The 230,686-nt window shown below is 54.2% G+C and carries 197 protein-coding genes, 1 tRNA gene, 1 other RNA gene and 1 other annotated feature (1 of these 200 cut by a window edge); of the genes, 166 read left to right on the forward strand and 33 right to left on the reverse strand.

Annotated elements, in window-relative coordinates:
• The first annotated feature begins 985 nt into the window (after positions 1-985).
• The 14 genes from LBW89_RS07535 (at position 986) to LBW89_RS07600 (ending at position 20,012) form a co-directional block, all read left to right on the forward strand.
• Entirely contained in the window at positions 986-2,005 is a 1,020-nt protein-coding gene (locus LBW89_RS07535) for a glycosidase (protein WP_148451433.1), read from the forward strand.
• A 269-nt stretch (positions 2,006-2,274) separates the two neighbouring features.
• Positions 2,275-3,600, forward strand: coding sequence for an extracellular solute-binding protein (locus tag LBW89_RS07540; RefSeq protein WP_148451434.1), 1,326 nt, complete (start codon positions 2,275-2,277; stop codon positions 3,598-3,600).
• Between the two features lie 113 nt (positions 3,601-3,713).
• Positions 3,714-4,589, forward strand: coding sequence for a carbohydrate ABC transporter permease (locus tag LBW89_RS07545; RefSeq protein WP_148451435.1), 876 nt, complete (start codon positions 3,714-3,716; stop codon positions 4,587-4,589).
• A gap of 17 nt (positions 4,590-4,606) precedes the next feature.
• The gene (locus tag LBW89_RS07550; RefSeq protein WP_148451436.1) at positions 4,607-5,437 is read left to right on the forward strand and encodes a carbohydrate ABC transporter permease; all 831 of its coding nucleotides are present in this window, start codon (positions 4,607-4,609) and stop codon (positions 5,435-5,437) included.
• A gap of 33 nt (positions 5,438-5,470) precedes the next feature.
• Positions 5,471-7,249 (forward strand): sensor histidine kinase, encoded by a 1,779-nt coding sequence (locus tag LBW89_RS07555; protein ID WP_148451437.1) that lies wholly within the window; start codon positions 5,471-5,473, stop codon positions 7,247-7,249.
• Entirely contained in the window at positions 7,239-8,834 is a 1,596-nt protein-coding gene (locus LBW89_RS07560) for a response regulator (RefSeq protein WP_148451438.1), read from the forward strand. Before LBW89_RS07555 ends, LBW89_RS07560 begins: the two co-directional genes overlap by 11 nt.
• A gap of 38 nt (positions 8,835-8,872) precedes the next feature.
• Positions 8,873-11,197 carry a glycoside hydrolase family 3 N-terminal domain-containing protein gene (locus LBW89_RS07565; RefSeq protein WP_148451439.1) on the forward strand — a complete coding sequence of 775 codons (2,325 nt, stop codon included), beginning with the start codon at positions 8,873-8,875 and terminating at the stop codon, positions 11,195-11,197.
• Positions 11,198-12,010: 813 nt separating this feature from the next.
• Entirely contained in the window at positions 12,011-12,472 is a 462-nt protein-coding gene (locus tag LBW89_RS07570) for a MarR family winged helix-turn-helix transcriptional regulator (RefSeq protein ID WP_148451440.1), read from the forward strand.
• Between the two features lie 35 nt (positions 12,473-12,507).
• Positions 12,508-13,344 (forward strand): DUF6544 family protein, encoded by an 837-nt coding sequence (locus LBW89_RS07575; RefSeq protein ID WP_148451441.1) that lies wholly within the window; start codon positions 12,508-12,510, stop codon positions 13,342-13,344.
• A 215-nt stretch (positions 13,345-13,559) separates the two neighbouring features.
• Complete coding sequence (araA, locus tag LBW89_RS07580) at positions 13,560-15,047, forward strand: L-arabinose isomerase (RefSeq protein WP_148451442.1); 1,488 nt, start codon at positions 13,560-13,562, stop codon at positions 15,045-15,047.
• Between the two features lie 119 nt (positions 15,048-15,166).
• Positions 15,167-16,258: a GntR family transcriptional regulator gene (locus LBW89_RS07585; protein WP_148451443.1), complete on the forward strand. Its 1,092-nt coding sequence runs from the start codon at positions 15,167-15,169 to the stop codon at positions 16,256-16,258.
• Positions 16,259-16,397: 139 nt separating this feature from the next.
• Positions 16,398-17,087 carry an L-ribulose-5-phosphate 4-epimerase gene (gene araD, locus LBW89_RS07590; protein ID WP_148451444.1) on the forward strand — a complete coding sequence of 230 codons (690 nt, stop codon included), beginning with the start codon at positions 16,398-16,400 and terminating at the stop codon, positions 17,085-17,087.
• 52 nt (positions 17,088-17,139) lie between these two features.
• Positions 17,140-18,810 (forward strand): ribulokinase, encoded by a 1,671-nt coding sequence (locus LBW89_RS07595; protein ID WP_148451445.1) that lies wholly within the window; start codon positions 17,140-17,142, stop codon positions 18,808-18,810.
• A gap of 65 nt (positions 18,811-18,875) precedes the next feature.
• Positions 18,876-20,012: a sn-glycerol-1-phosphate dehydrogenase gene (locus tag LBW89_RS07600; protein ID WP_225038887.1), complete on the forward strand. Its 1,137-nt coding sequence runs from the start codon at positions 18,876-18,878 to the stop codon at positions 20,010-20,012.
• A gap of 628 nt (positions 20,013-20,640) precedes the next feature.
• Here LBW89_RS07600 and LBW89_RS07605 read toward each other — a convergent pair.
• On the reverse strand, positions 20,641-21,612 hold the full coding sequence (locus LBW89_RS07605; protein ID WP_225038888.1) for a LysR substrate-binding domain-containing protein: 972 nt from the start codon (positions 21,610-21,612) through the stop codon (positions 20,641-20,643).
• 149 nt (positions 21,613-21,761) lie between these two features.
• Here LBW89_RS07605 and LBW89_RS07610 point away from each other — a divergent pair, with 149 nt between their 5' ends.
• Complete coding sequence (locus tag LBW89_RS07610) at positions 21,762-22,679, forward strand: DMT family transporter (RefSeq protein WP_225038889.1); 918 nt, start codon at positions 21,762-21,764, stop codon at positions 22,677-22,679.
• Complete coding sequence (locus LBW89_RS07615; RefSeq protein WP_225038890.1) at positions 22,663-23,403, forward strand: SDR family NAD(P)-dependent oxidoreductase; 741 nt, start codon at positions 22,663-22,665, stop codon at positions 23,401-23,403. Before LBW89_RS07610 ends, LBW89_RS07615 begins: the two co-directional genes overlap by 17 nt.
• 661 nt (positions 23,404-24,064) lie before the next feature.
• On the opposite strand, the gene LBW89_RS07620 is transcribed toward LBW89_RS07615, so the two are convergent.
• The gene (locus LBW89_RS07620; RefSeq protein WP_148451449.1) at positions 24,065-24,982 is read right to left on the reverse strand and encodes an ArsR/SmtB family transcription factor; all 918 of its coding nucleotides are present in this window, start codon (positions 24,980-24,982) and stop codon (positions 24,065-24,067) included.
• 370 nt (positions 24,983-25,352) lie between these two features.
• On the opposite strand from LBW89_RS07620, the gene LBW89_RS07625 reads away from it, so the two are divergent.
• The 6 genes from LBW89_RS07625 (at position 25,353) to LBW89_RS07650 (ending at position 32,884) form a co-directional block, all read left to right on the forward strand.
• Complete coding sequence (locus LBW89_RS07625) at positions 25,353-26,864, forward strand: alpha-N-arabinofuranosidase (protein WP_225038891.1); 1,512 nt, start codon at positions 25,353-25,355, stop codon at positions 26,862-26,864.
• 28 nt (positions 26,865-26,892) lie between these two features.
• Positions 26,893-28,233 carry an ABC transporter substrate-binding protein gene (locus tag LBW89_RS07630; protein WP_148451451.1) on the forward strand — a complete coding sequence of 447 codons (1,341 nt, stop codon included), beginning with the start codon at positions 26,893-26,895 and terminating at the stop codon, positions 28,231-28,233.
• 70 nt (positions 28,234-28,303) lie between these two features.
• Positions 28,304-29,197 carry a carbohydrate ABC transporter permease gene (locus tag LBW89_RS07635; protein ID WP_148451452.1) on the forward strand — a complete coding sequence of 298 codons (894 nt, stop codon included), beginning with the start codon at positions 28,304-28,306 and terminating at the stop codon, positions 29,195-29,197.
• 4 nt (positions 29,198-29,201) lie between these two features.
• Positions 29,202-30,035 (forward strand): carbohydrate ABC transporter permease, encoded by an 834-nt coding sequence (locus LBW89_RS07640; protein WP_148451453.1) that lies wholly within the window; start codon positions 29,202-29,204, stop codon positions 30,033-30,035.
• 54 nt (positions 30,036-30,089) lie between these two features.
• The gene (locus LBW89_RS07645; protein ID WP_148451454.1) at positions 30,090-31,058 is read left to right on the forward strand and encodes a family 43 glycosylhydrolase; all 969 of its coding nucleotides are present in this window, start codon (positions 30,090-30,092) and stop codon (positions 31,056-31,058) included.
• A gap of 275 nt (positions 31,059-31,333) precedes the next feature.
• Positions 31,334-32,884, forward strand: a complete 1,551-nt coding sequence (locus LBW89_RS07650; protein WP_225038892.1) for a response regulator transcription factor — start codon at positions 31,334-31,336, stop codon at positions 32,882-32,884.
• Positions 32,885-32,949: 65 nt separating this feature from the next.
• Here LBW89_RS07650 and LBW89_RS07655 read toward each other — a convergent pair whose 3' ends face one another.
• A complete protein-coding gene (locus tag LBW89_RS07655) occupies positions 32,950-33,852 on the reverse strand; it encodes an AraC family transcriptional regulator (RefSeq protein WP_148451456.1) in 903 nt (300 codons plus the stop codon).
• A 139-nt stretch (positions 33,853-33,991) separates the two neighbouring features.
• Between LBW89_RS07655 and yicI the strand changes: the two genes are divergently transcribed.
• From yicI to LBW89_RS07685, 6 genes are all read left to right on the forward strand, one after another.
• Positions 33,992-36,310 (forward strand): alpha-xylosidase, encoded by a 2,319-nt coding sequence (gene yicI / locus LBW89_RS07660; RefSeq protein WP_148451457.1) that lies wholly within the window; start codon positions 33,992-33,994, stop codon positions 36,308-36,310.
• A gap of 162 nt (positions 36,311-36,472) precedes the next feature.
• On the forward strand, positions 36,473-38,251 hold the full coding sequence (locus tag LBW89_RS07665; protein ID WP_225038893.1) for a sensor histidine kinase: 1,779 nt from the start codon (positions 36,473-36,475) through the stop codon (positions 38,249-38,251).
• Positions 38,252-38,344: 93 nt separating this feature from the next.
• Entirely contained in the window at positions 38,345-39,325 is a 981-nt protein-coding gene (locus LBW89_RS07670; RefSeq protein ID WP_148451459.1) for an ABC transporter permease, read from the forward strand.
• A gap of 15 nt (positions 39,326-39,340) precedes the next feature.
• Positions 39,341-40,243, forward strand: a complete 903-nt coding sequence (locus LBW89_RS07675) for a carbohydrate ABC transporter permease (RefSeq protein WP_148451460.1) — start codon at positions 39,341-39,343, stop codon at positions 40,241-40,243.
• Positions 40,244-40,499: 256 nt separating this feature from the next.
• A complete protein-coding gene (locus tag LBW89_RS07680) occupies positions 40,500-42,227 on the forward strand; it encodes an ABC transporter substrate-binding protein (RefSeq protein ID WP_225038894.1) in 1,728 nt (575 codons plus the stop codon).
• A 103-nt stretch (positions 42,228-42,330) separates the two neighbouring features.
• Complete coding sequence (locus tag LBW89_RS07685; protein WP_225038895.1) at positions 42,331-44,703, forward strand: glycosyl hydrolase family 95 catalytic domain-containing protein; 2,373 nt, start codon at positions 42,331-42,333, stop codon at positions 44,701-44,703.
• 40 nt (positions 44,704-44,743) lie between these two features.
• Here LBW89_RS07685 and LBW89_RS07690 read toward each other — a convergent pair whose 3' ends face one another.
• A complete protein-coding gene (locus LBW89_RS07690; RefSeq protein WP_148451463.1) occupies positions 44,744-45,577 on the reverse strand; it encodes an AraC family transcriptional regulator in 834 nt (277 codons plus the stop codon).
• Positions 45,578-45,697: 120 nt separating this feature from the next.
• Between LBW89_RS07690 and LBW89_RS07695 the strand changes: the two genes are divergently transcribed.
• Positions 45,698-47,734: a beta-galactosidase gene (locus LBW89_RS07695; protein ID WP_225038896.1), complete on the forward strand. Its 2,037-nt coding sequence runs from the start codon at positions 45,698-45,700 to the stop codon at positions 47,732-47,734.
• A 116-nt stretch (positions 47,735-47,850) separates the two neighbouring features.
• Complete coding sequence (locus tag LBW89_RS07700; RefSeq protein WP_225038897.1) at positions 47,851-48,807, forward strand: phosphotransferase family protein; 957 nt, start codon at positions 47,851-47,853, stop codon at positions 48,805-48,807.
• Between the two features lie 677 nt (positions 48,808-49,484).
• On the opposite strand, the gene LBW89_RS07705 is transcribed toward LBW89_RS07700, so the two are convergent.
• Positions 49,485-50,558, reverse strand: coding sequence for a M42 family metallopeptidase (locus LBW89_RS07705; protein WP_148451466.1), 1,074 nt, complete (start codon positions 50,556-50,558; stop codon positions 49,485-49,487).
• A gap of 859 nt (positions 50,559-51,417) precedes the next feature.
• On the opposite strand from LBW89_RS07705, the gene spoVAC reads away from it, so the two are divergent.
• The 17 genes from spoVAC (at position 51,418) to LBW89_RS07790 (ending at position 67,141) form a co-directional block, all read left to right on the forward strand.
• Positions 51,418-51,924, forward strand: coding sequence for a stage V sporulation protein AC (spoVAC, locus tag LBW89_RS07710; RefSeq protein ID WP_148451467.1), 507 nt, complete (start codon positions 51,418-51,420; stop codon positions 51,922-51,924).
• Positions 51,924-52,949, forward strand: coding sequence for a stage V sporulation protein AD (gene spoVAD, locus LBW89_RS07715; RefSeq protein WP_213506275.1), 1,026 nt, complete (start codon positions 51,924-51,926; stop codon positions 52,947-52,949). The genes spoVAC and spoVAD overlap by 1 nt, the downstream gene beginning before the upstream one ends.
• Positions 52,946-53,296: a stage V sporulation protein AE gene (gene spoVAE / locus LBW89_RS07720; protein WP_148451469.1), complete on the forward strand. Its 351-nt coding sequence runs from the start codon at positions 52,946-52,948 to the stop codon at positions 53,294-53,296. The genes spoVAD and spoVAE overlap by 4 nt, the downstream gene beginning before the upstream one ends.
• Positions 53,297-53,477: 181 nt before the next feature.
• Positions 53,478-54,452: an AAA family ATPase gene (locus LBW89_RS07725; protein ID WP_263639076.1), complete on the forward strand. Its 975-nt coding sequence runs from the start codon at positions 53,478-53,480 to the stop codon at positions 54,450-54,452.
• Positions 54,453-54,455: 3 nt separating this feature from the next.
• Entirely contained in the window at positions 54,456-55,706 is a 1,251-nt protein-coding gene (locus LBW89_RS07730; protein ID WP_213506274.1) for a DUF58 domain-containing protein, read from the forward strand.
• Positions 55,703-57,970 (forward strand): DUF4129 domain-containing transglutaminase family protein, encoded by a 2,268-nt coding sequence (locus LBW89_RS07735; protein ID WP_225038899.1) that lies wholly within the window; start codon positions 55,703-55,705, stop codon positions 57,968-57,970. The genes LBW89_RS07730 and LBW89_RS07735 overlap by 4 nt, the downstream gene beginning before the upstream one ends.
• 133 nt (positions 57,971-58,103) lie before the next feature.
• Positions 58,104-58,631: a YqeG family HAD IIIA-type phosphatase gene (locus LBW89_RS07740; protein WP_148451473.1), complete on the forward strand. Its 528-nt coding sequence runs from the start codon at positions 58,104-58,106 to the stop codon at positions 58,629-58,631.
• Positions 58,628-59,755, forward strand: a complete 1,128-nt coding sequence (gene yqeH / locus LBW89_RS07745; RefSeq protein WP_225038900.1) for a ribosome biogenesis GTPase YqeH — start codon at positions 58,628-58,630, stop codon at positions 59,753-59,755. The genes LBW89_RS07740 and yqeH overlap by 4 nt, the downstream gene beginning before the upstream one ends.
• Before the next feature lie 40 nt (positions 59,756-59,795).
• Positions 59,796-60,659, forward strand: a complete 864-nt coding sequence (locus LBW89_RS07750; protein ID WP_213506269.1) for a shikimate dehydrogenase — start codon at positions 59,796-59,798, stop codon at positions 60,657-60,659.
• Positions 60,660-60,727: 68 nt separating this feature from the next.
• Positions 60,728-61,018, forward strand: a complete 291-nt coding sequence (gene yhbY, locus LBW89_RS07755) for a ribosome assembly RNA-binding protein YhbY (protein WP_148451476.1) — start codon at positions 60,728-60,730, stop codon at positions 61,016-61,018.
• Between the two features lie 21 nt (positions 61,019-61,039).
• Positions 61,040-61,633 carry a nicotinate-nucleotide adenylyltransferase gene (locus LBW89_RS07760; RefSeq protein WP_148451477.1) on the forward strand — a complete coding sequence of 198 codons (594 nt, stop codon included), beginning with the start codon at positions 61,040-61,042 and terminating at the stop codon, positions 61,631-61,633.
• Positions 61,617-62,204 carry a bis(5'-nucleosyl)-tetraphosphatase (symmetrical) YqeK gene (yqeK, locus tag LBW89_RS07765; protein ID WP_148451478.1) on the forward strand — a complete coding sequence of 196 codons (588 nt, stop codon included), beginning with the start codon at positions 61,617-61,619 and terminating at the stop codon, positions 62,202-62,204. The genes LBW89_RS07760 and yqeK overlap by 17 nt, the downstream gene beginning before the upstream one ends.
• A 52-nt stretch (positions 62,205-62,256) precedes the next feature.
• Complete coding sequence (gene rsfS, locus LBW89_RS07770; protein ID WP_148451479.1) at positions 62,257-62,604, forward strand: ribosome silencing factor; 348 nt, start codon at positions 62,257-62,259, stop codon at positions 62,602-62,604.
• Positions 62,601-63,506, forward strand: a complete 906-nt coding sequence (locus tag LBW89_RS07775) for a S1 RNA-binding domain-containing protein (RefSeq protein ID WP_148451480.1) — start codon at positions 62,601-62,603, stop codon at positions 63,504-63,506. Before rsfS ends, LBW89_RS07775 begins: the two co-directional genes overlap by 4 nt.
• Positions 63,507-63,566: 60 nt before the next feature.
• Entirely contained in the window at positions 63,567-64,340 is a 774-nt protein-coding gene (locus LBW89_RS07780; protein WP_225038901.1) for a class I SAM-dependent DNA methyltransferase, read from the forward strand.
• Positions 64,341-64,463: 123 nt separating this feature from the next.
• Positions 64,464-65,135, forward strand: coding sequence for an SGNH/GDSL hydrolase family protein (locus LBW89_RS07785; protein WP_225038902.1), 672 nt, complete (start codon positions 64,464-64,466; stop codon positions 65,133-65,135).
• A 245-nt stretch (positions 65,136-65,380) separates the two neighbouring features.
• The gene (locus tag LBW89_RS07790) at positions 65,381-67,141 is read left to right on the forward strand and encodes a ribonuclease J (RefSeq protein ID WP_225038903.1); all 1,761 of its coding nucleotides are present in this window, start codon (positions 65,381-65,383) and stop codon (positions 67,139-67,141) included.
• A gap of 536 nt (positions 67,142-67,677) precedes the next feature.
• On the opposite strand, the gene LBW89_RS07795 is transcribed toward LBW89_RS07790, so the two are convergent.
• The 3 genes from LBW89_RS07795 to LBW89_RS07805 all read right to left on the reverse strand — a co-directional run bounded on the left by LBW89_RS07795 (position 67,678) and on the right by LBW89_RS07805 (position 70,323).
• Complete coding sequence (locus LBW89_RS07795) at positions 67,678-68,628, reverse strand: DUF4179 domain-containing protein (RefSeq protein ID WP_225038904.1); 951 nt, start codon at positions 68,626-68,628, stop codon at positions 67,678-67,680.
• Between the two features lie 20 nt (positions 68,629-68,648).
• Positions 68,649-69,635 (reverse strand): DUF4179 domain-containing protein, encoded by a 987-nt coding sequence (locus LBW89_RS07800; RefSeq protein WP_225038905.1) that lies wholly within the window; start codon positions 69,633-69,635, stop codon positions 68,649-68,651.
• Positions 69,636-69,771: 136 nt separating this feature from the next.
• Positions 69,772-70,323 (reverse strand): sigma-70 family RNA polymerase sigma factor, encoded by a 552-nt coding sequence (locus LBW89_RS07805; RefSeq protein ID WP_225038906.1) that lies wholly within the window; start codon positions 70,321-70,323, stop codon positions 69,772-69,774.
• Positions 70,324-70,669: 346 nt separating this feature from the next.
• On the opposite strand from LBW89_RS07805, the gene LBW89_RS07810 reads away from it, so the two are divergent.
• Entirely contained in the window at positions 70,670-71,644 is a 975-nt protein-coding gene (locus tag LBW89_RS07810; protein ID WP_225038907.1) for a sugar kinase, read from the forward strand.
• A gap of 96 nt (positions 71,645-71,740) precedes the next feature.
• Here the strand turns inward: LBW89_RS07810 and kduD are convergent, their stop codons facing one another.
• The 3 genes from kduD to kduI all read right to left on the reverse strand — a co-directional run bounded on the left by kduD (position 71,741) and on the right by kduI (position 74,183).
• The gene (gene kduD, locus LBW89_RS07815) at positions 71,741-72,496 is read right to left on the reverse strand and encodes a 2-dehydro-3-deoxy-D-gluconate 5-dehydrogenase KduD (protein ID WP_225038908.1); all 756 of its coding nucleotides are present in this window, start codon (positions 72,494-72,496) and stop codon (positions 71,741-71,743) included.
• Positions 72,497-72,535: 39 nt separating this feature from the next.
• On the reverse strand, positions 72,536-73,285 hold the full coding sequence (locus tag LBW89_RS07820; protein ID WP_148451487.1) for a DeoR/GlpR family DNA-binding transcription regulator: 750 nt from the start codon (positions 73,283-73,285) through the stop codon (positions 72,536-72,538).
• Between the two features lie 64 nt (positions 73,286-73,349).
• Complete coding sequence (gene kduI / locus LBW89_RS07825; RefSeq protein ID WP_225038909.1) at positions 73,350-74,183, reverse strand: 5-dehydro-4-deoxy-D-glucuronate isomerase; 834 nt, start codon at positions 74,181-74,183, stop codon at positions 73,350-73,352.
• A 299-nt stretch (positions 74,184-74,482) separates the two neighbouring features.
• Here kduI and LBW89_RS07830 point away from each other — a divergent pair, with 299 nt between their 5' ends.
• Positions 74,483-75,148 carry a bifunctional 2-keto-4-hydroxyglutarate aldolase/2-keto-3-deoxy-6-phosphogluconate aldolase gene (locus tag LBW89_RS07830; protein ID WP_225038910.1) on the forward strand — a complete coding sequence of 222 codons (666 nt, stop codon included), beginning with the start codon at positions 74,483-74,485 and terminating at the stop codon, positions 75,146-75,148.
• A gap of 508 nt (positions 75,149-75,656) precedes the next feature.
• Here the strand turns inward: LBW89_RS07830 and LBW89_RS07835 are convergent.
• The 4 genes from LBW89_RS07835 to LBW89_RS07850 form a co-directional block, all read right to left on the reverse strand.
• Entirely contained in the window at positions 75,657-76,784 is a 1,128-nt protein-coding gene (locus LBW89_RS07835; protein ID WP_225038967.1) for a Gfo/Idh/MocA family protein, read from the reverse strand.
• A gap of 18 nt (positions 76,785-76,802) precedes the next feature.
• Positions 76,803-77,537: a ThuA domain-containing protein gene (locus LBW89_RS07840; RefSeq protein ID WP_213506249.1), complete on the reverse strand. Its 735-nt coding sequence runs from the start codon at positions 77,535-77,537 to the stop codon at positions 76,803-76,805.
• A gap of 51 nt (positions 77,538-77,588) precedes the next feature.
• Positions 77,589-78,755: a Gfo/Idh/MocA family protein gene (locus LBW89_RS07845; protein WP_225038911.1), complete on the reverse strand. Its 1,167-nt coding sequence runs from the start codon at positions 78,753-78,755 to the stop codon at positions 77,589-77,591.
• A 131-nt stretch (positions 78,756-78,886) separates the two neighbouring features.
• Positions 78,887-79,714, reverse strand: a complete 828-nt coding sequence (locus LBW89_RS07850; RefSeq protein ID WP_225038912.1) for an AraC family transcriptional regulator — start codon at positions 79,712-79,714, stop codon at positions 78,887-78,889.
• A gap of 192 nt (positions 79,715-79,906) precedes the next feature.
• On the opposite strand from LBW89_RS07850, the gene LBW89_RS07855 reads away from it, so the two are divergent.
• Genes LBW89_RS07855 through LBW89_RS07865 form a run of 3 tightly spaced genes read left to right on the forward strand, consistent with a single transcriptional unit; the run spans position 79,907 to position 82,562 of the window.
• On the forward strand, positions 79,907-80,953 hold the full coding sequence (locus LBW89_RS07855) for an ATP-binding cassette domain-containing protein (RefSeq protein WP_213506246.1): 1,047 nt from the start codon (positions 79,907-79,909) through the stop codon (positions 80,951-80,953).
• Positions 80,954-80,959: 6 nt separating this feature from the next.
• Positions 80,960-81,751: an ABC transporter permease gene (locus tag LBW89_RS07860; protein WP_225038913.1), complete on the forward strand. Its 792-nt coding sequence runs from the start codon at positions 80,960-80,962 to the stop codon at positions 81,749-81,751.
• Position 81,752: 1 nt separating this feature from the next.
• Complete coding sequence (locus tag LBW89_RS07865; RefSeq protein ID WP_225038914.1) at positions 81,753-82,562, forward strand: ABC transporter permease; 810 nt, start codon at positions 81,753-81,755, stop codon at positions 82,560-82,562.
• Positions 82,563-82,788: 226 nt separating this feature from the next.
• Here the strand turns inward: LBW89_RS07865 and LBW89_RS07870 are convergent, their stop codons facing one another.
• Positions 82,789-84,075: a Gfo/Idh/MocA family oxidoreductase gene (locus LBW89_RS07870; protein WP_225038915.1), complete on the reverse strand. Its 1,287-nt coding sequence runs from the start codon at positions 84,073-84,075 to the stop codon at positions 82,789-82,791.
• Positions 84,076-84,206: 131 nt separating this feature from the next.
• Here LBW89_RS07870 and LBW89_RS07875 point away from each other — a divergent pair, with 131 nt between their 5' ends.
• On the forward strand, positions 84,207-85,046 hold the full coding sequence (locus LBW89_RS07875; protein ID WP_225038916.1) for a helix-turn-helix transcriptional regulator: 840 nt from the start codon (positions 84,207-84,209) through the stop codon (positions 85,044-85,046).
• A 121-nt stretch (positions 85,047-85,167) separates the two neighbouring features.
• Positions 85,168-85,836 (forward strand): uracil-DNA glycosylase, encoded by a 669-nt coding sequence (ung, locus tag LBW89_RS07880; protein WP_225038917.1) that lies wholly within the window; start codon positions 85,168-85,170, stop codon positions 85,834-85,836.
• A gap of 1,043 nt (positions 85,837-86,879) precedes the next feature.
• Here ung and LBW89_RS07885 read toward each other — a convergent pair.
• The gene (locus LBW89_RS07885; RefSeq protein ID WP_225038918.1) at positions 86,880-87,248 is read right to left on the reverse strand and encodes a DUF423 domain-containing protein; all 369 of its coding nucleotides are present in this window, start codon (positions 87,246-87,248) and stop codon (positions 86,880-86,882) included.
• Between the two features lie 202 nt (positions 87,249-87,450).
• Here LBW89_RS07885 and LBW89_RS07890 point away from each other — a divergent pair, with 202 nt between their 5' ends.
• Positions 87,451-88,137 carry a hypothetical protein gene (locus tag LBW89_RS07890; RefSeq protein WP_318249346.1) on the forward strand — a complete coding sequence of 229 codons (687 nt, stop codon included), beginning with the start codon at positions 87,451-87,453 and terminating at the stop codon, positions 88,135-88,137.
• Between the two features lie 203 nt (positions 88,138-88,340).
• Entirely contained in the window at positions 88,341-88,574 is a 234-nt protein-coding gene (locus LBW89_RS07895; RefSeq protein ID WP_225038919.1) for a DUF1266 domain-containing protein, read from the forward strand.
• Between the two features lie 214 nt (positions 88,575-88,788).
• Here LBW89_RS07895 and LBW89_RS07900 read toward each other — a convergent pair.
• Positions 88,789-88,862: transfer RNA gene (locus tag LBW89_RS07900), tRNA-Pro, on the reverse strand.
• Between the two features lie 161 nt (positions 88,863-89,023).
• Positions 89,024-89,240: a binding site (T-box leader), on the forward strand.
• 84 nt (positions 89,241-89,324) lie between these two features.
• Here LBW89_RS07900 and leuS point away from each other — a divergent pair.
• Positions 89,325-91,766 carry a leucine--tRNA ligase gene (leuS, locus tag LBW89_RS07905; protein ID WP_225038920.1) on the forward strand — a complete coding sequence of 814 codons (2,442 nt, stop codon included), beginning with the start codon at positions 89,325-89,327 and terminating at the stop codon, positions 91,764-91,766.
• On the opposite strand, the gene comER is transcribed toward leuS, so the two are convergent.
• Positions 91,763-92,614 (reverse strand): late competence protein ComER, encoded by an 852-nt coding sequence (gene comER, locus LBW89_RS07910; RefSeq protein ID WP_225038921.1) that lies wholly within the window; start codon positions 92,612-92,614, stop codon positions 91,763-91,765. The genes leuS and comER overlap by 4 nt on opposite strands.
• Before the next feature lie 151 nt (positions 92,615-92,765).
• Here comER and LBW89_RS07915 point away from each other — a divergent pair, with 151 nt between their 5' ends.
• From LBW89_RS07915 to holA, 6 genes are all read left to right on the forward strand, one after another.
• On the forward strand, positions 92,766-93,371 hold the full coding sequence (locus tag LBW89_RS07915) for a ComEA family DNA-binding protein (RefSeq protein WP_225038922.1): 606 nt from the start codon (positions 92,766-92,768) through the stop codon (positions 93,369-93,371).
• A 20-nt stretch (positions 93,372-93,391) separates the two neighbouring features.
• Positions 93,392-93,910 (forward strand): deoxycytidylate deaminase, encoded by a 519-nt coding sequence (locus LBW89_RS07920; RefSeq protein ID WP_225038923.1) that lies wholly within the window; start codon positions 93,392-93,394, stop codon positions 93,908-93,910.
• 91 nt (positions 93,911-94,001) lie between these two features.
• Positions 94,002-96,686, forward strand: a complete 2,685-nt coding sequence (locus LBW89_RS07925) for a ComEC/Rec2 family competence protein (RefSeq protein ID WP_225038924.1) — start codon at positions 94,002-94,004, stop codon at positions 96,684-96,686.
• 169 nt (positions 96,687-96,855) lie between these two features.
• Positions 96,856-97,404, forward strand: coding sequence for an RNA polymerase sigma factor (locus LBW89_RS07930; protein WP_148451504.1), 549 nt, complete (start codon positions 96,856-96,858; stop codon positions 97,402-97,404).
• Positions 97,401-98,621 (forward strand): zf-HC2 domain-containing protein, encoded by a 1,221-nt coding sequence (locus tag LBW89_RS07935; RefSeq protein ID WP_225038925.1) that lies wholly within the window; start codon positions 97,401-97,403, stop codon positions 98,619-98,621. Before LBW89_RS07930 ends, LBW89_RS07935 begins: the two co-directional genes overlap by 4 nt.
• Positions 98,622-98,953: 332 nt before the next feature.
• Entirely contained in the window at positions 98,954-99,979 is a 1,026-nt protein-coding gene (gene holA / locus LBW89_RS07940) for a DNA polymerase III subunit delta (protein WP_225038926.1), read from the forward strand.
• A gap of 125 nt (positions 99,980-100,104) precedes the next feature.
• On the opposite strand, the gene LBW89_RS07945 is transcribed toward holA, so the two are convergent.
• Together LBW89_RS07945 and rpsT are read right to left on the reverse strand one after the other, a co-directional pair.
• Positions 100,105-101,898, reverse strand: a complete 1,794-nt coding sequence (locus LBW89_RS07945; RefSeq protein WP_225038927.1) for a DUF5050 domain-containing protein — start codon at positions 101,896-101,898, stop codon at positions 100,105-100,107.
• 153 nt (positions 101,899-102,051) lie between these two features.
• Complete coding sequence (gene rpsT, locus LBW89_RS07950) at positions 102,052-102,324, reverse strand: 30S ribosomal protein S20 (RefSeq protein ID WP_148451508.1); 273 nt, start codon at positions 102,322-102,324, stop codon at positions 102,052-102,054.
• Positions 102,325-102,497: 173 nt separating this feature from the next.
• On the opposite strand from rpsT, the gene gpr reads away from it, so the two are divergent.
• The 4 genes from gpr to LBW89_RS07970 all read left to right on the forward strand — a co-directional run bounded on the left by gpr (position 102,498) and on the right by LBW89_RS07970 (position 106,713).
• Positions 102,498-103,520 (forward strand): GPR endopeptidase, encoded by a 1,023-nt coding sequence (gpr, locus tag LBW89_RS07955; RefSeq protein WP_213506221.1) that lies wholly within the window; start codon positions 102,498-102,500, stop codon positions 103,518-103,520.
• 143 nt (positions 103,521-103,663) lie between these two features.
• Entirely contained in the window at positions 103,664-104,992 is a 1,329-nt protein-coding gene (locus LBW89_RS07960) for a stage II sporulation protein P (protein ID WP_225038928.1), read from the forward strand.
• A gap of 20 nt (positions 104,993-105,012) precedes the next feature.
• Entirely contained in the window at positions 105,013-105,546 is a 534-nt protein-coding gene (locus LBW89_RS07965; RefSeq protein WP_225038929.1) for a hypothetical protein, read from the forward strand.
• Between the two features lie 105 nt (positions 105,547-105,651).
• The gene (locus tag LBW89_RS07970; protein WP_225038930.1) at positions 105,652-106,713 is read left to right on the forward strand and encodes a LacI family DNA-binding transcriptional regulator; all 1,062 of its coding nucleotides are present in this window, start codon (positions 105,652-105,654) and stop codon (positions 106,711-106,713) included.
• A gap of 584 nt (positions 106,714-107,297) precedes the next feature.
• Here LBW89_RS07970 and LBW89_RS07975 read toward each other — a convergent pair.
• The 4 genes from LBW89_RS07975 to LBW89_RS07990 form a co-directional block, all read right to left on the reverse strand.
• Entirely contained in the window at positions 107,298-108,470 is a 1,173-nt protein-coding gene (locus LBW89_RS07975; protein ID WP_148451512.1) for a glycosidase, read from the reverse strand.
• 43 nt (positions 108,471-108,513) lie between these two features.
• Positions 108,514-109,701, reverse strand: a complete 1,188-nt coding sequence (locus tag LBW89_RS07980) for an AGE family epimerase/isomerase (protein ID WP_225038931.1) — start codon at positions 109,699-109,701, stop codon at positions 108,514-108,516.
• A 14-nt stretch (positions 109,702-109,715) separates the two neighbouring features.
• Positions 109,716-110,645 (reverse strand): glycoside hydrolase family 113, encoded by a 930-nt coding sequence (locus LBW89_RS07985; protein ID WP_148452628.1) that lies wholly within the window; start codon positions 110,643-110,645, stop codon positions 109,716-109,718.
• 227 nt (positions 110,646-110,872) lie between these two features.
• Entirely contained in the window at positions 110,873-111,886 is a 1,014-nt protein-coding gene (locus LBW89_RS07990; RefSeq protein WP_225038932.1) for a LacI family DNA-binding transcriptional regulator, read from the reverse strand.
• Between the two features lie 240 nt (positions 111,887-112,126).
• Here LBW89_RS07990 and LBW89_RS07995 point away from each other — a divergent pair, with 240 nt between their 5' ends.
• The 12 genes from LBW89_RS07995 (at position 112,127) to dnaJ (ending at position 126,748) form a co-directional block, all read left to right on the forward strand.
• Positions 112,127-113,437, forward strand: a complete 1,311-nt coding sequence (locus LBW89_RS07995) for an ABC transporter substrate-binding protein (protein ID WP_148451515.1) — start codon at positions 112,127-112,129, stop codon at positions 113,435-113,437.
• Between the two features lie 123 nt (positions 113,438-113,560).
• Positions 113,561-114,436 (forward strand): carbohydrate ABC transporter permease, encoded by an 876-nt coding sequence (locus tag LBW89_RS08000; protein ID WP_148451516.1) that lies wholly within the window; start codon positions 113,561-113,563, stop codon positions 114,434-114,436.
• A 2-nt stretch (positions 114,437-114,438) separates the two neighbouring features.
• Positions 114,439-115,272 carry a carbohydrate ABC transporter permease gene (locus tag LBW89_RS08005; RefSeq protein WP_148451517.1) on the forward strand — a complete coding sequence of 278 codons (834 nt, stop codon included), beginning with the start codon at positions 114,439-114,441 and terminating at the stop codon, positions 115,270-115,272.
• A 46-nt stretch (positions 115,273-115,318) separates the two neighbouring features.
• Positions 115,319-116,341 carry a glycoside hydrolase family 130 protein gene (locus LBW89_RS08010; protein ID WP_148451518.1) on the forward strand — a complete coding sequence of 341 codons (1,023 nt, stop codon included), beginning with the start codon at positions 115,319-115,321 and terminating at the stop codon, positions 116,339-116,341.
• 82 nt (positions 116,342-116,423) lie between these two features.
• Complete coding sequence (locus LBW89_RS08015) at positions 116,424-117,380, forward strand: acetylxylan esterase (RefSeq protein WP_225038933.1); 957 nt, start codon at positions 116,424-116,426, stop codon at positions 117,378-117,380.
• A 95-nt stretch (positions 117,381-117,475) separates the two neighbouring features.
• Entirely contained in the window at positions 117,476-119,293 is a 1,818-nt protein-coding gene (gene lepA, locus LBW89_RS08020; protein ID WP_148451520.1) for a translation elongation factor 4, read from the forward strand.
• Positions 119,294-119,990: 697 nt separating this feature from the next.
• On the forward strand, positions 119,991-121,196 hold the full coding sequence (gene hemW, locus LBW89_RS08025) for a radical SAM family heme chaperone HemW (protein WP_225038969.1): 1,206 nt from the start codon (positions 119,991-119,993) through the stop codon (positions 121,194-121,196).
• Positions 121,197-121,333: 137 nt separating this feature from the next.
• On the forward strand, positions 121,334-121,801 hold the full coding sequence (locus tag LBW89_RS08030) for an N-acetyltransferase (protein WP_225038934.1): 468 nt from the start codon (positions 121,334-121,336) through the stop codon (positions 121,799-121,801).
• Positions 121,802-121,905: 104 nt separating this feature from the next.
• Entirely contained in the window at positions 121,906-122,937 is a 1,032-nt protein-coding gene (hrcA, locus tag LBW89_RS08035; RefSeq protein WP_148451522.1) for a heat-inducible transcriptional repressor HrcA, read from the forward strand.
• A gap of 66 nt (positions 122,938-123,003) precedes the next feature.
• Positions 123,004-123,600, forward strand: coding sequence for a nucleotide exchange factor GrpE (gene grpE / locus LBW89_RS08040; RefSeq protein ID WP_412066993.1), 597 nt, complete (start codon positions 123,004-123,006; stop codon positions 123,598-123,600).
• 39 nt (positions 123,601-123,639) lie between these two features.
• Positions 123,640-125,481, forward strand: coding sequence for a molecular chaperone DnaK (gene dnaK, locus LBW89_RS08045; RefSeq protein ID WP_148451524.1), 1,842 nt, complete (start codon positions 123,640-123,642; stop codon positions 125,479-125,481).
• Positions 125,482-125,626: 145 nt separating this feature from the next.
• On the forward strand, positions 125,627-126,748 hold the full coding sequence (gene dnaJ, locus LBW89_RS08050) for a molecular chaperone DnaJ (protein WP_225038935.1): 1,122 nt from the start codon (positions 125,627-125,629) through the stop codon (positions 126,746-126,748).
• 533 nt (positions 126,749-127,281) lie between these two features.
• Here dnaJ and LBW89_RS08055 read toward each other — a convergent pair.
• On the reverse strand, positions 127,282-127,560 hold the full coding sequence (locus LBW89_RS08055; protein ID WP_148451526.1) for a YxcD family protein: 279 nt from the start codon (positions 127,558-127,560) through the stop codon (positions 127,282-127,284).
• A 3-nt stretch (positions 127,561-127,563) separates the two neighbouring features.
• Complete coding sequence (locus tag LBW89_RS08060; RefSeq protein WP_148451527.1) at positions 127,564-128,007, reverse strand: hypothetical protein; 444 nt, start codon at positions 128,005-128,007, stop codon at positions 127,564-127,566.
• Positions 128,008-128,212: 205 nt separating this feature from the next.
• On the opposite strand from LBW89_RS08060, the gene LBW89_RS08065 reads away from it, so the two are divergent.
• The 8 genes from LBW89_RS08065 to LBW89_RS08100 all read left to right on the forward strand — a co-directional run bounded on the left by LBW89_RS08065 (position 128,213) and on the right by LBW89_RS08100 (position 134,590).
• Positions 128,213-128,581, forward strand: a complete 369-nt coding sequence (locus LBW89_RS08065) for a hypothetical protein (RefSeq protein ID WP_148451528.1) — start codon at positions 128,213-128,215, stop codon at positions 128,579-128,581.
• 32 nt (positions 128,582-128,613) lie between these two features.
• Positions 128,614-128,796 (forward strand): YfhD family protein, encoded by a 183-nt coding sequence (locus LBW89_RS08070; protein WP_148451529.1) that lies wholly within the window; start codon positions 128,614-128,616, stop codon positions 128,794-128,796.
• 151 nt (positions 128,797-128,947) lie between these two features.
• Positions 128,948-130,075, forward strand: coding sequence for a Gfo/Idh/MocA family protein (locus LBW89_RS08075; RefSeq protein ID WP_148451530.1), 1,128 nt, complete (start codon positions 128,948-128,950; stop codon positions 130,073-130,075).
• 98 nt (positions 130,076-130,173) lie between these two features.
• Positions 130,174-131,142, forward strand: coding sequence for a 50S ribosomal protein L11 methyltransferase (gene prmA / locus LBW89_RS08080; RefSeq protein ID WP_148451531.1), 969 nt, complete (start codon positions 130,174-130,176; stop codon positions 131,140-131,142).
• 3 nt (positions 131,143-131,145) lie between these two features.
• Positions 131,146-131,832 carry a site-2 protease family protein gene (locus LBW89_RS08085; protein ID WP_148451532.1) on the forward strand — a complete coding sequence of 229 codons (687 nt, stop codon included), beginning with the start codon at positions 131,146-131,148 and terminating at the stop codon, positions 131,830-131,832.
• Between the two features lie 93 nt (positions 131,833-131,925).
• On the forward strand, positions 131,926-132,690 hold the full coding sequence (locus LBW89_RS08090) for a 16S rRNA (uracil(1498)-N(3))-methyltransferase (protein ID WP_148452632.1): 765 nt from the start codon (positions 131,926-131,928) through the stop codon (positions 132,688-132,690).
• 1 nt (position 132,691) lies between these two features.
• Positions 132,692-134,038 (forward strand): tRNA (N(6)-L-threonylcarbamoyladenosine(37)-C(2))-methylthiotransferase MtaB, encoded by a 1,347-nt coding sequence (gene mtaB, locus LBW89_RS08095; protein ID WP_148451533.1) that lies wholly within the window; start codon positions 132,692-132,694, stop codon positions 134,036-134,038.
• Positions 134,039-134,158: 120 nt separating this feature from the next.
• Positions 134,159-134,590 carry an NUDIX hydrolase gene (locus tag LBW89_RS08100; RefSeq protein WP_148451534.1) on the forward strand — a complete coding sequence of 144 codons (432 nt, stop codon included), beginning with the start codon at positions 134,159-134,161 and terminating at the stop codon, positions 134,588-134,590.
• Positions 134,591-134,614: 24 nt separating this feature from the next.
• On the opposite strand, the gene LBW89_RS08105 is transcribed toward LBW89_RS08100, so the two are convergent.
• Positions 134,615-135,595, reverse strand: coding sequence for a Na/Pi cotransporter family protein (locus LBW89_RS08105; RefSeq protein WP_148451535.1), 981 nt, complete (start codon positions 135,593-135,595; stop codon positions 134,615-134,617).
• A 153-nt stretch (positions 135,596-135,748) separates the two neighbouring features.
• Between LBW89_RS08105 and LBW89_RS08110 the strand changes: the two genes are divergently transcribed.
• From LBW89_RS08110 to rnpB, 33 genes are all read left to right on the forward strand, one after another.
• Positions 135,749-137,122, forward strand: coding sequence for a class I SAM-dependent rRNA methyltransferase (locus LBW89_RS08110; protein WP_148451536.1), 1,374 nt, complete (start codon positions 135,749-135,751; stop codon positions 137,120-137,122).
• A 1,058-nt stretch (positions 137,123-138,180) separates the two neighbouring features.
• Positions 138,181-139,314 (forward strand): ROK family transcriptional regulator, encoded by a 1,134-nt coding sequence (locus LBW89_RS08115; protein WP_148451537.1) that lies wholly within the window; start codon positions 138,181-138,183, stop codon positions 139,312-139,314.
• Between the two features lie 111 nt (positions 139,315-139,425).
• Positions 139,426-140,709: an extracellular solute-binding protein gene (locus LBW89_RS08120; protein WP_148451538.1), complete on the forward strand. Its 1,284-nt coding sequence runs from the start codon at positions 139,426-139,428 to the stop codon at positions 140,707-140,709.
• A gap of 66 nt (positions 140,710-140,775) precedes the next feature.
• The gene (locus tag LBW89_RS08125; RefSeq protein WP_148451539.1) at positions 140,776-141,660 is read left to right on the forward strand and encodes a carbohydrate ABC transporter permease; all 885 of its coding nucleotides are present in this window, start codon (positions 140,776-140,778) and stop codon (positions 141,658-141,660) included.
• Positions 141,661-141,663: 3 nt separating this feature from the next.
• Positions 141,664-142,515 carry a carbohydrate ABC transporter permease gene (locus tag LBW89_RS08130; RefSeq protein ID WP_148451540.1) on the forward strand — a complete coding sequence of 284 codons (852 nt, stop codon included), beginning with the start codon at positions 141,664-141,666 and terminating at the stop codon, positions 142,513-142,515.
• Between the two features lie 5 nt (positions 142,516-142,520).
• Positions 142,521-143,513: an SIS domain-containing protein gene (locus tag LBW89_RS08135; RefSeq protein WP_170287070.1), complete on the forward strand. Its 993-nt coding sequence runs from the start codon at positions 142,521-142,523 to the stop codon at positions 143,511-143,513.
• Between the two features lie 5 nt (positions 143,514-143,518).
• Positions 143,519-144,457 carry a carbohydrate kinase family protein gene (locus LBW89_RS08140; RefSeq protein WP_148451542.1) on the forward strand — a complete coding sequence of 313 codons (939 nt, stop codon included), beginning with the start codon at positions 143,519-143,521 and terminating at the stop codon, positions 144,455-144,457.
• A gap of 189 nt (positions 144,458-144,646) precedes the next feature.
• Entirely contained in the window at positions 144,647-148,171 is a 3,525-nt protein-coding gene (gene addB, locus LBW89_RS08145) for a helicase-exonuclease AddAB subunit AddB (protein WP_148451543.1), read from the forward strand.
• Positions 148,168-152,142 (forward strand): helicase-exonuclease AddAB subunit AddA, encoded by a 3,975-nt coding sequence (addA, locus tag LBW89_RS08150; protein WP_225038936.1) that lies wholly within the window; start codon positions 148,168-148,170, stop codon positions 152,140-152,142. The genes addB and addA overlap by 4 nt, the downstream gene beginning before the upstream one ends.
• A 93-nt stretch (positions 152,143-152,235) precedes the next feature.
• Positions 152,236-153,417: an exonuclease SbcCD subunit D gene (locus tag LBW89_RS08155; RefSeq protein WP_148451544.1), complete on the forward strand. Its 1,182-nt coding sequence runs from the start codon at positions 152,236-152,238 to the stop codon at positions 153,415-153,417.
• Positions 153,414-156,854 (forward strand): AAA family ATPase, encoded by a 3,441-nt coding sequence (locus LBW89_RS08160; protein WP_225038937.1) that lies wholly within the window; start codon positions 153,414-153,416, stop codon positions 156,852-156,854. The genes LBW89_RS08155 and LBW89_RS08160 overlap by 4 nt, the downstream gene beginning before the upstream one ends.
• Positions 156,855-157,118: 264 nt before the next feature.
• Entirely contained in the window at positions 157,119-157,481 is a 363-nt protein-coding gene (locus LBW89_RS08165; protein ID WP_225038938.1) for a histidine triad nucleotide-binding protein, read from the forward strand.
• Positions 157,482-157,613: 132 nt separating this feature from the next.
• Entirely contained in the window at positions 157,614-157,787 is a 174-nt protein-coding gene (rpsU, locus tag LBW89_RS08170) for a 30S ribosomal protein S21 (RefSeq protein ID WP_005547957.1), read from the forward strand.
• Positions 157,788-157,802: 15 nt separating this feature from the next.
• Positions 157,803-158,246, forward strand: a complete 444-nt coding sequence (locus LBW89_RS08175) for a GatB/YqeY domain-containing protein (RefSeq protein WP_148451547.1) — start codon at positions 157,803-157,805, stop codon at positions 158,244-158,246.
• Positions 158,247-158,356: 110 nt separating this feature from the next.
• A complete protein-coding gene (gene yqfC, locus LBW89_RS08180; RefSeq protein WP_148451548.1) occupies positions 158,357-158,647 on the forward strand; it encodes a sporulation protein YqfC in 291 nt (96 codons plus the stop codon).
• Positions 158,647-159,828 carry a sporulation protein YqfD gene (gene yqfD / locus LBW89_RS08185; RefSeq protein WP_225038939.1) on the forward strand — a complete coding sequence of 394 codons (1,182 nt, stop codon included), beginning with the start codon at positions 158,647-158,649 and terminating at the stop codon, positions 159,826-159,828. The genes yqfC and yqfD overlap by 1 nt, the downstream gene beginning before the upstream one ends.
• A gap of 6 nt (positions 159,829-159,834) precedes the next feature.
• On the forward strand, positions 159,835-160,806 hold the full coding sequence (locus tag LBW89_RS08190) for a PhoH family protein (RefSeq protein WP_148451550.1): 972 nt from the start codon (positions 159,835-159,837) through the stop codon (positions 160,804-160,806).
• Between the two features lie 124 nt (positions 160,807-160,930).
• The gene (locus LBW89_RS08195) at positions 160,931-163,222 is read left to right on the forward strand and encodes an HD family phosphohydrolase (protein WP_148451551.1); all 2,292 of its coding nucleotides are present in this window, start codon (positions 160,931-160,933) and stop codon (positions 163,220-163,222) included.
• Positions 163,194-163,691: an rRNA maturation RNase YbeY gene (gene ybeY, locus LBW89_RS08200; protein WP_148451552.1), complete on the forward strand. Its 498-nt coding sequence runs from the start codon at positions 163,194-163,196 to the stop codon at positions 163,689-163,691. The genes LBW89_RS08195 and ybeY overlap by 29 nt, the downstream gene beginning before the upstream one ends.
• On the forward strand, positions 163,691-164,068 hold the full coding sequence (locus LBW89_RS08205) for a diacylglycerol kinase (protein WP_225038940.1): 378 nt from the start codon (positions 163,691-163,693) through the stop codon (positions 164,066-164,068). The genes ybeY and LBW89_RS08205 overlap by 1 nt, the downstream gene beginning before the upstream one ends.
• A gap of 51 nt (positions 164,069-164,119) precedes the next feature.
• Positions 164,120-164,527, forward strand: coding sequence for a cytidine deaminase (locus tag LBW89_RS08210; RefSeq protein WP_263639080.1), 408 nt, complete (start codon positions 164,120-164,122; stop codon positions 164,525-164,527).
• 31 nt (positions 164,528-164,558) lie between these two features.
• On the forward strand, positions 164,559-165,461 hold the full coding sequence (era, locus tag LBW89_RS08215) for a GTPase Era (RefSeq protein WP_148451555.1): 903 nt from the start codon (positions 164,559-164,561) through the stop codon (positions 165,459-165,461).
• A gap of 115 nt (positions 165,462-165,576) precedes the next feature.
• The gene (locus LBW89_RS08220; protein WP_148451556.1) at positions 165,577-165,723 is read left to right on the forward strand and encodes a YqzL family protein; all 147 of its coding nucleotides are present in this window, start codon (positions 165,577-165,579) and stop codon (positions 165,721-165,723) included.
• Between the two features lie 70 nt (positions 165,724-165,793).
• Positions 165,794-166,543, forward strand: coding sequence for a DNA repair protein RecO (gene recO, locus LBW89_RS08225; RefSeq protein ID WP_148451557.1), 750 nt, complete (start codon positions 165,794-165,796; stop codon positions 166,541-166,543).
• A gap of 96 nt (positions 166,544-166,639) precedes the next feature.
• Positions 166,640-166,900, forward strand: coding sequence for a hypothetical protein (locus LBW89_RS08230; RefSeq protein WP_148451558.1), 261 nt, complete (start codon positions 166,640-166,642; stop codon positions 166,898-166,900).
• A gap of 14 nt (positions 166,901-166,914) precedes the next feature.
• Complete coding sequence (glyQ, locus tag LBW89_RS08235; protein ID WP_148451559.1) at positions 166,915-167,802, forward strand: glycine--tRNA ligase subunit alpha; 888 nt, start codon at positions 166,915-166,917, stop codon at positions 167,800-167,802.
• The gene (gene glyS / locus LBW89_RS08240; RefSeq protein WP_225038942.1) at positions 167,795-169,873 is read left to right on the forward strand and encodes a glycine--tRNA ligase subunit beta; all 2,079 of its coding nucleotides are present in this window, start codon (positions 167,795-167,797) and stop codon (positions 169,871-169,873) included. Before glyQ ends, glyS begins: the two co-directional genes overlap by 8 nt.
• A 27-nt stretch (positions 169,874-169,900) precedes the next feature.
• A complete protein-coding gene (locus LBW89_RS08245) occupies positions 169,901-170,356 on the forward strand; it encodes a YaiI/YqxD family protein (protein WP_148451561.1) in 456 nt (151 codons plus the stop codon).
• 48 nt (positions 170,357-170,404) lie between these two features.
• Entirely contained in the window at positions 170,405-172,228 is a 1,824-nt protein-coding gene (dnaG, locus tag LBW89_RS08250) for a DNA primase (protein ID WP_148451562.1), read from the forward strand.
• Positions 172,229-172,270: 42 nt separating this feature from the next.
• Positions 172,271-173,404, forward strand: coding sequence for an RNA polymerase sigma factor RpoD (gene rpoD, locus LBW89_RS08255; protein WP_148451563.1), 1,134 nt, complete (start codon positions 172,271-172,273; stop codon positions 173,402-173,404).
• A gap of 201 nt (positions 173,405-173,605) precedes the next feature.
• Positions 173,606-174,367 carry a tRNA (adenine(22)-N(1))-methyltransferase gene (locus LBW89_RS08260; protein WP_148451564.1) on the forward strand — a complete coding sequence of 254 codons (762 nt, stop codon included), beginning with the start codon at positions 173,606-173,608 and terminating at the stop codon, positions 174,365-174,367.
• Positions 174,343-175,458, forward strand: a complete 1,116-nt coding sequence (locus LBW89_RS08265; RefSeq protein WP_148451565.1) for a Nif3-like dinuclear metal center hexameric protein — start codon at positions 174,343-174,345, stop codon at positions 175,456-175,458. The genes LBW89_RS08260 and LBW89_RS08265 overlap by 25 nt, the downstream gene beginning before the upstream one ends.
• Before the next feature lie 63 nt (positions 175,459-175,521).
• Positions 175,522-175,926: RNase P RNA component class A (rnpB, locus tag LBW89_RS08270), an RNA gene on the forward strand.
• A 79-nt stretch (positions 175,927-176,005) separates the two neighbouring features.
• Here the strand turns inward: rnpB and LBW89_RS08275 are convergent.
• Entirely contained in the window at positions 176,006-177,886 is a 1,881-nt protein-coding gene (locus LBW89_RS08275; protein ID WP_148451566.1) for a S8 family peptidase, read from the reverse strand.
• Positions 177,887-178,070: 184 nt separating this feature from the next.
• On the opposite strand from LBW89_RS08275, the gene LBW89_RS08280 reads away from it, so the two are divergent.
• The 6 genes from LBW89_RS08280 to thiI all read left to right on the forward strand — a co-directional run bounded on the left by LBW89_RS08280 (position 178,071) and on the right by thiI (position 183,025).
• A complete protein-coding gene (locus LBW89_RS08280; RefSeq protein WP_148451567.1) occupies positions 178,071-178,565 on the forward strand; it encodes a YpuI family protein in 495 nt (164 codons plus the stop codon).
• A 127-nt stretch (positions 178,566-178,692) separates the two neighbouring features.
• Positions 178,693-178,920 (forward strand): DUF1540 domain-containing protein, encoded by a 228-nt coding sequence (locus LBW89_RS08285; protein WP_148451568.1) that lies wholly within the window; start codon positions 178,693-178,695, stop codon positions 178,918-178,920.
• A 265-nt stretch (positions 178,921-179,185) separates the two neighbouring features.
• On the forward strand, positions 179,186-179,608 hold the full coding sequence (locus LBW89_RS27885) for a hypothetical protein (protein WP_373317700.1): 423 nt from the start codon (positions 179,186-179,188) through the stop codon (positions 179,606-179,608).
• A gap of 155 nt (positions 179,609-179,763) precedes the next feature.
• Entirely contained in the window at positions 179,764-180,510 is a 747-nt protein-coding gene (locus tag LBW89_RS08295; RefSeq protein WP_148451569.1) for a lytic transglycosylase domain-containing protein, read from the forward strand.
• Between the two features lie 122 nt (positions 180,511-180,632).
• A complete protein-coding gene (locus tag LBW89_RS08300; RefSeq protein WP_148451570.1) occupies positions 180,633-181,787 on the forward strand; it encodes a cysteine desulfurase family protein in 1,155 nt (384 codons plus the stop codon).
• On the forward strand, positions 181,787-183,025 hold the full coding sequence (thiI, locus tag LBW89_RS08305; RefSeq protein ID WP_148452638.1) for a tRNA uracil 4-sulfurtransferase ThiI: 1,239 nt from the start codon (positions 181,787-181,789) through the stop codon (positions 183,023-183,025). The genes LBW89_RS08300 and thiI overlap by 1 nt, the downstream gene beginning before the upstream one ends.
• A gap of 97 nt (positions 183,026-183,122) precedes the next feature.
• Here the strand turns inward: thiI and LBW89_RS08310 are convergent, their stop codons facing one another.
• Complete coding sequence (locus LBW89_RS08310) at positions 183,123-183,827, reverse strand: TerC family protein (RefSeq protein ID WP_148451571.1); 705 nt, start codon at positions 183,825-183,827, stop codon at positions 183,123-183,125.
• A gap of 138 nt (positions 183,828-183,965) precedes the next feature.
• Between LBW89_RS08310 and LBW89_RS08315 the strand changes: the two genes are divergently transcribed.
• The 6 genes from LBW89_RS08315 (at position 183,966) to LBW89_RS08340 (ending at position 189,356) form a co-directional block, all read left to right on the forward strand.
• A complete protein-coding gene (locus LBW89_RS08315) occupies positions 183,966-184,625 on the forward strand; it encodes a TerC family protein (protein WP_148451572.1) in 660 nt (219 codons plus the stop codon).
• Positions 184,609-185,280, forward strand: coding sequence for a hypothetical protein (locus tag LBW89_RS08320; protein ID WP_225038943.1), 672 nt, complete (start codon positions 184,609-184,611; stop codon positions 185,278-185,280). Before LBW89_RS08315 ends, LBW89_RS08320 begins: the two co-directional genes overlap by 17 nt.
• 164 nt (positions 185,281-185,444) lie before the next feature.
• Entirely contained in the window at positions 185,445-187,286 is a 1,842-nt protein-coding gene (gene typA / locus LBW89_RS08325) for a translational GTPase TypA (RefSeq protein ID WP_148451573.1), read from the forward strand.
• A 50-nt stretch (positions 187,287-187,336) separates the two neighbouring features.
• The gene (locus tag LBW89_RS08330) at positions 187,337-187,660 is read left to right on the forward strand and encodes a YlaH-like family protein (protein ID WP_148451574.1); all 324 of its coding nucleotides are present in this window, start codon (positions 187,337-187,339) and stop codon (positions 187,658-187,660) included.
• Positions 187,661-187,742: 82 nt separating this feature from the next.
• A complete protein-coding gene (locus tag LBW89_RS08335; protein ID WP_148451575.1) occupies positions 187,743-188,828 on the forward strand; it encodes an LCP family protein in 1,086 nt (361 codons plus the stop codon).
• Between the two features lie 75 nt (positions 188,829-188,903).
• Positions 188,904-189,356: a pyridoxamine 5'-phosphate oxidase family protein gene (locus LBW89_RS08340; protein WP_148452642.1), complete on the forward strand. Its 453-nt coding sequence runs from the start codon at positions 188,904-188,906 to the stop codon at positions 189,354-189,356.
• A 43-nt stretch (positions 189,357-189,399) separates the two neighbouring features.
• On the opposite strand, the gene LBW89_RS08345 is transcribed toward LBW89_RS08340, so the two are convergent.
• A complete protein-coding gene (locus LBW89_RS08345) occupies positions 189,400-190,050 on the reverse strand; it encodes a YhcN/YlaJ family sporulation lipoprotein (protein WP_148451576.1) in 651 nt (216 codons plus the stop codon).
• 119 nt (positions 190,051-190,169) lie between these two features.
• Here LBW89_RS08345 and LBW89_RS08350 point away from each other — a divergent pair, with 119 nt between their 5' ends.
• Together LBW89_RS08350 and LBW89_RS08355 are read left to right on the forward strand one after the other, a co-directional pair.
• The gene (locus LBW89_RS08350) at positions 190,170-191,501 is read left to right on the forward strand and encodes a PhoH family protein (protein ID WP_148451577.1); all 1,332 of its coding nucleotides are present in this window, start codon (positions 190,170-190,172) and stop codon (positions 191,499-191,501) included.
• A gap of 164 nt (positions 191,502-191,665) precedes the next feature.
• Positions 191,666-192,925, forward strand: coding sequence for an extracellular solute-binding protein (locus LBW89_RS08355; RefSeq protein ID WP_225038944.1), 1,260 nt, complete (start codon positions 191,666-191,668; stop codon positions 192,923-192,925).
• Here LBW89_RS08355 and LBW89_RS08360 read toward each other — a convergent pair.
• Positions 192,920-193,996 (reverse strand): coiled-coil domain-containing protein, encoded by a 1,077-nt coding sequence (locus LBW89_RS08360; protein ID WP_213506137.1) that lies wholly within the window; start codon positions 193,994-193,996, stop codon positions 192,920-192,922. The two genes, LBW89_RS08355 and LBW89_RS08360, sit on opposite strands and share 6 nt — an antisense overlap.
• Positions 193,997-194,141: 145 nt before the next feature.
• Positions 194,142-194,378, reverse strand: coding sequence for a DUF2626 family protein (locus LBW89_RS08365; RefSeq protein WP_148451580.1), 237 nt, complete (start codon positions 194,376-194,378; stop codon positions 194,142-194,144).
• A gap of 338 nt (positions 194,379-194,716) precedes the next feature.
• Here LBW89_RS08365 and LBW89_RS08370 point away from each other — a divergent pair, with 338 nt between their 5' ends.
• The 32 genes from LBW89_RS08370 to LBW89_RS08525 all read left to right on the forward strand — a co-directional run.
• Entirely contained in the window at positions 194,717-195,370 is a 654-nt protein-coding gene (locus tag LBW89_RS08370) for an RsfA family transcriptional regulator (RefSeq protein WP_148451581.1), read from the forward strand.
• Between the two features lie 118 nt (positions 195,371-195,488).
• Positions 195,489-196,484, forward strand: coding sequence for a ketopantoate reductase family protein (locus LBW89_RS08375; RefSeq protein ID WP_225038945.1), 996 nt, complete (start codon positions 195,489-195,491; stop codon positions 196,482-196,484).
• 73 nt (positions 196,485-196,557) lie between these two features.
• On the forward strand, positions 196,558-196,941 hold the full coding sequence (locus tag LBW89_RS08380; protein ID WP_148451583.1) for a DUF3397 domain-containing protein: 384 nt from the start codon (positions 196,558-196,560) through the stop codon (positions 196,939-196,941).
• Between the two features lie 221 nt (positions 196,942-197,162).
• On the forward strand, positions 197,163-198,869 hold the full coding sequence (locus LBW89_RS08385) for a peptide ABC transporter substrate-binding protein (protein WP_213506134.1): 1,707 nt from the start codon (positions 197,163-197,165) through the stop codon (positions 198,867-198,869).
• A 204-nt stretch (positions 198,870-199,073) separates the two neighbouring features.
• Positions 199,074-200,006 (forward strand): ABC transporter permease, encoded by a 933-nt coding sequence (locus LBW89_RS08390; protein WP_148451585.1) that lies wholly within the window; start codon positions 199,074-199,076, stop codon positions 200,004-200,006.
• Between the two features lie 2 nt (positions 200,007-200,008).
• On the forward strand, positions 200,009-200,971 hold the full coding sequence (locus tag LBW89_RS08395; RefSeq protein ID WP_148451586.1) for an ABC transporter permease: 963 nt from the start codon (positions 200,009-200,011) through the stop codon (positions 200,969-200,971).
• 11 nt (positions 200,972-200,982) lie between these two features.
• Entirely contained in the window at positions 200,983-201,978 is a 996-nt protein-coding gene (locus LBW89_RS08400; protein WP_148451587.1) for an ABC transporter ATP-binding protein, read from the forward strand.
• The gene (locus LBW89_RS08405; protein WP_148451588.1) at positions 201,975-202,916 is read left to right on the forward strand and encodes an ABC transporter ATP-binding protein; all 942 of its coding nucleotides are present in this window, start codon (positions 201,975-201,977) and stop codon (positions 202,914-202,916) included. Before LBW89_RS08400 ends, LBW89_RS08405 begins: the two co-directional genes overlap by 4 nt.
• 144 nt (positions 202,917-203,060) lie before the next feature.
• Positions 203,061-204,698, forward strand: coding sequence for a bacillithiol biosynthesis cysteine-adding enzyme BshC (bshC, locus tag LBW89_RS08410; protein WP_225038946.1), 1,638 nt, complete (start codon positions 203,061-203,063; stop codon positions 204,696-204,698).
• Positions 204,699-204,710: 12 nt separating this feature from the next.
• Complete coding sequence (locus LBW89_RS08415; RefSeq protein ID WP_225038947.1) at positions 204,711-205,976, forward strand: adenosylhomocysteinase; 1,266 nt, start codon at positions 204,711-204,713, stop codon at positions 205,974-205,976.
• A 247-nt stretch (positions 205,977-206,223) separates the two neighbouring features.
• The gene (gene mraZ, locus LBW89_RS08420) at positions 206,224-206,655 is read left to right on the forward strand and encodes a division/cell wall cluster transcriptional repressor MraZ (RefSeq protein WP_213506341.1); all 432 of its coding nucleotides are present in this window, start codon (positions 206,224-206,226) and stop codon (positions 206,653-206,655) included.
• A gap of 53 nt (positions 206,656-206,708) precedes the next feature.
• Positions 206,709-207,683, forward strand: coding sequence for a 16S rRNA (cytosine(1402)-N(4))-methyltransferase RsmH (rsmH, locus tag LBW89_RS08425; RefSeq protein WP_225038948.1), 975 nt, complete (start codon positions 206,709-206,711; stop codon positions 207,681-207,683).
• The gene (locus tag LBW89_RS08430) at positions 207,684-208,085 is read left to right on the forward strand and encodes a hypothetical protein (protein WP_148451592.1); all 402 of its coding nucleotides are present in this window, start codon (positions 207,684-207,686) and stop codon (positions 208,083-208,085) included.
• Positions 208,086-208,125: 40 nt separating this feature from the next.
• Positions 208,126-210,414, forward strand: a complete 2,289-nt coding sequence (locus LBW89_RS08435; protein WP_225038949.1) for a penicillin-binding transpeptidase domain-containing protein — start codon at positions 208,126-208,128, stop codon at positions 210,412-210,414.
• 81 nt (positions 210,415-210,495) lie between these two features.
• Positions 210,496-212,463, forward strand: coding sequence for a stage V sporulation protein D (locus tag LBW89_RS08440; RefSeq protein WP_225038950.1), 1,968 nt, complete (start codon positions 210,496-210,498; stop codon positions 212,461-212,463).
• 65 nt (positions 212,464-212,528) lie between these two features.
• Positions 212,529-214,019 (forward strand): UDP-N-acetylmuramoyl-L-alanyl-D-glutamate--2,6-diaminopimelate ligase, encoded by a 1,491-nt coding sequence (locus LBW89_RS08445; RefSeq protein ID WP_213506126.1) that lies wholly within the window; start codon positions 212,529-212,531, stop codon positions 214,017-214,019.
• Positions 214,019-215,416 (forward strand): UDP-N-acetylmuramoyl-tripeptide--D-alanyl-D-alanine ligase, encoded by a 1,398-nt coding sequence (locus tag LBW89_RS08450; protein WP_225038971.1) that lies wholly within the window; start codon positions 214,019-214,021, stop codon positions 215,414-215,416. Before LBW89_RS08445 ends, LBW89_RS08450 begins: the two co-directional genes overlap by 1 nt.
• A 25-nt stretch (positions 215,417-215,441) precedes the next feature.
• On the forward strand, positions 215,442-216,407 hold the full coding sequence (mraY, locus tag LBW89_RS08455) for a phospho-N-acetylmuramoyl-pentapeptide-transferase (protein WP_148451596.1): 966 nt from the start codon (positions 215,442-215,444) through the stop codon (positions 216,405-216,407).
• A 2-nt stretch (positions 216,408-216,409) separates the two neighbouring features.
• A complete protein-coding gene (gene murD, locus LBW89_RS08460) occupies positions 216,410-217,834 on the forward strand; it encodes a UDP-N-acetylmuramoyl-L-alanine--D-glutamate ligase (protein WP_225038951.1) in 1,425 nt (474 codons plus the stop codon).
• 49 nt (positions 217,835-217,883) lie between these two features.
• The gene (spoVE, locus tag LBW89_RS08465) at positions 217,884-218,981 is read left to right on the forward strand and encodes a stage V sporulation protein E (RefSeq protein WP_148451598.1); all 1,098 of its coding nucleotides are present in this window, start codon (positions 217,884-217,886) and stop codon (positions 218,979-218,981) included.
• 4 nt (positions 218,982-218,985) lie between these two features.
• Positions 218,986-220,101, forward strand: a complete 1,116-nt coding sequence (murG, locus tag LBW89_RS08470) for an undecaprenyldiphospho-muramoylpentapeptide beta-N-acetylglucosaminyltransferase (RefSeq protein ID WP_225038952.1) — start codon at positions 218,986-218,988, stop codon at positions 220,099-220,101.
• Between the two features lie 231 nt (positions 220,102-220,332).
• Positions 220,333-221,238 carry a UDP-N-acetylmuramate dehydrogenase gene (gene murB, locus LBW89_RS08475; protein WP_225038953.1) on the forward strand — a complete coding sequence of 302 codons (906 nt, stop codon included), beginning with the start codon at positions 220,333-220,335 and terminating at the stop codon, positions 221,236-221,238.
• 16 nt (positions 221,239-221,254) lie between these two features.
• Positions 221,255-222,535, forward strand: coding sequence for a UDP-N-acetylglucosamine 1-carboxyvinyltransferase (gene murA / locus LBW89_RS08480; RefSeq protein ID WP_148451601.1), 1,281 nt, complete (start codon positions 221,255-221,257; stop codon positions 222,533-222,535).
• 70 nt (positions 222,536-222,605) lie between these two features.
• A complete protein-coding gene (locus LBW89_RS08485; protein ID WP_148451602.1) occupies positions 222,606-223,373 on the forward strand; it encodes a cell division protein FtsQ/DivIB in 768 nt (255 codons plus the stop codon).
• A 224-nt stretch (positions 223,374-223,597) separates the two neighbouring features.
• Positions 223,598-224,851, forward strand: coding sequence for a cell division protein FtsA (gene ftsA, locus LBW89_RS08490; protein ID WP_148451603.1), 1,254 nt, complete (start codon positions 223,598-223,600; stop codon positions 224,849-224,851).
• 57 nt (positions 224,852-224,908) lie between these two features.
• Positions 224,909-226,024: a cell division protein FtsZ gene (ftsZ, locus tag LBW89_RS08495; RefSeq protein WP_148451604.1), complete on the forward strand. Its 1,116-nt coding sequence runs from the start codon at positions 224,909-224,911 to the stop codon at positions 226,022-226,024.
• Between the two features lie 328 nt (positions 226,025-226,352).
• On the forward strand, positions 226,353-227,363 hold the full coding sequence (spoIIGA, locus tag LBW89_RS08500) for a sigma-E processing peptidase SpoIIGA (protein WP_148451605.1): 1,011 nt from the start codon (positions 226,353-226,355) through the stop codon (positions 227,361-227,363).
• Between the two features lie 57 nt (positions 227,364-227,420).
• The gene (gene sigE, locus LBW89_RS08505) at positions 227,421-228,143 is read left to right on the forward strand and encodes an RNA polymerase sporulation sigma factor SigE (protein ID WP_148451606.1); all 723 of its coding nucleotides are present in this window, start codon (positions 227,421-227,423) and stop codon (positions 228,141-228,143) included.
• A gap of 94 nt (positions 228,144-228,237) precedes the next feature.
• Entirely contained in the window at positions 228,238-229,020 is a 783-nt protein-coding gene (gene sigG / locus LBW89_RS08510; RefSeq protein ID WP_148451607.1) for an RNA polymerase sporulation sigma factor SigG, read from the forward strand.
• 148 nt (positions 229,021-229,168) lie between these two features.
• Positions 229,169-229,504 (forward strand): YlmC/YmxH family sporulation protein, encoded by a 336-nt coding sequence (locus LBW89_RS08515; RefSeq protein ID WP_225038954.1) that lies wholly within the window; start codon positions 229,169-229,171, stop codon positions 229,502-229,504.
• Positions 229,505-229,607: 103 nt separating this feature from the next.
• Positions 229,608-230,459, forward strand: coding sequence for a peptidoglycan editing factor PgeF (pgeF, locus tag LBW89_RS08520; protein WP_225038972.1), 852 nt, complete (start codon positions 229,608-229,610; stop codon positions 230,457-230,459).
• A gap of 6 nt (positions 230,460-230,465) precedes the next feature.
• Positions 230,466-230,686, forward strand: the beginning of a protein-coding gene (locus LBW89_RS08525; RefSeq protein WP_225038955.1) for a YggS family pyridoxal phosphate-dependent enzyme. The gene runs 472 nt beyond the window's last position; only the first 221 of its 693 coding nucleotides appear in the window; it begins with the start codon at positions 230,466-230,468; the stop codon falls past the right edge of the window.

Consider the following 230,686-nt stretch of genomic DNA (forward strand, 5'->3'; position numbering starts at 1 on the left):
TTTAATTCATCAAGAAATCCGGGAGCAACAGCGATCGGAAGAACATTTCACCCGGCTGCCTCTATCCCTCCATCATTAGTTCAACTCATTACGACTAACTGATGTTAAGGTTTTTGCAAGTTTAATGCTCGCACCAGAGAAATAAGGCCCTTTTTAGCCGCTATTCTTCCCGAAAAAGCAAATCTGGCCGAAATAGCAGCCCAAAACGCCGCTATTATAACGGACGGCCAGAAAAAGTTGCTGACCGGCAGCACTAAGTCAGGTTTAATGCAACGTCAGTGGGCTTAATGGCTAATCGAAGTGATATGTCACATCCAAAGAGGCGCCTAGGTGTTTCTTCCAAATCTCCAACTCCAAAAAGATGCAAATCTGCAGGTATTTAAGCCGATTCCCGAGGGGATGCGAAAAAAGATGCAAATCTGCAGGCATTTCCAGCGATTTTAGAGAAATGAGCCGGTTTCGTCGAAAATTCCTGCAGATTTGCAGGTATTTAGAAATTTTGAGTCCAAACAGGAAAAAAGCATGCAGATATGCAGGAATTCTATGTATCAAGGTAGTCTGACGGGGCACTATCTATATAAGTTGAACTAAAGAATTAGCAATAGGCAAGAGTGTGAAATGATTCTGGAGAAGCTACAAGCTTTCTGAAAGAAAGCTGGCATCGGAAGCATAAGCTAAAGCTCGCCTTTGCGATCGGAAGAACATTCCATACGGCTGCCCCACATGCAAATCAATAGTTCAATATAGTAATAATCGCACCCCTTCAGGGATAGGCAAACATAGTAGCTTGAAAGCAAGCGCCTTTAGACGCGAGCCGGTAATAAAGACTTATAGCCTTAGAGCAAACCACCCGTTCACACGGGTGGTTTTGATTTCCCCAAAAAACACCCCTATTATTCGGACGTTTTCTAAAGTCCACAGGATATTTTGCGTTTTGAATGCGTTTTATAATAGCCCTATAAGAGGATTTAGAGGAGGCATGCAGATGAAGATCGAGAGACATCCGGAAAATCCGATCGTGGTACCCGGGGGATACGAATGGCGAATGGTAACCGTTTTCAATCCTGCGGTCATTATCGACAACGATAAGTTCTATATGATCGAAAGGACGGCCGGATCGCTGACACCGTGCAAAAATTTCCTGGGCCTGCTGGAAAGCGAGGACGGCGTTCACTTTACGCACGTCAAGGACGAGCCTGTCGTGACGCCGGATATGCTGGGATTTCCGTACGGGAGCGTACAGGATCCGCGCATTGTCAAAATAGAGGACACCTTTTATTTGAACTATGCGCTGCGTCCTTGCGCGATGAGCTATTACCCGACGGGCCGGGGGGTCCCCGAGCGCTCCATCCCGGAATACCCGGACGGGTGGGGCGAGCAGGAAGGGCATTGGCTGACGCGCTCGTCGATTCTGACCTCCAAAAATCTCGTGGATTGGGAGTTTTTAGCCGACACGACGCCGCTGGATATCAATGATCGGGACAATATTTTATTCCCGGAAAAAATCAACGGCCGCTACGTGCTGCTGCGCCGCCCCGAGGAATATGTCGGCGACAAATACGGCACGGAAAAAGCCGGGATGTGGATCACCTATTCCGACGACTTGATTCATTGGGATGAGCCGAAGCTGTTGGCCAAAGGGGAGAATCCCGCCTGGGAGTCGCGGAAAATCGGCGGATCGACGCCGCCGGTAAAAACGGACCGCGGCTGGCTGGTCCTTTATCACGGGGTGGATGACGATGTCGTGTACCGGGTCGGAGCCATGCTGCTGGACTTGGAGAACCCGGAAAAAATCATCGCCCGGACCCGGAATTTTATCATGGAGCCGGAAACGTATTACGAGAAGTTCGGATATCAGATTCCTAACGTCATCTTCCCGACGGGCAACGTGGTGAAGGACGGATTGCTGTACGTTTACTACGGAGTTACCGACACGGCGATCGCATTGGCCACGGTCCCGTTGGACGAGCTGGTCGATTATATTTTGAACGAGCCGGAAAATTAAATCACCGTACATGTGAAACTGACCGCCGCAGCGCGGTTATTTTCCAAAATGATTTGTAACCGCTTACCTTTGTCTATACTATATTATGTTACATTTCATGACGTGAAATTTAAACTTATCTTGATTCTTTTGGATATTATCGTAAATTTATGGGATATAGACAAAGCGTGAACCGATTTATAATTGCTTATATAACGAATCAGGATAAGAAACGCATCATGGTTTGTTAGATATTCACCGATTTCATTATCACGAAAAGAGGGTTGGTTATGAACAAAACAAACAAAAGCAAGAAAGTACTGCTGCTCGGTCTGATCGCTTTGCTCACGCTTTTTACCGCGGCATGCGGCAAGAACGATGCGGAGGGCAGTGGGGGGAGCGGTGGAAACGGCGCCGGAACGGAGTCCGAGAAGATTACGCTGAACATGATGCATCCCTGGACTTCGCCAAACGTGGACAACGAAGTGTACAAAGCCCGAATCGCGGAATTCGAAAAGCAGCATCCCAATATCGTGATCAAGCAGGACGGCGTCCCCGCCGCCCAGTACAAAACAAAGCTTCGCACCCTGGCCGCCGGAAACAACCTGTCCGACATCAACGTCGTATGGCCGGGCGCCGACCTGGATCCGCTGGTGGCCGGGAATTTGCTGCAGCCGATCAACGACCTGATGGATCACTGGACGTCGATTCTTCCGGAGAGCGCGCTAACCGGTTTCAATGTGGACGGCCAACAATATGCGGTTCCGACCAAACAGACCTTTGTCGATATCGTCTACTACAACAAAGAAATGTTCGCCCAAGTGGGCTATGAGCAGTTTCCGGCCACCTACGATCAATTTATCGATGCGGTCAAAAAGCTGAAAGCGGCGGGCATAACGCCGATTTCCCTCGGCAACAAGGAACAGTGGCCGCTGCAGTCGTCCTATATTTCGATTATCGGGGACCGCTTTACGGGCAGCGATTTCCTGCCGGCCGTCCTGGCGGGCAAAGCGAAATTCACCGATCCGGAATTCGTTAAGGCCCTGGCCGTTGTGGATGAACTGAGCAAACTGGGCGCTTTCAACACCGACGCGAACAATATGGATTCGGTTCAGGCTCAAGACTATTTTATTCAAGGGAAAGCGGCCATGCATATCTCCTCGTCGACCGTGGACGGCAGAGTGCGGATTACGAACAGCGAGGGAGACAAGTTCGGGATCGCTCTGTTCCCGAGCGTAGAGGGGGGAAAAGGCGACGCGGCCAAGAGCGCTGGCGTGGTGCAATACGGCATTTCGATCAAGAGCGGACTGGATGACAAGAAGCGCGAGGCGGCCGAGGAGTTTTTGAAGTTCTTCGTCAACGAAGATCTGTACAAAGAATTGATCCGCAACGGCATCGTGGTGCCCGCGAAGGTGGAAGTTCCCGAGGATGCCAGCAAATATTTGAAGGAGATGCTGGAATTGACGGGCAACGGCACGGCTCCGGTGTTTGACAGCGTCGTTCCGACCCAGGTGGTGGACGTGCTTCAAAACGGACTGCAAGCGCTAACGGTAGGCCGGGGAACGCCGGAAGAGTTGGCGAAGGAAGTCCAGGAAGCGATGGACAATCTGAACTAAAGTGAAGTTGGAGCAAACAGACTCCGAAGTTGAATCCGAAGCCGAAGAAAACCCGATAAACCGGGTTTTCTTCATTCATCGGGTTTGAAAACGGGCAAAAAGGAGGAAACCGGATGCAAACCTTAAGAGGGACCAAATTTGCGATTTTTCTCGGCTTGTTCCCGGCGCTGGTCATTTATCTGGGGATTGCCATCGTTCCGATCGGGTTGTCGCTGTACTACTCGCTGATGAACTGGAACGGGATCGGATCGATGACCTTTGCGGGTTTCGATAATTACATGAAAATTCTGACCGACGACACCTTCTGGCTGTCGGTGAAGAACAACGTCATCATCATGGTGACCGGACTGATCGGCCAACTCCCGCTGGGCCTGCTGCTGGCGCTGCTGCTTAACCGCGGGCTGAAGGGCTCGGGGATATTCCGGACGATCGGGTTTATGCCGGTCGTCATTTCCTCGGTCATGGTTTCCCTCATCTGGGGCATGGTGTACAACACGGAATACGGCATGTTGAACAATTTGCTGAGCATGATCGGACTGGACGGATGGAGACGGAATTGGCTGGGCGATTCGACATGGTCGATGCTGTCGATCAGCATCGCGTACATTTGGCAGAATTGCGGTTTATACATGGTTATTTTCCTGGCCGCGCTGCAAAATATCCCCGACGAAGTAAACGAGGCGGCCGAACTCGACGGGGCTACCGGATGGAGACGGACGCTCCGCATCACGATTCCGATGATCCGGGGAACGATTATGGTGGGCGTCGTGTACAGCATCAGCAACTCCTTCCGGGTGTTCGACCTGATTCAGATTTTGACGGGCGGAGGCCCGGCGCATCAGACGGAAGTCATGACGATTTACATGTACAACAGCGCTTTTATCAATATGCGTTACGGCTACGGGAGCGCGGTATCCATCCTGGTTCTGCTCTTCAGTTTGATCGTCATTTCCGTCATCAATCGGTTCGGCCGGGAGAAAGAGGTTTAGGGAAGGAGGGAAGCGGGATGAAAAGAAAGTCGGGCTTGTACCGGTTATTCGCATACACTTTTTTGTGCCTGTTCGCTATTATTAATGTAATTCCTCTCTTCTGGATGGTGGTCAACTCCTTCAAAACGGAGCAGGAATACGCCGCGGGTCCGTTTTCGTTTCCGAAAACGCTGCAGTTCGCCAACTACGCAAGGGCTTGGGAAGTGGCGAATATGAACGTATATTTTTTAAACAGCATCATTATTACTTTCGCCTCCCTGATCATAACCGTGCTTCTCGGAGCGCTGGCCGCTTATTTTTTGTCCCGGTTTAAGTTTAAGCTGCGCGGGGTGACTTACGGCGCGTTTTTGCTGGGGATGCTGGTTCCGATTCATGCGACTCTGATTCCGATCTTCCTGATCATGCAGAAGCTTCGCCTGCTCGATACCTACTGGTCGCTGATCTTGCCTTATACGGCGTTTCACTTGTCGTTGACGGTGTTTATCCTGGAAGGATTCATGCGGAGCTTTCCCAAGGATCTGGAAGAATCGGGAGTTATGGACGGGGCGGGCGTGTACCGCATTTTTTGGTCGATTATATTGCCGATCACAAGACCGGCGCTGGCTACGGTTATTATTTTGAACTTTATATATAATTGGAACGAGTATTTGTTCGCGCTCGTTTTGATCACTTCAACGGAGCTTAAGACGCTGCCGCTTGGGCTGGCCAACTTCGTCGGCATAGAAACCGCCAGCCTGACCCTGCAGATGGCGGCGCTCACGATCGCGTTGATTCCGATCCTGATTTTTTATCTGCTGCTGCAGAAACAACTCGTCAACGGGATGACGGCGGGGGCGGTCAAGGGCTGACCCGGGGAGAGCACACGGAAGGGAAGAGACACCATGAGGAGACATTACCGAAAATATTTGGGAAACTTCGGTCTCAAGCGTAAAGCGCTGGTGATCTTCCTGCTGTTTGTGATCCTGCCGACATTTGGAGTCGGCGTTGTGGTCCAGTATAAGTTTAACCAAATCTTAAGGGATCAGTTTGTGAACTCCACGAAGCGAAATTTGGACAATGTGACCAATCAGCTTGAAGAGCAAACGAGAAGAGTGGAGGATATCGCCAACTATCTGATTCTGAGTCCGGACATGCGGTCGTTCCTGAGGTCTTCTCCGCCGCTCGGCAGCGAGCAGCGCGAGAAGCTCAAGCGGAATATCGAAGAATTTCTCACCTTCCAGCTCATGTCGCGCAGTTATATCCGTTCGATCGAAATCGCTGGATATAATGGAAGCTTGATCCAGATGGGCGAGCCGTTCCGCGGCGACGAATCCCGGTGGGAACTTCAGGCCGAAGCCCGCAAAGGCGGGATGGTCTGGACGGAAGGATACAGCCTGAACAGCGATTGGAACGGAGATGTCCGAATTCTCTCCATGTTCCGGATTTTGAATTCCTACAGTGAAATTACGAAGCCGACGGGCCGCTTAACGATCCGGATGGATGAGGCGAGCATCGTGGACTTGCTGGAAAAAGGAATTTTCGAGGACGGGGCGGGAACGGTCTTTATCATCGGGCCCGAAGGGCAGGTGATCTTGAGATCGAAGGATGACCTGGGCGATCGTTTTGTTCCCGATGAAGCGATGCTGGGCAAGCTTGACTTGGGGCAGGAGGGTTTTTTCTCCTATCCGATAGACGGAAAAGCCTATATGACCTTGTTCTCCTCCATGGATAACACCGGCTGGAATGTCGTGGCCATGATCCCCGAGACGACGGTGTCGGAAGGGTTTCGCGGCGTCAAACTGCTGATGCTGTTTATACTGGCGGCCATCCTGCTGCTCGGCCTTACCGCGCTGATCGGGTTCCATTATACGATTATCATGCCGATTCTGCGGCTAAAGAAAGAAACGTACCGGGTGATGCACGGCGATTTCACCGCACGCGTCCCGATCGAATCCAGGGACGAAATCGCGGAGCTGAATCATAAATTCAACGAGATGGTCGCCACCATTCAGCAGTTGATCGACCATAAGTACAAGCTGGAGCTGCGGGAGCGGGAATCCGAACTCAAGCTGCTGCAAAATCAGATGGATCCCCATTTTCTGTACAACACGCTGGATATGATAAGGTGGACGGCCAGGCTGGAAAAGGCGGAGAAGTCCAGTCAGCTGATCGAAATGCTGTCCAAATTTTTCCGTTCCAGCGTCAATAACGGCAGTTATAAGACTACCTTGCGCCGGGAGATGGAGTTCGTGCAGTCCTATCTGTATCTCCAGCAGCGGCGTTTGGGGGAGAAGCTGAAATATACGCTCCATACCGAAGCGGGTCTGGAGGACACCTTGATGCTGAAGGCGACCGTTCAACCGCTGGTGGAGAATTTCTTGAAGCATGGATTTGACCGCACCAAGGCCGTCAATGAAATCAGCGTAAATTGTTATGCGGCCCATGGCGAGATTTGGATCGACGTCATCGATAACGGAAAAGGCATGAATCGGGGAACCTGGGTGAAGGGAGACGGCAAGCCTGGAGCGATGTCCAACATTCATGAGAGGTTGTCGATTTTTTTCGGACCGGAATACGGCTTGAAGGTCATCGGCACTTCCGCGCAGGGGACTTGGGTTCGCTTGCGGGTTCCCAAGGGGGAAAGTCAAGAAGATCACGGTGGTGAGCGTCATGAACAATAAACTTGGGAATAAGAACGGCGAGGTAAACATGCTGATCGTGGACGACGAGCCCGTCATTTGCGAAGGCTTGCGCTGTACGATCGACTGGGAGAAGCTGGGCGTCCGGGTCGTCGGCGAAGCTTATGACGGAATGGAAGCGCTGAGGCTCGTTCAGGAACATGGGGTGGATCTCGTGCTGTCCGATATTCGCATGGAGGGCATGGACGGGCTGCAATTGGCGAAATGCCTGAAAGAACGGTTTCCGGAAGTGCGCGTCATTATGATCAGCGGGTATGAGGATTTTGATTACGCCCGGCAGGCGATTCGGCTGGGAGTCAGCGATTACCTGCTCAAGCCGGTGGAGATCGACGAATTGACCGAGGTGGTAAAAAAGGTCGTCCTGTCGCTCGGGTCCGAAGCGAAGGCCGGGGGGATGCAGGAGGTCGAACTGTGGCTGTCCCATATGGCCCGCCATGGCATCGCTTACGGAAAGCAAGCTCCCTCTTCTTTGCGCGGGGCGCAATTCCGGGTCTTGGCGACGCAGCTGGACTGCTTCTACGAGCAGTTTGGCGAGCAGCCGCCGGAAGGGTACGAAGAGATCCAGGATGACTGGATCGATCGGCTGCATACCGCGGTTGCGCGTCCGTTCCTTCGCGCGGTATCCGTATTTGACCATGAGAACCTGCTCATTACACTGGTCGTATCCGATGTGAACATGGATCGGGCCGCGTGGGACCAATGGCTTGGCGCCTTGCGTTCTAAACTCAAGGAAGCCCGGCTGTACTGCGGCGTGTCGGAGCCGTATGACGACCTGGAGGAAACGGCCAACCGCTGCGCCGAAGCCAGCGGGTTGCTGCCTTATCACTTGCTGGACGACAAAGCCGTTCTGCTGCCGGAAGATCGGGAAGCGGCGGCGCGGGAGCGGACGATTTCCGCCTTCGACGCGACCGATGCCGCGCAGCGCCTGATGGCCGCGATGCTGAAACAGGATGCGGCGGAAGTCCGGGCCCGGGTTGCCGGGATCTTTACTTTTTTCCGTGAGGAAGGCTATTTGCCCGAAGAAATTTTGCGCTCGTACGAAGAAATGTCGGCCTTGCTCCGGCAGCGGCTGCGCAAAAGCGGAATGACCGGACTGGAATACGGTCCCCGCGGGGCGTGGGATTTGAACATTTTTAACACGTACGGTTCCCTGGAAACCGCCGTCCTGGAAGAAATGAGCCAGCTGATGCAGCGAATCGAACGCCATGGCATCGATAAGTCCTATTGGATCATCGAGAAGGCGAAGAAATTTATGAACGAGCATAACGGTACGGATTTGAAGGCTTCCGAAGTGGCGGCTTGGCTGAAAATTACGCCGAGCTATTTCAGTTACATTTTCAAACAGGGGACCGGAAAGAGTTTTACGGAATACATGAACGAAATGCGGATGGAACAGGCCAAGACGTTGCTGGCCACCACGCACGACAAGGTTTTTGAAATCGCGGACAAGGTAGGTTACAAGGAATACAAATATTTCGTCTCCGTGTTCAAATCGTATACGGGGATGACGCCGAAGGAATATCGCGGGCTCAGCGCGTCCAAAGATGCGGCAGCCGAGATCGACTGAGGACCCGCCTACTTGTGGGGAAGCGAGGGAGACGTGGAATGGAAAAATACAAATCGCCCCGCGTGGCGCTTGAGGAACGCGTCGAGGATCTGCTCGGCAGAATGACGCTGGCCGAAAAAGTGGGGCAATTAAACCAGCGGATGTACGGTTGGAACGCCTACCGCAAGGTGGGAGACGGATACGAACTTACGGACGAGTTCAAAAAGGAAGTGGCCTGGGGCGGGGGAATGGGAGCCCTATACGGTTTGTTCCGCAGCGACCCCTGGTCCGGCGTGGACTACCGCACCGGCATTCCGGCCGCGGACAGCGCCAAGGCGGCCAACATGGTGCAGCGTTATGTCATTGAGCACACCCGGCTGGGCATTCCCGTTCTGTTAACCGAGGAATGCCCCCATGGGCATCAGGCCTTGGACGGAACGATGCTGCCGGTCAATTTGGGCGTCGGCTCGACTTGGAACCCGGTGTTGATGAAGCGGGCCTACGGGATGGTCGCTTCCGAAATCCGGAGCCGAGGCGCGCATGTCGGCCTGGTCTCGGCGCTGGATATTCTCCACGATCCGCGCTGGGGGCGTTCCGAAGAATGCTTCGGCGAGGATCCGTATTTGGCCGCCAGGTTTACCGAAGCGGCCGTCCGGGGCATGCAGGGCGAAAGCCCGGACGATCTGGCGGGGACCGATAAAGTGGCGGTGGTCCTCAAACATTTATGCGCACAAGGCACCGGCCTCGGAGGCCGCAACGCCGGCCCGGCTCCGATCGGCGAGCGCGAGCTGCGCGAAATCCATCTTCCCGGCGCCAAAGAGGGGAAGGATGTGGGCGCGGCCGGCTTTATGGCCGCGTATAACGAGATCGACGGCATTCCCTGCCATGCGAACGAGCGCCTTTTGACCGGGATATTGCGGGAGGAATGGGGGTTTGACGGCATCGTTATGGCGGACGGGGGCGCGATCGACCGGCTGATTGCGCTTACGGGAAGCCATGAGTCCGCCGCCGCGCTCGCCCTGGCGTCGGGAGTGGACCTGAGCTTGTGGGATACGGCGTTTTCGACGCTGGAAGAGGCGGTGAAGCAGGGGCTTGTTTCGGAGGCGCTGATCGACCGGGCGGTGCGGCGGGTGCTGCGGCTGAAATTCAGATTGGGCTTGTTTGATCGGCCCTATGTCAACGAATTGCGGGCAATCTCGGTCGTCGGCAAACCGGAGTTCTGCGAAGTGAATTTGCAAATCGCCCGCGAATCGGCCGTGCTGCTCAAAAACGAGGGAGGACTGCTGCCTTTGGGGCCGAAGCCCGGAAGAATCGCGGTCATCGGCCCGAATGCCGACCGCTTGTACAACCAGTTGGGCGACTATACGAGCGTTCAACGGAAGGGAGTCGGCACGACGATTCTCGAGGGGATCCGGATGATGGCGCCGGAAGACACGGAGATCGTTTACGCCCGAGGCTGCGGCATTCGCGACGAGGACGAAAACGGCTTGGCGGAAGCCGTGGAGGCCGCGAAAGGCGCGGATGTTTGCGTCTTGGTGTTGGGCGGCAGCAGCGCCCGCAGGTTTGACGGCGTTTTCGACAGCAACGGAGAAGCCGTGATCGGGGAAGGAGGCCTTCCCGCGGAGATGGATTGCGGGGAAGGCGTCGATCTGGCGGATCTTGCGCTCGGCGGAGTTCAAGTCCGACTGGCCAAGGAGGTGGCGGCTACGGGAACTCCGGTGGTTGCCGTACTGATCCAAGGCCGGCCGCATGCGATCGGGGACTGGGCGGACGGCTGCGGGGCGATCCTGTGCGGCTGGTATCCCGGAACGGAGGGCGGCCGGGCGGTGGGAGAGCTGCTGTTCGGCAGGGTGAACCCCAGCGGCAAGCTGCCGGTCTCCCTTCCCCGCTCTTCCGGACAGCTCCCGGTCTACTATAACCAGAAGGATCCCGGCCGGCCAAGGGTCTATGTGGACATGACCTCGGCGGCGCTGTATCCGTTCGGTTACGGATTGAGCTACACGGAATTCGAGTATGGAGAGCCGCGTCTGTCGCAATCCGACATCTCCGCCGCGGAACTTGCGGAAGGCGGCAGAGTCACCGTAACGGTAAGGCTGAAAAACACGGGAAGCCGGGTCGGGTCCGAAACCGTCCAGTTGTATATCCGGGCCCGCGAATCGGGCATTACCCGCCGCATCGCCGAGCTTAAGGCGTTCCGGAAGCTGGAGCTGGCGCCCGGCGAGCAGCGCGACATCACGTTCAGTTTGGGCGAGGAGGCGTTCGCCGTCTGGAAGCCGGACATGACGTTCGGCCTGGTCCCTTGCCGGGTCACCATTATGGTGGGCGGGAACTCCAGGGACACGGTGGGCGCGGAATTGAAAATTACGGGTGGCCGCCTGGGGTAATGAATTTTAGCGGATAAAAAGAATGGCGGCAACCGTTTCGCCGCGATTTTGTCGAATTCGACTGGGGGACTAATAGCCGTAACCGCCTCCCTTTGAAGCCGGACGGGTAAATAAGGGCCATTTGCGGCGCTATTTTGTCGAATTTGGCTCTTCGGTGTGAAATAGCGGTCATTTGGGACCTTATTTTAGAGAAAGTCGGGCAAAAACCGGATTTTTGGGTTCGCACCAGTGATATAAGGCCTTTTTTGACCGCTATTTTTCCCGAAAAAGCGAATCGGGCCGAAATAGCAGCCCCAAACGCCGCTATTATAACGGACGGCCAGTAAAAGTTGCGGATCGGCAGCACATGTTTGGGTTTAATGTAACGTCAGTGCCTGAAATGGTGTATATCGGCAATAGGGCCGCGAAATAGATGGAGCTTTTCCAGCTAAATCCGATCCAAGAGCCAAAGAGCGGTACATTTTAACAGGAAATTTCCCCGTTACAATTGTGGATGTTGACAACGTATATCCGAAACTACCCTATCCCTATCACATCCTTTCCAACGCTAATTCTTTAGTTCAACCTATATAGAAACTTCCGTAATAAACATACTCCATACGGTTCTTAGTTCCCACAACTTATTTGCCTGAGAAAAAATCAACCAACATGAGGATTTGCATGGCCCTGACTTCGTTGAAGTAGGGGCCTGCTTTTTTGCTTTTAACATGCCGCTACGATGGGGGGTACAACATATATCACTGAAAACAGGTAATTGATTATGTAAAATAAAAAAACGTAACTAGTTACCTATTTGCAAGGAGGTTTAGCGCGATGAATCAAGAGGAGAAGCAAGCATTCATTTTTGCTACTATACTGACACTGGCGAATCGGCTGCAAATCGTAGGGGATAAATTAGATAAGAATATCACCTTGAAGCAATGGCTCCTGATCGCCATTATTTTAAAGAATGGAAGCCCGGCTCCCACACTAGGTGAAGTTGCGGGCATCTTCGGTTGTTCCAGACAAAACATAAAGAAACTGGCCATGATTCTTGAGAAGCAGGGGTTTGTTGCCCTCAAGAGAGATGAACAGGATGCGAGAGTGGTCCGGGTTCAGTTGACATCCAAGTGCCACGCTTATTTTAAGGGACGAGAAGATCTTGAAAATGAGCTTATGCAAGATTTATTTCATCATTTTGATGAGAAGTTAACGGACGGTTTATTTTACGGTATTCAACAGTTGGCAGACAATCTGGGCCGGATCGAAGAGAATTACCGCGCAAGGGAGAGTTAAAGGATTTGAGGATAAGGAAAGGAGTACGAAAACCTATGTTGATCGGATTGTCCTTACTGGTTTTAACCGTTGTTGCCGTCGTCGTTTTTTTTGTTATTCCGTATTCGCCCCTGAAGGCGGAGTTTAATCGGGATGTCAAGGAGCGTATAGATCGTTCAAGCCAAGTGACAGGGGTGCTTACCTATGAAGAAGTCGAACATTTACCCCTTCCTGTAAAGAGATATTTGAAGACCTGTGGTTATATGGGCAAACCGAAGAGTTCACACATGAAAATCAATTTTAAGGATGTGGATTTTAAGCTATCGCGGGAAAAGCCCATGATCAAAATAGATTACTCGCAGGTTAATTTTGTGCAGAAAGCAGATCGGGTTGCATTCATCGATACACGGATGTACGGCATTCCATTTCAAGGATATGACTCTCTTCTGGACGGTGAAGGAGGCATGAAAGGCGTTTTGGCCAAAGGGATTACCTTGTTCAACGAAACGGGAGGGGATATGGATCAGGCGTGCTTGGCGACCTTTTTATCCGAGTCGTTATTGATTCCCGATGCTGCTCTGCAAAGCTACATTTCCTGGAAAGAGGTGGACAATACGCACGCAAAAGCAATCATTACCTATGGTGGCATCGAAGCTAGCGGTATATTTACTTTCGGCGAAACCGGGGAATTGCTCTCGTTTTCAACGGAGGATCGGATCTATACTTCGATGAATGGCGATCGACAGCAAGTGAAGTGGACGGCATTGTTTAGCGACTACCAAACTAAGGATGGCCGTAAGCAGCCCTCTCGTTTACAGGCGATATGGCATCTTCCGGAAGGCGACATGATTTACTTTGATGGTCGAGATTTTCGAATCGATAGATTTATGTGATAAATATATCGGGGGTTACGCTGCCTACCTGGAATTCGTACTGACGTTGCTTACAAAACATCACATAGATTTTTAGCTCTTGCTATTTGGCGGAAGTCGGAATAAAATATAATCATTATAAGTTGTACGTACAAGGTTGGATTAAACTACATTATTTAAATATTGTATGTACAAGAGGTAAGACAACATAATCGTATAGTAGGAGGCGTATACACATGAATTTGAAACCGTATTCATTTTGGTTCGTGACCGGAAGTCAGCACTTGTACGGTCCGGAGACGCTCGAGCAGGTCGCCGAGCACTCCCGCATTATCGCCGAGCAATTCGATCAAGACCCCGCTTTCGCGTATCCGGTCGTCTTCAAGCCGATCGTCAAAACGCCGGATGAAATTTACAACCTCTTGCAGCAGGCCAACAGCGACCCTTCCTGCGCCGGCGTGATCACTTGGATGCATACCTTCTCCCCGGCCAAAATGTGGATCGCCGGTCTGGCGCAGTTGCAAAAGCCATTGCTTCATCTGCACACCCAATTTAACCGCGATATCCCATGGGAATCGATCGATATGGACTTCATGAACCTGAACCAGTCCGCCCACGGCGACCGGGAATACGGCCATATCGGCGCCCGCCTCGGCATCGCGCGCAAAATCGTCGTCGGGCATTGGGAGGACGGCGAGGTTCGCGGCGATATCGCGGCCTGGATGCGGACGGCGGTGTCCCATGCAGAAAGCCGCAGCCTGAAAGTGGCGCGGTTCGGCGACAACATGCGCGAAGTGGCCGTAACGGACGGCGACAAAGTCTCCGCGCAAATCCAGTTCGGCTGGTCCGTGAACGGCTACGGAATCGGCGATCTGGTCCAGGTGATGAACGAGGTCAGCGACGCCGAAGTCAAGGCGCTGCTGGAGGAATACGCGGACAGATACACGATTACCAAAGAAGGCTTGAGCGACGGACCGGTTCGCGATTCCATCGCTTACCAGGCGCGGACGGAAATCGCCTTGAAACGGTTTCTTGAAGAAGGCGGGTTCGGCGCGTTCACGACGACCTTCGAAGACCTGCACGGCATGAAGCAGCTTCCGGGGTTGGCGGTACAGCGCCTGATGGAAGCGGGCTACGGCTTCGGCGGAGAAGGCGACTGGAAGACGGCCGCCCTCACCCGTGTGCTCAAGGTGCTCGCGGATAACAAGAGCACTTCGTTCATGGAGGACTATACCTACCATTTCGAGCCGGGCAATCATATGATTCTCGGTGCGCACATGCTGGAGGTATGTCCGACGATCGCGGCGACGAAGCCGACGATCGAGGTGCATCCGCTGGGCATCGGCGGCAAGGAAGACCCGGCCCGGATCGTCTTTGACGGGCAGGATGGGCCGGCGGTTAACGCGTCGCTGGTCGACCTGGGCCATCGCTTCCGGCTCCTTGTCAACGTCGTCGACGGCGTGAAGGTCGAGAAACCGATGCCGAAGCTTCCGGTCGCCCGCGTACTGTGGAAGCCGCAGCCGTCGCTGCGGGAATCCGCCGAGGCCTGGATTTTGGCCGGCGGCGCGCATCACACGGTGCTGTCCTACGCGATGACGGCCGACCAACTGTGCGACTGGGCGGACCTGGCCGGCATCGAAGCGGTCATTATCGACAAGAACACCGATGTGCGCCGTTTCAAGAACGAGCTTCGCTGGAGCGATGCGGCTTACCGCTTGAGATAACGGCCCGGCCGCTCCCGTCCGGATTTGCCCGGCCTGTGATACAATAGCGGTTAGAGTGCAAAAAGCGCGCCGCGATTTAACCGTACGGCGGCTGGAGTAAATGAAGGATGGAGCAAAATATGGAGAATCGCAAAATTCCAAAGTACATGCAGTTGAAGCGCGAGCTGCTGACCTGGCTGCAATCGGGAAGGCTGCAGCCGGGACAGCAGTTTCCTTCCGAGAATGAAATCGCGGAGCAGTTCGGCCTCAGTCGGCAAACGGTGCGCCAGACCTTCGGCGAACTGGAGAAGGACGGATGGCTGGAGCGCATCCAGGGGAAAGGGACATTCGCCCGGAACCCGCAGCGTCGGGAAAGCGAGCAGGTCAAGACGATCGGCATCATTACGACGTATATTTCCGACTATATTTTTCCCCATATCGTGCGGGGAGCGGAGGCGGAGCTGCGCAGCAGAGGATACCGGCTTCTTCTCAGCAGCACGGACAACACCAAGGAGAAGGAAATGGAGAGCCTGCAGCTCATGACCAGCCAGCCGCTCAGCGGCCTGATCATCGAGCCGACGCGGAGCGCGGAGGGAAATCCGAACCTGCGGTTCTTTCTGGATTTGCAGGCCAAAGGCATCCCTTATCTGATGATCAACGAGAAATACCGGGAACTGGAGTGTCCCTGCCTGAAAGTCGATGACGAAAGCGGCGGCTACAAAGCGGCCTCCTATCTGCTGGAACGGGGACACGACTCTATCGCGGGGTTTTTCAAGAGGGACGACCTGCAAGGGGTCGGCCGTTTGAAAGGTTTTTTGGCGGCCCACAGGGACTATGGTGTTCCGGTGGGCTCCAGCCGGGTGATCACTTATACGACCGAGCAAAAAAACGACCTCCCCTTTCAGGAAGCCCTGAAATTGCTCGGGAGCCCGCAGGGGGAGCGGCCGACCGCATTTGTGTGCTACAACGACGAATTGGCGGTCATGCTGATGGAGGCCGCGGCCCAGTGCGGGCTCCGCGTTCCGGAAGATTTGTCGCTGATCGGTTTCGACGATTCCAGCCTGGCGGTTGCCTCGGGGACGAAGCTGACCACGCTCACCCACCCGAAGACGGAAATGGGCGAAACGGCCGCCCGGCAGCTGGTGGGGATGATCGAGGACGGGGCCGAATATGAGGACGTTCTCTATGAACCCGAGCTGATCGAGCGGGATTCGGTCATTACCAGAAAATAACGTTTAAAAGGAAGAATCGGGCGTTCCCTTCTCCTCCCTGACAAAGGAAGGGGTAGGGACGCTTGCTGGGTGACTTGTACGTACATTTTGAAATGCTGAAAAGAACATGGGATCAAAACGGGAAAGGAAGTGGCTGTTCATGCTGGAAAAGCTGAAGCGGCAGGTGTTGGAAGCCAACCTGGAGCTGCCCAAATACGGGTTGGTTACCTTTACATGGGGAAATGTCAGCGGTATTGACCGGGAGAGCGGCTTGTTCGTTATCAAGCCCAGCGGGGTTCCTTATGAGGAATTGAAAGCCGAGCATATGGTCGTTGTCGACCTGGAAGGCCGGGTCGTGGAGGGAGAGCTGCGCCCTTCGTCCGATACGCCGACGCATATGGTGCTGTACCGCTCATTCCCCGAGATCGGGGGCGTAGTTCACACCCATTCGCCGTGGGGCACGAGCTGGGCGCAGGCCGGACGTGCGCTGCCGGCTTACGGAACGACGCATGCGGATTATTTTTACGGGGAGATTCCCGTAACGCGTCCGATGACGAAGGAAGAAATCGAAGGCGCTTACGAACTGGAAACCGGCAATGTCATTGTGGAGCGGTTCAAGGACCTCGACCCAAATCAGGTGCCCGGCGTTCTGGTTCATTCGCATGCTCCGTTCGTATGGGGCAAGGATGCCCATAACGCGGTGCACAATGCCGTCGTGCTGGAAGAGGTGGCCAAAATCGCCGCCCGGATGCTGCAAATCCGGCCTGACACGCCGCCGATGGAACAGACGCTGCTGGACCGTCATTTTTTGCGCAAACATGGAGCCAACGCCTATTACGGCCAGAAATAAAGCATAGGGAAGAACTTATATATTTATATAAAACGGTTCAGGAGGGTTAGCGATGAGCAAAAAATATACGATCGGTGTCGATTACGGGACGCAGTCGGGGCGCGCCGTATTGGTGGATCTGTCCGACGGCCGCGAGGTTGCGGACCATGTCACGCCTTATCCCCACCATGTCATCGACGAGTATCTGCCGGGCTCGGGCATCAAGCTCGAACACGACTGGGCGCTGCAGCATCCCGACGATTACCTGGAGGTTCTGCGGAAATCGGTTCCCGCGGTCCTCGCCGAATCCGGCATCGATCCGGCCGACGTGATCGGCGTCGGCATCGACTTTACGGCTTGCACGATGCTGCCGATCGACGAAAAGGGCGAGCCGCTGTGCTTCGACCCGGCGTATGCCGAACGGCCGCACAGCTGGGTCAAGCTGTGGAAGCACCATGCGGCCCAGCCGGAGGCCGACAAGATCAATGAGATCGCGGCCGCCCGGGGAGAGGACTTCCTGCCGCGCTACGGCGGAAAGATTTCCTCCGAATGGATGATCGCGAAGGTGTGGCAAATCCTGGACGAGGCGCCGGACATCTACGAGCGGGCCGACATGTTCCTGGAAGCGACGGACTGGGTCATTTCGCAAATGACCGGCAAAATCGTCCGCAACAGCTGTACCGCCGGCTACAAGGCGATCTGGCATAAGCAGAAGGGGTATCCGGATAAGGCCTACTTCAAGGCGCTCGATCCGCGGCTGGAAGATTTGACGGATACGAAGCTGCGCGGCGAGGTGATCCCGCTCGGCACCAGTGCGGGCGGCCTGACGCCGGAGATGGCGGAGCTGACGGGCCTTCGTCCGGGCATCGCCGTCGCGGTGGGCAACGTGGACGCCCACGCCGCCGTCCCCGCGGTCGGCGTCGTGACGCCGGGCAAGCTGGTCATGGCGATGGGCACCTCGATCTGCCACATGCTGCTGGGCACGGAGGAGAAGCAGGTTGAAGGCATGTGCGGCGTCGTCGAAGACGGCATCATCCCGGGGCTGTACGGCTATGAGGCCGGGCAGTCGGCGGTCGGCGACATTTTTGAGTGGTACGTTGAAGAAGCGCTGCCGGCCTATGTCAAGGAAGCGGCCGCCCAAGAGGGCATCGGCGTTCATCCATGGCTGGAGCGGGAAGCGGCCAAGTACAAACCGGGGCAAACCGGGCTGCTCGCCCTCGACTGGTGGAACGGAAACCGGTCCGTGCTGGTCGATACGGATTTGACCGGCCTGATCCTCGGCATGACGCTGCTGACCAAGCCGCAGGAGATTTATCGCGCCCTGCTGGAAGCGACCGCGTTTGGCACGCGGAAGATCGTCGACGCGTTCCACTCGAACGGCGTGGCGGTCGATGCGCTGTACGCCTGCGGCGGGCTGCCGCAAAAGAACCGGCTGCTGATGCAGATTTATGCGGACGTCACGAACCGCGAAATCTTCGTCGCCGATTCCAAGCAGACGCCTGCGCTCGGCGCGGCGATGTTCGCGGCGGTGGCCGCGGGCGCGGAAGCCGGCGGCTACGATACGATCATTGACGCGGCGTCGCAAATGGCGCGGGTCAAGGAGGAAACGTTCAAGCCGATCCCGGCGAACGTGGAGGTTTATGAACGCTTGTATCAGGAATACAGCAAGCTGCACGACTATTTCGGCCGCGGGGAGAACGATGTGATGAAGCGGCTGAAGGCGATCAAGAAGTCGGCGGAATAAAACGTTATATGTAACGGGTGTTAAGCTATAGAAAAAAGCGAAATCGACAGTGGGGAGGAATCGGAATGTCCATGGTCAAGGAAGCGGCGTTTTTTGAACGAATCGTCCTCGAAACGGGAGCGTTATCGCAGGTGGCGCCGTATTTACGGGAGCGCGGCAGCCGCCGGCTCCTGCTGGCGGCGGACCGCAACACCTATGAAGCCGCGGGCCGGGATCTCGAGCGGATGCTGGCCGAGGCGGGGCTGGAACCGGCGCTTTGCCTGCTTGCGCCGAATGAAACGGGCGATGTGGTGGCCGACGAGGCCTCGCTAATCCAACTGCTGCTCGCGGTCGAGCCGGGCATGACGGAGGCGCTGGTGGCGGTCGGTTCGGGGACGATTCACGATATCGTCCGTTTCGCCGCCCATAAGAGCGGGATTCCGTTCGTTTCCGTGCCGACCGCTCCCTCGGTGGACGGCTTCACGTCGGCCGGCGCCCCGCTGATCATCCGCGGGACCAAAAAGACCGTGCCGGCCGTGCCGCCGGTCGCGATCTTCGCCGATCTGCGCATACTGATGGAGGCGCCCCAGCCGCTGGTGGCCGCCGGATTCGGCGATATGCTCGGCAAAACGACGTCCCTGTTCGACTGGAAGTTCTCCAGCCTGACGGCGGGTGAACCGTACAACGAACAGGCCGCGCTGATCACCGAGCGGGCGCTGGCCTCCTGCGTGGAGCACGCCCGCGAGATCGGCGCGCGTACGGAGCGGGGCATCACCGTGCTGATGACGGCGCTGATCGAGTCCGGCATCGCCATGCTGTTGTTCGGGCAGTCGCATCCGGCCTCCGGCGCGGAGCACCATCTCTCCCATTACTGGGAGATGGAATATTTGCGCCGGGGTCGCCGGGCGCTGCTGCACGGCGCCAAGGTCGGCGTAGCCTGCGCCGAAATTTCGCGCCTCTACCATGACGCCGCCGAGCGCGGCGTCTATCCGGGCGGCGAGCCGGAGGCGCTCCGCCAGCATGGCGGGCAGGTGCGCGAATGGCTGGCCGCCGTGCCCGGGGAGGCGGCCATACGCGAGCTGCTCCGGCTCGCGGGCGGGCCGTCCAGCCGGCAGGAGCTCGGCATTGACGACGAGCTGCTGGCGGCCAGCCTCCGCGAGGCGCACCTCATCCGCGACCGCCATACGCTGCTGCGGGCGCTGAACGAGGCGGGCGGGCGATAAAGCCCGCCCAATCAAAAACGAGCTGACGAGGGATTTCCGTCGTCAGCTCGTTTTTGGGTTAGTGGCTTTAGCCAGTTGAGCACGCGAAGCGTGCGAAACAAAAAACACCCGATGGGTTCGTTATCATAGGAGTGTTCAAGCTGCTATGTATAACGAAAGGAAAAGGTAGTTTAATGGCTAATGGCTAATCGAAGTGAGATGTCACATTATAAAGAGGCGCCTAGTGTGTTTCCAAGCTTCCAACTCTAAAAAGATGCAAATCTGCAGGTATTTAAGCCGATTCCCGGGGGAATGCGAAAAAAGATGTAAATCTGCAGGCATTTCCAGCGATTTTAGAGAAACGAGCCGGTTTCGTCAAAAATTCCTGCAGATTTGCAGGAATTTTAAAATTTTGGGCCCCGAACAAGAAAAAACATGCAGATATGCAGGAATTCTATATATCAAGGTGGTCTGAAGGGGGACTAGTAATAATCGCACCCCTTCAGGGGTAGGCAAAAACGGCAACGGCATAGTAGCTTGAACGAAGTGAAAGCTAGCGCCTTTAGACCCGAGCCGGAGCAATAAAGGCTTATAGCCTAAGAGCAAGCCACCGTTTGACGGGTGGTTATGATTCGGGGCAGGTCTGTTCCTACTTTCGCACCTGCACCTGTTCTCGCTCCTTCGACAGCCCCTGCTCCTTCTCCTTCTTTTGCTTCTTTTTCTGCTTCTGCCCCTGCCCCTGCCCCTGCCCCTGTTCATGTTCCTCCGTGCTCACCCCCAAGAGCTTAAGCAGCGCCCGCAAAGCCGGTGTCATGTAAGCGTCTTTGCGGTAGATGAGTTCGGTCTTCATACGTCTGAGGGCCTCGGGGACTTCATGGATCCGCAGCGAGCCGGCATTTCCCGGCATTTCCGCAACGACCCGGGGAACGAGGGAAATGCCGAGTCCCGAGGAGACGCCGCCCAAAATCGCCTCCAAGGTGCCGAACTCCATCGTCTTCAGTTGCCGGATCCCGCGGGAGTGCTGCCATCCCTCCAGAATTTCGCGGTATGAACAGCCTTTGCTGTATACGAGATTCGGCTTGGTCAGCGCGTCATCCAGCTCGATAATCCAAGGGGCGGAGATTACCACGACCTCTTCGTCGAACACGGAGACCGGCGTAAGCTCGGGATGCCGGCATGGCGTACTGATAAAAGCTACGTCCAGCTCATACTGGAGTACTTTTTCCATCAGGCGGTCGGATAAATCGGTGGTCAGCGTCAGCTCCACCTTGGGATGCATTTCGTAATACCGGCTCAGCAGCCTGGGCAGCCGGACGGCCGCCGTCGTTTGCGAGGCCCCGATCAGCAAAGGTCCGCCCGGTTCGCTGGACGGCGAGAGCGCAAGGGCGGCTTCATCCAGGAGCCCGATGATTTTGTCGGCATAAGCCAGCAGGGTCTGGCCGCTGGAGGAAAGGGTCATTCCCCGGTTATGCCGGTGGAACAACGCCGTCCCGATTTCGCTCTCCAACTGGCGGATCCGGGCCGTCACGTTCGACTGAACATACCCGAGCCGCAGCGCGGCTTTGGTAATCGAGCCTTCATAGGCCACCGCCTGAAATATTCGCAGGTCCGCACTTTCCACAAGCCATCCTCCGTTCGTTATCAAAGAATCAATTTATTAGGTATCGTTTTTTATGATATCGGATATCTGTAACGTTCATTATACATAAAGGCAAGGCTCCTCTACAATACAATCATGATCGACAACCAGATGGCAGGGAGGAAATAAACTTGAGTATTGGCAGGTCCCGATTCACCATTCTTGTTCTTTTGACGACCTTTCTTATGGGGGTGGCGTTTCCGGTTGGAAAAATAGGGCTTACCTACGCCTCCCCTTTTTTGCTGATGGGGCTCCGCTTCGTTCTGGCCGGAGGTTTGCTGGCTATTTTCGTGCGGAAAAGGAAGCAGCCGAGGGGCGCCAAACAATGGCTTCAAGCCGCCGTGCTGGGATTGTTTCAGTCCGCCGGCGTCATGGGGTTCGTGTTTTTCAGCATGCGCTGGATCAACTCGGGGGAATCGGCCATTATCACAAGCACCAGTCCGCTTATGGTAATCGTGCTGGGCGCCGTTCTTTACCGGAAAGTTTACCGGTGGCGCCAATGGCTGGGGGTTGCTATCGGCTTTGCCGGCGTCGTTTTAACTTTTGGTCTCCATGTGCGAATCGAACCGGGAATGCTGTTTTGCTTTGCCGGTGCCGTTTGCTTTACGGTCGCTACGCTTCTGATTAACCGGTATGGACCGGAGTTCGACATGACCGTGCTGGCGGCATATCAGATGTTGGCCGGCGGAATCGCTCTGCTTGTCCTGAGCTCGTTCGCGGAAGCGCCCCGCTTCGCTCTCAACGCAGCCTCGCTGCTCGTGCTGTTTTGGCTCGCGGTGATGTGCTCGATCGTCCAGTTCTCGCTCTGGTTTTATTTGCTTAAACACGGGGATCCGGCCCGCACCAGCGCGTTTCTGTTTCTCGTGCCGCTCTTCGCGGTCCTCTGCAGCTTCGTCCTGCTGGACGAACGGATCGCTTGGTATGTTTATGCGGGGGGAGCGCTGATCTGCGTGGGGGTATTTATGGTCAATTGGTCAGGCGGACGGAAGGACGGTCTGGTCCATAGAAACGAAGGGATGGGGGTAATTGTTAATGGAATTGAAAAATAAAGTGGTTTTGGTCACCGGTGGTGGAACCGGCATCGGGAGAGCGACCAGCCTTCTGCTCGCGAGTCGGGGAGCGATCGTTGCCGTCAATTATTCGCGGTCGGTGGCGGAAGCCGCAGAAACCGTTCGCGCTATCACGGAAGCTGGCGGAAGAGCGATGGCCTTCCAAGCGGACGTCTCGCGAAAGGGGGACGTCGATCGAATGGTTGACGAAATCGTGCGCGAATTCGGAACGGTGGATCTGTTGGTCAACAATGCGAGCATCACCCGTCATATCGCCATGGATGATCTGGAGGCCGTTACGGAGGAGGCGTGGGAAGCGCTTTTTGGCGTGAACGTTGTCGGCATGTTCCATTGTGCTCGGGCCGTGGCTTCCTACATGAGAGCCTCCGGCGGAGGGGCGATCGTCAACGTGGGCAGCGTAGCCGGGCTGACCGGCAAGGGATCTTCGCTTCCTTATGCCGTTTCTAAATCGGCCGTCCACGGTCTGACGAAGTCGTTGGCCCATGCTTTGGCTCCCACGATCCGGGTAAACTGTGTCGCCCCCGGAGCCGTCACAACCCGCTGGTGGGAAGGACAGGAAACCCGGATGCATTCGTTAATCACTCATCTGCCTCTGGAACGGATCTCTCCGCCCGAGGAGATTGCCGAGATGATCTGCGCCCTGCTGGAGCAGCCCTCGATCACCGGGCAAATCATTACGGTCGACAACGGGCAGACGCTGTAAGCGTTGAGCCGAATCGGACCGACCGTCGGGCTTCAATAAAAGCGGCCTGGGGAAGGCGCGCCCTTGCCCTGTTAGGGGTAGGGCGGGGCAGGGCTGTGGCTAGTATCGGGACCAGGTCAAGGGACGGGGCCGTGGCAAGGATCGGGGGCCGTGGTCGGGGCGGAGCCGTTGCCAGGGTTGGTCCGGGCCTGGGACCTGGTCGGAGCTGGGGTCGGCCCTGGCTCTGAGTCTGGCTCTGGCTCCGGCACTCCCGGCCCGCATCATCCCCCGGCCAACCCGAATTAACGGCCATTTGGGGCGCTATTTCGGCCAAATTCGGCTTCGGCGGGACAATAGCGGTCCAAAAAGGCCTTATTTACTGGCCAGGTACCCCGAAACCGGGGTTTTGGCCGTGTTTGCCTCAAAATAAGGCCTCAAAAGTCCGCTATTCCGTCCCGATGAGCCGAATTCGACAAAATAGCGCCTCAAAAGGCCTTTATACTCCCGGGCGGCGGGTGCCTAACCGGATTTTTGGATTAGCCCTGAACAGGTGCGCTAAGCGGCGTTTGACCTTGACCTGGCCCAGGTTTCCCAAAAAACAGGAAACCGGCATCAAAAGCCCAAACTCGTGAGTTTGGGCTTTTTTGCGGTGTGGAGTCTTTAGCGCCGCTACATGCTCAGCTCACTCCCCGTTCACATTGTACAGCACCCGCGCCAACAGGTCCTGGCTGTAGTTGCCGAAGTTTCGGCCGTAGATCGTCAGCCCGCGCTTGTTGAACGACTTCTCCGTTACGGCGATGCGGAACGTGAGCTCGCTTTTGTAATCGAGCTGAATCTGGTCCAGCGTGACATCGGAAATGCGGCAGCCGTCGATAAAGCTTCCTTCATGGTTAATGCGGATCAGCTTCAGCATGCCGTATTGGTTGAGATGCGGGGGCCACCAGTCCGGATTGAATGTGCCGCGGGCGTCGCCGAAGTCTCCCGGGCTGGTCCAATAGCCGATTTCGATGCCGTTGATATAGAAGTAAATGTCCGATGGGTAGTTGTCGCAATATCCCGGGGCCTCCGAGCCCAGCTCCATGGAAAACTGGATTTCGCGGAAGGTCTGGTTGGGCTTGAGATAGTTCGGAATCCGGTATTCCAGGTAGCCTTCGGTCAGCCAGATGATTTCCGAATCGATCCGCTGCGGGTCGGCGAAATAGCGGGGATCGTCAAAATCGCCGATAATGCTGTCCTTGGTCGCCAGTCCGCAGGTCGGCAGGGCCTGGTAATTGCTGTAGTGGCCTACCTGGATTTCCACTTCATACAGATTCTCGACTTCCTTGCTTTTAAGATCGACCATCAGCTTGTCTTTATTAAGGTAGCAAATTTTCTGGATGCCGTGTTTTCCGACCGTCGTATTGATTTCAATCAATCCGCTTTCTTCCAGCTTCTTAATATGCATCGTAATCGCCCCGTTGCTGAGATTCAGCCGCGTCGCGAGTTCATTGAGGTTCAAGGCTTGGTTTTTGGCCAGCAATTCCAGGATCTGAATCCGAATCTCCGAGCTCAACGCTTTGAAAATATCGATCCCGCTCATCAAATCCTTGATGTAAATCATAAGATAACCCTCTTCCGATTATAGTAGACACCATTTTACTTTAAATAATTATAAACTAACCCTTCCTTATAATAAAGAAATATATCCCAAAACTCTAGGGAAAGAAGAAAAAAGACAAATATTTAACAAAAAACGCGCATAACATTTAAATAAATGTGAAATGAACATGGTGAAAATACGGTTTATCGGTTTGAAACATGCTGAAATTTGGCGGATAACCATTTAATTTTATAAAAATATAAAAAGTTTTAGGTTTATATATTTACAGCCTCCTGGTTATATGTTATTTTATACCTGTAAGCGTATTCATTCAAGTTTAATCAAAAAGTTTTAAGAAGATTTAAAACGGAAGGTGATAGAGGTGTCGCCAATGTCAGCAGGATCAAAAGCTAAAATGATCGTGGACAAATCATTCCGGATTTCGGAGATCGATCCGCGGATTTACGGTTCTTTTATCGAGCATTTGGGAAGGGCCGTATACGGAGGGATTTATGAAGCTTCCCACCCGGACGCCGATCCCGCGGGTTTTCGCAATGATGTCAAACAATTGATCCGGGAACTGAAAGTGCCGATCATTCGATATCCCGGAGGGAATTTCGTATCGGGCTATAACTGGGAAGACGGGGTCGGACCGGTGGAGAACCGGCCTAAACGGCTGGAGCTCGCCTGGAGAACCGTAGAGCCGAACTATGTCGGCACCAATGAATTCGTGAAATGGGCCCAGGAAGTCGGTTCCGAAGTAATGATGGCCGTAAATTTGGGCACGCGCGGCGTGGATGCGGCAAGAAATCTCCTGGAGTACTGCAACCATCCCGGTGGAAGCTATTGGAGCGATTTGCGCCGGAGCCATGGTTATGAACAGCCGCATCGCATCAAGACCTGGTGCCTCGGCAACGAGATGGACGGACCTTGGCAAATCGGGCAGAAGACGCCGCAAGAGTACGGAAGATTGGCGTATGAAACCGCCAAGGCGATGCGTCTGATCGATCCGTCCATTGAGCTGGTTTCCTGCGGCAGCTCCAGTACGGGCATGCCGACTTTCCCGGAATGGGAAGCGGTAACGCTGGATCATACCTATGAGGTTGCCGATTACGTCTCTTTACACCAATATTACGGCAACCGGGACGGCGACTCGGCCAATTTCCTGGCCAGAACGATGGATATGGAACATTTCATCAAGACGGTGGCCGCCACCTGCGATTATGTCAAAGCGAAGAAGCGGAGCAAGAAGACGATGTATCTGAGCTTCGATGAGTGGAATGTATGGTATCACTCCAATGATGCCGACGCCAAAATCGAGCCTTGGACGGTCGGTCCGCCGCAGCTTGAGGATATTTATAACTTTGAAGACGCGCTGCTGGTCGGCAGCATGCTGATAACCATGCTCCGCCATGCCGACCGGGTGAAGATGGCCTGCCTGGCCCAACTGGTGAATGTGATCGCGCCGATCATGACGGAGAATGGAGGCCGGGCCTGGAAACAGACGATCTTCTATCCGTATATGCACGCCTCATTGTATGGCCGGGGCGTTTCTCTGCAACCGATTGTCGACTCGCCGCGTTATGACGCGCAGGATTACACCGATGTTCCTTATCTCGACACCGCCGTTGTTTATAACGAGGCGGAGGAAGAGGTTACGATATTTGCAGTCAACCGGAACCTGAACGAAGCGCTGGATTTGGAATGCGATGTCCGCAGTTTCGAGGGCTACCGGCTCGTCGAGCACATCGTGATGGAACATGAAGATTTGAAAGCGGTAAACACTGCGGCAGAGGAGAAAGTCAAACCTCATTCCGGGGGAGGCGCTTCCTTGCGCGACGGCTATCTCACCGGCAGACTTGCCAAAGCGTCCTGGAATGTCATGCGTTTGAAAAAGGCTTAGGCCAATTAAAGAAGCGGAGGGGTCAAGTATGAAGAGAAAGTGGTTTATCACACTGCTGGCGCTGATGATGACTACGGCGTTATGGGGCTGCAGCGGCAAATCGTCCTCCTCGGCCGGAGCGGGCGGGGAAACGTCCGTGCTCGAAGGCGGAGCGGGGGAAAACGCTACGGAATTATCCTATTGGACATTCGTCGAACTTCATGGCCAACACTTCGAGAAGATGCTGCAAAAATGGAATCAAGCGAATCCGGACCGGCAAATCAAGCTGAATGTTACCGTAATGCCTTATGACGATATGCACAACAAGCTTTCGATCGCCGTTCAAACCGGTGTGGGCGCTCCGGATATTTCCGATATCGAGCTCGGCAAATTCCCGGACTTTTTGAAGGATACACCGCAGTTGGTACCGCTGAACGATGTCATCGATCCTTACAGGGATACCATCGTCAAATCGAGAATCGACATTTACAGCAAGGACGGCCAAAATTACGGCATTCCCACTCACGTAGGCGCTTCGGTGGCGTTCTACAACACGGAGATTTTGGAAGAAGCGGGCGTGGACTACAAGAGTATCGTTACGTGGGAAGATTTCAAGCAGGCCGGAATCAAAGTCTATGAGAAGACCGGCAAATATATGGGCACTGCGGATACGAGCGCAACCTGGCAGTTGTCCCAGTTGTTAGCCCAACAGGGCACCGACTTTACGGACGACCAGGGCAACCCGCAGATCAATTCGGAAGCGATGGTCAAAGCCCTCACGATCCTGAAAGATCTCCAGGACAACAACGTTATCGCCACGATCGCCGGCGGCCAGCCGGATACGGAAGAAGCTTACGGCGAATTCAATGCCGGCAATTACGCAACCGCATTCATGCCTTTATGGCAGATGTCGAGATACACCAACTATATGCCTGAACTGAGCGGCAAGATCGCCCTTGCTCCGATTCCGGTCATTGAGAAGGGCATGCCTAGATCCGTCGGCGGCGGCGGTACGGGGACCGTCGTAACCAAAACGGCCAAGGACATCCAACTGGCCAAGGACTTCCTGGCTTTCGCCAAGCTGTCCGAGGATGCCAACATCGAAATCTGGAACACGCTTGGTTTCGATCCGGTCAACATGGACATTTGGAGCAAAAAGGAAGTTACGCATAACCCGGAAAATGCATTTGTGAAGTACTTCCAAAACAACCCGTTTGATGTCCTGAACGACATCAAGGATGAAATCCGGATGATCAAGTCGACCTCGGCCTCCCCGACGATCAATAACGTGCTCTGCACCGTAACGTTAAACGAGATCTTTGAGGACGGCAAGGACATTAAGCAGGCGCTGGACGATGCGCAAGCCCAAATTTTGCAGGATCTGAAATAAGCGGTACGAATCCAAGCCAGGGAGCTGCCCCGTCACGGGAACGGCTCCCTTCCCAAAGGAGTAGGAGACTATGATAAAAAGATTTCTGTATTCGCAAAAGGTCGCTCCTTACGTGTTTGTGCTGCCTTTCATCTTGGTTTTTGTGATTTTCTGGGCGTATCCGCTGGCCAGCTCCTTTTCCATGAGCTTTCAGAAGCTGACCCTCGGGCAGGAGCCGCAGTGGGTAGGGATGGATAACTATGCCAAGCTGATGGGGGACGGCATCTTCCTTAAAGCGGTGATCAACAGCGCGGTTTATATGGTGCTCACCTTGATTATTTTGATCCCATTTCCGATGCTGTTTGCCGTCTTGATCAACAGTAAATTCATGTGGGGACGGGAATTTTTCAAATCGTCCTTCTTTTTCCCGGCACTGACTTCGGTTGTCGTTGCGGGGACGATTTTTCGGCTGATGTTCGGAGAGATGGAAGGCTCGCTGATCAACAGCGTTCTGGGCTACTTCGGCATCGACCCGGTCAAGTTTTTGAAGGGCCAAGTCACAGGCTATATCGCACTCGTTGCGCTGGCGACTTGGAGATGGACGGGAGTCAATATGCTGTACTTTTTGTCGGGATTAAAAAGCATTCCCGATGAATATTACGAAGCCGCCTCCATCGACGGAGCGACCCGGTTCCAGAAATTTACGCAAATTACGATGCCGCTGCTCAAGCCGACGACGATCTATGTGCTGACCATCAGCATCTATGCCGGCCTTGCGATGTTCATCGAGAGCATGATGCTTTGGAACGGCAACAACTCGCCGAAAAATATCGGTCTCACCATCGTAGGCTATCTGTACCGTCAGGGGATCGAAAAGAACAATCTGGGCTACGCGGCGGCGGTCGGGATCGTTCTGCTGGCGATTACGATGATTATTAATCTGACGCAGTTGACATTCTCCGGAATGTTTAAGAAGGAGGACTGATCTCATGAAAAAGGATACCGCGATCAAAGTGTCCCTCTTTCTGCTTTTTTCCATTCTCTGCCTTCTGATTCTCATCCCTTTTTATGCGGTGACCATCGCTTCGTTTAAGCCGGGTGAGGATTTGGTCCGGTATGGACTGAATTTGCGTTTTGATTTGAATGTCATGAGCTTCGACAATTTCATTTACTTGTTTACGGGAGAGCACGCCTATTTCAGCTGGTTCTTTAACTCATTGTTCTTAACGGTCGTTCAGGTCGCTCTAACCTTGTTTGTGAGCGCCACCGTTGCTTATGGATTTTCGGCCTACGAATTCAAGGGAAAAAACTTCCTTTTTATATGCGTGCTTCTGATCATGATGGTTCCGTTTGAAATTTTGCTGCTTCCGCTGTACACGCTGACCTACAATATCGGGCTGATGAACAGCTATTCGGCGATTATTTTGCCGGGGATCGCGGGCGCGGCGACCATTTTCTTTTTCAGACAGTATTTGAGCGGCATTCCCAAGGAGATCATTGCGGCCGGCCGGGTGGACGGAGCCTCGGAATACGGCATCTATATGCGTTTGATTTTGCCCGTGATGAAGCCTTCATTCGCGGCTATGGCCATCCTGAACGGGATGAACAGCTGGAACAATTTTCTCTGGCCGTTTATGGTGTTGAGCGACGCCAATAAATACACGCTTCCGATCGGGCTGAAGACGCTGCTCACTCCTTACGGGAACAACTATGATCTGTTGATTGTAGGCTCTTTCTTTTCGATTCTTCCGATATTTATCCTGTTCGTGGCTTTCCAGAAATATTTCATTGATGGGATGACCGCAGGTGCCGTGAAAGGCTAAGCCTTTTGCGTTCAACCTTATAGATAGAATATAGAAAAAAGGAGAGAACAAGGGATGAACACAAAACGAGATTACGTCAATCCGGTGGTGGAACAGCGTGCGGATCCATGGGTTTACAAGCATAGCGACGGTTACTATTATTTTACCGCCTCGGTTCCCGAGTACGACCGGATCGAGATCCGGCGCTCGGCCACCATCCAAGGCTTAGGTGAGGCCAAGCCCGTAGTGGCATGGCGCAAATACGACACAGGTCCGCTCAGCGCCAACATTTGGGCCCCGGAGATCCACTATATTCAAGGGAAATGGTACATTTATTTCGCGGCGGCCCGGACGACCGAAACGCAGGACGGCCTGTTCGATCATCGCATGTACGTGCTGGAGAACGGCTCGGCGAACCCTTTGGAGGGGAAGTGGGTGGAGAAAGGACAAGTTCGAACCCGTTGGGAGAGCTTCGCGCTGGATGCCACCACCTTCGAACATCGGGGTGAACTTTACTATGTCTGGGCTCAGAAGGATCCGGAGATCGAGGGGAACTCCAACCTGTACATTTCCCGGATGGAAAATCCGTGGACGCTAAAAGGGGAGCAGGTCATGATCTCAACGCCGGAATACCCTTGGGAAATCATCGGGTTCCGGGTGAATGAAGGCGCCGCGGTACTGAAGCGGAACGGGCGGATTTTCATCGCTTATTCGGCCAGCGCGACCGACCATAATTACTGCATGGGATTGCTCTGGGCCGATGAATCGGCCGATTTGCTGGACCCTCGTTCCTGGAGCAAATCGCCGGAGCCGGTCTTCCGGACGTGCGAAGAAACGGGACAGTACGGGCCGGGGCATAACAGTTTTACCGTATCGGAGGACGGCGAGGATGTGATGATTTATCACGCCCGGAACTACAAGGAGATTACGGGAGATCCGCTTTATGATCCGAACCGGCACACCAGAGCGCAAGTGTTCGGTTGGACGGAAGACGGAATGCCCGATTTCGGAATTCCGGTGAGGGACGGGGTCCGAAACAAATAAAAATGCGGGACAACGGAGGATCGCCTGCGGCATTTGGCCGAGGCGGTCTTTTTTTGCGGGAATAGGAGAAACAACCTTACCCAAACATCAAAATTGTGCAACAAATGAACAGAATTATGTTTGAGGGATGCTGGAATAATCATTATAATTATATATGTAAACGCTTTATTCCCTTCTCTGTGGAGAAAGGTTTTTTTGCGTTCAATCAAGTGTTATATGTCGGGTAGGAACGCTGGACAGAACACACGGTAATACTTCCGACAGGGGGAACCTGCATGATTAAAGTGCTGATTGTGGACGACGAACCTAAGCTGCGCGAAGGTTTGCGGACTTTCATAGATTGGAACGAATACGGATACACGGTCGTGGATACGGCCGCCAACGGCAACGAAGCATTGGAGAAGTACCAAGCCCACTTGCCCGATCTCGTTATCGCCGATATCCGGATGCCGGGGATGGATGGTCTGCAGTTGATCCAGCGGCTGCGCCAGCTCGATCCGATGCTGCATATTTTGATTCTGAGCGGCTATGCCGACTTTGATTACGCCAAGAAGGCGATTACCCAGCGGGCGGACGGCTATTTGCTGAAGCCTGTGGACGAAGAGGAATTGATCGATTATATCGAAAAAATCAAGCTGCAGATCAAGCAGGAACGGTTAGCCGAGCAGTGGAACAGCGTAACCAGGGAATGGAGCCGGGAAGCGTTTATTCAGGTGCTTCTGGCTGGCGCCGAGAAGGATGAAACCGAACTCCAGCAGCGAGCGGATGACCTTGATCTGCGGTGGAAGTGCTACCAGGTCCTGCTGATCACCCTGCATATGGATGAGGATGCCGACGACGAAGCCTCCAGCCACATTCGGCAGAAAATGGTATCCCGATTTGAAATGACCGGCCGGGGTTGTGTATTCAGCTTCCATACGCATATCGGCATTTTGTTGAAAGCTCCGATTCTCGGGGTCGAAACGGACAGCGTTTACCAGGGAATTCGCGAAGCCGTTTCCGAGACGGGCGCGGAATTTTCGGTTGCGGTTGGACCGAAGGTCGGCGGGTTGAGCGAAGTGGCTCGTTCCTTTCATGCCGCACGGGAATTGAGCAAGCATCACTTTTTCCTCGGCAATGACCGGCTGCTGACTTGCGATATGTTGGAGCATTTTCAGAAGGAAGTCCCGTCTGTGGCGGATCACGGTTCGGCGGAGTTTTATGAGCAGCTTTATTACGCGGTTGAAGTAGGCAACCGGGAGACTGTCAAGGCGCTGATCCGCCGCAAAGGTCAGGCTCTCGTGGCCGAAGGACAGAGTGAAGGCGATATCAAGCGGAGGTTTGCGGAGCTGCTGACGGCGATTCTCGGTAAAGGGCTGAAGCAATCGCCGGAGCTGCAAAGCCGCAGCAAGGAATTTTCGGACTATCTCTCCGAAATTTACAAGGTTCGCACACTGGAAGGGCTCTATGCCGAAACGGAATTTTTCCTGGAGCAGATGATGAGTCAATTGAACGAAGGCGGAAAGCACCGGGAAGTCAAAGTTATGCTGGATTTGATTCACCGCAATTTCAGCGACAATTTAAAGCTGGAGACCCTGTCGGGCATCTTTAACTACAACAGCGCCTACCTCGGCAAACTGTTCAAGAACGAAACCGGCGAGTATTTTAACACTTATCTGGACAAAGTCCGGATCGAAAAGGCCAAATCCCTGTTGGAAGAAGGGCTGAAAGTTTACCAGGTCGCCGAGAAGGTCGGGTATACCAATGTAGACTATTTTCACAGCAAATTCCGCAAATATGTGGGGACGTCCCCGTCCGCTTACCGGAAAACGGCAAACCATGCATAAAACCCGGCTGATCAGCCGGGTTTTGTTTACGGGTAAAAAGGCAGCCCTTGGCATAAACTAATCTTTTAAACTTCGACTCCGGTACGGAGTTTCTTGCGGAATTCCGAGGGGGAGCATTTCATCGTTTTCCGGAACACCCGGATGAAGTAGCTGATATTGTCATAGCCGACCTCAAGAGCGACATCGGAAATCTTGCGTTCGGGATCCCGGAGCAGCTCGGCGGCCTGGCGAATCCGGTAAGAGTTGATATAATCCATCGGCGTTTGCCGGGTCATGGATTTAAAGAACCGACAGAACTGCCCCTCGCTCATGGGGATTAACGAGGCCAGTTCGCTCAGCCGAATCGGGTTCTCGTAATTGTGCTGGATGTAATGGATGACCGTCTTCAAGCGTTCCAGCTTGGAAGATTCGCTCCGGTTGCTTGCGGTCCGGTTGCAGGTCTTGCCCTGCCCTACCGTTTCGGCCAGCATCAGGTAGAGATGGCCCTTGACAGCCCCGGCGAATCCGGGCAATTCGTCGCTGCAGCTTTTCATGATGGAGACGATGTGGTCAAGCAGGCCGGATTCGCAAGGATCCCCCCTTTTGATATGCCTCGGGAAGGTCGCTTTTCTTTCTTGCAGGGGCAGGATCAAATTCTCCTGAACGGCGTCGTAATGGGCGCTGGCCAGCAGATTCGTATCGAACACGAGGGAAAAGAAGGCGCAGCCCGCTTCACCCAACGCATGGGCGGCATGGATGTCGCTTCCGTCCACAAAGACGGCTTCCCCGGCCCGTACCGGGAAGTAATCCGTATCGATTTGAAAGAGGGTTTCTCCCTCTACACAGTAAAAAATTTCAGCTTCCTCGTGCCAATGGCAATCGATGACATGTTCCCCGGGACCGTAGCGGAACCAATAGGTTCCGAAAGGCAGGTGCTCGTCGCCGTGGGCCCGGCTTTCCTTTAAAGAGCGCCGCAGAGCTTGATCCATGATGTTCACCTCAAAATTGTGTTATATTATCATCGAATTATGTTAGAATGATTTCTTTTTAATCAGTATAATGCAAGTGTAAGAGGATTTATAGTGGAAATAAAGACAATATTGTAAATCGAAAGGCGGTATATCTCCAATGAAATTTACCGATGGAAACTGGCTGATTCGCGAAGGATTCAAACTTTCCACCGCAGTTCAGGCCTACGATTTTATGGTTCAAGACCAAACGCTGACGGCCTCCGCGTCGACGACGCCGCTTCGCGGCCGCGGCGATATGATTAATACAACCTTGCTTACCGTGCAGTTCCACTCGCCGCTTCCCGGCGTGATCGGCGTCAAGTTGATCCATTTTGCGGGGACCGTCGATCACGGCCCGAACTTTGAACTTGCGTCCGGCGGCGATCATGCCGTAATTACGGAAACGGAAGAGTACGCCGAATTGAAGAGCGGCGATCTCAGCGTCCGTATTTCCAAAGGGGCCCAGTGGTCGGTGGATTTCTACCGCGGAACGCAGCGCCTGACCGGCAGCGCCTTCAAATCGATGGCACACGTCACCGATCCGAACGGCGAAACCTTCATGCGGGAAGAGCTGGACTTGAGCGTGGGCGAATTGGTTTACGGTTTGGGCGAGCGCTTTACGGCCTTCATCAAGAACGGGCAGATCGTGGATATCTGGAACAAGGACGGCGGCACCAGCTCCGAGCAGGCTTACAAGAACATTCCGTTCTACGTAACCAACAAAGGTTATGGCGTGTTCGTCAACGATCCGGGCGGCGTTTCGTTCGAAGTGGCCTCGGAAAAGGTCAAGAAAGTTCAATTCAGCGTTCCCGGCGAATCGATCGAGTATTTTGTCATCGACGGACCGCAGCCGAAGGATGTGCTGGACAAATATACGCAATTGACCGGTAAACCATCCCTGCCGCCGGCTTGGTCGTTCGGCCTCTGGTTGACTACGTCCTTTACGACCGATTACGACGAGGCGACCGTGAACTCGTTTGTGGACGGTATGGCGGAAAGAGATTTGCCGCTGCACGTCTTCCATTTCGACTGCTTCTGGATGCGCGAATTCCATTGGACGGACTTCAAATGGGATGAGCGGGTGTTCCCGGACCCGGCGGGCATGCTGAACCGGCTTAAAGAGAAGGGCCTCAAAATTTGCGTTTGGATTAACCCTTACATCGGCCAACGCTCCCGCTTGTTCGAGGAAGGCAAGAAAAACGGCTACCTCGTGAAAAAACCGAACGGCGACGTATGGCAATGGAACCTGTGGCAGCCGGGAATGGCTTTGGTGGACTTCACCAATCCGGAGGCTTGCGAATGGTTTGCCGGTTACCTGCGTGAACTTGTGGACATGGGCGTCGACAGCTTCAAAACCGACTTCGGCGAACGGATTCCGACCGATGTCGTGTACCATGACGGTTCCGACCCGGTTAAAATGCACAACTACTATCCGTACCTTTACAATAAAGTTGTCTTTGAAGTGCTGGAAGAGAAGCTGGGCAAGAACGAAGCCGCTCTGTTTGCCCGTTCGGCGACGGTCGGCGGACAGAAGTTCCCGGTTCACTGGGGCGGCGACTGCTACGCGGACTACGAGTCGATGGCGGAAAGTCTGCGCGGCGGTCTGTCCCTCGGCCTGGCGGGCTTCGGGTTCTGGAGCCACGATATCGGCGGATTCGAGAACACGGCGCCGGTTCATGTATTCAAACGCTGGCTCGCCTTCGGTTTGCTGTCCAGCCACAGCCGCCTGCACGGCAGCAGCTCCTATCGCGTGCCTTGGGCCTATGACGATGAGGCGGTGGATGTAACCCGCTTCTACACGAAGCTGAAATGCAGCTTGATGCCATATCTGTACGATACGGCCGTCTACGCCACGGAGAAAGGCGTGCCGAGCATGCGGGCGATGTTCCTGGAATTCCCGGACGATCCGGCCGCCGAAACGCTGGACCGCCAGTATATGCTGGGGGATTCCCTGCTGGTCGCTCCGGTGTTCAGCGAAAGCGGCGAAGTTTCGTACTTCCTGCCTGAGGGCAAGTGGACTCATCTGTTGAACGGCAAAACGGTGGAAGGCGGCAAATGGCAAAAAGAGAAGTACGACTTCTTCGGTCTTCCGCTGTATGTACGCCCGAACAGCATTCTTCCGATCGGTGCGAACGATACGCGTCCGGATTACGATTTCGCGGACGGCGTGAAGCTCGGCTTGTATCAGTTGGACGAAGGCGTCACCGTTACCCGTTCGGTTCGCAACATGAAGGGTGAAACCGAGCTGCTCGTGACCGCGGTTCGCGAAGGCGGCAAGATCAAGCTCACCGCGGAAGGCGCAGGTAAGGCCTTTAAAGCGGCGGTTTACGGCATGGGCGAGATCGCATCCGTGGAAGGCGGAACCCTGAACGGCGAAGGTGTCGTTGAAGCGGCTTCCTTCACGGGCAAAACCGAGCTGGTCATTTCCCTGAAATAATCAGATTGCTCTTTTGCCCGTACTTAAATTAATATGATCCTAGCGAGCCGGACAGCCGGCTGCGCCCGAATATCCCCGCTTTGCTCAAAGCAGGGGATTTTCGGTTTTTATCGGGCGATTTGGTTATTTCTCCATTTTGTCCGAAATGCGGGAGGCATGGCGATGTTAAAGAAAATCATCCGGTTTACAAATAATCTGAAGCTGAAGCACAAGCTGATCATCTCTTACATTCTTGTGGTGATGATTCCGGTCTTGATCGTAGGTGGGAGCCTCGTCGGCTTTTTTCGGTCGGAGGCGATGGAACGGGCCATTGACCAGGCGACGAATAACGTGGAGAAGACGAAGTCCCAACTGGGAAATATGCTTAGAGTCCCGGTGGACGTCTCCAACACGCTCTTGCTGGATAAAGATTTGGAACGCGTCGTATCGACGCGGTACGACAATGTTTTGGAATTGACGAAGGCTTACTTGAACTATTCCGGATTTCAGCAGTTTCCGAGAACCTACCGGGAAGTCGCCTCCGTTCGTTTTTATTACGATAATCCGACTTTGATTAACAATACCCAACTGATTCCGGTGACCGACAGCATCGCGAAGACGGAGTGGTACCAGGAGGCGCTGAAAACCAAAAGCATCCGTTGGGCCTACATCGCCGTTGACGACGTCCTTCCCGTCGGGAAGTTAAGTCTGATTCGCCAGCTTCCTTTTCCCGATCAGCGGACAAGCGGGGTGCTGATGGTTTCGCTCGACCAAGAGGAATTGAACCGGATCCTTCGCCAGGAGCCGTTCGAGACGTTGATTGTCGACGATCAAGGAATTATCGTCGCCGCCCAGAAGCCGGGGCTTGTCGGAAGAGTGCTCGATCAAATGGATTACGGAAGAAACCTGAGTACTAAGGGAAAAGGGACGCACCAATTGGAGATCAAAGGCGAGAAATCCTATGTCGTCGTGGACGATGTGTTCCCGGAGTCGAGCGCCAACGGTTTAAAGATCATCTCTTTTTTCAGTACGGAATCGATTGTGAAAGATGCCAACAGAGTCAGTTTGATCGGTCTGCTTATTATATTGCTCGTGCTGCTGTTCGCGTTGGCGTTTGTTTATATCGTTTCCTTCCTGACAAGCAACCGTCTATTGCGCCTCAGCCGGCACTTGAACCGATTGGCGTTGGGAGATTTAAACGTCGTTTCCCGTATTGACGGGAACGATGAAATCGGTCAGCTATACCGTCAGTTCAACTATATGGTGGAGAGCATCCGAATGCTGATGGACCAGGTCGTCGAGAAGACGGAGCAGAATACCGCGCTCGAGCTGGCACAGCGCGAAATCAAACTAAAGATGATGGCCAGCCAGATCAATCCTCACTTCTTGTTTAATGCCCTGGAGTCGATCCGCATGAACGCCCATATGAAGGGCGAAAAAGAGATCGCTAACGTCGTAAGGCTGCTGGGACGGTTGATGCGGAAAAATCTCGAGGTCGGCAGGGAGAGAACCCCGCTTAAGGAAGAAGTGGAGATGGTTCGTTCTTATTTGGAAATTCAAAAATTCCGCTATGAGTCGAGGCTGCAGTATGAACTGCACGTCGATCCCGAGGCGAATGAGATCCGTTTGCCGCCGCTCATTATCCAGCCGCTAGTCGAGAACTCCGTCGTCCACGGCGTGGAGGGCAAAGAAGACGGCGTTGAAGTGGTCATCGAGATCAGGAAGCTGGAAAACCATATCCTGGTCAAGGTGAAGGACAACGGCCTTGGCATGACCCCGGAACGGCTTGCGGAGGTGCAAGGCTCGATCTCCGGCAGCGAGGAATCGGAAGAAAAGCGGATCGGGCTTCGCAATGTCCATCAAAGGCTCGTTTTGTCATACGGGGAGCCGCATGGCTTGAAGATTTCCAGTGAATACGGCAAAGGGACGGAGATTTCGTTTACCATTCCATGTAATGTCTAATTTTTATATGGTTTTCTCTAAAATCTACCGGGTATTTCCGATTTTCCCCCTGCTTTATCATAGAGGTATAGCAGAGAAGGGGGGATTGGACACATGGAAACGCTGTCAGCAAAACCCGGGACCAGAAATGAAAGCGCCATCCCAAAGCCGCCCAAGAAGCGGAAGCAAGGGTTTTGGAAGAGTGTGGTACAGCAGAAATATCTTTACCTAATGTCCTTACCATTCGTTATTTGGTTATTCGTATTTAACTATCTGCCGATCTGGGGCTGGACGATGGCCTTTCAGAACTATAAACCGGCTAAGTCTTTTACCGATCAGAAGTGGGTGGGTTTTAAAAACTTCGTGGAATTGTTCCAGGACGAGAGATTTTATCTGGTCTTGAGAAATACGCTGGCCATGAGTCTTATGGGCCTGGTCGTAGGATTCATCGTTCCGATCGCTTTTGCCGTATTCCTGAACGAGCTTCGGGGAAAACACTTCAAGCGCACCGTACAAACGGTATCCTACTTGCCTCACTTTGTGTCTTGGGTCGTTGTAGCGGGGATCATTACGAAAATGCTCTCCAGAGACGGCGGGGTCGTGAACGATATCCTGCTGTCGCTAAACATCATTAACGAGCCGATCCAATTTATGGCCGAAGGGAAATGGTTTTGGGGAATTGTAACCGCTTCAGATATGTGGAAGGAAACCGGTTGGAACGCCATTATCTACTTGGCGGCGATTACCGGGATCGATAAAGAACTTTACGAAGCAGCCCGGGTGGATGGTGCGGGCCGGTTCAGACAAATTTGGAACATCACGCTTCCGGGGATCCGAACTACGATCTCTGTGCTTCTGATTATGTCGATCGGTCACCTGATCGGAATCGGGTTCGAGAAACAGTTCCAATTGAGCAATTCGCTTGTAACGGATTACTCCGAAGTGCTTGACTTGTATGCATTGAACTACGGCATTAATATAGGCCGCTTCTCCTACGGTACGGCGATCAGTATGTTTACTTCCGTAGTAAGTATCATTCTGTTGCTGTTGGCCAACGGCATCATGAAGAAAACAACGAAAGAAAGCATCATGTAGGAGGAGGGGACGAAAATGGCGACACAAGCATCATTTAACGCTACCAAGTCCGAACGGATCTTCGATGTCGTTAACGTGATTATTATGACGGTCATCCTCGTCATAACGTTATATCCATTCCTGAACGTGCTGGCGATATCATTGAACGATTCAACGGATACGGTCCGCGGCGGCATTCATATCTGGCCGCGTGAATTCACATTAGAAAACTATAAAACGATTTTCAGCTACAGCGGTTTGATCCAAGGGTTTAAGATCACGATTCTGCGTACAATTTCAGGAACGCTGCTGGGCTTGCTGAGCGCTTCGATGCTGGCATACACCCTAAGTCGACCGGATTTTACATCACGAAAATTCGTTTCCGTGTTCCTGGCGCTTACGATGTATTTTTCCGGCGGTCTGGTGCCGACGTATATGCTGATGAGACATTTGGATCTGATCGGCACATTCTGGATTTATATTCTTCCCGGGATTGTCAGCGCCTTTAACGTCTTCGTCATCCGCTCCTTTATCGACGGGTTGCCTTATGCGTTACAGGAATCGGCGAAACTCGACGGAGCCAATGATTTTACGATTTACTGGAGAGTGATTCTTCCGCTCTGTAAGCCGGTTTTGGCGACAATCGCGCTGTTTCTGGCGGTAGGCCAGTGGAATTCCTGGTTCGACACGTACTTGTATAACGGGAATAAGCCGCATTTGACAACGTTGCAGTTCGAATTGATGAAAATTCTCCAAAGTACAAACCAAGGCGCCAACATGGTGAACGCCAATGACATGGCCAACCAGATGGCACAGGTTTCGCCGGAGTCGATCAAGATGGCTATCACGATTGTTGTTACGCTTCCGATTTTGTTCGTCTATCCGTTCCTTCAGCGGTATTTCGTTTCGGGCATGACGCTTGGCGCGGTTAAGGCGTAATAATAGGTGCAGCAAACTGAATGTTACAGTTCCGCCGCTGTCAGGGTTTGGCGCGGCGGAACACGTTTCTTGAAGTAAAGTCAGACCCTTTTAAAAGAGCAACAATGTAAGCCCTTACTTCATTCGAATGGATGAGGGATGTTTCGAAAAAGAATTTAAACACGCTTAAATTGGTAAAAGGTTTCTTGATTGAGGTATATGCAGGAGTACCTGTTATACAATATAGCTTCTATATTTATATGAGGGGGAACTAGAAATGAAGTGGAAAACGCCTAAGACTTTTGCAGCGCTTCTATTGGCAAGCACTCTGCTTGTCGGGGGCTGCGGTAACTCCGGCAAATCCGGTAACGATAGCGCTACAGGAAACAAGGGGAATGCGGGGCAGGAGCAAAAGGCGGACGATAACAGTCCAATTACGTTTACTTTCTTCGGCGCTGACGCCAGCCCGAACTGGAACAACATGCAGGACGATGTCGGTAAAGTCATCACCGAAAAGACGGGCGTTACGATCGATGCCGAATACGACGTAGGCAGCGGCGGCGGCGAGCAGAAGATTTCGCTGATGGCGGCGAGCGGCGAAGTGCCGGATATCATTTTCGCTAAAGGCAATCTTGGAAAGCTAATTGACGCGGGTCTGCTGGTTGACCTGGCTCCGTTGATCGAGGAGCACGCTCCTAACATCAAGAAAATTTTCGAAAAAGACATGAACCGTTTGAAATACAGCAATGAAGACCAGGCTATCTATTCGATCATGACCAATGGCGGCGTGGACCAACAATCTTTCGACGCTACCGGCGGTTTCGAGATCCAGCAGCGGGTTCTGAAAGAATTGGGGTACCCGAAAGTTCGTACGGTCAAAGACTTCGAAAACGTACTGAAGCAATATGTGGAAAAGCATCCGACCACCGACGGACAACCTACGATTCCGCTTACTTTGAATGCGGACGACTGGAGAATCATGATTACGGTAACGAATCCGGCATTCCTGGCGACGGGTGCTCCGGATGACGGCGAATACTATGTAAATCCGGAAACTTATGAAGCTAAACTGCATTACAAACGTCCGGAAGAGAAAGAGTATTTCCGCTGGTTGAATCATATGTACAATGAAGGTCTGCTCGATAAAGACAGTTTCGTCCAAAAAGAAGACCAATACAAAGCCAAAATCGCCAGTGGGCGCGTTCTCGGTCTGATCGACCAAGAATGGGGTTATCAAGATGCGGAAAACGCCTTGAAAACGGCCGGTAAAGACGAATACACTTACGCTCATTTCCCTGTAACCTTGACGGAAGAATACGAAGATCATTCCTTCCAATCCGCCGGAGTCGACGGGTACGGTATCTCGATCACGACAGCTTGTAAAGATCCGGTTCGCGCCATTAAATTTCTGGACTGGATGTCCTCCGAGGAAGGCCAAATTCTCCGCAACTGGGGGATTGAAGGCAAGCATTATACGGTTGATGCAAATGGAACGCGCGTAATTCCTGCAGAGATTCAGGATCGTAAAGTCAACGACGCTACGAACTTCCAAAAAGAATCGGGTATCGGGATGTACCTGACTTTGGGCGCCCGTTACGGCGATGGCGTTAAAGATTCGACAGGCAATTATTATACAACGAACTTCCCAGAGCAAATTATTGCCGGCTATACCGAAGCGGAAAAAGAAACGTTGAAGGCTTATAACTTGACAACTTGGAAAGACCTGTTCCCGGCGGAAGACGCCTTCCCTGCGAAAGAGTGGGGCGCACTGTATAACATGCCGGTTCCGACCGATGGCGATTACCAAGTTATTTTCAAGAAGACCCAAGACATTATCCGCAAACGGATTCCGGAAGCGATCCTCGCAAAACCGGCGGATTTCGACAAAATTTATGACGCTTTCCTCGCGGAACTTGACAAAGCCGGAGCAGAGAAGATGGAAGCGGAATACACCGAACTGGTTAAAGCCAGAGTCTCGCTGTTCACAGGCAAAGAGATTCAATAAAATAAAGCGTTTGAAGCAGCCAATATTATAGTATATTTTATGGAAAAGGCCCGTCGTTACGTTCGGGCCTTTTCTACAAGTTTCAGGGAGTGGAGGCGTTAGAATGAAGGATGGGAACAAGCGAACGGACAGGCACTTGAAGCTGTGGTATAAAGAGCCCGCTTCCCGCTGGGAGGAAGCGCTGCCGATCGGAAACGGTCGGATCGGCGGGATGGTATACGGAGGCGACCACAAAGAGGTGGTCGCCTTGAATGAAGATACGTTATGGTCCGGATATCCCCGGGATACGCAAAACTACGACGCACTCCGTCATTTGGAGCGGGTAAGAGAAATGATATTTTCCGGGAAATACAAAGAGGCGGAGCAATTGATCGATGCGAAAATGCTCGCCAGAAGAACGGAGTCCTATCAACCTTTGGGTAACTTGGAGCTGGAGCATCCCGGGGATGCGCCCGCTACGGACTATTACCGGGATCTCGACTTGGAAACCGGGATTGCCGGTGTTTCCTACAACCGTGGGGACCGGAGGTATAAGCGGGAGATTTTCGTCAGCGCACCGGATCAGGTGATGGTTGTCCATTATACCGCTGCTGAAGGAGCTAGTCTGGACTTGACGGTTGCCTTAAATTCGCCGCTTCCCTATGAATGCAAGGCCATTCCTGAAGGAACGGGTTTGCAAATGAAGGGAACCGCGCCCAGCCATGTCGCCGACAATTACCGGGGAGACCATCCCCAATCGGTTCTGTTTGAAGAGGGGCGGGGGATTGCGTTCGTAACCGAGGTGCGGGTCGTTCAGAAGGGAGGAACTGCCGCTGCCGACCAAGAGGAAATTCGCATAGAAGGTGCATCCTCAATCACCATTCTGCTGGCGGCGGCGACGAATTTCCGCGGCTACCAAGTGATGCCGACGCCGGAAGGAGCCGAAGAAGCGGCCGACGCCTGCGCGGCTGTTTTGGATGCCGCCCAAAAGCTCGGGTACCCTGAGCTTCGCCGCAGGCATGTGGAGGATCATCAAGCGCTGTTTAGCCGGGTGGAGATCGAATTGGGCCGCAGCGACAGCAGCCTGCTGCCAACGGATGAACGGTTGGAACGTTACCGCGCGGGTAATGAGGATCCCGCTTTGGAGGCGCTTTATTTTCAATACGGAAGATATTTGCTGATGGCCAGTTCCCGACCGGGGACCCAGCCCGCTCATTTGCAGGGGATCTGGAATCCGAGAATTCAACCGCCGTGGAACAGCAACTATACGACCAACATTAATACCCAGATGAATTATTGGCCTGCCGAAGTCTGCAACCTGAGCGAGTGTCATGAGCCTTTGTTCGACTTGATCCGGGATTTGAGCGAAACGGGCTCAAGAACCGCCCGGATTCATTATGGAGCGAGGGGATGGGTCGCCCATCACAACGTCGATCTCTGGCGGATGTCCACCCCGAGCGACGGGGAGGCCAGCTGGGCGTTCTGGCCGATGGGCGGGGTCTGGTTATGCCAGCATCTCTGGGAGCATTTCGCTTTTACCGTAGATGAAGCCTTCCTGCGGGAAACGGCTTATCCGTTAATGAAAGGCGCCGCGGAGTTCTGCCTCGATTGGCTGGTTCCGGCCTCCGACGGGCGGCTGGTCACCGCTCCGTCCACGTCCCCGGAGAACAAGTTTTTAACCGGGGACGGGGAACCCTGCAGCGTATCCGCAGGCTCCACCATGGATATCACTTTGATTCGCGAGATCTTCGAGCACTGCATCCAAGCGGCGGGGCTGCTCGGCACGGATCATGAATGGTCCGGGCAGCTCAGCGCAACGCTGGAAAGAATGGCGAAGCCGCAAATCGGTCCGGACGGCCGCCTGATGGAGTGGAGCGAGAATTTCAAAGAGGCGGAGCCCGGACACCGACACGTCTCTCATTTGTACGGTCTATATCCGGGGAACTCCATAACTCCGAAAGAGACGCCGGAATTGGCCGAAGCCGCCCGCCTGTCGTTGGAGAACCGGATCGGCCAAGGGGGAGGCCATACGGGCTGGAGCTGTGCCTGGCTGATCAACCTATATGCCAGACTCGGAGACGGCGAATCGGCGTACCGTTTTGTGCACACGCTTTTGGCCCGGTCGACTTATCCGAATTTGTTTGACGACCATCCTCCGTTCCAGATCGACGGGAATTTCGGAGGCGCGGCGGGTATCGCCGAAATGCTGCTGCAGAGCCACCGTGGCGGAATCGACCTGCTGCCTTCGCTGCCGGAAGCCTGGTCGACAGGACGGGTCGGCGGGTTGAAAGCGAGAGGAGGGTATACCGTCGACATCGTTTGGCAAGAGGGGCGGCTTGCCGAAGCCCGTATCCAAGCCTCACGCCCAGGGTGGTGCAGAATCGTTTATTTGAACCATACGCTACGCGTATCCCTTTCGAACGGTGCGCAGGCGAAGCGCGAAGGGGACGCCTTTTGGATGGAGGTCGGGAAAACGTATACAGTGACCTTAGCCTAAAAATCGATCAGGCCGGTTTAACGCCCTTCGCTTTTCCGGCTTAGTGAAGCTTGCGGAATTGCTGCGGCGTCATGCCCGTATGTTTGCGGAACGTGGCGACGAAGTGGCTGGTGTCGCGAAAACCGGTTTCCGCCGCAATGCTGGCCACCGTATGGTCCGGAAAGCCGGCCAGCCGTTCTTTGGCTTTGTGAATCCGCTTCCGCACCAGGTAGGCGTAAGGGGACAGCTCGAAAGTCAACTGAAAGAGTTTGCTCAGATGCCGGCTCGAAATGCCGAGCACTTCGGCTAGCGTATCCAGTCCGATATCCGGGTTGCCGTAGTGCTGTTCCATCCAGGCAAGCAGGGGCTCAAGCTTTTCCATGTTGCGCGTAACCGAGATGGCGCTGGGTTGGCCATACTTGCTGAGAAGACCGAGAAATCGGTAGATCCCGGCCGAAGCTTCCAGACCGAACCGGTCGGTTCCGGCTTCAAGCATCCCCAGCATGGAGCTAAGCAGTGCCGTCAAGGGAGCATCGGATTCCCAACGAAAAAAGGCCGGCTCCCGAATCATATACGAAGACAGGATCGAGGGGGCCGCATGACCGCCAAAAGTGAGATACATCGTTCTCCATACACCGCTGCCGCTGGCCTCATACCAATGGGGAAGACCGGGGGGCAGCAGAATACCGCTATACGGCTCCAGAAGGACCGTCTCCGTTCCGTATAACAACGTCCCTTGCCCGGACTCGGTCTGAATCCAATGGTAACAGGGATAACCTTCGGGGCGGACGATGGGTTCCTGGTAAGGATTATAGCCGATGCTTTCGACCACCAGCGGAAGATGGGGGTTACCTGCTGGCGAAAAGACAAACCTGCGAACGACAGGGGGGTTCATTCGAGTCACCTCAAGTACCATATTATTATATACCGTGACAATAATATTATATGTAAAGCCATTTCAATACATTTTACAATGAGAATATAATTATATCATGAATAAAGGATGTGTTCCGCAGTGATCAATGAAAAGCTGCCGAAAATATGGTACGGCGGGGACTACAACCCTGAACAATGGGAGCCCGAGATCTGGAAAGAGGATGAACGGATGTTCAAACTCGCCGGCATCGACGTGGCTACGGTCAATGTCTTTTCCTGGGCGCTGAACCAGCCCGATGAACATACTTACGATTTCACGCAACTGGACGAAACGATGGATCGACTTTATAAGAGTGGCGTTTATGTTTGCCTCGCGACCAGCACAGGGGCTCATCCCGCTTGGATGGCCAGAAAATATCCCGATGTCCTGCGCGTGGACGTGCAGGGGAGAAAACGCAAATTCGGCGGACGCCATAATTCCTGTCCCAATTCGCCGACATACCGGAAATATTCCACGCTTATGGCCGGAAAGCTGGCGGAAAGATACAAGGACCATCCCGGCCTGCTCATCTGGCATATCTCCAACGAATACGGGGGCTACTGCTATTGCGACAATTGCGCGGCCGGCTTCCGCGAATGGCTGAAGGAGCGTTACGGCAATCTGGATGCTTTGAATAAAGCTTGGAACACCCGGTTTTGGGGACATACCTTTTATGATTGGGAAGAAATCGTCCCTCCGAGCGAGCTGAGCGAGGAATGGGGAGGAAACCGCACCAATTTCCAAGGCATTTCCCTGGATTACCGCCGCTTTATGTCTCACAGTCTGTTGGAATGCTATCGGCTGGAATACGAAGAGATTAAGAAGCACACCCCGAATATTCCGGTCACGACCAACCTGATGGGCTTTTATCCGGAGCTGGATTATTTCGAGTGGGCGAAGTACATGGATATCGTATCATGGGACAATTATCCGTCTCTGGATACGCCGGTCAGCTTCACGGCGATGACGCATGACCTGATGCGCGGCCTGAAGAGCGGAGATCCGTTCATGCTTATGGAACAGACGCCGAGCCAGCAAAACTGGCAGGCCTACAATTCCCTCAAACGCCCTGGGGTTATGCGGCTTTGGAGCTATCAGGCTGTCGCGCGCGGCGCGGACACGGTGCTGTTCTTCCAGCTCCGCCGCTCCATCGGAGCCTGCGAGAAATATCACGGCGCGGTCATCGAGCATGTGGGCCATGAGCATACCCGGGTATTCCGGGAGGTTGCCGAGCTTGGCCGCGAGCTGCAGCAACTGGGCGATACGCTGCTGGACGCCCGCACGGAAGCAAAAATCGGCATCGTCTACGATTGGGAGAATCGATGGGCAACCGAATTGTCCAGCGGTCCGACCATCGCTTTGAACTATGTTAATGAAGTCCACAAATATTATGACGCGCTCTTCCAAATGCATGTGGAAAGCGATATGGTGTCGGTCGAAGAGGACTTTGGCAAATATGAAATCGTCATCGCCCCGGTCATGTATATGGTTAAACCGGGCTTTGCCAAGAAAGTGGAGCAATTTGTGGCCGCGGGCGGAACGTTCGTAACCACTTTCTTCAGCGGCATCGTCAATGAGAACGATCTGGTGACGACCGGCGGGTATCCGGGCGAGCTTCGTTCCGTTCTGGGGATCTGGGCCGAGGAAATCGACGCGCTGTTCCCGGACCAAAAGAACCAGATCGTGATGAAGCGGTCTTGGGGGAGTTTGGAAGGGCCGTATGAATGCGGATTGCTCTGTGACCTCATCCATTCCGAAGGCGCAGAAGTGCTGGCGGAGTACGGTTCCGATTTCTATAAAGGTATGCCGGTGTTGACGGTGAATAAATTCGGAAAAGGACGCGCTTATTATGTGGCCAGCAGCCCCGAGGCCGATTTCCTGCAAGGGTTGATGAAGAACCTGTGCGAGGAGAAAGGCATTAAGCCTCTTCTCGATGCTCCGGTAGGGGTGGAAGTGGCCCGCCGGGTCAAGAACGGGCTGGAATATCTGTTCCTGCTGAATCACAACGCGGAAGCTTCCGCGGTGGAAATCGGCGCCTCCGAACGCAAAGATCTGCTTGCGAATGCCGTGGTAACGGGTTCCGTGACGGTTCCGGGCCGAGGGGTTGTCATTTTGGAAAGCAAACCACAGTCCTAATCCTATATAATAGAAGCACAACGAAGAACCGCCGACCCTCGAACAACCGGCGGTTCTTTTTGTTCATTATCCGACGATTCCGTCGGCCAATATTCAGACGATGGGAGTAAGCCGTAATGCAAAATGCGATTAAGCCCCAGCTGTCCGGCCAGGAACTCGAGACTTTGGTTCATCGGGCTTTTCAAGGACAAAGAACGCTGGCACACTATGAAGAATTAACGGACGGGTGGTTCAACTCGGCCTATGCGCTTACCTGCAATGACGGGTTGAAAGCGGTTTTAAAGGCAGCCCCCCGATCAGGGGACGGAATGATGTCTTATGAACGGGACGTGATCCAAGCGGAGGTGGAGGTGCTGCGCTTATTGCGAAACGCCGGGAGTGTTCCCGTTCCGGCCGTCTTTTACGATGAAATCGGATCCGAGGACGGGGCTTGGTTTCTGATGGAGTTTATTGAAGGCAGTCCTTACAACAAAGTGAAGGAAAGCCTACCGGGTGAGGAACGCGTCCGGATCGAGGAGGAGTTGGGCCGACTGAACCGGTGCATCAACCGTATTCAAGGTGAACGGTTCGGATATTACGCCCGGGAAGAATGGCAGGGGGAGGATTGGCCGACCGTGTTTTCGGACATGGTTGCGGGATTGTTGAAGGATGCCCTGGTAAAAAGCATAGCCCTTCCAGCGGGCGAAGACGCCATTCTGGATCTCATAAGCCGGCGTAAAGCCAGTTTGGCGGAGGTAACCGTTCCGAGCCTGGTCCATTGGGATCTATGGGACGGCAATGTGTTCGTAAAAGAAGGGCGGATTATCGCGCTGATTGACTGTGAGCGGGCGTTGTGGGGCGATCCGCTGATGGAATTTTACTTTCGCTCCGTGGCCGGAGGGAGCCAGGCCTTCTTCCGCGGTTACGGGAAGGAGTCGTTTACGTCCGCCGAGCGGGAGCGGAGGGAGCTGTACGATCTGTATCTGGCCTTAATTTTTCATATTGAGTGCTATTATCGGGGATACAGCGACGAGAATCATATCCGTTGGGCCCAGGAACATTTGGTGAACACCTGGAACACGGTTAACCGGTGATCACCTTCGGGTAAACGGCGGGATGCCGAACAACAAAAAGCGAGGGTATCAGGGGATCACTCTCCTGTACCCGCGCTTTTATTTGGGGCTTTAGCCAGTTGAGCTGGCGAAGCGTGCGAAACCAAAAACCACCTGCTATGCGGATGGTGTAGTGCTGCTTATGGCAAAAAACGACCTGATGGGTTCGTTAACATAGGAGTGTTCAAGCTGCTATGTATAACGAAAGGAAAAGTTGGCTTAATGGCTAATCGAAGTGATATGTCACATCCAAAGAGGCGCCTAGTGTGCTTCCAGGCTTCGAACTCCAGAAAGATGCAAATCTGCAGGCATTTAAGCCTGATTCCCGAGGGAATGCGAAAAAAGATGCAAATCTGCAGGCATTTCCAGCGATTTTAGAGAAACGAGCCGGTTTCGTCGAAAATTCCTGCAGATTTGCAGGTATTTAGAAATTTTGGGCTCCGAACAGGAAAAAAACATGCACATATGCAGGAATTCTATATTATCAAGGTTGCTGAAGGGGTACAAGTAATAATCGCACCCCTTCAGGGGGAGTCAAAAGCGGCAGCGGCATAGTAGCTTGAACGAGGTGAAAGCTAGCGCCTTAAGACGCGAGCCGGTAATAAAGGCTTATAGCCTTAGAGCAAACCACCCGTTCACACGGGTGGCTTTGATTACGGTTAGCTGCGCTCCAAAATCGTATTCAGCGTGGTGCGGTCCAGCCCTTTGACCAGACGGATCAGCAATTCCTTGGCCGCTGCATAGTCATCCGTGTGAATGATCGAGGACGACGTGTGGATATAGCGGGAGCAAATCCCGATCACCGTCGACGGCACGCCGATCCCGCTGAGGTGCACTTGCCCCGCATCCGTTCCTCCCGGTGAAACGAAATACTGATACTTGATTTTGTGGGTATCGGCCGTGTCCTGAATGTATTCGACCATCCCGCGATGCGTGAGCATGGTCGGATCGTAAATGCGCAGCAAGGCGCCCTGGCCGAGTTGTCCAAAGGCTTTCTTGTCCCCGGTCATATCGTTCGCCGCGCTGGCGTCGAGGCCGAAGAAAATGTCCGGCTGAATCAAGTTCGCCGACGTCCGGGCTCCGCGCAAGCCGAGCTCCTCCTGCACGGTGGCGCCGCAGTACAGCGTGTTCGGCAGCTTCTCCTGGTGCAGCGCCTCCATCAGCTCGATCGCCAGGCCGACGCCGTAGCGGTTATCCCAGGCTTTGGCCATGATTTTCTTCGGATTAACCATCGGCGTAAATTCGCAAATCGGAACGATTTGCTGCCCGGGACGGATACCGGCCGCTTCGGCTTCTTCCCGGCTGTCCGCCCCGATATCCAGATACATCGTTTTAAGGTCGACCGGCTTGCTGCGCTGGGATTCGTCCAGCAGATGTGTAGGGATCGACCCCACGACGCCGATAATGCGGCCTTTTGGCGTAATGATCTGCAGGCGCTGGGCCAGAACCGCCTGGCTCCACCAGCCCCCGAGCGGCTGGAAATGCACCATCCCGTTGTCGGTAATCCCTGTCGTTATAAAACCTACTTCATCCAGGTGCCCGGCCACCATAACCCGGGGGCCTTCGTCATCGCCGCGCAGGACGCCAAACAGACTCCCCAGCCGATCTTGTACGAATTCTTCGGTATAAGGGGACATTTGTTCCTTAAACCAGGCGCGGAGTTCCCGTTCAAAGCCGGGAGCCGCGGGAAATTCCGTAAGCTGTTTGAACAGCTCCATCGTTTTATTGTTCATCTTTTCGTACACTCCTTTCCATCAATAAATAGTATGTACCACCTTCCCCGGATTGTCCATGCTGCCGGAAGGCGGGTTTTTCGGAAGTGGAGTAAATTCCATCTTTGGAGGTAGCAACGCCCCCCGGGGGCTCATATACTACATCAAGTTCGATTAGGAAACTCGGGGGAGGCAAAGGCGGCCATGATGGAGCGCTACACCAAGGACTGGTTGTTGATCCTGCTCTTATTTATCTTGCTGGTCATCATCCTGGAATTACTATAGGGCGAAAATGTATGAAACGGCGGTTTTCCACGGGGAAACCGTTTTTTCAAGTTTGACCCACACTATAAGGGCTCCAAGAACAGAAGTACCAAATTACATGTATTTGCTTGATCGTGAATGAGCGGGTCTGAATGTGCTAGTGTTGGTGGTATTGAATTGTCAGATTAACTGGAAAAACTCCCGCTAATCAGGTGCGGGGAAGCTTGCAGCACACGATTAACGGGAATAACTCCAGTTATTTTTCGGGCGGAGGGCTGATTTATGCCGAAGGGGAAAAATTAGCTGGAGGAATTCCAGCTAATGTGGCCAACCGGGGAGAACAGCACCAAATTAGCTAGAGAAAATCCCGGTAATTTGACGGCTGAGCAGCTTCAGTTAGGACGTAATAGGCGTGGAATCCACTGAATGTATGGCCGCCGTATAAAATAATCTTCCGATCGCCGCCCCGCCCCAGATTTCTTACGGGATCTCGTCCACTTGGACAGGCCGGATTCCATGGATGATTTACCAATCATAACAAGAAGCCCGATGGCAAATACTGAGGATACAGTGCAAGCCCTGTCTTGAATAGTGATGATAAAAGGAGGAATCGCGCTTGCCAGCGAAAACGAAATCTAAGTCCGGGGCTAGGGTGGAATTGAATACGACGTCCCTGACAGAACAGGATTATCAACAAATTGCCAAGAAACATAAGCCCAAGACCAAAGTTTTCACCAACTGTCTTAAGGCTTTTCTGGTCGGGGGCTTGATCTGCCTGCTCGGCCAGTGTATACAGCAGCTGTTCATGACTTACGGCGGAATGACGTCCCGGGAAGCCAGCAGCCCGACGGTGGCGGTATTGATCATTATCTCCGTGATCCTTACGTCGCTCGGCGTATACGATAAAATCGCCCAATGGGCCGGGGCGGGATCGGCGGTTCCTGTTACCGGTTTTGCGAATTCCATGTGTTCCTCGGCGATTGAATCCAAAGCGGAAGGACTCGTACTCGGGGTCGGGGCCAACATGTTCAAACTGGCCGGATCCGTGATTGTGTTCGGCGTGGTTGCCGCATTTGTGGTCGGTGTCATTCATGTGATCTTCGGTTTGGGGGGCGTACACTGATGATATTGACCGGCGCGCAAACCTGGGAGTTCAAATCGAAGCCCGTTATTATCGGGACGGCGTCCGTCGTCGGCCCGGAGGAAGGCGAAGGCCCGCTGGGCGGGGATTTTGATTTTGTTTACGATAATCTGGAGATCGGCGAGAAGACCTGGGAGAAGGCAGAGCGCAAGCTTCTGGAGCACGCCTCTTCGCTGGCTTTGACGCATGCGGGGATCACTCGGGAAGAGCTGCAGTTTTATATCAGCGGGGACTTGATGAACCAGATCATCAGCGCCACGTTTTCCGCCCGCAAAATCGGAGCTCCTTATATCGGTGTTTTCGGAGCCTGCTCCACCTCCATGGAAAGCCTGGCCATGGCGGCGCTGATCGTCGATGCCGGCGGAGCAAAGTATACGATGGCGGCCACGGCGAGCCACAATTGTACGGTGGAGAAACAGTTCCGGTACCCCACGGAATACGGTTCGCAAAAACCGCCTACCGCCCAGTACACGATTACAGGCTCGGGAGCCGCGGTCGTCTCCTCTTCCGGTTCGGGACCCCGAATTACGCACGCCACCATCGGCCGCATTCAGGATCTCGGCGTCAAGGACCCCTTCAATATGGGGGAAGCGATGGCTCCGGCGGCGGCGGACACCCTGGTCGCCCATTTTCGCGATACCGGCAGAAAGCCGGAGGACTATGATTTGATCGTTACCGGGGATCTGGCGACGGTAGGACATGCCATTGTGAAAGACGTGCTGAAAAAGGACGGCGTCAACATGGGGGCCACGGATTTCAAGGATTGCGGCTTGATGATTTACGACCGGGAGAAACAGCCCTATGTCATGGCGGGCGGCAGCGGTTGCGGCTGTTCGGCGGTGGTGACGTACGGGCATATTTTGAAAAAAATGAAGAAGGGTGAATTGAACCGGGTGCTGATCGCCGCGACCGGTGCGCTGCTCTCCCCGCTGTCCTATCAGCAGGGTGAGACCATCCCCTGCATTGCGCACGCGGTAGCTTTGGAAAGGGAGGGATTCGAAGGATGATTTTTCTGTGGGCCTTTGTCATTGGCGGCCTGTTTTGCGTCGTAGGCCAAATTATGTTCGATGTGTTTAAAATGACCCCTGCCCATACGATGAGTACCTTGGTCGTGGCCGGGGCCGTCATGGATGCGCTGGGCTGGTACGATCCGCTCGTCAAATTCGCCGGAGCCGGGGCGTCCGTGCCGATTACGAGCTTCGGCAACTCTCTGGTTCACGGGGCTTTGACCGAGCTGCACCGCGACGGCTGGATCGGCGTGATTACGGGGATTTTCGACGTCACCAGCGCCGGGATTTCCGCAGCGATCATCTTCTCGTTCCTGGCCGCCCTCGTCGTGCGGCCGAAAGGATGAAGGAAAAAATGTACGATGAAGACCCAAAGGCTTTTAGGCCGACTGGGTCTTTTTTCTTTATGGTGTTCTTTTGTCTACCAAAAGAGTGCTTTAATAAGGTTCAGGGTTAAAGTATACTTCCATATCTAACATCATGTACAATAGAAGTAATATGAAGCCAGCTATAGCACATGTTGAAATTATGTCTGGAGGGAACAACGTGCCCGTGAAAGAGCCATCAATTTCCGTTATAGTCGCTGTTAAAGAAAACTTGGAATCCTGCATTCTTGGCAAATCCTTTGAAATCCAATTGCTGCTTACGGCCTTGCTCGCCGGCGGCCACGTGTTGATTGAAGATGTACCCGGGACCGGCAAGACGCAGCTGATCAAGGCGCTCGCCAAATCCATGGACGGGGAATACCGGCGGATTCAGTGCAATCCCGATATTCTACCGAGCGATATTACCGGTGTTTCGGTATTTCACCCTCATGAGGAACGGTTTGTGTTCCGGCCGGGTCCGGTAATGACAAACATCCTCCTGGCGGATGAAATCAACCGGGCGACGACCAAAACGCAATCCGCGCTGCTGGAGGTCATGGAGGAACGCAGCGTGACCGCCGACGGCGTCACCTATCCGCTTCCTCATCCGTTTATCCTATGCGCTACGCAAAATCCGATAGATTTTGAGGGAACATACATGCTCCCCGAGGCACAGTTAGACCGTTTTATGCTGAAAATCGCGATGGGTTATCCCGATGCGGCCACGGAAAAAAGCATGCTGCAGACCCATAGCCAGGGGCAACCTGTCGACCACTTGAAGCCCGTAACGACGATGGACCGAATTGCGGAGATCCAGCGGGAGATCCGCGAGGTGCATATCAGCGAGGCGCTGGCGGATTATCTGCTGGAGATCGTCAGACGTACCCGCGAGCATGAAGCCGTGCTTCTGGGAGCTTCGCCGCGGGCTTCGCTCGCCTTCATGACCGCAACCAAAGCGTACGCATTCTTGCAGGGACGCGGTTATGTCCTGCCCGATGACGTGAAAATACTGGCGACTTATGTGCTGGGGCACCGGATTTTGCTGCGGCCGGAATCCCGCCTGGACAGCGTGAATTCGACCCAGGTACTGCAGCAAATTTTACGGCAGGTACAGGTGCCGGTGTCCGCGGGACGGTAACCGATGCGCGCGGTTCTGGATTATTTCAAAACGGGGATGACCTCGATCAATTTTTGGAAGGTGGCGTCCCTCTGGCTGATCTGTCTGTTTTATGTTTTGTTTCAGGGCGGCAAGACATCGTTGATGCTGTTCGCTATGGTTTCGTTGCTGGTCGCTTACTGGACCCTTAGCGGGCTCGGCGGAGTCAAAAGAATCAAAGGGACGCGAACCTTATCGCTAACGGGGGACCGGACCGGGCTTCTCAAGGCGGGCGAACAGGTTCAGGTAAAACTCCATGTTCAGCCTCCGCGGTTTCTCCCGCTTCCCTATATCGTGATCCGGGAGCATCTGCGCCGGCATAACGGGGATTCCTGGATCTTCGAGGACAGCATCATTCCTCATTTTAACCAAGAGGGCTTTCTGGTTTACCAGACACCTCCTTTGGAAAGAGGCAGGTATGTTTTCGCCAGCACGGAGTGTCAATCCGAGGATATCTTCGGATTAATGAAGCATAAGGGCGAGTTCCAAACGGGCGGCGAATTCCGGGTTCTGCCGAGAACGGTGTTTGTGCCGAAGTGGCAGTTGTACAGCCGGAACTCCCGATTGGCCGGTCCCGAGACGGCGGTATCGCTGTCCCGGCGGGAGACGACGCAAATCAACGGGGTCCGGGATTATATGTACGGGGACCGGATTTCGCGGATTCATTGGAATGCCACGGCAAAAACCGGAGCCTGGAAGTCGAAGGAATTCGAGCACGAATCGCTGCCGAAGACGGTTTTGGTGCTGGACGCACATTCGTCCAGTTATTTGGACCCGGCCCAGTTTGAATTGGCGGTATCGACCACGGCTTCGCTGATCGAATATGGAATCCGGGAAAGGATCAGCATGGGAATGTGTACGCTCGGCAGACCGTTCCGCGGGTTTCCGCCCGCGGAGGGATTGCTGGAGCGTCAGCAAATGCTTCAGCATCTGGTGGATATCAACGCCGACGGCTACGGAAACCACCGGGATATTTTGGAGGCCAAACGGGACTTTTTTACGCCTGGTGCGTTCTTTATCCTGATCAGCCCGTTGGCTGATGAAAAATTGCTGAACATCATGCGATGGGCCCGTACCCGCCAAATGATCCCTTATCACATTCACACGGGAAGCTCCTTTCAGGCGGCGACCCGTGAGGGGAGCAGGAGGGTGAACCTTCACAAGCATGGGTTCAGAGGGGTTACGGTTTCGTCGCTGAGCGAGCTTCCGATCGCCTTGGGAGGTGGAAAGCCATGAAACGAGCCGTAAACCGCCAGTATTCGTGGTATCGGATTTTCGCCGTGTTGTGGCTTCTGCTCATAGGCATGCAATGGGTGGATTACACGGAGCCGCTCTGGTTTTCGGAAACTACGACGTTGGTTACGGTTACCTTGCTGACGATTGCTATCATTGAAGTATTGCCCGTCCCTTCGCCATGGAAATGGTCGATCAAGATCATCGCGGTGGTCCTGGGATGGCGAGCCGTACTGGTGGTAATGGGGGCATATGTGCCGTACGGTCCCTTTTTTCCCGATCAATTACAGGGAATGGCCCAGCAATTCGTACCCTATATTTGGTTCTCGCTGGGGGCTTGGGTTCTTTTCGAGTTGGCGCTGGAACTGTTGACCGGAAAAAGAAGCGTATTGTTGTTCATGGCCGCCAATCTGATAACCTTCACGATTCTGGATTCCTTTACTTCCTATTATCTTTGGCAAAATGTAGCATGGACCGTCTTCGCCGGTCTTGGTTGGCTGGCCAGCCTTCACTTTCGAAATTTTCAATTGAAATATCCGCTGGGCTGGAGAAGAATGCGCAGTCAGCCGCTAAAGCTCGCTTTCAACATCCTGGCTATTTTTTCTTGTATTTTGCTGGTGGGTATCAGTATGCCTACGGTGTCCCCGATTTTAACTGATCCATACACGGCCTGGAAGAACAGGGAAAGCGCCTCCGAACCGGCGGATAGCGCGGCGCTGCCCGCGGTTGCGGCCGCCAACACGCCGACGGATCAAGGCGGCGACCGGACGGAGGTTCAATCCGGCTATAGCCGGGATGACAGGGAGCTCGGCGGCGGATTCGAATTCAGCTATACTCCGGTCATGTCGGTGGAAACCCCTGTCCGGTCTTATTGGCGGGGGGAGACCCGGAGAACCTATACGGGCGAAGGATGGGCCGGTCTGGGTCAGGAAGGACGCGATTACGAGCTGTTCCATGAAAATCCGACGGGGACGCTGCCGCACAAGGAGCAGGCGCCCAAAACGGAAGTTAGGCGGGTAGAGCAGACGATCACGATGCAAAATGAAGAGGTTTATCCGGTTTTATTCGGCGGGTATGCGATGAAAAGCGTCGAAGTGTTGGATGAAGGCGTCTTCTCGTCCAACCTGGAATGGACCGAGAAGGAAGGGGAGCTGTTCTGGCTCGGGATGGGACAGGCGGTGAATCGTGGCGAGGAGTCGACCCGCCTATACCCGCGGAAATATAAAGTCGTGTCGGACATTCCGATCATCCCTCTGGAAGAGGTGCGGCGCGCGACATATGAGGAGCTATATCCGGAACGAAAGTATAGGGAATACCTGCAGATTCCCAACGGTTTTCCGGACCGGGTTCGTGAATTGGCCGAGCAAGTTACGGCCGAGGGCGCGACGCCTTACGCGAAAATGGAACTGCTTCAGGCGTATTTGCGGCAAAACTACGAGTATACGAACAAACCGGATTTATCACGCAAGAAGAGCAAGGATTTTGTCGACGGATTTTTGTTTGACGTCAAACAGGGCTATTGCGATTATTTCTCCACTTCCATGGTCATGATGGCTCGCTCTTTGGGCGTCCCGGCCAGGTGGGTCAAGGGCTATGCGCCGGGTTCCCAACCGGACCCCGAATTTTTGCAGCGTTACCCGGAGAACGGTATGGCGTACCGCGTCAACAATGCGGATGCCCATTCCTGGGCCGAGCTGTATTTCGGGGATTACGGCTGGATTCCCTTTGAAGCGACCCCGGGATTCGACGCCCCGATCTTGTACGATGAAGAAGAGGATGTTCCGGCTCTCGCCGAGACTACGCCGCAGGAAGAAATCACATCCAAAGCCAATCCCGGCTTGATGGACCAACTGAATCCGGCCACCGTCCGGACGGTATTTCTGATCGCACTGGCAATCGTTGTAACCTGGGTTGTCTACCACCTGCGGTCCGCGATTTATTACGGGTTCTTCCGGCTGCGGCTCGGCCGGCCTTTGACGTTGTCGGAGAAGGCGGTCATGGAAACGCTGCGTATCGTCGGAAAAATGAAGCGCCGAGGTTTTGCGCGCAGCGGCGACGAAACGCTTCGGGAGTCGTTCGCCCGCTGGAAAGAGCAGGAGCCGGGCATCTCGGCCGTTCTCGACGGACTGCTGCGGGAATTCGAGCAAGCCAGCTACAGTCCGCAGGCGTTTTCGGTAAGCCAGTGGAGAATCGTGCAGGAGCTGGGCCACAAATTAAACCGCATGACCCGCAAGAGGGTACGGATCCCGTTCTTAACCCGATCCTGATACTCATCTGCGTCAGAACATTTAGCTCCATCCCCGGTGCTTGCGCCGGGGACAATTTATTTTTTAAAATAAAATGATAAGATGGAGTAAGGATATGGTATAGTTTGTCGTATGAAACCGAGGTGAACGTATTTTGTTTGAGAGATTTTTGCCCAAGTTACGCGTGAACAACGTGTTTGATATCGATCTTCAGAGCCTGTATGATCAAGGCTACCGGGGAATTATTACCGATCTGGACAACACGCTGGTCGGAGCCAAGGCTCCGCTGGCCACGCCGGAACTCGTGGAATGGTTTGAAAAGGTAAAGAAAGCCGGGTTTAAACTCGTGATCGTGTCAAACAATAATTTGGACAGGGTATCGGTGTTTGCGACCCCATTAAATATTGAGTATGTATATAAGGCCAGAAAACCGGCCGGGTCCGCTTTCCGAAAAGCGATGGATATGATGGGGCTGCGCCCCGAAGAAACGATCGTGGTCGGCGACCAGTTGATGACCGACATTTTCGGCGGGAACCGGCAGGGCTTGTTTACCGTGCTGGTTCTTCCGATTTCCGTGGCGGACGAAGGGTTTGGAACCCGCATCAACCGCAGATTGGAACGAATCGTCAAGCATCGGCTCGGGAAGTCGGGATTATGGCTGGAGGAGGAAAAACAGAAATGACGGACAAGCGAAACGAAGGGCCGGAACTTCGCTGCAGCGGCTGCGGGATTCGGCTGCAAAGCGAGGAGCAGAACAAACCGGGGTTTATCCCGCAGCAAGCTTTGGACAGGGAGCCGGTGATCTGCCAACGCTGTTTTCGCATTAAAAATTACAACGAATCCTCTTCCGTTACGGTGGAGCAGGACGAGTTTTTAAGACTGCTGGGACAAATCGGCGGCCAAGAAGCGCTGGTGATCCATATCGTTGACCTCTTCGATTTTCACGGCAGCGTGATTTCGGGGCTGCAGCGTTTTATCGGGACCAATCCGGTATTGCTGGCCGTCAACAAGATTGATCTGCTGCCCAAAGTCACCAATTGGAACAAGGTTCGCAACTGGGTGCAGAAAGAAGCGAAAGATCTCGGTCTGAAAGTTGAGGATGTGGTGCTCTGCAGCGCGAAACAAAGCAGCGGCTTCGACCGTTTGCTGGATGCCCTGCAATCTTACCGGGGAGACCGTGACGTTTATGTGGTAGGGGCGACGAATGTCGGCAAATCGACGCTGATCAACCGGTTGATTCGGGACTACAGCGATCTGGAGCAGGAGCTGACCGTCTCCAGATACCCCGGTACGACGCTCGATATGGTGCATATTCCGCTTGATGACGGCAAGGCGATTATCGATACGCCGGGGATTATGTATCCGTCCCGCTATACCGAGTGGGTCAGCCCGCAGGATTTGGGCGTGCTGCTCCCGGACAAGCCGTTAAAACCGGCGGTGTACCAATTGAACGAAGGGCAAACCCTTTTCTTCGGCGGCTTCGGACGTTTCGATTTTATTCAAGGGGAACGCCAGTCGTTCACCTGCTTCGCAAGCGGCCGGGTGCCGCTGCATCGTACCAAGCTGGAACGGGCGGACGATCTGTTCAGGGATCATGCCGGTGAATTACTCTCGCCGCCAAATCGCGAAAATCTGGAGAAACTGCCCGAGTGGACCCGGCACGAATTCCGAATCCCTAAAGGAAGCCGTTCCGATCTGTTTATCTCGGGTCTCGGCTGGATGAAAGTCAATAATGATGTCGGCGCGGTTGTAGCCGTCCATGTGCCGAAAGGGATCAAAGTATTGGTCCGGCCATCTTTGATCTAAGACGGCCCGCACTTATGGAACGGACCAAAGGGGGAAAGCTATGAATGCCTTGAAACATACGATGAGTCCCGAACTTCCGCTGCTGCTCGGCGTGATGGGGGACCCCGTCATCCAATCGAAATCGCCGGTCATGCACCAGGCGGCGCTCCGCGCTTCCGGGCTGGCGGGGACGTACGTTCCGCTTCACGTGGAGGCTCGGCGCTTGGAAGAAGCAATTATGGGCGTCCGTGCGCTGGGTTTTCGGGGCGTAAACGTGACGGTCCCCCACAAAGTCGATTGTATCCCTTTCTTGGATGAAGTCGATGAAGGGGCGAGGGCGATCGGAGCGGTGAACACGATCGTCAATGACGGCGGCCGGCTGAAGGGATATAACACGGACGGCATCGGCTATATCCGCTCCTTGAAAGAGGAGGCGGTTTCGGACCTGGCCGGGAAGAACGTCCTCGTGCTCGGCTCCGGCGGCGCGGCACGCGGCATTGTGCATGCGCTGCTCGGCGAGAACCCGGGCCGGGTCACCGTAGCGAACCGAACCGCGGACAAAGCGCGCAGCCTCGCAGCGGAATGGAGCGGGCTGGGGCCGCTGGCGGGCTGCGGAATGGAAGAGATCGCGGGGATCCTTCCCGAAATCGATATTCTGATCAACACGACATCGGTCGGCATGTATCCGCATCCCGGACAAACGCCGATCGATCCGGCGCTGCTGCCTTCCGGCATCGTCGTGAGCGACCTGATCTACAATCCCTTGAAGACGGAGCTGCTGATCCGCGCGGAGCAAAAGGGCTGCCGGATTCACAACGGCCTCGGGATGTTCGTGTATCAGGGCGGTTACGCTTTTGAATACTGGACCGGCCTTACGGCACCGGTCGAAGCGATGCGCAACGCGGTTTTAGGTACACTGGGTTAACCCCTTCCTTCGCAAGAGGTCTTGGGATATGATAACCATTATTAATTTTAGAGGAGTTATGAACTTACATGCTAAGCGGAAAACAAAAACGTTATTTACGGAGCCTCGCCCATCATCTCCAGCCTATTTTTCAGGTGGGCAAAGGGGGAACGAACGATCAGATCATTCGTCATATCTCCGAGGCTTTGGAGCGTCGGGAACTGATCAAGGTTTCCATATTGAACAACAATCTGGACGATCCGAAAGAGATCGCCGAAGAACTGGCCGAAGGCGCCGGGGCTGAACTGGTGCAACTGATCGGAAGAACGATCGTTTTATACAAGGAGTCTCAAGAATATAAGCAGATCGAGCTTCCATAAACGGCTGGGGGGAGAACGGCGATGAGCAGAGTAGGCATCATGGGGGGCGCGTTCGATCCGGTCCATCTGGGCCATTTGCTGGCGGCGGAAGCCGCGCGGGAGCAGTATGGGCTGGAGGAAGTCTGGTTTATGCCTTCCCATATTCCTCCCCATAAACATCAGGCCGGTGTGAGCGGCAAACAGCGCTTGGAAATGGTGGAAGCCGCCACCCGCGCCAATCCGGCGTTTAAACCGCTCGATATCGAGCTCCGCCGCGGCGGGGTATCGTATACGGTGGATACGATCCGGGAGCTGCGGCGCGAGCATCCGGATCTGGACCTCTATTTTATCATCGGTGCGGATATGGTCAATTACCTGCCCAAATGGGAAGGGATCGAAGAACTGACCGGCATGCTCAAATTTATCGGATTGCAGCGCCCCGGGAGCTTTCTGGAGCTGGATGCGCTGCCGGACCATATTCAGCAGGCGGTGCATCTCGCCGATATGCCGCTGGTCGACATCTCGTCCAGTCTCGTGCGCAAAAGACTGGCCAGCGGAAAGTCGGTGCGTTACATGGTTCCCGACGAGGTGCATGAATATATCGTAAGGAGCGGATTGTATGGTTTACAACCGTGAACAACTGATCGGGATCGTCTCCGGTCAGATGCCCGCCAAACGGTGGAAACATGTCGAAGGCGTGATGCAGACCGCGGTAGAATTGGCTCGCCGCTACGGAGCGGATCCCGTTAAAGCGGATCTGGCGGCCCTGCTGCACGATTTGGCCAAGTTCTGGCCGGTGGAGCGGCAGGAAGCCGTTATCCGGGAGAACGGCCTGAATGCGGAGCTGCTGGACCATGACAAACAGCTGCTTCACGCCGAGGTCGCGGCTTTTATTTCACAAAGGGATTACGGCGTCGACGATCCGGAGGTACTGGATGCGATTCGCTATCATACCTCCGGCAGGGTCGGCATGACCCAAATGGATAAAATCGTCTGCTTGGCCGACTATATCGAGCCGGGGAGAGAGTTTCCGGGAGTCGAGCGGATCCGGGAACTGGCCGAAGTCAGTCTGGAGGAGGCGCTTCTCGCCGGTTTCGATTCGACGATTTCGTTTTTGCTGGAGAAGAAAAAGGCCATTTTCCCGTTGACGGTGTTGGCCAGGAACGATTTAATCGCTCAGCTCAAGAAGAGAAACCCGGAATCTTAACGATTTAACGCTAAATTTATAAAACAACCAACTATAACAGGAGGCTGAATGAATGCCGGTATCACCAAAAGAACTGCTTCAACTCGCGGTATCCGCCGCGGAAGACAAGAAAGCGATGAACCTGGTGGCTTTGGATTTGAAAGGAATTTCGCTCATCGCGGATTATTTCGTGATCTGCCACGGTAATTCGGATACCCAAGTACAGTCGATCGCCACCGAGGTGCGCAAACGGGCTCAGGAGGCCGGGGCGCAGATCCGCGGGATCGAGGGAATGAACACAGCCCGCTGGGTTTTGATGGACCTTGGCGATGTCGTCGTCCACGTGTTCCATCGGGATGAACGGGAATACTACAATATCGAGCGTTTGTGGTCGGACGCTAAAGTTGTGGAGAACGTATGAGTTTGGTAGCCGGAACGATCGTCTCCCTGCCCGTGGACCGGGAGGTTTCGCCTTACGGCTATTTCCTTACCGGGGGAACGCAGGATGTTCTGCTTCATTATTCGGAGCTGACGCGGAAGATTCAGCCGGGCGAAACCGTGGAGGTATTTCTGTTTTATGACACGGAGGACCGCTTGGCGGCCACGATGAAGAAACCTTTCCTGACCCTGGGAGAGCTGGCGCTGCTCGAAGTGGCCGATGTACACCCACGGCTGGGTTGTTTTCTGGAAATGGGCCTAGGCCGGCAGCTGCTGCTTCCGATCCGCGAGCTTCCCGAGCTCAGGGAACTCCACCCGCAGGTGGGGGATCGGGTCTATGTGATCATGGAGCATGACAAGCAGGGGCGTCTCAAGGCCAAGCTGGCCGGTGAACAGGAGCTTGCGCCGCGAACGTTTCACGCCCCGACCTCCTGGAATAATCAATGGATGGAAGCCATTGTGTACAAACCGCTGCAAATGGGGACGTTCGTCATTGTGGATGGCGGCGTACTCGGGTTCGGCGCGATCGGCATGATCCATTCCTCGGAACGCAATCGCCTGCTGCGTTTGGGCGAGCGGGTCAAAGTCCGCGTCGCGCACGTCCGCGAGGACGGACGCGTTAACTTGTCCATGGCGCCGCGCAAGGAGATCGGCCGGGACGAGGATTCGGAGCGCATCTTGGCCTACCTGGAAAGCCGGCCCGGCGGCAGTATGCCTTATTCCGACGCAACGGCGCCGGATTTGATCAAGCAGAGGTTCGGCATCAGCAAGTCGGCGTTTAAGCGGGCGCTCGGCAAGCTGATGAAAGAAGGCAAAATTACGCAAGAAGAGAACTGGACCTATCTGACCTCCGTCTTGAAGAACAAGCCGGATAACCCCGAATAAAGCGTTTGGCACCCGCCATGAATGGGTTTCGGGAACAGAAAGGGAGAGTGCAGAACATCGATGGTAGCCTACCGGAAATTTGCTTATGTTTACGATGAATTGATGGAAGACATGCCTTACCCGGATTGGATCCGGTTTGCCCGCCAGGCCTGGGAGCGGCTCGGGATGCCCAAAACGGTCGTGGATCTCGGCTGCGGAACCGGCAGCATTACGATTCCCCTGGTCAATGCGGGATTTGAAGTGACCGGCATCGATCTATCCGCCGATATGCTGTCCGTGGCCCGCCGAAAAATGGAGGGCACTTCGCAGGGCGTTCGTCTGTTTCGCGACGGCAGTATCCGCTGGGTTCAGCAGGATATGACGGAATGGGAACTCCCCGAGCCGGTCGATGCGGTCATCTCTTTTTGCGATTGCCTGAATTACCTATTGGAAGAAGAGGATGTCGTCCGTACATTCCAGAGGACCTATAAGGGGCTTAAAGAGGGCGGCACGTTTCTGTTTGACGTTCACCATCCGAACACCTTCCGTCGGTATGAGGAGGAACAGCCGTTTATCTGGGACGAAGCTTCCGTAGCCTATATCTGGACCTGTGAACGGGATGCGGCACGGGATGAAATAGAACATCATCTGACGATCTTTGCCCGAGAAGAAGAGAACGGTCCGGGCCTGTACCGGCGTTTTGAGGAGCATCATACCCAGCGGGCTTACGACCCGGCGTGGATGAAGAGCGAGCTGCTCCGCTGCGGTTTCCGCGACGTCGCCTGTTACGCCGATTTCGAGTGGGTGGAGGCTGGCGAGGATGCAACAAGATTGTTTTTCGTCGCGGTTAAATAAAGTGCAGAAGAGCAAGTGACGACTCCGCTAAGCGGGGTCTTTTTGCATCTGTGAAATTCTGTCCTTCGCGCGGGCGCCATTCCTTGCTATAATCGATAATTGGAAAATACGATGTCGTTCATCATGGGAAAAGAGGGATTCGTGTTGAAAAAGAACTGCGTTATTTTGTTTCAGGGCGATTCGATCACTGACGGAAATCGGGACCGGGGGAGCGATCCGAATCATATTTTGGGGCACAGCTACGCGTATATGATCGCCGGCGAGCTTGGGCATATCCACGCGGAGCAGCAGCCGACATTCCTGAACCGGGGAATCAGCGGCAACCGCGTATCCGATTTGTATGCGCGGTGGAATGAGGATGCGATCAGCCTGAAGCCGGATGTCATCAGCATTTTGATCGGGGTCAACGACGCCTGGAGAATCGTGTCTGAAGAACCGAGCGGGGCTACGGACCGATTTGAAAGGGCTTACCTTCACCTGCTGACCGAGACCCGCGAGGTGATGCCCGAGGTCAAGCTCGTGCTGTGCGAGCCGTTTATCCTGAAGACCGGAGCCACCGCCGCCCGCTGGGAACAGTGGACCGAGTTGATTGCCGGGTACCGGAAGACCCTGCGTGAATTGGCCGAGCGGTTCGACGCGGTTTACGTCCCGCTTCAGGACGTCTTTGATGCGGCCGAACAGCGGAGAGAGGCGGCTTACTGGCTTTGGGACGGAGTTCACCCGACGGCCGCGGGCCATCACCTCATTGCGCAGCGTTGGCTGGAGGTCGTAAACAAAAGCGGCATCCTGGACTAATCATCGCTACCCACGTTTTTATAAGTTTTAGAATTTGAAAGAAAGTTTAAAAGTTTTGCGGCGCGGGTAAATCTCCTTTATGGCTTGCAATAAGCCGGTGCTCGGCGGTGTCCGGGTTCCGGCTTGTTTCTTGTGCGCGGCCTAACGAAATATCAAATATAAAAATTAAATAGTTATTATGAGTAGTTTTCAGTATAATTGAGCATAGATTAGTCTGCATAATTCTAGAGAGGATTAACCGCATAATGAATGAAGCAAAATTGAAGGAAGCAAAAACGAAGCCAGCGAATACAGCAAATACAACGGGTGCGAACGCAGCAAACGGGAAGTCCGGCCGACGCTCCAAGTCGTCTCCGCCGCCCGTGCGGATTTTTTCGCTTGGCGGCATAGGCGAAATCGGAAAGAATATGTACGGGATCGAATACAAGAACGAGATTGTGATCGTGGACGCCGGATTGAAATTTCCGGATTCCCGTTTGTCCGGCATCGATTACATCATTCCCGATATCAGTTACCTCACGCAAAATCAGCATAAAATCAAAGGATTGTTCCTGACCCACGGCCACGAGGATCACATCGGCGCCTTGCCGTTCGTCCTTCGGCAGCTGTCGGTACCCGTTTATGGAGGAGCGCTGACGATCGGTCTGGTGCGAGCCAAGCTGGAGGAATACCGGATGCTGGGCGAGGTCAAGCTGCATGTGTTTGATGAGAACGACCGGTTCGATTATCAGCAGATGTCGGTGCATTTTTTCCGGACGACCCACAGCATACCTGATGCCTACGGCATCGTGATCGATACGCCATACGGTGCGGTGGTGCATACCGGAGACTTTAAATTCGATTTTACGCCGGAGGATAAGCCGGCGAATTTGTTCAAAATGGCCAGCGTCGGCGGGGAAGGCGTGCTTGCGCTTTTGGCGGACAGTACGAACAGTGAAAAAGAAGGCTTCACCCCCTCGGAACGGCGGGTGGGCGGCGCCATTTTGGAAGCGTTTCGGCAGTGCGACGGAAGAATTCTGTTCGCGACGTTCGCGTCGAACGTGCACCGCCTGCAGCAGGTGGTAGATGCGGCGATGCAATGCAACCGGAAGATCGTCGTGATCGGCCGCAGCATGGAGAAGGTGTTCGCGATCGGTCAGGATCTGGGCTATATCCGGGTTCCGGAGGGCATGCTGGTCGATGTGAAGCATATCGACCGGTATGAGGACCGGCAGATCCTCATCGTCTGCACGGGCAGCCAGGGCGAGCCGAACGCGGCCCTCAGCCGGATCGCTTCGGGAGCGCACCGCTCCGTGCAAATCTATCCGGGGGATACGGTCATTTTCTCTTCATCTCCGATTCCGGGAAATGGTCAAAATGTAAACCGGAGCATCGATATGCTGATGCGCGCGGGCGCCCATGTCATCTACGGCTCTATTTTCGACATCCATACGTCGGGACACGGCTGCCGCGAGGATCTTAAACTGATGCTGAGCTTTATTCGGCCGAAATTTTTTATTCCGATTCATGGGGAATACCGTATGCTGTTAAGTCACAAGAACCTGGCGCTGCAAACGGGGCTGACGGAGGACCGGGTGTTCGTCATGAATATCGGCGATACGCTGTCGGTTTACCGGAACCGCGCAAAGCGGGGCAGAACGATCCCGGCGGGCGAGGTCTTTATCAGCAACGGCGAAATGCGCCTCAATGAAGATGAGCTGGTTGAAGAACGTATGGAACTGGCCCAGGAAGGCATCGTCGTGGTCGTTATGACCGTAGACAGCCGGACGGGCAAGATTTTATCCGGTCCGGACATCGTGACCCGGGGATTCGTATACATGCAGGACGCCCGGCCGCTGCTGCGGCGTGCGGAAGCCGCTTTGCGGCGCAGCTTGAACCGTATGGGGGAGAAGGAGACGTACAGCCAAAAGCTTTGGCTGCGCACGACCCAACAGGTGATGCGGAGATATTTTCAGCGGGAAGTCGGCAGAACGCCGCATATCATGCCTTCGGTACTTGAGGTTTAGCGATAGATAAGGATTAGAGGGGGTCCCAAGAGTCATCATAGATGACTGAGGGGCACCCTCTTTTATTACGCGAAGCGTGCGAAACAACATACCACCTGCTATGCGGGGGGTGTAGTGATGCTTATATCAAAACCACCTGATGGGGTCGTTATCATAGGAGTGTTCAAGCTGCTATGTATAACGAAAGGTAAGGTGGTTTAATGACTAATCGAAGTGATTGTCACATACAAAGAGGCGCCTAGTGTGCGTGCTTCCAAACTACCAACTCCAAAAGGATGCAAAACTGCAGGTATTTAAGACGATTCCCGAGGGAATGCGAAAAAAGATGCAAATCTGCAGGAATTCCATATTATCAAGGTAGCTGAAGGGGTATTAGTAATAAACGCACCCCTTCAGGGGTAGGCAAAAGCGGCAACAGCATAGTAGCTTGAACGTAGTGAAAGCTAGCGGCTTTAGACACGAGCCGGTAATAAAGGAAAGGCTTATACCCCAAAAGCAAACCACCCGTTGGACGGGTGGTTATGACTGCCATCGGTTTATTTTTTTAAGGAAAGCGTAAGTTCCGCATCCTGCAGATAGACTTTTTTCGGAGCCCCGTTACCGTCTTTTTCCAAGCTATACGGCTTCACGACAATAGAGCTGGGAGTGGCCGCGAAGGAAGGATACGTCATATCGAAGTAGCGTTGATTTTTGACGACGCCCTCCCATGTTTGCAGCGCAGGGGTCAGGACATTTCCCTTATTGTCCGCGATATCGAATCTCAAGTCCTTTAAATCCTTAATCTGCTTATGGGAGCCTTGCGCAACCAATTCCAACCGGCTCGAATAAGGGGTTAGCTCTACGCGCTTTACGGTATAACTTAATTTCCCGGCCTTCTTCGCCACCGCCTTATTCAAAACCGTACTTTGCGCAGCTTGTTTTTTGACAGGCACTTTAAAGGTGAAAGGATCGTCCACGCCCGATACGTAAGCTTTAACCGTAAGTTCGAATTGTTTGGGGAAAAATACGGTTCGCGGACCTTTATCGGACTGGTCGTTGAAGGAGATCACCATACTGTTACCGTCATTTATGGAGGATCTTCCGTAAGATTTCAGATCCTGTTTTTTGCCGTTGATATAAATCTCGTGATATAGCAGAACCCCTTTTTTCTCGGCATTGGTCACGTCATCCAGCGTTGTTTCAAGATTGTCGCCTTCTCTTTGCAAAGCGAACGAAACTCTGGCTCCGTCATAGAGATAATCGGTCAATTTCAAGGTGACGCCATCCTTCGTCACTTTTTGATTTTGAACTTTCGTCGTACCCTGTTTGGCCGCTTTTAGGAGACCGGGGTCATTTTTTACCCCTTCAAAAAGACTTTGGGTAGAAGCGGTTTCTTGATTCGCCGCTTTCGCCGTAACCGTACCGGATAGGGCCGTTCCGCTTGCGGTTAAAACCGAAACGGCAAGCAAGGCGGCGGCGACTTTACTTTCAATTCGTTTGCTGATCATTATGTTCAACTCCTCGCAAGTTAGTTATTATTCAGCGGAATCGTCATTTCCAAATCTTCATGATAGATTTTTTCTTTTTCTCCAGCTACCGTCCAGTCCGATTTATTGACCGTATAGGTATAAGGTTTGATCGTAATGGATTTTGGTGTCGTTTTGAACGGGCTGTACAGCTCTTCGTCATGATATTGAGCTTTTGGCGCTTCTTGATAGGACGGGATCAGAATCTGCTCGATCGAGTTTCCGTTATCATCGACAATATCAAAATACATTTTGCTGGCCGCAAACTCGCCGGTTTGTTTCTCAGTCACAGGGACTGTGCCTTTGCTGTCAATCATCACTTTGGTGGAGCCTGGAGTAAGTTGAACCTGTTTAACCGTATAACTGAAATCGCCTTTGCTCATGGTTTTTTCCGGATTTACGGAAAGAGTCGGCTGAACTTTGGTGATCGGGATTTTCAGTTCGAAAGGTTCATTCACCTGGGTGACTTTGGCTACCAGCGTCAATTCAAATTGATCCGGAAGATTCGCCTCTTCCAGGCCTTTTCTTACGTTGAAAATAAAGGCGTCTTTTTGACCGGGAACTTCCCCGCTATCGATAGATAATCCTTTGACGGGTTTGCCGTCAACGATGGCTTCCATCGTGGAACGCCAGTCAATATAACCTTTTACTTTTTCGCTTTGATCGATGGTTTGCCAAGGCATCATGACATCTTTCAGATCCACTCCCTCGCGGGTGATCGATACGCTTAAACGATTTCCATCGTAAAAGGCTTCGGACACTTTCAGGGTGATGCCATCGTGCGTCACACTTGCATTCGGAGAGGACAGAAGCCCTTTTTCAGCGGCAACCCGAAGGCCGGGGTCCTCGTTTTTAAAGATACTGCCGATCACAGGCAGGTTTTCCAAAGTGGCGGCCATGGCCGGAGAAACGAAACCCGAGCCGATCACGGCTCCTCCCAGTACAAGCGTTGCTGCGGCGGTAAGCCCAAGTCTTTTTACCTTTTTCATATGAATAACAGCTCCTTTTTGCTGATTTGAGGTGCTCATCTCTTGTTCCATAATCATTTGATAGGTTTTATCCATTCTTTGACGCGTACTTTGGGGCAGTTGATTAGGCTGCTGAGAACGCAATTTTGAGATTTCTTCAGTAAGATGTTCCATAGTTTATTTTTCCCTCCTTCTGATCTTGTTGATCGCTATAAGACTGCATCAGTTTTTGCCGGGCACGAAATAGCCGTGTTTTTACGGCAGCCGGTGTCAATTGCAAAATGTTGGCTACCTGATTGATATTCATATCCTGGTAGTAATGAAGGACGATCACAATCTTCAGATTCTCTTCGAGACGATCCACCGCATCCCGTAAATCCACTGCGGAGTATTCATTGCGCTGCAAACTGCCGAATTGCGCCGTATCGCTGAAGGCTACGGTTTTTTTATTCCTTTCCAGGATTCTCAGACATTCATTGATTAAAATTCGAAAGATCCATGTCTTGAAATAAGAAGGCTCTCGTAAAGTGTGGATGGATTTAAAAGCTTTTAAGATGGCCTCCTGCATGGCATCATCACAATCTTCCGCTCTTTTGACAATGGCCCAGGCGGTTTGATAGAGCTGCAATTCCGCCTGTTTCATCAACTCAACAAACGCATTACGATCTCCGGCTATGGCTGACCGTATGTTTTCCTCACTAAATTCCACAAGGTTTCACCTCTCTTCTCTTTTAAATCGACTATTAGATCGGCCAACGGCCCGGAAGGTTACATACAAATTTTTTTTATTGTTATTCTAAATAAGTTGAACTATTGATTTGCGCATTCTTTGGTTCAACTTATATAGAAAACCTTATTTTTAGAGAAAGCGCAAGTTTTGGGAAGTCCGGTTTCTTGCTGCATGCCGGTTTCAAAGGGATTTTTTCGTTCCGGTGTTACTAAAAACATAGTCCGGAAGAGAGAATCATGAGATAATAGAAGGAGCAGCCAATGGACAGATTTGGAACATACCCGACGTGACGGCTCGATCGACTGAGAGAAGGTGAAACGAGAAAATGCATGCTTCCCATTTAACTGAACAACGATTTCCCGAGGTGGTTACTTTTGGCGAAAGTATGGCTCTGTTAATCGCCGAAGGGGGAAAAGGACTGGAGTACGCGAACACCCTGACGCCTTCGTTCGGAGGGGCGGAATCCAACGTGGCCATCGGATTGGCCCGGCTGGGACACACCTCGGGATGGTGCGGACGGCTCGGCGATGATCCGTTCGGGCACCGCGTGATCAAGGCGATCCGGGGAGAAGGGGTGGACGTCTCCCGTGCACAGCTTACCGCTGAAGCCCCCACCGGGTTGATGATCCGGGAAAATGTCGTGGGCAAAAGCTCGGTCTATTATTACCGCAAGCTGTCCGCCGCCAGCCGGATGCGGCCGGAACACCTGGACGAGGCTTATATTGCCGGCGCGAAAATCCTCCATGTCACCGGCATTACACCGGCGCTAAGCGACTCCTGCGCGGAAACGGCGGCCGCCGCCATGGATCTGGCCAAGCGCCACGGCGTGAAAGTCAGCTTCGATCCGAATTTGCGGCTGAAGCTATGGGACCTTGAAGCGGCGCGGAAGGTGCTTTTGCCGCTTGCTATGAAAGCGGATTATTTTTTGCCGGGGCTGGATGAATTGAAGCTTCTGTACGAGACCGAATCCCTGGAAGAGATCCTTTCCCGGCTGAACGAGCTTCCCGGTGTAAGCGTTATTAAGGGCGGGAAGGACGAAACCTATTTGTTCGAGCACGGCAAGTTGACTCCGGTTCCTTATTATAAAGTCGATCATGTAATCGACACGGTGGGTGCCGGGGACGGCTTCTGCGCAGGCTTTCTATCCGGCCTGCTCCGGGGATACCCCCTGGAAGAAGCGGTCCGGCTCGGGAACCTAATCGGATCCCAGGTTATCCAGGCTGTTGGCGATTGGGAAGGACTGCCGAGCGCCGCGGAAATCGACAGGTTGTTGAGCGGAGTAGGGCACGTGGAGCGGTAACCCGCTCGGGATAAGAAGATACTGCAACGAGAAGAAACCCGCCAGGAGATATGCTCCTTGGCGGGTTTCTTCGTTTGCCGGATATCGGCGGCAGGTTTATCTGGCCATCCATCCGCCGTCGACGCAGAGAATGTGCCCGTTTAAATAGTCGGATGCGGAGGAAGCGAGGAACACGGCGGGGCCCTTCAGGTCCTCCGCGGTCCCCCAGCGTCCGGCGGGAATCCGCTCCGTAATGGAGGCGGTTCGCTTCTCATCGGCCCGGATCGGCGCCGTATTGTCCGTCGACATGTAGCCTGGGGCGATGGCGTTCACCTGGAGGCCGCTTTGGGCCCATTCGTTGGCGAAGGCTTTGGTCAAACCGGCCACCCCGTGCTTGGAGGCGGTGTAGCCGGGAACATTGATGCCGCCCTGGAAGGACAACATCGAGCAGATGTTGATGATTTTGCCGCTGCCTCGTTCAAGCATCGGTCTGGCGGCAATTTGCGACAGCAGGAACACTGTGTTCAGGTTGATGTCGATTACGTCAAACCAGTCCTTCTCACTGTGATCCTTGGCCGGGGTCCGACGGATAATCCCCGCGTTGTTGACGAGGATGTCGATCTGCCCGGTCAGCTTGAGCGATTCGTCGAAGACGGACTGAAGCGCGTCATGCCGGCTGAGGTCCGCTTCGATAGCGGAGGCTTTTCGGCCCAGGGCTTCAATACGAGCCGCCGTTTCCTCACTGGAGGTATACGAGACGCAGACGACGTCGGCGCCCGCTTCCGCCAAGCCGAGCGCGATGCCTTGTCCCAGACCGCCTGAAGCCCCGGTCACTAGCGCGGTTTTTCCTGTAAGGTCAAATAAACGATGCATAGGGCGAACACTCCTTTATGAAATTGGATGATATATAAATCACTCGATAGGGATTCCCGCTTCGGCAAAAGACTTCACCATTTCCTCATCCAGGCCATGGTCCGTAATAACCCGGGTAAGCTCCTGCAGGGAGGCGAATGTCCGGAGCGCGGTCTGACCGAATTTGTGATGATTGACGACCGCGATCACCTCGTGAGCCGTTTCGATCAAAGCTCTCTTGAACTCGATGAAGTCGCCGGTATAAATCGAAAGTCCGTGTTCCGGATGAATGCCGGTCGTGGAAATGAACGCCTTGCGGATGTTCAGCTTTTTGATGTAGGCCGTTGCTTCGGGACCGGCAAGCATATTGCGGACCCGGTAACCGCCCGGTACGACGAGACGGATCTGGTCCTTTACAACCAGCTCGCTGATGATGTACACATCATTGGTAACCACGGTGAGCGGCTGGTTGTCGAGACGGCGGGCGATTTCCAGCGTCGTGCTGCCGCCGTCCAGGGCGATGATGTCGTTTGGTTGAATGTGAAGCAGGGCTTTGCGGGCGATCTCGCCTTTCTCCTCGGCATGTTTCACCACGGGCTCCTTGGCGGGGAGAATGCCGAACTGGTCTCCCTGCGCCAGGACGGCTCCGCCGTGGACACGCACGATGAGGCCTTGCTCCTCAAGACGGGTCAGATCCTCGCGGATCGTTTTGCCCGTGACTCCCAGCTTTTCGCTCAGCTCCGCCACGGTAACCTCTTTGTTCGTCAGCAGAACTTCCATAATTTTTTCGTATCGTCGTATCGAGCTCATTGAGGCGTCAACTCTTCCGTTAGAAAATGAATTCGTTACATAGTCCGTAACTGGCTTATCTCCCTTATTTTAAATCCTTCATCGGAACGGCGTCCATATCCGCGTACGCTTTGTTGTCTCCGGCCATGCCCCAGATAAACGTATAATTGCTCGTGCCCACCCCGCTGTGAATCGACCAGCTCGGGGAGATCACGGCCTGCTCGTTCCGCATCACGATATGGCGCGTTTCGTTCGGCTCGCCCATCAGATGGAACACCACCGCGTCTTCGGGCAGATCGAAATACATGTACGCTTCCATCCGGCGGGGATGAACATGCGCGGGCATTGTGTTCCACATGTTGCCGGTTTTAAGCTGGGTCATGCCCATGACCAGCTGTGAGCTTTGAATGCCGTTCTCATGGATGAAGCGGTGGATCGTACGCTCGTTGGAATTCTCAATAGAGCCCAGAGCGCCGGATTCCGCTTCGGCGAGGGTGGTTTTCGCGGTAGGGAACGACTTGTGGGCCGGCGCCGAATTCAAATAAAACTTGGCGGGATTCGCGGCGTCCTTGCTCTTGAAAATAACCTCTTTGGACCCCATGCCCACAAAGAGACAATCTTTATGTTCCAGTTCATACGCTGCGCCGTCCACGACAATCGAGCCCGGACCGCCGACATTAATGACTCCGAGTTCCCGGCGTTCCAGGAAATACGCCACCCCAAGCTCCTTGAGGTCAACTTCAAGTTTCACGTCTTCCCGTACGGGGGCCGCCCCTCCGATGATCATGCGATCCTCATGCGTCAACACCAGCTCTAGACGATCCGGCGTGAACAAGGTCGGGATATGAAACTCCTGACGTAACCGCGCTGTGTCAAACTGTTTGACTTCATTGGGATGGGAAGCGTAACGTCGTTTCATAAAAAACACTCCTCTTTTGGTTTATTTAGGTTTATAATGTTCATATAGGTTTACATTAAATCTTTTAAGTTCATTTTGCAAGCGGTTTACCGAAAAATGAAGGTGGATGGAGTGATGCGCATCGCGGAGAAGCATTTCAGGAGAAGATCTGAATCCGGATGGACAAATAATTCATGAATCTTTAAAAAACAAGCTTTAGCCGACCGGCTAACCATGATAGGATAAAGCATAGGAAAAGGCTTTCAAAACATGGGGCACGGGATAGTTATTCTAAATGTAAAGGGAAGAGGGGAACAGAAGTGAAGAAGCTGCAGCTTATCCAAAAAATCGCCGAAGAGGGCGTTGTGGCCGTTCTGCGCGGCGAGACGCCGGAGCAGGTGGTGGAGATGGCCGAACAAGCTATCGCGGGCGGGATTAAAGTAATCGAGGTGACGATGACCGTTCCGTTTGCGCTGCGGGCGATTGAAACCTTGGCCCGCAAATATGCCTGGAACGCCGCGTATCCATCGGCGTATGCGATTATCGGCGTCGGTACGGTGCTGGATCCGGAAACCGCGCGCGCCGCCATCCTGAGCGGAGCCGAGTTTGTCGTCGGGCCGAGTCTGAACCGGGAGACCGTCATGCTGTGCAACCGGTACCGGATTCCGGTGATGCCCGGGGCGATGACGATCAAGGAGATTCAGGAGGCGCTGGAACTCGGCGTGGACATCGTCAAGCTGTTCCCGGGCAACCTGTACGAGCCGTCCATGATCAAGGCCATCAAAGGTCCGCTTCCGCAGGCGAATATTATGCCGACCGGGGGCGTGTCCCTGGACAATCTGGGCCAGTGGATTCAGGCGGGGGCCGTGGCGGTCGGAATCGGCTCCGATTTGACCAACGAAGCCTTAAAGCGGCAGGACTTCTCGCTGATTGCGAGCAAAGCAGCGGCATACAAGGAAGCGTTCCTCCGGGCCAAGGCCCGGTAATGGGGGAGAGAAGGCGGGGTCCGTGGACTCCGCCTTTTTTTTGAGGATTTCCGCTTACCGAAGATAACGGAAAATGTAATTTAGGCGGCCGTATAGGTGAGCGGGGAGTCGGTGAGCCGAGTGAGTAGATGAGTTGGTGGGTCGGGAGTTGGTGAGTCGGCGAGTGAGGTGAGTCGATAAGTCGGTAAGTCCGCGAGTCGGAAGTCCGAATTAGCTGGAAAAGTACCCGTTAATCTGGTGCGGAGTGAGTGCGAGAGTTAAAATAACTGGAAAATCTCCAGTTAATTTGTGCGTAAGCGGCCGATTTGCACGGATGAGGCGGAATTAGCTGGAACAATTCCAGGTAATAGAGCGAATAGCGAGCAGAGTTTCAAAATAACGGGAGAAAATCCCGTTAGTTAAGGCATTAATCATAGAGCGGGCATACCGAACAGGGCGTCCATGCGAAAAAAAGCCGCTGAGTAATTCAGCGGCTTTGGGTTGTCGCTAGGTTCCGCGCAACTCCGCGCTAGTCCAGCGTGTACGGGGGCAGCCCGGTCGGCAGCGCCGCGGGCCGCTCGCACCGACTCTGCATCGCGTAGTAGCTGCCCGTGTCGGACGAGGCGTGGAACGCCCACATCGCCTCCAGCACATGGTAGGCCAGCTCGCCGCTGGCCCGGTGCGGCCGCCCCCGCAGGAGGGCGCTCGCCATATCGGCCGGGCCGATGCCGCGGCTGTTGGCCTCGTAGCCGGGCAGCAGCGGCTGCTCCGTCCACGTTTCCTCGCCGGTGCGCCGGTATTTTACCGGCCCGCCGAAGGTGTTCGGGTCCGGCACCAGCAAGGTGCCCTCGGTCCCGTGGATCTCGATCGGCGGAAGCGTGCTGCCGCCGAAAATATCAAAGCTCGTGATCAGGCTCGCGATCGCTCCGCCATGAAATTCCAGCGTTCCGGCCACATGCGTCGGCACCTTCACGGCGACCCGGGCCCCGCGCTTCTTCTCGCTCGTGATGGTACGCTCGGGCAGCGCTTTGCCGGTAATGCCGGCTACGCGGCGGATCGGCCCGAGCAGTTGAACGAGCGCGGTCAGGTAGTACGGTCCCATATCGAACATGGGACCGCCGCCCGGCGAATAGTAAAATTCCGGGTCGGGATGCCAGTGCTCATGTCCGCGGCTCATCATGAACGCCGTGGCCGAAACCGGGCGCCCGATCGCGCCTTCTTCGATGAGCGCCAGCGCGGTCTGAATGCCGGCACCGAAGAACGTCTCCGGCGCGCATCCGACCATCAGGCCCCGCGCCTTCGCGGCCTCAAGCACCCGCCGCCCGTCTTCCAGCGAAATGGCGAGCGGCTTCTCGACATAAACATGCTTGCCCGCTTCCAACGCCTGCAGGCTGACTTCGGCGTGCACGGCCGGGATCGTCAAGTTCAGTACAAGGCGGATTTCCGGATCGGCCAGCAGTTCCTCCGGCGTGTACACCCGAGGAATACCGTATGCGGCGGCTTGCTCCCGGGCGCGGTCCGGATTTAAGTCCGCGCACGCAACCAGATCGAGAACGCTGAATTTTTGGCAGTTTTCCATATAAATGCCGCTGATTTTACCGCAGCCGATAATTCCCACTTTAATCTTGCCCGCGTTGTCGTTCGTCTCCAGGTTCATACTCAAATGATAGCCCTCCTATGCTCGATACTGGCTGTCGCCCATCCCGGTATAGCTTGCGCCTGCCGAAGAGCCGGCGCTTGAAAGGGCCAGCTTCTTGCCTTCGGCCGCCCACAGCAGTCCACGGGTCATCAGTTCCTTCACGGGAGGCAGCGCAACGATATCCGCATGGTGGCCAAGCGAGTTGTAATAGACGCGTCCGTATCCCCACCGTTTGGTCCATACGACCGGCATGTCGACCGCTTTGTTGAAGCGATGCGGACCGTCCACTACCGGGAACCGGGTTGTGGCCAGCACTTCGACGGCGGGGTCCACGTGAAGATAGTATTGCTCCGTCCGGACGACGAAATCGTCCATGCCGTCCACCAGCGGGCTGGAGCTCTGCTTGATCTCCACTTTGTACTCCACCCCGTCGTTTCCGGGATGCGCCACCCACTGGCCGCCAGTCATAAACTGCCAGTCCACGTTGTTGCGGAAGGAATCGCACATGCCGCCATGGCAGCCGGCGAGCCCGGTCCCGGCCTGGACGGCCGCGGACACGTTGTTCACCAGCTCCTGGGCGATGTCTCCCATCGTCCATACCGGGACGATCAAGTCCAGTCCCATCAGCTTCTCGGCATCGGCATAAGCCTCCAGCGTATCCGAGACCTCCACCTCGAACCGATGCTCCCGCAGGACGTCGGCGAAAATCGCCGCCACTTGCTCCGGCTCATGGCCGTCCCAGCCGCCCCATACAATCAGCGCTTTTTTCATGTTCTCCGTCTCCTTTGAACCGAATCCGACCGGTTCTCTAATATTTATCGCCTACATTTCCGCAAGGCTGACCCAACGGCGTTCGAGAGCCGAACGCTCCACCGCTTCCAGCACGGCCTGGCACTGCACGCCGTCCCTGAAGTTCGGTACAGGTTGACGCCCCTCGGAGATGGCCTGGGTGAGCTCCAGCACTTCATGGATGAAAGTATGTTCAAAGCCGATCGTGTGGCCCGGCGGCCACCAGGCCTCGGCGTACGGATGCGCCGGATCGGTAGCCAACACGCGCCGGAAGCCCTGCACGTCCTCTTCGTCGGAGGTAAAATAGACCTCCAGCTCATTCATCCGCTCAAAGTCAAACTTCACGCTGCCCAGGCTTCCGTTAATCTCAAAAGCGTTCGTGCTGCGATGCCCGGCCGCAAACCGCGTCGACTCGAAACTGCCCAGCGCCCCGTTCTCGAAACGGGCCAGAAACAGGGTGGCATCGTCCACGGTAACCGGTCCTTTCGGCGCGTCTTTCCCCTTGGCGCCTTTGGCGCTGAGCCCAGTCATTTCTTCGGCCAGCGGACGTTCCTTGATGAAAGTTTCGCTCATCCCGATCACTTCGCGGATGCCGCCTACCAGGTAGTGGGCGAGGTCGATCAGATGCGCCCCGAGGTCTCCGTGGGAGCCGGAGCCGGCGATATCCTTTTGCAGCCGCCAAACGAGCGGGAAATCCGGATCGAGAATCCAGTCCTGAAGGAACCAGGCCCGGAAGTGATAAATTTTCCCGAGCCGCCCGCTCTCGACGAGCTTCTTGGCGAGCTTGACCGCGGGAGAGAACCGGTAGTTGAAGCCGACCATGTGGCGTACACCGGCCTGCTCCGCGGCTTCCAGCATTTCGCGGGCATCGTTTAGTGTAAGCGCTAACGGTTTTTCGCAAAAAATATGTTTCCCCGCACGGGCCGCAGCCAGCGCGATTTCTTTATGCGCGTCGCTGGGGGCGTTGATATCGATCAAATCGACATCGTCCCGGGCGACGAGCTCCTTCCAGTCGGTGACGTAAGCCTGCCAGCCCAGTTGATCGGCCGCTTCGGCCACGGCTTTGCCGTTTCTTCCGCAAAGGACGGCCATTTCGGGTTTTACCGCTTGGGGGAAGAACATCGGGAGGGAACGATAGGCATTGCTGTGGGCTTTTCCCATAAACTTGTAACCGATCATACCTACACGCAATTGATTCATAACATTCCTCCATCACGGGTGATTTGGATCCTTCATAGCATATTCGGGATACCCCTATTATAAAAACCCGGCGGACGATTCTCTCGCCACTTTATGCTCAAGCACTGGCCAAAAATTGCACTTCGTCGCGTTCATTTCATCTCCTTGCGGAATTCGGAAGGAGCATGGCCCTGGAATTGCCGGTATACCCGGTTAAAGGTGCGGATGCTGCCGAACCCGCATTCCAGCGCGATTTCTGTGATGCTGGCTCCGCTGTTTTCCAGTTTTCGTTTGGCGCTGTGCACCCGAATCGTATTGAGAAACGTTTTGAAATTCATGCCTACGTTCTTTTTAAACATGCGACAAAAATAAGAGGGTCCCATTTTAAAATGAGACGATATCGTCTCGACGGACAAATCCTCACGGTAGTGGTTCTCGATGTAGGACAGAATTTGCTGAATGCGTTCCCGCCCGGGGTCCGCCTCGTCCTGAGCCGACGGCAAGTCGGTGAATTCAAGCCGCCGCAGCAGTGTCCCGCACAGTTCGGACAAGCTCGCCTGGATGAACAGTTCGTGGCCGGGCAGGGCGTCTCTTTTTTCGCGGAATATCCTCTCCAGGAGAGGACGTATTAACGGAGCAAGGTCCTGCTGACGTCCGCAAATGAACGGGGTGTCGAAACGGACGCCTGACGGCCACCCCCCGGCTTTGCCGATCATCTCCGGATGAAAAATGACGATGAAGATCACGGAGCCAAGCCCCCGGCTGTCGTAATAGTGAATGTCGTTGCTGCCGATGACGGCCATGTCGCCTTGGCCCAGCAGCCGGCTTTCTTTATTGACTCCGACCCGGATTTTGCCCGATTTGACATACACGAACTCCACCTCGGCGTGAAAGTGGGGGTAAAAATCGAGATCCTTGGACCGGTGAATGACCATCGGCAGCCCTTGATCCAACTCCCAGTTTTGATAAAAAGAATTCATGGGTCCTCCTTTCCCGCAGCCGGGCGCGGCGGTTCTTTTGTCCACATCATATCGGGTAGCTGCGGAATTGTCTAATGCCGGCCTCAAGCTTTAAAAAGTAGGGGATAGATTTACTAATTATTAGGGTAGGAAGGCGGGCGGATTTCCTTTATATTAGTAAAGAATTGGAAACGGAAAGGAAGGGATGGCCACTTGAGTCTGATCGAAACGAAAGGCCTGCGGAAAGTGTTCCGGCAGGCGGTGAAAGAACCCGGATTGGCGGGGGCGGTCAAGCATTTGTTTACCCAGCGTTACCGGGACAAATCCGCGGTGGAAGGCATCGATCTCACGATCGAGGAGGGGGAAACCGTCGCTTATGTCGGACCGAACGGTGCGGGCAAGTCGACGACGATCAAAATGCTAAGCGGCGTGCTGGTGCCGTCCGGCGGGGAAATTCGGGTGGACGGGCTCGTCCCCCACAAGCAGCGGATGGAGAACGCCCAGCGCATCGGGGCGGTTTTCGGCCAACGCACCCAGCTATGGTGGGATATCCCGGTTCGCGAATCGCTCGGACTGCTCCGGGATATTTATCAGGTTCCGCCGGAAACGTTCAAAAGAAATATGGATGCGTTTACAGAATTGCTCGGGATGGAGGATTTTCTCCATTTATCCGCCCGCAAGCTGTCGCTCGGTCAGCGGATGAGGGCCGATTTGGCCGCAGCGCTGCTGCATGATCCCAAAATCGTTTATCTGGATGAGCCGACGATCGGTCTTGACGTGGCGGTGAAGCATCGGATTCGGGACTTTATTAAAGAAATGAACCGGAATAAAGGCACGACGATGCTTCTGACCACCCATGATCTCGGGGATATCGAAGATTTGTGCGAACGGCTCATTATTATCGACCAGGGCCGAATTATCTACGACGGCAAACTGCGGGAAGTCAAGGATGCTTTCGCAAGGGAACGAACGATACATATGCAGCTAAGCTCACCGATTCCGGAAGCGGAGAGCCTGTTCCGGGACCTCCCGGATGTCCGGGTCGTGAGGCCCGCGGAGGATCAAGGCGCCTCCTCTTTATCCGTCCGGTTCGACCGCTTCCGCTGCACGGCCAGCGATATCGTCAAGCGGCTGATGAACCGGGGGGAAGTCGTCGATTTCCGCATTGACGAGCCGAGCATCGAGGAGATCATCCGCCGCGTTTACGAAGGTCAACTGGACTCCGAGTCCTTGTCGTTGGCGGGAAGGGGGAGCGCCTGACCGGTTATGAAAAAATACGTCTCTCTGGCGCTCTGCTCCATGCAGAACACGCTCGCTTACCGGCTTTCCTTTATATTGAACTTTTTGGCTAACTTTATCGGGCTGATCGCGATGTACTGTCTTTGGCAGGCCATCTATACCGGAAGGGCGGAGCTGTCCGGCTTTACGTGGGGGCAGATGCAGTCGTATCTTCTGATTACTTTTTTCGTCAACTCCATGCTGTCCTACTATTCCGAATCGAGCATCACCAACAAAATTATCGACGGCAGCGTCATGATGGACCTGCTGCGCCCCATTCAATTTCAAAAAGCCCGGCTTGCGGAATCGCTCGGCTCCTGTGTTTTGGAAGGGCTGCTGAGCTGTCTGCTGATCGGTTTGGCCGCCGTGTTCACCTTGGGGATTCAGCTCCCGAACGACGCGGCGACGCTGCTGTTGTTCCTGTTCAGCATGGCCTCGTCGATTCTGGTCAAGTTCGGCATCGTTTATTTGTCGGCGCTGCTCTGCTTCTGGACCACCAGCGGGTTCGGCATCTATTGGGCGAGAACGTCGATCACCAATCTGTTGTCCGGGGCGCTTGTGCCGCTGGCGTTCTTTCCTTCTTGGCTGCAATCCACGGCGATGCTGCTCCCGTTTCAGGGCATCGTCAACACGCCGGTGACGATCGGCCTCGGGATGACGGAGGGCATCGAGGCGCTGCGGCTGATCGGGATCCAGTGGATCTGGATCGTTCTGCTGTGGCTGCTCGGCAAGTGGATGTGGTCCGGGGCCGTCCGGCAAATCACGATTCATGGAGGGTAAGATGACCATCAAAAATTCACCACGGCGGATCCTGTATTTATACTGGCGTCTTTACAGCCAGCAATTGAAGGCGATGATGGAGTATTCCGCTGATTTTTACATTATGATCGGGGCGGCCGCCTTGACTCAAATTACCGGTTTTCTGTTTCTGTGGGTCGTTTTTTCCCGCATCCCGGACATTCAGGGCTGGGGGCTCTGGGAAATCGCTTTTATGTACGCGGCGATTTACGTGTCGGAGGGCTTCGGCTCGCTGTTTTTTGAAGGAACCTGGCGGATGCTTCGCCTGGTTAACCTGGGTGAACTGGATCGCTACCTCGTCCGGCCGGTGCCGATCGTTCTGCAGATTTTCTGCACGGGAATCGGCATGAACGGGCTCGGAAACATCGTGATCGGCGGGGCGATCATCGCGATGTCGCTGTCCCACATCGATATCGTGTGGAACCTCCAGACCATTTTTATGGCGCTCCTGATGTTCGCATCCGCCATGACGATACGGGTCGCCATCAACCTGGCCGCGAATTGCTCGGCTTTTTGGATACGGAGCAGCGGCAACGCCTTTCCGATCATGATTCATAATCTTGGCGAATTCGCCAAGTATCCGATTACGATCTTTTCCATGGGCCTGCAACTGCTCATCTCCATTGTCGTCCCGTTTGCGTTCGTCAGCTTTTTTCCGGCGGCAGCGCTGTTCGGCAGGGAGCCCTGGAGCTGGTGGGGGTGGCTGAGTCCGCTCGTGGCCGCCTATTTCGTCGGCCTGGCTTTGCTGATCCTGCGCATCGGTCTGCGGCGTTATGAGAGTGCGGGAAACTGAGGCCGGGTTTCGGAATATAAAGATGAGGGCCGCTTTTTATTTTGATCCAATCGTGGTATAGTTTGGTTAGAAGATACGAACAATGCAAAAGGAACCGTGCGGCTAACACGGTTCCGGATGCAATAGCCGCTTTTAAGGGCGGCGGCTTTACGGCTTGACAGTCAGAAATAGACCGCAACCTTTGGATGAGGGCGGTCTATTTTTTTTTGAGGTAGATCGCTTAGTTTCAGCCTTTCCAAAGCTCGTCGATTTTGACCGGCTGCCCGTTTTGCATGGACCGGTTGGCGGCGATGCCGGTCATGATGGACAGGGCGCCGTCGATATGGGAAGCCGCCCGGTTGAACCGATCGGGCTCGGCTTTGCCGAACAGGTCCCGAAGCAGGAGGGGGTCGCCTCCGCCGTGGCCGCCCGCGCTTTGTTCAATGTTTACCCGATACGGCTCGCTGAAATGAGGATAAACGATCATTTGGATGCCCCCGAGCGCGCCCTCATTCTCCTTTTTCCCGCCGGAGTTGACATAGGATTGCTCCGTAACGCGCACCTCCAGGCGTCCGAGCGTTCCGTTAAATACAACGATAAATCCCTCCCACGGCATGTAGGCGTTGAGCGAGTAATTCATAACGGCTTTATTTTTATATTTCACCATGACGCTCATCGTATCCTCAATGCTGATATTGTCGCCGAAAACGCTCTGATCGCGCTGGTATCCGTCTTCATGCTCGGCTTCGAGGTACATTCGCTTCAAATGCTCGTTCCGGTCCAAATGCAGGGCGAAAGGATCGTTCTCGGCGGCCGGACTTCCGTAGGCACGCTGGTAGAATTGCGTGATTCCCCGTTGTTCGGCGTTTTCCTTCCCGTAAAATCTCAAGTCCCCCATCGCGAAAACCGTATCGGGCTTTGTAGCGAGCCAAAAGTTCATCAAGTCGAAATGGTGGGTCGATTTATGGACGAGCAAGCCTCCGCTGTTGCGTTTATCGCGATGCCACCTGCGAAAATAGTCGGCTCCATGCTCCGTATTCAGCAGCCACTCGAAGTTGACGGACAGCACCTCGCCAATCGCCCCGTCCATGATCAATTCCCGAATCTTCGTGTTATGCGGCGCGTACCGGTAATTGAACGTCACGCGCAATTGCCGGCCCGTTCGCTCGATTGCGTCGAATATATCCAGGCATTTTTCCGCATTGACGGTCATGGGTTTTTCCGTGATCACATCACAGCCCAGCTCCATAGCACGGATGATGTATTTATGATGGGTGCGGTCCATCGTACAAACGAGGACGACGTCCGGTTTCCGCTCCCGGATCATCAAATCGAAGTGCTCCGCCTTATAGGTTGGAACAGGGGAATAATCGTACTTGTCTCTCAACAGCTCGTTCGCATAATTCATACGCGTTTGGTTGACGTCGCAGACGGCGACCAGTTCCGTAGTTTCCTTATAAGCCGTTGCCAGCGCGCTGTAAAAGAATTCCGCTCTACCGCCTACTCCCACGATCGCGTATCTCTTTTTTCCCAAGACCATCCCTCCATTTACATAAACTTGGATCTATCATATAGTATTTAAAATGCAAATTTCTAAACATTTCCTGCTTATTCGGTCAAAAAGTATGCCTATTTTATCCTATGCGGACGCGGAGGATGACACGGATGGTACATGTGCCGATGTTAAGTGTTGAAAAAATGAAACGTACCGGTTCGTTCGATATGGACTTCAGCCATATGCACGATACTTATGAAATCTATTACTTGCTATCGGGAGAAAGGTTCTATTACATCCATGACCGGGTCTACGCCCTTCAGGCGGGAGACGTCGTGTTCATTCATAAGAATCAGCTTCATCGGACAACCAGCAAGGGCCGGAACCCGCACGAACGGATTCTGATCAACTTCGATGATGCTTCGGTTCGGCCTTTCGTCGAGATGGGACCCGGACAGCTTCCTTTGTTTGGGGGCGAAAGTTATTTGCTGCGGCCGAGTGTCCAGGAACAAGGGCGGATCGCCGATTTGCTGTTTTTGATGCTGCGGGAAGAAAAGGAAGGGCAGCTTTGGCGGATGCCGTACCTTCAAACGTTGCTGATCCAACTGCTAATCCTGCTCAGCCGGATTCGGGAGGGAAAGGCGGAGCCGGTAAAGCCGGAGTTTACGGAGCTGCAGCAGCGGGTATACCGGATCGTCGAATATTTGAACGGGCACTACGCCGGGCCGCTTAGGCTCGAGGAAATCGCGGAGCGCTTTTTTATCAGCACCACTTATTTGTGCCGGATTTTCAAGCAGACAACCGGGTTTACCGTGGTCGAATATTTAACTTACGTGCGGGTTCGCGAGGCGCAGGCCCTATTGGTCCGGACGGATTGGAAAATTACGAAAATCGCCGAGGAGGCGGGATTTGACAGTATCGCTCATTTTGGCAGGGTATTTAAAAAGATTACCGGCCGCTCTCCGCTGCAATACCGCAAGCAGAAAAAGGCTGAGCCGGCTAAGGCATAGGCTTCGACCTAAGCCTCGACCTAAGCCTCGGGAGTGGGTCCGGCCCGTTTGTGTTTGCTAGATTCAGCCGGCTTCGCTAGAATTGAATACTAGAGAGGTTCAACGGGAGGTTGGAAACGACATGTTCGGTAATGATTGGGATGAAGTTTTGCAGGAAGAAGTGCAGAAGCCATATTTTCAGGATTTAAGATACGCCTTGGCCAGGGAGTACAAGCAGCATACGGTCTATCCGCCCAAAGAGCTGCTTTTCTCGGCGCTGAAGCTGACGCCTTATGAGCGGACGAGAGTGGTAATCCTTGGCCAGGATCCTTACCATGGACCGGGGCAAGCGCACGGGCTCAGCTTTTCGGTGATGCCGGGGGTTCGCATCCCGCCTTCGCTGCAAAACATTTATAAAGAGTTGGAATCCGATCTCGGGATTTCGGCTCCGAATCACGGATATTTGCTGCATTGGGCGGAGCAGGGCGTGTTGATGCTGAACGCCGTGCTCACGGTGCGCGAGGGGCAGCCTAATTCGCACAAAGGCCTCGGCTGGGAACAGTTCACGGACGCGATCATGATGAAGCTGAATGAGCGTCTTGAACCGCTCGTGTTTATTCTCTGGGGGAGCTATGCCCAGCAGAAAGGCGCCTTTATCGACCGCCGCCGCCACAAGGTCATTCGCTCCCCGCATCCGAGTCCGCTTTCCGCGCATCGCGGTTTTTTGGGCAGCCGCCCGTTTTCGCAGACCAACGACTTTCTGCGGGAACAAGGCTTGGGGCCGATCGATTGGGCTTTACCGGATCTGTAAAATGCCGATAGCGTCGGCAGTTTAATTAGACCGCTGTCTTTATCAAGCGCGCCCCGCTTGTTAGGCATCATCCAACAGTTGGAGGCGCGGTTCAATGCAGGCGGCGGTCTATTTTGGTAAGCATCCGGGTTTGTCGGGGGATGCGGCCACAACCGGAAGCCGACACTTCGGCGCTCCTTAGGCAGCGGGGGCTAAAGGAGGCTAATGGGGGCTGACAGGGGCTAACTGAGGCTAACGGATGCTAACGGATGCTAACGGATGCTAACGGATGCTAACTGAGGCTAACGGAAATAATAGCGGCTATTTTGCGATAAATGGCGGTTTCGGAAATCTAACGGAAATAATAGCGGCTATTAGCGTCCTCCGCCCCCGAAAAGGCGGGGAATTTGCGAAATAGGTGCTACTGTGTCCGTTAGAATGGCAAACCGGACTAAAAGTGCAAAATAGGCGCTACTACGTCCGTTAGAAATCCGGCGGCGAGGAGCGGGGTCTCAAACGGATCCCGGCACTCCCGCGCTTCTTAAGCAGCGGAGGCTAACGGAAATAATAGCGGCTATTTTGCGATAAATGGCGGTTTCGGAAATCTAACGGAAATAATAGCGGCTATTAGCGTCCTCCGCCCCTAAAAGGGCGGGGGCTTTACGAAATAGCGGCTACTATGTCCGTTAGAATTGTAAATCGGCCTAAAAGTGCGAAATAGGCGCTACTGCGTCCGTTAGAAATCCGGCGGCGGGGCGCGGGGTCTCAAACGGATCCCGGCACTCCCGCGCTTCCTAAGCAGCGGAGGCTAACGGAAATAATAGCGGCTATTCTGCGATAAATGGCGGTTTCGGAAATCTAACGGAAATAATAGCGGCTATTAGCGTCCTCCGCCCCTAAAAGGGCGGGGGTTTTGCGAAATAGCGGCTACTGTGTCCGTTAGAATCGCAAACCGGCCTAAAAGTGTTAAATAGCCGCTATTGCGTCCGTTAGAAATCCGGCGGCGGGGCGCGCATTCTCAAACGGTCCCCGATCCTTTTTGACTGCTATTCTTCCCGCAGAGCCTACCCGCTTACAGCGGCGATGACTACGATCACCCAGCCTGCGAGGAAGCACAGGCCGCCCAGGGGCGTGATCGCGCCGAGTTTGCGGATGCCCGATATGCTCAAGGCGTACAGGCTGCCCGAGAATAGCACTACACCGATTAGAAGCAGCCATCCCGCCGTTATCAACCGGGAAGGATCGGCGCTTTGCCCCGCAAGGCTCCCCAGCAGCAGCAGCCCCAAACTATGGGCCAAATGATATTGGACACCGGTTTGATATGTTTTTGCCCGATCTCCCGTCAGCTTATGCTTCAATGCATGCGCGCCGAAAGCGCCAAGCGCCACGGCAAGGAACATCATGATTCCGCCGAGTGCGAGTAATGTATACATAACGTCGATCACCTCGCTACTATGTTACTCTACCGCGAGATAAAAGGGCAATCTTTCCGATATGCATAAATAAACGCTATGCCGTAAACTTTGGCACTTTGAACGAGAGGTGTTCCGGATGTCGGAATTCTGCAGTTGCTAGACGCGTCTATTTTCTATTATTGAGGAGAGAGGGGGAAGAATCCTGTAGAAGCTGAGGCATTTGATTCAGGTCTTGTCCGCCTCGACAACAGGGTTTCATAAAATGCCCATGTACAATTTCAAGGAACTTTTTGCAGCCAGAACTCATTGTATGATTTTTCAAGCTCAAGCAAGTCCGTGTACAGAAGAGAGTCATGGTTGGATTGGTGGAAAAGCACCGATGTTCTTTGACGATAAGACTGAAACGGTAAACAGGAACGGAATTAAGCATTATTTTTATTTAAGCTTGGTTCATCCTTTTCGGCCTGAACGCATGATTTCCGTTTTTATTCCAGAAGAATACGATGAGTATTTAGAGAACAATATTTATCCCAACTGTTCGATTCAAGTATTTGACCACCCCATCTCGAAAGAAAGTACGAGCGAAATCTATTCGCATCCGGGGCTTATAAAGCATTCAATTATTGGTGGAGATCTGATGGGGGATAAGGACTCCGCGGAACAATCGTTTTTAATCAAACTTGGCGGGACTCCTGGGCTCATTCAGGATGAAAACTATTATTTTACGGGGCTGGCCGAAGATGGATTTGATTTTTTATTCCAAGTGGATGAGGATGGTTATCCTGATACCTTGCTTGACGGGAAATTTAGTTATCCTTTCTCTTTTGGTGCAATGTACGTGTTTGCCCAGATAATTAGTGATCGTGAATTTAGCAGTCCGGTCGCCGGGTTCTGGCAATATTCGTAACAAGCTGCTTGCTATAAAAATCCGCTCATTCATTTCTGATTAATGGTATAGGAGGTTGATTGTTGGAAGGGCCTAGGACCTCCCTGTTAAAAAAAGGATGGGTGAAACGCAAACGTGAAAATCTCACTTATCATTCTCGGCGTGATCAGAGGTCTGTTTGTACTGGTGGTTCTCGGCTTGATCTTGCGGCCAGCAAACGGATTGTGACCAACACGCGGAAGGAGAACGCACGGCTGGAGAGCCATTACGGCCTGCCCGAGGAACAACGGCGCTTGCTTGCTTACGGGGCAGTGCTTGCCCTGTACCGCGTTGAATCTCCGCGCATCCTCCACCTCAAAGTCCCGCTGGATCAGCTTCGCGAGGGACTGGAGTCCGCTTGGGGAATCGCTGGCCGGGAAGACGCATTGAACACGCTGGAGTGGCTGCTTGAGGAATGAGTTGCCATACATTCGTAATGAAGGCAAAGCCCCAGGCTTCGCCTTTTTGCATTGAATCATTGCTCTGCATGAACCATAGATTTAGTTTGTGACAAAAAAAAGACAACTCTTACCGGGATCAAACATCCCTAAAGCAGTTGTCTTCTTCATATGCAAGGCGGCTTCGACCCAAACGCATCGTGCAGGGAGGAAGCCTTATATATAATTACAGAAATCGAGACGACAGGATTTGAACCTGCGACCTCTTGCTCCCGAAGCAAGCGCTCTACCAAGCTGAGCCACGTCTCGGCAACGAAAATGAAATGGTGGAAACATTAATAAATTATACTCTTTTCCAACAAACTGTAAAGGGGGTTTTTCATGTTTTTTACGGACCTTCGTTTCGTTGCGGCCCCATTGACGGCGGCGGTTTGGTTTTATATAATGGATGGTGATTTAACTGCAAAATGAATTAAACATTGAAGAGGAATATTAGTTTTCAATGCTGCCACCCCAGAGAGCCGGCGCTTGGTGAAAGCCGGATGGAGATTGAAGACGAACTCGCCTCGGAGTTATGATGCAAAACATCATCGTCTTACCCGCGTTAAGGGTGTAAAGGGAGCGAACGACAAAGCATGTCCGACGCTAACTAGGGTGGTACCACGGGAATTTCCTCTCGTCCCTAGCGATGATACGCTATGGATCGGGAGGTTTTTTTATATTCTGCACAGGATATATTTGACAATGAATGATTTTAGGGAGGATTACATTATGGCGGACAAAAACGTGCCACACGACGTTTACCAAGCCCAAAGCATCGAACCGAAATGGCAAGCTTACTGGGAGAACCATAAAACGTTTAAAACGAGAGAAGATGAGGGAAAACCGAAGTTTTACGCGTTGGATATGTTCCCTTACCCTTCCGGCGCGGGGCTGCATGTAGGCCATCCGGAAGGCTACACGGCTACGGATATCGTATCCCGCTTCAAGCGGATGCGCGGGTATAACGTGCTTCATCCGATGGGCTGGGATGCCTTCGGTCTGCCTGCGGAGCAGCACGCCCTGGATACCGGCGAGCACCCGCGGGATATCACGGTCAAGAATATCAACAACTTCCGGCGCCAGATCAAATCGCTCGGTTTCTCGTACGATTGGGACCGGGAGATCAGTACGACCGACCCGGAGTACTATAAATGGACGCAGTGGATTTTCATCCAGCTTTACAAGAAGGGCCTGGCTTACGTGGCCGAAGTTCCGGTGAACTGGTGCCCCGCCCTCGGAACGGTGTTGGCCAACGAGGAAGTCATCGACGGCAAGAGCGAGCGCGGCGGACATCCGGTCATCCGGAAGCCGATGCGCCAGTGGGTGTTGAAAATTACGGAGTATGCCGAGCGTTTGCTTGAGGATCTGGAAGAGCTTGATTGGTCCGAAAGCATCAAGGATATGCAGCGGAACTGGATCGGCAAATCCGAAGGTGCGGAAGTGGTATTCGCGATCGAGGGGCACGAGGACTCGCTTACCGTGTTTACGACGCGCCCGGACACCTTGTTCGGGGCCAGCTACGCGGTGCTTGCACCGGAGCATGAGCTGGTCAAAACGATTACGACGGACGCCCAGCGTGAAGCCGTGCAGGCCTATCAAGACCAAGCCGCGCGCAAGAGCGACCTGGAGCGTACCGATTTGGCGAAGGAGAAAACCGGCGTTTTCACCGGCGCTTATGCCGTAAATCCGGTAAGCGGGGCGAAGCTGCCGATCTGGATTGCGGATTACGTGCTTGCCGGTTACGGGACCGGTGCGATTATGGCCGTTCCGGGTCATGATGAACGCGACTACGAATTCGCCAAGCAGTTCGACCTGCCGATTATCGAAGTGGTGGAAGGTGGCGATTTGACCAAAGAGGCATACGCCGGGGACGGACCGCATGTGAACTCCGACTTCCTCAACGGACTTCGCAACGAAGAGGCGATCAAGAAAATGATCGCTTGGCTCGAAGAGAACGGTAAGGGAAAAGGCAAAGTAACCTACCGTTTGCGCGATTGGCTGTTCAGCCGCCAGCGGTACTGGGGCGAGCCGATTCCGATTCTTCATCTGGAAGACGGCACGATGAAGCCGGTGCCGGAAGATCAGCTTCCGCTCGTTCTGCCGGATGTGGACGCGATCAAGCCGTCCGGTACCGGAGAGTCCCCGTTGGCCAATGTGACCGAATGGGTGAACACGACCGATCCGGAAACGGGGATGCCGGCGCGCCGGGAAACCAACACGATGCCGCAATGGGCGGGAAGCTGCTGGTACTACCTGCGGTATATCGATCCGCACAACGACAAGGAGCTTTGCTCCAAAGAGAAGCAGGAGCAATGGCTGCCGGTCGATCTGTATATCGGTGGAGCCGAGCACGCGGTTCTTCACTTGCTGTATGCGCGGTTCTGGCATAAAGTCCTCTACGATCTCGGCGTCGTGTCGACGAAAGAACCGTTCCACAAGCTGGTCAACCAAGGTATGATTCTCGGCACGAACAATGAGAAGATGAGCAAATCGCGCGGCAATGTCATCAATCCGGACGAAATTGTGAACGAGTACGGGGCGGATACGCTGCGGGTTTACGAAATGTTCATGGGACCCCTGGAGGCGACCAAGCCTTGGAACGCCAACGGCGTTGAAGGGACTCACCGCTTTTTGTCCCGCGTATGGCGCTTGTTTGTGGGCGAGGACGGCGGTCTGAACGCGAAAATTGTGGACGGCGAAGGCAGCGACGAGTTCAAGCGGACCTGGCATAAGACGATCAAAAAGGTGACGGAAGATTTCGAAGCGTTGCGTTTCAACACGGCGATCAGCCAGTTGATGATTTTCGTCAATGAAGCCTATAAGACCGATATCGTTCCGAAAACGGCGGCGGAGAACTTCGTTCAGATGCTGTCCCCGCTGGCGCCACATCTGGCGGAAGAATTGTGGGAGCGTCTCGGCCACAACGAGACGGTCACCTACGAACCGTGGCCGACTTATGACGAGGCTTGGACGGTGGACGCCGAAGTGGAAATCGTCGTCCAGGTCAACGGCAAAATCGTCGACCGGACGAAGATTTCGAAGGATCTGGATCAGGCGGCCATGCAGGAGCATGCCTTTGCCCTTCCGAACGTGAAGCAGGCGGTGGAAGGCAAGACGGTCCGCAAAGTGATCGCCGTGCCCGGCAAGCTGGTGAACATCGTCGTCGGCTAAGCTTCCTTGTCGGCGCCGCTACCCGGCTTCGCGCCGAACAGAAGATCGAGCCGTCCAAGATCATCGTCGTACTTCCGGTGGGTCGCTTCGATGAGCTGTTTAAAAACACCCTGCAATCCGTTTTGCAGCACGGTGATACCCTCGGAGGTGACGCCACCCGGGACGGCGACGCGCCGCTGCAGTTCCTGCGGCGTAAAGCCGCCCTCGGTCAACAGTTTGCCTGTGCCGTGCAGCATCTCGGCACCCAGCCTGACCGCCTCGTCGAAGGTTATTCCCGTGAGCTTCGCCGCCTCTTGCGCCCATTGCTGAAGGATAAAAGCGATGAAGGCGGGACCGCAGCTGGCGATGTCCGAGGCGATTCTCGTCTCGCTTTCCCGGATGGCTGTCGGCAGGCTGATCGAGGAGATGAGCTGTTCCAGCAGCAGCCGGTCCTCGGGCAGGATGCGGCTGCCGTAAATGCAGAGCGAGGCTCCGGCCAGGGCAGAGTGCGTAATGCTGGGGATGATTTTAGCCACCTTGGAAGGGATGCGTCCTTCCAGCAGAGCAATCCCCACGGGACTTGTAATGGACACGACGATTTGCCCCTCGTTCAATACGTCCGTCAGCTCTGTGACGACGCATGGATAATCGAGCGGTTTCACGCACAAAAAGACGATATGGCTCCCGTTTGCGGCTTCCGCATTACAATGGGTAATGCGAAGTCCGGGATGCCGTTTCGCCAGCAGCTCCGCTTTCGGCTTGGAGCGGTTGCTGGCGCAAATCTGATGCGGGTGCAGCGCACCGGAACGCAGGAAAGCTTCGATCAGCAAGCTTCCCATGGATCCTGTTCCGATGAAGGCCACTTTCATCCCGGTTCCCCCTTCCGTGCGCAACCATTTTTATGCACAACCTATTTATATATATGCACCTTGATGGGATCTTCATGACCATAACCTCGGCGTGAACATGATTCATATAAGAAACGGAAAGGTGTGTTTCGGGTTGAAGAGGGGATATGCTATGACGGCGGTCATATCGGCGGTGATCGGGGCGGGACTGATGTTCCTGGCGCTCGGACCGGGCCGTCCGTCCGGGATTGAAGGCTGGACGCCGTTAAACGAAAGCGTCGAAGCGGCGATCGCGAGCAGAACGCAGCTCTCGGTGAAAGCGGAGACGAGGTCGGCGAGAACGGAAGAGAAGGCCGAGGCGGCAGCCGGCAAGGACGACAAGGAAGCTTCCGGCCGTAGAGGTACGGATCAGCCGGATGCGGCCGTGAAGCCCGGCACAACGAAGCCGCCCGGATCGACAGACGGATTGGCGGCGGGTTCCCTACCGGGAAATGGCGCCGTTTCAAATCCGGGTAATCCGGTCGCGGCCGGAGGACCGGGCGCGGGAGCCAGATCCGAAACGGAACCGGAACCGCTTGTGCAAAACGGGCTGATCAGCATCAATACCGCCGGAACCGTCGAATTGCAGGAAATTCCCGGCATCGGCGAGAAGAAGGCGAAGGCGATCGTGGACTACAGGAATGAACACGGGCCGTTTAAGTTGGTGGATGAATTGACCAACGTCAAGGGAATCGGCGAGAAAATGCTGGAAAAAATGAGGCCTCATATCGGGCTGTAAGAACAGGAGTAATGGCAGGGATGATACCGGATCATCGTAAAGATTGGGATACGTATTTTATGGATATCGCTTATATGGTGTCAACGCGTTCCCAGTGCAGCCGCCGCCATGTCGGCGCTGTGCTGGTCCAAGGTAAAAAGCTGCTGGGCACCGCTTATAACGGAGCTCCGTCGGGCGTTCCCGATTGCTCCGAGGCCGGGTGCATGATTGCCGAGGAATATGAACTTACCATGGTGGACGGCAAGGAGACCATGATCAAGAAGCAGCGCTGTGTCCGCACGATACACGCGGAACAGAATCTGCTGCTGTTTACGGACCGGATCGACCGCGAAGGCTCAAGCGTCTACGTAACGGACGAACCTTGCTGGACCTGCGCCAACATGCTGGCGAACAGCGGGATCACGGAAGTGGTGTTCCATCGTCCTTATCCGAAGGATTCGGGGAAAGTAACGGCGATGATGGGGCAGAAGGGAATCACGTTCCGGCGCCTAGAAACCTATGAGCCACCGCGCGAAACCGCGGCCCAAATTGAAAATTGACGGACTTAATGGATGTAGGAAGAACCTCGTCTGCTTGAAAGCAGAGGGGTTCTTTTTTTACGGACATATTATGAGAGAGACGGGAGCGAGGATGATGCAACGCAGACCTCTAGCGGCGTTCGCCTGCTGTTGGATTGCCGGAAACGGCCTATCCTATTGCGCCGACGGCTATATGTTTTGGCTTTTATGGAGCGGCTTGACTTTGATCGTTCCGCTTCCGGCCGCTTTGGGACGGATATCTTGGAAACGAGGGGTAATGTTGTGGGCGGCTTTTTCACTGGGGGCGGCTTATTGGGCTTACCATGATACCGGAAATGTCAGTGAGATCGGGGCAAGGTTCACGCAACACGGCGATAGTCAACTGACGGAGGAAGCGGAGGGCAGTGTGGAAGGAACCATTATATCCCCGGTCAAAGTGGATGGGGACCGCGCCGATTTCGTTCTGCGTCTTAGCAAATACGTCTGGTTGGGATCACCGGAAGGAAATTCGAATATGGATTCGCGGAACCTTTCGCAGGAATACATAAGCCGGGAAAAGGTGGCCGTTCAGGTTCGTTTGTCCTCGGTAAAGGAAGTTAAGCAGGCATCCGCTTGGAAGCGGGGGCAGAAACTCACCATGCGCGGGACTTTCGAACGGCCGGGCATCGCCCGGAATTTCGGCGGCTTTGATTACCGCAAATATTTGCGCAACCAGCGGATTCATTGGTTGTTTAAGGTGAAAGGTGCTTCGGGGATCAACCTCTTTCCCCCGGAACGTATCGGTGTTCCGGCCTGGCTGGGCAAGGTCGACGGACTACGGGAAGCGCTTGGCAAGCGGGTGGGACGATTGTTCCCGGGATGGCAGGCCGGCTATATGCAGGGGCTGATCATCGGCCTCGAGGATGAACTCGAGCCAGAGAAGTACGACCAGTTTACCAATCTGGGTCTCACCCATATTCTGGCGATTTCGGGGAGCCATGTCGCCATTAACATAGGACTTATCTTCGGGTTACTCCGCTTATGCCGCGTTAGCCGCGAAACTTCGCTGCTGGTGGTGATGGGGTTTGTTCCGGCCTATGTGCTGTTAACCGGCTTTTCCCCGTCCGTCATCCGCTCGGGAGTCATGACCCTGCTGGGCCTCTATCTGTTGAAAAAGCGTCTTGTCAAGGATGGCATAAACGTGCTGTCGGCCGCGGCGCTGCTGATGCTGATGTGGGAGCCGTATTTTTTATTGAACGTCAGCTTTCAGTTGTCCTTTGCCGTCACGGCGGGACTGATGCTGTTTGTGCCGTTGTTGACCCCTCATCTCCGTTGGCTTCCCGAGCGGATCAGGGGAGCCGTCGCCATCACCGTGGCGGCTCAGCTCGTTTCTTTTCCGCTCACCATTTATTACTTCAATCAGTTTTCTCTGCTCTCTTTGGCGGCCAATCTGCTTATCCTTCCGCTGGTCAGCCTTGTGGCTCTGCCGCTCGGCACCGTCGCCTTGCTGATCAGCGGGGTATGGCTCCGCTTGGGACAGTGGCTGGCCTATCCGGTGCGTTTCGTTAATTCATTGACGTTTGTAGCCGCGGAATGGCTGGATGGGCGAAGCGGTTTTATGACTTTCTGGAAATCGCCATCCTTGGCATGGATCGCTATTTTCTATATTGTGACTTACTGGCTTTTAAAGAGAAATGCTTCGGAAATTCGGAGGGATGGTCCGTTTGCGGCCGCCGCCGAGACATCAGATCTGCAAGATACGGCTCCGCTTCCGTTAAAAACGGGGGCAGCCCACCCGGCCGCTCCGATATTATGGAAACACTCCCGAAACCGTCATTGGATAAGAGCGGGTTTTAACGGCTGTCTTGCGCTCGGCCTTCTTGTGCTGCTTGTCTTCGGGTATCAACCGGATTATAAGCCGGGGACCGGCTATATTCAGTTTATCGATGTAGGGCAAGGGGACTGCGCTCTGATCACGACACCCGGCGGCTCACATATTCTTGTGGACGGCGGGGGCACCGTATCTTTTCGTAAACCGCAGGAGGCATGGCGAGACCGGAGGGTACCGTTTGAAGTCGGTGCCAAAACCGTGGTTCCTTTATTGAAGAAGCGAGGGGTCCACCGGCTGGACGCCATCATTTTGACGCATGGGGACCAGGATCATATCGGCGGGCTGCAAGCGATCGTTGACCAATTTCCGGTGGCGGCGCTCGTCACGAACGGTTCTCTTGCGGAATCCGCGACCATGACCAAGCTGATGAAAACGGCGCTCTCGAAAGAAATTCCGATATACGCCGCTTATAGAGGAATGAGGCTTACGCCCGACGCCCGCACGACTCTCGAATTTTTGTCGCCTCCTGCGGATTGGGATTCGCCGGAAGCGGCAGGTATCCCTTACGTAAAAAACCAGAATCGGCGATCGGTGGTGTTTCGGCTGAGGCTGGACGGCAAGTCTTTTATGTTTACCGGGGATATGGATGTGGCGGCTGAGCGGGAGCTGTTGGAGAACGAGGAACAGGTGGTCGGAGAAGATCCTGTCGATGTGTTGAAAGTGGCGCATCACGGCAGCAAAACCTCGACCTCGGCCGAATGGCTTCAGGAGGTCCGGCCCGCCGCCTCCGTCATTTCCGTCGGGGCTACCAATACCTACGGACATCCCAATGGGGACGTACTCAAGCGGCTTACGGAGGGAGGAGGATCGATTTACCGGACGGATCGGATGGGCGAGGTTCAGATGGTGATCGGCAAAGGGGAAATTTGGATAAGGACAAAGATCGGCGCCCCGGTTCTCCAGCATAAATTATTAAAGTTGAATTAAGGATGGCGCGGATGACGCGTCCCCTTTTTTTTGGTATTCTTAGGTGAGGTTAATGAAGAAACTTAGCTATCATACTTATTTCCTAAATTAAAATCAAAAAATAGTAACATAATTGCAACATCTTGAAGGGCGATCACGTCTGTAATGTTGCAAGGAAGGGGGAGCCTTAGTGGTAGAGCAGGGACTCATCAGAGCCGCTCAAACGGGCGATCGCGACGCTCTAATCACCCTATTGCGAGAAATAGAAACTCACGTTTACAGGACAGCCTATTATATTTTGAATAATGAGCAGGATGCACTGGACGCGGCCCAGGAGGCGCTGATCCGGATTTATACCAAAATCGATTCTTATGAGGAAAAAGCCCAGTTCAAAACCTGGGTGCAGCGGATTGTGACCAATATCTGCATCGATAAATTCCGCAGGAAGAAGCCAACCGTTTCCATTGAAGAACATGAACTGGTTTTCCAGGGAAAAGAAAGCGTGGAACGCGAGGTAATGAGCGGATACCTTGCGCAGGATATCCGTGAAGCGATCGACCGTTTGCCTGAACATCACCGGACGGTCGTAGTTTTGAGATACTTGCAGGATTTTTCTTATAACGAAATTGCGGATAGCCTGAATTTGCCGCTGAATACGGTGAAATCCTATTTATTCAGGGCGAGGCAGCAGCTTCAACACTTACTCCAAGATTATCAGAAAGGTGGTGTATCGGGATGAATTGCTCGGAGGCGGTGGAATGGATGCATCGTTATATTGATCATGATCTGGACGAAGAACAAAGTTCAGTTCTGTTTGAACATCTGGAGGGCTGCGCTGAATGTTCGGAGAATTTTGCGCTGCTGCGGGAGATTTCCGCTAAGCTGGAAGATCTCCCGAAAGTGACCCCTCCCTTTAGTCTGGTCGACTCGATTCTGCCTCGGTTGGATGAGATCGACCGAGCGCGCCGGGAAGGCGGCGCCGCGTTTGAGGCTCTTCCCGCTACCATGGTCTCCGGGGAAGCGGCGAGCGAGCTCAGCCGGAATGATCGTCACCGGCAGTCCGGTCCGCGGCGCGGGCGAGTCTACCGTGCGGGTGCTCTGGGCGTGGCCGCTGCCGCCATATTGGGGTTGTTCATTTACCAATATGAACCTCAGCATGTGCCGGAAGCCGAAATGGCTTCCCGAGCCGCTCAGGATCGAAGCGGGGAAGAGACCGCTTCGACCATGAATGACTCCGGAGACGCATTAAACGACGCGGGGGGGAGCGCGCCTGCGGATCAGAAGGGCGATGGGGCCGGTAATGAGCCGCAGGCAGACAGCGGCGCACCTGTGTCGGAAGCAAAACCCCCTTCTCCCGAAACTTCGGCTCCTCCTTCAAGGGAAGCGAAAGACGCCGATTCAGGGCGGAGAGGAAAGGATGCGGCTCCTTCCGAAGAGACAGGGGATGCGAAGGCGCCCAAGAAGGAAGCCCTTGCCCCTCCGGCAGGAACTAAGAGCGGGGACACATCGGGCGGAGTGAAATCCGGCCATGCCGGGAACAGCCAGCCCGCGGGCAAACGGGGAGCGGCGGACGGAGAAGGTGAAGCGGTCAATCCCGATGAGGGTACAGCCAACTCGATGATGGAGCTTCTTCCCCCGAAATCCGCGCTGGAAGATCAGGGCCAGATGTACGGGATCACAGCGGCCCCGTCGGTGTCGGAATGGACCTCTCCGGACGGGAGCTATACGGCGGAGTTTCGGGACAGCCGCTTGTATGTTTACCAGAACGCTGACGGAGAACGGAAGCTTCTCGCCGAACAGCCCGTAGACGGGAGCTTGTTGGGCGGAGAATGGTCAGCGGACGGCCAAACGTTTACCTACGAGACGGAAAAAGACGGGGCTTCGTCCTCGCATCAGATCGAGCCGTCCCCACAGGAGCCTGCAACGGACAACGGTTCGAGCGGAAACCAGCAATAGCGGCTGAATTCAAGAGAGATATAATTTTGACAAAATCCGTAATTCGCCTTTTTATCGGATAGTCACCTTTTCGGGAGATATGGAATAGGTTATATAGATAGTAGAGAGCAAGATGAAGTGCCCCTGATCGTCGTATGACCGCCGGCGGGAAAGTTTCTAGAGCTTTTCCGCCCGCGTTTATATAGATGCTCCGGGACAAAGGGACCTTTCGCCGCGTGCAGAGGTCCCTTTGTTGCCTTTTGCGGCCCGCTTGGACGAATCGGGATTTTCACAGTATCATTAGTAGAGAAGAACATGAATATGTCATGTCCGAAGTAAGGGAGTTGCACCGAATGGATATCAAAGCAGTGATTAAGCAATTAAAGCAGGGGCAGGTCTCCCCGCTATATTTATGCTACGGTACGGAGAAATACCAGATCCAAGAGTTTATCGCTCTTTTGGAAGAACAAGTGGTGGACCGCGAGCAGCGCGATTTTTCGCTCGCTGCGTTCGATCTGGCGGAAACCCCCATCGAAGCGGTGGTGGAGGAAGCGGAAACGTTGCCTTTCCTGGTGGAGCGCAAGCTGATCGTCGTCCGTGATTCCGCCCTGTTTACCGCGGCGGTCAAGGAAGGCGGGAAGGTTGAACATCGAGTCGAAGCTTTGCTGGATTACATGAATAATCCGGCCGAGCACAGTGTCATCGTCTTCGTGGTTCATCATGAGAAGCTGGATGAGCGAAAAAAAATCGTTAAAGCCATAAAAACGGAGGGGACCGTGCTTTCGTTTGCTCCGTTGGGCGGGAATGAACTGACGCAATGGGTTGTGCGCGAGGTGGAGAAGCGCGGCAGCCGCATCGGCCGGGATGCCGCCGAGGCGCTGATTGCCGCCAGCGGCGTACAGATGTCGGCGCTGTCGGTTGAGGTGGACAAGCTCTGCTTGTATGCCGGAGCGAACGGCATGATCGATACGGCCGCCGTGGACCAACTGGTGGCCCGCACCACCGAGCAGAACGTATTCGCGATGGTCGAGCATATCGCCGGCCTTAAATTGGAACGGGCGCTGGGCATTTTCTACGAACTGCTCAAGCAGCGCGAGGAACCGATCAAAATCGCCGCGCTGATCGCCAGGCAGTTCCGGATCATGCTGCAAGTGAAAGATCTGGCGCGTCAAAGCTATTCCCAGCAGCAAATCGCCTCCCAATTGGGACTGCATCCCTATGCAGTTAAAATCGCCGGGGAGCAGGCTCGAAAGTTCGAGCAGGCCCGTTTGAAGCAAATCCTTGCCGATTTGGCGCAGCTCGATTATCAGATGAAAAGCGGAGGCATCGATAAGGTGCTGGGGCTGGAGCTGTTTCTACTGAAGTTGGGCGCAGCATAGCACTAGCGTTGCATTAACCCGGGGGGCAATAGCTGTGGCAGCATAGCATCCTTAGCACCTTCAAATTGCGCAGAAAGACCGGGCGTGAAGTTACCGAAATAACTTCACGCCCGGTCTTTCGCTTCTTACTTCGCCGTATAGACCCCTTCCTTATACTCCAGGGTATATACGATTCCTTTATCGGCCCCCAGAGTCCAACTCACGTTGTCCCGAACCAGGGGGACGTTACGACCGTTTCGATCCACCTTATAAACTCCCGGTTTATAGCCCCTGGCTACATAATAGACGTCGGAGCCGCCGTCCACATGGTAGGAAGCGGTGATTTGATCGCTTAGCTTAACCTCCTTGGCGAGTTTGATATCGTATCGGTAAAGAACGCCCATTTCCGAAGGCGCACTGCCATCGTTCACCAAGTAATAAATAAATCCGTCATGGAACGATACTTGGAAGACGGCCTTTTTCGATAGGACCTCACGGTTTTCTCCGTTCAGATCGGTTTGAACCAAAAATCCGGTTTGAGCATCGATAAAGTAAATACGGTCATCCTTCACCCAAAAGTTTCTGGCGGGAGAGGTCAGCTTAACTTGAGTTTGGTCCGCCAGAGAGATTTTATAAACGGCGCTTTGGTCTTTGGCATCCTCTTCCTTGTAACCCAACACATACAGGTATCCGTCTTTAAGGTGAAGCGTCCCATCGGACGAATAACCGACGCCTCCGCCGTCGCTGATGGTTCGGTGAATCCCGTAAGTAAAACCGGGTTTGCCCGAGGGAACTTCTTGCCCTGTCGCCATATCCATTCGATAGAGGTTATTCGTTGGATCGCTCATGAACTTAAAGTCCGTGTAATAAATAGCTTTGCCGGACTTCACGAATTGAATGAGGCTCTTGGCGCCGAGGACTTCCTTTAATGAACCTTTTTCCACTCTGTATAAGGTATCGGAGCCGATCGTGTTATCCCCGGTATGCAGGTTTACGTACAGTTCGCCATCGATAAGCCGAATGTCGCTTAGCCAGCCATCCGACGGATTCCACGAGCCGAGCGAGCTGACTTTGCGAAATTGGTTTTTGATGAAGCTGTAAGCATAGAGCTCCGTGGAGTCTTTTACAACGGAAACGAAATAAAGTTCGTCTCCGAGAGTCTTCGTGAAGCTGAACGAAGGATTTCCCGGCACAGCCACTTTTTTCGCCTTCTGACCGTCCGCCTTTCTGTACAGCTCATCCGTGATTTTGTTGTTGTCGTAGCTTCTTTTGTAATAATAAATAGAGCTTCCGTTTTTCACGATCGGCGTGAGGGTTTTCTTGTAATCGACAGGCTTGCGGGAATCGGCCAGCTCCGCTTTGACCGCATCCTTGATGGACAGCGTCCGGGCATGCTTCACGTCCAGCGGGGTGTCGCCGATCAAAATCAAACCGTCCAGCCAGTTGATTTGCTTCTCGAGCGCCACGGCGGCATCGCGCAGCGGAAGGACGACCCGGCCGTTTATTTTTTGCGGCGGAACTTCCAATTCCACCGGTTTTTTGTTGACCAGCATCGTCTTGCTGTTGACTGTGAACTTGATGGATCTCCCCTTTGCGGAGTTGTTGATCAGCACGACGTCCGGCGTTTTCGGGTTCCAGACGACGTCCCACGTTCCTTCACCCGGCTTCACGGATTGACTGGCGAGATATCCCATCAGACGAATGGGAACGAGTACCCTCCCTTTTCTTTGCACCACTTCGTACTTTTCATACATCGTGGCTTTATACCCGTCAATAAACACTTTTCCTTGATAATTGAAGGGGAAGATCACGGTTTGATAAAAGATGTCTTCCAGTGGTTTGCTGCCGTTTTCGCTTTCGCCCTCGGCATAGGCCGAGAAACCTCCGGTTCCCGCAACCAGGCATATGGCCAGTAGCCATGCGACAAATTGCTTTTTCATAAATATCCCCTCTCTGCTTAAACCAAAGTTTACCTATGATCCATAGACGCTTTCAGGAAGCGGAAAGTTTCGGCGTTTGGCGGCGCATACATCAAAAAGACCTGAACGATATCGTTCAGGTCTCTTCGAGCTTAAGTTTATAAATAGCGACGCTTACGCTTGGGACGTAAGGGCGTTCAATTTTTTAGCCAAGCGGGATTTCTTACGGGCAGCTGCATTCTTGTGGATCAAACCTTTAGTCACGGCTTTGTCCAATTTTTTGGTTGCAGCGGCGAAAGCAGCTTTAGCTGTTTCCACTTCGTTGTTCGCCAGAGCGGTATCGGCTGCTTTAACAACCGTACGCAAAGCGGACTTTTGCGAAGCGTTCAGAGCGCGGCGCTTGTCGCTGGTTTTCACACGTTTGATTGCGGATTTAATGTTAGGCATTGCATTCACCTCCTGTAAAGCATATATCAACCCAGATGATTCACAACTTAAAATATTTTATCATGCGCCTCGGTAAAATGCAATCTATTCCTTAAAACAAAACCCGCTCGTGCATAATCGCTTTCTTACTCCCGCAAACTACAGGTAATCGAGGAAAAGGAGGTCTTCATTTTATGAATTTGGATTTGCGAGATTACTCCGTTCGAACCGACCTGGCCGTAGAGTCGAAGGAAATGGCGGAGACGGTATACGGCGGCCCGGTACCTGGTTTGAACGAACAGACCGAGGAGCAGGACGGCATCCGAATAACCCGTCTTGATATAACGAACGAAGCGGCGGCCCGGCGGGTCGGAAAGATGATCGGCCATTATATTACGCTGGAAGTTCCGGCCCTGCGCAGCCAGGATACCGAACTGCAGGAGCGCGTGGCCGCGGCGTTTGCTCGGGAGTTCGACCATTTTCTGTCCAAAATCCATATCGGAAACAAAGCCAAAGTGCTGATCGTCGGACTTGGCAACTGGAATGTTACGCCGGACGCGCTCGGCCCCTTGGTCGTGGAAAACGTGCTGGTGACGCGCCACTTTTTTGAACTGACGCCGGATCGGGTGGCCCCGGGATACCGGGACGTGAGCGCCGTCGCTCCCGGTGTGCTGGGGATAACCGGAATCGAGTCGAGTGAAATCGTGCAGGGGATCGTCGACCGGACCAAACCGGACTTGATCATCGCCATCGACGCCCTCGCTTCCCGGTCGCTGGAGCGGGTAAATACGACGATCCAGATCGCGGATATCGGCATTCATCCGGGATCGGGGATCGGCAACAAGCGCCGGGGAATCACCCGGGAAATCCTCGGCGTGCCGTGTATCGCGATCGGCGTACCTACGGTCTGCTACGCCTCAACGATCGTCAACAATGCGTTCGATCTCATGAAAACGCATTTTAGTCAGGAGATCGGCAGCGCAGCGGGCCAGCAGGGGCAGACGCGGCAGATCATGGGACTGCTCTCGGAATTGAGCGAGAACGAACGCCTTGGCTTGGTGAAAGAAGTGCTTGAGCCGCTCGGCCATGATCTGATCGTAACGCCGAAAGAAATCGATGAGTTCATCGAGGATATCGCCAACGTGATCGCCAGCGGGCTGAATATCGCCCTGCATGAGGCGGTGAATCCCGACAACGTCGCCGCGTACACGCATTAGCCTCTCCCCTTCTATGAAGTTCGCAATCTAGCGGACTTCTTTTTTTTGTGAGAATTCCAGGTTCTAACCCCTCCGCTAGGTTCATAGATTTGGAATATACAAGATCGAGCCAAAGGGAGACCGGCTGGAGGAGGAAAGACAAGATGAAATTCAGAGCCTGGAATATCGGGAAAATGAAGAGAAGCCTGCTGCATGTGCTGGCGATGGGCCAAACCTTTTTGCTGCTGTCGGTGCTGTCGGTCGTATTTTTTATTTTGCTTGGAACGTTGGGAATCGCGGAAAAGAACTTGAACACCTCGCCCGTTTCATCCATGAAGGGGCTGGCCGCGTCGCTCTCGAGCCGCTTCTTTATCGATATGGTCGGTATGGAACTGCCGCACTCGGCCAACAAGGATCAGCCGCCCGCCATTTCCGGGAAGGAGATGTCCCGGTTCGTGTTCCAACTGCTGACCGACGTCAACCCGGGTGATCCCAAAAGCCTGGTCGCCCGCGAGGTACCGGGGCTTGGGAAGGGCGGTCCCATCCTGCTGCGCACCGGTTCGGGCAATACGACGGTGCAGGCGCCGGAGGATTACCGGCCGGGAACAGGGGAAGCCCAGGGAAGTACGCCTGACGGCGGCGGTAAAGAAACGGTTCCGGGGAAGCAGTCGTCGGCGGAGACTCCAGGGAAGGGGACATCCGGTTCAAAGGGCACGGCATCCGGAAACGGCGGACCCGGCCAAGATGGAGGACAGCCGATCAAACCGGGTTACAAGAACATCGTGATGATCTATCATTCCCACCCGCAGGAAGCCTACAACCCCCTTCTCGGTGCAAACGGAACCAATCCGAGTTCAACGGACAAGAACAAGAACGTCGGCTTGGTCGGCACCTTTCTGGCCAAGGAGTTGGAGCGAAAAGGCCTGGCCACGCTGCACTCTTTTGAGAACTACGCCGCCACCGTCAGTAATTACAATTACAATTATTCATATAAATATTCCAGGGAGACCGTCAAAACGGCTATGGCGCAAAACGGGCAACTGCAGTATTTCATCGATATTCACCGGGATTCGCAGCGCCATGCCAAGACTACGACGACGATCGACGGCAAAAAATACGCCCAGGTCTATTTCATTATCGGACACGCCAACGCGAATTGGAGAAAGAACGAGGCTTTTGCCAGTATGATCCACGACCGGCTGGAGCAGAATTACCCCGGCATCTCCCGAGGGATCTGGGGGAAGACGAGTTCTCAAGGCAACGGTGAGTATAACCAGTCCCTATCTCCGCAGAGCATTCTGATTGAGGTGGGGGGGATCGACAACTCGGCTGAGGAGTTGGAGCGGACATCCCGAGTGCTGGCCGGCATCATTGCCGATCTTTACTGGGAAAGCCAGGAAGTCAAAAAAGCCGGCGCCGTGGCCAAAGCGGAGAATCCGAAGAATCCGGAAAAGGCGAATAACGCGGCTTCTCCGGTGAACAAGAAGTCCTGAGGGGCGGAAGGGTGAGGCTCATGGGTAAACCGTTAAAAAGAGGATTGCTGTACGGCGTTTTGCTGATCGCCGGGGTCACATTGGGCATGCAGATGGCGGAACCGGAGCCCCAGGCGAACGGATGGAGCCCGAACGGAGGAATTCCCGCCGGCAGCGGGACCCTACAGCCTGGAGCCGCAGGCGCCCAGGGGACATGGTCTCCAACCTCCGGTTATAGCGGAAATGTTCAAGCTCCGGGTTACGGCTACGGCTATCCCGGCGCCGACGGCAGCGGATATAGCGGATATAGCGGATATATCGGAACAGGGGCGGGAGCGGCGACAGGAGCGTTCCCCGGACCCGGCGGGACCGGTTCGGCCGTGCCTAGCCCCGGAGGCGCCCAGGGAGCACCGCAGGGGAACGGCGTTCTCCAGACGCCGGCCGATCTGCTGCTCCCGGCGCCTGAAGCCCCGGCGGTGGACCGCTTTGCGGATAAAGCGGCCCACCTGCTTCAGCAGGTTTCGCGCAAAAGCATTCACTGGTTTGCTTCATGGTTCGGGCCTTCCCCGGAATAAATTCGGAGAAACCTGTCGAATTCCATTTATCCCCGGCACCTCGTTTGTTATAATGTGATGAGGTATATGGTTCAAACAGATATGGTGTCCGGGGGTATTTTGAAGTTGAAAAAGATTACGATGCAGCAAATCGCCGATCATCTGGGCGTATCCAAATTTGTCGTTTCCAAAGCGCTGTCGGGAAAAGGCGGGGTGAATGAAGCTACCAAAAACCGGGTGATTCAGGCGGCGTCCCAGTTGGGCTATTTCGCGCAAAAGAACGCCTATATCAAAAATCAAACCGTCGCGCAGCTGACTGCGCCTTCACCGGGGAAGCAATCCGTCATCGTGCTGATGCCGAATATCCGGTTTCAGACCAAGGACTCGCTCTATTGGGGAAAAATCCTGGAGGGGATTTCCGCGGAGCTGGAAAGCCGGGGATTCGGCATGGTGATCGTATCGGATTCCCGGGTGGACCAGTTTATGCATGTGCTCAATCCGGGCGGTATTTTGGGGATGATCGGGGTCGGCCAGATTGACTCCGCCTTGTTGCTTGAGGTGCACCGGCTCGGCATTCCGATGGTGCTGGTCGATCATGAGGACGCGCTGATCCCGACGGATACCATTTTCGCCAATAATGGAGACAGCATGATGCGGGTATGCAATCATTTGATCGGGCTGGGGCATACCCGGCTTCATTTTATCGGCAACATCGCGTTTTCCCGCAGCTTTCGCGACAGATGGCTCGGTTTCCGCGAGGCCATGGAGGAGAACGGGCTGAAGGCGCCGGACTCGGATGATCCGATGCTGCTGCTCGCCGGCGTGGATACCGGAGAATTTACGGAAACCTTCAAGGAATGGCTGACGGCCCGGCAAAAATCCAAGCAGCTGCCGACGGCACTCGTCTGCGCCAACGATTCGATCGCGATTCGGGTAGAGCAGGTGTTGAGGGAGACGGGAATCGAGGTGCCGGGCGGCATGACGGTGACGGGCTTCGATAACATCGACGACGCCTTCCGCAGCGATCCGCCGCTGACCACGGTTCATGTGCCGAAGGAAGCGATGGGGCGCAGAGCCGTAAGAAAGCTGCTCGAACGCATCGAGCAGCCCGAGCATGCGCTGGAGAAGGTGCTGATCTCCGCGGAGCTGGTTCACCGCGATTCCACAGCCGCGCCGTCGGACGGTTGAAGGTAAGGAAGAAAGGGCTGTTCCCCGCAGTGATCTGCCGGGAACAGCCCTTTTGTTTGGGGGTTAGCCAGTTGAACTCGCGAAGCGTGCGAAACAAAAACCTGATATGCCGGTGGTATAGTGCTGCTTATAGTAACAAACCAACCCGATGGGGTCGTTATCATAGGGGTGTTCAAGAGGCGCCTAGTGTGCTTCCAAGCTTCCAACGCCAAAAAGATGCAAATCTGCAGGTATTTAAGCGGATTCCCGAGGGAATGCGAAAAAAGATGCAAATCTGCAGGCATTTCCAGCGATTTTAGAGAAACGAGCCGGTTTCGTCAAAAATTCCTGCAGATTTGCAGGAATTTTGAAATTTTGGGCCCCGAACAAGAAAAAAGCATGCAGATATGCAGGAATTTTAAGTTATCAAGGTTGTTTGAAGGGGTACTAGTAATCATCGCACCCCTTCAGGGGGAGTCAAAAGCGGAAAACGGCATAGTAGCTTGAACGTAGTGAAAGCCAGCGCCTTTAGACGCTAGCCGGTAATAAATGCTTATAGCCTTAAAGCAAACCACCCGTTCACACGGGTGGTTTGGATTCATGGATTAAACGAGGGAGAGGTTGCGGTCGATCAGCGCGATCCGCTGCTCCACGCAAGCGTAGGAGCGCATGGCGTCTTCCGGCGTGTTCATGACGTAATCCAGCAGCCGGTCCACCGTAGTTGTAGCGACATGGATGCGGGTATCGGAGGAAGCGTAGTAGATAAACACCTCGCCGCGATCCGTCGCGATGACGCCGTTGCAGAACACGACGTTGGATACGTCGCCGACCCGCTCTTCGCCTTCCGGAGCGATTAGATGCCCACCCGGGCGATGCGTGACCTCGTAAGGTTTCTCCAGGTCCGACAGGAAAGCATAAAGCACATATCTGAGCCCGGCCGCCGTATTGCGGACCCCGTGGGCGATGTGGAGCCATCCCCGGTCCGTCTTGATCGGAGCCGGTCCCTGGCCGTTTTTGACTTCCTTGATCGTATGATAATAGCGCTCATCGATAATGATTTCTTTGTCGATCACGGCGTTCTCGATCGATTCGGACAGCCCCCAGCCGATGCCGCCGCCGGAGCCGGTATCGATAAATCCGTCCTGCGGCCGCGTATAGAAGGCGTATTTGCCCTCGACAAACTCGGGGTGCAGCACGACGTTCCGCTGCTGCGGCGAGCCGGTCTTCAGATCGGCCAACCGCTCCCACGTCACGAGATCCTTGGTGCGAGCGATCCCGCACTGGGCGATGGCGCTGGACAGATCGCCGCGCGGGGCGTCGGGGTCTTTGCGTTCGGTGCAGAAGAGGCCGTAAATCCAGCCGTCTTCATGCTGGACGAGGCGCATGTCATACACGTTCGTATCCGGCTCATCCGTCTCCGGCAGCACGACAGGGCGGTCCCAGAAGCGGAACCCGTCCACGCCGTTGTCGCTCTCCGCCACGGCGAAGAAGGATTTCCGGTCGACCCCCTCGACGCGGGCGACCAGATAGAATTTGCCGTTCAGTTGAATCGCCCCGGGATTGAACACCCCGTTAACGCCGAGGCGTTCGGAGAAATAAGGGTTCGTCTCCGGGTTGAAATCGTACTTCCAGATCAGCGGCGCGTGCTCCGCCGTAAGTACCGGATACTTGTAGCGCTCGTATACTCCGTTGCCGTAGGGGATACGTTCATTTTTGCGCTGGATCAGGTTTTCGTAGCGTTCGGTCAACAGTTTCTTTCTTTCTTCGAAAATACTCATATTATTCCCTCCAATAGGATTCATAAATTGAACTGCTCGGGGTCTAGGGCAAGCGCTCCAGCATTTCCATGCAGGCGCGGCCGTTGTGGTAAGGGCATTTCCAAGGGCTGACTTTCGGTTCGTTCGGGAGCGGACGACCGTCCGGATCGACGCCCCAGTGCCATTCGCCGCCCTTGTGATCCACGATATAATTCCGGATAAACTCCCAAGACTTGTGGGCGGCCTGTTGGAATTTATCGTCCTTCGTCATTTGGTAGGCGTTGTAAAATCCGACCATCGCTTCGGCTTGCGGCCACCAATCTTTGTTCGCATCGGTCAACCCTCCGGCATCCGCCTCGTTCCAGATTCCGCCGTCCTTGTCGACGCCTTTGGCATGTACGGCTTCCGCCATGGCCGCCGCCACGTTCTTGACGCGTACCAGCACCTCCGCATCGCCCAACACTTCCGCCGCTTCGACAAGCAGCCAACTGCCCTCGATGTCGTGGCCATAGGAAATATGGTCGCTCTTGACCCGCCACGCTTCATCGAAGAACAGCCAGAAATGGGCGCCTTCGGGATTGATGATGTGATCGAGGGTCACCTCGATCAGCCCGCGCAAGCTGCTGTCGAGCTCAGGGGATTTCCAGATCCGGTACAGATTGGTGTACGCCTCCAGAACATGAAGGTGAGTATTCATGGACTTTTTCTCATTCAAGTCCTTGTCGCTAAGGCTGAGCTCCTCGGTCGGCTGCCAATCGCGGGCGAGAGCCTCGAAATAGCCTTTATACTCGTGGTCGTAGCTGTGTTTTTCGAGCAGACGGTACAGCTCGATGGCCCAATCCAGCGCTTCCTGATTGCCGTTTGCGCGATAGTATTCGGCTAATGCGTAGATGGCGAAGGCCTGGCCGTAAACCTGCTTCTTATCCTGTGACGGCCGGCCCAAGTAATCGACCATCCAATAAAGCCCGCCGTACTCCCGGTCCACAAAATGATTTCGCAAATAATCATAGGCCCGTTCGGCCATTTCAAGATAAGCGGGGTCGCGATACAGGCGGTAAGCGGAGGAATACGTCCACAAAATCCGGGCGTTGAGTACAAGTCCTTTGTCCGCTTGAGGGTTTGCCCGGAGCTGATGGTCGATCTCCCCGATAAATCCGCCGTGTACCGTGTCAACGGTGTTATTGATCCAATAGAGTAAAATGTTGTCCTGCAGTTCCAGGCGGAGCTGCTCCTTCCAATTTTGGGTATCCATAATGGACTTACCTCCTATGCTTTGGTTTCCGCGAGCTTGGCGGCATAAGCGTCTTTAATCACCTCCGCGGCCTCTTTGCCGTAGACGCTATAGCCATCATCGGCCGCGGCCGCCTCGCGAGGATATAGCTTGGCGGGCCAATCCCAGAGCATAAAGCCGCCCACCCAGTCGCGTTCCCCGCATTTTTGAAACATCGTGCGGTAATAATCCGCCTGTTCGCCATGGTGCACATCGCCCCGGAGCGTCCAATCGTTTGGAATTGCGGACGAGCCGGCGCGGCTCGGACATCCGGCTTCCATGAACAAGAAGGGCTTCCCGAACCGCTTTACAACGCTTTCAATGCGATCCAGTTGGCGATCCCAGTCATCGATCGGGTAGTATCCGCTGGAACTGATGAGATCCAGATCATCCCACCATGTCACATTGTCTTCTTGATATTTGTCGCAGTTGTAGGTAATCGGCCCGCTATAGATCTTTCTTACATCGGAAATGAGCTTCCGCCATTCGCTCTCCCGTCGGTCGGTCTGAACCATTTCACAGCCGATGCAGAACATGTCGCATCCGGTTTCCTCGGCGATTTTTGCATAGTGGAGTATAAATTTTCCGTAGGAAGCAAACCAATCCGACCATTTCGGTTCGCAGGGAACATCTTTATCGAAAAAATTGATATGCGCGCGCCACGTCCCGTCCGCACAGTTTACGATCGGTTTCAGACAAACTTGAAGGCCAAGGGACTTGGCTTTCCGGATCGCCCAGCGGACTTCCTCATCGGTCACGGTCGGCTCTTCCCAAAACGGGATTTCGGTGGAAAAAGCGGTGGCCTGAAAGGCGCAGAAGGCGATGGCCGTCCAATTGGCCCCGGTCGCTTCGACCATCGTTTCCATGGAATAACCGGCCGCCTCGTTGGCCCAGGAACCTCTTTCTCCCATAAACCCCCAGGTCATTCCGGCAGCAAACGGTTTACCTAAATTCAAATCATTCACCTCGTTGTTTGGTAAAATATAATTTTGTTATTATTTTGTTATCAAATAAAATAACAAATTTGCTACCTAGTTTTAAATATAAGTCGAAACAGAATCGCTTTCAATACTTTATTTTTGCGATTTTTTGAAGTCCTGCCGGATATAACAAAAAAACCGCCGTTAGTACCAGGCGGTTTGTTCAATAAGATTTAATTATTTTCAATCCGTTTGACGGAACCTCTGTAAATGATTTTTCCCTGAACCAACACCCTTCCGCTGCGACGGTTCGGACTTGAAATTTGCTCCATAATCGCCTTTACGGCGGTCCGGGCCATTTGGGCGATGTCCACTTCCACGGTCGTAAGCGGGGGATTGGTCAAAGTGGCGTATATATCGTTATCGAATCCAACCACAGAACAATCGTTCGGCACTTTATAACCTTGGGCGGTGAGGCGTTCGAAGAGATTATAAGCAACCTGATCGCAGTTGCAGACAAAGGCGGTAGGCATCTTGTCGGGCAGTTCGATATCCACGTATACCCCTTTTTCATCGCGATCTTTCAGGAGCAGCCGCTCCTCAAAAGTAAGGCCGTGTTCGAGGAGGGATTTGTAATAGCCAAGGAAGCGATCCTGAATACTGCTGGTCGAATAAATATTCCCGACGTAGGCGATTTCCCGGTGGCCCATTTGTATCAGATAGTTCGTGATTTCATAGGCTCCGTAAAAATTATCCGTAACGATGGAATCAATGTTCGCGTGCTCATCGTAAAAATCAAGGAACAGCTTGGGCAGGGCCATATTTTGCACGGTCTCGATATAAGGCTTGCCGATTTGCCCGAGAATAATAATACCGTCTACCTTGTTCTCGCTGTATACCCTCGGAAAGTTCAACTGCTCCTCATCTTCGCTGCTCAATATATTCAGAATGCCAAAGTACCCGTAGCGGTCCAGATGGATGGCGATTTGCTGATACACTCTCAGATAAAAAGAGTCGTTGATTCCCGTAAACCGCTGGGGGATCATGACGCCAATATTGTAGGAGTAGCCATCCTTGATCGACTTGGCGGCAGAATTAAAACGATATCCCATTTCGCTGGCGACCGTTCGGATCTTCTGCTTTAAACTCTCGCTGACGCCTTCTTTATTATTAAGCGCTTTGGATACGGTTACACTGCTGACTCCCAATTTATCAGCGATATCTTTCATGGTAATGTTGCTTCTCATTTAATTATATTCACCGTCCTATCAAACTTATCCGGAATCAGCGCCAAACACTAAAGTTAGTATACCTTTATAACTTAAAAATAAAAAGGGCGTTAATGGAATAAGGTAATTAATAAAGTCAAGGTAACTTAACAATAAAGTTAATATAAATTAATAGATTGACTAGTAAACGCTTTAAATATAGAATATGAAAATAGCTTATCGATAACTTAATTTATTAACTGAAAGGGGTATATGTTCGTGAGTAAAAACAAAGCGCTTATGGGGTTTCTGGCATTATTGCTTGTGTTAACGACACTGGCCGGCTGCTCCAAAAGCGGCAACGGCAACGAAAACGCTGATCAAGCGGGGGGCGGTTCGACCGGAGAGATTACAGTCATTACGCAAAGAACAGATATTGTGGACTCGGTATTTAAGGAATATGCCGCCGAATTCAACAAAGAGCATCCCGACATCAAAGTAAACTTCCAGGCGCTGGCCGATTATGAAGGCCAAATTACCGTACGCATGAACTCCGATGATTACGGGGATGTGCTGCTGATCCCAACCAGCATTCCGCTTGTCGATACGCCGGAGTTCTTTGAGCCCCTTGGCGATTTGGCCGAATTGAAAAAGCAATACATCGGGCTGGATGAGCGGGCAATCGACGGAAAAGCTTACGGAATACCGGTCGCTGTCAATTTTTCCGGGGTGTTGTACAACAAAAAAGTGTTTGCGGATGCCGGCGTGACGACCGCTCCGAAAACGCCGGCGGAATTTATCGCTGCTTTGAAAGCGATTAAAGCCAAGGGAGACGCCATTCCGCTTTACACCAACTACGCTGACGGATGGCCGCTGACGCAGTGGGAATCCGTGCTGACTACGGTGGCTGGCAGCGTGGATTACGTCAATGTGGATCAGCCGAACACGGACGACAATTTCGTTCCCGGCAAACCTCACTACGAGCTGTACAAAGTGCTCTACGATGCGGCAAAAGAAGGACTCATCGAACCGGATCCTACGACCACGAACTGGGAAGCCTCCAAAGCGGATTTGGCCAATGGAAAAATCGGCGCGATGGTTGTCGGCTCCTGGGCGATCGGACAAGTCCAGGCTTTGGCTCCGAATAAGGAGGACATCGCCTACATGCCGTTCCCGACCAACGCCAGCGAAGTGATCATGCCGTTGGCCGGCGACTACAACATCGGGATAAACAAGTACAGCAAAAACAAAGAAGCGGCCCGGGCATGGATCGATTGGTTCCTTAACAAATCCGATTACGCTACTGTACAGGCCGGCGGGATGAGTCCCGTGGTGGGTGCTCCGCTTCCTGAAACGTTAAAAGCATTCGAAGGAACCGCGGTTAAATTCGAAATGCAATCCCCGGCCAAAGAAGGCCAAGAGGGGCTCGTCGACAAAATCGACAAGGATGCCGAAATCGGTTTGTGGCAGCCTGAATTCAAAAAACGGATCATCGAAGCGGGCATAGGCAACCTGAAGGAGTCTTATGACGACATTATGAGAGACCTTAATGAAGCATGGGTGAAATCCCGCGCGAAATTAACGAAATAATACGCGAGAACGTTTTTTTACACCGGAAAAACCGGGGAGGCCTGCCTTCGCACGCTTCCCCGCTTAACTTTCACAGATAGATAAAAAGAGAGCGATACAGCAAGACCTTTGGAGGTGCGAGTGGTGTTTAAGAACCTAAGCTACAAAACTCAGCGAAAGATTATTATCTTCGCATTTTCGCTGATTCCGGTGGTCTTATTGTTTACGTTTGCGTATTTGCCGGTCTTCAATATGTTCAAGTACAGCTTTACCGACTGGAACGGATACAGTAAACATTATGACTTCGTCGGATTTGAAAACTACAAAACGATTTTTACGGATTCCAAATATTTCAGCGTCTTTAAAGTCAGCCTATATTACTTTGCGGCTACCTTTATCCAAATGGGGTTAGCTTTGTACTTCGCTACGATTTTGAGTTTTAATGTCCGCTTCAAAAACTTTTTTAAAGGGGTTTTGTTTTTTCCTTACCTATTAAATGGCGTCGCGATCGGCTTCATCTTCCTGTTTTTCTTCAGACCGGACGGCACGCTGGATACGATTATGCAGGCGTTGGGCCTTGGAGCTTATACGCAGGGCTGGCTCCTGAATCCGAACATCATTAACATTTCGCTTGCAGGTGCTTCGCTGTGGAGGTATATGGGGTTTAACTTCATTATTTTCCTGGGGGCGATTTCGTCCATCGGGCGCGATGTTTATGAAGCTGCGGAAATCGACGGCGCCAACCGATGGCATCAGTTTCGTCACATCATTTTGCCGAGCATCAAAAATATCGTGCAGCTTAATCTGATTCTGGCGATCAGCGGGGCGATCAGCGCGTTCGATATCCCGTACATCATGACCGGCGGCTCGAACGGAAGCAACACCTTTGTTATTCAAACCGTAACGACAGCGTTCAAGTACAACAAGCTTGGTCTGGCCTCCGCCATGGCGGTCGTTCTGCTCTTTATCGTGATCATTGTGACTTTACTGCAACGTTTGCTGATTAAGGAGGAGAAGTGATCATGTACAGAATCAAGTATGCCGCTGCGAATTTTATAAAATATGCGAGTTTGCTGCTGGGGACGTTTGCCGCCCTCGTGCCGATTATCGTCGTGTTCTTCGCTTCCTTTAAAACGAACAAGGAATACGGGACGAGCAGTCCGCTGACACCGCCGGACAACTGGTTGAATTTGGCGAATTACTCCAAGGCCTTTACCAATGGGAAAATGCTGCTCGGTTTCGGGAATACCGTCATTATTCTGGTGATTTCAATTATTGGCGCAACGTTGATCGGATCGATGATCGCCTACGTGCTGAACCGCTTTAAATTCCGCGGCAGCAAATTCCTTATGGGTGCGTTCTTGTTGGCCACATTGATTCCAAGCGTTACGACCCAGGTCGCTACGTTCCGGATCATCAACTCCTTGCATCTGGTGGATACGCGTTTTGCGCCGATCCTGTTGTACCTGGGAACGGACATCATTGCGGTATATATTTTCATGCAATTTTTGGACTCGATTTCCGAGTCGCTCGACGAGTCGGCGATGCTTGACGGGGCTTCCTATTTTACAATCTACTGGAAAATCATTCTGCCTCTTCTCGCTCCAGCCATCGTCACGGTCATTATCGTGAAGGGCGTGAATATCTATAACGATTTCTATACGCCTTTCCTGTATATGCCGAGTGAAGATTTGCAGGTGCTGTCCACGGCGCTCTTCAAGTTCAAAGGGCCTTACGGATCTCAATGGGAGGTCATTTGTGCGGGAATCATGATTACCATTGTACCGATTTTGATCGTATTTTTGGCGCTGCAAAAATATATATATAACGGTTTTGCCCAAGGTTCAGTGAAATAACAGAAATTAAAATTCATTTCGTAATCGTCGGAAAGGGGAACTTCTCATGTCCAAAGTTCAAATTATCGGAGAAAATTTGTCCAACCTGCCTTGGCAGGACAAACCGGAAGGGGCCGTCGGCCCGGTATGGAGACATGCCGAAAACCCGGTGATCGGGAGAAATCCGGCAAAGGGCATCGCCCGAATCTTCAATAGTGCCGTGGTTCCTTATGAAGGTAAGTTTGTCGGCGTATTCCGCGCGGAAACGATTAACGGCCGGCCGCATTTGCATTTGGGATATAGCGATGACGGGCTTCAATGGAAGATCGACGAGGAGCGCATTCCGTTCGTCAATGAGGCGGGACAACCGTTTCAGCCGAATTATGCCTATGATCCCCGGCTGGTGAAGGTCGAGGACACTTACTACATTATCTGGTGCACCGATTTTTACGGAGCCTCCATCGGGGTAGCGAAAACGAAGGACTTCAAGTCTTTTATTCGCTTGGAAAATCCTTTTCTTCCATTCAACCGCAACGGGGTACTGTTTCCGAGAAAAATCAACGGCAATTTCATGATGCTCTCCCGTCCCAGCGACAGCGGCCATACTCCGTTCGGAGATGTGTTCCTGAGCGAAAGTCCGGATTTCGTCTACTGGGGCAAGCACCGTCATGTGATGAGCAAAGGCGGCCAAGGCTGGTGGCAATCCGTCAAAATCGGGGGCGGACCGGCTCCGATCGAGACAAGCGAGGGCTGGCTGATGTTTTACCATGGGGTAACGGGTACCTGCAACGGATTGGTTTACAGCATGGGGGCGGTTATATTGGACCTGGACGAACCGTCCAGAGTGAAATATCGGTCCAGCACTTACGTGCTGACTCCCGAGGAATGGTATGAGGAACGCGGTTTTGTTCCGAACGTGGTGTTCCCGTGCGCTACGCTGACCGATGCAGCAACGGGGAGAATCGCGATATACTACGGTGCGGCCGATACTTATGTCGGTGTAGCCTATACGACCGTTCAGGAGATCGTGGATTACGTGAAGGCGACCCATGAAACGGTGGGCGACGACGCGGAAATCGGCGTAATGTAGGCTGTATAATGAAGACAAAAGGAAGAGAACGGATCCCATCCTTATGGATGGGATTATCCGTTTATAATGGGAGGTTTGCCGAATGGCCAATGATAAACTGGACGAGTTGTTAAAATACACGGGAATTAGTCCGAGGCCCCTGGATTTTGACGCTTATTGGGCGAGAGCGTTATCGGAATTGGACGCCCAACCGTTAAAGTTTCAACTGGTTCCGGCGGATTTTCAAACTCCGCTTGCGGAATGCTACCATTTATATTTTACCGGGGTAGGAGGAGCCAGAGTCCACGCGAAATATGTGAGACCGAGACACCGGGAGGGGAAGGGGCCGGGCTTGGCGCTGTTCCACGGCTATCACGGCGGAAGCGGGGATTGGTTCGACAAGGCGGCTTACGCCGCCCACGGCATCACCGTGATCGCGATGGACTGCCGCGGTCAAGGCGGGCTTTCCGAAGATCGGTCCGTCGTTAAAGGAACAACATTAAAAGGCCATATTATCCGGGGGATCGATGAAGAGGATCCCGATCAGTTGTATTACCGCAATTGCTTTTTGGACTTGGCGCAAACGGTCCGTATCCTTAAATCCATGGAACAGGTGGATGCGGACAAAATCGCCGTCCACGGCTGCTCCCAGGGCGGGGCGCTGACGGTGGCTTGCGCCGCCTTAGAGCCTTCGGTCAAGCTAGCGATCCCGGTCTATCCGTTTCTGTGCGATTACAAAAAAGCCTGGGAACTGGACGTGACGTCCTCGGCTTATGAGGAGATCGCTTATTACTTCCGCTTTATGGACCCGCTGCATACGCGGGAAGCCGAGGTGTTCGATAAGCTGGGATATATCGATATTCAGAATCTGGCGGACCGGATCCGGGCCCGCGTGATTTTCGTGACGGGGCTGGCCGATCCGATCTGTCCCCCGGTTACGCAATTCGCCGTATACAACAAGATCAGAGCGGAAAAAGAACTGGTGGTATACCACGAGTACGGGCACGAATATTTGCCGAATTTAAGCGACAGGGTGCTGCAAGAGGTGCTGAAACTGTAAAATCGTCGTCTTTTGCCGGCCCCCGGATTGATGCCGCCCTTTGCAACTGATATAATAAATTGATTGTACTTCAAGGATTTGTGGTGGGGGTAAGGATGACAGATATTCGGGCAAGACAGGAAAAGATACGTAATTTCAGTATTATCGCACATATAGACCATGGCAAATCGACGCTGGCCGACCGGATTCTCGAATATACCGGCGCGTTGACCTCCCGCGAGATGCAGGAGCAAGTACTGGACCAGATGGACCTGGAACGGGAGCGCGGGATCACGATTAAGCTGCAGGCGGTTCGCCTGGCCTATCGTGCGGATGACGGGGAAGAGTATTTGTTGAATTTGATCGATACGCCGGGGCACGTCGATTTTACCTATGAGGTTTCGCGCAGCCTTGCCGCGTGCGAAGGGGCTCTGCTTGTCGTGGACGCCGCGCAGGGGATCGAAGCGCAGACCCTGGCCAATGTTTATCTGGCGCTGGACAACAACCTTGAAATTTTGCCTGTAATCAACAAAATCGATCTGCCAAGCGCCGATCCCGATCGCGTGAAGCAGGAGATCGAGGATGTGATCGGCCTGGATGCCAGCGAAGCCGTGCTGGCCTCGGCCAAAGCGGGCATCGGCATCAAGGAGATTTTGGAGCAGGTCGTGCAGAAGGTGCCGGCTCCGACGGGAGATCCCGATCAGCCGCTGAAGGCGCTGATTTTCGATTCGCATTACGATCCGTATAAAGGCGTTATCGTTTATGTTCGTGTCATCGACGGTCATATCAAAGCCGGCTCCAAAATCAAGATGATGGCGACGGACAAAACGTTCGAAGTCATCGAGGTGGGCGCGTTCAAGCCGAGAATGACGATCGTGGACGAGCTGAATGTCGGCGATGTCGGCTTTATCGTGGCCGGGATCAAGAACGTCGGCGACACCCGGGTCGGGGACACGGTAACGGATGCCAAGAATCCGACTCCCGAACCGCTCCCGGGTTACCGCAAGATCAACCCGATGGTGTATTGCGGTCTGTATCCGATCGATACGTCGGATTACAACGATCTGCGCGAAGCGCTGGAGAAGCTTCAGCTCAACGACGCTTCGCTCAGCTTCGAACCGGAGACGTCGAGCGCGCTCGGCTTCGGATTCCGCTGCGGCTTCCTCGGTCTGCTGCATATGGACGTCATCCAGGAGCGGATCGAACGCGAATTCAACATTCCGCTCATTACGACGGCGCCGAGCGTTATCTACCATGTAACGCTGACCAACGGCGAAACGATCTCGATCGACAACCCTTCCAACTATCCGGAAGTCGGGAAGATCGAGTACGTGGAGGAGCCGTTCGTGAAGGCCGCGATTATCGTTCCTAACGACTATGTCGGAACCGTCATGGAGCTTTGCCAAAGCAAGCGCGGCGAATTCGTGAACATGGAGTATCTCGATACGACGCGCGTCACGATCACGTACCAGATTCCGCTGTCGGAAATCGTCTATGATTTCTTCGATCAGTTGAAATCGAGCACGAAGGGCTACGCTTCCTTCGATTACGAACTGTCCGGCTACCGGCAGTCCAATCTGGTGAAGATGGACATTCTGCTTAACGGGGAACAGGTCGACGCCCTGTCCTTTATCGTGCACCGGGAGCGGGCCTATCACCGCGGCCGGATCATTTGCGAGAAGCTGCGCGAACTGATTCCGCGCCAGATGTTCGAGGTGCCGATCCAGGCTTCCATCGGCACGAAGGTCATCGCCCGCGAAACGGTTAAGGCGATGCGCAAGAACGTGCTTGCCAAGTGCTACGGCGGCGACATTTCGCGGAAGCGGAAGCTGCTGGAGAAGCAGAAGGAAGGCAAGAAGCGGATGAAACAAGTCGGCAATGTCGAAGTTCCGCAGGAAGCGTTTATGGCGGTTCTGAAGATTGACGACAAGTAAGCCGCAAGGCCTTTTGGACAGCCTGATTGTCAAAAAATTCGAATCGGGCCGAAATAAGGTGCGTTGTCTGAAAGTGCACCAGGTCCGCCCAATATGAAGATAAGAGCCTAATTAAAGGAAAGCCCGCGGGCTTTCCTTTAATTTGCGGCTTTACCCAGTTGAGCTCGCGAAGCGTGCGAAACAAAAAAACACCTGCTATGCGGGTGGTGTAGTGATGCTTATAGCCAAAAACCATCTGATGAGGTCGTTATCATAGGAGTGTTCAAGCTACGATGTATACCGAAAGGAAAAGATGGATTAATGGCTAATGGGGCTAATGGAAGTGATATGTCACTTCCAAAGAGGCGCCTAGTGTGCTTCCAAACCTCCAACTCCAAAAAGATGTAAATCTGCAGGTATTTTAGGCCGGTCCTCGAGGGAATGCGAAAAAAGATGCAAATCTGCAGGAATTTCCAGCGATTTTAGAGAAACGAGGCGGTTTCGTCGAAAATTCCTGCAGATTTGCAGGAATTTTGAAATTTTGGGTCCCAAACAAGAAAAAAACATGCACATATGCAGGAATTGTATGTTATCAAGTTCTGACGGGGTCCGGCTGCCTTACAAATAAATCAATAGTTCAATTTATATAATTGAATATTTAATGTTTGAACCGATAGACGAACTAATTTAAGAATTGGAGGCATCGCCCATGAACGAAATGACACCCCCCCATCCTCAGGGAATGCCTGTGACAGGGAAACATCACGCCAACGCTCCGAAGGCGGTTTATATACACATCCCGTTTTGTACCAATAAGTGCTTCTACTGCGATTTTAATTCCTATGTGCTGAAGGATCAGCCGGTTATGGATTATTTGCGCGCGCTTGACCGCGAAATGGAACTGACGGTGCAGGCGACGCCGCCGGAGGAGATCAAGACGATCTTTGTCGGCGGAGGGACGCCGACGGTGCTGAATCCACAGGAAATGGAGTATTTCCTGAATTCCGTCCGCCGCCACTTTCCGAACTGGGCGGACGATATCGAATTCACAATGGAAGCGAACCCCGGGACGACGGACGCGGAGAAACTGGCCGTGATGAAGGCCGGCGGCGTCAACCGCGTGAGCTTCGGCGTGCAGGCTTTCCAGAACGAGCTGCTCTCCGGGATCGGACGGATCCACAACACGGACGATGTATACCGCAGTCTGGAAAACGCGCGGAATGCGGGGCTCCATAATTTATCGATCGACCTCATGTTCGGTTTGCCGAATCAAACGGTCGAGATGCTGGATTACAGCGTGAGCCGGGCGCTGGAGCTGGGGCTGCCGCATTATTCGATCTATAGCTTAAAGGTTGAGGAGAATACCTTGTTCCATACTCTGTATCAAAAAAATCAGCTTCCTTTGCCGGGCGAGGAGGATGAGCTGAAAATGTACCTGCTGCTGATGGATCGGATGAAGGCGGCCGGATACAAACAGTATGAAATCAGCAACTTCGCCAAACCGGGATATGAAAGCCGGCATAACATCACCTACTGGCGAAATGAAGATTATTACGGCCTCGGAGCCGGCGCACACGGCTACGTCAAGCGCCGCCGCCATATCAACATCAAGGGTGTCAATCCCTATGTCGAAGCTTGCAAGCAAGGGCTGCCGCGTTTGGAGCAGTTCGAGGTTACGAAAGAGGAGGCGATGGAGGATTTCGTCATGGTCGGACTTCGGATGCTGGATGGTATCCGGCTCTCCCATTTTGCCGAACAGTTCGGCTCTTCTTTGGAGGAAACGTTTCGCTCGCCGCTGCATAAAATGACCTCGGCAGGGTTGCTTGAAATGCATGAAGACCATGGCGGTTATCGTCTCAGTGAAAAAGGAGTGCTCTTCGGCAACGAAGTGTTCGCCGAGTTTATCGGGGCTTTGACTTCCTAAGCGGGGCGGGTTTTTGGCTCTCCAAAAATCGCTCCGAATCGCGGCTTCTTGAAAAGCTCACTTTCTCTCTTGAAGTTTTATACGCCATACTGTATATTTATTCATATTATAAGTGCACAGTTTAAGGGGGAAAGAGGATGCCGGCCGTAGCCGTTTGCAGACAAGCGAGACTTGAAGATGTTGAGCCGTTATTTACGATGATTGAAGGCTATGCCCGCCAAGGCATTATGCTGCCCCGTTCCCGAGCCGTGTTGGAGCGGCAAATTTCCGATTTTGTCGTCGCCGAAATGGATGGACGGATCGTCGGCTGCGGATCGCTGTGCAGGCTCGGAGAGGAACTGGTGGAAATCCGCTCGCTGGGCATCGCCGAAGGTTATAAGGGCCGGGGGTTAGGCTCCATGCTGGTGGAGGAGCTCGTTTTGCAGGCAAAGCGTCAGGGGATCCCTAAGATTATGGCGCTGACCTATGAGGTATCCTTCTTTTTGAAAAACGGATTTGCCGTGGTGGAGAAAGAAATTTTCCCCGAGAAAGTTTGGACCGATTGCGTGAATTGCGCCAAGCAGCATTGCTGCGACGAGATTGCCGTACTCAAGATACTGGACTGACTTGACAATCGTCGGGTCGGTTTGGTATTTTTGTAATATAGTTTAGCACTCGACGATCTAGAGTGCTAACGAGCAAGTTTAAATTGTTACCAGGAGGGATTTCCATGTTGACGGAACGCCAAAGAATGATTTTAACGGCTATTGTGGATGATTATATTCGCTCGGCGGAACCGGTGGGATCCCGAAGCATCTCCAAGCGCGGCGACGTCGGGTACAGTCCGGCGACCATTCGCAACGAGATGGCCGATCTGGAGGAACTGGGTTTTCTGGAGCAGCCCCATACATCGGCTGGCCGTATCCCTTCTCATAAAGGCTACCGGTATTATGTGGATCATCTGGCACCTTTGAATCTGATTTCGCCCGATGAATTTAAAATGATGAGAGCTTTTTTTGCGGAAAAACTGAATGCGATTGAACAGGTCATCCAGCATGCCGCGACGATCTTGTCCCATATGACGAACTACACTTCCATCCTGCTCGGGCCGGAAGTTTTTCACACGTCCTTACGGCATTTTCAACTGCTGCCGCTCAATGAGACCACGGCGGTGGCGATCATTGTGACGAGCACGGGGCAAGTCGAGAACAAAACGGTCTCGATTCCTTCCGGACTGTCCGTGTCGGAGATGGAGAAGGTCGTAAATCTGCTGAACCGCAAGTTGACGGGCGTGCCGATCTATAAATTGAAGACGGCCCTGTACAACGAAATCGGGCAGGAAATGCAGCGGCATGTGGAGCATTTCGAGGAGTTGATGAGCGTACTGGAAGAAGCGCTGGACAAGGATCAGGACGGGCAGCGTCTGTTCCTCAGCGGTACGACCAATATGCTGAATCAGCCCGAATTCCGCGATGTCGACAAAGTGAAGAGCATTCTCGACCTGTTTGAGGAGACGCCGACTTTGCTAAGGATGATGACTTCGGCTTCCGCAAGCTCCGGCATTCAAGTCCGGATCGGAACCGAGAACGATCATGAGGCCTTCGCCAATTGCAGCTTGATCACGGCGACTTACGCCATCGAAGGCGAAGCGGTCGGCACGATCGGCATTTTGGGGCCTACCCGCATGGAATACGCCCGGGTTATCGGCATTCTCGATATTTTGTCCAAGGACTTGTCCCGGTTTTTGTCCCGGATGCATTGATCCTTTAGGATGACGTATCTAAGGAAACACTAATCTGGCTTTAGTTATTGTTAAGGAGGTGACATCTTGAAGGAACAAGAACCGATTCAAGACAACATCCAGACGGGTGTGGAAGAGGAATTGAAGGTGAACGCCGAGAACGACCAGGAGCCTGTATCGGCCGAAGAGCCGGAGGTTCTCGAAGAGACGGCTGCGGAGAACTCGGAGGAAGGGCAAGCCGAACTAGAAAAGCTGCGGGCTGAAGCGGAGGAGCACAAACAGCGTCTGCTCCGTACTCAGGCTGATTTCGATAATTTCCGTCGGCGTACGCTGAAGGAAAAGGAGGAGCTGGGGAAATACGCCTCGGCCAAGCTCATTACCGAGCTGCTGCCGGTAATCGACAACTTCGAACGCGCTTTGAGCACGACGGCCGAGAATACGGACCTTTCTTCTTATGCCAAAGGGGTGGAGATGATCTTCCGCCAATTGGAAGGCATTCTGAAGACGGAAGGCCTGACGGCGATGGAACCTGTCGGCACTCCGTTCAATCCGGAATTCCACCAGGCGATCATGCAGGTGGAGAGCGATGAATATGAGGAAGGCACCGTCGTGGAAGTCGTTCAGAAGGGATATCTTCTGAAGGATAAGGTGCTTCGCCCGGCTATGGTCAAAGTAAGCGGCTAACAGATCTGTCATAGCGACTATTAAGGAGGATATTTTCCTATGAGCAAAGTTATCGGTATTGACCTTGGAACCACCAACTCATGCGTTGCGGTTATGGAAGGCGGCGAAGCCGTCGTTATTCCCAACCCGGAAGGCGCTCGTACAACCCCTTCGGTTGTAGGCTTCAAGAAGGACGGGGAGCGGATCGTCGGCGAAACGGCGAAACGTCAAGCGATTACCAATCCGGACCGCACGATTATTTCGATTAAGAGACATATGGGTACGAACCACAAGGAAACGATTGACGGCAAAGAATTCACGCCGCAAGAAATTTCCGCCATTATTCTGCAAAAATTGAAATCCGACGCCGAAGCTTACCTCGGCCAACCGGTTACGCAGGCCGTTATTACGGTACCTGCCTACTTTAACGACAGCCAGCGTCAAGCGACCAAGGACGCGGGCAAAATCGCCGGCCTCGAAGTGCTGCGAATCGTCAACGAACCTACGGCGGCCGCTTTGGCCTACGGTTTGGAGAAAGCCGAAGACCAGACGATCCTCGTATACGACCTTGGCGGCGGTACGTTCGACGTTTCGATCCTGGAGCTCGGCGACGGCTTCTTCGAAGTTAAAGCGACCAGCGGGGACAACCATCTCGGCGGCGACGACTTCGACCAAGTGATCATCGATTACCTGGTAGCCGAATTCAAGAAGGATCAAGGCATCGACTTGAGCAAGGACAAGGCGGCCGTACAGCGGCTGAAGGATGCGGCGGAGAAAGCGAAAAAGGAATTGTCCGGCGTTCTGACAACGACGATTTCCCTTCCGTTTATCACCGTTGCGGACGGCGTGCCTCAGCACTTGGAAGTTAACCTGACCCGTGCGAAGTTCGAAGAATTGTCCGCGGATCTCGTAGAACGCACCTTGGGGCCGACTCGCCGCGCGCTCAGCGATGCGGGGATGACGCCGGCCGATATCGACAAGGTCGTGCTGGTCGGCGGTTCCACCCGGATTCCGGCCGTTCAGGAAGCGATCAAGAAATTGACCGGCAAGGAGCCGCACAAAGGCGTGAACCCGGACGAAGTGGTTGCGCTCGGGGCAGCCGTTCAGGCGGGCGTTCTGACCGGCGACGTGAAAGACGTCGTTCTGCTCGACGTGACTCCGCTCTCGCTCGGTATCGAAACCGCCGGCGGCGTATTCACCAAAATGATCGAGCGGAACACGACGATTCCGACAAGCAAATCGCAGATCTTCTCGACTTACGCCGATAATCAGCCTAGCGTTGAAATCCACGTTCTGCAAGGGGAACGCGAAATGGCGGCGGGCAACAAAACCCTCGGCCGCTTCATGCTCGGCGACATTCCGCCGGCACCGCGCGGCGTGCCGCAAATCGAAGTTACGTTCGATATCGATGCGAACGGGATCGTTAACGTTTCGGCCACAGATAAAGGCACCGGCAAGAGCCAAAAAATCACGATCACTTCCTCGAGCGGTCTTAGCGATGAAGAAGTGGAGCGCATGATGAAGGACGCCGAGCTTCATGCCGAAGAAGACAAGAAGCGCAAAGAGCTGGTTGAAGCGAAGAATACCGGCGACCAACTGATTTACAGCGTTGACAAGACTTTGAAAGATCTTGGCGATAAAGTCGACGCGGCCGAAGCGGAGAAAGCGAACGCCGCCAAAGACGAGCTGAAGAAGGCGCTGGAAAGCGACAACCTGGAAACGATCAAATCGGCGACGGAAAAATTGTCCGAGATCGTACAGCAGTTGTCCGTGAAGCTGTATGAGCAAGCGGCTCAGCAGCAGCAAGCCGGCGGCGCGGAAGGCGCTTCGGCGGGCGACGGCAAGGAGAACGTCGTCGACGCCGAGTACGAAGTCGTGGACGAAGACAAGAAGCAAGGCTAACAAAATCACAGGCCGATATACCGGTGAATAGACTTAGGTGAACTGGGAAGGTCAAAGTGCGGGCTGTTTCCGTGCTTTGACTTTCCTTTTGCCGGATTGGGGAACTATGCCCGGCGCATCTATCAAGTCATAAAGGGGTGGAAGGATGGCTGAGAAACGAGATTATTACGAGGTCCTGGGCCTCAGCAAGAACGCTTCGGACGACGAGATCAAGAAAGCCTACCGCAAGCTGGCGCGTCAATATCACCCTGACGTCAACAAAGCGTCGGATGCGGAGGCCAAGTTCAAGGAAGTCAAGGAAGCTTATGATGTATTGAGCGATTCCGGCAAACGCGCCCGGTATGACCAGTACGGGCATATCGACCCGAACCAGGGGATGGGCGGCGGTTTCGGCGGCGGCGGTGATTTTGGCGGTTTCGGCGATATTTTCGACATGTTCTTCGGGGGCGGCGGGCGTCGTGATCCGAATGCCCCGCAGCGCGGAAACGACCTTCAGTACGCGATGACCATCGAATTTAAGGAAGCGGTGTTCGGTAAAGAGACGGATATCACCATTCCGCGGACGGAAAATTGCGACACCTGCTTCGGCTCGGGAGCGAAACCGGGCACGAAGCCGGAAACCTGCTCGGTCTGCCACGGATCGGGACAGCAGGAAGTCGTGCAGAACACGCCGTTCGGGCGGATGGTCAACCGCCGTTCCTGCAGCCATTGCGGCGGACGGGGGCAAATTATCCGGGAGAAATGTCCGACATGCGCCGGCAGCGGCAAGGTCAAGAAGCAGCGGAAAATTCATGTCCGCATCCCCGCGGGGGTCGACGACGGCGCCCAACTGCGGATGTCCGGAGAAGGCGAAGGCGGTCTGCGTGGAGGTCCTGCGGGCGACCTGTATATCGTGATTCGCGTCAAGCCGGATGAGTTTTTCGATCGCGAAGGCGACGACATTTACTGCGAATTTCCTTTAACATTCGCCCAAGCCGCTTTGGGAGACGAGATCGAAGTCCCTACGCTGACCGGAAAAGCTAAGGTGAAAATTCCGGCCGGCACCCAGACAGGCCGGTACTTCCGCTTGAAGGGTCAGGGAGTGCCTAGGCTGCGCGGCATCGGGAACGGCGACCAGCATATCAAAGTGGTGGTGGTTACCCCGAGCAATTTGAGCGAAGAGCAGAAGGAACTGCTGCGCCAGTTCGCCGCATTGGACGGAGAACATACGCACGAGAATGAGCAATCGTTTTTTGATCGTATGAAACGGGCATTCCGCGGAGACTAGCACGCCAACAGGTTGAAGTATAGGTTGAACTAAAGTAAATTGGCGTTGGGCAAGGATGTGTTAGGGTTTCGGAACTACGTTGCCAACTTCCGCAATTGTAGATATAGGGTTCCGCCGTGGGAGTCTGTATATTAACGGGAAAATATCCTGTTAATGTACCGCTCTTGGCCCCTCGATCGGATTTAGCTGGAAAAGCTCCATCTATTTCGCGGCCCTATAGCCGATATACACCATTTCAGTCGAATTAACGGGAGGTTTTCCAGCTAATTCGCTTCTGCAGCCGCATACGCTCCAAATTAACGGGAAGAATTCCTGTTAATTTGAATCAAACCCTTAGTTGCAGGTCAAGAGTGTAAAAAGAACCCTTTCCACCACTGTCTAATATGCAAATTAATAGTTCATCAAACAGGAGTGGCTTAAAATCATCGACCGATGGTTTTAAGGCCGCTCCTTTTTTCTGTGGCATGACCATGTCTAGCACGAAAAAACGGTACAAGGCGGTTTGCCTTGTACCGTTTTGTGTAGTCCGGATTTTATGACCGGATATGGGCGATAATCTCCTCGTCCAAATCGAGGGTAATATCTTCCCGAAACGCTCTGACGCCGTATTCTTTATATACGTACTGCATGATCGCTTCCATGATATTCGCTTCCACAATGTACCTGCTTCGGCCGTTCACCCAGACTTCCCCGGTATATCCGGTGTCCTCGTCCCAGCTCAGTTCCACCTGGACGTCCGTCGGTCTTACGCCGGTTCGGTCCGCGGTGTGAAGGCAGATCGCATTAATGATTTCGTCCATGCTCAATACCATACTTTAATATCTTCCCCCGCGGTAGTGATCGTCGCTAGGCTGCGGACGTCGCTTGAACCGGCGGTAGAGCGCAACCCCGATCGCGATAATTACGTAGATTGCCAGCAGGTTTACCGCAAGGCCGAGAAGGTTGCCCAGGAAGCCCATGCCGCCGAACAATCCGCCGAACAGCATGCCGGCGAGACCGCCGATCATCAACCCTTTCATGAAGCTGCCGCCGCTAAAAAATCCCCGGTTTGCAGTGGTGCCGGCCGTCGTACCGGATTTGTTGGTCCCGGAAGTGTCACCGGATCTTTGCACGTTGTCCGTCGACTTTTTCGGTGCCGGCGTATAGGAACGGGGGCCGGATTTGAAACCGCCGCCGCGTTTGGCATCCACGAGCCCGGGCGAGGTGACGGCGAATATCAAAGTAAACGCCATCATAATCATCAACATTTTCTTTAGCATTAAAGTAATAACCCTCCTAATGAATTTAGTATGTTCTAATGCCATACCTGTAATACGGGCGAGCCGGAAGAACGTTTCAATTTTTAATCAATATTTTTTCGGAGCAAAAATCGAATAAACCCTCTAGAAAAGCCGCATCCTAATATCCCAAGGAACGGGGTTCCTCCTGTTCCATACAGCAGCAAGAGAAAGGCAGGTTCTGCATATGGCCGAAAAGAACATTCTAGCCTATTTCAAAAGCCCCGAGGAGGCCGAAGGCGTGGCCAGAAAGCTGAACGCCCTGCGTGTGATTGACCTATCGATCAACCGGTTCAGCCGTTACCCCGGCGAAGGCTATGATCCGTTTAACCCCATCACCGGCAAGGTGAGCAGTTTATCCGCCATCACCCAGGATGCCGCGATTACCAATCAGTCGGCGGGGATTCTAAGCGCGGCGGACCCCGCGGCCAGCGGATTGAGCCATGGAGGCCAAGGGGGGCCGACCGGGCGGGATATATTGCTTACGGCGGTCGTTGATGAGTCGGTACATCATCAGGCACTCCGAATCATAGAGGAAGCGGGCGGACAGATCTAACGGAGTTTAAAGACAGGAAAGGAGGGCCGTCCATGAACAAGTCCAATCACGACCGCGTAACGCGAAAAGTACCGGCCAGCGGAAAACATTTGGAGGTCGGGTACAACCGGGATGTCGAGTTTTCCGAGGAGCTTGCGGACCAGGAAGACTGGGAGGCGATCGAGCGCAGCGAGCGGGCCGACAACCGGCAGAAAGGACAGCACGACTGGACCTAGAAAAACGGGTGGAGAAACCGCCGGAGCTGCATCCGGCGGTTTCTTTGCCGTTCTCGATTCGTTCTCGATTGACAGTGCGAAGCAAACATATTATTGTAAATGCAATTATTTCAAACTTGAAGAATCGGAAGAAAGGCGGAAGGGGACGGAAATGCAAAAAATAAAGATCGGATTGATCGGTGCGGGCCAAATCGGCAAAATGCATCTGGACCAATATCAACAAATTCCCGCGGTGGAAGTGGCGGCCGTTTGCGATGTCCACGCGGAGGAAGCGAAGCGGGTCGCGGCCGCTTACGGAATTCCCCGGGTCTATACGGATTTTCGTGAGTTGCTTCGGGAGGAGGAGCTTGCCGCGGTCGACGTATGCCTGCATAACAATTTGCACCAGCCGGTGACGTCCGCCGCCCTGGAGGCCGGAAAGCATGTCTATTGCGAAAAACCGATCGCAGGCTCTTACAAAGACGGGCTCAAAATGGTGGAGGATGCGGAGCGGTGCGGCAGAATGCTCCATATCCAGCTCGCCAAGCTTTATGACGCGGAAACTTGGGCAGCCAAACAGCTGATTGACGCGGGCAAACTGGGAAAGCTGTATCACGCCCGGTCCACGGGCTTCCGGAGACGCGGCCGCCCTTTCGTGGACGGTTACGGAACCGCCGCGTTTACGCGAAAAGAGACCGCCGGCGGCGGAGCCATTTATGACATGGGCGTCTACCACATTTCCCGCATGCTGTATCTGCTGGGCAATCCCGAGGTTCAGCGGGTTTCCGGGCAGACCTATCAGGAAATGGCCATGGACGAAGCTCGCAGAAACCTCAGCGGCTTTAATGTGGAGGAGATGGGGGCCGGGTTCGTGCGATTTGCCGGAGGGGTCACCCTCGACATCATCGAATCCTGGGCCCTGCATCTCGGGGGGCTGGAGGGCAGCGCCATCGCCGGCTCGGAGGGAGGCGTCCGCTTTTCGGGGGCGGTGTCGGAATCCGCGTCAAACGCCTTCTCTTACCATACCACGATCGCGGATCTGGATATGGACTGCAGAGTGGATTTGGAGCAGGCGCTTCTCCGGCACCGCCGGTTGAGCGAGTTTCCCGACGCGTACGCCTCCTCCCAGCACCATTGGGCCGCCGCTCTGTCCGGTCAGGTTCCGCTTTTGCCGACGGCGCAAATCGCGCTTAACACCATGCTGATCAGCGAGGGGCTTTATCTATCGCACCAACGGGGCAGAGAAGTCTCCGCGGAAGAGATTAAAGAGGCTTCGGTCTCGACGGTAATCAAGATATAGAGAACGCGTTGTCACCATTATGAACAGCGATTTTGTCACTCTTTTCAATCTATAGTACAATAGATTTCATGCACGAATTTCAAGGAGGAAATCTTACGATGATCTGGAAAGAGCTGACTATACATACAACCGAGGAAGCGGTGGAGATGATTTCCAACTTCCTGCATGAAGCGGGAGCCGGTGGCGTTACGATCGAAGAGCATGTCGACAACGACAAACCGCGCGATACGTCGCTGGGCCAATGGTTTGAAATCCCGCCGAACGATATTCCCGAGGGAGAAGCCAAAATCAGCGGCTATTTCCCCGAGAGCGTCGATATCGATGAAGTGATTCGCGAGGTAAGGGAACGGATTGAAGAGCTGCGGACGTACGACATCGACCCCGGAACGCCGGAGCTTGCGGTGCGGGAAGTCAGTGAAGACGACTGGGCCAACAACTGGAAGCAGTATTTCAAACCGCTGCGCGTGTCCGACCGGCTGACGATCAAGCCGACCTGGGAGGTGTACGAACCGGCATCCCCCGACGAACGCATCATTGAGCTTGATCCGGGGATGGCGTTCGGAACAGGGACGCATCCGACGACCTCGCTCTGTTTGCGGACGCTGGAAGGCATCATTCAGGACGGGGATGAAGTCATCGACGTCGGCACAGGCTCGGGCATTCTGGCGATCGGCGCTTGCCGTTTGGGCGCTTCCCGCGTGCTGGCGCTGGATCTGGATCCCGTAGCGGTGTCGAGCGCACTGGAGAACACCAGACTGAACCAGCTGGAGAGCCGGATTCAGGTGGTGGAGAGCGATCTGCTGTCCGTCTTGAAAAAAGGCGCCGAAGCCACGGTTAACGTAAAGCTTCCGGTCCGGGTGGTGGTCGCCAATATACTGGCCGAGATTATCCTGCTCTTTATCGAGGATGTTTATGAAGCCCTGCAACCCGGGGGATATTATATCGCTTCCGGCATCTACAAGAACAAGGAGCAGGTGGTGGAGGAGGCCTTGACGGCCGCGGGCTTTGAGATCGAACAGACGGCCCGGGAAGAAGATTGGGTCGCTTTCGTGGCGAGAAAGAGGTAGCCGATGGAGTTTTTGGATCGAATATTGCGCGTTCCCCTGGACCAGCTTCCTTTTTATTTGCTGACCCTGGTGATCGCCTTTACGTTACATGAGTTTTCCCACGCTTATTTCGCCAATAAATTCGGAGACCCGACCGCCAAGTTATTGGGCCGGGTAACATTAAATCCGGCGGTCCACTTCGACCTGCTGGGGATCATCCTGCTTTTGATCGCGGGATTCGGCTGGGCGCGGCCGGTCCCCGTCAACCGGGATAACTTCCGCAAACCTCGCGTCATGGGCGTCATCGTATCCGCCGCCGGCCCGCTGAGCAATCTGCTGCTGGCGGTCGTCGGCGCGGCGATCTACGCAGCGCTAATCCTGTACGGGGTGGTTAACCCCTTCGGCCCGCAGGACAAATTGTCGCTCGCTTTGGACACATTTTTTAATTTGTTCGTTGTGATGAACTTTTTCTTGTTCCTGTTTAACCTGATTCCACTGCCGCCGCTCGATGGATACCGGATTTTGGAGGATATCGTGCCGCGCCGGGTTTTGGGCAAGCTTCAGCAGTTCGAGCAATGGTCGCTGCTTATTTTCCTGATTATTCTTATTGTTCCCGGAATGCAGCAGTACACGATTGAACCGCTCTACAAAGCGGCCAACTTTCTTGCGAGCCACTTCCTGGTCTTCTTCCATACGATCCTCGGAGGCTAGGACATGAAATATTGCCGGGAACTAACACTGGAAAGCTGAAAACAAAAGTTGTATGATGTATTTTGGCGATTTTGAAGGCAAGGAATGATTAAGATGCAGCGGTATTTTATAGATCCCGGCCAGTTTCACGACACGTCCGTGGTCATTGCGGGCGACGACGCCCGTCATATCGGCAAAGTCATGCGATCGAAACCGGGCGACAAGCTGATTGTCAGCGACGGCGTAAACCGCGTAGCGCTGGCCGAAATCGTTACATTGGATCCGCAGGAAGTCACGGCGGAGATTATAGAGATGCTGGAACCGACCGGGGAACCGGCGGTGGAGGTTACCGTTGCGCAGAGCTTGCCGAAAGGCGACAAAATGGAGACCGTGATCCAGAAATGTACGGAGATCGGCGCTTCCGCTTTTTTGCCGTTCATTTCCGAACGGACCGTCGTGCAATACGACGGAAAAAAAGAAGAGAAGCGAACCGCACGCTGGCGCAAAATTGCGAAGGAAGCGGCCGAGCAGGCGCACCGCAGTCGAATTCCGGCGATCGAGGCGCCCGTCTCCTGGCGTGAGATGCTGTCTATGCTGGACGGCTTCGACCTCGTATGCATGTGCTATGAGAAAGAGCACGGTCAGCAGCTGCGCGATGTGCTGAAGCCTTTCTCGGCGCGGCTTGCATCCGGACGGACCTGCCGCGTGGCGGTCATCGTCGGTCCGGAAGGCGGATTCTCCGAACAGGAGGTGGCGGAGGCCGAGAAGGCCGGAGCCGTTCCGGCGGGATTGGGACGACGAATCCTGCGCACGGAGACGGCCGCGATGGCCGCCCTGACCTGCATCATGTATGAATCCGGAGAAATGGGGGGAATTTAACATGCCATCCGTTGCTTTTTATACGCTCGGCTGTAAAGTGAATTTTTACGATACCGAAGCGATTTGGCAGCTGTTTAAAAATGAAGGATACGAACAGGTGGATTTCGAGCAGACGGCCGACATTTATCTGATCAACACCTGTACCGTGACCAATACGGGGGATAAGAAGAGCCGGCAAATTATCCGCCGGGCCGTACGGCGCAACCCCGATGCGATCGTTGCCGTAACCGGCTGTTACGCGCAGACGTCGCCGGCGGAAATCCTGGATATTCCCGGCGTGGACCTCGTCATCGGGACGCAGGACCGCGACAAGATCATTCCGTACGTGAAAGAAATCCAGGCCCAGCGCAGACCGATCAACGCGGTTCGGAACATTATGAAAACGCGGGAATTCGAGGAACTCGATGTTCCCGATTTCGCGGATCATACGCGGGCCTTCCTGAAAATCCAAGAGGGATGCAACAATTTCTGCACGTTCTGCATCATTCCGTGGTCTCGCGGACTGTCCCGCAGCCGGGATCCGCAGAGCGTGGTCGCCCAGGCCCGGCAGCTCGTGGCCGCGGGATATAACGAAATCGTTTTGACGGGCATCCATACCGGGGGTTACGGGGACGATTTGGAGAACTACCGGTTGTCCGATCTGCTGTGGGATCTTGACAAGGTGGAGGGGCTGGGCCGCATTCGCATCAGTTCCATTGAAGCGAGCCAGATTGACGACCGCATGCTGGAAGTGCTGAAGGGCTCCTCCAAAATGTGCCGTCACTTCCACATCCCGCTGCAAGCCGGAAGCAATGAAGTGCTTAAGCGGATGAGACGCAAATATACGATCGAAGAATTCGAAGAAAAGATCAAGAAAATCCGCGACTTCATGCCGGATGTGGCGATTACGACCGACATCATCGTCGGCTTCCCCGGTGAAACCGAGGAGTTGTACCGCGAGGGCTATGAAGCGATCAAACGGATCGGTTTTTCGGAAATGCACGTGTTCCCTTACTCCAAACGGACAGGCACGCCTGCAGCCCGGATGGAGGATCAAGTGGACGAAGAGATCAAGCATGCCCGTGTTCAGGAACTGATCGATCTGTCCGAGCAGATGCAGCTCTCGTATGCCGAGAAGTTCGTCGGGCAAGTGCTGGACGTCATTCCCGAGCGCGACGAAAAGGGCGTGTGGGGAGAAGGTTTCGTCACCGGATTCAGCGACAACTACCTGCAAATCCGTTTTGACGGAACGCCGGATCTCGCCGGCAAGATGTGCCGGGTCAAGCTGACAAAAGCGGACGCCAATACGAGCGAAGGCCAATTGGTCCGCGTTCTGGACGGAGCGGCCAGCGCCCAAGCGTTGGCCTAGTCCGCCGGTTCGCTCGTTTGGGACCGAAATTGCATAGGATCGAGTTAACAGGGATTTCACCCGTCAGGGTTGAAGTCCTTGTTGCCGATTGGGGTAATACGGAGTAAGGAGGCGAGGAAATTGCCGGACAAGGAAATATCCGCCGGAGGCGTCGTGTACCGCAGGACCGCCGGACGGCTTCAGATTCAGCTCATCACAGACCGGTACGGCAGGTTTTCTTTTGCCAAAGGAAAAAGAGAGCCCGGGGAGACGATCGAAGAGACCGCGCTGCGGGAAATTCGGGAAGAGACCGGCTTGATCGGGCAGATTGACGGATTGATCGATATCATCGCATACACTTATCACCATCCTGTTCACGGGCCCGTGGACAAGGAGGTGCACTACTACCTCGTCGAAAGCCGGGGCGGCCAGCTCCGTCCCCAAGTGGAGGAAATCCGCGGCGTCGCCTGGTATGAACCGAAGGAAGCCTGGGAGAAGCAACTGAAATCGGGGTATGACAACAACGATTTTATTTTGGAAAAGGCTTTGAAAATGCTGAACCTGAATTTCTAACATCGGATTCTTATCATTCGTTTATCATTTCACGGCGGGTTCCATGCGGCTCCAAATCGGCAAATAGCAAAACGGCAGGGCGATCAGGGAGCAGACGACATTGAATATCGTCTGGGAATGGGCGATCTGGGCGGCCGGGTCGTCGGAGATCCAGGCGGAGGCGGTGCCCAACAGCTGGGTTAGCGGGAGGAACAGCGCCGCCCCCAGCACGTTGAGCGCTACGTGCGACCAGGCGACAAAGCTGCCGGACCGCGAGCCGCCGAGCGAGGCGATGACGGCGGTAACGCAGGTGCCAACGTTGGAGCCGATCACCATGGCGATGCCTAGCGGGAGCGGCAGCGTTCCGGCGGCGACCAGGCCCATGGTCATCGCGATGGTGGCGGCGCTGCTGTGTACGAGCGCCGTCAACGCCGCGCCGGCGGCTGCGCCCCAAAGCAGGCTGTCGCCGGCGTGATCTAGCAGCCAGCCGATGACGCCGTAAGCTTCCAGCGCGGGGCCGGCCGATTGCATCCAGCGGATGGCGATCATAATCAGGCTGAAGCCGGCGGCGGCCAGCGAAGCGAACTGGATCGGCGTCAGCAGCCGGAACCACTTAGCGTCCCGGTAGCCGGGGAGCATCTCTTGGATGGCGACGGCCGCCGCCCAAAGAAGCACGGATAGAATCAGCAGCGGGACGCCGATACTGGAAATGTTCAGGGCGATCAGCTCCGTCGTCAGGCAGGTGCCGATATTGCCGCCGAGGATAATGCCGAGCGTCCGCGCGTAGGACAGGAGCCCGGCATTGACCAGACCGATGGTCATGACCGTCACCGCCGTGCTGCTTTGGAGCGCCGCCGTCACAAAGGTGCTGGAAATCATGCCGGTCCATGGCGTCCGCGTCGTGGCTTGCAGCGCCCGGATCAATCCGGGGCCCGCCCAGGCGTGAAGCGAGGCTTCCATCAGCTTCATGCCGAACAGGAACAGGGCCAGCCCGAAGGTTACGGGGAAGATGAGCTCGTGAAACAATAGTGACGCCTCCTGTCCTACCGAAGTGTACAAGTTACATATATGCTTGGCCGCAGCGGTCCATGCTGCGTAATTTCGCATCGTTGGTTTATCGCTTCAGGGCCCGCCGGGTGCGGCCCTAAGTTCCATCACCTTTTACGGGAGTTGAATATCGTGGCATCGGTTATATTGCAGCGCAGCCGCAAAAAGCGGCTGGAACAAGGTCATCCTTGGGTTTACAAAAGCGAGATTGAGCGTGTGGAGGGGGATCCGGCTCCGGGCAGCCTCGTGGAGGTTCTCGACCACCGGGGCCGTTTTCTGGCAACGGGGTATTATAACGCCGCCTCGCAAATCACGGTCCGCGCGGTGTCTTTTACCCCGTTGGAAGCGATGGATGCCGGCTTCTTCGAGCGCCGGTTTCGGGAATGTCTCAAGCATCGCGAGCGTTTTGTCAAAGACGAGAACGCTTATCGGTTCGTATACGGGGAAGCGGATTTCCTCCCCGGTTTGATCGTGGACCGCTTCGGCGACGTCCTCGTCATCCAGCTGTTGACGCTCGGCATGGATCTATGCCGGGAAGCGATCGTCGAAGCGCTGGTCGCCGTGCTCCGTCCGGCGGGGATTTACGAGCGTAGCGATGTGCCGATCCGCGAGATGGAAGGATTGGAGCAGGTGAAAGGCCCGCTTTACGGTACGCCGCCGCGCCATGTGACCGTGACGGAGAACGGGCTGAAGATCCGCGTCGATATCGAAGAGGGGCAGAAGACCGGGTACTTCTTCGACCAGCGGGAGAACCGCGCCTCCATCCGGCCGCTGATGACCGGTTGGGGGGAGCGGAGCGGGATCGCGCTTCAGGACGTGCCGAACGAAGCCGGAGAAATCCGCCGGCTTCCCGTTAACCGGAACGGCAAGGAAGTGACCTTTCCGTATTGGGATGGCGCCACCGTACTGGAGTGCTTCTCCCATACGGGAAGCTTTACGCTTCATGCCTGTCAGTATGGCGCCAAAAAAGTCACCTGTCTCGACATTTCCGAGCATGCGATCGAAAGCGCCAAGGAGAATGTGGAGCTGAACGGCTTCGGTGAGCGCGTCGAGTTCGTCGTGGCGGACGCGTTCGATTATTTGCGCAGCCAGGTGAAGGGGCTCGCGGAACGAAGCGCCCGGGCGGCGGCCGGCGCCAAGGCCGACACCTCCGTGCCGATGACCGCTGGCGGCGGTCGGACCTGGGACGTGGTGATCCTGGATCCGCCGGCCTTCGCCAAGACGCGCAGCGCGGTAAAGGGGGCTTGCCGGGGATACAAGGACATCAATCTGCACGGGATGAAGCTTGTCAACGAGGGCGGCTATTTGGTCACCGCCAGTTGCTCTTACCATATGCGGCCGGATTTGTTCCTGGAGACGATTCGGGAAGCGGCGGCGGACGCCGGCAAGATCCTTCGTCTGGTAGAGTGGCGGGCGGCCGGAAAAGACCATCCGCAAATTTTGGGCGTGGATGAGGGACATTATTTGAAATTCGCCATTTTTGAAGTGCGCAGCAAAAACTTCTAAAGCAGGCGGAACTTATCCTGTTCAGCGATGCCCGTTTTTCCTTTGAAAGCAGGGCAGGCGGGAAAGCGGCATTTTAGGCACTAGAGGGTTGCAATAACCCGATGGGTCTAATGGTCGTAACCGCCTCCCTTTGAAGCCGAGCGGGTGGATAAGGGCCATTTGCGGCGCTATTTTGTCGAATTTGGCTCTTTGCTGTGAAATAGCGGTCCTTTGGAGCCTTATTTTAGAGAAAGTCGGGCAAAAACCGAATTTTTGAGCTCGAACCAGAGAAATAGGGCCTCTTTTGACCGCTATTCTTCCCGAAAAAGCGAATCTGGGCGAAATAGCGGCCCAAAACGCCGCTATTATAACGGACGGCCACAAAAAGTTGCGGACAGGCAGCATCATATCAGTTTTAATGCAACGTCAGTGGATTTTGGGACCCGTACCAGAGCAATAAAGCCCTTTTTGACCTTTATTATGCCTGGGGGAGCCAAGTCGGGCCGGAATAACGGGCCAAACCCGCTATTACAGCGACAGCGAGGGCCTGGGAAAATTGCGCTGGAGTGCATTTTTAATTGTTTGGCTCAAATTAAAGGGAATTCTTCCCGTTAGTTTGGAGCGTACGCAGCTGCTTGAGGTGATTTAGCTGGAAAACCTCAAGTTAATTCGCTTGAATTGGTGTATATCGGCCAATGTGCCGCGAAATAGATGGAGTTTTTCCAGCTAAATCCGATTCAGATGCTAAAGGGAGGCACATTAACGGGAGATTTTCCCGTTAGTGTGTAGCCTCCGACCCTGGCCTTTTATACAAACTCAGAGAAGACCGTTTGATTATGAAAATCGAACGGTCTTTTTTTAAAGATAACACTATAATGTTAGGTTTATGTCACATAAAACGAAGTGAATATCAAGTTTTTGATGTATTTTCACAATATTTAGAAATCCAATGTTAGTTTTTGTAACATTATTTTTAAATGACATCGCTTTCACTATTGACAGCATATTTCGACATGTTATAATTACTTTAAATTTAGTTTGTTTGTTCTCCGACGAAACTGAATGAAGGAGGGGAGAGGTTGTACAATCGAACCGGAAGTTTGGACCTTATCAAGAAGATCAACCGGAACTTGGTTCTGGACATGATCCGCAGCGAGAAAAAAATCAGCAGAGCTTTAGTAGCCAAGAAATTAGGCTTAAGCCGATCTACGGTTACCTCCATCGTCAACGAGTTGATCAAAAAGAAGTTTGTCGTGGAAACCGGATTGGGCGATTCTACCAAGGAAGGAGGCCGCAGGGGGATCGAGCTCGGCTTTAATCCGAAATCGGGGTACGGCATTGGCGTCGATATCGGGCGGACTCGAACTTTGATCGTACTGACCGACCTCGACGGTGAAATCGAGTATAAAGAAGAATGTAAAACGACGGCAACCGTGGAAGAGACACTGGAACTGATTCAAGCGTTTATTCAAAAATCCGGGATCGAAAAAGATCGTATCCTCGGGATGGGGATCGGGCTTCCGGGGATTGTGGACAGCAGGGAAGGCGTTATCCTCGACGTGCCCGCATTGAACTGGGGAAACATCAATCTGGTTGAGAAGGCGAAAAACTATTTTGCGTTCCCGATTTATGTCAACAACGATGTCAATTTTGCCGCGCTGGGTGAAAGGTGGCTGGGCAGCGAGGGAATGACGGACAATATGTTCTTCATCGCCATAGGAACCGGGGTGGGTGGCGCTATTATCGCCAACGGCGAACTAATAGAAGGCTATCGGTACTCCGCGGGAGAAATCAACCGTTTTATCGACCGGGAAGACCTGGCCCGGAACAGAAGGAACGATCCCGGAGAGACGGGAGCTTTCGAACAGCAAATCTCGGCTTTCGCTTTGGAGAGAAAAGGGATATCTCCCGAAGAGCTTTTTGCTCGCTATACACGCGAAGAGCCTGAGGCGGTTCGCATTATTGACGGATTCGTGCAATACTTGTCGATCACCATTGCGAATATCGTAAGCTTGTTGAATCCGCAGCGAGTCATTATCGGCGGGGGCGTATCCGGCTCCATGTCTACCGTCATTGAGGACATCCGCAAGCAGGTATCCGACCTAACGCCGATTCCGACGGAGATTAAGTTGGCCCGTCTGGGCAGGGATGCCGGAGGACTGGGAGCTGTCGCTTACGTGTTCCAGCAGCTGCAGGATGCGGAGGATCTATAAAAAAAGAAAAGTTCAAGTTCAGTCAACAAGAGGCTCTGAATGGAGAGCCGCACCGTATTTAATTTGTTTGTACTAAGAACAAACTAACATATATCAAATGGGGGTTATTTCATGAAAAAGTCGTTACTCGGTATCATGTCCCTTGTGCTCATTCCGTCCCTGCTTGCCGGATGTTCCGGCGGAAAATCGGCAAACCCGGCCGATGACGGCGGCGTTCAAACGATCCGCATTTTGTCGAGCGATGACTTTGCAGGCTTCCGGGAAAAAGCGGTGGAGGAGTTCAACGCGAAAAACCCGGACATTAAGGTGGTTCTGGATCATGTAGCCTACGATCAGCTGCACGATAAAGAATTGGCCTCCTTCAACGCCAGCGGTGAAGCGGCTTACGACATCGTGGACGTCGATGAAATCTGGACCTCGGAGTATGCCAATGCCGGATTCATCCTTCCGGTGACGGACCGGTACACCGATGAAATGAAGCAGGGCATTCTGCCGGCGAGCCTGCAAATCGCAAGCCTGGGCGAAGAGATCTACGGCGTACCGATGTTTAACGACGTCGTGTTCTTTTACTACAATGAGGAACTGCTGAAGAAAGCCGGTTTTGATCATCCGCCGGTGACTTGGGACGAGTTCACCTCGATGTCGCAGGCTCTTCAGGAAAAAGGAATAACCCCCGGATCGGCCAGCGCTTGGGGATGGAGCGCCAATGAAGGCCTCGTTGCTTACTTTGCCGAATTCCTCGGTTCGTTCGGAGGGAAATTCATGGATGAAACGGGCAAGCCGGTGTTCAATGACGAGAAGGGAGTTCAGGCACTCACGTTCATGGCGGATTCCATGAAGAACGGAGTGATCGACAAGGCGTCGATCAACTACAACGACCGTCAGGTGCTGGATGCATTTAAAAACGGAAAAACGGCGTTTGTTGCCGGCTGGTCCTTTTACTGGGGAGAACTGAACGGCAGCGATTCCAAGGTCAAAGGCAAGGTGAAGGTGGGGATGGTCCCTGCGGCCGAAGGAGCTCCGCATACGGCGGCTACCGGGTCCATGTACCTGGCGATCACTCCGCAATCGGAACATGAAGACGCCGCTTGGAAGTTTATCGAATATTTGGGCAGCAAGGAAGTCCAAAAGCAGCAATCGCTGGACGCCGGCTCTCTTCCGATTTGGAAGGACCTCTACAGCGACGAGGATCTGAATAAGAACTTTGCCGCTTTGAAGGATATGGAGAAACAGCTGGAACAGGTGATTTCCCGCCCTTCGTTGGATGCTTACAATGAATTTTCCAAAAACATGCAAATTGCTCTTCAGTCGGTCTTGACCGGTCAAAAGGATGCAAAGACGGCGCTGGATGAGCTGGTGGCAACGACGGAAGAACTTCAGGCGAACGGCAATTAACCGGGTCCCGCTTCGGCGGGATATCCCGCCAGGCCTGCGGAGTCACATTTGGATGTGGAGGTATGTATGATCAAAAAACTTAGACCATTCGGATATTTGCTGCCCAGTTTTCTTGTCATCCTGAGCGTCACCCTGCTTCCGCTGCTCTATGCGATCTTTATCAGCTTTATTAACTTGACCAAAAACGTGCATAAGCTGGACAACCCCAAGCTTTGGGATTACGTAGGCTTTGAGAATTTCGCCAAAGTTCTTTCGGACTCGTCCTTTTGGCAGGCCGTCGGTCGAACGATGTATTTTACGGTAACTTCGGTAGGCTTGGAATTCGCTCTCGGCATGGCCTTTGCCTTGATTCTGAATGAAAAATTCGCGGGAAGAGGCTTTGTAAGAGGATTTATGCTGATCCCGTGGGCTTTGCCGACCATAGTTAACGCGGTCTTATGGAAATGGCTATATGATCCGGACCATGGAACGATCACTGTATTGCTGGCCACCCTTGGTATCACGGACGGACATTTTAACATTCTGGGTTCCTCCTTCTCGGCGATGAACGCGATCATTATCGCCGATGTGTGGAAGAACACCGCTTTCGTCACTCTTATTTTATTGGCGGCCATGCAGTCGCTTCCCGCAGAGGCCTATGAAGCGGGCAAAATCGATGGAGCCTCGGCGTTCCGGAGATTTTTCAGCATTACGCTTCCGCTGTTAAGCCCGGCCATATTGGTTGCGCTCATCATGCGGACGATGGAAGCCTTCAAAGTATTCGACATCATCTACATCATGACCGGGGGCGGTCCGGCCGGGGGAACGCAAGTGCTGTCCTTCCTGACCTATCAAACCTCCATGATGTTCGGCAAGTTCAGTTACGGCTCGTCCTTGGCGTTTGTGATGTCGATCTTCATTCTGATTTTCGCCTTCATTTACATCAAAATTCTATACAAAAAAGCGGAGTGACCTATGGAGAGAACAAGAGCTCAGAAGTTTTGGATATATGTCGGGGTTTGTCTTGTCATGCTGTTTACGGCGCTGCCTCTGCTCCTGCTGGTGACCGCCACCTTCTCTTCCAGCGGGGATCTGAACGCGAAAACCCTTCACTTGTGGCCATCGGAGTGGACGCTTGGCAATTATTCGCGGGTGTTCTCGGGTGAAGCGAGCGACGGCAGCCTGCCCCCATTTTTAACGGCGATGAAAAATAGTGTGATCGTCGCGCTCAGCTCCACCTTGCTAACCCTGCTCATCGGGATGTTTGCGGCGTATGCCTGCGCCAGATTCCGGTTCCGCGGCAGGGACACCCTGCTCGTTTCGATTCTTGGCTTCCGCATGGTGCCGGAAGTAGTGCTGCTTATCCCTCTGTACGTGATATTCGCCCGGATGGGGATGATCAACCATAAGCCGGCGCTGATCCTGATCTACACGGCGTTTAACCTGCCGTATGTGATTTGGATGATGCAAACGTACTTCCGCTCGATTCCTAGATCGATGGAAGAATCGGCGCAAATCGACGGCGTGTCGCCGCTCGGGATATTGTTCAAGTTTTTGCTGCCGCTGTCGCTTCCGGGGTTGGTGGCAACCGGAATATTCGTCTTGCTGATCGCTTGGGATGAATTTATGTTCGCCAGCATCTTCACTTCGACTTATGACGCCAAGACCATTACGGTGGCGATCTCCGAGTTTTCAAAACGGGGTATGATCGATTTCGGCATGCAGATTACCGGCGGTTTCCTGGCATCTTTGCCGCCGATTGCCTTGGCTTTGTTCTTACAAAAATATATCATCAGCGGCCTGTCGGAAGGCTCTGAGAAGGGATGAGGATTATGAGTCAATTTTTCAACGAGGTTAAACAACAACCGGAGGCGATCCGGGAGACGATTCGCAACAACACATCGTTCAGCGCGGCGGGAAACAAGCCGCTGCTGCTGACCGGCATGGGCAGCTCTCTGGCCGCCTCCGAACTGCTTGTCTCTTATTTGAACCTGCACGGCATCCAAGCTTCGGCTATCGACAATTCCGAAATTTTACACTATTATCCCGATTCTTTCCTGGACAAGCATCAGCTGTACATCGTTTCGCAGAGCGGGGAGAGCTTTGAGGCCAAAGAATTGGCCAAACGCTACCCCTCGGCATCGGCCATCACCAACTCCCCGGACGGTTCTTTGGCCGGATTGGCCCGGGAGGTCCTCCTCACGCATGCCGGAAAAGAAAAGGCTATCGCTTCCTCGAAATCTTTTACAACCACGGCGGCTTTGATGCTGTTGATGGGATCCAAGATGGCGGGGAACGATTTGACGGATTCGCTTTATCGGGCCGCCGACGTCATCGAAGAACATTTGCAGAGAGAAGAGGAGTACCGGAAGCGGATTGTCGAGTTCATTAATCCGGAGAAGCCGCTCGTTCTTCTGGGCCGGGGGCCTTCGGTTTACACGGCGCGTCAGGGTTCATTGACGCTGAAGGAAACCTCGCGGATGTTTGCCGAGGCCGCTTCGGCTCCGCAGTTCCGGCATGGTCCGTTTGAACTGATCAAAGAGAACTTGCAGGCCATCTTCTTCAACCCTAAAGGAACAACATACGAAATTAATAAAAAGTATGTGCTGGAAATGGCCGAACTCGGCGCAAAGGTACTCTATGTCTCCGATGAAGGTCTGCGGCACGAGCGTGTCATGTCGCTCGAAATTCCGTCGGTTCACGAATACGTAAGCCCCATTCCCTACTCGCTGGTCATCCAGTTAGCCGCCATCGAACTCTCGGCGAAACGGGGCCTGGTCGCCGGGGAAGCCGAAATCATCACGAAAGTTACAGGGAAGGAATAACCCCGATGATAAATTTGGTAGGTGTGATCACCGCGGATTTGATCCTGGCGCAAGTGAAAGGACGGCCGGACTTCGGCGAAGAACATATGGTCGATACGATGATTTTGCGGCCCGGCGGCCTGGCCAACACGATTTTTCCGCTGGCCAAGCTCGGCGTCAAACAACGGGTCATCTCCCTTTTGGGCCAGGACGATTACGGAAGCAAAATTTACGATGAGATAGCTCCGTTGATCGAAAATGAGCTTGCGCGAACCGAAAAGGGAACCGTCCTGTCCGTATCGATCGTAAAAGAAGGCGGAGATCGCTACTTCGTGACCTATAAAGGAAATGCCGACGACTTAACCGCGGCTTCGGTCGAAGGGGAAAAGGATTTCGATGCGGCGCGCGCAACGCTTTTGTACGGTTATTTCCTGGCTCCGGGCTTCGGCCCGGAGGCGGCCCGTACCTGCTTGAAACGGGCTAAGGCCGCCGGTCAAATCACATTCTTCGATGCGAATTCGGCCATTGACGGCTGGAGTTTAAAGAGCAGGCAGGAAATTATCTCCTTCCTGCCCCACATCGATTATTTTATGCCGAACGACGAAGAGATTTTGCATTTGACCGGGGCGAGCGACGTGGATCAAGCCGCGGAGGAGTTAATTTCTCTAGGGGCCAACACGATTATCGTCAAGCGCGGAAGCCGGGGGGCGAGTTCTTATACCCGGTCGGGAGCCGTGCATCACGCCGGATTTCCTGTAAAGGCTTACGATACGACGGGGGCCGGAGACAGCTTCAATGCCGGGTTTATCCACAGCGTGCTGGAAGGCAAACCGATGGAGGAAGCGTTGAGGTACGGGAATATGCTCGCTAGCATCGTCGTTTCCAAGAAAGAGGACCGGTATCCCGCGCCCGCTGAAATTGAGAGGAACATCATGGAAATGCAGGCCGGCAACGGATCGAAATAGCCGAATTCCGGCAAAAGGGTTTATTCCACAGGACAAGGTCCTGAGGGAATAAACCCTTTTTTTGCTCGGGGAACGTACATTCCTATTTTTATGCAGTGTGGTATACTTGTTTGTAACTTAACACGTTGTCGCAAGATTCAGAGAATTTTAGGCGGGGGATTCAGGCCTTCGCAGGTGGGAGGCACCTTCATGTCATTACAATTCATTATCGGCCGCGCGGGAAGCGGCAAGAGCAGCCTGGTGCTGGAGCAGATGACAACCCGGCTGCGGGAGGATCCGACCGGACCGCCCATGATTCTGCTGGCGCCCGAACAGGGGACCTTCCAGATCGAGCAGGCGCTTGTCCGGGCTCCGGGGCTGCGTGGGACAGTCCGCGTCCAGGTACTGGGTTTTCGCCGCCTTGCCTTGCGCGTAATGCAGGAGTGCGGCGGTTCCGCCCTGATTCCGATCAGCGAAGAAGGCAAAAAAATGCTGCTCTACAAAATTCTGAGACGCCATAAGGACGAGTTGAAGCTCTACAGGCACGGCGGGGAACAGTTGGGACTGATCGACCGGATCAACTCGCTCTATACGGAGCTTAAGAAATACAACGCTGATTTCACACGTCTGGAAGAGTATCTGCAACTGCTGGAGTCTTCGGCGGGCCAGTCCCGGCTGCTGCGGGACAAGCTGTATGATTTGAACATCCTTTACCGGGAATTCGATGCCGAACTCTCGCGCTTATATATCGACGGGGAAGATCATGTCGTCAAGCTGGCCGAGGGGGCGAAGAATTCGGCCTACTTGCGCGGAGCCGAAATCTGGATCGACGGGTTCCATACTTTTACACCCCGGGAGTACCGGGCGATCGGAGAGCTGATGCAGGTGGCTTCTTCCGTTACGGTGGCCCTAACGTTGGACCGTCCGTATGACGACGGCTTACCGCCGCATGAGCTCAATCTTTTTCATCCGACGGCGACCACCTACCTCAAGCTGCGGTCTCTGGCGGAAACGCTCGGCATCGAGGTGAGGCCGGACGTCCGGCTGACGTCGCGTCCCTTCCCGCGTTTTCAAGGCAGCGAAACGCTGTCTTATCTGGAGTCGGCCTATGAACAGCGGACTCCCTGGAGCGGGGAGACTCCACCGGCGGATCTGGCCGGTTCGCTGTCCCTGCACGCGGCAAGCTGCCGGAGAACCGAGGTCGAAGGCGCGGCCAGGGAAATGGTCCGTTTGGCCAGGGAAGAGGGGGCGCGTTGGCGCGACATGGCGATGTTCGTCCGGAATTTGGACGATTATGAGCATATCGTGACCCCGATTTTGGAGGACTTCGGCATTCCTTTTTTCCTGGATCGGAAAAAAAGCGTCCTGCATCATCCCCTGATCGAAATGATTCGCGGTTCGCTGGACGTGTCGCTTAAGTATTGGAAGTACGAGGATGTGTTCCGCTGCGTAAAGAGCGAGTTTCTGCTTCCGCTGGACGGGAGCCTGACGCGCAACGATATGGATCTGTTGGAGAATTACGCGCTGGCGAGCGGGATCCAAGGTTACCGTTGGCACGACGGACGACCATGGAAAGGGATGCCGAGCCTTTCGCTGGAGGGCGACGAGACCGCACGCCGGGGGGCGGAGAACGAGCGGATGCAGCTGATTGAACAATGCCGCGAGGCGGTTGTGGCGCCGCTGTCCGCCTTCGAAAAGCGGCTGAAGCGGGCCAAGACCGTCAGGGACATGTGTGCGGCGGTTTACCGCCTGCTGGAAGAACTCGAAGCTCCCCGGCGATTGGACCTGCTTGCCCACCGGGCTTTGACGGAAGGTCGGCCGCAGCAGGCGATGGAACACAGGCAACTGTGGGGGGCGGTATTGGATCTGCTCGACCAAATCGTGGAGATGATGGGGGAAGAGAATCTGACCGCCGAATTGTTTGCGGGGGTGTTGGAAACCGGGCTGAAGGAGCTTAAGCTCGGTTTGGTTCCTCCCGCGATCGATCAGGTGGTCGTAGGAAGCACCGATCGGACCCGAACCCGGCATGTGCGCCATGCATTTCTGCTGGGCATCAACGAGGGGATCATGCCGGCCAATCTCCAGGAGGAAGGGGTGCTTAGCGAACAGGAGCGTTTGCTGCTCGGCGAAACGGGATTGGAGCTGGCGCCCGGCACGACGCGCCGCCTGCTGGATGAGCGGTTTTTGATTTACGGTGCCTTGTCCGCGGCAAGCCGTTCGCTCTGGCTGAGCTATCCCATGGCGGATGAGGAAGGGAAAACGCTGCTCCCTTCCGAAGTCATCCGCCATGTGAAGACGATATTTCCGGCGGGGATGCTGCGGGAGAACTTCATCGGCGAAGCTCCGTCCGCGGAGGACCCGCAGGAGCGGCAGCTGGAGTTCGTGAGCCGTCCGGCCCCGACCCTGCCGGTTCTGATCGGACAGCTGCGGGCCTGGAAGACGGGGCTGCCCCTCTCGTCCGTTTGGTGGGAAGCGCTCCGCTGGTTCAAATCGAGACCCGAATGGGAAGGGGACATTTCCCGGCTGCTCGGGTCGCTGGATTACCGCAACCGCGTCAGCGGGCTTACGCCGGCGACCAGCCGCAAGCTCTACGGGAAAAGGCTGCGCACCAGTGTTTCGCGGATGGAGAAGTTTTCGGCCTGCCCCTTCTCCCATTTCGCTTCACACGGCCTCAAGCTGAAGGAAAGACAGCTGTACAGGCTAAAGGCGCCGGATATCGGCCAACTGTTTCATGCGGCGCTTAGCCAAATGGCGATTACCTTCAGAGAGCAGAACCGAAGCTGGGGAAGCCTGACGGAGGAAGAGTGCCTGAAGGAAGCGAACGCGGCGGTCGATCGGCTGGCTCCGAAGCTGCAGGGCGAAATTTTGCTCAGCTCGAAGCGGTACGGTTATATTTCACGAAAGCTGAAAAATATCGTCGGCCGGGCATCGGTTATTTTGGGCGAGCAGTCCCGCCGGGGCAGCTTCGAGCCGATCGGCCTCGAGCTGGATTTCGGGCCCGACCGGCCGCTTCCGCCACTGACGTTCGAGCTGCCGAACGGCTGCGTGATGGAGATCGTCGGACGGATCGACCGGGTCGATGTCGCCGAAGGCGAGGATGGCTTGCTGTTGCGGGTGATCGACTACAAATCGAGCCAAACCGATCTCAAGCTGCATGAAGTGTATTACGGCTTGGCGCTGCAGATGTTGACTTATCTCGATGTGCTGCTTCAGTCGGCCGAATCGTGGCTCGGCGAGTCTGCCTTGCCGGCGGGAGCGCTCTATTTTCACGTCCATAATCCGCTGCTGCAAAGCAGCAATGGCTTGAGTGAAGAGGAGGCCTGGAGCGAGCTGTTGAAACGGTTTAAAATGAAAGGCCTGCTGCTCGCGGACCGGGACGTGATCGCCAAAATGGACGGGCTGCTGGAAAAAGGGCATTCGGAGATTTTGCCGGTGGCGGTGAAAACGGACGGCAGTTTTTACAGCAGCGCTTCCGTGGCGACCCCGGAACAATGGGAAGTGCTGCTCGGTTCGGTACGCCGGACGATCATCGATATCGGCACCCGGATCACGGACGGGGACGTGGAGATTTCCCCGTACCGTTTAGGAACGGAGAGCGCCTGCACCCATTGCGTGTACAAGCCGGTCTGCCGGTTTGAGGAGGCGGTGGAAGGCGGCGGTTATCACCTGCTGAACAAACCGGCCAAAGATCAGATATGGAGCCTGCTGGGCGCAGCGGAAGGAGCGACAGAATGAAAGAAGGAACAGCCATGATGACGATACCGAAGCCGCCAGGCGTTTTTTGGAGCGATGATCAGTGGAAGGCGATCACGTTGTCCGGTGGAGACATCCTCGTCGCCGCCGCGGCGGGTTCGGGGAAGACCGCCGTGCTGGTCGAGCGGATTATCCGCAAGCTGTCGGCGGCGGATGAACCGCTCAGCGTCGACCGTCTGCTGGTGGCGACCTTCACGAAGGCCGCCGCTGCGGAGATGAGGCAGCGGATTCGCGAAGCTTTGGAGAAAGAACTGGAGCGCAATCCCGGAAACGAGCATCTCACACGGCAGTTGGCGATGCTCGGCCGGGCCTCGATTACGACGCTCCATTCCTTTTGCATGGAGGTCATTCAGCGGTATTACACCTTGATCCCGCTCGATCCCGGGTTTCGAATCGCGTCCGAAAGCGAGACGGCCCTGCTCCGCCAGGAAGTGCTGGAGGAGCTGTTTGAGGAGAAATACGCGATGGAGCAGGAAGGCAGCCGCTTTTTGGCGCTGGTCGACTGGTTTAGCGGAGAGCGTACGGATGATGCGGTGTTTGCCCTCGTTCAGAAGCTGTACGACTTCTCCCGCAGCCATTCCTGGCCGGAGCATTGGCTGCGTCAAGCCGCGGCCGCTTTCTGCCCCGCCGATCCGTCGGCATTGGAAGGCGGCCCTTGGATCGCAAGTCTGCTTGCCGACACGGACATGGCGCTAAGCGGGGCGGCGGACCTGTTGACGCAAGCCAAGAAGCTGGCTCTTTCTCCGGGCGGACCGGCGCCGTACGCGGCGACCGTGGAGGAGGACCTGAACACCGTGCTGTCCTTGAAATCAGCCGTCGTGACGGGGACGTGGCGGGAATTGTACGATAGGTTCCAATCCGTCTCGTTCGGAAAATTAAAGCCGTGCAAGAAAGATCAAACGGACCCGGTGATCCAGGAAAGAGTCAAGGGTCTGCGCGAAGAGGCCAAGAAACGGGTCGGCGATTTGCGGAGCCAACTGTTCGGGCGCAGCGCGGAGGCGTTCTTGAACGAGCTCCATCAGGCGGCGCCGGTTATGGAGGAGCTGGCCGCTCTGATCACCGAATTCGGCGAACGGTATCGGCAGGAGAAGACGACGCGCGGCTGGCTCGATTTCTCCGACCTGGAGCATTACTGCCTGCAAATTCTTCGTCATCCGGATTCGACGCCGCTGGAGACGATCCCTTCGGACGCCGCCCGGGAGTATCAGGACCAATTCGACGAGGTCCTGCTGGACGAGTACCAGGACACCAACACGGTGCAGGAGGATATCGTCCGGCTTATCTCCCGTCCGGCGCCGGGCAACCGGTTTATGGTCGGGGACGTGAAGCAGAGCATCTATCGTTTCCGGTTGGCCGAGCCGGGCTTGTTTTTGGAGAAGTACCGGAACTATGGCGACAGCTTCGACGGAGCGGGGCTCCGGATCGATTTGGCGAAGAATTTCCGCAGCCGCAAGCAGGTCGTTAACGCGGTAAACATGCTGTTCAGACAAATCATGAACGAAGGCGTGGCGGAAATCGCCTATGACGCCCGGGCCGAGCTGGTTTACGGCGAAGGCTTTCCCGAAGTGGCGGAAGCCGGCGAAGGTACGGATTATCGGCCGGAGCTGCTGCTGATCGACCGGAACGGGGAAGCGGGCGCCGCCGACCCGGGGGAAGCCGCTTCCGAAGAGAGCAAGGAAGGAGCGGACGAAGAGACCGCCGCCGAAATCGAATCGGTGCGCCTGGAAGCGCGGGCCGTTGCGGCCCGGATCCGCGAGTTGACGGGGGACGGCGGCAAACCGCCGCTGCTCGTTTACGACAAGCAACTGAAGGGAATGCGGCCTGTCTCCTACCGGGATATGGTCATTCTGTTGCGCTCCACGCTTTCCTGGGCTCCGGTTATGATCGAAGAGCTGCGAATGGAAGGGATCCCGGCCTACGGCGAGCTTAGCCAAGGCTACTTCCAGGCCTCGGAAGTGGAGACGATGCTGTCGCTGCTGCAAGTCATCGACAACCCGCGCCAGGATATCCCCCTGGCTGCGGTCCTTCGCTCGCCGATCTATGGGCTGACGGAGGAGGAGCTGGCGGAAATCCGTCTGGCTTCGGGATCGGGCGGCTATTACGATGCGGTGCTGGAGGCGGCGGAAGGGGAAACGGATGATCAGGCCGCGCCGCTGGCCCTAAAATTGCGCGGCTTTTTAAGCCAGTTGGAACGCTGGAGAGCCGAAGCCCGGGAAGGCGAGCTGAGCCGCCTGATCTGGGGGATCTACCGGGAGACCGGGTACCTGGACTGGGTCGGAGGGCTGCCGGGTGGATCGTTGCGGCAGGGAAATTTGAGGTCGCTTTATGACCGGGCCCGCCAATTTGAAATGACGACCTCTTCCAGAGGGTTGTTCCGCTTTTTGCGCTACGTAGGACGCCTTCGGGAAAACGGCGGCGATCTGGGCGCTGCCGCATCGGCCGGTGGTCAGGAGGATGCGGTGCAAATCATGACCATCCACAAGAGTAAAGGGCTGGAGTTCCCGGTCGTGTTTGTGGCAGGGTTGTCCAAAATGTTCAACCGTCAGGATTTGAACGCCAGCTTCCTGATGCACAAAGAGATGGGTTTCGGCCCGAGATTCGTGGACCCGGCACTCCGGGTCAGTTACCCGACGCTGCCGAATCTGGCGATACGCCGTCGGGCGCAAATGGAGCTGCTTGCGGAAGAAATGCGGGTGCTTTACGTGGCTTTGACCCGGCCCAAAGATAAACTGATCCTCGTTTCATCGGTCAAGGACTTGGCGAAGTCGGCTGAAGCGTGGGGGAGCGCGCTGGAGGTCGGCGAAGAGCAACTGCCGGACTATTTGCTGGCCCGGAGCCGATCTTATCTGGATTGGATCGGCCCTTCGCTGATCAGGCATCCGGCCGCGGCGGAACTTCGCCGCTTTGCCGGCTTGCCGGAGCCCGCGGCTTCCATGCCGGACCTGACCGCCGCGGAGTGGGTAATCGGCTTCATCCCGGCAAGGGAGATGCTCCAATCGCAAGCGGAGGCGGCCGTTTCCGCGGCGGTGGACGATGCCGGAACCGGTTCGGATCAAGAGTCGGACTGGAACGCCTCTATGCTTCAGTCGCTGCTGTCGGCAGGGCCGGTACCGATGACGGGGCAGGAGGGTGAAGCCGGAATTAACGATGAGATCGACGCCCGCCTCGATTGGTCCTATCCTTTTGAAGCCGCTACGCGCATTTCGGCCAAAACCTCGGTCACCGAAATGAAAAGAATGCTGGCGGACCAGGAGGAACCGCCGAGCGATGTTTTTGCCGGGCGTGAACTGCGCAGAGAGCTGGAGAAGCCGGAGGAGGCAATCGATTTTACGCTGCATCTACATCGTCCCCGTTTTATGGAACAGGCGCGGATGACGCCGACCGAACGGGGCACCGCCTATCATACGATCATGCAGCACTTGCCTTTTGATCGGGAACCCGGGGAGAAGACGGTTCGGGAAACGCTGGCTTGGCTGGTGGAACGGCAGATCATGACAAGTGAACAGGCGGAAGCGCTGGACACCGGACGCATCGCCGATTTCCTTCGCAGCCCGCTGGGGGCGCTGCTCGCCAAAGCCGATTGGGTTCGCCGCGAGATGCCGTTCAGTTACGGCCTATCGGCCGCGCAGGCTTATCCCCGGCTGGCCCCGCTTGTTGAGGGACCGCTCGGGGACGGCGGGACCCCCGAACTGTCGATATCGGGAGGGTTAGACCAGGAGATCGTGCTGATCCAAGGGATCATCGACTGTCTCTTTTTCGCGGAAGGTCGGCAAATTTTGGTCGATTACAAAAGCGATCGGGTGCTGCCGCATCGCGGCGGCATCGGAGCGCTGACGGAGGCCTACCGTTTCCAACTGGAATTGTACGCATCCGCGGTGGAGGACATCACCGGTGTCCCCGTGGATGAGAAGTGGCTGTATTTCTTCGATACCGGAGAAGCGGTGAAGCTGTGATCGCGCCGGACCTTGACGGAGGATTTGACGATATATGCAGGAAAAGGAATAAAACAGGAGTTTTCTGTTTGTAAGTTGAGGGGGAAGGAAAACATGCGCATTTTGCATACGGGGGATTGGCATCTTGGCCGCACTTTGGAGGGGCGGAGCCGGCTGGCCGAACAGGAGCAATTCCTCGACGAGCTGGTGCTGATGGCGGACCGTCAGCAGGCGGACATCATCCTGATGGCCGGCGATGTCTATGACAGTGTGAACCCGCCCGCCGCGGCCGAGCGGTTGTTCTATGAAGCGGCGGCCCGATTGACGGAGAAGGGCCGGCAGCTTGTGGTCATTTCCGGGAACCACGACCAGCCGGAACGGGTGTCGGCCGCCGCTCCGCTCGTCGCCGGCCGGGGCATCTCGCTCATCGGCCTGCCTACGGCGGAAACGGTGCGGGTTCCGGTGCCGAGGACCAGTGAAACCGCGATGATCGCCGCGCTGCCTTATCCGTCGGAGTCCCGGCTGGCCGAGCTGCTGGCCGGCGACGGGGACGAGACCGAGCTGCGATTGGCCTACAGCGCCAAAGTCGGCAAACTGATGCGGCAGCTTGCGGGAGCTTTCCGCAAGGATACGGTCAATTTGGCGATGAGTCACATTTATGTGCTGGGCGGCGTGGAATCCGACTCCGAACGGCCGATCCAGGTCGGCGGCGCCTACACTGTCGATCCTTCCGCTCTGGATACCGGTGCGCAGTATACGGCGCTGGGCCACCTGCACCGGCCGCAAGCGGTTAAAGGAAGCGGCTTGATCCGGTACAGCGGTTCCCCGCTGTCCTACAGTTTTTCGGAAGCGGGACAAGCCAAATCGGTGATGCAGCTGGATGTGGCCCCGGGGGGGACGCCGCAACTGGAGGAGCTGTTTTTGAGCAGCGGGAAACCGCTGGTCCATTGGAGCTGTCGTGGCGGGCTGGAGGAAGCATGGCGATTCCTCGAGGAAGGACGGGACCGCCATGCGTTCATCGATCTGGAGATCCATCTGACCGAGGCGATGTCCATGGGCGAGATTCAAAAGCTGCGCAAGGCGCATGAAGGGATCGTTCATATTCGCCCGATCTATCCGGGCCGGGAATCGGAGGAGGAGACGGCTTCGCGCTCCCAAATGCCGGTTCACGAGCTGTTCCGGAAATTTTATCAGCGGCAGAGCGGCGGGGCGGAGCCGGAGGACGAGCTGGTGGAGCTGTTTATGTCCTTGATCGCCGACGACGAGGAAGCCCGCGAAGGGGAGGCGGACGAATGAAGCCGATCAGTCTGAAATTGTCGGGATTGCAAAGCTATCGGGAAATGCAGGAAATCGATTTTACCGCCCTCTGCGATACCGGGCTGTTCGGGATTTTCGGGCCTACGGGCAGCGGGAAATCCACGCTGCTGGACGCCATTACCCTGGCGATGTACGGCAAAGTGGGCCGGGCATCCGGCGGGACCCAGGGCATCATGAACCATTCCGAGGACGCTCTGTTCGTCGCCTTTACCTTTGAGCTGATGAGTGCCAAAGGGGCGGAACGGTACCGGGTGGAGCGCCGTTTTAAGCGTCAGGGCGAGCTTTCCGTGAGCAATACGATCAGCCGCTTCATCGAGATTACCCCGGAAGGGGAAAGGGTGCTGGCCGATAAGCTCGCCGAGGTCACGCGGCAGGTGGAGGAGAAAATCGGGTTGAAAATGGACGATTTCACCCGGGCGGTCGTTCTGCCGCAAGGGAAATTCGCCGAGTTTCTGTCGCTGAAAGGCGTGGACCGCAGGCAGATGCTGCAGCGGCTCTTTCACCTGGAAAAGTACGGGGACCTGCTGGCTCAAAAGCTCAGCAAGCAGGTCAAGGAGACGGAGCAGCGCTTGAAGCAGCTGGCGGCCGAGCAGCAGGGGCTGGGTGACGCCTCGGAAGAGGCGCTGCAAGGAGCCCAAGCCGCCCTTCAGTCGGCCGCCGAGCTGGCCGAGGCTCGCCGGCGGGAGCTCGGCGAAGCCCAGCATAGGGCGGCTGAGCTGGCCAAGGTGCGCGAGCTCAGCCGGGAGCGGGCCGAGCGCGCCGCTCTTTTGGCGGCGCTGCGCGAGCGGGACGCGGCGGTCCGCGAGCAGGAGACGCGCCTGGCGCGGGCACAGGCCGCGGAAACGCTCAGGCCGGTGCTCACGGCCTGGAAGGCGGCGCGGCGGCAGGCGGAGGAACGTGGGGCCGCCGCCGCCCGCGCCGCGGAGGCGGCCGCCGCTGGGCAGGCCGCCGCTGCCCGGGCCGCCGCCGAAGCGGAGGCGGCCGCGGGGGCGCTCAGCAGGGACGAGCCGGCCCTGCTGCTGCGCCTGGATCAGCTGGAGCAAGCGCGTCTGCTCCAGCGCGAGTGCGATGCGCTGGCCGCGGAGCTGCGGGAGCTTGCGGCCTCCCGCGAGCAGGGGGCGAGCCGGCGCCGGGCGGCCGCGGAGGAGCTGCACAAGGAGGAGCAGCTCCTCGCGAAAGCGAAGCAGCGCCAGCAAGAGCTGGAGGCGCAGCTTAAGGAATGCGAAGTCAAGCCGGCGGAGCGCCAGAACATCCAGTCCGCCGTTCTGCTCAAGCAGCACCTCGAGCGGTGCCTGCAGGAAGCGGAACGGGCGATGCGGGAGGAGAGCCGTCAGCGTGAAAAAGCGGAGCAGGCGGAGCAGACGCTCGCCCGGATGCTGACCCGCGAACGGGACGCGCTGGAGCTCGGGCGGAAGCTTGCCGAAACGGCGGCGGAATGCCTGGGCCGGCTGCAGACCCTGGAAGCGGAAGGCGCCGCCTTGGAAGCGCAAGCCCGGCGGATGGAGACGTCGATGCGCCTTCTGTTGAAACAGAGGGAGGAGGAGGCGTGGTCCCGCCGGTTGGCGGAGCGGCTGCGCGACGGAGAGCCTTGTCCGGTTTGCGGTTCCCTGCACCATCCGGGCGCGGTTGACGAGGCTGCATCCGGAGAGCCGAACTCCGGGGAGGAGCAACTGAACGAGCTGTCCGCCGTTTTGTCCGGCATGCGCGACTGGCGTCACGCCCTTTCCAGGGACGCGGACCAGTGCCGCACTCAGCTGGAACTGTTGGACGCTGCGGAGAGCTTAAGCCCTATGGCGGGGGCGGTACGCCGGGAGGCGGCGGCCGCGGCGGAGGCGCTGAAGGAGCCGGAGGAGCCGATATCCGTCGACGCGTCGGATGTTGCCTCTGTATTAGCACAGGTACATGAGCTCCGCCAGAGACAAGCGCAGCTGCGACCGGTGCTTGACGATCTCCAGCGTGAAGTGCGCGACGTCAAAGGGCAGCAGCGCGAAATCCAGGCCGGTTTGGCGGCCGCCAGAGCGGAGGCCGCGGCGGCCCGGGAGCTGCTGGAGCAGATGGCATTAAAAAGCGCCGGCGCTCGTGCGGAACTGGAAAGCAAGCGAAGCGACTGGGCCCGGGAGTTCGGCGGAATGACTCCGGAAGAGGCGGAGAGACTCCGCCTGGACCTGGACGAAAAGGACCGCCGGAGCGAAGACGTCAAGCAGCGGTTAGCCGTCAGCATCCCGTTTATCGAGGAAAAAACGGCCAGAATCGCCGAGCTCGGACGGGACTTGAACGAACGGGACAAACTCCTGCTTCAGTGGGAGGTTCAGGAGCAAGGCAAAGCTTCGCTGTATCAGGAGAAGCACGAGCGTCTCATTTCCTGGATCGGGGAAGCTCCGCTCGAAGCGGCCGTGGCCGAAGCCGGGCAGAAACTGGAAGGGCTGCGCACGGCAGTGGAGCGGAGCCGGAGATCGCAGGCGGAATCCGAAGCCGTGCATCGGGACACCGCGCAGGCCGACGCTTTGGCCCGTCAGGCGTTGACGGCCGCGGTGGAGCAAGAGAAGGAGTGGGAGGAACGCTGGCGCAGCGAGCTGTCCTCCTCTCCATTTCAGGCGGAGGAAGAAGTCCGCGAGGCGTTTTTGGAACCGGCGCAGACCGAAGGATTGGCCGAACGCATCCGCGTTCACCGGGAACAGGAGCGCGAGCATGAAATCGGGCTGAAAGAACTGGATGCCAAGCTCGGCGGCAGGATCGTCACCGAAGCCGAGTGGGAAGCGTGCAGTCAAGCCTTGGAGCAGTCCAGGGCGCAGGATGAGGCGGCGCTTCAGGCTAAAGCCAGAGCCGAAAGGGATTTGGAGGATCTGGAGCGCAGGCACCTTCGTTGGAAGGAACTCGAGGACAAACGGCTTCAGTTGGAGCACAGGTTCGGGCTGCTCGGCAAACTTCAGTCGTCCCTGCGCGGCAACGCCTTCGTCGAATATGTGGCGGAGGAACAGCTCATGAGCGTCAGCCGTGCGGCATCCGGGCGGCTTCGCTCCCTCACCAAGCAGCGCTATGCTTTGGAGACGGACTCCGGCGGCGGATTCGTCATCTGCGATGATGCCAACGGCGGGGTCAAGCGTCCGGTGTCCACGCTCTCGGGGGGAGAGACTTTCCTGACCTCACTGGCTTTGGCCTTGGCGTTATCGGCGCAAATTCAGCTGCGGGGCCAGTATCCGCTGCAATTTTTCTTTCTGGACGAAGGTTTCGGGACCCTTGATCCCGAGCTTTTGGATACGGTGATTACCTCGCTCGAGCATCTGCACCACGATCATCTGGCCGTGGGGATCATCACTCACGTCACCGAGCTGCGCGCCCGCCTGGCCCGCAAGCTGGTCGTTATCCCTGCGGAAAGCGGAGGGGCGGGCTCCAAAATCATGCTGGAGCAAATGTAAAAAAATAGTGGGAGGGTGATGCGAATCACAGATACAGTATCACCCTGCTGTTATACTACAGTTAGCCGACATCAATTTTGATAAGCACCCCGGCGGACGTATTGGTAACAGAGAGATGGAGACTCCTTATTTCGGTCCAATACGTCCGTGCGAAACGCGAACTCGCTGAGTGAGCAGGGTGCTTCTTTTTTTTGCCATTTTCCGGTATGATAGGTTTTGCGAGGTATATAGATAGCCCAAGTTAAAATTCAGGAGGGTTTTAAGATGGATAACTGTTTGTTTTGCAAAATTGCGGAAGGTTCCATTCCTTCGAATAAAGTGTACGAAGACGAGCGGTTCCTGGTGTTTCACGACATTCAGCCGGCCGCTCCGACGCATGTGCTGATTATTCCGAAGAAACATATCGCCACGATGAACGATGCCGAGGGAGAGGATTTTGCCCTCATCGGAGAGATGCACCGGGTGGCCCAAGAGGCGGCCAAGAAGCTGGGCGTCGCGGAGAGCGGTTACCGTTTGATCAACAATTGCGGCTCGGACAGCGGACAGGCCGTTTACCATATCCACTACCATCTGCTCGGCGGAACGCGGCTTGGGGCGCTGGTGGCGAATTCGGATTCGCACACCTGATCGGCGCGTTTTTTCTTCCATATATTAAATTTAGGGTACCCAGGTTGACACCCTATTTATTTTTCCCCTATAATGAAATTTGATGAACCGTGTTATGCTCTTGGACGGTCTGGTCGGAGGGAGGGAAAACTGGTGTCTGAAACTAAAGTTCGCAAAAACGAGACAATTGATGCTGCACTTCGTCGCTTTAAACGTTCCATCGCTAAAGATGGCGTATTGGCTGAGGTGAAGAAACGCAAGCATTATGAAAAGCCAAGCGTAAAGCGCAAGAAAAAGTCTGAGGCTGCTCGTAAAAGAAAGTTTTAGGAGGATTTGGCTACCATGAGTCTTAGCGAGCGATTGAACGAAGATATGAAGCAAGCGATGAAGAGTCAAGACAAGTTCAAACTCTCCACCATTCGAATGGTTCGTGCTACGATTAAGAATCTTGAAATAGATTTGAAAAGACCTTTGAACGATAATGAAGTGCTTGATATCCTAAGTCGTGAAATCAAACAGCGCAAAGATGCCCTCCAAGAATTTGAAAAAGCGGGTCGAGACGATCTTGCCGCAGGTGTCAGAGCGGAAGCCGAGATTATTGCCGAGTACCTTCCCGAACAGCTGAGCGAAGAAGAAATTAAAGTTATTGTACAGCAGACCATCCAGGAAACCGGTGCTACTTCGAAAGCTGAAATCGGGAAAGTGATGAGCGCGCTTATGCCCAAGGTCAAAGGCCGGGCGGATGGCAAACTCGTAAATCAGGCAGTGCAACAGCTTTTGCCATAGTTAAGCCAAAGTAAACACTCTCTACTTCTGTAGAGGGTGTTTTTTCTGTTTCTCATAAATCCGTGACCTTCCGCATAGGGTGTAGAGTAGGGGAAGGAGGATTGCCTCATATGAGCCGGTTTGTCCGCAAAATTCGCAAATGGACGGTCGATGCGCTCGACCTGCCGAGTGATCTCGTATTCGATTTGCCTAGGCTCACCTTGATCGGAGGTAAGCAATTATACATAGAAAATCACCGGGGCGTCGTGCATTTTTCCCCCGAATCCTTGCAGCTGGAGCTTAGCCAAGGCACGCTGGAGGTCGAAGGCAGCGGACTGGTGATCAGGGAAATCATGCCGCAGGAAGTCGTCATCGAAGGGCGGATCCACGGCATTAAATATCGCGGAATGGAGGAATCCTAGTGAAATCACCGGTATTTTCCCAATTGCGGGGAGCCGTGGGCGTGCTGGTCCGCGGCGGTTCGATCGAACGGCTTATTAACGAGCTGGCGGGACAGGGCATTGAGATTTGGGATTTGCAGCCTTTGCCGGACGGAAGCATGAAGATGACGATGCACGTGGCGGACTTTTTTCGGCTGCGTCCGCTGCTCCGCCGGACAGGCTGCCGGGTCCGCGTGCAGCATCGTTCGGGGCTGCCTTTTGCCCTCCTCCGATTATGGGGACGAAAATGGTTCGTCTTCGGATTTGCCCTATTCATCGCCGTCATATTCAGCCTGTCGCAGCTGGTATGGGATATCGAAGTAAACGGAAATGTCGAAATTCCGGAGGAAGATGTTCTAAAAATCGCCCGGGAAGAGGGGCTGTATCCGTTTCAATGGATTTTCGCCTTGCCGCGGCAGGACAAGCTCTCGGCCGAATTGAACCGGAAGCTGCCGGGGACGTCATGGGTCGGCGTGTCCCGGACCGGGACGCGGGTATCGATCCAGATTGTCGAAGCGACGCAGCCGAAGGAGAAAAAGCTGATGAGCCCGAGGCACTTGATCAGCACGGCCGACGCGGTGATCACGTATATTTATGCGGAGAAAGGGCAGCCCGAAGTAAAGAAAAACGACCGCGTCAAGAAAGGCCAAATTTTGATCTCCGGCTTCCAGGGCGGAGGACAGGTTGTTTCCAAAGGGGAAGTAAAGGGTAATGTCTGGCACGAATATCGGATCGAAGTACCGTTGGTTCGCAAGCAACGGGTATATACCGGCGAAAAGAAGGAGCAAGGATATCTTTACTTCGGAAATACGGCGATTCAGCTCTCCGGCTACGGCAGGACCCCCTTCGAACACTATCAGGTGATGACGGAATTCAATCCGTTGACCTGGAGAAGCTTTAAGCTGCCGATCGGCTGGATGAGCGAAAAAGTGCTGGAAACGACCGAACTCGAAATCAAGCTTTCGAAAGATAAGGCGATTCGTGACGGAATTGAGCGGGCGAAAAGGGATATCGTGGCAAAAAACGGGGCGGATAGCGTTGTTTTGAGTCAAAAAATTTTGCATGAGAAGACAGACAATGGTAAAGTTTATATGAAAGTGCTTTTTGAAGTGGAGCAAAATATAGCGGAAGAACTTCCCATAGTACATGACCAAGGAGAATGAGGCTATTTGTCAGAACAACAACAGAACATAAAAATATCGCTTCAAAACGCCGGTGAGGGGCTGGCCTTGTTCGGTCCTCAGGACGCCTTTTTGAAACTGGTGGAGGAGCATTTTAAAGCGGGCGTCGTCCTGAGAGAGTCGGAGATCACGATCCGCGGCGAAGCTTATGAAGTGGAGCGCGCCCAGCAATTGTTCGAGGTGCTGCTGCAACTGGTGCGCAACGGGTATATTCTTACTGAAAGAGATGTTCTTTATGCGATCGATCTCGCGAAGGAGCTTCGCGCCGATCAATTGCTTGATTTATATAAAGGCGAGATTGCGGTGACCTATCGCGGTAAACCGCTTCGGGTCAAGACGATCGGCCAGAAGCATTACGTCACGACGATTCGTAAGCGCGACATCGTGTTTGGTGTCGGGCCCGCCGGAACGGGGAAAACTTATCTGGCTGTCGTCATGGCGATCACGGCCTTGAAGGAAGGGGCGGTTAAACGGATCGTCCTAACCCGGCCCGCCGTCGAAGCGGGGGAGAGCCTCGGCTTCCTTCCGGGCGATTTGCAGGAAAAGGTGGATCCGTACTTGCGGCCGCTGTATGACGCCCTTTACGACGTGATGGGGCCGGAACAAACGGCCAAGGCGCTTGAGCGCGGGCTTATTGAAATCGCTCCGCTCGCCTATATGCGCGGACGGACGCTGGACGATTCTTTCATTATCCTGGACGAGGCGCAGAATACGACGCCCGAGCAAATGAAAATGTTTCTTACGCGGCTCGGATTCGGCTCAAAAATGGTGATCACCGGAGACGTTACGCAAATCGATTTGCCGAAAGGAAAGAAATCGGGCCTGGTGGAAGCCAGAAGGATACTTGAATCCGTAGAGGAAATCGGATTTGTCTATTTCGCGGATTCGGACGTGGTCCGGCATTCGCTCGTCCAAAAGATTATTGTAGCTTACGACCGTGCTGCTGAAAATCAGGGTTAATCCGGCCTCCGAACGTTCCGGCCGGCATCGCTGCCGATAGGCGCCCGGAGTTCTTCGCTGAAGTCCCGGGCCGTGCCGAATTCCGGAAACCAAAGCCTTTAAATTTTTCAGGAGGGCTGTCTTTATGACTTCAAAGAGCGATCAAGGAAAAAATAAATTTAATTCCACCACAGCGGGATGGAGGACCAGCGGGTCGGTCCGATACGTCCTGTATGTAGTGCTCGTAGCCATGCTTTATATAAGCATGGCTCCCAAACTTTTGCCGGAAACTTATGATATAGCCGTGGGGATGCCAAGCGATAAGGAAATTTTGGCGCCTATGGAGATCCCGGATACGAAAGCGACATTAAAGGCCCAGGAGGAAGCGGCCGAAAAAGTCGGGCAGGTTTACACCATTATTCCGCTCCGCAACGAGGCGCTGGTCGCCAATCTTCTGGACCGGATTTTTCGTTTGAACCAGGACGATCAAGTGGCGACGGCGGACAAGATCGATATTTACCGGGAAGAACTGCCGCAGCGCGTGAAGGATCATATCCAAAATTTCATCATGAATAACCGCAATTCGGACAACTATTCGCCGACGCTGTTTCAGGAAGTGACGCAGAAGGTCGATGAGCAGCAGTACCAGATTTCCGAGGAGACGTTCATCAAGATCCCGCGGCTCACGCCGGAGGATATTAATGAAATGAAGCCGGTTGCCGCGGACATCGTGGCCCGTCTCATGACCGATCAAATCGTGGATGCGCAAACGGCTCGGGCCAAAGTGGCCGAGATGGTCAGCACCAGCTCGCTCAGCAAACGCATTTCCCGGGAGGTCGTGCAGGAACTGGCTCGCTTATCTATCACGGCCAACAAGTTCTACGACGAGGAAGCGACGAAAGCCGCCAAGGTGGAGGCCCGGGAGAACACGCCGACCGTTTATATTAAGCAGGGCGACGTGCTTGTAAAAAAAGGCGAGAAAATTACCGAAGAAATGTACGCGCTGCTTGAAAAAAACGGATTGTTAAAGGATGAGGTCAACTATTGGCCCCAATTCGGACTTGTGCTGCTGTCGACGCTGATGACGATCGGGTTGATCATGTTTATGCGGCAATCGGAAGGCGTAAGCCGCTTCAAATATAACAACTCGCAGTTTGTCATGCTGCTTATGATCGTGCTGATTACGATCGTATCCATGCACATTACCGCGATTGTTCAAAACGAGCAGCGCGCCTATATCGGGTATCTCGCCCCGGTGGCGACGGGAGCCATGCTGATCACGCTGTTGATCGATCTGTCCTTGGCTTACATCTGCTCGATTCTGTTCAGCATCCTGGCCAGCGTGATTCTCAACGTGCACCAAGGACAGATTTTTGATTTTGAATTCGGCTTTTTCGCGCTTGTTATATCATTTGCGTCGATCTTTGCGATCCACCGGGCCAGCCAGCGTTCCACGCTGCTAAAAGCCGGCATCATGATCTGTTTGTTCGGATCGGCCGCGGTTTTCACCATGATTTTGCTGAATAATGACGGCTGGACGGAGTCAAGCACGCTGTACGCGATCGGGTTCGCGATTGTCGGCGGCCTGCTGACGACGATTCTCGTCATCGGGCTGATGCCGTTCTTTGAAGTGACCTTCGGCATACTGTCCGCCTTGAAGCTGGTGGAACTGTCCAACCCGAACCATCCGCTGCTGCGCAAGCTGCTGACGGAGACGCCGGGGACTTATCATCACAGCGTCATGGTCGGAAATTTGGCCGAAGCCGCCGCCGAAGCGATCGGCGCGGACGGCTTGCTATGCCGGGTCGGATCCTACTATCACGATATCGGCAAGACGAAGCGGCCCAGCTATTTTATCGAGAATCAGAACAATATGGAGAACCCGCATGATTTTATCGATCCTAAGCTCAGCAAATCGATTATTATAGCCCATGCCCGCGACGGGGTGGAGATGCAGAAAGAATACAAACTGCCGAAGCCGATCCGGGACATAGCGGAGCAGCATCACGGTACGACCTTCCTGCATTATTTCTACCACAAGGCGCTGGCCTTGGCGGAAGAACAGGGCGTCGAGCCGGATTTCACCGAGGATGATTTCCGGTATCCCGGTCCGAAGGCCCAATCGAAAGAGGCGGCGGTCGTCGGTATTGCGGACAGCGTGGAGGCGGCGGTCCGCTCGCTTCGTAAACCGACGGTGGAACAGGTTGAGACGATGATTGAGAAAATTATCAAAAGCCGGCTCGACGACCATCAGTTTAACGAGTGCGACCTGACGATGCGCGAGCTTGATCTGATCGCCCAGACGTTGAAAGAGACGGTGATGGGGATCTTCCATTCCCGGATCGAATACCCGGAGCAGATCAAGAAGACCAAAGGAAATGACGAGAAGGACAGGGGGATGGAAGCCAATGGCGCTCAATCTGGTTTGGAACAATGAACAGGATGTACTCGAGATCGGCGACGAGCTGATCGGACTGCTCGACCGGCTGCTGCAGAAGGCCGGAGAAGCAGAGGGAATTTCGGAAGGCGAAGTCGCGCTCACCTTTGTGAACGATGAAGCCATTCATGAATTGAACCGCGAGTACCGCGGTATTGACCGCCCGACGGATGTCCTATCCTTCGCTATGAACGAATCGCTGGAAGAAGAGCTGGACATCGTTTACGAGCTTGAAGAGGGGGAGGAACTGGACGAATTGGCGGACGTGCTCGGCGATATTGTTATTTCGGTGGAGCGCGCCCAAGCGCAAAGCGAGGAGTACGGCCACTCGCTGGAGCGGGAAATCGGGTTTCTGGTCGTGCACGGTTTTCTCCATCTGCTCGGCTACGACCACCAGGATACGGCGAGCGAGAAGGTTATGATGGATAAACAGGAAGCCGCGCTGGCTCAGGTCGGGCTCGTTCGGTAATGAAGCTGCGGCGAACATGGCGGGACGCCTTCCGAAACGCTTGGGATGGCGTTCTCGCTTCTCTGAAGACGGAGCGTAACCTGCGGTTCCATACGGCGGCAGCCATTGTCGTGATCCTTGCCGCGTTGTACTTTCACCTGCCGGCAAGGGATGTGGCGGTTCTGCTTCTGGTCATAGCCCTGGTCATCACGGCGGAAATGATCAATACCGCAATCGAAGTTGCAGTGGATCTGGCGGCTCCGGAATGGCATCGATTGGCCAAGTTGGCCAAGGATGCCGCGGCCGGAGCGGTTTTGGTCGCCGCGGCTTTTGCCGTCTTCATCGGGATTTTACTGTTCTATGAACCGGTCGGCAGAGCCTTCGGGTGGGTGTCGTAAGCGATACTGCCTATACTGCTCTGGGTCCCTGGAACGCTTCAAGATAAGGAGATGAAATCAATGACTCATAGTGAACTGCTTCAGGAAGCGATAAAAGCACGTACAAAAGCTTACATCCCCTATTCGGGGTTTGGGGTCGGGGCCGCTCTGCTGGATGAGAACGGACATGTCCACCACGGCTGCAACATAGAGAACGCCGCCTATGCGCCGACCAATTGCGCGGAGCGGACCGCGATGTTCCGGGCTGTCGCCGACGGGCTAAAGCCCGGGACGTTTCGGGCGATGGCTATCGTTGGCGACACCGACGAACCGATCGCCCCTTGCGGCGTATGCCGTCAGGTGATGCTGGAGCTGTGCGGACCGGATATGCCGGTCATCCTTGGAAACCTTAAGGGAGCGATCCGCGAGACGACCGTAGCCGAGCTGCTGCCCTTCTACTTCAGCTCGTCGGATCTGTAATCCTGGCGAATAAACGGAAAGGACTAACATCATGGCGAAAAATAAATTCAAATCCGGATTTGTCGCGATCGTAGGCCGGCCGAATGTCGGAAAGTCCACGCTCATGAATCAGATTATCGGTCAGAAAATCGCAATCATGTCGGACAAGCCGCAAACGACGCGAAACAAAATACACGGCGTATATACGTCCGAGGAAATGCAGGTCGTTTTTCTGGATACCCCGGGAATCCATAAACGGCAGTCCAAACTCGGCGATTATATGAACACAACGGCGCTCAACACGCTCGGCGAAGTCGAGGCCGTTTTATTCCTGGTCGATACCGCGGAAGGATTGGGCGGCGGAGACCGGTTCATCATCGAACGGCTGAAGGATGTTCGCACTCCGGTTATTTTGGTACTGAACAAAATAGACCGCATCCAGCCGGAGGAACTGCTACCGATCATTGAAGAATACCGCAAGCTTTATGATTTTGCGGAAATTGTGCCGATTTCGGCCAAGCTGGGAAATAACGTGAACACCCTGCTCGAACAAATCGGCAAGTATTTGCCGGAGGGTCCGCAATATTATCCCGAAGACCAGGTCACCGACCATCCCGAACAGTTCGTCTGCGCCGAGCTCATTCGTGAGAAAATCCTGCATCTGACTCGGGAAGAGGTTCCGCACTCGATCGCCGTGACGATCGAAGACATGAGAGTGGAAGAGAATGGGGTCGTCTACATTTCGGCGGTGATCTTTGTGGAACGGGATTCGCAAAAAGGCATTATCATCGGCAAGCAGGGCTCCCTCCTAAAAGAGGTCGGCAAGCTGGCCAGACAGGACATCGAAAATTTGCTCGGATCGAAGATTTTCCTGGAGTTATGGGTAAAAGTCAAGAAAGATTGGCGCAACCAGGAACGGATCTTGAAGGACCTCGGTTTTCACCGGGATGCTTAAAAGACGAATCAAGTTGTTTTATACTGGGAGTTATTGCAACGCATAGTTCGCCTCCGCCCGCACATCCTATTCTTTGAAGATGCACGCGTCATTTCCGAAGAAAGGATGAATACGAATGCGAGATTTTTCGTGGAAGTATTTTGCGATGACTGGAGATGTCGATGCTTACTTGCTTTATAAAGAAGCCAGCGGCAATCCCGACGAAGAGGTTGCGGCGGCGGAGGAACTGACCGTCGAGGAGGAGACGGCGGAACAGTTCTGAGGATGTTCATAACCGGCAACGGTTCTTGAACAGCGCTGTATTGAAACAGGTCGAGCTTGGGGGAAAAGACATGCTATACAGGGTGGAAGGAATCGTCATCCGCAGCATGGATTACGGCGAAGGGAACAAGATCATCACGTTGTGCACCGAAACCAGCGGAAAGATCGGGGTTTTGGTCCGCGGGGCGAAAAAAATCAAAAGCCGGCACGCGGCGATGACGCAGCTGTTCACCTACGGGGAATATGTGTTTTTCCGGCAGAACGGCGGACTCGGAACGCTGAATGCCGGGGAGTTGATCGATGCTCACGCCGCGCTGCGCGAGGACTTGTTTCTGGCGGCCTATGCGTCCTATGCTTGCGAGCTGTTAGACAAAACCTTGCAGGACGAAGAGGTGGGGAGCTTCTGGTTTACCCAGCTAAAGGCGTGTCTTGAAGGATTGTCGGCCGGTAAAGATCCGCAAATCGTGATCCATCTGTTCGAGATGAAAATACTGCAGGCGGCCGGTTACGGCCCGTCCTTCGAGGCGTGCATTTCCTGCGGCCGCACCGACGATCTTCTGGTCGTCAGTCCGCGCCTGGGGGGCAAACTTTGCCGTTCCTGCCGTCATCATGACCCGGCGGCGCTGCAAATATCGCCGGGCACATTTAAACTGCTGTCGCTGTTTGAAAAGATGGATCTGAGAAGGCTCGGAAACATCGAAGTCAAAGAGGCGACGAAACAAGAGCTAAAAACGGTCATGCGCCATTTTATGGACATGCAGCTCGGCCTTCGGCTTAAGTCGCGTCAATTTTTAGACCAATTGGACAAATACGAGATTTGACGAAGCTCGTAAAATCATATATTATAAATGAGAATTTCCCCCGTGATTCAGGTAAAATGGTTTATGGGGGAACTCATGTGTTGAACGGGAAAAGTAATGGGAACGACACCGCTGCAGCGAGCCGGGGACAGTGCAAGCCCGGACGGAAGGACTCATGAAACGGCGCCCCGGGAGCATGAGCCAACGTACGTGAAAAGCGGATTTGAGGTGCGGCATGTTATCCTGGATGCCCCCGCAAATCAAGTAGGGTGGAACCGCGGGAGCAAGCTCTCGTCCCTACGTCTGACAGCAGGCGTAGAGACGGGGGCTTTTTTTGCGTCCCGGTTCTTCCCGCTGAATTTGGCATACCAAGTGTAAAGGAGTTGTGGTTCATGAATTTTCAACAAATGATCTTGACCCTGCAGCAGTTCTGGTCGGAACAAAACTGCATCGTCGTACAACCGTACGATGTGGAAAAGGGCGCGGGCACGCTGAATCCGATGACCTTCCTCCGCTCCATCGGACCGGAGCCGTGGAACGTAGCTTACGTCGAACCTTCCCGCCGCCCGGCGGACGGCCGCTACGGGGAGAACCCGAACCGGCTGTACCAGCATCACCAGTTTCAGGTCATCCTGAAGCCTTCGCCGGACAATATTCAAGAAATATACCTGGAGAGCTTGAACCGGCTGGGGATCAATCCGCTGGAGCACGATATTCGCTTCGTGGAAGACAACTGGGAGCATCCGGGCCTTGGAGCTTGGGGACTTGGCTGGGAAGTTTGGCTCGACGGCATGGAGATTACGCAGTTTACGTATTTCCAACAAGTCGGGGGGATCGAAACGAATCCGGTCGCCGTGGAAATTACGTACGGGATGGAGCGTCTCGCTTCTTATATCCAGGACAAGGAAAATGTCTTTGATCTGGAATGGGTGGACGGGACCAGCTATGGTGATGTTTTCAAACAAGCCGAATATGAGCATTCGAAGTACACGTTCGAAATTTCCGATGTGAAAATGCTGTTCACCTTGTTCAACATGTACGAGCAGGAAGCGAACAAAGCGATGGAACAGCATCTCGTTTTCCCGGCCTATGATTATGTCCTGAAATGCTCCCACACCTTCAACCTGTTGGATGCCCGCGGAGCGATCAGCGTGACGGAACGGACGGGGTATATAACACGGGTGCGCAATCTCGCCCGTCAGGTAGCGGCAACCTACCTGGAAGAACGCGAAAAGCTCGGATTCCCGATGCTGCAGAAAGGGGGCGTTGTCCGTGGCTAAGGATCTTTTGTTCGAAATCGGCTTGGAAGAAATGCCGGCCCGCTTTATTCGCGCGGCCATGGAACAACTGAAGGAACGGATGGAGAAATGGCTGGAGGAATCCGTGATTCCTTACGACTCCATCGAGAGTTACGCCACGCCACGCCGTTTGGCGGTGCTTGTCAAAGGGGTAGCGGAGAAACAGGAAGACGTCCATGAAGAGGTGAAGGGGCCTTCCCGGAAAATCGCTTTGGACGAGAACGGCGCTTGGAGTAAAGCGGCGCTCGGTTTTGCCCGCAGTCAAGGCGTAGATCCCGAGCAATTCACGTTTAAGGAACTCGGCGGGACGGAATATATCTATGTCAGCAAGAGCCGGGCAGGGGTGGAAACGAAAACGATTGTGGCCGAAGGGCTGCAAGGGATTCTTCAGGCGATGAATTTTCCGAAAAATATGCGCTGGGGAAATCATGATTTCAAATTCGTCCGTCCGATCCGCTGGATGGTGGCCTTGTTCGGCCAGGAAATCGTCGAGCTTGAAATCGCCGGGGTTAAAGCCGGCAACGTAACGCGCGGCCACCGTTTCCTGGGACAGGAGACTGTGATCGGGGAGCCGTCCGCTTATTTGGAAACCCTGCGTGGGCAGCACGTCATCGCCGACGTCAATGAACGGGAAGAGATGATCAAACGCCAGATCAAAGCCTTGGCGGAAGAAAAGGGCTGGAATATCGCCGTGAAGGACGACCTGCTGGAAGAGGTGCTGTTCCTCGTGGAAACGCCGACCGTGTTGTTCGGCAAGTTCGAGGAGTCCTTCCTCCAAATCCCGCAGGAGGTTTTGATTACCTCCATGCGCGAGCATCAGCGCTATTTCCCTGTCTTGAACGACCAAGGGGAGCTGCTGTCATTCTTCGTCACGGTTCGTAACGGAGACGCTCGCTCTCTAGATATCATCGCGCGGGGGAATGAGAAGGTGCTGCGCGCCAGATTGTCCGACGCGAAGTTTTTCTATGAAGAGGATCAAAAGCTGGCGATTAAGGACGCGCTGTCGAAGCTCGAGAGCATCGTGTTCCACGAAGAGCTGGGGACTGTCGGCGACAAGGTCCGCCGTATCCGCCGCAACGCGGAGAAGCTCTCTTCCATGCTCGGCGTCGATACGGGCGAGGCGGAGGCGGTCAACCGCACGGCGGAAATTTGCAAATTCGACCTTGTTACGCAAATGGTCTACGAGTTCCCGGAATTGCAAGGGGTTATGGGCGAAGATTACGCCCGCAAAGCCGGGGAGCCGGAGGCGGTCGCCAAAGGCATCTTCGAACATTACCAACCGCGCTTCTCGGGAGACGCCGTGCCGGCATCGACCGTGGGAAGCATCGTCAGCATTGCCGACAAAATCGACACGATCGCCGGATGCTTCTCGATCGGCATTATTCCGACAGGCTCGCAGGACCCGTACGGTTTGCGCCGCCAGGCTGCGGGCATCGTGCAGATTATATTGGAGCACAAGCTGTCGCTCCGCCTGACGGACCTGTTCGTCATCGCTCTCGAAACACATCAGCAATTCCATGAGCTTAAACGCTCGGGCGATGAGATCATGAAGGACCTGATGGAGTTTTTCGGGCTGCGCGTCAGAAAAACCTTGTCCGACAGCTTGCGCTACGATGTGGTGGACGCCGTCATGGCGGCCGGATATGAGGATGTAGTATCCGTCGTATCGCGCGGGGCCGCTCTAATGGACGCCGTTAACGGGCAGGAGGATTTCAAAACGACGGTGGAATCGTTCGGCCGCGTCAGCAATCTGGCCGCCAAGGCGTCGGCCGTAAAAGTCCGCTCCGATCTGCTTGAGGATCCGGCGGAGAAAAGCCTGTACGACACATGGCGCAGCGTGAGCGGCGAATACCGCGATCTGCTCGCTGAACGCAACACCGTGGAAGCGCTGCGGAAGCTGGGTGAATTGAAGGAAGTCATCACCGTGTTTTTTGATGCGGTCATGGTTATGGCGGAAAATGAGGATATCCGGACCAACCGGCTGGCGCTGCTCGCCGCGATCGATGAGGATCTCAGGGCTTTCGCCGATTTCGGCAAGCTGGTTTGGGCATAATAGATGGAAGGAAGGGGGCGGGAGTCCATGCATACACGCATCGTCGTTGACGGAGACTCCTGTCCCGTAAAAGCGGAAATTTCGGAAACGGCGCGGCGCTTCGGCATCAAGGTACTCATGGTATCTTCATACGATCATGTGCTTCGCGAAAGCGAAGGCGTGGAGGTCGTCCAGGTGGACCGAAGCCAGCAAAGCGCCGATCTGTACATTGCCAATCATATTGCAAGCGGCGATATCGTCGTAACGCAGGACTATGGTCTGGCCGCGCTGGCCCTTGCCAAATCTTGCAAAACCATGTCTCCCCGGGGCGATATTTATCACCCGGGGAATATTGATTATTTGCTGGAACGCCGTCATTATCAGGCCAAGGCCCGGCGCGGAGGCCGCCATTCCAAAGGCCCGAAGCCTTTTACCGATGAGGACCGGACTCATTTTACCGAGGTATTGTTAAAACTTTTGCGAGATTTGCAGGAGAATAGGTAATTTTAGCGAATAACTATTTACGTGTTATGAAAGATGAAGGTGGTTTGGATGAATACCGGACGAGGCACAATCCCGGAGGAAGTCATCGAGGCGGTCTTACGGCAGCACGATATCGTCGATACGGTCGGCAAGCACGTTCATCTGACTAAACAGGGCAAATATATGAAGGGGCTCTGTCCGTTCCACTCCGAGAAGACCCCTTCCTTTACGGTGACGCCCGACCGACAAATTTTTCATTGTTACGGCTGCGGCAAAGGCGGCAACGCGATCAAGTTCCGTATGGAGATCGAAGGTCTAACCTTCCCGGAGGCAGTCCGGATGATGGCCGAGGAAGCCCATATCCCGTTTGAGTTCGGGGGCGGAGGCCAAGGAGCGGCACCTAGAAATCTTGAACTGGAACAACAGCTGCAAGCCAATGAGTGGAGCTCCAAGCTGTACCATTTTCTGCTGATGAATACCGAGCACGGAAAGCCCGCCATGGAGTACTTGAAGAATCGCGGTTTTACGGACAAAGCCATCGACACGTTCCAAATCGGTTATGCGCCGGCGCGCTGGGATACGCTGGTTCAATTTTTGGAGAAGCGTTCTTTTGATCTGGGAACGATGGAGAAGGGCGGTCTGATTTCCGCCAAGCAGGACAGAAGCGGCTACGTCGACCGTTTTCGGGATCGTATCATTTTTCCGCTGCATAATCGGAACGGCAAAGTGATCGGCTTCGCGGGGCGTGTTCTGGGGGAAGGTCAACCCAAGTACTTGAATTCCCCGGAAAGCAAATTGTTCAGCAAAAGCAGGACCCTGTACAATCTGCATCAGGCCAAGTCGGAGATCCGGAAGACCCGGCAATTTGTTCTTTTTGAGGGATACGGGGATGTAATCAGCGCTTGGGAGGCGGGAGTTCACAACGGGGTAGCCACGATGGGGACGGCCTTGACCGAGAGCCATGCCTCGATGATGAGGGGGCTGGCCGATGAGGTGATCGTGTGCTATGACGGGGACAATGCCGGACAAGCCGCGGCTTTGAAGAGCATCCCGATATTGGAAGCGATCGGCTTTATGACGAAGATCGCCCTATTGCCCGAAGGTCTGGATCCGGACGAATTTATCCGGAAATACGGCGGCGAGCGTTTCAGGCATCGGATCCTGGACGGGGCTGTTTCATCCGTCAAATTTAAGCTTATATATCTGAAAAAAAACCATATACTGCTAGAGGAAGACGGAAAGGTGGCCTACATCAAGGAAGCGCTGGAAGTGATCGCACCTCTGTCGTCGCCTACGGAGCGGGAGATTTACTTAAAGGAATTGTCCTCCGATCTACAGGTTTCCTTCGACAGCTTGAAGCAGGAATGCAACGAATTACGCCAAGCGATGCAAAAAAAGAACCCGCCCGGGGATAATAAGACCAAAAGGTGGAATAATGGTAGGCATAAAAAGGGGCAGGCATCGATGCCGGTTTTATTGCCCGCTTATCATGTTGCGGAACGAAGGCTGCTTTCCTTTATGCTTCAGGATGACGAGGTTGCCCGTTATGTCGGGGAACGGCTCGGGGACCATTTTAATATCGAAGATCATGCGGCGATCGCTGCTTATCTATACGCCTATTATGCACAGGGGAAAGCCCCGGATGCGAGCAGGTTCATTTCATCGCTGCAGGATGAACGGCTGGAGCAGACCGTCATTTCCATCGCCATGATGGAGACGCCTCAGGAATGGAGCACGCAGGAGCTCGATGATTGTATAAGAGAGATTCAAAAAGTACCTCTCCAGCAACAAATCAAGCGCAAAAAAGAAGAAATGGTTGCGGCCGAGAAAGCCGGCGATTTTTTGCGTGCGGCCCAAATTGCAAGTGAGATTATAGCCCTAGAGAGACAGTAAAAGGAAGGACTTTCGATGTTTCTAGGGAGGAGGGAGCCAGGAATGACGAATGATCAACATACTGAACTAGAAACGGAACTAACTCTCGATCAGGTCAAGGACCGTCTGATTGAACAAGGAAAAAAGAGGTCTTCGTTAACGTATAAAGAAATCATGGAGAAGCTCTCACCCTTCGAACAGGATCCGGAGCAAATGGACGAGTTTTTTGAACATTTGGCGGACTTGGGCATCGACATTACCGGCGACAGCGACGAGGAGTTGACCAACCGGAGCCACGATGAAGAAGGCCGGGATTCCAGCAGGGACGAATTCGGTTTTGAAGACGATTTGACATTGCCTCCCGGCATTAAAATCAACGATCCGGTACGGATGTATCTTAAGGAAATCGGCCGGGTTCCCCTGCTAACCGGGGACGATGAACTGGAGTTGGCCAAGCGAATCGAGAACGGCGATGAAGAGGCCAAACGGCGTCTGGCCGAGGCCAACCTGCGGCTCGTCGTCAGTATCGCCAAACGTTATGTGGGCCGGGGCATGTTGTTCCTCGACCTGATTCAGGAAGGGAATATGGGTCTGATTAAAGCCGTAGAGAAGTTCGACTACAGAAAAGGCTTTAAGTTCAGTACCTACGCTACCTGGTGGATCCGCCAGGCCATTACCCGGGCTATCGCCGACCAGGCTAGAACCATTCGGATTCCGGTTCATATGGTCGAAACGATTAACAAATTGATTCGCGTATCGAGACAACTGCTGCAGGAACTCGGGCGGGAACCTACACCGGAAGAAATCGCCGCCGAGATGGATCTCAGTGTAGAGAAAGTGCGGGAAATCATGAAGATTGCCCAAGAGCCGGTGTCGCTCGAAACGCCGATCGGGGAAGAGGACGACTCCCATCTGGGCGACTTTATTGAGGACCAGGAAGCTTTGGCGCCGGCGGATGCCGCCGCATACGAGCTTCTGAAGGAGCAATTGGAGGATGTTCTTGACACGCTGACCGAACGGGAAGAGAATGTGCTTCGCCTGCGTTTCGGATTGGATGACGGCCGCACGAGAACGCTGGAGGAAGTAGGCAAAGTATTCGGCGTGACGCGGGAAAGAATTCGCCAGATCGAAGCCAAAGCGCTCCGCAAATTGCGCCATCCGAGCCGCAGCAAACGGCTGAAGGATTTTCTCGAATAAGCGTGGAACCGACCTTCTGCAGCCAGCAGCAAGGTCTTTTTTTTCGGTGCCGGAGCGCACCGGAGATCGGGAATTATTTCCTTCTTTATGATTTATTGTTATTTATTTTAGCTCTTTTCCGGTGTCATTGCAAATCAAGCGGGGCGGCGGACCGGAGCTGACGGTTCACAAAAAAGGGTAAAAGGATGTGGAGGCTTCTTCATGAAACTTTCGGCCAGATTACAACATATCGCCGATCGGCTCCCTGCCGGGTGCAGGATGGCGGATATCGGCTCGGATCATGCTCTGCTGCCCGTATACGCCGTGCAAAACGGCATCGCCTTATCAGCCATAGCCGGAGAGGTCAATGAGGGTCCGCTCGATGCGGCCCGGCGACAGGTAGCCGAGGCCGGGGAAACCGGGCGCATTTCTGTGAGAAAAGGCGACGGCCTGGCCGTGATCGCGCCGGGCGAGGTCGATTGCATTACGATCGCCGGGATGGGCGGGGCGCTGATCGCTACGATCCTCTCGCAGGGAAAGGAAAAGTTGGCAGGGGTCACGCGCTTGGTGCTCCAGCCGAACGTCGGGGAGGATCTCGTTCGGCGGTGGCTCGTGCAGAACGGCTGGTATTTGACCGACGAAGCCATACTGGAGGAAGACGGAAAGGTTTATGAAATCCTTACGGCAGAGCATGCGGAGGATGCGAACGAGCTAAACGAAGCATTATACCGGGAACGTACTATTCCCGGCTGCTCCGTACCGCTCACTGAAGAGCTTCAACTGTTAATGGGACCTCGGTTGACCATGGCGCCAGAGGAAGTATGGGAAGCCAAATGGCGTTCGGAAATCGCCAAGCTCGAAAAGATACGGAAGTCCGTCGCCGCTTCCAAACAAGAGTCGGCGCGGGAAAAAGCAGAGGAATTGACAAGCCGGATTCATCAGCTTAAGGAGGTCGTGACATGCTTGCCAAAGGTCAAACCGTAATCCAGATCATGGAGCAGCTTGCTCCTAAACATGTCGCCATGGAGGGCGATAAAATCGGTCTGCAGCTTGGGAGTCTGCAGAAGGATATTACCGGCGTGCTCACCGCGCTGGACGTAAATGAAGCGGTGGTGGATGAAGCGATCCGGCTAGGGGCCAATCTGATCATCGCCCATCATGCGATCATTTACCGTCCGCTCGCCAATCTGCAAAGCGACACGCCGATGGGGAAAGTCTACGAGAAGCTGATTAAAAACGACATTGCCGTCTACGTAGCCCATACCAATCTGGATGTAACTGAAGGCGGAATGAACGACTGGATGGCGGAAGCGTTAGGGATCCGGAGCAGCGGCTCCGTGGAGGACATTCATACCGACCATTTGTACAAGCTCGTCGTTTTCGTGCCGAAGGATCACCACAAACGGGTATTGGATGCCGTCCTGAACGCCGGAGCGGGGGCGATCGGCAATTACAGCCACTGCAGCTTTAACATTGAAGGTTACGGCACTTTCGTGCCCGGCGAGGGGACCGATCCTTATATCGGAGAGCAGGGAAAGATGGAGAGAGCGGAAGAAATCCGCATCGAAACCATAGTGCCGCAGAGCATCCGGAACAAAGTAATCCAGGCCATGCTCAAAAGCCATCCCTATGAAGAGGTGGCTTACGATTTATATCCGATGGATCTCAAAGGCCGGACCTTCGGGCTCGGAAGAGTCGGTCCGTTGGATACGCCCGTCACGTTGGAGCAATTTGTGCAGCGGGTGAAGGAGAACCTGAACGTGCCGAAGGTTCGTGTCGTTGGCGATCTAAGCCGCCAGATCAAAAAAGCGGCGGTGCTTGGCGGCTCGGGCGGACGGTATTGGAAGGCGGCGATGTTCCGGGGAGCGGATGTGCTCGTCACGGGGGATATCGACTATCATACGGCACAGGACGCGGAAATGGCCGGTATGACGTTGATCGACCCGGGGCATAACGCGGAGAAAATCATGAAGTCCAAGGTCGCCTCCTGGCTGCGCGAAAAACTTGCGGAGCAGAAATACACTACGGCGGTGCATGCGTCCGAAGTCGAAACGGAGCCTTTTATTTTCCTTTAGTTCCTGCCGTTTCATACTTGTGATTCCGCTCCATTCCCTGTATACTATCAAGTGTTGCCTTCGAAAGTTTGACAGACAATCGCCGGCGGCTTTAAGCCGCGGGAGGAAAGTCCGGGCTCCATAGGGCAGGGTGCTGGATAACGTCCAGTCGGCGCGAGCCGAAGGATAGTGCCACAGAAACGGACCGCCGATGGCCGCTGCAAAGCGTGCACAGGCAAGGATGGAACCGAGGTGTAAGAGACCCCGAGGAACGCTGGTGACTTCGTTCCTGGTAAACCCCACCTGGAGCAAGACCTAATGGGACGCAGCTTCTTTGCTGAAGCAGCCTTAGCCCGAGGCGCGTCCGGGTTGGTCGCTGGAGCCGCCCAGTAATGTGCGGCCTAGATAGATGATTGTCGCTCAACGCGGGAGGGTAGTTCCCGTTTTACCGCAAAGAGTACAGAACCCGGCTTACGGCAAACTTTCATCACTGCAACCTTGTTTTTTCCTTTACAATTGTTCAAAGAGGCTGTCCCGAGCAAATATGCTCAGGGCAGCCTCTTTTCTGTTACTTGCCTTGTTTGAGAATGTTGTCCACCTTACGCTGCATCGACTGCGGCCAGAACTGCAGAGGGGCGTCATTTCCGCCTCCCGCCGCCTCCAACGCCGCGAAGACATCGATCTGTCCGTATCCGAAGTATTTGTCGTGCCCGGGATCCCCGAGATCGATGACATTGCTGCGGATTATATCCATCACCTCGGTGTTCTTCAGCTCCGGGTTGATCGAGCGGATCAGAGCCGCCAGCGCCGATACGTGCGGGCTGGCCATGGAGGTGCCGGACAGGGCGGCGTATTGGTTGTCGGGGTACGTGCTGGCGATGCTTTCGCCCGGGGCCATCACGTCCACGTAGTCGCCGTAATTGGAGAAGGAGGCGCGCTGCTGCCGATAGTCGGTGGCCGAGACGGACAGCACTTCCGGATAGGCGGCGGGATACCCCGGACGCTCCGTGTTATCGTTCCCGGTCGCCGCGATCAGGACGACATCCCGGTCGAAGGCGTACTTAATCGCTTCATGAAGAAACTGGGAGTCGGCATAATTGCCAAGACTCATATTAATCACCTTCGCTCCGTGATCCGTGGCCCAAATAATCCCTTGCGCCACGGAATAAGTCGTCCCGGAACCGGTGCTGTCCAAGGCTTTCACCGGGAGTATTTTGCCTCCCCACATCATGCCGGCGATCCCTTCGTTGTTGTTCACGTTGGCGGAGATGATCCCCGACACGTGGGTTCCGTGTCCGACATCGTCCGAAGGCGCTTGGTCCGGCGCGATGACGTTATAGCCTTCCAGCAGACGACCTTTAAGGTCGGGATGTTTCAGATCCACGCCCGTGTCGACTACTCCGACGATCACGTCGTTGCTGCCCTTGGACAGTGTCCAGCCCCGATTGGTCTCGATGATGGGCAGGTTCCATTGGTAGTCCGAAAACAACAGGTCGTTGGGGATTTCCGGAGACTGTTCATCCGCAAAGCCGGTCCCTTTTTCATTCGTCATGTACAGGTAATGGGGTTCCACATAATTCGGTTTCCAATGTTTATGAAAATAGTCTCGCAGCTGCTGCGCATTCATCGTTTCGGAGCGAAAAATATAGGTTCGTCCGATGTTCCGTGCCGGTTTGCAGTGGAGGTCGGCATGCATTTTTTTCAAGTCCCGTGCGGAAGGGGTCTCCCCGAACGTCACAACGATTTCATTTTCGTAATAATGGCTTGCTTTCTCGTTATCGTGACCGGTTTTTACGGTGATGTCCCGCAAGTTGTCGGCATGTACGGATTCGACCTTGTATTTTCCTTCTTTCGGATACGGAATCAAACGCAGGTTTTTGTTCTGATGTTCCTGCACCCGACGCAATATCCCCGTGTCCATTACCGCGATAATCCCTTCCCCCGTTTTTCCGGAAGGCTCGGCAAGGACGAAATATTTGGGATTCCCGCTTGGGAAGGCGGGAGATTCGTAAGCCCGGCCTTTTTGCAGCGCTTTACGGGCGAAGCCCAGATATCCGTCGATCTGCTTTAAGTCTTGTTTTCCCGGACGGAAGGATTTGCCGCGCATTTCCTGTTCCTGTTCGCCCGACCGCCAACGGAGAGAGAGAAACTGCAAATGGTCTTGTTGGAGGGTCCGGGCGGTCTGCATGCGGCTCGATTGGGAAACGGCCGACCACTGTTCCGCCATGCTCTTCAGATGCCGTTTCGCATCCAGTCGGGCCAATTTTTCCGTTGTCGTCATGTCGCGATGCAGCATCATTTTCTTTAGCTTGTGTTCCTCGGCCGCCTTCACCGGAGTTCCTTTCCCGGAGGGCGGGGGGACGGGCGAAGAGGTGTCCGGAATCAGATTATAGAGGGCAACGGCCGCTACACCCGCCAAAGCCAGAGCGGCCCATCGCTGCCATTTCATCAGAAGTTCCTCCTTTGTAGGCGTCATCGTTGTTATGGATTAGAATGAGGTAAAACCGGGTGTTTTATTCCTTCGGTCCTGGCGGAAGGATACCGCTTTCATCGATTTTATGTTACGATGATTCCGGGGACAAACTATAAAGCGCCGATACCTGACGGCTCAGGGGAGAGGGAGTATGGGAACCATGTCACAAACCAATATCCAGCAACTATGCGCGAGAGCGAGAGAACAATTGAAATCGGCAATCGGCCAAATGGAAACCTTCCTAAACCATACGACGTTGCCACAGCTGGCGGAGGGGCAGGATGAAGAAACCGTCCATTTTTATCGGGGGTTTTTAGCCGATCTTCGTCATTTGCTTGTTTTCTCGGAGGTGTGGCAGGAGAAGCTGGGGATCGTGCTGCGGCGGGGAACGTTTGATCCGGAATCCGCCGAAAAAACGCTTTATCGTGTTTATCACGATTGTGTCAACGCCTTTTTTTATCCTAAAAATGAAAGTTATTCCGAAGATGGGCGGTATGCCTATACCGGTCAAGACGCGATTCGATTCCGCAAGAAACCGGTACGCGCGGCCCGGGACGTTATTATGGAGATCTCCAAAGTATACGAGGAACTGCGCGATGAATTAACGTACTATGAGAGCGATTATCTGACACAGCTCCGGATGCGGAGCAAATAACTCCAAAACCATTATCCAAGATGCCGAGAGATGCCGATTGTGGCATCTTTTTTTGTTGCATTTTAACAGGCAGGGATCCGCATAGACCAACCTGTACCCGGGGAAAATGAAGTGTGAGGTGATCATAATGCCAAACGGGGATAAACCCATTGTTAAATGCAGCGTGTCCAATTGTTCTTACTGGGGTGAACAAAACGTTTGTAAAGCGGATTTAATTATGATCGATATCGATCAGCACGCCGGCGCTCATTACGATGCCGAGTTTGCCGGAGAAGCCTTCGACACCGATCATCGGGACAAAGCCGCCTCGTCCTCGGCAACTTGCTGTCACACCTTTAAGCCGAAATCATCTTAAGAGCTACCTAATTTTAGGAGGTGCTGTGATGACTGATCGAATTAAGGATAAGCGGAAAAGCTCCGTTTCCACAAAGAAGCGTGTGGATTTCCCCAGAAAAACCAACAAGGAAGAGTATGCCGTCGAGGTTGCGCCATTGAGAACCGCCGCGGACCACGAAACCTTGTCGGAACGTTCGAAAGATAACGGTGTCGGAACCTCAAAACAACGTGTGGATTATCCTAAAAAAACGCACAAGGAAGAGTATGCCGTCGAGGTCGCGCCCCTGAGAACCGCCGCGAACCACGAAACCCTGTCGGAACGTTCGAAAGGTAACGGTGTCGGAACCTCAAAACAACGTGTGGATTATCCTAGAAAAACACACACAGAAGAGTATGCCGTCGAGGTCGCGCCCCTGAGAACCGCCGCGAACCGCGAAACGTTGTCGGAACGTACGGAAGGTAAGGGCGTCGGAACCGCAAACCGCTCCCAGGCCGATACGGCCGGGGCGGGCAAAACCGTAGGTTATGTGGGCGTCGGGCTCGGGATCGCCTCCTTGTTCATGTGGTCCATCATCTTGGGCCCGCTGGCTGCCGTAATGGGCTTTTACGCTTACAGCCAGGGTAATAAAACCTCGGGGGCCTGGGCGATCGGGCTCGGGATTGTTTCGACATTGAGCTATTTCGTTCTTATTCCGTTTACCCGCTAAACTTGCTCCGGTTAAGGCTGACGTCGAGAGACGCCGGCCTTTTCGGGATTCGGGAAATTTTTGCAAATTCCGATAAAATAGGTGGTCAAGCGGCGGGTTCCCGTGTAAAATATATGGCATAATACCTTTTGATCGTAGAAGAGGAGTTTAGTTACATGCAAATCGATCCGCGGACTATGGGACAATTGATTCAGCTTCAAACGAGAAGCGAGTTGGATTTACAGGGGAATTCGGTAAAGGGAACCACGGTGGACAGCCAGGGCTCCTTGTTTGACATATTGCTGCAAGAGATGATGATGGCCGAGGGAGAGTCCTCCCTGAAGGATGCCTCCGGAAGCTTGACGGCTTCCGCTCTGGCTTATGGGGACAGCTATGATGGAATGCTCTGGCAAACGCTGCCTGGAAGCGGAAGTCAGGCTGTGGAGCAGGTTATGGGACCAGCCGAGCCGGCTTCGGTGTCCTCCGGGGATCGAACCTCGCGACCGGTCGGGGATCTGGACGAATTGATCGCCATGGCCAGCCGGAGGTACGGCGTATCCGAAAGCTTGATCAAGGCGGTGATCGAGACGGAGTCTTCTTTCAACCCGAAAGCCGTTTCTTCCGCAGGGGCCAAAGGACTAATGCAGTTGATGGACGGAACCGCCGCCGGGCTTGGCGTCAGTGATCCGTTTGACCCTGTCCAGAACATCGATGGGGGAACGCGGTACTTGGCCAATCAAATCAAGCGCTTCGGCGGAAACGAGAATACGGCGCTGGCCGCGTATAACGCAGGGCCGGGGAGACTGCAGAGACTGGGAATTTCCAATGACGCGGAGCTGATGGACAAGCTGCATCTCCTTCCCCGGGAGACGCAGAATTATATCGGCAAAATCGCGGCCGCCCGATCGAAATATGAAGTTTAATCCGCTTGTCTTTTTTAGCGGGCTTATCTAAAGAAGATCAGAAGGAAGAACGCGGGAACCGGAAATGCGTTTTTCCTTTTGGTCTTTTTAACTTTGGGACATGCTTCAGGGGGGATAGACACATGAAATATTTCGATAACGCCGCAACGACGCCTCCCTATAAGGAGGTCATCCATACGATCACCGAGGTAATGTCCGCCCATTACGGAAATCCGTCCTCTTTGCATCGATATGGCGAGGACAGCGCGCGTTTGCTGCAAAAGGCGAGAGAGGTCTGCGCGGAGGCTTTGGGCGTACATGCCGGGGAGATCGTGTTTACTTCCGGGGCGACCGAAAGCAATAACATAGCGGTTAAAGGCGCCGCTCTACAGTGGATAACCCGGGGAAAGCACTTGATTACGACGATGACGGAGCATCCCTCGGTGTTTGAATCCTTCAAGCAGCTGGAGCGGCAAGGCTGGGAGGTAACCTACCTTGAAGTGGACGCGGCGGGGGAAGTAACGGAGGAGCAGGTGGCGCAAGCCGTCAGAACGGATACGGTTCTGGTTTCCGTCATGCATGTCAATAATGAGACGGGGTGCGTGCAGCCGGTCGCTGAAATCGGCAGAATGCTGAAGAAGAAGTATCCCCGGGTGCTTTTTCATGTGGATGGCGTTCAGGGATTCGGCAAGGTGCCATTATACCTTAAGGAGAGCGGCATTGATTTATATAGTCTGTCCGCGCACAAAATAAGAGGGCCGAAGGGAATCGGCCTTCTTTATGTCCGCGAAGACGTTTCGCTCTTCCCGCTGCTGACGGGGGGAGGGCAGGAAGGGGGGCTTCGTCCGGGGACGGAGAACATCCCTTATATCGTCGGCATGGCCAAGGCGGTTCGGATGGCGAAGGAAGCGGAAAAGACGGTATCGGAGAGGCTGAAGCTTTTGCGGGCCACGTTGATGGAGGGGATTTCGCGGCTACCCGAGCTCAAGCTGAATTCGGTCCCGGAGGGAGCGCCCCACATCGTGCATTTTTCCTATCCCGGCATGAAAGCGGAGGCTTTGCTGCATATGCTGGAAGAGGAGGGCTTTCTCGTGTCCACGAAATCCGCATGCTCGTCGAGGAAAGCCGAACCGAGCCGGGTCCTTCAGGCCATGGGGAAATTGCCGGACATCTGCCTTTCGGGCATTCGGATCAGCCTGGGCGACGAGCATACCGAATCGGATATTCAGGACCTGATTGCCGCGCTGAACAAAGCGGTAGGCCGGGTCCGTCATTTAAAGGGAGAGAACCTAACATGATCGCATACGATATGCTATTGCTCCGTTTCGGAGAAATAACGCTAAAAGGAAAAAACCGCATGCGCTTCGAAAAAGCGGCGCTGATGCATATAAAATCTTTGCTGCGTCCGTATCCCGCGGTGGAAATTTTAAGGGAATTCGGCCGGATCTATGTCCTGTTAAACGGGGAACCGGCCAGGGAGATTATTGAAGCCCTGAAGCAGGTATTTGGCGTAACCTCCATCAGCCCGGTCAAGATCGCTCCTCCCCGGCTGGAGGAAATCATAGCTGCTGCAAAGGATTTTGTGAGGGAGCTTCCCGCCGATCGGGCCATTCCGTTCAAAGTGAACGCCCGGCGTGTCTGGAAGCCGTTCCCTTACGGGTCGCAGGAAATGAACCGGCTGATCGGGGGACCTGTCCTTCAGGCGTCCCCGCAGCTTAAGGTGGATGTCCATCACCCGGAAGTGGAGCTGCGCGTGGAGATTCGCGAGCAGGGGGCTTATATTTTCTCCGAAGTGATTCCGGGAGCCGGCGGCTTCCCGCTGGGAACCAACGGCAAGGCGATGCTGCTGCTTTCCGGAGGGATCGACAGCCCGGTCGCGGGATGGTCCGCGATGCGCCGCGGGCTTGAGATCGAATGCGTGCATTTTCACAGCTATCCGTTTACGAGCAAGAGAGCGGAGGAAAAAGTGATCGAGTTGGCGAAAGTATTGTCCCGGTATGCCGGCCAGGTCAAATTGCATCTCGTTCCGTTTACGGAAATTCAAACGTCGCTGGCCAGAACCGGGCAGGATAATTTGATCATCACGCTGATGCGAAGATCCATGCTTCGGATCGCCACCAGGCTCGCCGAACAAAGCGGCGCGCTGGCGCTCGTCACGGGGGACAGTCTGGGCCAGGTGGCCAGCCAAACGCTGCCCAGCATGAATGTCATCGGGCGGGCTACCGATCTGCCGCTGCTTCGTCCGCTGGTGATGAACGACAAAGAGGATATCATACAAACGGCGAAAAAAATCGGGACGTATGACCTGTCGATTTTGCCGTATGAAGACTGCTGCACCCTCTTCGTTCCCAAGTCCCCTTCGACGAATCCGAATCTGCGGATTGTGGAGAAGATCGAAGCGGGACTAACGGAGCTCGCCGAGCAGGTGGAGGCTGCCGTGAAGGGCACGGAAACGCTGGTCATCCGGCCGCATGAAGAGGTGAAGCGGAGGTCCGACCAAGAAGAGGGAGCCGCGGTTCCCGACAAATGGTTCTAAAAAAAATAGCTCCCGGAAGCCTTCTATATAAGATGAACTCTTTAGTTCAACTTATTTAGATTCGGCTTCGGGAGCGATTTTCTTTTCCGACAGCTACTTATCGGGTTGCCGGGTGAGACTTGGCTTTCTTCTTCTCTCCGCGCTGCTTCTGTTTCTTCAGATAGCCGGCCAACAGAACGCCAGCGACGACCAGGGCAATAAACAGGTACCGCAGCAGAGGGTTGTCCTCAAAAAAGTGCAGGAAATGCGGCTCTTCGGTAATCATGTGGGATGCGGTGTACGCGAGAACGCCGGCGCCAACGTAGGCGATCCACGGAAACAAGGTCAACAGTTTGATAAACAGGGTGCTTCCCCAAATGACGATCGGAACGCTGATCAGCAAGCCGATCACCACGAGAATCATATGTTGGCCGGATGCTCCGGCGACGGCAATCACATTATCGAGCCCCATCGCCGCGTCGGCGATGACGATCGTACGGACGGCGGGCCAAAGCGAATCCTTGGCTTCGATGGAATCGTGGTCGCCGTCATCGGCGAGCACTTTGTACGCGATGAATATGAGCATAAGGCCGCCGACCGCCAAAAGCCACGGAATTTGCAAAAGCCATACCACGATCAGCGTAGCCAGAATACGAAGCACAACGGCACCGCCGGTACCGTATAGAATCGCCTTCTTCTGCACGCTTTTCGGAAGTTTACGGGCCGCCATACCGATGACGATGGCGTTGTCTCCGGCCAGGATCAAATCGATGAATATGATGTTGACCAGAGCGAGAAAAAATGCTGGACTGAATAATTCCACTTAAAAGTCACTTCCTCTACACACGTATATACGAATTATTTAACCAAAAGGATTCATTTGTCCAGATTTTTTATTGCCGACAAAAGTTCAGCATAGCTTGCCCCCTTGGGACATACATGTTTAGAGGGGGGATGTCTTGTGGAACAGTTGCTTCTGCTTTCCGAGATTTTGATTATCAATCTGGTGCTCAGCGGGGATAATGCGCTGGTCATTGCCATGGCCAGCAAAGACCTGCCGCCGGCGCAGCGTAAGCAGGCGGTCTGGTGGGGAGCTCTCGGCGCGGTGCTGCTGCGTTGTCTCCTAACCTGGATCGCCGTTATTATATTGCGGATTCCTTTCATCCAAGCGGCCGGGGGGCTGATGCTTGCCGGAATCGCATTTAAGCTTCTTATGCCGCATGCGGAGGACACCCGGGTGAAGGAAGCTCGGACGTTATGGCGTGCGGTACAAACGATTTTGGCCGCCGATTTTATCATGAGCCTGGACAATGTTCTTGCCATCGCGGCGATTGCCGAGGGAGATCTGGCGATCCTGGTGATCGGTATCGGCATCAGCATTCCGATCGTAGTTTGGGGAAGCAACCTGATTGCCGAATGGCTGCAGCGCTTGCCGATTCTGACCTACGCCGGTGCGGGAATTTTGGGATATACGGCTGGAGAAATGCTCCTTAACGATCCCAAGCTGGGAGCCCTGCTTGAAACGATCGTGCCGTCGTTGGCGCATCTGTTGCCGTTTGTGCTGGCCGCGCTCGTTATTATGTTCGGCTGGGCCCATAAATATAATGCCAATCGCGGGTAATTCAAAATGTGTCGTCCAGACGGGCGGCCTGCAAAAAATCATTCCGTCGCCGCGCGGCGGAGTGGTTTTTTTTGCTTTGTTCGTGATAAACTGGAATGAGAAGGAAGTCGACATTTGCTGCGGCCTGTCCTTCATTGTCATCTGGAAGGTGTGTGATGGGATGTCCGATAACAACAAACTCACGACGGGAATACTGATTTTGGCCGCAGGTATCGTCATCCTGCTGGGAAAGCTCGGGGTGTTCAGCTTTTTGGGCAAGGCGCTTTGGCCTTTGATTCTGCTGGTCCCGGGGATTATTTTTCATCTGTGGCATTTTTGGCGGAAAGGGCCTTCCGAACTGCTTCTGCCGGGTGGAATACTGGTCGTTTACAGTATTCTGTTCTTCATTGCGAATTTCTGGGGTTGGCATACGTTCAAGTACACTTGGCCCGGACTGATTCTCGGCATTGCGGTCGGGCTCTATGAATATGAGTATTTCTCCAAAATGCGTCAAAGCGGCGTTTTGCTCGCAGCCGTCATCTTAGCGGCCGTGTCCGTCATCTGCTTCGGATTTACACTGTTCTCGCTGGCGCTGATCTATGTGGTGGCCATCGTCTTGATCGCCGTCGGAACCTGGCTGATCGCCGCCCGTGGCAAAACCCGGCGCAATTGGTAATACCGCAGAGAAGTTCTTGAAATTTTCATGATTTTGCGTATAATATAAGGGATATGTCCAAGCGTCGGTGATGTGAATTATCCGACGCTTGTTTTGTGGTGAATCAAGCTAATCCAAGCTTTATGGAATAAGTAAACAGAGATGAAAGGATTTGGAGAAAACCCATGCATGAAAGAAAAAACATTCGCAACATTGCGATTATTGCCCACGTCGACCACGGCAAAACGACGCTTGTCGACAAGCTGCTCCAGCAATCCGGCATTTATCGGGAGAACGAAGCCGTTCAAGAACGCGCGATGGATTCCAACGATCTTGAGCGGGAACGCGGGATTACGATTTTGGCGAAGAACACCGCCATCACGTATAAAGATTATTTGATCAACATCGTGGACACCCCGGGACACGCCGATTTTGGCGGCGAGGTGGAGCGGATCATGAAGATGGTCGACGGCGTGCTGCTCGTTGTCGACGCGTACGAAGGCTGTATGCCGCAGACGAAGTTCGTGCTACGCAAAGCGCTGGAGCATCAACTGACTCCGATCGTGGTCGTCAACAAAATCGACCGTCCGGCCGCTCGCCCGGCGGAAGTGATCGACGAGGTTCTCGATTTGTTCATTGAACTCGAAGCCAATGATGAGCAGCTGGAATTCCCGGTTGTCTATGCTTCCGCACTCAACGGAACCTCCAGTCTGGATCCGGAGAAGCAGGACGAGAACATGCTCGCTTTGTATGAGACGATTGTCGAACATATCCCGGCGCCGACCGAGAAAGTGGATGAACCGCTGCAGTTCCTGGTGACGCTGATGGATTATAACGAATACCTGGGCCGGATCGCCATCGGCCGCGTCAACCGGGGGGTCATTCGTCAAGGCCAGAGCGTGGCGGTGATGACCCGCGAAGGCGGCAAGAAAATGGCGAGAATCGAGAAGCTGTTCGGATTCCAAGGGTTGAAGCGGGTGGAGATCGAGGAAGCGGGCGCCGGCGATATCGTGGCGATCGCGGGAATCAAGGACATCAACATCGGGGAAACGATCGCGGACCCGAACCAGCCGGAAGCGTTGCCGGTTCTGAAAATCGATGAGCCTACCCTGCAGATGACCTTCCTCGTGAACAACAGCCCGTTTGCGGGACGCGAAGGCAAATGGGTCACCTCGCGGAAATTGCGCGAGCGTCTCTTTAAAGAACTGGAGACCGACGTTTCGCTCCGCGTGGATGAAACGGACAGCCCGGACGCATTCATCGTATCCGGCCGCGGTGAGCTTCATCTCGGAATTCTGATCGAGAATATGCGCCGCGAAGGCTATGAGCTTCAGGTTTCGAAGCCGGAGGTTATCATTAAGGAAATCGACGGCGTCAAAATGGAACCGATCGAACGCCTGCTGATCGACGTACCGGAGGAAAGCATGGGCGCCGTAATGGAAAGCCTCGGCTCCCGCAAAGCGGAGATGGTGAACATGATCAATACGGGGACGGGACAAGTCCGGCTTGAGTTCCTGATTCCCGCCCGCGGTCTGATCGGCTACACCACGCATTTCCTGACCTTGACGCGCGGTTACGGCGTGATGAATCATGCGTACGACAGCTATGGACCGTTGGTGGGCGGACAGGTCGGCGGACGACATGAAGGCGTGCTGGTGTCCAGCGAAAACGGCGTTTCCACGCTGTATGGCATCCTGTCGATCGAGGATCGGGGAACTTTGTTTGTCGAGCCGGGTACGGAGATTTATGAGGGAATGATCGTCGGCGAACATAACCGCGATAACGACATCGTCGTCAATATTTGTAAAGAGAAGCAATTGACCAACGTGCGTTCGGCGACGAAAGACGAGACGGTCAAAATGAAAACGCCGCGTCTCTTTTCTCTGGAACAAGCGCTGGAATATTTGAACGATGATGAATATTGCGAAGTGACGCCGAAATCGGTCAGACTCCGCAAGAAAATTTTGAACAAGAGCGAGCGCGAACGTGCGGAAAAACACCGCAAAAACGCGGAAGCCAATCTATAATTCATCACAAATAGTAATTCATGAATGAAACCATGAAGGAGGGACCCGTCTTGCAGGCTTGGTTCGCGCAAAATCCGGTCATTTCATATCTACTCATTTTTGTCCTGGTGATTTTCGTGTACAACAAAGTGTTTCGCACGGGGCAGAAACTCCCGCTACTCAAGGAGATCCTGCTGTACGTGCTGATGGCGATCGGGTCTTTCCTTTTGCTGATTTTTCAGATTGACAAGCTGCCGATTATTCAATGTCTCCTTGTCGCCGTTGTTTTGATGCTGATGGTGCGGATTCGCTACTTTGTCGAAGGGCGCCGCAAGCGGAAGCAGGAGGCGGCCGCCCCATCTGGGCAAGGAACGGCAGCTAACAAACAAGAGTAGCCGTAAACCGACGTAACTTTTAAAGCATGAGGATCGTCCTTATTAACACGACTATTTTACTTGAAATCAGGTGTTATATTTCATGAGTTCTGATCGCAGCGGGCTGCCCCCACGGGGGAAGAGCCAAAAGAGCACATCCAAAACTTCGAAGCCCAGGAAGAAAAAGAAGAAGTCGGGCGGAAAAACGTTTCTCAAAATAATTCTCAGCCTGATGATCTTCGCCGTTGTCGGCGTGGGGGCTTACGCCGGTTATCTGTATCTGACCATGGACAAGGTGATTGACGATACCGGAACCTCCGGCACAGTGGCTCCCGAAAAATCCGCCAAAGTCAAACCGCTTACGATGCTGCTGCTCGGCACGGATTACCGCAAGGAGACGGGAACGCATCTGAGCGACGTCATGATGGTGGTGGCGATGAATCCGGAGACGAAATCAGCCACGGTAGTATCGCTGCCGCGGGACACCCTTCTTGAATTGGACGGCTATCGGCCGGATAAGTTAAATGCCTATTACCCGAACTTCCTGGCCGCCGAGAAGAAGTCGGGCATCCCTGCGGAGCAGGAGATGAAGACGATGATCGGGAAGTATTTCGATCTGCCGATCGATTATGTGACCGTGGTGAACTTCCAGGGTTTCCGCGATGTGGTTGACGCGCTCGGGGGCGTCGATGTCAATGTCGATGCGAACATGTGTTATCGGGACAGAGCCGACGGCACCGATATTAATTTGAAGGCGGGGCCGCAGCATTTGAACGGGGAGGATGCGCTCGGTTATGTACGGTATCGGAAATCGAACTGTAAACCGAGAACGAAAGCGTCCGACGACTTCGACCGGAACCGGCGGCAAAACGAGGTGCTTCACGCTTTGATCGACCAGGCCAAGTCGCTGAACGGCGTACTTGGCGCAGGCAAGGTCATCGAATCCGTCGGCAAGAATATGGAGACCGACCTGGAATCCGAGCAAATGAAGAATATGATCTCCACTTACTGGAACATCTCGAAGGAGAACGTGGATTTTGTCCCGGTTACGGGGCGGTGGAAAAGCCCTTATGTTTACCTGAGCGAGAAAGAGTTTGAAAAGGCCAAGCAGGCGTTGAAAGACGAGCTTGCCGGAACCAAGCCGGCGGCCTCGGAAGATACATCGGGAACGGTACAAGCGGGCGAGTAAGGATTGAATGCAAGTTTTCGGCAATGTTATAATACAATTGATATTAGTAATTTGTATTTCAGGAGGGCTGGCATGATGTCCGAACTCGTTACCCAATTGTCCGAAGCCTTGTACACCGCATTTCAATCCGAAACTTTCGTACTTCTAAGCACGGTGGATGAAGAAACCGGCGGACCGACCTCCAGCGCGATTTCCTGGATTTACGCCCGGGATTATTCCACCCTGCGCTTTGCCTTGGATCACAGATCAAGGCTGGTTCGCAACATCATGGCCCATCCGAGAATTACGGTTACGGTGTTTGGCGAGGAAACGATTTATGCGATAAACGGCAAAGCGGAAGTGGTGCAGGACCCGCTTGAAGGGGTCCCTTTCAAAATGTGCTGCTTCGATCTGAAGATCGATGCGGTTCGCAATGCGCTGTTTTATGGAGCACAGCTTGCGTCCGCGCCGACCTATGCCAAGGTCTATGATCAGCGCGCGGCGGAAATGCTGGACAACCAGGTTTTTGCCGCAATGAAAAAAGCCTAGCGATTTTTTTCGCTGGGCTTTTTCTTTTGGACATCCCCGGCGGTTATCTTCCGGGTGCCATGTTCATTTGCCGCTGCGTTCTATTGCCGGTGCCGTTAGGGTGATTCCCAGGGGCAGTTTGGTTCGTGCCATCGGTACGATTCCCGGTGCCGCCCTGATTTTGACCCTCCCGGGGGTGCGTATCGGCCGGCATTTGCGGAACGATCCGACCGATAATGTCCGCCAGCTCCGTGGCGAATCCGGCAACCGGTTGGCCGTTCGCGATTTTGTTGCCGATTTCGGTGATGCGCTGGTTGAGATCGATATCGGCGGTGACGATCGCTCCGGCTCCGTGCGGGTCTTTCCGCAGCGCCTCGGCCGCCGCGTATTTAATGCTTCCGACCCGGGCCCGTTCCAGCTTGGCGTCAACGTCGATGCCGACGACCGCGGTTTTGCCCAAAATCACGCAATGGGCCCCACGGACGCCGGGAATACGTCTAACGAGCTCTTCCAGATGAGCCTGGCGATCCTGTTGCGACATCGTTCCGTCTACGTTATTTTTTCTTATTCCGTTTCCTAATTCGTTGCCGCCTCGCATCCGTTGAACCTGGTTCGCATGCGTTTGATCCTGAGGAGAGGGTGATGCATTTCTAGAACCTGTGGCACAACTGGTAAGCAGAAACATCGTCATAAACAAACACAGCCATATTCGCATTAAGCTGACCCGTCCTTTCTATAAGGAATTTGATTGCCTCTACCCCATAACATTTCCCGGACGGGAAAAAGTATGTATGCGAATCCGGGCTGCAAGATTTCCGGTTGGAGGGGATTTCCGTGAAGAAGATCTTTGTGCTGGATACCAATGTTTTGCTGCATGATCCGGGTGCGATCTTTGCTTTTGACGAGCATGAGGTGGTCATACCGGCGGTGGTACTCGAAGAGATCGATTCGAAGAAAAGAAATGCCGAAGAGATCGGCCGCAACGCGCGGAGAGTATCCAGGCTGTTGGACGGGTTGCGGGAAAGAGGACATCTCCATGACGGCGTGCTTTTGGACTCCGGAGGCCGTATAAAAGTGGAGCTTAATCACCGCAGCTTTCTCAAAGTCCAAGACATGTTTGTCGAAATTACCAATGATAACCGGATTTTGGCGGTAGCGCTGAACTACCATTTGGAACAGCAGGAGGAACCCCATCCCCGCCCGGTCGTTCTGGTCAGCAAAGACGTTCTGGTCCGGATCAAGGCGGATGTGCTGGGCGTGACGGCGCAGGATTATTTGTCCGACCGGACCGCCGGGCCTTCGGATTTATATAGCGGATACTTGACCATTCCAGTACATCCTTCGATTATCGACGAGTTTTACTCGTATCGTTATTTGTCCGTCGAACGGCTCGGTTTGTCCTATTCCCTGTATCCGCATGAATTCGTCATTTTAAAAGATGAAATGGGGACGGGAAAATCGGCACTGTTGCGCGTAAATGCGGAAGTTTCCCGCTTGGAGCCCTTGTATCTGAGCCAGGATGCCGTTTGGGGAATCAGCGCCCGCAACGCCCAACAACGGATGGCGCTGGAATTGCTGTTAAACGACGAGATTCCGCTCGTGACGATTACGGGGAAGGCCGGGACCGGAAAAACGTTGCTGGCTTTGGCCGCCGGTCTGATGAAAGTGGAGGATGATCATAAATATAAAAAACTGCTTATCGCCCGGCCCGTTGTTCCGATGGGCAAAGATATCGGGTATCTGCCGGGCGAAAAGGAAGAGAAATTAAGACCCTGGATGCAGCCGATCTACGATAATCTGGAGTATCTGTTCGACACCAAGAAATCGGGGGATATCGAGAAGATTCTCATGGGTCTCGGCAGCATTCAAGTCGAAGCGCTGACCTACATCCGGGGCCGTTCGATTCCCGGGCAGTTTATCATTGTGGATGAAGCGCAAAACTTAACCAGACACGAAGTCAAAACGATCGTTTCCCGGGTAGGGGAGGGAAGCAAAATTATTCTGATGGGCGATCCGGAGCAAATCGACCATCCTTATCTCGACTCCGCCAGCAACGGTCTGACTTTTCTGGTGGAACGCTTTAAGGAACAAGGCATCGGCGGACATATTACTCTGGAAAAAGGGGAGCGTTCCAAGCTCGCACAGGCCGCCGCCGATCTTTTATAATAAAGAGAAGCCGAATAAATAGGATCGCCGGGTGCAGACCCGGCTTTTTTGTCATCATTTGTAAGGACAAGTCCCAGGAAGATTTGCTACAATAAGGAGGAAAATAGGCTCATGTCCAGGTATACAGGTGATGAAGCGTGAACTTGTGGAGAGGAAGAACGGGTATGAAGCGTAGAAACCACTGGGTGCTGTTTGCCATCCTGTTGCTCGCCTTGATAAATTTGTCGCCCAGCGAGACATCGACGCTGACAAACTCGGAAGACCGCGGTGAAGCCGAACCGGTCGCTCCCCAAAACCGGGAGGCGGACAAGGAACCCGGCCGTATCGCGGTAGCGGTTCAAATGAGTGAAGCCGAATTTGACGATCTGCAGCGGTTGAATCAAAAAGTGATGGATGAGACAGGGATGCAGGTCGAATTAACCAACCTTAAAGCGGACCACGATTTAGAGGCGATTCGGCAGAAGTTGGAGCTCGGGGAATCTCCGGACGTACTGCTCCTCAACAATACGTGGGTGCGCCGGTTGGCTTCCTACGGATATTTGCTGCCGACCGAAAGCTATTACCCGGGATCTTTAGCCGGTGATGTGTTAAGCGCTTCCTTGGCGCAAAATGAGTGGAACGGCTATACATGGGCCGTCCCGCTGGACATCGATCCTTATGTGTGGGTTTACCGGGAGGATCTGCTGAAGGCGGAGAACTTGAAGCTCCCTTCGTCACCTGAAGAATGGCAGCAGCTTTTGGCTAAGCAGAAAACCCGGACCTCGCCGTCTTTTCTTATCACTTTCGACTACGGAGATCCTTACGCGGCGCTATCGTTAACGATGCAGCTTTCGGGCAAAACCGGATCGGGCGGTGCCTCCTCCGTGTTTAAGTTGACCAAAGAAACCGGGGAAGCGGTCAAACGGCTGGATGCGCTGCGTCCTTATTTGCTGCCTTCCGGAAGCGATACTGCCGGTCAAAACGTGTGGAGCCAACTGTCCGCCGGGAAAGCGGTGTTCGGCTTGGTCCAATGGAGCGAGGCTCACCGGCACCATAGCCCCGGCCTTCAAATCGTCTTTCCGGACCGGGCTATTTCCGGGGAAATGTGGATTACGGGACGGAGTTACGCGGTAACTGCGAGAACGGGGAACGGGGAAGCCGCGGGGCGGTGGATCTCGGCTATGACGACCCAGGTTCAGCAGCGTCAATGGTTTGAGTTGACCGGAAATTTGCCGGTTCACAAAATATTGTACCAACAGGCGGAGCACGGCGGCGTACCGGGCGGGATTCCTCCGTCCCTTATGAATGGAAAAGGAACTCCAGTGCCCGCAGGCACCGAAATTCCAGGGAACATGGACAAATACGCTTCGATCACCGCCGCCTTTCTTAAAGGCGGCCTAGGATTGCAGGCTTACTTGAACGAATTGTCTTCGTTAGGATTATAGGTCCAGTTTTAATTTTACAATCAGCGTCCCTTTTTGGATGGAGGCCTCGGTGGCTTCCACAAAAGGGACGATTTTTTTGGGATAAAAACCAAGGTCAAAATCATTCTCAAGCTCAGTACGGGTCGTATCCGGAAGCTCCAGTCCGTTAAAAATAATCCTGCTGACATGGAAGGTGATCGAATTTTGCGGTTCCTGCTCCACCGTGTAGGTTCCTTCCACTTTCAGTTCCAGGCCTTCCCTGCGCCCTTCGGCGATAATGCGTTCATCTTCAAACACGAAGGCCATATTCTTCAACAGGTCGCTGCGGGAATGGAGGAAATCATTCAGATCCTTCTCCTGGACGGTCAATACATATCCGCCGTTGTCGGAGGCAAGGCTCTCCCGGTGTTCCTGCAAAAAGTCCGGAAATTCCGCCATAGCCGCGGACAGCTCTTTAAAATATCGCCGTATCTCATAAAGTCCGACATTTTGCCAATAAACGGTCAGCTCTTCAATCATCGCTTTTAGTTTCTCGGGGTCCGCGCTCGCGTCCAGGGACCCGTCAACGCTCTGCTGCAGGGCCGCTACCCGGGTGCGCTGCTTCACAAGGCTTTCTTTCATCGAGCCGAGCTCCCCGGACAAGCGGTCCAATTTGCGTTTGGTCTTCTCTATGGCGGCGTATTCCGTCTTGTATTTGTTCAGGATATAATGGTCTCTTTCGGCAATAAGCTGATAATAATCCAGCATCGACAAAAAGTCCTTGAGACTGTTGGCCGATAACAAGGCGGACAGCAGACTTTCACGTTCCCCCATATAATAAGCGGCAAGTCTTCGGCCCGCCTGTTCCCGGCTGTCCTTGATCTCTTCGTCCTTATTGGACAACTGCCGCTCCAGCTCCCGAATGGTTTGTTCCGTTTGACGCTGTTCTTCCTCGATTCGCGTAATTTCCCGATCAAGCTCCACGATGGAAAGACTCTCTTGGAGCACCTTCAACTCCTCGGCGGACATCGGAGCGGCGGAGGTCTTGACCGGGAGCAGGAGGACGGACGCAAGCAAAATCGAAAGGTATAGCGCCGTGGTTCGTCTGTTCAATGGTTTTCTCTCCCTATGTTGAATTACCTCATATATATGATACCAGTTCGGCGAATAGGAGTGGGTTATTAGTTTTGTACAAATGAAAAAAGGCGGTCCGGCCAGCGGCCGGATCGCCTTTGAGTTATAAAGCCAAGGGGATTGCTTACAACGGAAGTCCCATTTGGAAAATGGTCCAGTAGCTGAAACCGGTAAAGGCCACGATCATATATCCCCAGAACAGCAGGATATAGGTTCTTTCCGTGAATTTCAGGTAACCGAACAACACGAAAAATGCCGTTTGCATGAAAAAAAGCAAAGCCATTTCGATCAGGTCGCCGGCAAAAGCCATAAGTCCGATGGCGAGTGTGAAGAAGCCAAGGACGCGGAACATGCGTGCCAAGAGAAATCCCCCTTTCCTATGTATACACGTCTTCTGAATTCTATACCTCATTATACCCGCAAGTCATATAAGTGTAAACGAAAAGTCACTAAATTTACCGTTTGTAGACTTGACTTGTGATCTTTATTATTGATCCGATCTGAATTTGCATTTGTAAATTTCTTTTGTTTCGCGGTGAGGTATGGACGAGGGATGTTTTGGAAATACATTTTAGTATCAAATAGATTCTATGAACTCTATGAGAGGCATAGAAATGGAGTAAGAAATATTTTACCAGCAGCCTGCCGATTTTCCGGCGGGAACGGTATATTAGGATGTCGTTAGGAGGTTTTTATAGCATGACAGCAGTGAGACAAGACGCGTGGAGCGCTGAGGATGATTTGATCTTGGCGGAAGTGACTCTGCGCCATATTCGGGAAGGCAGCACCCAGTTGACGGCATTTGAGGAAGTGGGGGAACGCATCGGTAGAACGGCGGCGGCTTGCGGTTTCCGGTGGAACAGCTGCGTCCGGAAAAAATACGAAGCGGCGATCAGTATCGCCAAAGCTCAACGCCAAAAACGAAACTACATGAAAAAGCAAGGGGCGCTCGCAGGCAATCCGGCCATTTCATCGTTGGCACCGGCCGAGTTGGAAGAAGGGACTTACCGGAGCGATGGGGCTACCGAAGAAACGATCTCGATCGATGCCGTCATCCGTTTTTTGCGCGGTTGGAAGAATTCGATCCAGGAGACGAACCGGCACGTGAAAAATTTGGAGAAAGAGCTGCGCGAGAAAGAAGAGGAGCTTGCCAGACTGAGAGAAGAGAACGAGCAGCTGTCTGCGCAGGTGAGCGAAGTTCAGACCGATTACCGCGTCGTGAATGACGACTACAAAGCTTTAATTCAAATTATGGATCGGGCCCGCCGCTTGGCTTTCCTGAATGAAGAGGAAGAAGAAGCGAAAACCCGCTTTAAAATGGATGCGAACGGAAATCTGGAGCGTATCGAATAATAAAAAAAACAAAATCCTGCCGATTAGGCGGGATTTTTGTCTTTTCGGGCGAGGCGAAGGTCTGGTATAAAAGAAGTAGGAATAAAGCGGAGGCAGGGCGGGAAGGAGAGTGCTTCTTATGAAGATCGAAATTATTGGCGCCGGAGCGCTCGGCTTGCTGTTTGGGGGAATGCTGGTTCACGCGGGGGAACGGGTCCGATTTTGGACAAGAACTCCCGAGCAATCCGAGCTTTTGAACGGTGGCGGTTTTTGCATAGAACAACGGGATGGGACCATGGAGCTTAAGCCGGGCAGTTTTACGGCGTGCCCTATCGATTATGCGCCAACGGAGTCTGATGGAGAGAATACGGACTGGCTCTTTTTAATGACGAAACAGCGTCACATTGAACGGCCGCTTTTACAGCAAACGATGAAGCTGGCCGGTCCCGGAACCGGGATTTTATGTTTTCAAAACGGGATCGGGCATGTGGAAAAGGTACGCGGCGCTTTCCCAGGGAATCCGGTATATGCGGCCATCACCACGGAAGGGGCCAAGCTGGCCGATAAAAACCGGGTGGTCCGCTCCGCGACGGGGCTCACAAAAATAGGGTACCCTTTGACGGCGGATCCGGCAGCGGTTTTGAGCGAAAAAGGCAGGGCGAATCGAATTTCTCCGGGCGAACCTAACTTAAAAACCGCTGAAAGTTTAGCAAAAAAACTGACGCAGGCAGGATTTCAAGCCATTTTGTCGAATGACATCGATACGGAGATTTACGGGAAGCTGTTGATCAATGCCGCGATCAATCCTTTAACGGCCTTGTTGAGGGTGCCGAACGGGGACTTGCTCCTCAGTGAAAATCGCCGGCAGTTGCTGGAACAGTTATGCCGCGAGACGATGCAAATTTACCTTGCCCACGGGATTCCCTGTGACCCGGACCCTTACGCTCGGGTCGAAAGCGTTTGCCGCTCGACAGCGGGGAATACTTCGTCCATGTTGAAGGACGTGCTGCAAGGCGAGGTGACGGAAGTGGATTATATTAATGGACGTTTGGTTGAAATGGCCAACGCGGCCAAGGTTTCGGCTCCAGGACATGAAACCGTCTGGCGTCTGGTGAGGGCGCTCCACCCTGCCTGAATCGTATAAAATAATAGCATTTGACCAAGCGAGTCGTTTTTGCAATTTCAATCATGCTGGGGAGGTGGAACTATTGAGTATAATACTCTCGTCTGTCGGGGCCCTTTCGGTTTTGCCGTTCATTCCTTTCCTGCTCGTGTATTTCGTCGCCATATATATGAAGAAAGACAAGAAGACGGCAATCAAGTTGGCGATGGATGTCACCACGGTATTTCTGATTCTATCGGTTTCCGCCTTGTTCAACAATGTCTTCGGTTCCAAATTCGGTTTCTATCTTATTCTGCTGATTTTGCTGATCGCCGTGGGGCTGATCGGCGGAGCGCAAAACCGGATGAAGGGGAAGGTCGATGTCCGCAGGTTGATGCGAGCGGTTTGGAGACTAACTTTTGCGGGTACCGGCCTGGCCTATGTCTTGTTATTCCTCATTAGCATTTTTACATATATTACGGCACAGTAGGCGAAGCTAATGAGTATACAAAAATCTACATAAAAGATTAACATCCGAGGTTAATTGTAAACAAAATGAAAAGTCAATATTGTATATTGGACTATTTTGTTAAGAAAAAGCTCGATTATATTAATTTTTGATCAAATAATTGAAAATTTTTGTTGGATTTTTTTGACCGCTGGTTGTATAATCTAAAAACATATACCACAATTTTAAGGGGGAACTGCAAGATGAAGAAGAGTAAAAGTCTTTTGCTCCTTTTGACGCTCGTTCTTGCGGTTGGCACGCTGCTTGCGGCATGCGGATCGAATGGGAACAAAGGCGCATCAAACGGTGGCAACACATCTTCCAACAGCGGCGAAAAAGCTGCGAACAGCGGTGAAGAGAAGTTGGCCGCGGATCAAACGCTTAGAATCAACCTGAGTGCAGAACCGCCGACTTTTGACCCGGCTCAAGCGCAAGACAGCCAAGCCAACACGGTACTGAAAACGATGTACGAAGGCTTGACTCGTATGGATGAGTCCGGCGAGCCTCAACCGGCTGCAGCCGAGAAGTGGGAAGCCGACGGCAATAAAATCACCTTCCACCTTCGCAAAGATGCCAAGTGGAGCAATGGCGACCCGGTTAAAGCGAGCGATTTCGTTTTCGCCTGGGAACGCGTCCTCAGCCCGAACACTCAACCGGCAGCTCCTTATGCTTATCAATTGTACTACCTGAAGAACGGGCAAGAATATAATGAAGGAAAAATCAAAGACTTCAGCCAAGTCGGCGTAAAAGCGCTTGACGATTATACGCTGGAAGTGGAATTGATCGCTCCGACTCCATACTTTGTAGGTCTGACTTCTTTCTACACCTTCTATCCGGTTCACCCATCCGTGAAGGACGATCCGAAATGGGCGGTTGACCAAAGCAAAATGATCGTTAACGGCGCGTTCACGTTGACCAACTGGACGAAGGGCCAAACGATCGAAGTAACGAAGAACGAAAACTATTGGGGTAAAGACCAAATCAAGCTGAGCAAAATCACCATGTCGCTCGTAAACAGCGGCGCTACCGAGCTTGCCAGCTATAGAAACGACGAGTTGGATCGTGCGGGTCATCCGAACGGTGAAATCCCGACCGACCAAATTCCTATCGTTAAAGACCAACTCAAAGACGAGTTTAAAGTTAAAGGGATTGCAAGTACGTATTACTATGAATTCAACGTAACGGCCAAGCCGTTCGATAATGTAAAAATCCGCAAGGCGTTTGCCATGGCGATCAACCGTCAGGATATCGTTGACAAAATTACGCTGGGCGGACAAATTCCTGCATTCGGTTATGTACCACCAGGTATTAAAGGCGTGAAAGATGAATTCCGTACGGAAAACCCAGACGCAGGTTTCTTTACAGAAAACGTAGAAGAAGCTAAGAAATTGCTTGAAGAAGGCATGAAAGAAGAAGGCTATACGAAGCTGCCTGATATCACGCTGATTTACAACTCCAGCGAAGCACATAAGAAACTCGCTTTGGCTGTAGCTGATATGTGGAAGAAAAACCTTGGTGTAGACGTGAAAACCGAAAACCAAGAATGGGCCGTATTCATCGAGAACCGTCAAAACCTGAACTACCAAATCGCACGTGCCGGTTGGAGCGCGGATTACAACGATCCGATGACTTTCATCGATATGTGGACGTCCAACAGTGGTAACAACACTACCGGGTTTAAGAACGCGGATTATGACAAACTCGTTCAAGACGCCAAAACTTCGAGCGACAACGCAAAACGTAACGAAGATTTCAAAAAGGCTGAAGAGATTTTGATCAAGGACAACATGATCCTGATGCCGGTTTACTATTATACCAACGTAGCGCTTGAGAAAACATGGCTGAAAGGCGTAGTACTTGACTTCAGCGGCGCCATTGACTATACCCGCGCTTATTTGACTGAACATTAATTTGTTAGTTTAGCGCATTAAAGAATTGCATAGCTGCATCGGGATATATATGTGGGTATTCCATATATATCCCGTTTTTTTTGTGTGCAACGGGTTGCTTCCAAGCTTTGTGAGGTTATGGGAATTATATTGAATAGACAAAGTTCCGGATTTAACCTAAAATCGGTTTATGTCGAATTTTATCATGAGGAGGTGCTAACGGGCATGGTGCGTTATATTGCCAATAAGTTTTTTTACATGTTGGTCTCATTGTTCATTTTGATCTCCGCCACCTTCTTTCTGATGAAAGCCATTCCAGGCGATCCCTTTACTTCAGAGAAAAAGGTGCCGCCTGCGATTCTAGCGAATTTGTATGAACAATATGGACTGGATAAGCCCGTTTATCAGCAGTATTTGAAATATTTAGGGGATGTAGTGCAAGGCGATTTCGGAATTTCCATGAAGAAAATTAATCAGGACGTCTCCGACATCATCGGGCAAACGTTTTCCGCTTCTCTTAAATTGGGCGTTGTGGCCATTGTGGTTGCGGTGATCGTAGGGGTACTGCTCGGAATGCTGGCAGCGCTGTATCATCGCAAATTGATCGACAATGTGGCGATGGTGTTAGCGGTGCTGGGCATCGCGGTTCCCAGCTTTGTCGTGGCCTCGCTACTGCAGTTTATTTTTGCTTCGAAGCTGCACTGGCTGCCTACGATGGGCTTCAAGGGACCGATGTATTACATTCTTCCCGTAGCCGCTCTGACGGCGCAGCCGATCGCCTTTATCGCCCGCTTGACTCGTTCAAGCATGCTCGAAGTACTCCATGCGGATTACATCAAGACGGCGAAAGCGAAGGGACTGAACTGGTTTGCCATTTTGTTCCGGCATGTCATTCGTAACGGAATTATGCCGGTCGTCACCTATCTTGGACCGATGACCGCGAATATCGTCACCGGTTCGGTCGTCATTGAACAGATTTTCGGGATCGGCGGGATCGGCAAACAATTCGTCGAAGCGATCGGTGTCCGTGATTATCCGGTTATTATGGGGATTACGATCTTCTACGGAATCCTGCTGATGCTGGCCCGTTTCCTTACCGACATTGCTTATATTTTTGTTGATCCTAGAATCAAACTTAGCAAAGGGAAGGAGGGGTAAGGATGGATAATAATCCAATTCAAGTAATGCAAACGCCGGTGGACTTGAAGCCGGAAGATTTCCGTAAAATCGGAACGGATGAGAAGCAGGCGGAAGTGATCCAGCGTGAAAGTATTTCCGCATGGCGGGATGCCTGGTATCGTCTGCGTTCCAATAAGCTGGCGATGACCGCGCTCGGCGTGCTGCTGCTGATTGTCATTGCCTCCCTTGTCGGTCCGTTGATTTCCCAATGGGTGCACGGATACAACTATTATTCCAATGATTTGATGAATACAAACCAGAAACCATCCGCCCTGCATTGGTTCGGAACCGACGACCTCGGCCGCGATGTGTGGGTGCGCACCTGGATGGGGGCGCGGATCTCCCTGATCGTAGGTTTGGCCGCCGCTTGTATCGACTTGTTGATCGGCGTAATCTATGGCGGGATTATGGGTTATTTTGGCGGCCGTGTCGATGAAATTATGAATAAATTTTCCGAGATTATCTATTCCATTCCTTATCTGCTGGTAACGATCTTGTTGCTGGTCGTTATGGAACCAAGTTTGGGAACGATTATATTGGCCCTGACCATTACGGGCTGGATCAATATGTCATGGATTGTCCGCGGTGAAATCATGCAGCTCAAAAGCCGGGAGTTCGTACTGGCATCCCGCTCGATGGGCGCCGGTTCCGGACGCCTTCTGTTCCGTCACCTGCTGCCGAATGCGGTTGGTCCGATCATCGTTACCGTGACCTTGTCCGTACCGAACGCGATTTTTGCGGAGGCATTTCTGAGCTTCCTCGGCCTCGGTGTACAGGCTCCGATCGCTTCGCTCGGTTCGATGATCAACGATGCCTTGACCGGCTGGCTGTATTATCCTTGGCGCATGCTGTTCCCGGCGGCTGTCATCAGCTTGACGATGCTGGCGTTTAACATTTTCGGCGACGGCCTTCGCGACGCGCTGGATCCAAAACTGAAGAAATAGGAGGTGGAGTGATGGAGCCGATTTTACAAATCAAAGATTTGCATGTCTCCTTCCAAGTAAAAGGCGGAGAAGTGAAAGCCGTACGCGGCATGAACTTCGAAGTAGGCAAGGGGGAAACGGTTGCGATCGTCGGTGAATCGGGCAGCGGCAAAAGCGTCACCGCCCAAACGATCATGCGTCTGATCCCGTCCCCTCCGTCCATTATCAAGCAAGGTGAAATTCTGTTCCAGGGACAGAACCTTTTGCAAAAAAGCGACAAACAAATGGAAGCCATTCGCGGTAAAGATATCGGTATGATATTCCAGGATCCGATGACCTCTTTGAACCCTACGATTAAGGTAGGCAAACAAATTACCGAAGTGCTTATCAAACATCAGAAAATGTCAGCGGCGGAAGCGAAGAAAGAAGCCATTGAGATGCTGAAGCTCGTAGGCATCAAAAATGCGGAAGCCCGCTTTAATCAATATCCGCACGAATTTTCCGGAGGGATGCGTCAGCGCGCGATGATCGCTATCGCTTTGGCATGCCGGCCTTCCCTGCTTATTGCCGACGAACCGACAACGGCGCTTGACGTAACGATTCAGGCGCAAATTATGGACGTCATGAAAGAAATGCAAGAACGTCTGGGTACGTCGATCATCTTGATCACGCATGACCTTGGTGTGGTTGCGGGGATGTGTGACCGGGTCATCGTCATGTACGCCGGGGAAGTCGTCGAAACCGGAACGAAGTGGGAAATTTTCAAAAACCCTCAGCACCCTTACACCAAAGGGCTGCTTAGATCGATGCCACGCCTTGACCAGAAGAAGGGCGAGCCTCTGATCCCGATCATCGGGACGCCGCCGGACTTGATCAAGCCGCCGATCGGCTGTCCGTTCGCCGCACGGTGCGAGCATGCCATGAAGATCTGCGAACGCATCGATCCGGGCGCAACGGTATTCAGCGACACGCACATGGCGCGTTGCTGGGATCTTCACCCGATGGCCAAGGAGGGACAGTCGTCATGAGTAAGAACCTGATCGAGGTCGAGGGCCTCAAGAAATATTTCAACGTTGGCGGCGGCAATGTGCTTAAAGCCGTCAACGATATCAGTTTCTCGATCGCGGAAGGCGAGACCTTGGGTCTCGTCGGCGAATCGGGCTGCGGGAAGTCTACCGCCGGACGGACGATCCTCCGTCTGTACGAGCCGACCGCCGGCAGCGTTCGCTTCAACGGGGTGGATATTAACCAGTTGTCCCCTCGTAAAATGAAAGCGATGCGGCGCGACATGCAGATGATTTTCCAGGATCCGTACGCGTCGCTGAATCCACGCTTCACGGTTACCGATATTATCGGTGAAGCGCTGGACATTCACGGCATGGCGGGCTCCCGGGCCGAGCGGAAGAAACGGGTGGAAGAGCTGCTGGATATGGTAGGCTTGAACCCGGACCACGCCACGCGTTACCCGCATGAGTTCTCCGGCGGTCAACGCCAACGGATCGGGATCGCCCGCGCACTAGCGGTAAATCCGAAATTTATTATTTGCGACGAGCCGATTTCGGCACTTGACGTTTCGATTCAAGCGCAGGTGGTCAACCTGCTGAAAGAGCTGCAAGATCGCCTTGGCTTGACTTACCTCTTTATCGCGCATGACCTGTCGATGGTCAAACATATCAGCGACCGCGTTGCGGTTATGTATCTGGGTCGGATCGTGGAATTGGCGGAAAGTGAAGAATTGTACGCCAACCCGCTTCATCCTTACACCAAAACGTTGCTGTCGGCCATCCCGATTCCGGATCCGGAAGTGGAGGCCAACAAGAAACGGATTTTGCTGGAGGACAACGGCAACGGACCGATTACATCGGCGAAGGACGACTCCGCCGCCGGCGGCGCTTTTGACCTGGAAAACTCGGAGTTGGTCGAAGTTTCCAAAGGCCATTGGGTATCCATGCCGAAAAAAGGATAATCGGAGCCTCTGCTCCCTTGCCCTGCACCGTATGCCGGTGCGGGGCTTTTTTTGGCTTAGCGAATGTCTCGGGGTTATGCTATATTTTATAAGAAGCTAAGAAGTTTAAAGCTCGTGAGAAAAGAACAGGAGGATCGATCCCTGATGAATATCGTGCAAGAGCCGCTGCCGGCGGGACAACCGCTCGCGGATGCGCTCATTCAGGATTATACCCGGGTCAGCTCGTTTTATGAGTATGACCCCCAGGAGGAACGGAGCTGGAAGGAACGGCTCGATTGGCTCGATCAAAACGAAGGAGTGCGTGTCGGACGGGAGGCGTTGGTATCCCGGCTTCGGGAATACAATCGCCTTCACAATCCGGAGGACGCGGTTGCGGCAAACCTTGAGCTTTTGGCTCAGCCCGGAACTGCGGTGATCGTCGGCGGACAGCAAAGCGGTCTGTTCACCGGCCCGCTGCTGGTTATTTATAAAGCCGTAACGATTATCAAGGCGGCCCGGGAAGCTTCGCGGAAGCTGGAGCGGCCCGTCGTGCCGGTGTTCTGGATTGCCGGCGAGGATCATGATTGGGACGAAGTCAATCATACGTACGTCTTGTCGGCCAGCCTGGAGGTCAGCCGGGTGCGCATCGCCGACGGCCATGAGCAAGGCAAACCGGTGAGCTGGACGGAATTGTCGCCGGAAGTATGGGAACAAGCGGCGGGCGAACTGGAGCGGCTCCTGCCGGAGACCGAATTTCGCCCCGGATTAATGGAGTTGTTCCGGACGTGCGCCGCTTCATCCGCCACCTTGTCCGAATGTTTTGCGAAGTTGATGGGGCATTGGTTCGGCAAGTACGGATTGGTCCTGCTCGATTCCGCGGATCCCGCATTGCGGCGGCTGGAAGCCCCCGTGTTTGAAGCGATGATCGCCCGAAATGATGAGCTTGAAGAAGCGTACTTGGAGAATTCAAGGTTGATCAAGGAGGTTGGGTACACACTTCAGGCGGACGTCCGGGAAGGCGGAGCAAATCTTTTCTACATACACGAAGGAGAAAGATTGCTTTTGTATAAGCAGGAAGGCAAGTTCGGCGATCGCAAGGGGAAAGTGGCCTTCTCGCAGGAAGAGCTGATCGGGGAGCTTCGCGCCCACCCGGAACGCTTCAGCAACAATGTGCTGACCCGTCCGCTGATGCAGGATTCGCTTTTGCCCGTATTAGGCGCGGTCCTTGGTCCGGGGGAAATCGCCTATTGGGCCTTGACGCGGCTGGCATTCCGGAAATTTGATCTGCAGATGCCGATCTTGCTGCCGCGGGAATCTTTTACCGTGATGGAAGGGACCCTGCAAAAGCATATGGAGAAGTACGGGCTACAGTGGAAGGACGTGGCGGACCGGGACGCGCTGCGACTCAAGCGGGAAGCTTGGCTCGCCGGGCAAGATTCGCTAAACGTCGGAGACCGGTTTGAAGAGATCAAAGCCGCCTTTACGGCGATGTATGATCCTCTGATTGAACAGCTGGGCACGATTCAGGCGGGACTGGTCAAGCTGGGAGGCGCCAACCGCGATAAAATCGTCGACCAGATCGAATATTTACGCGGTAAAGCGAAAGATGCTCTGGAGAAATCCAATGAAGCGGGACTTCGCCATTTCGATCGTATCGAGCTGTCCCTGTTCCCCCTGGGAAAACCGCAAGAACGGGTTTATAACATATTTTATTACCTGAACCGCTATGGGGCCGACTGGATTGACGGTTTGACGGGAATTCCTTATGATGTAACGGGAAGTCACCGGATCATATACTTGTAGGAGGGAAAATCGATGAGTTCAGCTATTCAAAACAGCGTGGTGGCCGATATGAAATTGGCCCCCGAAGGGCATTTGAAGATCGACTGGGTCGAGGCCCATATGCCTGTACTGGGACGGATTCGCAAGCAATTTGAGAAGGAGCAGCCCTTTAAAGGATTGAAAGTGACGATCTCGCTTCACCTGGAAGCCAAAACGGCTTACCTGGCGAAAGTCGTTAAAGCCGGCGGTGCCGAGGTGACGATTACCGGAAGCAACCCGCTTTCCACTCAGGACGATGTGTGTGCGGCATTGGTGGAAGACGGAGTTACGGTGTTTGCCAAGTACAATCCGGAGCCGGAGGAATACAAAGCGCTGCTCGTCCGGGCTCTCGAAACGAAACCGGATCTGATTATCGACGACGGCGGGGACCTTGTGACGATTCTTCATTCGGAGCGCCCGGACCTCCTTGAGCATATTCGCGGTGGCGCGGAGGAAACCACGACGGGGATTTTGCGGCTCAAAGCGATGGATAAGGAAGGAAAACTGCAGTTCCCGATGGTGGCCGTCAACGACGCGTACTGCAAATACTTGTTCGATAACCGTTACGGGACGGGGCAATCCGTATGGGACGGGATCAACCGGACGACGAACCTGGTCGTGGCGGGAAAAACCGTCGTGGTCGTAGGTTACGGTTGGTGCGGTAAAGGCGTGGCGATGCGGGCCAAAGGGCTTGGCGCGAACGTCGTTGTCACGGAAGTGGACGCGATCAAGGCGGTGGAAGCTTACATGGACGGCTTCCATGTCATGCCGATGCTGGAAGCGGCCAAAGTCGGCGATTTCTTCGTCACTGTGACCGGAAATCGCGATGTCATTCGCGGAGAACATTACGACGTGATGAAGGACGGCGCGATCCTGTCCAACGCCGGCCATTTCGATGTGGAAGTGAACAAACCGGAGCTGGCGGAACGCTCCAGTTCGATCCGTACCGTGCGCCGGAATATTGAGGAGTATCAATTGAAGGACGGGCGCAAAGTGTACGTGCTTGCCGAAGGACGATTGGTCAACTTGGCGGCCGGAGACGGCCATCCCGCGGAAATCATGGATATGACGTTCGCCTTACAGGCGTTGTCGCTCAAGTACGTGAACGAACAGTACGAGCAAATCGGCAAAACCGTCATCAATGTTCCTTATGAGCTGGATGAGCAAGTGGCCCGCTTCAAGCTGGAAAGCCTGGGGCTCGGCATCGACACGCTGTCCGAAGAACAGCGTGCGTATCTGGACAGCTGGCAGGAGCACTAAAAGAACGCGGTACGAAAACAAGACAATGAAACAGCTTATCGAAGCGTGAGCGAGTGGATCCATCGATCCTCTAAGCTCACGCTTTTTTAGTTCATTAAGGCGTATTTCAACCGTTGGCCGGATTAAATTTCCAACAAAAAAAGTTTCCAAAGAAGAAGGATTTTTGGGCGTGGTGGAGAATAAGTACTATTCATAGTGGTGGAAAGTGGTGCAAAGTGGGGGAAAGAGGTAAGGAGTGAGTGAACCAATGTTTATGGGGGAATTCCAACATAGCATTGACGAGAAGGGCCGAATGATCATTCCGGCCAAGTTTCGCGACCTCCTTGGGACTTCTTTCGTCGTCACCCGCGGGCTGGACCAGTGTCTTTTCGTATATCCGCTGCAGGAATGGGAAGTCCTGGAACAAAAGCTTAAAGCCTTGCCGCTAATGAAATCGGATGCGCGTGCGTTTACGCGGTTTTTTTTCTCCGGTGCGACGGAATGCGAATGGGATAAACAGGGAAGGGTAAATTTGCCCGCCAATTTGCGGCAGTACGCCAAACTGGAGAAGGACTGCGTCGTATTGGGCGTGTCGAACCGGGTAGAAATTTGGAGTAAGGATATTTGGGAGCAGTACTTCCAACAATCCGAAGACACCTTTAACGAAATTGCCGAGAAGCTGGTTGATTTTGATTTTTGATTTTGATTTTGATTTTGATTTGCCAAGAAAGATAGAGTCTGGAGGCGTAAGTCTTGTTTCATCACATCACGGTGCTTAAAAAAGAAGCGACAGAAGGGCTGCGCGTCAAGCCGGACGGCATTTATGTGGATTGCACTTTAGGCGGAGGCGGGCATAGCTCCGTTATCCTGTCCCAGCTTGGGGAACGCGGCAGATTGATCGCGTTCGATCAGGATGATTGGGCTATGGACAACGCCAGGGAGCACCTGGCCTCCTACGGAGAACGCCTGACCTTGGTCAAAAGCAACTTCCGCCATTTGCAGCGGAAGCTGCTTGAGGTGGGGGGCGTTCCGACGAAGGACGGCATTCCTCAAGTGGACGGTATTTTGTTTGACCTCGGCGTATCCTCTCCCCAATTTGACGAAGGAGAGCGGGGGTTCAGCTATAATGCCGACGCTCCGCTGGATATGCGCATGGATCAATCCGCCTCGCTTACGGCCAGGGAGATTGTCAATGAGTGGCCGGAACGCGAAATTGCAAAAATTTTGTTCCAATACGGCGAAGAGAAGTTTTCCAGACGAATCGCTTCGGTTATAGTGCAGCGAAGGCTGGAGGCGCCGGTTGAAACGACCGGAGAGCTGGTCGAGTTAATCAAGGAAGGGATTCCCGCGGCGGCGCGCCGAACCGGCGGCCATCCGGCGAAGCGCAGTTTTCAGGCGCTGCGGATTGCGGTGAACGATGAATTGGGCGCTTTGGAGGAAGGGCTGCACGCCGCGGTCCGCTGTCTCGCTCCCGAGGGGAGAGCTTCGGTTATTACATTTCACTCGTTGGAGGATCGGATTTGCAAGCAAATTTTTGCCAGTTACGTTGAAAAATGTACCTGTCCGCCTGATTTCCCCATGTGTGTATGCGGCGGCAAGGGACAGCTCAAACTGGTCAATCGAAAGCCGCTCGTTCCTTCGGCGGAGGAACTGGAACAAAACCCGCGGGCGCGTTCGGCGAAATTGCGCGTAGCGGAGAAATTGCAATCAAATGCGGAGGACATGTAAATGGCGTATACTCGGGGGAATTTGGCAGTCAAAGAAAAAACGGCGGAACGCGGGCATCAGTCCCAGCGTTACCGTGAGACCACAAAGGTCGTTACCAAGCGGGCGCCGCTTCCCGTCAAAGAGAAGCTGCTTTATTTGGCGACGATTATGTTTTGCGTCACGGTGATGGGCGCTCTGCTGCTGCAAAACGCGAATCTCTATAATATCAAACGGCAGATTTTCAATCTGAATGCGGAAATTCAGACGATGCAGGTAGAGGTCAAGGAAATGTCCGTTCAGAAGGAAAAACTGGAGGAGAAAATCCCGGAGGAAGCCGCTAAACTCGGTTACGTTTTGCCTGCGGAAAATGAATTCCATATTCAGGTTCCTTTCGGTTTGAAGGCATCCGGATCCGCGGAGTAGCGGATCCGGACAAAAATTTTAGAATCAAAGAGGTTTTGCCATGATCAAGAGAATAAAACTTCGGACACTGCTGATAGGGGGATGCATTACCCTCTTTTTTACTGTTCTAATAGGTAGAGTGTTCTGGATTCAGGTCGTGGAGGCCGGTTTTTGGCAGAGTCATGCCGAAGAACTTTGGTCAAAGGAGAAAATACTTCCGGCCACGCGCGGCACCATCACCGATCGGAAAGGGGACGTATTGGCTATCGATGCCCCCGCCTATACCGTGGCCATCAATCCCAGGCTGATCAACAAGCTGAATTTGCAAAATGAAGTGGTGGAAGGGCTTCACAACCTGCTTGGCAAAGACAAACTCCAGTTGGAGGAAATCGTCAACGCCAAGAAAGGGGACGGGACATTTTATTCGCAGCGGGAAATTCGCTACGAAGGCTGGAAAATCGATCAGGAACTCAAAGATAAAGTCGAAGGTTTTGCTAAAGAACTGGAAGAAAAGCACAAGATTGAAGATGCCGGCATTTATTTTATCAAGCAACAAAAACGGTATTATCCTGAGAAAGAGCGGGCGGCACATGTGCTGGGATATCTGGACCGGGACGGAAACGCGGTTTCGGGCCTGGAAGCGGCTTATGACGAGGAACTGAGGGGTGTCGACGGAAAGCTCCAATACAAGAGCGATGGCCGAGGGATCGAGATTCCAAAAGCGAACGAAATCTACCAACCCGTTAAAAATGGAGAAAACATCCAGCTGACGATTGACGGGACAATACAGTATTATATCGAAGAAGCGATGAAGGAAGCTTTCAATCAACTGAATCCGATCAGTATGACGGTCATAGCCGCGGATCCGAAGACGATGGATATTCTCGGCATGGCCAATTTGCCGACTTACGATCCGAATCAATACTGGGCTGATGTGGATCAAAAGAACTTTTATAACCATGCAATCAAGTCGGTGTACGAGCCGGGCTCCACGTTTAAAATCGTGACGTTGGCGGGCGCCGTTCAGGAAGGGCTGTTTAATCCCGGGGCGAAATATATGTCCGGAAGCATTCGCGTTCCGGGGCAAACCATCCACGACTTGAGACGTTCCGGATGGGGGCCTATCAGCTATTTGGAAGGGGTTAAACGGTCCAGTAACGTTGCGTTCGTTAAGCTGGGTTATGAGATGCTCGGTCCGGAGCGGCTGAAACAATACGTAGACAGTTTCGGGTTCGGCCAAAAGACGGGGATCGAGTTGCCCGGTGAAGCGGCCGGGGTTGTAACGCCGGAACAGCAAGCGGATTTTGCGGCGATGGCTTACGGCCACGGCAAATTGCTCGTCACCCCGTTGCAGCAGGTCGCCGCGGTGGCGGCGGTGGCGAACGGCGGGAAGCTGATGGAGCCGCATATCGTCAAGGCGAAGACGGACCCGCAGACGGGGGAAACGGTGAAGACAGACCCGAAGGTTGTGCGGCAAATTCTTACCCCGGAAAAAGCGAAGGAAGTCAGCGAAATTCTGGAGCAGGTCGTATCCGACCGGAAAATCGGGACCGGCCGCCATGCCTATATCGAAGGCTACCGGGTTGCCGGTAAAACGGGGACCGCGGTCAAGCCGGTTAACGGGAAATACGATTATACAAAGCAAGTCGTCTCCTTCATCGGTTACGCACCGGTGGAAGACCCCAAAGTCGTCATGCTCGTGCTCATCGACGAGCCGAGAGACTCGGAGCTCGGCGGCGGCGCCGCGGCGGCCCCGGTATTCCAAAAGATCATGACGAAAACCCTGCAATATCTCGGCGTGCCGAAGAAGCTGGACGATAAGGCCAAAAAACCGGCGGATACGGAAGTCAGCAGCGGGGTGGTGACGCCGGATTTATCCGGGCTTTCCTTACAGGAAGCGAAAAATAAACTCGGGGAGAAAGGGATCTCCTACGCCACCCTGGGCGGAGGCAAGGAACTTGTGTCCCAGTTTCCGAAAGCGGGGAACACGCTGAAGGCGGGCCAGTATATGTACCTGCTGACCGAGGAAGGCCGGAAAATGGCGATTCCGAATCTTGGCGGAAAATCGTTAAGGGAGGCGATGGAGCTGCTTTCGGCGCTTCAGGTCGCCGTGACGGCCGAAGGGCAGGGGTACGTGGTGTCCCAGACGGCCTCCGAGGAAGACGGCCGGCGAAAGGTGCATCTCGTCCTTGAGCCGCCGGTGAAAGATCCGGCGCTGACGGAATCGGAGACGGATACGGAGGCGGACTCCGACTCGAATTCGAACTCGGACTCCGGGAAGGATGCTTCTTCCGCGGACGGCGGCGAAGGCGGAGAAAACGCCGGTCAGAACGGGGATTCTACCCCATAGCTTGTTCTAACCCCTGTTTGTCCTGAATATGCATGTGAAGAGATCGACCACATGTTTTGGGATGGACAGGGGGCTATCGTGATGAGAGTATCCAAAGTAACGGTCAGACGAAGATTATTCATATTGCTTGTGCTGTTATGTCTGCTGTTCGCCGCTCTTGTAATCCGGCTGGCATATGTGCAGCTCGGCCAGGGGGAAGAGCTATCGGCCAAAGCGGAGGATTCCTGGCGCCGCAATATCCCTTATTCCGCGAAGCGGGGGGAAATCACCGACCGGAACGGTATGGTGCTGGCTTATAATATTACGACGCCGACCGTGATGGCCATTCCGGTGCAGGTGAAATCGCCCGAAACGACGGCGAAAAGCCTGGCCCCTTTGCTCGGAATGAGCGAGGAAGCCGTGTTCAAGGCGATTACCAAGAGACAATCCATAGTCAGGCTGCAGCCCGGCGGACGCAAAATTACGATGGAAAAAGCGCAGCAAATTCGTGATTTGGCTCTTCCGGGTATTGTCGTTGCCGAGGACAATAAAAGGTACTATCCCTATGGGGGCCTCGCCGCCCATATTCTCGGGTTCACCGGCGGCTACAATCAAGGCTTGACCGGGGTGGAAAGCATGTATGACAGCAAGCTGAACGGGATGAACGGCAGCGTCTCGTATTTGTCGGACGCGGGGGGCAGGCTGATGCCCGGCTCATCGGAGAAGTACGTCGAGCCGAAGGATGGGCTGAGCCTGACGCTGACGATCGACAAATCGATTCAAAGCATCATGGAGCGCGAACTGGACCAGGCGATGGCCCGGCATCAGGCCAACTCGGCCCTGTCGATCGCGATGAACCCGAAGACCGGAGAGATTCTGGCGATGGCGGCGAGACCGGGATACGAACCCGCGAAATATCAAGAGGCGGATTCGGCGGTGTACAACCGGAATCTGCCGATCTGGATGACCTATGAGCCCGGTTCCACTTTTAAAATCATTACCTTATCGGCCGCTTTGGAAGAAAAGAAGGTGGACTTGCGCAATGAGCAGTTCTTCGATCCGGGCTATGTCAAGGTAGGCGGCGCTTCGCTGCGCTGCTGGAAAAGAGGCGGCCACGGCAGCCAAACCTTCCTGCAGGTCGTGGAAAATTCCTGTAATCCCGGATTCGTCGCGCTCGGGCAACGGTTAGGGAAGGAAACTTTGTTTAAGTACATCAAGGATTTCGGATTTGGCTCAAAAACGGGAATCGACCTGGCGGGGGAAGAAAACGGGATCTTGTTCAAACTGTCCCGGGTAGGTCCGGTCGAACTCGCGACGACCTCTTTCGGCCAAGGGGTATCGGTCACGCCGATCCAGCAGATTACGGCGGTCTCGGCGGCGATCAACGGCGGTAAGCTGTTTAAGCCGTTCGTAGCGAAATCCTGGACGAACCCGGATACGGGGGAAGTGGTGTCCACCAATGAACCTCAGCTCGTTCGACAGGTGATTTCCGAACAAACATCCAAGCAGGTCCGCGAGGCGCTTGAGAGCGTGGTGGCGAACGGAACCGGCGGCAACGCCTTTATCGACGGGTATCGGGTCGGCGGAAAGACGGGGACCGCGCAGAAAGTAATTAACGGCCGCTATTCGCAAAACGAGCATATCGTCTCGTTCATCGGCTTCGCGCCGGCGGACGATCCGCAGATCGTCGTTTATACCGCGGTAGACAATCCGCAGGGGATTCAGTTCGGCGGCGTTGTGGCGGCTCCGATCGTGAGGAATATTCTAAAGGATGCGCTCGAATACATGCAGATTCCGCCCCGGCAGCAACAGATCGCCAAGAAATACAAATACGGCGAAACTCCGGTTGTCACGGTTCCCGATTTGATGGGGCGGACGGTTCAGGAAATTTATGAAGATCTCAATATGAATTTTAATCTGGCCAAATCGGGCGCGGGCAATGTGGTGATCAACCAGGCGCCCAAGCCGGGTACGAGGGTCGACAAAGGATCGACCATCCGAATTTATATGGGTACGGAGGAGGACGCCGAGCAAGGCGGTCTTCATGACCATCAGGATGAATCATCCTGAACAATGCCTGTTTTGGTAATAATAAGGATAGGGTTGTTGTTCAGAAATTGACGGAGGGGTAACTTATGCTGCTTAAAGATTTAGCGACTTATATCATCGGAAGCGAAATCCGGGGCGATGCCGGAACGGAATGCCGGGGAATCTCGATCGATTCGCGAAAAATATCGCCCGGAGATTTGTTTATTTGTCTGCCGGGCCATACGGTCGACGGTCATGACTATGCGAAGAAGGCGGCGGAAGCGGGAGCTGCGGCGCTCGTCGTGCAGCGCTGGCTGGACGATGTCACGCTGCCGCAGCTTAAGGTCAAGGATAGCCGGGTGGCAATGGCGGTGCTGGGTAATGTGTTCTTCGATTTCCCCAGCTCCCGTATGAGAGTGATCGGAGTCACCGGCACGAACGGAAAAACGACGACGACGTATTTGATCGAACGGATCTTGCAGGATCAAGGGAAATCAGCCGGTTTGATCGGGACCATCCAGCGCCGGTATGCCGGGCAGACCTTCCCGATGTCCGGAACGACGCCGGAGTCGCTGGATTTGCAGCGTTATTTACATGAGATGATCGAAGCCGATACGGATTACTGCGTCATGGAGGTTTCCTCGCACGCGCTGGATCAAGGCCGGGTCAAAGGAACGAAATTCCGCACGGCGGTATTCACCAACTTGACGCAGGATCATTTGGACTATCACAAATCCATGGAAGAATACCGCGCGGCGAAAGGGTTGTTTTTCTCGCGCCTCGGCAATACTTATGCTTCTTCCCCCGAGGAGCGCAGCTACGCCGTTCTTAATGCGGACGATCCGGCTTCCGCCTATTTCGCCAAGCAGACGGCGGTGGAGATCGTTACCTACGGCGTGGATCAAGAGGCGGATGTGAGGGCTTCAAATATCAGGATTACCGCAAAAGGCACAACTTTTCACGCGGATACTTTCCTGGGAAATATCGATATCACGTTGAAGATGGTAGGAAAGTTCAATGTGTATAACGCATTGGCGGCGATGACGGCCGCCCTGCTCGAAGGGGTTTCCCTGCAGGACATCAAATCGAGCCTGGAAGCTATTCCGGGTGTGGACGGACGGGTCGAAGCGGTGGACGAAGGGCAGTCCTTTGCGGTGATCGTGGACTACGCGCATACGCCGGACGGTCTTGAAAATGTGTTGAACGCCGTCAACGAGTTTGCCAAGGGACGGGTCATCTGCGTGTTCGGCTGCGGAGGCGACCGGGACCGGACCAAGCGGCCGATCATGGGCAAAATCGCGGCTCGTCTGTCCGGCTATGTCATCGTGACTTCCGATAATCCCCGGACGGAAGATCCCGAACTCATTCTGAAGGATATCGAGGCGGGGCTGGAAGAGGACGGGGTGCCGCGTGAGCGCTACGAGCTTATTGTGGACCGCCGCGAAGCGATTCAAAAGGCTATTGAAATGGCAAGCCCCGAAGATGTAGTATTGATTGCGGGGAAGGGCCATGAGACCTACCAATTGATCGGCAAAGAGGTGCACGATTTCGATGACCGGATCGTCGCCAAAGAAGCGATAAGGGGTTTGAACAAGTGATTAAACGTAAATTAGCGGACATCGCCGCGATGGCCGGCGGACAATTAGGAAATCCCGGCGATGCCGATGTACTTATTGAAGGGGTCACCACCGATTCCCGCCGCATCTCGCCGGGCTGTCTCTTTATCCCGTTAGCGGGCGAGCGGTTTGACGGACATGATTTTGCCAAGGACTGCCTTCAGGCAGGGGCCGGCGCGGTGCTTTGGTCGAAATCCCGCGGAGAAGCTCCGGGGCCTTGCGTACTCGTTGACGATACGCTCGAAGCCCTTCAGCGCCTCGCCAAGCATTATTTGGCGGCCAGCCATGCCCGCGTGGTGGGGATTACGGGGAGCAACGGAAAGACGACGACCAAGGATCTGCTTTTTTCGCTGCTGGCCACGACATTTAAGGTTCATAAAACGCAGGGCAACTACAATAACCATATCGGGCTTCCGCTGACGGTCTTGTCCATGCCGGAAGATACGGAAATCGCCGTGCTTGAAATGGGGATGAGCGGGCGGCATGAAATCGAGCTTCTGTCCAAGCTCGCGGAACCCGAAGCGGCCATCGTCACGAACATCGGGGAGGCGCATCTGCTGCAGCTCGGTTCCCGGCTGGAAATCGCCCGTGCCAAGCTGGAGATTTTGTCCGGGCTCAGAGAGGGAGGGCTTTTTGTCTATAATGGGGACGAACCCTTGATTACCCAGGTTCTGGAGGAACCGGCCACGGCAAAACCGGCCAATTTGAAGCTCTCGACGTTCGGAATCGCCCCCGACAACGCGGATTATCCGGTCGGGATTATGCACCTGGAGGACAAGACGGTGTTTACCTCGCACGCACTCGGCGACACGCCTCTTGAACTGCCGCTTCCCGGCGAACACAACGTCGTGAACGCGTTGGCTGCGCTGACTGTAGCCAGATACTTTGGCGTGGCCGCACCTGCGCTGGCCGAAGGGCTGAAGCGGGTGGAACTGACGGGGATGCGCATCGAGACCGTTCGCGGCGTCAGCGGGATCACCATCCTGAACGATGCTTACAATGCCAGTCCGGCTTCGGTGAAAGCGGCGATCGGGGTATTGGAGAAGAAGCGCGGCTACCGGCAAAAAGTCGCCGTCCTCGGCGATATGCTTGAACTTGGCGAGGATGAGGTCGAGTATCACCGGGAAGTCGGCAGGTTTCTGGATCCCGGGAAAACGGATTTGCTGTTTACCTACGGCAAACTCGGAGCGGCCATTGCCGAAGGAGCGGCGGAACGTTTGGATAAGGAACGCATATTCTCCTATCAGGATAAAAACGAGCTGATCGATGCGCTGATCTCCCGGCTGCATCCGCAGGATGTCCTCCTGGTCAAGGCGTCCCGGGGCATGAAGCTGGAGGAAGTCGTCGACGCGGTCAAATCCAGCAGCCTTCATCGATAAAACCGGCGAAAGGGGGGTGATCCCATTGGACTTTGGACTCATACTATTAACGATTGGCGTATCTTTTATATTAGCGGTGATCTCGGCCCCTTTGCTGATTCCGCTTCTGCGGCGCTTGAAATTCGGGCAGCAGATCCGCGGCGAAGGGCCTCAAAGCCACCAGAAAAAGGCCGGCACGCCGACCATGGGCGGCATTATCATCATTTTGGCGTTCACGCTCGCTTTTCTTAAGTTTTCGGTCGTGAATACCGACTTCTACGTCTTGTTGATCTCGACGCTCGGCTTCGGGCTCGTCGGGTTTCTGGACGATTACATTAAAATCGTGTTTAAACGATCGCTGGGACTGACGCCGAACCAAAAAATGTTCGGGCAGCTGCTGTTTTCCGGCATTATTTGCGCGCTCTTGATTTCCGAAGGGCACAGCACGGCCATCGGCATTCCGGGGACCGGCCTATCGTTCGACTGGGGCCCGTGGTTTTATTATCCGTTTATCATTTTTATGCTGATCGCTATCACCAATGCCGTCAATTTTACCGATGGCCTGGACGGCTTGCTGTCGGGGATAAGCGCGATCGCCCTGGGGGCTTACGCGGTCGTTGCGATGCAGGCGACTTCTCTTCCGGCGGCGGTTTGCGCGGCGGCCATGATCGGTGCCGTTCTCGGGTTTCTGGTCTTTAACGCGCACCCGGCCAAGGTATTTATGGGCGATACGGGTTCCCTCGGCATCGGGGGTGCGATCGGAGCCATCGCGATTATTACGAAGAGCGAGCTGTTGTTCCTCGTTATCGGCGGGGTCTTCGTCATTGAAATGTTATCCGTCGTTCTGCAGATCGTTTCTTTCAAAACGCGCGGCAAACGAATTTTTAAAATGAGCCCGATCCATCATCATTTCGAACTTTCGGGGTGGTCGGAGTGGCGCGTCGTCGTCACCTTTTGGGCTGTCGGCCTGCTGCTGGCGGGCATCGGACTTTATTTGAACAAGGGGCTGTAGAGATGAAACATCCAGATGAATACCGGGGCCGCCAAGTGGTTGTTCTCGGACTAGCGAAGAGCGGAGTGCAGGTTGCCAAAACCCTTCACCGAAGCGGTGCGGTCGTTACCGTCAACGATAAGAAGACGAGAGAGGAATGTCCCGAAGCATCCGAACTGGAAGCTTTGGGAATTTCTGTTGTATGCGGGGGTCATCCGGAAGGATTGATTCACGCGGGGGTCGACCTGGTCGTCAAAAATCCGGGAATCCCGTACAGCGCGCCGCCCGTGGCCAAAGCGGAGGAATTGGGCATTGAGGTCGTGACCGAGGTGGAGGTGGCTTATCATCTGACCGAAGTTCCGATCATCGGCATTACCGGATCCAACGGAAAAACGACAACGACGACTTGGATCGGTAAAATGCTGGAATCCGCCGGACTGCATCCGATCATCGCCGGGAATATCGGAACCCCGCTGTGCGCGGCGGCGGAAGAGGCCCGTCCGGAAAACCGGCTGGTGGTCGAACTCAGCAGCTTTCAGCTCAAAGGAACCCGGGAGTTCCGCCCGGCGGTGGCGGTGCTGCTGAATGTCGCCAAAACTCATCTGGATTATCACGGCACGATGGAGGATTATGTTGCCTCCAAAGCCAAATTGTTCGCGAATCAGACGGACTCCGATACCGCGGTATTAAACTGGGACGACCCTGTCTGCCGCGAGCTGGTCCCTTATATCAAGGCGAAGCTGCTCCCCTTTTCCATGGCGGAGGAACTGCGGACGGCGGGCGTTTATGTCCAGCCGTCCTTTATTCCCGGCGTTCAAGATAACTTGACCCGGCATATCGTTTACCGGGATGAAGCGGGTGCGGAACACCGCATTCTCGACATTGCGGAAATCGGCTTGGCCGGCCGCTTCAATATTGGGAACGCGCTGGCGGCCGTGGCGGCCTCGCTGACGGCCGGCGCCGCTCCCGAAGCGCTTGTAGAACCGCTTCGATCCTTCCGGGGCGTCGAGCACCGGCTTGAGTTCGTGGAGATCAAGTCCGGGGTTGCGTATTACAACAATTCCAAGGCGACCAATTCGAAAGCGACGGTTACGGCGTTAGGCGCTCTGGATCGGCCGATCGTGCTGATCGCCGGTGGCCTGGACCGCGGCTCCGATTACATGGAGCTGCTGCCCGCCTTTAAGGAGAAAGTCAAGGCGGTGGTGGCCATCGGCCAGACGAAGGAGAAAATCGGCCGGGTCGCCGAACTCGCGGGTCTAAGCGATATCGTGCTGGTCGATACTGGAACCAGCGCCGCCGATACCCTGCGGGAAGCGATCAAAGCGGCCGCGGGCCTGGCCGCCGATGGGGACGTCGTGCTGCTGTCCCCGGCTTGCGCCAGTTGGGACATGTTCTCGTCCTATGAAGAGCGTGGACGCATTTTTAAAGAGGCGGTGCATACCCTTTAAGTAGGGGGGTGGAAAAGCCCCTACTTTCTGTCAAGAGGTGGCTTCCACGATGGTCAAAAACCGTACGGCACCGGATTTTTGGTTAATGGCCAGCATTATCGGCCTGCTGGTGATCGGGATTGTGATGGTTTACAGCGCGGGCTCCGTACTCGGTTTTCACGATTACGGCGATCCGTTTTATTTTGTGAAACGGCAGTTGTTCTTTGCCGTCCTCGGTTTGGTGGCCATGTTCTTCACTATGAACCTGGACTACCGGATCTTGAAAAAGTATGCCAAAGTCGCTTTGCTCGCCTGTTTCGTGCTGCTCGTCGCCGTGCTGATCCCCGGCATCGGGGTTGTGCGCGGCGGGGCGCGGAGTTGGCTCGGCATCAGTTCGTTCGGCATTCAGCCTTCCGAGTTTATGAAGCTCGGCATGATCCTGTTTCTATCGGTCTGGCTGAGCAAAGAAGATTACCGGATCACCCACTTTACGCGGGGCCTTTTGCCGCCGCTCGGGTTGATCGGCCTCGCATTCGGACTGATCATGCTTCAGCCGGATTTGGGGACGGGCACAGTGATGATGGGCGCCTCGATGCTCATCGTGTTCACGGCGGGGGCGCGCATCAAGCATCTGGCCGGTTTGGCTTCCATCGGTGTGATCGGCTTCGTCGGGCTCATTCTGGCGGCCCCTTATCGGCTGCAGCGGATCACCGCTTTTCTGGATCCTTGGTCCGATCCGCTGGGAGCCGGGTATCAGATCATTCAATCGCTGTATGCGATCGGCCCCGGGGGGCTCGCCGGGCTGGGACTCGGGATGAGCCGGCAAAAGTACAGCTATGTGCCCGAGCCGCAAACGGACTTTATCTTTTCGATTTTAACCGAGGAATTGGGCTTTATCGGGGGCATGCTGGTGCTCCTGCTGTTTATGATTTTGGTTTGGCGCGGCATGAGGGTAGCGATGACGGTTGACGATATGTTCGGCAGCCTGCTGGCGGTCGGGATCGTCGGCATGGTGGGCGTACAGGTCGTTATCAATATCGGGGTTGTCATTGGCCTCATGCCCGTCACGGGGATTACGCTGCCGCTCATCAGCTATGGGGGCTCTTCCTTGACATTGATGCTGACGGCACTCGGAATTTTATTGAATTTATCACGTTATGCGAGGTGAGGATATGCGCGTCGTTCTGAGCGGCGGCGGTACGGGGGGACACATTTACCCCGCGCTGGCCGTGGCAAGCAGGTGCGCTGCGGAATTTCCGGAATCCGAATTTTTATATATCGGCGGACAGCGGGGCTTGGAGAGCACCCTGGTTCCGAAAGCGGGTATTCCTTTTGAGGCGATCGATATTACGGGCTTCCGGCGGAAGCTTTCTTTTGAAAATATGAAAACGGTCATTCGTTTCCTGAAAGGCGTCAGCCGTTCGAAGCAACTGCTGCGGGAGTTCAAGCCGGATGTCGTGATCGGTACGGGCGGCTATGTTTGCGGGCCGGTTGTTTACGCGGCAGCGAAGCTGGGCATTCCGAGCGTGATTCATGAGCAGAATGCGGTGCCCGGGCTGACCAACCGCTTCCTTAGCAAGTATGTCTCTACGGTCGCCGTAAGCTTTGAAGGCTCGGAGCAGGCTTTTCCGGGGGCGAAACATGTAATATACACCGGAAATCCGCGGGCGACTACCGTTTTTGAAGCGGACAAAAACAAAGGCTTCGCTTCCTTGGGACTGCCGCAGGGCAGTTCCATTGTGCTCGTTGTCGGCGGAAGCCGCGGGGCAAAAGCGATTAACCGCGCGATGGTCGAAATGGCTCCATTCGTGCGGAATTTGGGACATTTATCGTTTGTTTATGTTACCGGGGATACCTACTACGAGGCTACCCTCCGGGAAATCCAAACTCAAACGGGCGGAGTCCCGAAAAATCTGATGGTTAAGCCTTACGTCCACGATATGCCCGAAGTGCTCGCGGCGACATCGTTGATCGTGAATCGCGCCGGCGCCTCTTTTCTTGCGGAAATGACTTCGCTGGGCATTCCGTCCATTCTCATTCCGTCGCCGAACGTAACGAACAACCATCAGGAAAAAAATGCAAGGACTATGGAAAAAGCGGGCGCGGCCCGCGTGATTTTGGAACCGGACCTGAACGGACAGCGGCTTTTCTCGGCCATCAAGGATATCATGTTGGACCCGAGCCTTCACGCCTCCATGTCCGAATCGTCGCGCAAGCTTGGAAAGCCGGAATCGGCCGGCCTGATCGTGGAAGAAATGCGGCGGCTTTCCGCAGGTTCACGCAAGTAACGGGGAAATCCGGCAGCTTTGGGCGAGTGTCACACTCTTCATTAAGAGGGCATAAGATACCCTATAAATCGTGACATTCTTACTTTAGTAAGGGATCGGGAAGAAGGGCGCTTTTTCCCCGTTCCATTGCGACCTAAGGCGCCGGGTTTCTCCGGGGCAATACCGGATCATTCTTGCGCTAGAGAAACAAAAAAAAGAGGGTCCGGCATGTTTAAGAGGAGGGATTTTGCGATGCAGCAGTGGCTATCGAAATTATCGCAACTTGAAGTCGGAACGGTACTGCTTAACGAACCGATGTCGAAATACACTACATGGAAAATCGGCGGTCCCGCTGACACTTTGATCGTTCCCGAGAATACGGAACAACTTGCGAGTCTCATTCGCCTGCTGCATGCAGAGCAGATTCCATGGATGACGATCGGCAAGGGCTCCAACATGCTCGTTTCGGATAAAGGCATCCGCGGTGCCGTTATCAAGCTGGGCAAGGATCTGGAGGACATCGAGTTCCGAGGAACGGACGTTACGGCCGGAGGCGGCGCGTCCTTCGTCAGATTAAGCATCATGGCCGGTAAGAACGGTTTGACCGGCCTGGAATTTGCCGGCGGTATACCCGGAACGGTGGGGGGAGCCGTTTATATGAACGCCGGCGCGCACGGGTCCGATGTGTCACGCATATTTAAATCCGCTGAAATTGTTCTGGAGACAGGTGAATTGGTAACTTACGGAGCTGAGGAAATGGAATTCGCTTACCGGCATTCCGTTCTGCACGAACGTCCGGGCATTGTGGCCCGAGCCCATTTCTCGCTGGAAACGGGCGACCGTCTGGAAATTGCCGCCGCCATGGCGGCTTACAAGGACAGGCGCCGCAAAACACAACCGCTGCAGCAACCCTGTGCAGGTAGCGTGTTCCGCAATCCGTCCGGAGATCACGCCGCCCGGCTGATCGAAGCAGCCGGCCTGAAGGGCCGAAGGGTGGGCGGAGCCGAAATATCCGAACTGCATGCCAATTTCATCGTCAATACCGGGCAAGCGACAGCAGAGGACGTTCTTACGCTCATGGAGCAAATCAAGGACACCATTTACTCCAAATATGAGATCGCACTGGTGCCGGAGGTCTACTTCGTGGGTGAACGGTAAACTCGGAGGTGATACATTGGACAAATTGGTGATCGAAGGCGGGAGACCCCTATCAGGATCCATTCGCATCCATGGAGCTAAAAATGCCGCTTTGCCGATTATGGCGGCCTGCTTGCTGACGGAAGGCAAGGTGAAACTTCGAAATGTCCCCCGGCTGCTCGATATTGACGTCATGCTTGGAATCCTGGACCGTTTGGGATGCACGGTAATCCAGAAAGAGGATACGGTTTTCGTGGATACGGTCGGGGTCGACTCCAGCCATGTACCTGAAGACTTAATGAAGCAGATGCGGTCTTCGATATTCCTGATGGGTCCTCTTTTGGCGAGATTCGGCGAGGTTTGCATTTACCAGCCCGGAGGCTGCGCCATCGGCGAACGGAAAATCGACCTGCATTTGCGGGGGCTGCAGGCGCTGGGCGCCGAGATTGAAGAGAGTCACAACCAAATCTGGTGCAGGGCCTCCAGGTTGAGAGGGAACGATATCCATTTGGACTTTCCCAGCGTCGGAGCGACGGAGAACATCATGATGGCCGCCACGCTGGCGGAAGGCACGACCACGATTTCAAACGCCGCCAGGGAGCCGGAAATTCAGGATCTGCAAAACTTTCTGAACGCCATGGGCGCGAACGTGATCGGGGCGGGTACGGATGTCATCACCATACGCGGAGTACGGGCGCTTGAACCTTGCGATTACGAGATTATCCCCGACCGGATCGTGGCGGGAACCGCACTGATTGCGGCGGCAGCCACTCGCGGTACAGTGACGTTAACCCATTGCAACCCTTCCCACTTGACCGCGCTGTTCCATGTGCTGCGGCGCGCCGGTGTTCAAATCGGGACCTGCGATGATATAATAACCGTAAGCAGCAGCGGCCGTCCGAAGTCCGTAGAGCGAATCATAACTTCGCCCTACCCTTCTTTTCCTACCGATTTGCAATCCCAGGTTATGGTGCTGCTGTCGCTGGCCGACGGACTCAGCCTGATGAAGGAGACGGTATTCGAAGGGCGATTCAAACATGTGGATGAATTGGTGCGCATGGGAGCGGACATTTCGGTGGACCTCAACACCGCTTTTATCCGCGGGGTGCCCCGATTATACGGAGCCACCGTGGAAGCCACGGACTTAAGGGCGGGGGCGGCTCTCGTCATCGCCGGATTGGCGGCTCAAGGGAAAACCGTTGTCGAGCAGGTGCATCACATCGACCGCGGCTACGACCGAATTGAAGTGATGTTCAAACGGCTGGGCGGTGTCATGCACCGGGAGACGCCGGCATTGAAGCAATTGGATTTGGCCTGATCCTGATCGGGATGGTCCCCTCCGCCGGAGGGGATACAGGCTTTATTTTAGATGATATCGGAGAAATGATATGCCAAAAACGACAGTGCCTTTACTTAAAGAACCCCAGCAGAAAAAGAAAAGCAGCCGGAAGCTTGCCGGCATTCTTTTTCTGCTCGTTCTCATCTTGCTTTGTGTATTATTCTTCCGTTCCTCTATCAGCAAAATTTCGGAAATCTCTTTCGAGGGGAATACCTATCTTTCCGATCAGGAGCTGCTGGACATTTCCGGTTTGAAGGTCGGCGCGCCGTTTTTTGGGACAAGCGGTTCTAAGATCGAGTCCAAATTGTCCGGGATAAAGTCTATACAGGAAGTCCGCGTGGACAAGTCTTTTCCGGGGAAAGTCCGGGTTGAGATTCAAGAGTACCCCGTCGTCGCTTACGAGCTGACCGCGGACGGTCAATTGAACGGACTTTTGGCCAATGGAACGAGGGTGAATCTCGATAACGGCACCATGCCGATCGAGAAACCGATATTGACGGGCTGGTCGCCGGATGATCCTAATTTGCCCAAACTTTGCGGCACCTTGGCTAACATTCCGGATGCCTTAACCACGGAAATTTCGGAGATTACGCCTTCGCCGACCGTCTCCTACCCCGACCGGATCAAGATGTATACCAGATCCAAATTCGAAGTGATATCGGCGGTCTCCGTATTGGCGGAAAAAGCGGAGTATATGAACATGATTATGGATTCCCAGGACCCGGGGATTTTGACCCTGCTGGATGCCGACACTTACGTGCCGTACGAGACATCTGAAGATGAACCGGACGGTGAAAATGATACTACTCATAAGTAACAATCAATGATAAAATACGTTTTATGGGCTAGTTTCCTTGTCCCCTCTTTTTTTCTTTTTTTTACCCACGGAGAGTCTGGGGTTTGCAACGCTGATATGTAAAACTTGGAAACCAAAAATATTGTAGAAAAAAGAGGGAAAGATTAAACGGCGTTGAATATGTAGAGAGTGCATTTTTACAGTGACATTATATTTTTATTTGGAAAACAGGAGGTGCCAGGGGCTTGAGCAACAATGACATCATTGTTAGTTTGGACATCGGTACATCCAAAGTTCGTGCTATTATTGGGGAAATTAGTAATGGAACCTTTAATATTATTGGGGTTGGATCTGCCGACTCGGAAGGAATTCGCAAAGGCGCGATTGTAGATATTGACCAGACGGTTCAGTCGATCCGCAGTGCTGTGGACCATGCCGAACGGATGGTGGGTATTCAAATATCGGAAGTGTATGTCGGCATTTCGGGAAATCATATCGGACTCCAAACGAGCCATGGGGTAGTAGCGGTTCAAAACGAAGACCGGGAAATCGGCGAAGACGATATTGATCGTGTCTTGAAGGCAGCTGAAGTGATCGCACTTCCTCCGGAGCGTGAAATCATCGACGTTGTCGCCAAACAGTATGTGGTGGACGGACTGGAGGGAATTAGTGATCCGCGGGGAATGATCGGTGTACGTCTTGAAGTGGAAGCGACGATCGTGACCGGGGCCAAAACAGCGATCCATAATTTGCTTCGCTGTGTGGAGAAATCCGGGCTCAAGATTCGTGATCTTGTGTTGTTGTCGCTGGGCGCGGGCCAATTGGCGCTCTCGAAGGACGAGAAAGTTATGGGCTCTGTCCTGGTGGACATCGGAGCCGGATCGACGACGATTGCCGTCTTTGAAGGCGGAACCATCGTGGCGACATCCACGTTGCCGATCGGGGGAGAGTTCATAACGAACGATATCGCGTACGGATTGCGTACGCTGACGGATCAAGCCGAGAAGGTGAAGCTGAAGTACGGCTGCGCCTCCATGGAGGACGCCGCGCCGGACGTTACGTTTAAGGTGACCCGTATCGGCAGCAATGTGGACAAGGAATTCACCCAGGAAGATTTGGCTGCGATTGCGGAGCCGCGGGTTCAGGAGATTTTCCAGTTAATCGGGCAGGAAGTCAAGCGGCTTGGTTACAATGAACAACCAGGCGGTTATATACTTACGGGAGGTACGGTCTCCATGCCCGGTTTGCTCAAGATCGCCCAGCAGGAACTGGCCGCCAGCGTTCGTGTTGCCGTGCCTGATTATATCGGTGTGCGTGACCCCGGGTATACGGGCGGCGTCGGGATATTGTACAAGGTGATCAAGAACATTCGGGTCCGCAATGCGTCGGGACCGAAGAAATCGGCGAATCGTCCGAAAACGCCGGGGCCGCAGGAGACTACCCGGAAAACGGGCGGCGTCATGGAACGCCTCAAGAAACTATTCAGCGAATTTATATAATTTGGAAAACCGCGATGGACGGGCCATCCATGCACAATGAGGGGGAGATGGAATAGTATGTTGGAATTTGATTTTGAAATGGAGAGCTTGGCTCAAATAAAAGTCATCGGATGCGGCGGCGGCGGAAGCAATGCCGTCAACCGGATGATCGAGAACGGAGTTCAGGGCGTAGAATTCATTACGGTGAATACGGATGCCCAGGCTCTGCATTTGGCCAAGTCTGAGCATAAACTGCAAATCGGCGATAAACTGACCCGCGGACTTGGTGCCGGCGCGAACCCGGAAGTCGGCAAGAAAGCGGCGGAAGAATCACGGGATTTGATCGCAAACACGCTGAAAGGCGCCGACATGGTGTTCGTTACCGCGGGAATGGGCGGCGGAACCGGCACGGGGGCAGCTCCGGTCATCGCGGAGATCGCTCGGGAATGCGGTGCGCTTACCGTTGGAGTCGTAACCCGTCCGTTTACCTTTGAGGGGCGCAAGCGTTCCTCGCAAGCCGATATGGGAATTGAAGCGCTGAAAGAAAAAGTCGATACGCTGATCGTCATTCCGAACGACCGCCTGCTTGAAATTGTGGATAAGAAAACGCCGATGCTGGAGGCGTTCCGTGAGGCGGATAACGTGCTGCGTCAGGCCGTTCAAGGCATCTCCGACCTGATCGCCGTTCCCGGCTTGATCAACCTTGACTTTGCCGACGTAAAGACGATCATGACCGAACGCGGCTCCGCGTTGATGGGGATCGGTCTTGCCAACGGCGAGAACCGTGCGGCGGAAGCGGCGCGCAAGGCGATTATGAGCCCGCTCTTGGAAACCTCGATCGAGGGAGCTCGCGGTGTAATCATGAACATTACCGGCGGCGCGAACCTTTCGCTTTATGAAGTCAATGAAGCCGCGGAAATCGTCATTTCGGCTTCCGATCCCGAGGTGAATATGATTTTCGGAGCGATCATTGACGAGAACATGAAGGACGACATCAAGGTGACGGTCATCGCGACCGGCTTTGAACACAAAGCGCCGCCGATGATACCGGGCCGCAAACCTGCGGCGGGCGTTTCGGAGCCACAGGATCACCGTGCTACGTCCTCCACGCTGAGACCCTTCGGGAATCAGCCTAGCGGAGACCAGTTGGATATCCCTACCTTCCTTCGCAATCGTCGCAACAATAACGAATAACATTTATCGCAAGTCTTCCCCGAAGACCTTGTCCTGTTGCCAGGACAAGGTCTTTTTTAGCTGGAATGAACCGATGCCCAGGTCCGCTTTAACCGGAAAAACGCCATGATCCAAGTACGCAGGTTGATGCAGCAAGCGGATGGCGGAGATTCGAAGGGATCGCAGGGATTCGCAGGGATTCGCAGGAAAAACTACGGCACGACAAAATTAGTGGGCCTCCGCTTTCAATTTTAGACAGACTTTACATAGGGAACTCTTTATACTGATAAGCATCTCCACGTCAATAGGCGCTAGATTTTAAGAGCCGAAGCGGGCAGGTGAGGAATGTATGGTCGTTTATATCGATTTGATTTTTTTAATGAACCTGCTGATCGATGCCGCACTGCTTGCGGTGACCGCCTGGTTGAGAAAACGAAAGGTGGTTTACTGGCGCCTGGGTTTGTCGGCCGTGGTTGGGGCGTCCTATGTGGTGATGATGTTTCTTCCGGCATTGTCGTTTTTGTTTACGTTCCTCGTCAAATTTTTGTTTTCCGTCGTCATGCTCTGGATCGCTTTCGGTTTTGGCGGTTTACAGCATTATTTACGGAATCTGGGAGCGTTTTACATGGTGAATTTTGCGGCAGCCGGCGGAATTATAGGCATTCATTATCTTTTGCAAAGCTCAGGCGAGATATGGAACGGGATTTGGTATTCGGCGTCAGGCGGGCTCGGATTTTCGCTTCAGGTCGGAGCGGTGTTTACGCTGGTCCTGTTTGCTATCGTTTTGTTCTGGTTCAAAGGGGTCGTCTCTACCCGAAGACGGCAGGAAATGATGACCTCCTATCTGGCGGATATTCAGGTTCGCATCGGAGACGCGGTGGTTAACTGCACGGGACTGATCGATACGGGCAATCAATTGACCGATCCGCTCAGCCGGCTGCCGGTCATGGTCATGGAGGCCTCCTTGTGGAAGGACTTTCTGCCGGATTTGGAGGGCGGGGAAGGGCGCGGGAACCAGGCGGACAACCTTATCGTGAAATGGACGGAGGACGAATCCTTTCCTTGGCGGGATCGGCTGCGTTTGGTCCCGTTTCGCGGCGTCAACAAGGGATCGCAGTTTATGCTGGCCTTAAAGCCGGATGAAGTGGCTGTCCGGAAGGACGGCGGGGAATTTATCACCTCCCGTGTGCTTGTGGGGCTGGACGGAGGGAGTTTGTCGGCGGAAGGCCGATTTCAAGCGATCATTCATCCGGCATTGATCGAGGATTCGGCGGAAAGCGGGAGCAGCAAGGGGACGGAAACGGCGAGTCCGTCGGGAGCGGCGGGGCCCCCGTTCAACGGATATGCAAAAAGCGGATAAACCCGGGCGATATGCCTAGCGGAAAAACGGGAACGTAATAGTGGGAGGAAGAAAGCCATGCGTGTAAAGTGGAAGCTGATGCTGCAATTGCAGTACTATCGTCTGTTATTTTTATTTGGACTAAAAAGCGAAGAAATCTATTATATCGGCGGGAGTGAAGCGCTGCCGCCTCCATTGACGCGCGAGGAAGAAGAATATTTGCTCCAGAAGCTCTCGACCGGCGATTCCGCGATCCGGGCCATGCTGATCGAACGGAATCTCAGACTGGTCGTTTATATCGCCAGAAAGTTCGAGAATACGGGCATCAATATCGAGGATCTGGTTTCCATCGGTACGATCGGGTTGATCAAGGCGGTCAACACGTTTGATCCCGAGAAGAAAATCAAATTGGCGACGTATGCCTCCCGCTGTATCGAAAATGAAATTTTGATGTATCTGCGCCGCAACAGCAAAATACGGACGGAGGTGTCTTTTGACGAGCCGCTCAATATCGATTGGGACGGAAACGAGCTTCTGCTGTCCGATGTGCTGGGGACGGAGAACGATACGATTTACCGCAATATTGAAGAGCAGGTCGACCGAAAGCTGCTGCACAAGGCGCTCGACAAGCTGAGCGAGCGGGAACGGATGATCATGGAATTGCGCTTCGGATTGGTGGACGGGGACGAAAAAACCCAAAAGGATGTGGCCGATCTCCTTGGGATTTCGCAATCGTACATCTCGAGGCTGGAAAAGCGAATTATTAAGCGTTTGCGCAAGGAGTTCAACAAAATGGTGTAGATGCCGCTTCCCCAAAGGGGACAGGTTCAGGAATAAAAATACAGCCCGAGGAGATAATGATCATTAATGTTTCTCCTTGGGAGGTAAAGACTTGATGACCCGAAACAAAGTCGAGATTTGCGGCGTCGACACCGCAAAATTGCCCGTTCTAACCAATGCGGAAATGCGTGAATTGTTCCACTCTTTGCAGCAGGACCACGTAAGATCAGCCAGAGAAAAGTTAGTGAATGGCAACCTCAGACTCGTACTGAGTGTCATCCAGCGTTTCAACAATCGGGGGGAGTATGTAGACGACTTGTTCCAAGTAGGCTGCATCGGACTCATGAAAGCTATCGATAATTTCGATTTATCGCAGAACGTCAAATTTTCGACCTATGCGGTGCCGATGATTATCGGGGAAATTCGCCGGTATTTGCGCGATAACAACCCGATCCGCGTCTCCCGCAGTTTAAGGGATATCGCCTACAAGGCACTGCAGATGCGCGATAATCTCACGAACAAAAATTCCCGCGAGCCGACGATTTTTGAAATTTCGGAGGCGCTAGGCCTGCCGAAGGAGGACGTCGTTTTTGCCTTGGACGCGATCCAGGACCCCGTCTCGCTGTTTGAACCGATTTACCATGACGGGGGGGACCCGATCTATGTCATGGATCAGATCAGCGACGACAAGAATAAGGACGTTTCCTGGATTGAAGAAATCGCTCTAAGAGAGGCGATGCAACGGCTGGGGCGCCGGGAGAAGATGATTCTGTCGATGCGCTTTTTCGAAGGCAAAACCCAGATGGAGGTCGCCGATGAGATCGGCATCTCTCAAGCCCAGGTATCGCGTTTGGAGAAAGCCGCCATTTTGCAAATGCAGAAACATGTAAAATCGTAAGTCCGCTGATGCAGCCCGATTTTATGCGGTCCCTTTTATAGGGACCTTTTTTATTTGCCGAAACGGTTCAGGCGGTTTAATGTTTTGGGGGGATGAATCATATAGTAAAAGAAGACAGGAAAGAACGGGCGCTTGGGGGGCGAAGCGGATGAATAATGTGGTCAGGGCAAGCATGAAAATCTCGGATTTTCAAATGAAGGATGTGATCAATGTCGTGGACGGCAAACGTCTCGGACATATCAGCGACCTCGAGCTGGATTTGAGGCAGGGGCTCATCGAAGCGATCGTAGTCCCGGCCAGCACCAAGTTTCTCGGATTGTTCGGCAGCGGCGGCGATTTGATTATTCCATGGAAAAACATCGTGAAAATCGGCTCCGACGTCGTACTCGTAAAAATGGAGGAGCTGCGGGAATCGCGGACACCGACACCCTACGAGACCACGGTGTATATCGACCGGGACGGCAGGGCCGAACGGCGCGGGTGAACGAAGGCCGTCTCTTTATGGTACACTGGTAACAGCGCCCTAAAGCGATGCAAGTGCGCTTGGGCTTTTGGATGATGCGCAATACATCAGGGGGAGATGGATGATGGAGCCGTTTATTAGAAATCCTATAGCAAACGAGCCTGAACGCTATGAACTTAAAGCGTGGGAAAATCTCATGCCGGGACTGACCGCAGGGTTTACGGGACGTTCCGGCGGGGTTGGCCGAGCTCCGTACGATAGTTTAAATCTCGCGCTTCATGTCGGAGATGAGGCGGAGGTGGTCGTGGCCAACCGCCGTCGGCTGGCCGAAGCGCTGGGATTTGAACCTGAGGCGTGGACCTGCGGAGAGCAGGTTCACGAAAGCAACGTTGCGGTCGTAAGGGCGAAGGACCGGGGAAAAGGATATTTGAACCGGGAGAGCGCCTTTCAGCATACGGACGGACTGGTCACCAATGAACCGGAGCTATTGCTGACTTCTTTTTACGCCGATTGTGTGCCGCTTTATTTTATGGATCCGGTTCGCCGAGTCGTCGGCTTGGCACACGCGGGGTGGAAAGGGACGGTTGCCCGAATCGCCGAGTCCGTTATCGACACGATGGAGCAGCAGTTCGGGAGCTCCCGAAGCGACATCCGTACCGCCATCGGCCCCAGTATCGGAGGTTGCTGTTACGAAGTGGATGAGCGGGTCATGGCGAAAGTCAGGGAGGCTTTAGCGTCGATTGGGGAGCCGGACTGCGAGGGCCGGATTTCAGCCTCCTCCGCCCAGGAAGGCCGAACCATGCTGAACTTGAAAGAAATGAATCGAATTATTATGATAAAAGCAGGAATATTGCCGACGCATATCGAATGTACAAGTTGGTGTACAAGCTGCCGGAACGAGTTGTTCTTCTCCTACCGCAAAGATGGGGGAGTCACCGGAAGAATGGCAAGCTGGGTTGGTTTGAAAGAGAGGTGATCCTTCTTGTCTCTTCAGGAAGCGATACAGCATGTTAACGAAAGGATCGTCGCGGCCTGCAAACGCAGCGGCAGAAATGCCGAAGAGGTCCGAGTCATCGCCGTAACCAAATATGTGTCAAGCGCCAAGACACGCGCGGTACTGGATGCCGGTATTCAACATTTGGGGGAGAACCGCCCCGGGGTGGCGGTGCCGAAGTGGGAAGAGCTAGGCGGGCGGGGGATATG

The organism is Paenibacillus sp. alder61, assembly GCF_020179875.1.
Classification (GTDB): Bacteria; Bacillota; Bacilli; order Paenibacillales; family Paenibacillaceae; genus Fontibacillus; species Fontibacillus faecis.

Excerpts from the sequence above, each read along its gene's own strand:
- LBW89_RS07850 (WP_225038912.1), bottom strand. The coding sequence starts at position 79,714 with ATGAATTCTTTTTATCAAAACTGGGAGTTGGATCAAGGGCTGCCGATG.
- LBW89_RS08320 (WP_225038943.1), top strand. The coding sequence starts at position 184,609 with ATGCCAATCGCGGGTAATTCAAAATGTGTCGTCCAGACGGGCGGCCTG.
- LBW89_RS07625 (WP_225038891.1), top strand. The coding sequence starts at position 25,353 with ATGTCAGCAGGATCAAAAGCTAAAATGATCGTGGACAAATCATTCCGG.
- LBW89_RS08030 (WP_225038934.1), top strand. The coding sequence starts at position 121,334 with ATGCCGGCCGTAGCCGTTTGCAGACAAGCGAGACTTGAAGATGTTGAG.
- yqeK (WP_148451478.1), top strand. The coding sequence starts at position 61,617 with ATGGTTTACAACCGTGAACAACTGATCGGGATCGTCTCCGGTCAGATG.
- LBW89_RS07975 (WP_148451512.1), bottom strand. The coding sequence starts at position 108,470 with ATGAGTATTTTCGAAGAAAGAAAGAAACTGTTGACCGAACGCTACGAA.
- LBW89_RS07775 (WP_148451480.1), top strand. The coding sequence starts at position 62,601 with ATGAGTTTGGTAGCCGGAACGATCGTCTCCCTGCCCGTGGACCGGGAG.
- LBW89_RS08265 (WP_148451565.1), top strand. The coding sequence starts at position 174,343 with ATGCTTGCCAAAGGTCAAACCGTAATCCAGATCATGGAGCAGCTTGCT.
- LBW89_RS08440 (WP_225038950.1), top strand. The coding sequence starts at position 210,496 with ATGAGAGTATCCAAAGTAACGGTCAGACGAAGATTATTCATATTGCTT.
- LBW89_RS08295 (WP_148451569.1), top strand. The coding sequence starts at position 179,764 with ATGCAAATCGATCCGCGGACTATGGGACAATTGATTCAGCTTCAAACG.
- LBW89_RS08485 (WP_148451602.1), top strand. The coding sequence starts at position 222,606 with ATGCCAAAAACGACAGTGCCTTTACTTAAAGAACCCCAGCAGAAAAAG.
- LBW89_RS07550 (WP_148451436.1), top strand. The coding sequence starts at position 4,607 with ATGAAAAGAAAGTCGGGCTTGTACCGGTTATTCGCATACACTTTTTTG.
- LBW89_RS08205 (WP_225038940.1), top strand. The coding sequence starts at position 163,691 with ATGAAGCTGCGGCGAACATGGCGGGACGCCTTCCGAAACGCTTGGGAT.
- dnaK (WP_148451524.1), top strand. The coding sequence starts at position 123,640 with ATGAGCAAAGTTATCGGTATTGACCTTGGAACCACCAACTCATGCGTT.
- LBW89_RS07675 (WP_148451460.1), top strand. The coding sequence starts at position 39,341 with ATGGCGACACAAGCATCATTTAACGCTACCAAGTCCGAACGGATCTTC.
- LBW89_RS08165 (WP_225038938.1), top strand. The coding sequence starts at position 157,119 with ATGGATAACTGTTTGTTTTGCAAAATTGCGGAAGGTTCCATTCCTTCG.
- sigE (WP_148451606.1), top strand. The coding sequence starts at position 227,421 with ATGCGTGTAAAGTGGAAGCTGATGCTGCAATTGCAGTACTATCGTCTG.
- yqfC (WP_148451548.1), top strand. The coding sequence starts at position 158,357 with ATGAGCCGGTTTGTCCGCAAAATTCGCAAATGGACGGTCGATGCGCTC.
- kduD (WP_225038908.1), bottom strand. The coding sequence starts at position 72,496 with ATGCATCGTTTATTTGACCTTACAGGAAAAACCGCGCTAGTGACCGGG.
- LBW89_RS08430 (WP_148451592.1), top strand. The coding sequence starts at position 207,684 with ATGGCGTATACTCGGGGGAATTTGGCAGTCAAAGAAAAAACGGCGGAA.
- LBW89_RS07835 (WP_225038967.1), bottom strand. The coding sequence starts at position 76,784 with ATGAACCTGGAGACGAACGACAACGCGGGCAAGATTAAAGTGGGAATT.
- addA (WP_225038936.1), top strand. The coding sequence starts at position 148,168 with ATGAAAGAAGGAACAGCCATGATGACGATACCGAAGCCGCCAGGCGTT.
- LBW89_RS07960 (WP_225038928.1), top strand. The coding sequence starts at position 103,664 with ATGAAATTCAGAGCCTGGAATATCGGGAAAATGAAGAGAAGCCTGCTG.
- spoIIGA (WP_148451605.1), top strand. The coding sequence starts at position 226,353 with ATGGTCGTTTATATCGATTTGATTTTTTTAATGAACCTGCTGATCGAT.
- LBW89_RS08155 (WP_148451544.1), top strand. The coding sequence starts at position 152,236 with ATGCGCATTTTGCATACGGGGGATTGGCATCTTGGCCGCACTTTGGAG.
- LBW89_RS08195 (WP_148451551.1), top strand. The coding sequence starts at position 160,931 with ATGACTTCAAAGAGCGATCAAGGAAAAAATAAATTTAATTCCACCACA.
- LBW89_RS08010 (WP_148451518.1), top strand. The coding sequence starts at position 115,319 with ATGTCCAAAGTTCAAATTATCGGAGAAAATTTGTCCAACCTGCCTTGG.
- yicI (WP_148451457.1), top strand. The coding sequence starts at position 33,992 with ATGAAATTTACCGATGGAAACTGGCTGATTCGCGAAGGATTCAAACTT.
- LBW89_RS07790 (WP_225038903.1), top strand. The coding sequence starts at position 65,381 with ATGAATGAAGCAAAATTGAAGGAAGCAAAAACGAAGCCAGCGAATACA.
- LBW89_RS08395 (WP_148451586.1), top strand. The coding sequence starts at position 200,009 with ATGGATAATAATCCAATTCAAGTAATGCAAACGCCGGTGGACTTGAAG.
- LBW89_RS07965 (WP_225038929.1), top strand. The coding sequence starts at position 105,013 with ATGGGTAAACCGTTAAAAAGAGGATTGCTGTACGGCGTTTTGCTGATC.
- LBW89_RS07820 (WP_148451487.1), bottom strand. The coding sequence starts at position 73,285 with ATGAGCTCGATACGACGATACGAAAAAATTATGGAAGTTCTGCTGACG.
- LBW89_RS07780 (WP_225038901.1), top strand. The coding sequence starts at position 63,567 with ATGGTAGCCTACCGGAAATTTGCTTATGTTTACGATGAATTGATGGAA.
- hemW (WP_225038969.1), top strand. The coding sequence starts at position 119,991 with ATGACACCCCCCCATCCTCAGGGAATGCCTGTGACAGGGAAACATCAC.
- LBW89_RS08065 (WP_148451528.1), top strand. The coding sequence starts at position 128,213 with ATGGCCGAAAAGAACATTCTAGCCTATTTCAAAAGCCCCGAGGAGGCC.
- LBW89_RS07635 (WP_148451452.1), top strand. The coding sequence starts at position 28,304 with ATGATAAAAAGATTTCTGTATTCGCAAAAGGTCGCTCCTTACGTGTTT.
- spoVAD (WP_213506275.1), top strand. The coding sequence starts at position 51,924 with ATGATATTGACCGGCGCGCAAACCTGGGAGTTCAAATCGAAGCCCGTT.
- LBW89_RS07560 (WP_148451438.1), top strand. The coding sequence starts at position 7,239 with ATGAACAATAAACTTGGGAATAAGAACGGCGAGGTAAACATGCTGATC.
- LBW89_RS07690 (WP_148451463.1), bottom strand. The coding sequence starts at position 45,577 with ATGAACCCCCCTGTCGTTCGCAGGTTTGTCTTTTCGCCAGCAGGTAAC.
- LBW89_RS08055 (WP_148451526.1), bottom strand. The coding sequence starts at position 127,560 with ATGGTATTGAGCATGGACGAAATCATTAATGCGATCTGCCTTCACACC.
- LBW89_RS07585 (WP_148451443.1), top strand. The coding sequence starts at position 15,167 with ATGGAGAATCGCAAAATTCCAAAGTACATGCAGTTGAAGCGCGAGCTG.
- LBW89_RS08370 (WP_148451581.1), top strand. The coding sequence starts at position 194,717 with ATGACAGCAGTGAGACAAGACGCGTGGAGCGCTGAGGATGATTTGATC.
- glyQ (WP_148451559.1), top strand. The coding sequence starts at position 166,915 with ATGAATTTTCAACAAATGATCTTGACCCTGCAGCAGTTCTGGTCGGAA.
- yqeH (WP_225038900.1), top strand. The coding sequence starts at position 58,628 with ATGACGGACAAGCGAAACGAAGGGCCGGAACTTCGCTGCAGCGGCTGC.
- LBW89_RS07885 (WP_225038918.1), bottom strand. The coding sequence starts at position 87,248 with ATGTATACATTACTCGCACTCGGCGGAATCATGATGTTCCTTGCCGTG.
- LBW89_RS08400 (WP_148451587.1), top strand. The coding sequence starts at position 200,983 with ATGGAGCCGATTTTACAAATCAAAGATTTGCATGTCTCCTTCCAAGTA.
- LBW89_RS07600 (WP_225038887.1), top strand. The coding sequence starts at position 18,876 with ATGTCCATGGTCAAGGAAGCGGCGTTTTTTGAACGAATCGTCCTCGAA.
- murB (WP_225038953.1), top strand. The coding sequence starts at position 220,333 with ATGCAGCAGTGGCTATCGAAATTATCGCAACTTGAAGTCGGAACGGTA.
- LBW89_RS07670 (WP_148451459.1), top strand. The coding sequence starts at position 38,345 with ATGGAAACGCTGTCAGCAAAACCCGGGACCAGAAATGAAAGCGCCATC.
- LBW89_RS07700 (WP_225038897.1), top strand. The coding sequence starts at position 47,851 with ATGCAAAATGCGATTAAGCCCCAGCTGTCCGGCCAGGAACTCGAGACT.
- gpr (WP_213506221.1), top strand. The coding sequence starts at position 102,498 with ATGAATTTGGATTTGCGAGATTACTCCGTTCGAACCGACCTGGCCGTA.
- LBW89_RS08210 (WP_263639080.1), top strand. The coding sequence starts at position 164,120 with ATGAAATCAATGACTCATAGTGAACTGCTTCAGGAAGCGATAAAAGCA.
- LBW89_RS07725 (WP_263639076.1), top strand. The coding sequence starts at position 53,478 with ATGTCTGGAGGGAACAACGTGCCCGTGAAAGAGCCATCAATTTCCGTT.
- araD (WP_148451444.1), top strand. The coding sequence starts at position 16,398 with ATGCTGGAAAAGCTGAAGCGGCAGGTGTTGGAAGCCAACCTGGAGCTG.
- LBW89_RS07785 (WP_225038902.1), top strand. The coding sequence starts at position 64,464 with ATGGGAAAAGAGGGATTCGTGTTGAAAAAGAACTGCGTTATTTTGTTT.
- LBW89_RS07540 (WP_148451434.1), top strand. The coding sequence starts at position 2,275 with ATGAACAAAACAAACAAAAGCAAGAAAGTACTGCTGCTCGGTCTGATC.
- LBW89_RS08375 (WP_225038945.1), top strand. The coding sequence starts at position 195,489 with ATGAAGATCGAAATTATTGGCGCCGGAGCGCTCGGCTTGCTGTTTGGG.
- spoVAE (WP_148451469.1), top strand. The coding sequence starts at position 52,946 with ATGATTTTTCTGTGGGCCTTTGTCATTGGCGGCCTGTTTTGCGTCGTA.
- LBW89_RS07810 (WP_225038907.1), top strand. The coding sequence starts at position 70,670 with ATGCATGCTTCCCATTTAACTGAACAACGATTTCCCGAGGTGGTTACT.
- yhbY (WP_148451476.1), top strand. The coding sequence starts at position 60,728 with ATGCTAAGCGGAAAACAAAAACGTTATTTACGGAGCCTCGCCCATCAT.
- kduI (WP_225038909.1), bottom strand. The coding sequence starts at position 74,183 with ATGAAACGACGTTACGCTTCCCATCCCAATGAAGTCAAACAGTTTGAC.
- LBW89_RS07860 (WP_225038913.1), top strand. The coding sequence starts at position 80,960 with ATGAAAAAATACGTCTCTCTGGCGCTCTGCTCCATGCAGAACACGCTC.
- LBW89_RS08220 (WP_148451556.1), top strand. The coding sequence starts at position 165,577 with ATGCGAGATTTTTCGTGGAAGTATTTTGCGATGACTGGAGATGTCGAT.
- murG (WP_225038952.1), top strand. The coding sequence starts at position 218,986 with ATGCGCGTCGTTCTGAGCGGCGGCGGTACGGGGGGACACATTTACCCC.
- LBW89_RS08390 (WP_148451585.1), top strand. The coding sequence starts at position 199,074 with ATGGTGCGTTATATTGCCAATAAGTTTTTTTACATGTTGGTCTCATTG.
- LBW89_RS08260 (WP_148451564.1), top strand. The coding sequence starts at position 173,606 with ATGAAACTTTCGGCCAGATTACAACATATCGCCGATCGGCTCCCTGCC.
- LBW89_RS08230 (WP_148451558.1), top strand. The coding sequence starts at position 166,640 with ATGGGAACGACACCGCTGCAGCGAGCCGGGGACAGTGCAAGCCCGGAC.
- LBW89_RS07640 (WP_148451453.1), top strand. The coding sequence starts at position 29,202 with ATGAAAAAGGATACCGCGATCAAAGTGTCCCTCTTTCTGCTTTTTTCC.
- pgeF (WP_225038972.1), top strand. The coding sequence starts at position 229,608 with ATGGAGCCGTTTATTAGAAATCCTATAGCAAACGAGCCTGAACGCTAT.
- typA (WP_148451573.1), top strand. The coding sequence starts at position 185,445 with ATGCATGAAAGAAAAAACATTCGCAACATTGCGATTATTGCCCACGTC.
- spoVE (WP_148451598.1), top strand. The coding sequence starts at position 217,884 with ATGGTCAAAAACCGTACGGCACCGGATTTTTGGTTAATGGCCAGCATT.
- LBW89_RS07845 (WP_225038911.1), bottom strand. The coding sequence starts at position 78,755 with ATGAATCAATTGCGTGTAGGTATGATCGGTTACAAGTTTATGGGAAAA.
- LBW89_RS07840 (WP_213506249.1), bottom strand. The coding sequence starts at position 77,537 with ATGAAAAAAGCGCTGATTGTATGGGGCGGCTGGGACGGCCATGAGCCG.
- LBW89_RS08285 (WP_148451568.1), top strand. The coding sequence starts at position 178,693 with ATGCCAAACGGGGATAAACCCATTGTTAAATGCAGCGTGTCCAATTGT.
- LBW89_RS08300 (WP_148451570.1), top strand. The coding sequence starts at position 180,633 with ATGAAATATTTCGATAACGCCGCAACGACGCCTCCCTATAAGGAGGTC.
- LBW89_RS07800 (WP_225038905.1), bottom strand. The coding sequence starts at position 69,635 with ATGAAAAAGGTAAAAAGACTTGGGCTTACCGCCGCAGCAACGCTTGTA.
- prmA (WP_148451531.1), top strand. The coding sequence starts at position 130,174 with ATGATCTGGAAAGAGCTGACTATACATACAACCGAGGAAGCGGTGGAG.
- LBW89_RS07680 (WP_225038894.1), top strand. The coding sequence starts at position 40,500 with ATGAAGTGGAAAACGCCTAAGACTTTTGCAGCGCTTCTATTGGCAAGC.
- LBW89_RS08340 (WP_148452642.1), top strand. The coding sequence starts at position 188,904 with ATGTCCGAACTCGTTACCCAATTGTCCGAAGCCTTGTACACCGCATTT.
- LBW89_RS08140 (WP_148451542.1), top strand. The coding sequence starts at position 143,519 with ATGATAAATTTGGTAGGTGTGATCACCGCGGATTTGATCCTGGCGCAA.
- dnaJ (WP_225038935.1), top strand. The coding sequence starts at position 125,627 with ATGGCTGAGAAACGAGATTATTACGAGGTCCTGGGCCTCAGCAAGAAC.
- LBW89_RS08385 (WP_213506134.1), top strand. The coding sequence starts at position 197,163 with ATGAAGAAGAGTAAAAGTCTTTTGCTCCTTTTGACGCTCGTTCTTGCG.
- LBW89_RS08120 (WP_148451538.1), top strand. The coding sequence starts at position 139,426 with ATGAAAAAGTCGTTACTCGGTATCATGTCCCTTGTGCTCATTCCGTCC.
- LBW89_RS07865 (WP_225038914.1), top strand. The coding sequence starts at position 81,753 with ATGACCATCAAAAATTCACCACGGCGGATCCTGTATTTATACTGGCGT.
- araA (WP_148451442.1), top strand. The coding sequence starts at position 13,560 with ATGAATTTGAAACCGTATTCATTTTGGTTCGTGACCGGAAGTCAGCAC.
- mraZ (WP_213506341.1), top strand. The coding sequence starts at position 206,224 with ATGTTTATGGGGGAATTCCAACATAGCATTGACGAGAAGGGCCGAATG.
- rpoD (WP_148451563.1), top strand. The coding sequence starts at position 172,271 with ATGACGAATGATCAACATACTGAACTAGAAACGGAACTAACTCTCGAT.
- LBW89_RS07575 (WP_148451441.1), top strand. The coding sequence starts at position 12,508 with ATGTTGATCGGATTGTCCTTACTGGTTTTAACCGTTGTTGCCGTCGTC.
- LBW89_RS07570 (WP_148451440.1), top strand. The coding sequence starts at position 12,011 with ATGAATCAAGAGGAGAAGCAAGCATTCATTTTTGCTACTATACTGACA.
- mtaB (WP_148451533.1), top strand. The coding sequence starts at position 132,692 with ATGCCATCCGTTGCTTTTTATACGCTCGGCTGTAAAGTGAATTTTTAC.
- dnaG (WP_148451562.1), top strand. The coding sequence starts at position 170,405 with ATGAATACCGGACGAGGCACAATCCCGGAGGAAGTCATCGAGGCGGTC.
- LBW89_RS08130 (WP_148451540.1), top strand. The coding sequence starts at position 141,664 with ATGGAGAGAACAAGAGCTCAGAAGTTTTGGATATATGTCGGGGTTTGT.
- LBW89_RS07985 (WP_148452628.1), bottom strand. The coding sequence starts at position 110,645 with ATGACCTGGGGGTTTATGGGAGAAAGAGGTTCCTGGGCCAACGAGGCG.
- LBW89_RS08245 (WP_148451561.1), top strand. The coding sequence starts at position 169,901 with ATGCATACACGCATCGTCGTTGACGGAGACTCCTGTCCCGTAAAAGCG.
- LBW89_RS08335 (WP_148451575.1), top strand. The coding sequence starts at position 187,743 with ATGAGTTCTGATCGCAGCGGGCTGCCCCCACGGGGGAAGAGCCAAAAG.
- LBW89_RS07650 (WP_225038892.1), top strand. The coding sequence starts at position 31,334 with ATGATTAAAGTGCTGATTGTGGACGACGAACCTAAGCTGCGCGAAGGT.
- LBW89_RS08405 (WP_148451588.1), top strand. The coding sequence starts at position 201,975 with ATGAGTAAGAACCTGATCGAGGTCGAGGGCCTCAAGAAATATTTCAAC.
- LBW89_RS07665 (WP_225038893.1), top strand. The coding sequence starts at position 36,473 with ATGTTAAAGAAAATCATCCGGTTTACAAATAATCTGAAGCTGAAGCAC.
- LBW89_RS07920 (WP_225038923.1), top strand. The coding sequence starts at position 93,392 with ATGATACCGGATCATCGTAAAGATTGGGATACGTATTTTATGGATATC.
- LBW89_RS08415 (WP_225038947.1), top strand. The coding sequence starts at position 204,711 with ATGAGTTCAGCTATTCAAAACAGCGTGGTGGCCGATATGAAATTGGCC.
- LBW89_RS08515 (WP_225038954.1), top strand. The coding sequence starts at position 229,169 with ATGAATAATGTGGTCAGGGCAAGCATGAAAATCTCGGATTTTCAAATG.
- bshC (WP_225038946.1), top strand. The coding sequence starts at position 203,061 with ATGAATATCGTGCAAGAGCCGCTGCCGGCGGGACAACCGCTCGCGGAT.
- LBW89_RS07545 (WP_148451435.1), top strand. The coding sequence starts at position 3,714 with ATGCAAACCTTAAGAGGGACCAAATTTGCGATTTTTCTCGGCTTGTTC.
- LBW89_RS07645 (WP_148451454.1), top strand. The coding sequence starts at position 30,090 with ATGAACACAAAACGAGATTACGTCAATCCGGTGGTGGAACAGCGTGCG.
- LBW89_RS08160 (WP_225038937.1), top strand. The coding sequence starts at position 153,414 with ATGAAGCCGATCAGTCTGAAATTGTCGGGATTGCAAAGCTATCGGGAA.
- LBW89_RS07620 (WP_148451449.1), bottom strand. The coding sequence starts at position 24,982 with ATGATTTACATCAAGGATTTGATGAGCGGGATCGATATTTTCAAAGCG.
- rpsT (WP_148451508.1), bottom strand. The coding sequence starts at position 102,324 with ATGCCTAACATTAAATCCGCAATCAAACGTGTGAAAACCAGCGACAAG.
- murD (WP_225038951.1), top strand. The coding sequence starts at position 216,410 with ATGAAACATCCAGATGAATACCGGGGCCGCCAAGTGGTTGTTCTCGGA.
- LBW89_RS08445 (WP_213506126.1), top strand. The coding sequence starts at position 212,529 with ATGCTGCTTAAAGATTTAGCGACTTATATCATCGGAAGCGAAATCCGG.
- LBW89_RS07595 (WP_148451445.1), top strand. The coding sequence starts at position 17,140 with ATGAGCAAAAAATATACGATCGGTGTCGATTACGGGACGCAGTCGGGG.
- LBW89_RS07705 (WP_148451466.1), bottom strand. The coding sequence starts at position 50,558 with ATGAACAATAAAACGATGGAGCTGTTCAAACAGCTTACGGAATTTCCC.
- hrcA (WP_148451522.1), top strand. The coding sequence starts at position 121,906 with ATGTTGACGGAACGCCAAAGAATGATTTTAACGGCTATTGTGGATGAT.
- LBW89_RS07795 (WP_225038904.1), bottom strand. The coding sequence starts at position 68,628 with ATGATCAGCAAACGAATTGAAAGTAAAGTCGCCGCCGCCTTGCTTGCC.
- LBW89_RS07555 (WP_148451437.1), top strand. The coding sequence starts at position 5,471 with ATGAGGAGACATTACCGAAAATATTTGGGAAACTTCGGTCTCAAGCGT.
- LBW89_RS08090 (WP_148452632.1), top strand. The coding sequence starts at position 131,926 with ATGCAGCGGTATTTTATAGATCCCGGCCAGTTTCACGACACGTCCGTG.
- addB (WP_148451543.1), top strand. The coding sequence starts at position 144,647 with ATGTCATTACAATTCATTATCGGCCGCGCGGGAAGCGGCAAGAGCAGC.
- recO (WP_148451557.1), top strand. The coding sequence starts at position 165,794 with ATGCTATACAGGGTGGAAGGAATCGTCATCCGCAGCATGGATTACGGC.
- LBW89_RS07925 (WP_225038924.1), top strand. The coding sequence starts at position 94,002 with ATGATGCAACGCAGACCTCTAGCGGCGTTCGCCTGCTGTTGGATTGCC.
- LBW89_RS08070 (WP_148451529.1), top strand. The coding sequence starts at position 128,614 with ATGAACAAGTCCAATCACGACCGCGTAACGCGAAAAGTACCGGCCAGC.
- rsfS (WP_148451479.1), top strand. The coding sequence starts at position 62,257 with ATGCCGGTATCACCAAAAGAACTGCTTCAACTCGCGGTATCCGCCGCG.
- LBW89_RS08280 (WP_148451567.1), top strand. The coding sequence starts at position 178,071 with ATGTCACAAACCAATATCCAGCAACTATGCGCGAGAGCGAGAGAACAA.
- LBW89_RS07685 (WP_225038895.1), top strand. The coding sequence starts at position 42,331 with ATGAAGGATGGGAACAAGCGAACGGACAGGCACTTGAAGCTGTGGTAT.
- leuS (WP_225038920.1), top strand. The coding sequence starts at position 89,325 with ATGGCGGACAAAAACGTGCCACACGACGTTTACCAAGCCCAAAGCATC.
- LBW89_RS07935 (WP_225038925.1), top strand. The coding sequence starts at position 97,401 with ATGAATTGCTCGGAGGCGGTGGAATGGATGCATCGTTATATTGATCAT.
- LBW89_RS07915 (WP_225038922.1), top strand. The coding sequence starts at position 92,766 with ATGACGGCGGTCATATCGGCGGTGATCGGGGCGGGACTGATGTTCCTG.
- LBW89_RS08175 (WP_148451547.1), top strand. The coding sequence starts at position 157,803 with ATGAGTCTTAGCGAGCGATTGAACGAAGATATGAAGCAAGCGATGAAG.
- LBW89_RS07630 (WP_148451451.1), top strand. The coding sequence starts at position 26,893 with ATGAAGAGAAAGTGGTTTATCACACTGCTGGCGCTGATGATGACTACG.
- lepA (WP_148451520.1), top strand. The coding sequence starts at position 117,476 with ATGACAGATATTCGGGCAAGACAGGAAAAGATACGTAATTTCAGTATT.
- LBW89_RS08005 (WP_148451517.1), top strand. The coding sequence starts at position 114,439 with ATGTACAGAATCAAGTATGCCGCTGCGAATTTTATAAAATATGCGAGT.
- era (WP_148451555.1), top strand. The coding sequence starts at position 164,559 with ATGGCGAAAAATAAATTCAAATCCGGATTTGTCGCGATCGTAGGCCGG.
- LBW89_RS07750 (WP_213506269.1), top strand. The coding sequence starts at position 59,796 with ATGAATGCCTTGAAACATACGATGAGTCCCGAACTTCCGCTGCTGCTC.
- sigG (WP_148451607.1), top strand. The coding sequence starts at position 228,238 with ATGACCCGAAACAAAGTCGAGATTTGCGGCGTCGACACCGCAAAATTG.
- LBW89_RS08275 (WP_148451566.1), bottom strand. The coding sequence starts at position 177,886 with ATGAAATGGCAGCGATGGGCCGCTCTGGCTTTGGCGGGTGTAGCGGCC.
- LBW89_RS07990 (WP_225038932.1), bottom strand. The coding sequence starts at position 111,886 with ATGAGAAGCAACATTACCATGAAAGATATCGCTGATAAATTGGGAGTC.
- LBW89_RS07655 (WP_148451456.1), bottom strand. The coding sequence starts at position 33,852 with ATGGATCAAGCTCTGCGGCGCTCTTTAAAGGAAAGCCGGGCCCACGGC.
- LBW89_RS08125 (WP_148451539.1), top strand. The coding sequence starts at position 140,776 with ATGATCAAAAAACTTAGACCATTCGGATATTTGCTGCCCAGTTTTCTT.
- LBW89_RS07980 (WP_225038931.1), bottom strand. The coding sequence starts at position 109,701 with ATGGATACCCAAAATTGGAAGGAGCAGCTCCGCCTGGAACTGCAGGAC.
- ung (WP_225038917.1), top strand. The coding sequence starts at position 85,168 with ATGTTCGGTAATGATTGGGATGAAGTTTTGCAGGAAGAAGTGCAGAAG.
- ftsZ (WP_148451604.1), top strand. The coding sequence starts at position 224,909 with ATGTTGGAATTTGATTTTGAAATGGAGAGCTTGGCTCAAATAAAAGTC.
- LBW89_RS08355 (WP_225038944.1), top strand. The coding sequence starts at position 191,666 with ATGAAGCGTAGAAACCACTGGGTGCTGTTTGCCATCCTGTTGCTCGCC.
- LBW89_RS07615 (WP_225038890.1), top strand. The coding sequence starts at position 22,663 with ATGGAATTGAAAAATAAAGTGGTTTTGGTCACCGGTGGTGGAACCGGC.
- LBW89_RS07760 (WP_148451477.1), top strand. The coding sequence starts at position 61,040 with ATGAGCAGAGTAGGCATCATGGGGGGCGCGTTCGATCCGGTCCATCTG.
- LBW89_RS08435 (WP_225038949.1), top strand. The coding sequence starts at position 208,126 with ATGATCAAGAGAATAAAACTTCGGACACTGCTGATAGGGGGATGCATT.
- LBW89_RS08060 (WP_148451527.1), bottom strand. The coding sequence starts at position 128,007 with ATGCTAAAGAAAATGTTGATGATTATGATGGCGTTTACTTTGATATTC.
- LBW89_RS08345 (WP_148451576.1), bottom strand. The coding sequence starts at position 190,050 with ATGCGAATATGGCTGTGTTTGTTTATGACGATGTTTCTGCTTACCAGT.
- LBW89_RS08135 (WP_170287070.1), top strand. The coding sequence starts at position 142,521 with ATGAGTCAATTTTTCAACGAGGTTAAACAACAACCGGAGGCGATCCGG.
- LBW89_RS08085 (WP_148451532.1), top strand. The coding sequence starts at position 131,146 with ATGGAGTTTTTGGATCGAATATTGCGCGTTCCCCTGGACCAGCTTCCT.
- ybeY (WP_148451552.1), top strand. The coding sequence starts at position 163,194 with ATGGCGCTCAATCTGGTTTGGAACAATGAACAGGATGTACTCGAGATC.
- LBW89_RS08075 (WP_148451530.1), top strand. The coding sequence starts at position 128,948 with ATGCAAAAAATAAAGATCGGATTGATCGGTGCGGGCCAAATCGGCAAA.
- holA (WP_225038926.1), top strand. The coding sequence starts at position 98,954 with ATGGATATCAAAGCAGTGATTAAGCAATTAAAGCAGGGGCAGGTCTCC.
- LBW89_RS07735 (WP_225038899.1), top strand. The coding sequence starts at position 55,703 with ATGAAACGAGCCGTAAACCGCCAGTATTCGTGGTATCGGATTTTCGCC.
- LBW89_RS07535 (WP_148451433.1), top strand. The coding sequence starts at position 986 with ATGAAGATCGAGAGACATCCGGAAAATCCGATCGTGGTACCCGGGGGA.
- LBW89_RS07730 (WP_213506274.1), top strand. The coding sequence starts at position 54,456 with ATGCGCGCGGTTCTGGATTATTTCAAAACGGGGATGACCTCGATCAAT.
- comER (WP_225038921.1), bottom strand. The coding sequence starts at position 92,614 with ATGAAAGTGGCCTTCATCGGAACAGGATCCATGGGAAGCTTGCTGATC.
- LBW89_RS07875 (WP_225038916.1), top strand. The coding sequence starts at position 84,207 with ATGGTACATGTGCCGATGTTAAGTGTTGAAAAAATGAAACGTACCGGT.
- LBW89_RS07565 (WP_148451439.1), top strand. The coding sequence starts at position 8,873 with ATGGAAAAATACAAATCGCCCCGCGTGGCGCTTGAGGAACGCGTCGAG.
- LBW89_RS07945 (WP_225038927.1), bottom strand. The coding sequence starts at position 101,898 with ATGAAAAAGCAATTTGTCGCATGGCTACTGGCCATATGCCTGGTTGCG.
- LBW89_RS08015 (WP_225038933.1), top strand. The coding sequence starts at position 116,424 with ATGGCCAATGATAAACTGGACGAGTTGTTAAAATACACGGGAATTAGT.